The sequence below is a fragment of the Rhizobium sp. NLR16a genome, from assembly GCF_017948245.1.
GTDB lineage: Bacteria > Pseudomonadota > Alphaproteobacteria > Rhizobiales > Rhizobiaceae > Rhizobium.
Genome location: NZ_CP072869.1, coordinates 57,672 through 288,357, shown reverse-complemented (window position 1 = coordinate 288,357; position 230,686 = coordinate 57,672). Strand labels below are relative to the sequence as shown.

Below are 230,686 nucleotides of genomic sequence, written 5' to 3'. Positions count from 1 at the left end.
GTCATCCGTCATTTCCGCCTGCTGCCGGTTGGTCGCCAGCACTAAGGCCTCCGATCTACATTTGTAGGGAGTGATGATTCCCGCCGGCCTTCGCGCTGGCCGCGCCCAGTGACGGTCAAGGGGTCCGAAGGTCACATTCGCTCGGCGACTTGCCCTTGACCGTTGCTCCAGTCCGGTTTTCCACCCGCGGAACGCATATTGCATAGGCTGCCGATACTGCTAGCACAGGCACGGCGAGCAGCTTTGTGCTGATGATGCCGGACTGAATAGCGCGAATAATGGTGATGCCGAAGATCGCCACTATCATCGTCGCCGTCTCTGCCGTCAGAGCGAGCCGCGGTGTCACCGTTCGTAAGGCGACCTCGTCCATTCGATCTCAACCGTCCGCCGGAGGGGACGGGCCTTCCCCATTCTCTGACGCCGCAATTCAGCTCTCTCACCAGTCGCATCTTGTGCTCTGCCTCGAGACGCAACTTGTTCATAGGCGCACACCGCGCATATTTAGCTCCGACAAAAATCTCTGCCCGAAAAAACAATTATCTTTCAGTACCTTATACCGGTGGTCAGTTGACCACCGAAGAAAACTAGTTTCCGCGTCATGAAAATTTTGAGTTCGGTCCCAATTCACGATGATCAAAGCTCTACCCGACCTTCAACCTGCCCTCCCCGTGCGCCCGCAGACGCGCCATCAGCATCGGGCCGATTGCGAATTCTCCCTTTTCGCTTCGCCGCGTCAGGCCGCGAAGATAGCCACCGGCCGAATTGATGTGGCCGCCGCGCTCCAGGATGCATGCCATCACGGTCGCGGCATTTTCCGGCCCCATCACATTGGCGGCCTCTTCGTATGCCGACGGACTGACGCCCAGCATCGATCGAACGATGACGGCTGCGGCCATCAGATCGCGCCAGTTGCGGATTACGCCATCCGGCCCATAGGCAAGGATTTCCGGGCAGGCCTGCAGAACGAGGCCGAGCGGGAAGGATTTCAGTCCGCCACCATCATTGCGGACCCCCGGCTGTCGACTTTGCTCTGCCTCACCCCTACCCTTCTCTGGCGTCACGCCCCCTCGATCGTTGTCTTGCTCAGCCATCGCGCCCCGCTTCGTTTCGAAGCCTGGTTCAAATTCAATAATGGATTCGGGATTTGAATTCTGTATGTGACGCTCAATATAATCGGCATTGCCGCTCCGTTTTGTTGATTTAATCCGAATTTCCAATCGGTTAAGGATATCCGCCCGCTGAACCTCCAATTCATCCAGCAGCAATTCAAGCTGCGCTACCGTCGGCGATCGCGGCAGGCCTTCGATCAGGTCCCGGAATTCGCTGTAGAGGCCTTGCCAATCCCCGGGGATCTCTTCTTCAACTGCCGCTTCGATCAATTTGGCAATGTCACGGCGGCAAAGGGTAATGCGTTCACGCAAACGCTGGACATGCAGCCGCTCAGCCATCACTGCGGCCGCAAGCTGTTCGATCTCCTCGGCACGGGCAAGCAGCGGCGCCAGCGAGAAGCCGAACGCCTCGTCGACCTCCCCTGCCCTGTCCCTGCGGACGTAACGCTTGCCGTTGGGGCTATCCTTGCGCACCAGAAGACCTGCCTCGACGAGCGCGGCAAGATGACGCCGCACAGTCTGTTCAGCCATGCCATGCGTTCTGAGCGAAAGCTGGATATTCGACGGGAAGACGATCAAACCGTTTCCCTGGGCCAGCTCATTCTTCGGATAAAAGCTCAAAAGCGCGTTGAGCACGGCAAGCGCTCGATCGCCGATGCCAAGCAGCGGCTTTGCTTCGCACAGCGCGCGAAACAATTTCCACTTATCAACCGACTGATCCGGTTTGATCTCCCCGGCCATGACTTGGTTTGCAAGCATGCCAAGCGTCATCGACCGCCGCCCGAAGGGCGTCGTTACGTTTGTCGTGTGCATTATCTTTTACCTTTCAGCAGGCAAAGGAACTCAGCTCACCAACACGGCGCTAAAAACTCTTGACGAGGATTCGAGGAAATGCGATTCTGTTCTTGCTAGAGAGACAGAAGGGCTTCCGCGACGGCGACGTTGAGGGGGCTCTTTTCTTTTGCGGTTTACTCTCCGTGTTTCCGTTGATTCTCAACATGGTACGCTTGATACAACGCTGGCAAACGCTCGAGTACGAAGGTCGCAAAATCAGGCGTCGCCTTCCTGTCAATCGTGATTTCCAGTTTGGCCTTGCTCTGCGTCACCTGAGCAATTCTGGTGCCGTCCGGGGTGGCCATGACCTCAGGAAGTCCGCGCGCAACCCGACTCGGCTTCAGACTAGCGATCACCACCTTGAACCGTTCTGCCGATGGCAGCGCTTGAACTTCCTCCGACATCGCATATTTCGACACATCGGCCGGTGAAGGCGCTCTCTCGATCAGCTCCGCTAGCTGCTGCCAACTCGGCCGTCCAATGCCAGGAGCAGCACCAATAGCATCGATTAGTTCAGAGGGGAGGGCGTCGACGAGCAGAAGCATCTTCGACAAATTACTCTTGTCGATAGACATCGCGGCGATGACAATTTCTCTTGAAAACTGCCTGTTTAGGTGATGTGCGAAGCGCGCCTTTTCGATGAAGGTAAGATCTTCTCGCTCATTGTTTTCCTGACCCTGCGCTACGACCAATTGCTCGTCTGTCAGTTCGCGAACAACCGCCTTGACCCGGATTCCCAACTCTGAAACGGCGCGCAGCCGACGGTGGCCGAAAGCAACTTGATATCGGGCGGGCTGGTCCGGATGAGGTCGTACAAGGATGGGGACTTGCTGTCCTTGGTCGCGGATCGAAGCAAGGAGCCCGTCGATGTCCCCCGGCATACGATCCTGCACAAACGACGGCTCAATTGACGAGGCATCCAACTCTATCACTACCTGCCCTTCAGCAAGACGCCGCTCGATCTCTTCGGCACGGCTGAGACGATCGTTTTGCTCTCGCAGCGCGTTTCCAATGTTCGCTGTGAGCTTCGTTGCGGGATCGCGCTCCTTCCTTGCCACCCCGAGAAGCGGCATGGATCGATTCTTTGCGGCTCTGTAGTCTGCGGACGACGTTTCGGGCGCGTCTGTTGAGACGTCAAGGATGTGCTTCCGGCTCATGTGGGTCTACCCCATGCTTTTTTGATCAGTGTTTCGATTTCGTCGTTGACGGCATTCATCGCCTCCAACGCTCGGTCATAGGTCGAACGCGTGAACTGGCCACGCTCGATTTCAAATAGGGTCTGGTTTGTCAGACCAGCATCCGAAACCGCGGTGGTTTTAAGCATCGGGAAATTAAGGACATTTTCGCCGAAAATAGACCGCAGATAACCGACCATCTGATTTTGCGGTCCATCGCTCGGTTCGAAACGAGTTATCAAGTAGCGCATCCAATTAAACTTGAACTCTGCGCCAGCGTTCTCGATTTCGCGCAGAAGGTTTGATGTCATTGCCAGAAACTGGTTCATCGACATCACGTCCAGCATCTGAGGATGGACAGTGACTAGGATCGATGTTGCGGCAGTCAGAGCCGAAAGCGTGAGGTAACCAAGCTGGGGAGGGCAGTCGATCACCACGACGTCGTAGTTGTCTGCGATGTCTTCGATCACCTGACTGATACGACCGTAAAAGAGCGTGTCGCCTTCCTTGCGCTTCATCAGCGCACGCGGCGTGTCATGCTCGAATTCCATCAGCTCAAGATTGCCCGGGATCAGGTGGAGATCAGGGATATACGTTGCTCGGACAACCTGCTCGATAGCAACCTGCTCTTCATCGTATCTGATGGCGCCGTAAAGCGTCTGGTTCGGACCAACGTCGGTTTCCGGCTGGCTACCGAAGAGCGCGGAAAGACTCGCCTGGGGATCCAGATCTATGGCCAGGATGCGATATCCGCGCATAGCGAGATACTGTGCCAGATGCGCGGCGGTGGTGGTCTTGCCAGATCCACCTTTGAAATTCATAACAGAGATAACCTGAAGCTGTTCGCCATCTCGACGATGCGGCAGGTAACGCCGGTTCCCGCGGCCGACCTGGTCCATATGCTTCCGAATCGCATGGATATCTTCAATTGAGAACATTCGCCTGCCACCCGGGCTCATGCTAAGATTCAACTCCGGCATCTCTGACGCGGTCTGGCGCAAATAGGACTCGCCAACGCCGAGCAGCTTAGACGCCTCAGACGGCCCGAATGTTCGAATGCCCTTCTCGGAATGCGGTGGGAAGACCTTAAGATGATGTGCTTGAAGTTGGCTCGAGAGGGCATCGGCATGACGCTCCATCAAGGCTGTCAATCCTTCAACTGCAGGTGCTTCTTTTGCGGCGGCCTTCGCCATATCGATAACCCATTTGTTGCCACTGGCGGTATTTTTCGCGAAACCGGTAAAGTTCCGCCACCGGCAATAAGCGCCGATTCGAATTTTTGAGCAAGGGCTTTTAGGTTAACGAAAGGTTAACGCTTAACCCCCGGGAAACGCCAAGCCCAACAACTTTTACGTTCTTTATCTGTAAGTTAGCAAGGCTGGCATCCCGGTATGTTCATGATCTGTTTTACTGTGAATCCTACAACCGTCCCGGTCGCTTCGGTGCACAGGGAGAGCATGACCCACTGTTCGCACGATGGCGACTCCATTCCCCTTCAAGAGCTTAGCCGGTTCGTACAACATTGAGCATATGCGCTGCGTACGGGGGTCATTTGCTCCGCTCTCTGGATTGGGGTTCGCCTCACCCTTAGTCGTCGAGCGCGAAGTCTGCGAGACATAGATCGGGGGACGGCGCCCCGCGCCTGCACTGCGTGCCCAGAGTTCTTTGGCATGGCGCTGAATGCGCTCCGAAGTGGTTTCCATTTGATCCTCCGCTACCTTATAAGGTGACTCTAGCTTTTCAACCGTGACGGTTTTTCAGTCCCGTGACGGGTTTTTAGTCCATAGACGGTTTTTACATCACGTGACGATTCTACCCGCCTCTCCCGGGCGGGTCAATTGCCAAAAATCATTTCGCAAGCTACGAAGCGCCCATCCGTCGGCGCAGGCCTTTCGTGAGCCTCAATTGGCCTTGCCGAATTTGTCGCGTGGGATCGGAACGCGTTTCCAGTCCAGTCCATCGAACACCGCCAAGAACTGCGCGGATGTCAGATACAACCGTCGTGCATCCGGGCAATGGAACTCGACATCCTCATGCCGCTTGGCGACCAGGCACACCAGAAGATCAGCTTGATCCGGTCCCTTCGTTTGGCCCGGAACACGTAGATCGTGCCAGAGAATGGGTCGGCACCCATCTGGGCCTTCACCAGCTTTACCGCATCGGACTTACCGATCAAGATTGAGCCTTCAACGCCTGGATAACGGCGACAATCGTTGTGGCATCGGTGCCGGAGGCGATGCGCAGCGTGGCTCCATCAATTTGCAATTCGATAGCCGCTTCCGGAGAAGCTTTCCTTGGCGAACGTGCCCGCCGCGCCTTCTTCGGCTCTGGCTTCCCGGGCGACACGACGACCGCTGGCGCAAGCATAGGATCTTCCTCGGGCACAGAAAGTACCTCGGCTGCTTTGGGGCGAGCCGTCGCCATGTGAACAGTTGCTGCGGAGTCACCCCATGCCGCTCCACAGAGCACACCGTCCTTCTGATCGTCGCTCCATTCGCGGCGACGGCCATTGCCAGTGAACACCTCAACCCGGCGTACCGGCTCACCCTTGGATTTAAGCGTAAGCTTGGAAATCGACATATGTTTAAGCCCTCTTTCGAGGTTGAACATCGATGATCAAGCGATGATCCGGTCGGTGGGATCAGGACATGATTACTGGCATTCTCCACGGTCGACACTTGCTAATGGCTGCATTCGACAAAATAAGGAATTTGTCGAAGCGACTCACCCCCTGCAAGTTTGTAGGATTCTACAACTGCCCCTCGGTCCCGATCTATGCTGATTTCCAGCCGTCCAACAATGACGGAGAAAATCATGCAGGTCCTCGCGCTCTCAACACCCCGGACGATCCAAGAGGCGCATCTCCTACACATCCACTATCAGCTTCGTGCTCGGGTTTTTTCCGATCGCCTGGGTTGGGAAGTGGACGTAACGGCCGGCCGCGAGTCCGATCGTTTCGACGCGCTTCGGCCGACCTATGTGCTCGCCGTCGCAGAGACCGGCGAATTGGCGGGGTGCGCGAGGCTTCTCCCTTCGCTTGGTCCAACAATGGTGGCCGACGTTTTCCCGTCTCTGCTCCCCGGCGGTCAACTCAATGGGCATGCCGCGATGATCGAGAGTTCTCGCTTCTGTGTCGACACGACTCTCGCTGAGGGGAGGGGGGACGGCTCGGTCCATGAAGCGACGCTGACCATGTTCGCTGGCATCATCGAATGGTGCATGGCGAATGCGTATACTGAGGTTGTTACTGTGACCGATCTTCGATTTGAGCGCATCCTCGCTCGCGTGGGATGGCAGCTTCAGCGTTTGGCCGAACCCAAGAAGATCGGCGTGACGATGGCCGTAGCCGGGACGCTGCCTGTCAATGCGGCCACGTTCCTAAGGCTCCTCCCCTCAACCTACCGCTCTGAATTCACCCCCTCTCGGCCAGGCAGCCTAAGGAGAAATCCGTGAACCAGCTTCGCTCTCACCCTCGGCTCGTCCGCAAACTTCAGGAGGCGCTCGGCGATCAGCTTTGTGTTGCCCTGGACGACGCGAACGTCGTCGAAATCATGCTCAATCCGGACGGCAAATTATTCATCGAACGGCTAGGTCACGGCGTTGCGCCCGCAGGCGAGATGTCATCCGCTGCAGCGGAGATGGTGATCGGTACAGTGGCGCACGCGCTTCAGTCAGAGGTCGACACGGAACAGCCAATCATCTCCGGCGAGCTGCCAATCGGTGGCCACCGCTTCGAGGGACTGTTGCCTCCCGTTGTCACCAAGCCCGCCTTCACGATTCGTCGCCGGGCATCGCGCCTCATTCCACTTGAAGACTACATTCGCGCCGGCGTGATGACAGAATACCAAGCCACAACGATCCGCAGTGCCATTTCCACGAGGCTGAACATCATCATTTCCGGGGGGACAGGCTCGGGTAAGACGACGCTTGCGAACGCCGTAATCCACGAGATCGTGAAGTCCGCGCCACAGGATCGCCTCGTCATCCTTGAGGATACCGCGGAAATCCAATGCGCAGCCGAGAACGCCGTACTCCTCCATACCAGCGATACGATCGACATGGCGCGGCTCCTCAAGAGCACCATGCGGCTGCGTCCCGACCGGATCGTCGTTGGCGAAGTCCGCGACGGCGCGGCCCTGACGTTGCTCAAGGCCTGGAACACCGGTCACCCGGGCGGCGTAGCGACCATTCACTCCAACACCGCCATGTCGGCGCTGCGCCGCCTTGAACAGCTGACGGCCGAGGCAAGCCAGCAGCCGATGCACGAGGTGATCGGAGAGGCCGTCGACCTGGTGATTTCGATTGAGCGGACGCCGCGTGGGCGGCTTGTTCGCGACATCATCCAAATCGAGCAGTTCATCAACGGACGGTACGAGATCGAATCCGACCAGCTCACCGAAGAACAGGAGGCGCGCCATGTCGCGTAAGCATACCCTCATCGCCGCCGCGCTCGTGGCGACGCCCATCATTCTTGCCTCGGTCGCGCCGGCGCTCGCCAGTTCCGGCGGCAGCCTCCCATGGGAAGGGCCACTGCAGCAGATCCAGGAGTCGATAACCGGCCCGGTCGCGGGCGCGATCGCGCTTGCAGCCGTGGCCATTGCCGGCGGCATGCTCATCTTTGGCGGTGAACTGAACGATTTCGCACGGCGACTTGTGTACGTCGTTCTCGTCGCCGGCATCCTGCTCGGCGCCACCAACATCGTCGGCCTATTCGGTGCGACCGGCGCTTCGATCGGGCTGACCGAAGAGCAGGTCATCTCAATTGGTTCGAACGAAGGAGGGGAGGGGGATCATGGCTGAGTCCCTGTCGGGCCTGCGGCGTAACCGCATCCATCGCGCGCTCTCCCGCCCGAACCTACTCATGGGCGCCGACCGGGAGCTGGTGCTGATCACCGGTCTTGCAGCGGTGATCCTGATCTTCGTTGTGCTTACGGCCTACTCGGCGCTTTTCGGCGTCGTTGTCTGGGTCGTGATCGTCGGGCTGCTCAGGATGATGGCGAAGGCCGATCCGCACATGCGGCAGGTCTATATCAGGCACATTTCCTACAAGCCCTACTACAAGGCGACCACTTCGCCGTGGCGCCGGTACTGAGGAGGCGGCCATGGTAGCTCTCAAACGCTTCCGGGTGACCGGCCCATCCTTTGCCGATCTCGTTCCCTACGCCGGCCTCGTCGACAATGGTGTCCTCCTCTTGAAGGACGGAAGTCTGATGGCAGGCTGGTACTTCGCTGGCCCGGACTCCGAAAGCGCGACCGACCTCGAGCGCAACGAGCTGTCGAGGCAGATCAATGCCGTTCTGTCGCGGCTTGGAAGTGGCTGGATGATCCAGGTCGAAGCCATCCGCATTCCGACGGTCGACTATCCATCGGAAGATCGATGCCATTTCCCGGACCCGGTGACCCGCGCGATCGATGCCGAGCGCCGATCGCATTTCGCGCGCGAGCAGGGGCATTTCGAGAGCAAGCATGCGCTGATCCTGACCAACAGGCCGCTCGAGTCCAAGAAGACTGCTCTCAGCAAATACATCTATTCGGATGAGCAAAGCCGGAAGAAATCCTACGCGGACACGGTGCTCTTCGTGTTCAAGAATGCGGTGCGCGAGCTTGAGCAGTATTTTGCAAACACTCTTTCGATCCGGCGAATGGAGACCCGCGAAACGGTCGAAAGGGGAGGGGAGCGAATTGCCAGATATGACGAGCTGCTCCAGTTCGCCCGATTCTGCACCACCGGGGAAAGCCATCCTATCCGGCTTCCCGATGTTCCGATGTATCTCGACTGGATCGCCACCGCGGAGCTTGAACACGGACTGACGCCAAAGGTCGAAAACCGTTTCCTCGGCGTCGTTGCGATCGACGGTCTACCGGCCGAAAGCTGGCCGGGCATTCTGAACAGCCTTGACCTGATGCCGCTGACCTATCGGTGGTCATCGCGCTTCATCTTCCTTGATGCCGAGGAAGCCCGACAGAAGCTCGAACGGACGCGGAAGAAATGGCAGCAGAAGGTCCGGCCGTTCTTCGACCAGATATTCCAGACACAAAGTCGATCCGTCGACCAAGACGCGATGACTATGGTGGCCGAGACCGAAGATGCCATCGCGCAGGCCTCATCGCAGCTGGTTGCCTATGGCTATTACACACCGGTCGTCGTGTTGTTCGACAGCGATCGCGAGGCACTCCAGGAGAAGGCCGAAGCGATCCGGCGATTGATCCAGGCGGAAGGTTTCGGGGCGCGCATCGAAACGCTAAACGCCACCGATGCTTACCTCGGCAGCTTGCCCGGCAACTGGTATTGCAACATCCGTGAGCCGCTGATCAACACCAGCAATCTCGCCGACTTGATTCCGCTGAACTCTGTCTGGTCCGGAAACCCGGTCGCGCCATGCCCCTTTTACCCGCCGAACTCCCCGCCCTTGATGCAGGTTGCGAGCGGCTCGACAGCGTTTCGTCTGAACCTGCATGTCGATGATGTCGGCCACACGCTGATCTTCGGCCCAACCGGCTCAGGCAAGTCGACGCTTCTGGCTCTGATCGCCGCGCAGTTTCGCCGATACGAAAATGCGCAGATCTTCGCCTTTGACAAAGGCAGTTCACTTCTCCCCCTGACGCTCGCAGCCGGCGGCGATCACTATGAGATCGGCGACGACAATGTGGAAGAGGGGAGGGCATTGGCCTTCTGCCCACTCTCCGAACTCAAAAGTGATGCCGACCGGGCTTGGGCGACGGAATGGATCGAGATGCTGGTCGGCCTGCAGGGCGTCACCATCACCCCCGATCATCGTAACGCCATCTCTCGGCAGGTCGCACTGATGGCGAGCGCCTCCGGTCGCTCGCTCTCGGATTTCGTCAGCGGCGTGCAGCTGCGCGAGATCAAGGACGCACTGCATCACTACACCGTCGACGGCCCGATGGGGCAGCTTCTCGATGCGGAAGAGGACGGCCTCACGCTCGGCGCCCTCCAGACCTTCGAGATCGAGCAACTAATGAATATGGGCGAGCGCAATCTCGTGCCAGTGCTGACCTACCTGTTCCGCCGGATCGAGAAGCGTTTGGATGGGTCGCCAAGTCTGATCGTCCTCGACGAGGCGTGGCTCATGCTCAGCCACCCTGTGTTCCGCGACAAGATACGCGAGTGGCTTAAGGTGCTGCGCAAGGCAAATTGCGCCGTCGTTCTTGCGACCCAATCGATCTCGGATGCCGAACGATCCGGGATTATCGACGTGCTGAAGGAATCCTGCCCGACCAAGATTTGCCTTCCGAATGGCGCCGCTCGTGAGTCGGGCACGCGAGAATTCTATGAGCGAATAGGGTTAAACGAGCGTCAGATCGAGATCGTCTCGAGCTCGATCCCCAAGCGCGAATACTACGTCGCTACCCCCGACGGCCGGCGGCTCTTCGACATGTCGCTTGGGCCAATCGCACTGAGCTTTGTCGGCGCGTCGGGCAAAGAGGACCTCAAGCGCATCCGCGCACTGAAATCCGAACATGGCCACGAATGGCCGATCCACTGGCTTGAAACGAGAGGAGTTCACGATGCCGCATCGCTACTCAAGTAGATGGCTCGTCTGCTTAACAGCCGCCGCTCTCACGATTGGAGGCTCAGGCACGGTGCAAGCTGGGACAGCCACCGGCGCTGCGACCGAATGGACGCAGCTCGCCAACAATGCGCAGCTTGTCGGTCTCATGAAAAGCTCCGGCATCCAGGTCGACAATCAGCTGACGCAGATCAGCCAGCTTGCAGAGCAGATCCAGAACCAGCTGAAGATCTACGAGAACATGTTGCAAAACACCGCGCAGCTTCCCGATCATATCTGGGGGCAGGTCGAAAGCGATCTCAACCAGCTGCGCAGTATCGTCGACCAGGGACAGGGCATCGCCTTTTCCATGGGGAATGCGGACGACGTTCTTCAGCAGCGCTTTCAGAGCTACGCCGATCTCAAGACGAATTTGCCGAGCAACGCAACCTTCTCCTCGACTTACCAGTCCTGGTCGGACACCAACCGTGACACGATCACCAGCTCGCTGAAGGCCGCGAGCCTGACGGCCGACCAGTTCGACAGCGAGGAAGACACGATGTCCTCATTGCGGTCGATGTCCGAGACGGCTGACGGGCAGATGAAGGCTTTGCAGGTCGGGCACGAGATCGCCGCTCAGCAAGTCGCGCAAATGCAGAAGCTTCGCGGCCTCGTCTCCCAACAGATGACAATGATGGGAACATGGCTTCAGACGGAACAGACCGACAAGGACCTGGCGCAGGCGCGGCGGGAAAAGTTCTTCAACGCCGAGGTCAAGAGCGTTCCGGAGGGCCAGAAAATGGAGCCGCGCTGGTGAGCCGCCCCGTCCTGATTGCCTTGCTGTTGGCTGTCGCCGCTGCATCGTCTGCAATGACAGTGCTGATCATCAATTCCCGAAACACAGGAATACCTGCGCTCACCGAGGAGCAGCGCGCCGTCCGGGAAAAATTCTTCGGCTCCGACAAGGAGCTGCCGCCGATCAAGGAAGGCCAGGAGATGCGCCCGAGATGGTAAAGGTGACTGTTGCGCGTTCTTTCTTGATTACAGGTCTCTTTTCCCTCGCCTATGCTGTTCCCGCATTCGCCCAGGAGGGACAGGTCCTCACGGAACTGGAAAACCAGGTCTCGTCTGCTGCGAGGGGGTGGGAGACCACCATCATGGAGGCGGCGAAATCCCTATTCTGGATTCTCGCAACGATCGAGATCGGCATTGCGGCCGTCTGGCTGGCGATCCAGTCAGCCTCGCTGGACAGCTGGTTCGCCGAACTGGTGCGGCGGATTATGTTCATCGGGTTCTTCGCATTCGTTCTGACCCAAGGTCCGACCTTTGCGCGAGCGGTGGTTGACAGTCTTTTCCAGATTGGCGCCGGCGCTGGTTCAGCGTCGCCCGCGGAAGTGTTCGATGCAGGCATCCGCGTCGCCTCGCAGATGTCGGAGCAGGCACAGTTTGGGGTGTTCGAAGACAATGCGCTTGCGATCGCGGCGGTGCTGGCGATGGGCATCGTCGTTATCTGCTTCTCGCTTGTCGCAGCGATCTTCGTGTCGGTCATGGTCGAGATGTATGTCGGCCTGCTCGCCGGCATGATCATGCTCGGGCTGGGTGGTTCGTCCTTCACGAAAGACTTTGCTGTTCGCTACCTCGTCTATGCCTTCGGCGTCGGCATGAAGCTCATGGCCTTGGTGATGATCGCCAAGATCGGATCGAACGTCCTGCTTGGCCTTGCGCAAGCTCCGACTGCCTCATCGGACCAGTTCGTTACGACCTTGGCGATCGCCGGTATTTCCGTCGTAGTCTTCATCATCGCCATGTATGTCCCGAACATCATCCAGGGCGTTGTTCAGGGCGCATCGGTGTCCGGAGGAATGGAAGCGATCCGCCACGGCGGGCAGGCGGCGTCTTTCGCCGCAGGCGCTGGCTTCCTCGCCGCCGGCGCCGCCGGCGCAGGCTTTGCGGCCGCGCAAGCCGCACGAGCTGCTGGTTCATCCGTTGCAGGTGCCGCTCTTCGCGGCATGGGCGCGAGCTTCAGTTCCGGCGCGCAAGCAGCCGGATCAGCCGCGAAGGAAAAGGCAATCGGCTCTCCGGGCGCTTATGCCGGGTCCATTCTCGGACTGGCCAATGCGAAGCTCGATGAACAGCGCGGCGGTCATAGCGGACCGAAGCCTCCTCCCGAACGCAACGACAAACCGTAATCGAGACAAGGGAAGAATAAATGGCAGCGAACCGCGCCCCGGAAAACCCATACCTTGCCGCCCGCCATGAATGGAGCGAACGCTATGGTTCCTATGTGAAGGCAGCCGCCGCATGGCGGATTGTTGGTGTCCTCGGTCTGGTAATGGCCGTCATCGGCTTCAGCTACGCGATGTATCTCAGCACGCAAGTGAGGCTCGTGCCTTACATCGTCGAGGTCGACAAGCTCGGAACTGCGGTCACCGCAGGCTTCCCCGAGCAGATCGAGTATGCCGATGTCCGCGTGGTGCGCGCCACACTCGGCAACTTCGTCACGAGCTTTCGCTCGATTACGCCGGATGCGGTGGTGCAGAAGCAATATATCGACCGCACCTACGCTCTTCTTCGCGCCTCCGATCCGTCGACGGAGAAGGTCAACGCCTGGTTCCGAGGCAATTCTCCGTTCGAGAAGGCAAAGTCCTCGACCGTTGCCATCGAGGTCAACAACATCGTGGCGCTCTCGAACCAGACCTATCAGATCGACTGGACGGAATACGAGCGGGACCGCAAGGGCAAGGAAACCGGCACGCGGCGGTTCCGCGGGATCGCAACGGTGACGCTCACCGCGCCACAGGATGAGGCGACGATCCGCCTCAATCCGATCGGCCTCTACGTCCGGGATTTCGACTGGACGGCACAGCTTTAAGGGTAGGGATTCTTTCAATGAAAAAAACGGGATTGATCGCGGCCGCCGGCTGCATGGCCGGACTCTTGCTTGCGGCGGGCGCGCAGGCGCAAAGTATGACGAGCAACGAGGTGAAAGGAACAAATCTTTCCAAAAAGTGGCGCGGCACGCCGGGATTGGTGACGACGGGACCGGACGGAAAGGTGATCTTCCCGTTCGGCGAAACGCAACCTTCCGTCGTCTGCTCGCCGCTGCAGGTCTGCGACATCGAACTTCAGGGTGGCGAGATCGTTCGCGATGTTATGGTCGGCGACACCGTGCGCTGGAAGGTAGAGCCGGCCACTTCGGGGGCCACAGGCGGACAGGCGATCCATCTCATCGTCAAACCGTCGGAGCCAGGCCTTCTCACCTCAATGGTCGTGACGACATCGCGGCGCACCTATCACATCCAGCTCAAGTCCCATCCGAGCCAATACATGGCGCGCGTTGGGTTCGAATATCCGGAAGACGTGTCCACCAAGCTCGCCGACATCAACACCCGTCTCGAAACGGGCGGCATTCCGGGCGTGGCGCCGGACAAGCTGAACTTCTCCTATTCAATCAGCGGCGGTGCTTCGTGGAAACCGAAGCGGGTCTATTCGGACGGGGTGAAGACCTACATCCAGTTCCCGAAGTCGATCTCCGGCCAGGATGCGCCTGTGCTTTTCGTCGTCTCCGGCGGTCAAAATCGCATCGTCAACTATCGCATGAAGAACGACATGATGACCGTCGACTATGCGATCGACAAGGCGATCCTCGTTTCTGGTGTCGGTTGGCGGCAGCAGAAGATCACCATCCGGCGGGGAGGCTGAACCATGCGCAAGCTTCTCACATATTTCGTCGTGGGCGCGCTGCTCTCCGGTTGCCAAACGGCGGACGACGCACTGACCACCAGTTCCACACCTGTGGCCGTCACCGGACCGGCTGCAAGCGCCATCGCCGGCGACATGGCAAGTCGTCTGGCCGAACAGATCGGCCCGGCCGGTGCTACGACCACGATCAAAATGGAGACGGACGCATCGGAGTTCGCATCCGCCCTCGAGGCGGCCCTGAAGGGGCGGGGTTATACGGTCGTCAGGGACGGCAAAGTCGCCAAAGACATCAAGCCGGTCGAGCTTGCCTATGCAATTGAGGTATTCGCCGGGCAGCTGCTCGCGCGGGTTTCGACGCCTTCGATCGCTCTCGGACGTGCTTATACACCAACGGCGGCAGGCGCCACGCCGGCTAGTCCGCTTTCGATCATGCAGCGTAACTGACGGAGAGCAATATGGTCCAGTCGCTCCAACTTGGCGCGTCAGCCCAGGCCGACGATCAGAATGGCATGCGCCGGCTCAACCGCCTGCCGATCATCGTCGCCATCATCGTCATCGTGCTGTTCGTCGGCGTGGTCGTGATTGGTCTGTCACTGCGCGGGCTTTCCTTCAATCATGGCGACATCGAGGGTGCTTCCAACAGCCCTGCGACCAGTTTCGGCGATCAGCTTAAGCGGGGTGTCACCGACGGCATTATCGGTGACCCAGAAAAGCAGGAGGTGTTTCAACCGACGCCAGTCGTTGCGGAGAAAAAGGAAAAGCAGGAACCGGTTTTCGAGCGCCAACCAACAGATCGACAAGATCGCCGACAAACGCTCGAATCCGAAGAGGAGTGGAAGGCACGCCTGAAGCGAGAGCAGGATGAACAATATATGCGCGAAGCCCAGCGGCAACGGATGGCGCGTCTCCAGGCCCGTTCCACGGCGCTCGATTCGCCGCTAAAGGTAGACATCTCCGATGTCGAGAAGGCTGCAATCTCCACCAATGACACCGTCCGCCAGCCGACAAATGCCGTGACGAGCAGCGCCTCAGACCTTTATGGCGCGGCCATGAAATCAGGCTTGATGGAGCAGAACGTCGATCAGAACGGGCAGACGTCGAAGGAGGACTTCTTTAATCAGGACATCAAGGATCTCGGCTACCTGCCGAACCAGGTCGTGCCGCAGATGTCACCCAACGAATTGAAGCGCGGTTCAGTCATCCCGGCGACATTGATCACCGGCCTCAATTCCGACCTACCGGGGCGCATTACCGCTCAGGTCAGCCAAAATGTCTACGACAGCGCAACCGGTTATCGCCTTATCATCCCGCAAGGCGCAAAGCTCTTCGGTCGCTACGATTCCAAGGTGTCTTTCGGCCAGGAACGGGTACTCGTCGTCTGGACGGACCTCATTTTTCCGAACGGGTCTACCCTGCACATCGGTGGTATGGCGGGCACTGACGCTGAAGGTTATGGCGGCTTCCAGGACAAGGTCGACCGACATCTCTGGAGAACATTCGGTTCTGCAGCCCTGGTGGCAATCATCGGGGCGGGTACCGATATGTCGATGCCTGAGAGTTCGACGCTCGCGACGCAGGACACGGCTTCGGATGCAGCAAGACGGAATTTTGCCGCGTCATTTGGCCGCGTAGTAGAAGAGACGATCTCGAAGAATCTGAACGTTCAGCCGACGATTCGCATCCGGCCGGGCTACAAGTTCAATGTGTTGGTCGATCAGGATGTTATCTTTCATTCTGTCTATAGCGGCCGCTAAACAGCTAACGGACGCCCAGATTTTCGCTTGTCGCTGAACGTCGCAAGTACATTCCGCGCGGGGGCGCAGGTGTGACTAAAAATCACTATAAAAATCATTGTCTTTAGATCAGAAAGAGTTGAATACCCGGCAGAGGTCAATAGACCTAAGCGATGCAACGAACGTGGATCTGCTTCGCGTAGAAGCAACTGCCGTATCGTCCAATGTCCCATGTGGTTCCGGCTAGCCGAACGGTGGCAACCGGTACCTCGCGGCGTCAGAACGGCGCGACGAGTGGGAGGCTTGCACCGTCGAAAAAAGGAGAAAAGTTAGTGGACGGTGACCTTCGCTCTCTCATCGATATGACAGAAGCCGCGCATGATGAACGTATGATCAGAAGTGCTTTGAAAACATTTGCGCACGCATGCGGCTTCGACCGTTTTGCTTATCTGCAGACTGAGGGGTTGGAAATCCGCACATTCAACTCCTATCCGGAGGAATGGCAGGGTGTTTATCTCGAAGGCCATTACTCCCGCATCGACCCGGTCGTTACTGAAGCCAAGCGTCGCATGGAAATGTTTTCCTGGACGGCCGACGATTGGCCCGCTCGTGGAACCTCCGAACTCAGGCGTTTTCGGGACCAGGCGATCGAGTACGGAATTCGGAGTGGGGTGACGATCCCCGTCGAAGGAAGTTTCGGGTCGACGATGATGCTGACGTTTGCATCTTCGGCGCCGACGGCTGACGTTTCAAAACTGCGGGATGCGCAACAAGCGATCCGAGCGGTGCTGGTGATCCATTACTGCCTGAAGATTATCGCTGCGACGACCATTGTCGCTCCGAGACGGTTGCTTTCACCAAGAGAAGCAATGTGCCTCATGTGGGCGGCAAAGGGTAAAAGCGCTCCGGAAACCGCAATGCTAACGGGGATCAACCCGAGGACAGTGCAGCACTACCTTGATAAAGCGCGCGAAAAACTTGAGGCTGCGACCGTCCCACAGCTCGTCGCAATTGCTAAAGATCACGGGTTGGTTTGACCGTCATTCATGTTTATCGAGTGGAACATCGGGGACGTAGCCTAACGCATCGATGATTTCCGAAAGTTCTTCTTGCTGGACTTCAGATTTCTTTTGGCGCGCGACATACTCCTCCTGCAGGCTCTTGAGCACGGCGGCGGAAATTGATGGGTCTGCGGTCGCGCGAGCCCATTCCTCATAGACAGCTTCGTCGGCGGCGATCAGGAGGCGGTGTTCGAGAATTGCCGAGACAGCCAACGCCTCAAGCTTCGACTGTTGCATCGAGCTGAAGCGCGATTCTCTTTCCTTTTCTCGACCATTTGCATCGGATGAGCTCGCTTTGTTCACCCGCTTCTCCCAAACTTTCATTCTCTCTCCAAGCGGCCCCGAAGGTTCGCCTACATCAAATGGGACACCGTTACATCCGAAATCTCTGAGTTACAGACAACGTGCTGATGCTTTATCGACAACTAAACCCATTACCCGCCCGCATTTGCCGGCATTTACGGGAAGGAGCTTTACATACTTTAGTTGATAAACTCCGAGTGTGTAAACGGCGATCTTTCGGCGCATGGACATGCGCAAACTGGTCGGCTCGAATTTTGCCCGCCTGCGTCGGGAGAAAGGCCTGACACAGGAAGAGGTCGAGGCGCGTTCTGGTTTCAGCCAGCAATATCTTAGTAGCCTGGAGCGAGGTCGTCGCAACCCAACTGTGATTACGATTTATGAACTGGCTCAAGCATTAGATGTCAGCCACGTCGAATTAGTGCGACCGATTGGTGAGACCCAAGTGAGTACGCAAACAGGCGCATAATCTGGGATCTCAGCAGCTTCAATCCGGCCCGAGACAACGGGAAATCGTCGAAGCAAGCCAAGTGGAATTGAGATTTGTGCTCCTCTCGAGTCCGAACAATCGCTGCGATGAAATTGCAAGGCGCTGCCGCAGACGAGATCGTCGAGGGTTATCCGGCTCTCACTGCGCGCATGGTGGACCTCGCCGCAAGCTACATCTTTACTCCAGGCGACCACTAGAATTGTCAACTTTGTCCATCGAGGCAATTAGTCGTGGTGAAGAATTCATAATGCGAGGGCTTTCTCGGCCCCAGGGATTGTGATACAAATTCTAGGATAATAGATCCTATTCTCCGAGCTTTTATATCAATGCCCAGTTCAGTCACGCAACGCCAAATCGCTCGGACCGTGCTAACCGAGCGCGGAATAGCACGTTTCGTCGAACTGCGGAACGCAGGGGTGACGGCTGCCACCATGAGCCGAATGGAACGAGATGGTGAAGTGCTGCGGCTTGCCCGCGGTCTCTATCAACTTCCTGATGCGCAGCTCGACGCCAGCCACAGCCTGGCGGAGGTTGCCAAACGCGCGCCCAAAGCCGTTATCTGCCTCGTTTCGGCATTGGCATTTCACAGCCTGACAGATCAGCTCCCCGGACAAATCTGGCTTGCCATAGGCCGTAAGGACTGGCCGCCGAAGCTGGAAGCCCCCGCTGTGCGCATCGTGCGCTTCACAGACAGCCTTCTCAACGACAGCGTCGAAACCCATATCATTGAAGGCGTTCCTGTGAGGGTCTTTGGAATCGCCAAGACAATTGCCGATTGCTTTCGATATCGCAACAAGATCGGCCTTTCGGTAGCGATAGAAGGGCTGCAGGAGGCGCTGCGGCAACGAAGGGCTACTCCTGGCGAAATCGCCAACCAGGCCGAACGCGGTGGCGTTGGCTCTGTGATCCGGCCGTATCTCGAGGCGCTGACCGCCAATGGCTAAAGAAATCAGAAACGTCGGCGCCTCGGTGCGCGCCCGCCTGTTGCAACTCGCCAAGGCAAGCGGGCAAAGCTTCGATCTCGTCCTGACGCGTTTCGCCCTTGAACGGTTATTGTTCCGGCTTAGCCAGTCGCCCCACGCCGATCGCTTCGTTCTAAAAGGGGCGATGTTGATGATGAGTTGGTTCGACAATCCGCACCGAGGCACGCGCGACCTGGATCTTTTGGGTTTCGGTGATCCGAGTCCGGACCCGATGCTTGAGACATTTCGGGAAATTCTGGCGCAAGAGGCCGACGATGGCGTTACGTTCGACGCTGATACGCTGCATGTGGATCGTATTCGCGAGGCACTGGATTATGGTGGGCTCAGGCTGCGGGTGATCGCTTCGATCAGCGGAGCCCGGATCAACCTGACCATCGACATCGGTTTTGGCGATGCGCTTGAGCCTGGGGTGGAGGTTTTGGATTATCCTTCCATGCTCGATTTTCCGATGCCGCGGCTTCGGGCCTATGCGCGAGAAACGGTCATTGCCGAGAAGTTCCAGGCAATGGTGATGCTGGGGCGAGTAAACAGCCGCATGAAGGATTTCTACGACATCTGGATCCTCAGCAGGTCTTTCGACTTCAGCGATGATCGGCTGGCGCGCGCAATAGCCGCTACCTTTGATCGCCGCGAGACACCGATCCCCATTGACCTGCCGGACGCCCTAACGGACGCCTTTGCCAAGGACCAGCAAAAGCAGCGACAATGGCGTGCTTTCATTGAAGGCGTTGCACACAATCCTGGCGATCTGATCGACGTCATCGCGCAGATTGCCACATTCCTGATGCCGCACGCGGTTGCGGCTGCGAGGCTGGACGAATGAGCGGTTTGGTCGCAACCACGCGAGTTCATGGCTCAGCGAGCAGAATTCAGATCCTGTCGGGTTTTTGTCGGGCAACTTCATAGCTGGAACCCGTCAGTACGCGGGTTTTACTGGCTCGCCCCCATTACAACCGCGGACGAGGCATCTGGAAGGGCATTAATTTCATGCTTTGGAGTCGCCTAAACTTTGGCTTGGCCGGAACATGCCTCGCCAATGCGAGGTGAACTCAACGCTGTTGTTGACCAATGCGGGAAAGATCGATCCGTATCCCCGCATGCCTAACATCCTGCATCGTCTCTGGTTGTAAGTCTTTCGGCGTCGCTTCCTCGCCATCCACTTCCTTATCGCTTTGCTGCGGCGCTTCGATGGGTATGCCAGGATCCTCCGCCTGAAACACGCTCAAGCCCTCAAACTCACTTGTCTTCCATGCGTAAATCGCATCCTCGAAAATCTGCGGGAAGACATCTTTGCTCGTGGGGTTGCCATACCATTTCGCAACGATCCTAAGGACCTTGGCGAACATCGCCGTGCCTTTGCGAAGGTTCTGGCAGGAGTCGACCAAACCTGGCTTTAAATCGGTCGCTTCCTTGGCTCCAACCCCAGCGGGAAACTGCGTCAGGCCGACGCGGACGACGGCCTGATCAGCAAATTGCCGGACGATCGCCATTGCCTCGTCCGCCGTTCTGGCTTTCGGAACGAGGATCAATCGGCCGCCCGATTTGACCGTAACGGCGAGGGGATCATCCGAGCCCGCTGCCATCACGAACTGCTCGATGAGCGCGGGCTTGAGGGAAGGGTCCGCGCATTCTTTTATCAGGGCGGGGTCGAGCATGGTGTCTCCTAGAGAGTCAGGTGTTGAAGGCAATAACAAGCGGTTTTGTGAAGAGCGTTGCCCATGCAGTGGCAGCGGCGCGCTGAATGGCGACGATCGACGTCCCATCAGTCCACCAACCGTTTCCCACGGCGACGACAAGATCAGGATCGTCAAGCATGGACTGCAGGATCGGCCAAACGATCAGTTGCTCGTAGCAGATCAGAGGGGCTGCACGGCTGGCACCGACAGAAACGACCGGGTTTGCGAAGAAATCGGCCTTGGCGCCGACGCGCTCCCCGAACACGGATCGCCACGGCTGCCACATCGATCCGGGAACCGGCATGCGCTCGCGGTAGAGAATGTGGCCGCCCTTCCTGTCGATCGCGACAAGGACGTTGTCGTAGCCTCCGGCATCGATCACCGCGGCGCCAGCGATGACTGTCGCATCGCCGTCGCGGAGGACGTCTGTCCAAAGCCTCTCTACGGTCGGCGTCCAGAAGCCGAGCGCACTTTCCGGCAGCACCACATAGAGGGCGCCATCGCCGGTCGCGCCACGCACCGTTGCAATCATGTCACGCTGCCGTTGAAGACCGGCTTCACGACCAAGCGAAACGCCCAACTCCAGATCGACGCCGCGCCAGGCTTGCGGTAGTTTCGGGTCGGTCCAGACTGCGGCGGACCACAGCCAAAAGCCAGCCAAGGCGATGGCGACAGCTGGCCAAATGCGGGTTACGAGGCCCGCAAGGCCAGCTGTCATAAGCCCAAGTCCCCACCATCCCCATCCCGGAAACAAAACACCCGCAGCGGTGACAGGATGCGCCCAGCCCGTGACACCGAACGGCGGGATCGCCATGATGACGACCGCAAGGAGATAGCGGAACGGACGAGCGCCAACGTGCTTTGTCCAGAGGATGGCATGCACGATGATAAAGCTCATGGACGCGCATAGCCAGAGCAACGAGCCCGGCCAGATATCGGACGAATAGAAGGCCGCTACGCCCTGTGGCAGACCACGGGACGCGGCCAGGAAGTATCCGGCCGAGACAAGCGCCGCCAGCAATCTCGTCCGCGCCAACGACCATAGAACAGGAAACCCTAACGCGACAGGAAGGAGCAACACATTGCCGCTCCAGCCCACCAGGCCGATCGCGATCGAGGCGATAGTCAGCAGAACCGACTGAGCTTGATCACGGCGCAAGGGTGAGGACCTCCTGCGCGAGGCCGAGAATGCCCGAAGCGGGCAACGGGCCGAAGTAACGGGAGTCGTAGGAGCCGGGAAACGCAGAATGCAGGAAGACATATCCCGGCGGTATGTCGCCGCTCGGAAACGGCATCAGTCGCCGACCCTTCCCATCTCGTGGCGCGAAGTTGGAAGAGGCAATCAATCGCCCATCGACGCTGACGCACACGCCGATTTCGACATGCTGTCCCGAAACGGCGATCACCGTCTTGATCAGCGGCGCGACGCCGCCCGGGCATGAACCGGAACGAAGATAGCCCCGGGCTCGCGCCTCCCGCATTTCCGCAGTTTCCGGTGGGCAAATGAACACCAAATCATTGACAGCAACCGGGCGATGGAGCGGAACAATGCGCCACAGGCCGAGCGGCTCACTCGGTGTCAGATTGATGCGGTAACCGCCGACCAGCGCAGTCGCCACCAGCACGACAGCGGCGAACATCGCCGCCGACAGGATCACGGCAGCTCGTTGTCGTTGGGTGGTCATCGCCCGGCGCGATTCGATCAAATCGGTCATTTCAGAGAGAGCCCTTGGCTCTTCGTCTGACGCAGCGTCTCGGCCTGCTTGAGCGCTTTGGTCGTTCGCTCATGAGCAGCAAGTTGCTGAACAGTTCGCATGGAATTCCAGGCGGTCTGGACCTCGGCCTTCTGTCCGGCGGTCATACCCGCCGTGACGGTCTCGAAGGTCTTGCCATCAGTGTCTTTCGCAGCCAGTGGCAGGAAGGTCCGCTCGCCGAAACGCTCGGCCACAGCCTTCGCGAAACCTTCGAGTTCAGCCTTTACCATTCTGTCTGCCAGCGCGTATTCGAGCCCGGCCGGAAGATCGTTGCGATCGATCGCATCGCGCACGCGTTCGAGTGTTTGCTTCGCCGCTGGCGAGAGCGCTGGGATATCGACCGAAACCTTCCGTCGGGCCGCCCGCTCCTCCGTCTCATGTTTCAGTTCGGCCTCAGCCCTCTCGCGAAGGTAGCGTTCAAGATTGCGGGCGAGCGCCGGCACATTGGCGATGGCTCTTGCACGATCCTGCTTGTCCGTGCGACTGACAAGAAGACCGGTCTTGCCCTTCAGCGCACCGAAGCTTTCGGGGTCACCAGCAATCCTTGCGAGGGTGGTCTGCGCGGCCGACTGGTCCTTGAGCATCGCATCGACATTGATTGCCTTGAAGGCGGCTTCCGGCTGTGCGTAGACGAGATGGAAGCGGGTCGAAACGCCCTCCCATTGTTTCTTGAGGCCGGGGTCGGCGGCGAGCTTGTCCTCGACAGCCTGCTCGAACGATTTCGGGAAGGTGGTGATGCCTGACACCATGGGCTTGGCCTCCTTGATCGGGTTCTGGATTGGGGAGTTTTTGAAGTTGCCGACGAAACCAAGTTTCGTTGCAATTGCGGCAAGACGGGCGCCGAGGTCGACCAGCTTCTGTTTCTGCCGAATGGTCCATTCGAGGCGATCGCGCGCGACCGTCCGGGCGACATTCATGAGGTGCAGGCCGCGGGCCTCGGCAAAGCGAAGAGCCTGCTGATAGAACGACGCCTTCTCGTAATCGAGGGTCGTCTCCTTGGCGTTTCGGCGCGATAGGATCGGGATGAGGCCGCCGGATTTCGCGAAGGAGCGACTGCCGTAATAGACGGCGAGATCCTCACGATGGCGAGTCATAGCCACATAGGTCAGATGCCGGTCCAACGACAGGGAAGCAAGTACCTTCACCCGGTCGACGGTCGCGCCTTGGCTCTTGTGGATCGTCGTCGCATAGCCGTGATCGAGATTGTTGTAGAAGCGCTGCTCGATCGTAACCTGACGGCGGTGCTCGCCGTCACCAATCTCCGCAACGATCCGGCCAGCTACGGCTTCAAGCACCTTTGCGAGCATGCCGTTCTTGACGCCAAGGCTGCCCTCGTTCTTGAGGAACACAATCTGATCGCCGGTCGCAAACATGCGGGTTCCGTCCTCTGTCTTGAACGCAAATCCGTGTGCGACGACGCCACGCTCGACCAGCTTGGCGCGGGCCATATCATTGAGCTTTCGGACGTCGCGGCGAAGGTGTGCGAGGATCAGGCTGGTCTTCGAAGGGTCGTAGTCCCGGTCCCAAGCTGCGATCAGGCTTTCGACGGCCTCGTCCTTCAGTCTCAAACCAATCATTCGACCATGGGCGGTGTAGGCATCGACAGCCTTGCGGACCTTGCCACGCGCCAGATCGAGCGAGGCGTCGCGCATCCATTGCTGGCGCTGGCGGTAGATAGTCTCGAGTTCGGCATAGCCGATGCGATCGACGATCGCACGGAAGGCGGCGCCCGCTTCGATCGGCTGCAGTTGTTCCGGATCGCCGACAAGGACGAGCTTGGCGCCGGCCTTGGTCGCAGTTTCGACCAACAGCGCCATCTGCCGTGACGACACCATGCCCGCCTCGTCGAGTACGAAAACAGTCTTGTCGTCGAGCTGGTTACGGCCCTGATTCCAGCGCAGTTCCCACGACGACAGCGTGCGGGAAACGATGCCAGCTTCCTTCTCCAAACCTTCAGCGGCTTTGCCAGCCAACGCTCCGCCGACCACACGATAGCCGGCCGTTTCCCACGCCTCGCGCGCAGCCTTCATCATCGTCGTCTTGCCGGCGCCGGCGCGGCCGATGACAGCAGCAATCCGCGTGGCCCCGGCGACATGCTCGATCGCCGTTCGCTGCTCGTCCGACAGACGGGAATGGCGCGCAAAGGTCGCCTCCAGAACCGCCTCGCGCACACCAAGAGAGGCGCGACCGGAGAGCCAGATCGCGCGATTGGCCATCTCAGCTTCAAGGCGGATCATCTCGCGCGTGGTGTACTTCGCGGGTGTCCGAATACCTGTCGCAAAGTTGATTCGCTCGCGTTCGAGCCGGAGCGCTTCCGGACTTTGCAGAATGCGGTCCATCAGACTTTGGAACAGAGCGACATCGTCGATATAGCGATACAAGACCTTCGCAACATCGCGTTCGTCGAAGACGCTCTTCTCCCGCGTGATCAGGTCGAGCACGATCTCCGGACGACGCTGGATGCGGCGGGCGTTCTCGCTGCGGCGCTCCTCCTGAAGCTCGATGCGTTCGAGTTTGGGAGTCGAGGTCTCCGACTTGTGGTCGGATTGCTCGATCTTGTGCTCGATGGCTTTGGCGCCGACGCCGAGGTGAATGGTTGGCTCGAGGTCGATACCCTGCTTTTCGAACGAACGGCCATCGATGCGGATATCGAGGCCGGCAAGCGCCAGATGTTTGTTCTGGCAGGCAAACCAGCCGTCGCGAAACGCATTGAAATCCTTAGTGCTACCGGCCCAAAGCTCATAGACGATCTTGCCGGCGTCATTGCGGATCGGCTTGCCGTCCGGGCCGAGTACCGCGACCTTCTTCGACCCGAATCCGTCCTCGGTGAGTGGGCGCAACGTCGTCATCAGGTGGACATGCGGATTGCCTGGCGCGTCGTGATAGACCCAGTCGGCGACCATGCCCTTCGCGGTGATGTGCCGCTCGACAAAGTCGCGCATGAGCGCGATGTTCTGCGCAGCCGTCAGCTCGAGCGGCAGGGCTATGGTAATGTCCTTGGCGAGCTGCGCGTCGGACCGCTTCTCGAACCCCTCCACCTTGTTCCAGAAGGCCTCGGATGCGCCGGCGACCGAACGATCGGCGACCATCGAACGCAGCCATTCGGGCGAGTCTACCGGAATGACGAACTCCTCATGCAGGAGGCCCTGCTTTCGCGTGTAGTCGATGACCCTCGCTTCCCGCTCGAACTCCATCTTGGCGCAGTGACGGTAGGCCGCCGACAGGATGGCGCTGCGGCCGGCGCCACGGGCGACGACGCTGACGGAGAAGTGAGGGACGGCCACGGCGGAGTTCTCTCCCGGTTGCGTACGAAATCAATGAGTTCGTCGGGAGCGGGAGGCCTGACCAGGCCTCAAGCAAGGGCGTCGCATCAGCGACGTATAATTGCGCCCTTGGAAGCCGCTCCTTCGGAACGGCCGGGATCATTCCCGAAAGCATCGCCCTTGGCGATTGTAGGATTCACAGTAGTGCGTTCGCTACTTAAGTTCCGGAAACTGGGTTCGAAAGACAAGCTTTCGCAGCCAGGGAGACAGACGGACATGAAGAAGCCATCCGCGAAACTTCGCGACGAAATCGCCAAGCTGCAGGAACAGCTCAAACTCGCCGAGACCAGGGAAGCGGAACGCATCGGCCGCATCGCGCTCAAGGCGGGCCTTGGCGAGATCGAAATCGACGAGGCGGAACTTCAGGCAGCTTTTGAGCAACTGACCAAGCGATTTCGCGGAGGGCAGGGCACTACGACCGGAGGGACGAAGGGCGCCGGCGACAGCAGCGGACAAGCGTCGATCGCGGCGGACGCGTCTGGCGCGGGCGCGGGCAGCGCTGGCAAGGCTTGAGCGCATGGCGAGGACGATGACATCCGACACCCGCAAGAAGGACACGCGCGAAAAGATCGAGCTCGGCGGCCTGATCGTCAAGGCAGGGCTGCGCTACGAGAAGCGAGCGTTGTTGCTGGGCGCGCTGATCGATGCAGCGCGCCGCATCAAGAGTGACGATACCGAGCGGTCCAGGCTCACGGCAATCGGCGTGGAGGCCTTCGGCAATGACGATCAATAGGATTGCGCTCGTCGTCGTACCGGGGACATTGATGATCCTGGTCGTCATCGGAATGACCGGGATCGAGCAGTGGCTTTCCGGTATCGGTAAGACCGAGGCCGCGCGACTAGCATGGGGGCGGGCAGGGATCGCGCTTCCCTATCTCGCAAGTGCCGCGGTCGGAATCTTGTCCCTGTTCGCGACCGCCGGTTCGATCAATATCAAGCAGGCAGGTTGGGGCGTCGTCGCGGGATCGAGTGGGACGATCCTGATCGCAGCAGTCCGTGAAACAATGCGCCTTTCCTCTTTCATGAAGTCGGTACCGGCCGACAAGACGGTCTTGGCCTTTCTCGATCCAGCGACGGCGATCGGAGCGGGCGTAGCACTGATGTGTGCCTGCTTCGCACTCCGCGTCGTGCTCATCGGCAATGCGGCATTCGCAAGGGCCGAGCCAAAACGCATTCAGGGCAAGCGGGCGCTCCATGGCGAAGCGGATTGGATGAAACTGACGGAGGCAGCAAAGCTGTTTCCCGATGCCGGTGGTATCGTCATCGGCGAGCGCTATCGGGTCGACAAGGACAGTGTCGGGAGCCAAGCGTTTCGAGCCGATAGCGCCGAGACGTGGGGCGTCGGTGGCAAGTCGCCATTGCTGTGCTTCGATGGCTCGTTCGGCTCGTCGCACGGGATCGTCTTTGCCGGTTCCGGCGGTTTCAAGACGACGTCGGTGACGATCCCGACGGCACTCAAATGGGGCGGCACGCTGATCGTGCTGGATCCATCGAACGAGGTCGCACCGATGGTCTCCGGGCATCGCGGCGGAGCGGGAAGGGACGTGTTCATTCTCGATCCCAGAAAGCCGGCCACTGGCTTTAACGTCCTTGATTGGGTCGGCCGTTTCGGCGGAACCAAGGAAGAGGATATTGCCTCAGTGGCCTCATGGATCATGAGCGACAGCGGTAGCGCGCGTGGTGTCCGTGACGACTTCTTTCGCGCATCGGCGCTCCAGCTGCTGACGGCACTCATCGCCGATGTCTGCTTGTCCGGTCACACGGACGAGAAGGAGCAGACGCTTCGGCAGGTGCGCATGAATCTCTCGGAGCCGGAGCCGACATTGCGCAAGCGGCTCCAAGACATCTACGACAATTCCGGCTCGGATTTCGTAAAGGAGAACGTCGCAGCCTTCGTCAACATGACGCAGGAAACCTTCTCTGGCGTCTATGCCAATGCGGTCAAGGAGACACATTGGCTTTCCTATCCGAACTATGCCGCCCTCGTGTCGGGAAAGAAATTCTCGACCAGCGACATCGCGGCGGGAAACACCGACGTCTTCATCAACATCGACCTCAAGACCTTGGAGACCCACTCGGGTCTTGCGCGGGTCATCATCGGCTCGTTTCTGAATGCGATCTACAATCGCGACGGACAAATAAAGGGGCGCGCGCTGTTTCTCCTCGATGAGGTCGCCCGCCTCGGCTACATGCGGATCATCGAGACCGCGCGCGACGCCGGCCGCAAATACGGCATCACGCTCACGATGATCTATCAGTCGATCGGCCAGATGCGCGAAACCTATGGCGGTCGCGACGCGGCAAGCAAGTGGTTCGAGAGTGCCAGCTGGATTTCGTTTGCCGCGATCAACGATCCCGAGACCGCCGATTACATCTCCCGACGCTGCGGCATGACCACGGTCGAGATCGACCAGGTGAGCCGCAGTTTCCAAGCGAAGGGATCATCGCGAACGCGCTCGAAGCAGTTGGCTGCCAGACCACTCATCCAGCCCCACGAAGTCCTGCGCATGCGTGCCGACGAGCAGATCGTGTTCACCCCAGGAAACGCGCCGCTCCGATGCGGACGAGCTATCTGGTTCCGGCGCGGCGACATGAAGGCATGCGTCGGCACGAACAGGTTTCACATGATCGGCGATACGCCAACTGCATGATCCAAGCCGGCGCGCAGTGCAAACAAGCAAGGCTGATCCAGGAAAATGAAGAGTATCGGAGAAATCAGCATAGCGACGCCCGACGGGCGAGATTTCGGGAATTCTCGTTGCGTGACGGGAGGAAAACAGGGCAGCCGCAGGAGCCTCAACATAGTGGCACGAAGGGGAGGCGGGATCGACTGCTCCCCGCCCCTCGCGCACCATTTTGCCGGCCACACCGCAGCCCGGAGCCAAGCTCCTCCGTAAACGCAGATGAAACCGAGTCAGACATAGGGTGAGGCGAAACGAGGGATCGGATAGTGGCGAAATCGAATGTGGTTCCGTTCAGAGAGCCGCACGAAGGCCGGAGGCGGCCGCGATCGGCAGCGCGCGGGTGGAGGATTGCTGAGATCTGGCCGGAACAGATGGCGTAAACGCTCGACGGCAGTTCTATGCACCGTGATCATTGCTTTTGGAGGTTGGCTTGCCTATGGCGGCGCCGACGCTCTCCCCGGTTTCGCCACTTTGGCCAAGAACCGACGACGGATTCATTGTCGACCGCATTTTCGATGTGCGACGGAAGCCATCGAGCGAACTGCGTCGTCGACGGCGACACATTCTGGTTCAACGGCGAGAAAATCCGCATCGCCGACATCGATACGCCTGAACTCAGCCCGCCCCGGTGCGAGGCGGAACGGACAAAGGGTGAGGCGGCAAAATCCCGCCTGCTGACGCTGCTCAACGCTGGAAAATTCTCTCTGGCTGCCGGGTTCCGTGACGAAGACAAGTATGGACGCAAACTGCGAACCGTGTCTCGCGCGGGCAACTCGCTGGGCGATGTTTTGATCAAGGAAGGCCTCGCGCGGTCATGGGATGGGGCGCGACACGGATGGTGCAGGGCCTGTGACACCATCATCGTTTTTCCTGCACGGGAGAGGGATAGGGGTTTGGGGAGGGAGGATCGAAACGTCCCCTTTTCCCATTAGAGTTAGATTGAAGGAGGGGCATTGCCCTTCCTTCATGGGGTGAGATTGAGAGGGGCGGCAGAGCCCCCCTTTCATAGCCGCTCGGCTCGGTCGATCCGGCTGGAAGGGCTCATAGGGTAAGACAAAGACCAGAGGCGGCAAGCCGCCTCGAGTCTGGACCTCAATCCGCGGGATCGAAGAAGGGCTCTCTGTCCTCGAGGCCGATGTGCCATCGTTTGTCGGACCACCGCGACGGGAGGTAGATCTCATCACCGCCAAAATGCGCAATGATGATCTCGTCGGCCTCGTGGAACAATCCGAAATCGACCTTGTTGTCGATTGCCCAAAGCAGCGCCGCAGACAGAAATTCGCGCGAGATATCGGCGGGAAGACGCACTTCCGCATCGAAATTTCCGCGCAAACTTTCAAGCCAATCCGGCTGTTGAACCGGCAGCTTCTGGTCGTCTCCAACCGGCTGAGTGATTTGATGCTTTGTCATCAGGGTCTCCTTTTCGTTTCTGACGAAAGGTGTCCGCACTGTAGCCCGTGACGGGTCAGGGACCGCGGAACGCGGCCGCGCTGCGGCGAGCGGAGGAACCGATTTTCTCTGTGCCGCTTGCGGCGCTGGGGAAATTGGAGGGGCCGCGATGTCCTTGACGCGGAACGGCGGGTGCAAAATGGGACGTCAGAGATAGAACCGCGTCCTGAAGGGACGCGACCGCTTGCCATCTCCGATGGCGACGGGAGGCTCCGGCTGTCTCCGGACAATGAGATTTCGCAGAGGCATGCTTCTTGCTGCGAGAGGATCGTAACCCGGCGGCGCGGAGGCCGCGTGCGGGCTCCGGTCGCGGTGCGACCAGAGCCGTGCGCCATCGGCGCCTCGCCCAAGCCCCATTCTTCACGAAAATGAATCGGTCGTATCTGTAGGATTCACATATGTCGTTGGACGTAGCGGCGCCGTGTGAGGATCATGCCGGCATGATTTCGCAACCATACCAGCTCTATGTCGAACGAACGGATCCAGCCAAGAACATGGCGCGGTATTATGCCATGGAGATCGGGCAGACGATGTTCGGAGAGGCCTGCCTGACCCGGCGATGGGGACAGATCGGCAAGCGTGGACAGGAAAAGCAGCATGTGTTCGAACGGGAGGAGGAAGCGGTTCGCTTGTTCCTTGAGCTGTTGAAGCAAAAACGTGGTCGCGGCTATCGGCCAAAAACAACCTGCCGATATTCGCCGAGCTGACGATGATTGTGTTCCGCGTTCCAGCTGGTAGAGGAGGGGCCGCTGAAGCGGCCCACGGCGTGTTATTCGCGCCGGTTCCAGTCGGTCTCGAACGACGCCTCGATCTCGACGAAGAACGGAATCTTGATGGCCAGTTTCAGGCCGAGTTTCCCCTTGCGGAAGTAGTGACAGATCACCTTGCCGAGGGTGCGGAGCCGACGGCCGGTGGCGGTGAGGAACTGAGCGAGCTGTTGCACGGTATTTTCTCCTTTCGAAATGCGGATATCGCGCGGATAGGCCGCATGGCGGACAAGGAGGGACGCACCTGAAAGGACGAAACGAGAGTGAAGGACCTGCCGGCGCCATGAATTTAGCACGCGAGGAGCCGCAATACGGCGGGGAAAATTCTGGCGCCGGCTGGTTGCGGGCGACGGACGGGATGCAACATCCCCGATGTCGATGACGGTAGATCGAAAGGAGAGTCGCAGCGGATCGCCCCTCTCGGGATCCTGGATGCCGGCGGTCCCCCAGTGCTGGTGGTATGCCGCCCTCAGAAGGGCGGCTCGGCGTCGATGGAACCATCCTGTTCGCCAAGCATCATGATCAGCTCGGCCTGGGCGATTCCGAGCTCGGCTTCGATCTCGCGACGCTCGGCAGGCTCGATGCAAGCGTTCAGCTCGGCGCGCAGTTCTTCGATTTGTTGTTCGATCATCGTCATCTCCTTGATGTTTGAGAAAGATGACGCCCGCCGGCGTGGCGGTGGGTCAGGGTCAAGGATCGCGCATGCGACCGCCAGCGGCGGTGAGTGGGGGAGCCGAAATGCGCCGGCATTTTGGGGGAACCGCTCGTCCTTGAGGCTGTCCCGGCTCCACGGCACGATAGGCCCGATATGAGCAGACCCCCACCTCTCCGTATGGCACCCTAAAAGTCGGCCGCGGGCTCGACGCCCGTTGCCGGCTTCCTTAAAGCGGCCAGTTGGCCCCGCCTCGGTGGCGGGGCCTTGTTGGGATCTCAATCCCGATTGGGGCGGGACCAGATCAACTGGTAGCCGTCCTCGCCTTCGACCTCGGAGAGCGTTGCGTAGATCGGGGCGGGGAAGCTCGGGTCGTCCAGCTTGACCGAGAGATAGTCGCGGTCGCTCTCGCCGGAGCGCTTCTGCCAAGCCGCACCCAGCTCGACATTGCCGGCGTAGATGCGGAAGTGCGGGCCCTTGTCGGAGGGGCTGTCGACGCGGGCGATGCGGGCCTTGACGTTGAGTGCGAGGGTGCGGATCGAGCCGGTGAAGCCGTTTTCGTTTGCGGTGAAAGTGCCGATGGTAGCCATTGTCTGTTCCTTTCGGTTGTTTCGGGCCGCGCCCTTCGCGGCCTCGATGGCTGTCGCAAGGATCGGGGACGATCGGACCGCACCTGGAAGGCCGTAATGAAATGGAGGGCGGTCGGGAGAAACTTTGTTGTCGCGCGAGGAATGCGAACGCAGTTCGCTGGGGAAGAAAGTTGCGGACGGCCGTTGCGGGAGAACGATCGAGGCGAAGCCGGTCTCCGATCAGACATGCCTCATCGAGCCCGCGGAGGGCGTGGCCTATGACAGCGGTGGAAGGAACTTGGTCATGGCCCTCGCCGTGCGTTGCCCCGGCAGAACAGCCCGGCCGCGAAGCCGTTCCCCAGGTCTCTAAAGCATAGCGTCGGCTTCGGATGCGACAAACTCGGCCGTCCGGGCAGTTGTCTCCTCTCATCAACGCAATATTGTCGGGCCGCGATTCGTCGCCTGGAGGATCTATGCGTCAGCAGACAAAGCCGTTTACCGTCGAAATCAAGCAGTCCCGAAAGCTGAAAGCCGACGATCGGAAAACATCGATCTGGGGGAGGCTGGACCTCACGTCCGATGAGCACGCGCTCGCGGAGAGAGCGCCGAAAGAGCTGTCGGCCGTTGCGGGTGACAACGACCGACCTTGACGTCTCCTACGCGGCCGCTCTCTCGTCGGCCTGAATGGGCTGGAGACCGTGCAGGAAGCTGACGGCACGCTGGGCATGCGCCGCGACTTGGAAGATGGCCCGCTTGTCGTCGGATAGAACCTTCAGCCACGAGCCGAGGTACGACGCATGGTCCGGCCGGGGCTCCAGCTCCGGTGCGATCCCGAGATCGGCGCATAGGAAGCAACTCCCGAGCTCCGCAATCAGCTCTTCGCGAGCCCGCTCGGTCTTGTCCTTCGTATAGCGGCTAAGATCGCGATCGACGCGATCGGGGCGCGCAGTCCAATGGCAACTTTCGTGACTGAGCGTGGCCACGTAGGACGCCGCGTCTCGGAATGTCTCGAACGGCGGCATCTGGATGTGGTCCGTGACCGGCGAATAATAGGCCTGCGCGCCACCATGCCGAATGACAGCGCCCGTGTTGCGGAAAAAGCGATCGGCGTGCTCGATGTGCTCGATCGCATCGAGCACCGGGGTCGGTGGGTGATGATAGTGTTCGGGCAGTCCGGCGATCTGCTCGATGTTGAACACTGTGTAAGCCTTCAAGAATGAGATTTCCCGATCGACTTCTCCACCACTGCCGTCCGCCTCGGGCTTGGTGAACCGGCTGGCGAAGACGACTGTCGAGCCGGTCTCGCCCTTTCGCACCGCCGCCCCCAGTTCAAGCGCCTGCTTGAAGGTCATCCACATGGGTGAAGTGAAGCCGCGCGCCATCCCCTCCGACCATAACAAGAGAATGTTCATGCCCGAATAGGGCTGACCGTTGTGGCGCAGCGGCCGGGTAATCCGGCCCTTGGTGTTGGCCGCATGCCATGGCTTCATCCAGGGTTTTACACCCTTTTCGAGGTCGGCGACGATTCTATCCGTGATCCGCGCATAGATGTCGGCGCGTTCGCCTTCGGCTTTCCTGCTCATGTCCTTATCCTTCGTTTGAGGCCGCGCCATCGCGACCCCGTCGCGGAGGTCCGAAGGCAGGAGTGATCAGGCGGCTCGCGGCACCGGAACGGCCAGAACGGAGTGGAGGACGGCAAAGCCGTTGCGGCGGGCAACCGGCTCCTGCAGGACCGCCGACCGGGACGGGATCGCGTGGCGAGCGAGGTCCATGTTCTTCCCTCTCTCTTCCTTCTGATGACCTGGAAAAAGGCCGGTCCCAAAGGAACCGGCCTAATGATCAGGGAGAGGGAAGAAAGGGCGGAGCCGAAGCTCCGCCGACAAGCGGCTCAACCGAGAGCTGCCATCTGCGCCTCGGCCGCCTTGCGGTCGAGCGACTGGCCTGGGTTTTCGACCGGGCGGTCGAAAGGCTTCCAGGCTTCGCCGATGACGTGGCTGTAAGCAGCGACTGCACCTTCAGCGGCCATCCGCAGGGCGTGGGACTGTATGCCCATGTCCGCGGCGAATTCGCGCTTGCGCTGGGCGGCGCTGTCGTAACCGACCGGGCCGTCGAGGTCCTCGTCACGGGCATCGTTTGCTGATTTCGCGGTGGCGTCACGCGCCTCCGATACCGCGCGGCTGTAGAACTGGCCGGCTCCGTGCGCAGAGCCGACATAGGCCCCGACGATACGCTGGAGATGGATCTGCATCGCTTTCTCGCCGAGACCGTCCGAGAGGCTGTCGGCGGTCTCAATGATCAGGCGCTCGTGGAGCTCACGGATGCCGTCGCTGTCGACCGCGGCGGTTCCAAAGCTCTCGGCGATCAGCATTGCCTGGACGGTGTCCGGGCATGTGAGCCTGACCATTTCGAGGGTGGCGCCCTTGCGGAGCGGCACGACGCGGCCTGCGGGTCGAGTGGTTACGGGCTTGGCCATGGGATCTTCCTTTCGTGGTTTCCACCGAAGCGGCTCCGGCCCCTGCCGGTCTGCCCTTCGATGCGGTCGACAGGAACCGGCTGAGGACGGGCGTTTTCACGGGTCCGGGGCGGCTGGAAGAGCGAAACGGGTTTGCGGACAAGCGGGGGTAAAGCCCTGCGAAGGGCGCGAACCCGTTTTGCGAGGAAGGCTGCACCGGCCGCTCCGCGGCGCGCCAGCGGCCTTGAAACGACCGGCCGCCGGTTCAGACCGCAGCGAAAACGAAGGGCAGACCGGCGGGGCGGGCTATGACTCCGAAATCCCGAAGGAGAGAACCTCTGCGACCGACAGCCCGCATTCCTCCTCCAGCGCATCAGCCCGCACCAAAAACGCACCCTCTCGGCCGGGCCCATGCCGCCGCACCATCCGTGTCATCGCCGAGCGTCAGACGCATGGCGGCGATCGCCCCTCCTGACGTTTTTAAGCTTGCGAGCTAGCGCAGCGATTTCCGTTCGTCGCTCGAAGGTGCACCGCTCGATGAGATCCCGAAACAGCTGTTCATCGCCGGTCCAGCGCCACCCACCCAGCGGTGCGAGTGGAGCGCGGCTTTCTCCGTGACCGCGATGCGCTCGGTCCGACGCCTAATCTGCCGGCCATGCGACCGGGATAGCGGGTTATCTCTCGCCTTGCTGTCACCACGCGGGACAGAAGAAGGCCGGAACTGACCGCGGTCGCGCCTATCCCTGCGCTTGGAAGGCAGACGAATTCATACGCGATCTTCTAGCGCCGCAAGGAACCCCAGCATCAACGATAATACGCCCTAGTCAGATTTTGATAAAAATTGCGTGTGATGAACGGCACGCTCACGCCGAAGTCATACAAATTGAGCGTGTGCGATGCTTCATAGGTCAGATCGAGCCAACCGATCGCAGGCTGCATACCGCCACGGGTTCTCGTGCCCACGACTATGTGCCCGCTTGAATAGTCATGCAGATACGCAACCAGTGGATGGGTTCCATCCATGTGCGGCTTTGTCGTCGTATGGTAACCACGATTGCTCCAGTAACTAACCGCGTTGACGTGCGCTTGGCCGTCGCAACTTGATAGCCATACGATGACATTCTGCCAATCATATCGAGACCCCACATCGGTTGGCCAATCTCCGATCTTGTTCTTGGGGAAGAACCAAGAATACATGACCGCGCACTCGCCCTCAAACTCATCCGCCCTGACATAAATTTGTCCAAGGTTTTTTGAGCACCCGTCCGACGCAAAACCAGATGGCTTCAGACCGCCGCTGACGTTGCCGGCGGCATCTACTGCCGGGAAAGGCACACAGCCGCTATAGACTTTGAGGTAAGGCTGGTAGGTCTTGAGGAATTCGGAGGTGCTGTCGGGAAACCCTCGGACCTCGTCGTGATTAATGACTTGAGGAGCGTCGGCCTCAACCGATCGTCCGCAAATGAGGGCAAATATTAATGCGGCAAAGAGCGTTCGCCGACGAGATGCACTGGTGAGAGCGACCTTGCTTTTTTTGCGTAGAAACTTTATTCTCCCTTGTCTTAAACCGTTTTGACCAGCTTGCGCGCCGCGGTCGAATTGTCGTTTGACACGCGCCGGATCTCTCGTGAGCCGACAAGTCATGACTGCTTGTCCTCAAGCCGCGCGGCATCGTGACGTCTCTCCCCAATCTTCAGCGTCCACCTCAGCTCGCTTGACCCGCCAACTGCGCCCGCTGCGGCGGATACAGATTGAGAATGGAAAAGACTTTGAGCCAGACACGCGGCTTTCGTTCTTAAAGCGAGCTTAAATCGCCTGATTGCGGGTCGCGTCTTCGAGATCCGGTATTTGCTTGTGAAGTTTTGGATATTGTCCGGAGATGTTTGGACTTTCTGGCTTTGGGCAACCCGCGATGCGCCGTTCAGGAGCTCCCTTAGCTCGACATGACATTCTGGCACAGAGCCACCACCTTTCGGGGTACACTCGAGTGCGAAGCCGCGGGATCGGGCCCACAGATCCGCGAACCTGTCCGATGCAGAAGCTCGCGCGAAACGCGGGCGATCCGGTCGGATCAAACATGCGTTTTTGCTCCAATGGTTCGTTAGAATTCCTGTCGACGCTGTCTGAGCAGCGCCAACAGGTTCCTATCTCAACACTGCTTTCGCGGAGCCGCACAAATCCCCCCATAACAAACCTGCTCTCCCTTATACTCCGCCAAGGTATGCAGCAAATGCACCATCCATTCGTGCTTCTCGACGTCCGGGAGAGACGCTCCGTCTACCAAATTCAGAGCCTGCTCGATCAAATCCACCGCGCGATCCTTGTCGCCGCTCTCATGGTAGTAAAAGGCAATCGTCTCGTAAGACTCAGCGCGTGAGAGAGCATCCAGCTGCGGACACAGTATCTGGATTCGTTCGGAGAGATCCTTGCCCAGTGGCAAGCGTTCGGCCAATGGAAGGCCCGAGTAATCGTAGATTGGACCGAAGAGGTCTTGCATCGCCGCGAGAAGCCAATCGTCAGAGTTTCGTTCAATTGCAGTGCGAGCAAATTGGACTAATGCTATCCAGCCCGCCTCCATGTCGCGCATTACTCCAATCAATATCTCGACATGCTTCTGGTGGAACCTGATGTTGTCCGGGAAAAGGATGATGCCCTCTTCAATGGCCGAGAGCGCCGTCTCCCAATCCTCAATATCGGTCGCCGCCCGGATTCGACGACGCAACGCGTTCTCCGGAGCATCGATCTCGGCTGCAGCAACCCGCTCCTTTTCGGCATTTTTTGCTTCAGCGCTGGCGCGCCAGCTGCCGTCAATCACTTTTGGCAGAACCTCATCGAGTAAATGTGGAGGACCAATAAAGACGATGCTGCCGTCTCGGTCGACAACGAACGCCTGTGGAACATGGAAAGTCAGGCTAGCATCCATCCAATGCTTATCCATTTCGCCTGAGTAGTCGAACCCGATCCGTATGTTCGCATTCGGGAGCCATTCGGTCACCCATGCGTCCACCTCAGCTAGGGCCTCGTCAACCGTTGCGGTCCGCTTATTTGCTACAATGCCGATGACCTCAATTCCGATGTCCCGGTATTGCTCCTGCAACGGAGCCAGGCGGGCCAGCGCCGGCCCGCAACCACTGCAGGTAGTCGAAACGAACACAGGGATGTATATTTTGCCCAGCTGGAAGTTGGAAAGCGGATCGCCGCGCAGCCAGTGCTGCACGTTGATCGACGGGGCTGGAGAGCCGCTATTTAAGCTGGAGGTCATTTTCATTCTCCACCAGTAGTTATCCGACGCTTCGTGCGCCAGGGATGAGCGTGTGAAGTATCAGGTCGAGTTGCTTCGATTTCGAAACGCGGGGCATGTTCCGTCTGTTGGACCCACGCTTGTGATCTCGTCTTCTAAAATGGCTTCTGCGGGTGCGGGCGGCCATTGCGAGTGTCCTTCTTTTGGGAGCGATGTTTCCGTCGTGACAGGAAGACGCCGAGCCTTGATGCAGATGGAGGTCTTTAAAGAGTTCCCATTAGCCATGAACACGACTTATGCTTCTCCGCGTTAGACGCCGCGGGGCCATGCAAGCGACGTCTGTAAGTCAGGCGCCGGAGGTTCAGCCTCTTTGCAATTGCGGATCCGACCGGGGCCGGTCTCCATCAATTGTCCGCTTTCCGGAACGACGATCAGGCGCCTGAATGTCCGGCACCCGTTTGATAAAAGGCACAGTGTGCATAGTCACTTGATCTCCCGAAATCGGAACAGGTCAGTAGCGACCCGGCTTACTCTGAGCACTACTCGTGCCAGTCAGGTTGCGCCGATAAGCCATTGAGATTGCACATGTGCTGTTGTCGCTATTCGCAGGGTTTTGTAGGGCTTCCGACATGCGTTGTCGGAAGCCGCCCCGATCACTACCGCGTTGGAGAGGCGCTCCGACAGGCTTCCAATCGGATAAGTCATGAAGGCTGCGCTACGAGCGGGGAGATTTGTACCGCTATCGTCGCGTGCACGTGCTGTTCGAACGTGAGGGTTGGGGTACCAACATCAAGCGAACCTACAGGGACTTGGGCCTGCAATTGCGGAACAAGACGCCCAAGCGCCGGGTAAAGGCCAAACTTCGCGAGGATCGGCAAATGGCTGTCGGAGCGAATGATGTCTGGGCGATGGACTACGTTCACGATCAGCTCGCCACCGGAAAGAACTGCGCGTTGTGACGATGGTCGACACCTTCTCGCGTTATACACTCCCGTGCTAGATCCACGCCACAGCTATCGAGGTGAAGATGTCGTGCAAACCTTGGAACGGGTGTGCCAAAACGTCGGCTATCCGAAGACGATCCGTGTCGACGCGGGGACGGAGTTCGTATCCCGCGATCTTGACCTTTGGGCCTACGCCAAGGGGGTGACCTTGGACTTCTCACGCCCAGGCAAGCCGACCGATAATGCGTTCATTGAAGCGCTCAATAGCCGCTTCCGCGCGGAAAGTCTGAACCAGCATTGGTTTCTAACACTTGCGGATGCGCCCGAAACGATGGAGGATTGGCGTAGATTACAACGAAGAACGGCCTCATGGTGCAATCGGCAATGAGGTACCGATCTCGCTGATAAACTAGGCAGGCGCAACCAGTTCCAGTCCCAAATGGACTAACACAACGTGGCAGGTCAGCGGATCAGCCTCCCTTGCTGTAGCGGCGGGCGAGGCGTGCCGTCGCACCAGGCGACGATCGAGCCACTCGGGGCGAGCTCATAAACCAAAGACGCAGACATCTTCGTTCTCCTGTTTTGATGTGTGGAAACAAAGCCGCCGCCGGTAATGGCCGGCGGCGGTATCGGTCGAAACGAAGTGAGGAGATTGCTACTCGGCGGCGATCCCGTAAGCGGTCTCGAGGCCATTGGCGCTGACGTCAGCGTCGGCTTCGTCCAACTCTTCTTGCTCGGCGTCCGCCGCGTTGCCGTCGTCCTCGGCTTCCGGAACACGCGGATTGGCCTCCCCTTCGTCCTCGACCGACGGCTCACCGTCCTCGCTGCCGCCGACCGGCCCGTCGGCGGGGGCTTCGCCGTCCTCGCCACCATGTTCCGTGCTCTTGGCAAGCCACTCGGCCAGCTTCGCGTCATCGGGCGCGAAGAGGGCAGACTGATGCACGAAGCGCTCCTCCTTGAAGTGCTCGACAAGGGCAGCGCGGGTGTCCCGGACGCGCGGGCAGGGAACGACACTCGTGCCGCCGCAGGACGCTTCCAATGCCGGGCGAGAGAGGCACGCCGGCTCCGCCGGGCGAAGCCTCCCTTGATGCGGGCGGTGCGAATGCGGCACGCCTCTTTCCTTTCCCGTTTTTCCTTTTCCCCAATCTTCAGGGTCTCGTTCCAGTCCTCCTCGGGCGGGCGCAGCCGCGTCCAGTCGCACCCGGTATCCTCGGCGGGCGCCCGCAATCGCTCGGCAAACAGATCGCCTTGTGCATTGGCGTCCGTCGCAGCGAACAGCCGGGTATCCGGTCGGGAGACCAAGTCCCGCAGCGTGGCTTGCGTGGCCGGCGACCACCCGCCACCGGTGCTGAGATAGAGCGTGCCTTCCCACATCCTCTCGATCGCCGCGAGACTCATGGCATCGATCCCAGCTTCCGTGACGGCCAGGCGCAACGCAGTAACCGACCCGAGACGAAAGAGAGCCTTCCTTCCGCCAGAGGAGAAGCCCCGGTATTGCGGCCCTCGTGCCTCCCAGCCGGTCACAACTCCGGTCTTGTCCGAATGAGCTGCCCATATGCTGCCATGCGGACCTTCTCGAAGAAAGCCGCCTTTGATCGCGTTGCGGAGTAAATGCGCGGGCAGGCAACGCTCGCCGTTGAGGTAACGCCATGTCGACGATCCGGGCCATGAGCGGCGGCGCGCCTGCCAACGATCGGGGAGGGAGAGGTCGCATCCTCCATCAAGCTCCAACGGCTGCCACTCCGGCTCGGTGATCGTGAACCCCACGAGATCCGCGACCCTTTCGGCGGCTTCGCGAAATCCGACATGATCGAGATGCTCGACAAGCCCGAACACATCGCCTTTCGCATCACTGAGCGGATCGAACCATCCACGCCCTTCATGCGTGACGATGATGATTTCACCGCCACGGCGAAACTTGATCGCCCGCCGGGTGCTTTCCTTGATGTCGATGGCGAAGCTCGCCTTTTCGAGAACGGCCGCGCAACTGACCCGTTCGCGGAGCGCTTCTATGTCCCTTCTCTTCATTTTATTTCCGATCGCCCGGCGATCGGCCCTCGTTGCCCGTCCTTGCCCGTCGTTTCGCGGACACTTCCTCGCGCCGCGAAGAGCAAAGGCTGCAAGGGCGCGGCCGGCAATTGTCGGATCATGCAATGATCTGCCCGATCGCGGCGAAGCCTCCCTTGCGGCATGCGGCTCGCAAGCGGCACGCCAACGGCAAGGCCGCCTCCAATGAGCCGGCCAGGGAAAGAATTCATGGACGATCTCAAGGTCGTCGTCGGCATCGATCTCGGCAGAGAGAAAGACGCTGTATTCACCGTCGAATTCAAAGACGGTGATCGGACCATGAGGTCATGGGAGCTGGAAGGAGCGGCACTGTGTGCGGGAAAGACCGAGCGACTTTAGAGAGGCTCCAGCGGGAGCCGGCCAATTCCCGCTCATGGCTCCTCAAAGGCGTGGGACCTTTCAGCGGGGAAACCGCGGATTGGTTTGCTTTCCTGGCCACCTCGGTTCGGCTACGTTCCGCACCGACCGCAGGAGCCATTGTCTCCGTGTTTTCAAAACCGATGGCGCGACCTTGCTGCGCCTGACCTCGCCAAAAACGGTGCATTTACAAGCAGCATGCAAGGTAAGGTGAAAGCGTCCGGCGCCCTCCACCATGATGCGATCAGTCTGATCGCGTGAGCTTTATTTTCTCGAGCGCCTGTTCCACCGAGTCGGCTTTGAGCGAAATAACCGCACGCTCCACGCACGCCTGAATTTCAGCGGTATCCTTTCCCTCGATCAACGCTATATCAGCCACAGTCCAGCCTCTCGATATCCAATGGAGACAGGTTCGTTCAAACGGCGAGAGCATTGCTATCTTCATGACGCGCTGGTCCCACTCAGCTAAAGCCCAGCAGGTTTCCGAGCGGAAAACATCGACCATAAGATTGGAGAACCTGTGCAAATTTGATTCAAGATCACCATGACTGCTTGCCTCGAAAACCTTTGTCGGGCAGGAACTCGGAGGAAATGCATATGCGTTCAATCGCAAGCGGCTGGCCCGCCGAGCTCCGCAAATGGGTGATGCGCACGACGCGACTGTCGCTTGACAGGCCGAGTGACATCATCTCCTCTGGTGCGGGATGGGACGTGCTGCGCTCGATGCACTCGACTTTCGTGCCCGATCCAATCCAGGAAATGCCACCCGTCAAAAGGTTCGCGCGTGACGGAGGCTGATCTGCGCGGACCGCCGATCCGGCTACGAAGGTTCCTGAGCCGCGCCGGCGAACCAGAAATCCCTCTTGGACGAGATGGTCGATTGCTTTGCGGACCGTTACACGGCTAACGCGGACATGTTCAGCGAGGTCTCGTTCGGGATAAAGAACGTCGCCCTCTTTGAGTTTACCCGACACGATCGCCTTTTCAAGCGCCAGGCGAAGCCTTTGATAGAGCGGACCGGCGCCCTTGATGTCTGTGCCCCATACTGGAAGCATGGCCGCAAGCCTGTCGCTCATTCGATCGCTTTCAGATGCCCGAAGCGCGACACAGCCAGGGCCACGGCCCCGCTCAGTGCATCGCCTTCGGGCGTTACCAATAGACTTTGATGCCGTGCAGCGATCCAGGACGAATACAGCGGCCCCAATCCCCCGAGCAGGCAAATCTTCTGCGTTCCTTGCGCGACTAGACGATCGAGTGCTTCGTCAACTGAAACAGCGGCTTCTTGCAACAGGCGCGCGGCGACGGCATCGCCCTGTTTCATGTGCTCGAATACGCGCGGCGCATAGCGGCCGAAGGCGCCGGGCTTTGCCTGCCGCGCAAACTCGACGATATTGCGTGGGTCATTTTTGAATTCCGCAAGGACGGAGGCGGTCATCGCGGACATGTCGTGGATGCCGTCATATGCGAGCAGCGTTTCTTGCAAAAGCGCATGTCCAATACGAGCGCCGCTGCCGAGGTCGCCCACAGTAAAGCCTCATCCGCCGACGTAGGTCACCGTTTCGCGGTGGCGGGAAATGTAGATCGTGCCTGTTCCTAAAATGGCGACGGCTCCGTCTTTATCACCAAGCGCGCCTTGTAGCGCGATCAGCCCGTCTGACTCGATGTCCGCCTGGGCGAAGGGTAGCCTGTTTTTCACGTAGTGAACGGCCTCGCCGACATTATTGCCCGCGACCCCAAGTACTGCACGCGCCGAGGCGATGCTACGCGCATTGATTCCAGCTGCGTAGAAAGCCGCGTGGGTCGCACTGGCAATGTTGTCGAGGGCCGTATCCGGATCGGAGAGAATGTTGGCTGGCCCGGCTTGAGCCCGCGCAAGGATACTCCCGTTCGCACCGGCGACTGCAGCACGGCAGCTGGTGCCACCGCCGTCTATTCCGATTAGGTAGACAGTCATCCGCGCGTTCCTTCAGGAGGTCATCTGACACAGCGTCGATCGCCTTCGGGCCGCACCAGCTGCGCGCATCGTGTTCGTACGTACGTCGCACAAACATACCGGATTGTCAACTGGAAACCGGCTAGAGAGAGTATGTGCGACCCAGCTGAAGGAACCCGCATGCCTTTCGACCTGAATCCTTTCCCCGTCGCGAGTAACCGGCATGCAATTTGGGAAATGCTCGTGCGCAAAGACGTCGTCGGCTTCGTCGCCCAGCATTGGAAGATCTTTGCTCCGTCGTTCAAGTTTGAAGGATTGTGCGGGACGGCCTCGTGTCGAGGCAGGCGCTATCCAAAAACAGCCATGGCACCGAAACTTTGATCTGGATCAACTCGCGGTCCCGGCGAAATTGATAATCATCAAGCCGCGCTGAAAGAAATCGGGATAGCCGAACCCGCAATCGCGGCGTAATCGTCTAGGGTATGCCCAGCATGCCCGGCATGCGCAGCGACACCCGGCACACGCGGATTTCGAAGGGATCAGGAAATGGACGTTGCACGCAGTAAGGTTTCCGACGCCGGCGCTCCCGTCGCTTGCGCTTCCTGCCAAGCGCGGCACGGCGTCGTCTGCGGCGCGCTGTGGAGCGGCCAACTCCGAGAGCTCGGCCGCCACTCGCTGCGCCGCACGGTCGATGCCGGCAGCGAGATCATCGCTCAAGGGTCGGAAAGCTCTTTCTATTCGAACATCATGCGCGGGGTAGTAAAGCTCTGCAAGGTGATGCCGGACGGGCGCCAGCAGATCGTCGGCCTGCAATTCGCCCCCGATTTCGTCGGCAGGCCCTTTGTGCCCGAAAGCATGCTGTCGGCTCAGGCTGCGACCGACGCCGAAATCTGCGTCTTCCCCCGCGACCTGCTCGACCGCATGATATCGGAGACGCCGAAGCTGCAGCGCAGCCTGTACGATCAGGCGCTGAAGGAGCTGGACGCCGCGCGCGAATGGATGCTGACGCTCGGCCGGCGCACCGCCGAGGAGAAGGTCGCAAGCCTGCTCCACCTCATCGCCACCCACGCCGAACCGCAGACCGCCACGACCACCTCTTTCGACCTGCCGCTGTCCCGCGCCGAGATCGCCGATTTTCTCGGTCTGACCCTTGAAACCGTCAGCCGCCAGTTGACCAAGCTGCGCAAGAGCGGTGTCATTCGCATCGAGAACTTTCGACATATCATCGTCCCGGACATGGATGAGTTGGAGCGGATGATCAGCGCATAGAACGGGATCAGCTGCCGAATTCGGGGTCAGCGCGTGATCACGACGCGGGTATTGGCGAGGCCAGCCTGTGCGCCAGCGAGAAGAACTGGGCGGCATTGTCGGAGTGCAGGCGAACGCAGCCATGCGAGGCCGGCCGGCCCAAGCGCTTAAGGTCGAAGGTGGCGTGAACGGTCTAACCGCCGCTGAAGAACACGGCGCACGGCAACGGCAGGAAGCTGTGCCGCCGCCTGGTACTTCGCGACGAAATCGCGACTGTAGAGATGGTCAAGCCGGCTCGCATCGAAGATGTCGGTCCAGTCGCTGTTATTGTCGGCCCAGTTGCTCTTGGTTGCCTCGATGATATCCTTCACGGGATCAATGATGTCAGTGGCATGGCCGATGCCGGAAAAGGCGATAAGGCTTGCGATAACAACGAAGATTGTCTTCATGGTCGGATGTCCGGATCGGCAGATCGAGGCGGACACCAACCAAATTCCAGCACTTGGCAATGGCGGGAAAAATGCATTGTCGAGCCCCCTGCAGCTTTGCGTTCCCGGTTCACAATGCTATAGCGCTCCTCATCGCATCACCCACCCGGGACGCCGGTGCCCATCAAGCTCGAACGAGGCAGATACATGAACAAGATCAAGGTCGCCAATCCCGTCGCCGATCTCGACGGCGATGAAATGACGCGCATTATCTGGCAGCTCATCAAGGATAAGCTGATCCATCCGTATCTCGACCTCGACATCGACTATTTCGACCTCTCGGTCGAAAACCGCGACGCCACCAACGACCAGGTCACTGTCGACGCCGCCAACGCCATCAAGAAGTACGGCGTCGGCATCAAGTGCGCGACGATCACGCCGGATGAAGCCCGCGTCAAGGAATTCAACCTCAAGGAAATGTGGAAGAGCCCGAACGGCACGATCCGCAACATCCTCGGCGGCGTCATCTTCCGCGAGCCGATCATCTGCAAGAACGTGCCGCGCCTCGTTCCCGGCTGGACCAAGCCGATCGTCGTCGGCCGCCACGCCTTCGGCGACCAGTACCGCGCCACCGATTTCAAGTTCCCCGGCAAGGGCAAGCTGACAATCAAGTTCGTCGGCGAAGACGGCACCGTCATCGAGAAGGAAGTCTTCAACGCACCGGGCGCCGGCGTTGCCATGGCCATGTACAATCTCGACGAATCGATCCGCGAATTTGCCCGCGCCTCGATGATGTACGGCCTGATGCGCAAGTGGCCGGTCTATCTGTCGACCAAGAACACCATCCTCAAGGCCTATGACGGCCGCTTCAAGGACATCTTCGAGGAAGTCTACGAGACCGAATTCAAGGACCAGTTCAAGGACGCCGGCATCACCTACGAACACCGCCTGATCGACGACATGGTCGCCTCTGCGCTGAAGTGGTCGGGCGGCTATGTCTGGGCCTGCAAGAATTATGACGGCGATGTCCAGTCCGATACGGTCGCCCAGGGTTTTGGCTCGCTCGGCCTGATGACCTCGGTACTGCTCACCCCCGACGGCAAGACGGTGGAAGCCGAAGCTGCCCACGGCACGGTGACGCGCCACTACCGCCAGCATCAGAAGGGCCAGGAAACCTCGACGAACTCGATCGCCTCGATCTTCGCCTGGACGCGTGGCCTGGCGCATCGCGCCAAGCTCGACGACAATGCCGAGCTTGCCCGCTTCGCCGCAACGCTCGAAAAGGTCTGCGTCGACACTGTCGAATCCGGTTTCATGACCAAGGACCTGGCGCGGCTGATCGGCCCCGACCAGCCGTGGCTCTCGACCACTGCCTTCCTCGACAAGATCGACCAGAACCTGCAGAAGGCCATGGCGTAAGCCGGCCTTTCCAAGATAACTTCGAAGCGGCGGGGATTTCCCCGCCGTCAGATTGCTGACAAACCCCTGGCCTTGGCTGCGGGTTTATGATTCAGTCGGACATGTTGAAGAAACCCGCGCCGCAGCAGAGGGCTCTCGAGATGGTGACGCTCGACAGCTTGGTTCCGAAGGATCACCTGCTTCGCAAGATCGACGCTGTTATCGACTTTTCGTTCATTCGTGATCGTGTTGCGGGACTTTACTGCCCCGACAACGGCCGCCCTCCGCTCGACCCGACCTTGATGTCCAAGGCGCTGTTCCTCGATCTCTATGGCATCCGCTCGGAGCGGCAGCTGGTGCGCGAGATTGAGGTCAATGTCGCCTATCGCTGGTTTCTGCAGTTGAAGCTGACGGATGGAATGCTCGACGTCTCGACGCTCAGCCCAGAACCGCCGCAGTTACAAGGATACATCGGTTGCCCAGGACATCTTCGATCACATCGTCGAACAGGCGATCGGCCACGGGCTGGTCGACGGCACCCCGTCTGAAGGCCAATGCCAACAAGGGCAAATACGATCTTGCGATGGTCGAGAAGCCGCGCGCCGACTACTGGGCCGATCTGGATGCGGCGATCGAGTCCGAACGCAAGCTGCACGGCCAGAAGCCCTTGAAGGACAAGGAACGCCGGCCGGAGGTGAAGAAGACCAAGGTCTCCCGCAGCGATCCAGACAGCGACTATATGGTGCGCGACGGCAAGCCGAAGGGCTTCTTCTCTCTCGATCATCGCACGGTGCACGGCAAGCTCGCCATCATCACCGATGCTCATGTTACGCCGGCCAATGTCCACGACTCGATCGTCTATCTCTCAAGGCTCGACCGGCAGCAGACCCATTTCGGCTTCCGCCCCGGAACTGTTTAAGCGTCAACGCTGCTACCTTTGTCACGACATAGTGGAGAAATGTCGAGGGTAAGCGCATTCGCCATCACGTGCTTTTCCTCTCGCGCGCCTCGGCGACCATCTCCTCGAGCCTAACAGCAACACTGTGAGCGCGGCGATAGTAGGCGGATTCTGGAATCCCATACCGGTCCATCGGCGTCTCGAAGTTGAGCGGGGTCTGATAAGGAGTTGCGGCGATCGCCGAGGCGATCGTGTGCCAATCTAATCGTCCGTCGAATGGCAAGAGATGGTTATCCATTGCTCCGAAATTGTCGTGAATGTGAGTAGCGATGAGGCGATCCGCGAAACGCTCAAGCACGCTGAGCTTGCCTGGCTCGATCAGTTCCCAGTGGCCACAATCGAAGCAGACGCCGATGAACTCCTTGCCGTATCGAGCGAACAATCGATCATAGAGGTTGAGGAAATTCTGGGCGTTGGCGCAAAGGAGAGTTTCCGCGGCAATCTGGACGCCCTTTTCGACGCAGTAAGGCCTGATCTCGTCGAGAGACTGGTAAAGGGGATCGAAGAACGCTCGTTCGGCGGCTCCGCTGCCGAAGACGTTGTCGTTGATATCTATGTGCAGAACAATATTTGGGGACTGGAACGCGGCCGCCAAGTCGACACGGTTACGCAACAGCTCTACTCCGCTGCGGCGCTGCCATTCATGCGGCGACAGGAAGTCCTTGCGCGTCTCCATCGCGAAAGGGCCCGGGTTTTTGTAGCCGATCTCGGTGATAGGATTGCGGCCATTGCTGGCATGAACCGAGTGCACTTTCAGCCCAGCATCGGCCACGATCCTGCTTGTAAACTCGATCTCGGCGTCGGCCAGCCAGTACGAACTGCCGGAGTCGGGATTCCAGTTGATGTGTGTGAAGCCAGCTTCCTTAATGAGGGTGAGCGAGTTGCGAATGCCTTCGTCGTACCAACGCTCCTGGTGCGGCCAATGCCAGACGGTGATGCAGGTATCCAATGGATCAGTCTCCTGTTCTACAATGTTGTGGTTTCTGGACCTTTGCCAAGGCCGATCCGCTCGGCCAACAGAATGATCGCCATTGAAAACACCATGATCAGATTGACGTAGACGAGGTTGAGGGCCGCCTGCTCAGGATCGACAGACAGCGAGCTGTCTACGATTGCAATCGGCAGCGGCTTGTTATTGACGTTGTATAGAAAGGCCGACAAGGGGTATTCTGACAAGAGATCGTTGAAGGCCATCCCGGCGACGAGGATTACAGTCGGCGCCACTATCGGCAGAATGATGCGGCGATAGCGATAAAGACCGGTGGCGCCCATCGAGCGGGCGGCCTCGTTATAGGCCGGATCAATTCCTACGAAGGCGGCCCTCAGGAACCTCACCATCAGCGGCAAGGCGACGATGGCGTAGCCAATCGGCAGGAGCCAGTAGCCGCCGAGGAGGACTGCGTTTCCAACGAGCGGGTTTGGCGAGTCAAAGGTGACGATCAGCCCGACAGCGAGCAGAATGCTAGGAACTACCCATGGCAGGAAGAAAGTGATGTCCAGAAGGCGCGTCAGCCAACTGCGGCGGCCAAGAATAACCGGGACGGCAAACAGTGTAACGACGAGCGCCGCCGATACCGCGACAAAGCTCATCACTATGGAGTTGAAAAACGGAAGAAAGGCGCTGCCTTCGGTGAAGACGCGGGTATAGTTCTTCAATGTCAGGCTGGATGGGATCACTTCGATGCCGATGCTCGCGGCAGGGGCGAAGGAGAAGAGTACGACAAGCGCGATCGGCACCGTATAGATAGCCACGAGAAGATAGGCAAACAAATGTAGCACTGCATTGCCGATGGGGCTGCAAATTTTGCGTAGCTGGATGGGCGCAGTCGCTTTCGCGCCGCCGACATAGGAGCCGCGCGCTTCGAAATATTGAGACAGCAGTATAAGCGCCATGAGACATAGTCCCATCATAAGCGCGAGTAAGGCGGCCATGTCGGGACGGCGCAGGCTGTTCAAGGTCAGCACCATCTGGCTCAGCATGTGGAAATCGCGACCGCCCAGCACCTGAGGGGCGGCGAAAGAGCTGATTGCGGTGTAAAGGGTGAGAAGGGTGACGGCGAGGAACGTCGGCATGATCGCGGGCAGTACCACACGCCACAGGATCGTATATTCCGAGGCACCCATACTGCGCGCAGCTTCGATTGTTGCGTAGTCGACGCGGCGCATCGCAGCGCGCAGAAAAAGATAGTAAAAGTTGGTCATCAGAAAGGTATGCGTGAAGAGCACGCCAAACCAGCCGATGAACCAGGCTTGCGGGAGGCTGGAGACGGCGGCCTTCACCAGATGTGTCACCGCACCGCTGGGACCATAGGTGAAGTTGTAGCCCGCCGCCGCAACGACACCGCCGAAGACCAGGGGCGTTGCATAGGCGATTTTCAAGAGTGCGCGACCGCGTACGTGAAAATATTCAAGGACGACGACCTGGAACATCCCGACAATGGTCACCGTAACCATGGTCGCTGACGTCATCCAAAGCGTGTTCCAAAGGGCAGCGCGCACTCTTCGTGATCTTGAAAGTTCGCTTGCGATCTGGCCGACCACCAGGCTGCCGTCCTTGAAAAAGGCCGCATGAAGTGACGCGACTAGCGGCAGGATCAGGAAGGTGATGACGATCCAGATCAGGGCCGCCACTCCGATCCAATAGACTACGCGCTCGACGGGCGCCGCGCGGTTCATCTGCCCGCTTCCTCGAAGATATGCGCCGAGCCCGGCCGGACCGTCCAGGACACGGTCTCACCGATTTCAGGTAACTCGTGCCCCATCCTGGCGGCCGAAATTAAGTGTCCGCCGGCATCCAGGTCGATGCGGCTGTGGGCGCCAAGAAATTCCACATGGCGGACGGTCGCCGGCAACCCGGCTTCTACCGCTTTCCCGACGAACACATCTTCGTGGCGGACAAAGATGCGCCCCCGAACGTCGCGGCCCAGAATTTGCGCGACAACCGGTGCGAGCAGCTCGTTGGCGGTGCCGATAAACTCGCAGATGAACGGCGTCGCGGGCTTTCGATAAAGAGTACGTCCGTCACCGATCTGTTCAACGCCACCGTTCGCCAGCACGACGATCGTGTCGGACATGGTGAGTGCATCTTCCTGATCATGCGTGACAAAGACCGCCGTGAAGCCAAATTCCTGCTGGAGCCTCTTGATCTCGCGGCGCATCGTCACTCGCACCTTGGCGTCGAGATTGGACAATGGTTCGTCGAACAAAAGCACCTTGGAGCCCGCGACGAGCGCGCGCGCAATCGCGACCCGCTGTTGTTGCCCACCTGACATGGTCGCGGGCTTCTTGTGCAGTTGCTCCGTAATCCCGGATGTTTCGGCGATCTGGGTGACACGCTTGACAATCTCGCCCTGCGGGATCTTCGCCACACGCAAAGCAAAGGCGATATTCTCGAAAGCCGTCATCGTTGGAAACAGCGCATAGTTCTGGAATACCATGCCGACGTTGCGCCGCTCCGGAGGCTCGATGGTAATATCTTTTCCTTCAAGAATAATCCGACCGCTCATGACCGGATGAAAGCCAGCCAGGGTCCTTAGGACGCTGGATTTGCCGCTGCCGGAAGCCCCGAGCAGAGCAACGAACTCGCCTTCGTGAATCTCAATCGAGAGGTCGCTGATGACAACCTTGTCGCCATAGCCAATATGCAGTTTATCGATGATGAGGATCGGGGTCGGCATAAACATACTCCTGAGAAGCCTGGCGATCTGCGTCGCCCGGCCCTACATCCTCACCGGATTTCTAGCTCGATCTTCTGCAACCAGCCGTCCAGTTTGGGCGCGACGGCATCCCAATCGATCGGCTGCGCCTTGACTAGTTTCGCATTCGCCTGCACCTCTGGCGGTGATTTGGCCAACGCCGCCGGCAGCACCGGAACCTGACCGAATTTCTTGGCGTAGCCGGCCATGACATCGGCAGAGCCGAACCAGTCGACGAATGCCTTTGCCTGCTCCAGCTGATCGGTTCTCGCCATGATCGCCACGCCTTCAGAGATGACGGGCGTGCCACCTTCCGGGTCAATGACCTTGACTTGCATGCCGAGTTCCCTGGCGTCCTTGATGACGCCGCCGAACCAGTTCAGATTGATGACCGCACCGCCCGATTTGAAGGCTTCCTTGCGCGCATCGGCGTCATCGACAACGATCGCGTTCGCATAGAATGCGCCAAGAAAATCCCATCCAGCCTGAGTGACTTCGCCCTTGTCGTCGAGGAACCGGGCCAAGATGCCGGCAAGATAGACCCTTGTCGTCTGCCAGGCGGTGTTGCCGATGACGTATTTGCCTTTGTATTCGCCCCTTGTCAGGTCCAGCCAGCTTTTCGGCGCCCGCTCAGCGGCAAGCTTGTCAGACTCATAGGCGATGACGACCGGTGTGCTCCAGAATTTGTAGACAATGCCTTCCTTGTCCTTGTAGTGCGCAGGCAGGTCCGCCGCCCAGGCTGGTGTGTATGGCTGGAACAGGCCATTCTTTTTGAGCAGAGCCATAGACGCGTCGACCATGCCAAGTACGACGTCGGCCTGGGGGTTGTTCTTCTCGGCGACCAGCCGATCAAAAAGTTCTCCTCCGGGTGCGCGCAGAAACTGCACGTCGTGACCGGCGGCTTTAGCCTGGTCGATTATCCATTGAACGTTCTCTTCCCCCTGAGGTGAATAAACGACGAGACTCTTTGCCAAGGCCGGAGAGGCGATCGCGATCAGCACGGCGGCGAGGCTCAACAATCGTTTGATCTGGTGCATGGTGTTCTCCCATTTCATTTTGGCGGTCATTCCGGTTTGGCCTTCTTAAAGGATCCTCGTGACAGATTAATTACATTGCGTAATTTAATATATATTGCAATAGCTGTTTGGCTGCTGACAATTTGACACGCTTGGAACCAATGGACCTTTCACGGAACGAACGACGACTGGTCGAACTGATTTTCGTAGGCAAGCAGATTGCGCGGGTCGACCTGGCGGAACGGTCAGGCATGACAGGTGCTTCTGTCACTCGGCTGATAGGTCGCTTAATTGAGATCGGACTTCTGATCGAGGTGGTCGAGCGGACCGGCGCCCAAGGCCAGCCTCGGCGCTTGCTGAGCTTGCGGGCTGACCGATATCTTTCCGCGGGAATAACATTCTCGGTCTCCCGAATGGAGGTAGCAATTGCTGATCTAGCGGGTAAGATTCTTACCTCCCGATCTGTAGACATCGAGACCAGCACAGCTTTGTCTGTGGCAGAGGCGGCGCAGGCTGCTATCGCAGCGATGCTGACCGATCTTGGCACGCCTAAAGATCGCCTTCTCGGGGTCGGCTGCTCGGTGCCCGGCAATTTCGGCACGATGTCGCACATCCTCAAGGCCCACAGCTTCTTCCCGGCTTTCGATGATGGTGAGGCGGACCAAGCTTTTAAAGCGACTTTCGAAGCGCCCTATTACATCGAGAATGATGGAACAGCTGCATCGCTCGGAGAGTATGTGTTCGGCGGACGCATCCCGCAGCCTGATCCGATGTTCTTCATTCACATCGGACACGGTGTCGGGGGAGGGGCGGTTATCGACGGGCGGCCGTACCGCGGTGTCAATGGAAACGCCTGCCTGCCCGGAGTTCTCTACCCGTACGACCAGCCGCGCCCATCCGGCCAAGACCTTTTTGCCACCCTCAACAGTGCCGGCTTCGCCATCCACGACTTCATCGACCTCGATCGGTTGCCAGATAGCGCCGAAGCGGCGTTAGAAATCTGGATTGAACGCGCCGGAAAGCAGCTCAGCGAGACGGTGCGTGTAGCTACGGCGATGTTCGACCCCGCGCTGATTGTCCTTGGGGGACGGCTGCCAGAACTAGTGACAGACAGGCTGGTACGCGCAATTTCCAGTCAGCCAATCCTTGGCCCGTCGCGCGGCTTGGAGGCTGCCGCAGTTGAGGCCTCTCGACTTGGCCCTCGCGCCGGCGCGATCGGGGCGGCCTGCATTCCGTTCTTTGCCTCTCTCTTTTCCGCCGCCGTCGCAGACGATGGCAGTCCTTACCTTAACGGTCGCAAGCCCAAATCCCGACCTTAGAAAATTCGATAGCGCGCCTGAGTCTCTTTAAGAAGCCTACCGGACAGGCCTTGCCCGGCGCGAATCGACACAACAGGTCCGCAAGCCCCTTCGTTGCATATCGGTGTCGCTACAAAGCCTCAAATGACCAGCTTGAGGTGGCTGGATAAAACCAGACCGGCGGCGCCGCGCAGAGCCGTATGGCCTTCGCCGATACCATTCACCGTGATCGATATCTCCTGACCAGGTCTCTTCACCACTAGCTGCTCTACATGCTGCCTGATCAGCTCTGCTGCCTTCATTCCGCCTCCGGCGATGTCTCCATGAAGGACGTAGGAGTTGAGGGAGAGTGTTTGCTGCAGATTGACGATGCCGAAAGCCACGTTCCGTGTGTAACGGACGAGAAGCTCCTCTGCCGCATTCGAGCCTTCGTCTGCTTCCTTGACAAGCCTGGCACAGGTGATGCTCTTGGGATGCGGCAAGCCCATTCGGGCGGCTTCCTTTCGTAACCACGGAAGAGCAGCGACCGTCTCCCAGCAGCCGTGCTTTCCGCAGTTGCAAGGGGCACCATCGATCTGCACCACGGTGTGCCCGAGCTCGCCGCCGGATCCGGCGAGCCCACGATAGACCTTGCCGTCGATGAAGAAGGCGCCGCCGAGAACCTCGCCAGTATAGACCGCTGCGAAATTTTGTTGACCGCGACCGGGTCCGAACCATCTGTCCCCAACAAGCAAGGCACGGGGGTGGTGATCGATGGCAACCGGAAGAGAGAAGCGTTCTTGTAGTATTGCTACGAGGGGAAGTCCCGTTAGAACGGGAGCAAGATTGACGGTGAGAATGGTTCCATTGTCACTGTCGATCATTCCAGCAGAGGCCACGCCAATGCCAAACGGCGCCTGCTGGGCCTGAGACAGTGTGGCAGTAAGCGTCTCCGTCATGACCGCGATGAATGCTTCTGTGTCGCCATGCGTATCAAATTCAGCTTTCGCAACGGCCTTGATCTCACCGGTTAACGCCACGAGGCATGTTTGTATCGTGCCGGGCAGAAGGAGGACTGCGCCAAGCATTGGTGCATCGGGGTTAAAATAAAGCGGACGAGCCGGCTTGCCGCCTTTGACGTCGGAAGGCGACGCATCTCCCTCAATAAGAAGCTGGTCTTCGATCATCGGCTGCACAATACCGGTTATCGTGGTCCGGTTGACACCTGCAAGTCGAGCGAGATCTGCCCGGCTTTTGGGTCCGTTGTCATATAAGGCTTGAAGGACGCGACCGCGGTTTATCGCTCCAAGCGCCGATTGGGAGACAAGTGTCACGTTACCGCCGTTCTCGCCGACGGCAACTTCTCTGCTGGCAGGGGTGCGCTGGCCCAACGAATAGGACGGCTGGCTCTCAAACTTCAATTCTCTTCTCCAATCTACCGGATCCTTTTAGCCCGTACATTATCGAACGGCCATACAACATAAGGCCCTTTCCGGTGATGCAAGCAGGACCTCGATGACAACCGCAGTACCGGGCCGGAATTTTCGCCCCGACAACTTCTTGACACTAACATAAGTTTGTGCGAGGTACAAACTAACTGCTTACAAAAAGCACATAAGGGGTAACAATCTCAGTATCGACAAGCGGAAGCCCAGGGGCTGCGCTGAAGGGCCGGGGTTGGGATACGAAGCAACTGAGGAGGCTGTTTATGACAATCGATATCGGAAATATGTCGCGACGTGAGCTGCTGAAAAGCGCTTCCGTCGCAGCTCTTGTGGCTGGCGCGGGATCATTGGCCATTCCACGGAGGGGTGCCGCGCAGGATGCGAACACCGTGCGCGTCCTGTCCGTTGAAGACCCGTTCTTCTTCTCGATGAAGGCGCTCGTGCCAGAATACGAGAAGGAAACTGGCATCAAGGTGGAACTTGAGAGCCTCTCCTATGACGCCCTTCAGTCTCGCCTCGTGTCTGCCTTTGTCGCCAAGACCTCCGACGCCGATGTCATCGTCGTCGATCAGATGTGGCTCGGGCAATATCTCGACAACGGCTGGATCATCTCGCTGAACGATTTTATTGCCAAGGACAGCGAATTCGACCTCTCCGACTTCATCCCCGAGGTCCTTTACTCCTCGAATATGTGGCGCGGCCAGGTCGGCACATTGCCGGTCGCCGCCTATGCGCAGGGTGTCATGTACCGCAAGGATGTCTTTGACGAACTCGGCATTGCGGCACCGCCGACCGAGACGTCGGAAGACTGGACCTGGACGAAATACATCGACACCCTGAAGTCGATGGAAGGCAAATCCTTCGGCGGCAAGCCGCTCTTTCCAACCGTTGTTTGCGGTTCCCAGCCGTCGCCGATCGTCCACATGTTCACGCAGGTGTCGGCAAGCCACGGTGCGAACTGGTTCAAATCGTTCCCGGCCGCTCCGTGGGACTTCGCCCCACAGCTGACAAGCCCGGCCTGGATCAAGTCTGTTGAAGTTTACAGGCAGCTCTACAAGCTGTCTCCTCCAGAAGCGATCAACTATGTCTGGTTCGATGCCGGGACCCGTTTTGCCAAGGGCGATATCGGGATGTTCTACTGGTGGACCCCGTACTTCTATCTGATCAAGAACTCGGGCTACATGACCGGCAAGAAGTCGGATGTCATGGACAAGTACGCAACTGCGGCCTTGCCGAAAGCCGAGGGGGTGCCTCAGACGGTCAGCCTCGGCGGCTGGAGCCTTGGGATCCCATCCAGCTCGGAACGGCAAGAGGCAGGCTACGCTTTCATCAAATGGGCGACCTCGAAGGCCACGCAGAAGAAAATGGCTCTTTGGCCGGACCTCAACTATCAGTTCTCCGACTTTGCGCGCGTTTCGCTCTATGAAGACGAGGAAGTCAAGGCGATCTATCCTTACCTCGACGTGCAATATGCGATGATGAAGCAGGGCAATGGCAAGGTCACGCGCCCGCCTGTACCTGGTTACACAGCCATCGAAAGCGTGTTGGGTCTCACATTGAACCAGCTTCTGACCGGTAGCGAAGAGCCGAAGACCGGCCTCGAGCGCGCCAACAGCCTGTTCGAGAGCATCCTGAAGGGCAATCTCATGATCCCTTATCAGAAGGATAGCTACACAGATACTCTTGATGGGGCCAAAGCCCTGATCGCCAAGAACTAATTAGAGTTCTCCTCGGGCCGGCGCGAGAGCGATCGCGCCGGCAGCCAAGTGAAGAAGAACTGGATCTGGCAATGCACACGACTACTGTTTGCTCTCCGCGAGCCCTCGGGCCCGCCCGGAAGAGCTTTATCCGACGAAACCTGCCCTACTTGCTGATTGCGCCTTCGGTGGTGATGCTGCTCGCTCTGATCGCCTACCCCTTGCTGTTTGCCCTAAGATCGAGCTTCTATTTCTGGAACCTGCAAATCGGCCCGGAGCCGCTCCAGTTCATTGGGTTCGAGAATTATGTGCAGGCCTTCAACGCTTTCGACTTTCGCGCCGCGCTCACCAATACCCTGATCCTGTCGATCCTTGGCACGGCACTTGAGTTCACGTTTGGCCTGGCGATCGCGCTCATTCTGCTCAAGGCACTGCCTGGCATGAACATCGTGCGGGCCCTGCTGATCCTGCCAACAACGATCGCGCCCATCGTAGTCGGCTTTTTGTTCCGCTACCTCTATGATCCCGGCGGTGGCCTGTTGAGTTGGGTGTTGCAGTCGCTCTGGCTCCCCGTTCCCGCAGAAGGAATTCTTGGCTCGCCATCGACAGCACTCGCGGCGATCCTCTTCGTCGACATCTGGCAGTGGACACCGTTCTTTGCAATCGTTCTCTATGCGAGCCTTTTGGCCGTGCCGGACGAGATTTTGGAGGCCGCGCGCCTGGATCGCGCGTCTGCATGGACGATCCTGATGCGGATCAAGCTACCGCTGATCAAACGCACCGCAATCATTATCGTCATGCTGCGCTTCATGCAGATCTTCAACACCTTCGACACGGTGCTTGTGCTCACGCGCGGCGGACCGGGCACGTCTACACGCACCCTTGGATACTCACTCTACGAACAGGGCCTTGTGAACTTCAACATCGGACTGGTCAGTGCCATGACCTGGATCACCGTGCTGATCGTCAACGTCATCGTTGCACTGTACGTCTTCTTCGCGTTCCGAAACGAGGAGTGGTAAAATGTCGCGCCGACACACGAGCTTCAACACGGCACTCACCTACGCCGCCGGCCTCCTCTTCCTGGCAATCTTCGTCGGTCCGATCCTGTGGTTCATCGCCCTTGCGATCCGGCCGGCCGAGACGGCGTTCACCATGCCGCCGCAACTCACATTCGAGCCCAATCTCGACGCATTCCGGCACATCCTCGTCGATCCTGGCACCAACGCGCCGCAACTGTTCAACAGCCTCATCGTCGCGATCGGTGCTGTGCTACTCAATCTGCCTTTTTCGGTTCCCGCAGCCTACGCGTTGTCCCGTTTCAAGCTCCGCGGCAAGAAGAACATCATGTTGTGGTATCTCGGGCTGTTGATGGCCCCGCCGGTCGCGTTTCTGATCCCATATTTCATCCTCATCACGCGCATTGGCCTCCAGGGTTCCTACTTTTCGATGATCCTGGTCCTACAGACGCTGACGATCCCGTTTTCCGTCTGGTTGATGAAGAGCTTTATCGATGAGGTGCCAGTGGAACTGGAGGAAGCTGCCCGGGTGGACGGCGCCCGTTGGTACACGATCATGTTGCGGATCACGCTACCGATCGTTCGTCCTGGGATCATTGTTACCTCGATGTTCGCCTTCGTGTTCGCGTGGAACAACGCCGCTTTTCCGCTGGTGCTGAGCTCACGCTCGACCGCCACCCTTCCGATCGGAACACTTGGGTATTTCGCAACGAGCGGAGTGACCTGGAACTACATCGCCGCCGCCGCAGTGCTCGCGATGATACCTCCGATGATCATCTTCCTTGTTTTCGATCGATACGTCGTACGAGGCCTCACCTTTGGTTCGGTGAAGGGCTGAGCTTTCCTTTATGAATGGAGTAATGAAATGAATAGACTGCGAATTGGCGTCATCGGCGCCGGTCTCTGGGGCGGCAATCATGCCCATACCTTTAATGTCTTGCCGGAGACCGATCTGGTCGGCGTCTGCGATCTTGATGAGGGCCGGGCGCTGAAGATGAAGGAAAGCTACAGCGCAATGCAGGCCTTCACCGACTACCAGAAGCTGATCTCAAGCGATCAGATCGACGCCATCTCGGTCGCAACGCCTGACTTTACCCACACGCCGATCATTCTAGCGGCTCTGAGAGCCGATAAACACGTGTTGAGCGAAAAGCCGCTTGCGACGACGGTGCGTGAAGCCGAGGAAATCGCTGCGGCTGCCGCTAAGTCCAAGGGCAAGCTGATGATTGATTTCCACAATCGTGTGAATCCGATCCTCGCCCAGGTTCGTGACATGATCCAAAACGGTCAGATCGGCTTGGCCAAACACGGGACCGCGCGTCTTTCGAATACGACATTCGTTCCGCTCGAAATGCTGAGCTGGGCTGCAAAGTCTTCGGCACTCTGGTTCCTGGGCAGCCACCTCGTCGATGTCCTACGTTTCATTCTCGCAGACGAAGTCGTGCGTGTTTATTCGGTTGCCCGCTCGGGTACCCTATTTGCCGCCGGCGTGGATACGAAAGACTTCCATGTGTCGGTGCTTGAATTTTCCAAGGGCACGGTCGTGACCATGGAGAACAGCTGGATCCTGTCGCGTGACAATCCTTCGCTTGTTGATTTCAAGATCGAGTTCGTTGGTGAAAAGGGCCAGGTCCAGGCGGACCCCACCCATAATGGCGGCCTGCGCAAGATCGTCGACGGCGGACTGAAATACAATGACTACATCGGCATAACACCAACCGGCGCGACACGGATCGGCGGTTTTGTCTTGGAATCCATTGCCCGCTTTGTCGATAGCGTTGTGCGAGACGCTCCGCTGCTGGCAGATGCGCAGGACGGTCTGGCAAACACAAAGATCCTGGCGGCGATCGAGGAATCCGTCGCGACCGGCAAGGCTGTGAACATCGGCTAAAGCCGGAACCAAAGGCGAGGGGCATGTCCGCACAAACGGTGCGGCTTGCCTCGCTTGAAAAATGCGGGAGTACATAAAAATGGCGTCCATGACCTTCGACGGGATCGGCAAGACCTTTCCGGACGGGACCGTTGCCGTTGCGAATGTAAGTTTTTCGGTCGCGGACGGAGAATTCGTCGTGTTGGTCGGCCCGTCGGGTTGTGGCAAGTCGACACTATTGCGGATGGCAGCGGGTCTTGAAGCGCTCAACAGCGGCCGGCTACTCATGGATGACGCTGACGTGACGGAGACAGAACCCCAGGACCGGGATATTGCGATGGTCTTTCAGAACTACGCGCTTTACCCCCATATGACCGTTTACGACAACATGGCCTTCGGTCTGCAGCAGCGAAAAATGCCCAAGGACAAGATCGACAAGCTGGTTCGCGACGCAGCGGAAATGCTTGATCTTACCCGTTATTTAGAGCGCAAGCCGGGGGCATTGTCCGGCGGTCAGCGCCAACGCGTGGCGATGGGCCGGGCGATCGTTCGCCATCCCATGGCGTTCCTGATGGATGAGCCTCTTTCCAACCTGGATGCAAAACTCCGCGTGCAGATGCGCGGCGAACTGAAGCTCCTTAATCAGCGGCTCGGCGTCACAACCCTTTATGTGACCCACGATCAGGTCGAGGCTATGACCATGGGCGATCGTGTGGCTGTGCTGAAGCCGGTGTTTAATGGACAGGAGAGTAATCTTCAGCAGATCGATACGCCGCAGATGCTTTACGACAAGCCGTCCAATCTGTTCGTCGCGGGGTTCATCGGTTCGCCCGCTATGAATTTTGTTCGGGTCGAGCTGACGGCGGAAGGCGGGTCGCTAAAAGCTGCGGTAACTGGAACGAAAATATCCTTCTCGGTCCCAGCCCAGGGGGCACTGTCGGCCTTCGCCGGGCGACAAGTCATTGTTGGAATTCGCCCAGAGATGTTTAAGGTTTGTCCCGAGGCCGAGGCGTTGTTCAACGAGCAGATCCCGGTTGCCGAAGCGCTTGGAGCCGACACCTTCGTGTTCTTCGACATCGCGTCACCGTCGGTCAATATCAACGATGCTGAAGATACCGAAGACTTTCTCAATAAGGGTAAGAACCGGCTCGTGGCGCGTATACCACCGGCGCTGACGCCTCGACCCAATCAGGTGCTGCCATTGACTGTCGACCTGGAGAAATTGCACTGGTTCGATCCAGTAACCGGGACTGCGATCCGCGACTGACAGAAAGTGCACTTACTATCGCCATCTGGGGTTTCAACTCTTTTCTCCTGCCCTCCCAGGCAACTTGGCTGTCGTCGATTACGAGGTCGGCGGCAGCCATTTTTTTAAAACCCGAGACATCAAACCATCAGAATCTGAACATCCATCTGCCGTAAGTGATCCCGAGCTTAGAGGAGTGGCCTGTGAAACACGTTTCCATTGTCGGTAAGTTCTTTATCATCGTGGCTGTCTTCGGCATCCTGGCACTCGGTCTGACGTTCTATCAGAACCGGCAAATGCTGAAGGTTAACGACAGATATCAGGAGCTTCTCGATAGAGATGCATCTGCAGCACTACGCTTGACCCAGTCGAACCGAAGTCTGGAAACAGCGCGTGCCAGCATCAGCGACATGGTGATGACACGGTCGAAAGAGGCGAGGGCGCGCGCTGAAGCTGGCTTGAATGACGCACGAGAAAACTTCGTCAGGTTCATGGATCTGGCGATCGCTGCAGTTCCTGAGCAGAGCGAACTGCCGAAGTTGAAGGCGGATGGATTCTCCGTCCTGACTGATACGTGTGGTGCAGCCATCGCAGTTGGTCGCGGCGCAACTAGTGAAGCCGAGCTTGCCATGGTGCAGCAACTCTATCTCACTCTTTGCCAACCCGCCTTTGCTGCTGTCTCACCGAGATTCACATCCGTCACGGAAAAACTCGCTTCGGACGCAGAGCAAAAGCGTGGTGACGTTTCAAGCGTTGTCCGTGACACGTCCGTGCTGAGTTTGGGAACAGCTATTGTGGCACTCTTCGCTGTCTCGTGCTTCGGCTTTCTCGCAATTCGCTGTCAATCATCACCGAACATTGACCCCTTTTGCTTATCCAATTTTGACCCCCTTGTGCTGTAGATCAGCGCTTGGCCTGGCCGGGGTTGCAGAGGGTAGGCCAAGTGCGGGTGATGATCTTCGTCGGCTTTTAGCTTTGAGAGCGGTTCTTGAAGCGCCAGGACTCGTTGCCGGTCTCGACAATCTCGCAATGATGGGTCAGGCGGTCGAGAAGTGCCGTCGTCATCTTGGCATCGCCGAACACCGTCGGCCATTCACCGAACGCCAGGTTCGTGGTGACAATGATCGACGTGCGCTCGTAGAGCCTGCTGATCAGATGGAATAGGAGTTGGCCGCCGGCCAGGGCGAAAGGCAGGTATCCGAGTTCGTCGAGGATGATGAAGTCGAGACGATTGAGATAGTCGGCCGTCCGCCCTTGCTTGCCGCTGCGCGTTTCCGTTTCCAGCCGATTGACCAGATCGACGACGTTGAAGAAGCGCCCGCGTGTTCCGTTGCGGATCAGTGCACGGGCAATCGCGATGGCGAGATGGCTCTTTCCGGTTCCCGTGCCGCCGACGAGAACGACGTTGCGCTGATCGGCGACGAAGGTGCCGGTGGCCAGCTCCCGCAACAGGGATTCATTGACCGGCGTATCGGTGAAGTCGAAATCGTCGATGTCCTTAGCGAGGGGCAGCTTGGCGATGCTGAGTTGGTAGCGAATGGAGCGGGCCTGCTTCTCGGCGATCTCCGACTGCAAGAGATCACCGACAATGCGCGGCGGCTCGTGCTGCCGTTTGATGCCGTTGCCCATGACCTCGTCGTAGGCGCTGCGCATTCCATAGAGCTTCAGCGTGCTCATCAGTTCGAGAACCTGTGTGCGTTCCATCAGCTTGCCCTCCTGAGGCTGTCATAGCGTGCGCAGTCGGCGACCGGTTCATGGGTCAATCGAAGCGCATCCGGGGTTTGCAGGGTTGCGGCCGGAGCCGGGTCACGACTACGAGCCAGAATGTTGATGATCACCGAGGCCGAGCAGACGCCCTGGTCCAGCGCCTCCTGACAGGCCGCATCGACGGCCGTCAGACCATCGGTGGGAACGCATGCAAGGATTGTGACCATTTGCCGATCACCATCATGGACGCTCTTCAGCCGCCGGCGCACTTTCTCCATCGCTGCGGGTAAGACCCATTCCCTGAACGGTGCGCCGTTGCGCAAAGCGCCGGGTTTGCGAGCCAGAACGGGGACATAATGCCAGGGATCGTAGATCGTCTCGCCACGGCCAAAGCAACGAGGATGCTCACCGACGTTCACGCCGTCCTGCCTGATGACGATCTTCTCGGCATAGGCGTGAACCTCAACAGGGCGGCCGACCGCAGTCGAGAGGACGGAGTATTTGTTGTTGTCGGACCGTGCAGGTCTTCGACACCGAGGCCGGGACGCTGTGGAAACCATCGAATGGCCCGACGTAATGCACCAGGCTGCCGCGTTCCTCCTCGAACACCTGCCAGATCATTCGCTCGGTCTGTTCAGGATGACGGTGTGCCTTGGCGTAAGCGATGCACTTATCGAGCAACCAGACATTCAGCTCATCCAGGCTTTTAACCCGAAGACGTGGTGTGAAGAAGCGTTCTCGAACCAGTCCGACCTGGTTCTCGACCTGTCCCTTCTCCCATCCGGATGCGGGCGTGCAGGCAACGGGATGGACCAGATAGTGGCTGCACATCTGCAGGAAGCGGCGATTGTATTGTCGCTCCTTGCCGACGAACACCGCCTCGACCGCAGTCTTCATGTTATCGTAGATGCCGCGCGTGCAGGTGCCACGGAAGAAGGCGAAGGCCTTGTCATGGGCATCGAACACCATCTCCTGGCTCTCACGCATATAGGCTCGGGCGAACATCATCCGGCTGTGGCAGAGCCGGACATGCGCGACCTTCACGGTCGTCGTCACCCCGTTGACCAGAATGATCTCGTGGCTCCAGTCGAACTGGTAGGCTTCGCCTGGCGCGTAATAGAGGGGCACATAGGCTTCCGCCGTCACGGCTCCCCGGTTCTTCGCCCAGGTCTTGGCATATCGCCGGATCGCGTCATAACTGCCGTCGTAGCCAAGTGCCCGGACCTCCTCGTAAATCCGGATCAGCGTCAGCCGTTCGCGCGATGCCTTGCCTTCGTTGGCAATGAGGAACCGTTCAATATCACCCTTCCAGGCTCCGATCCTGGGCAACGGTTGATGTTCTCGTTTGTAGACAAAATCAGTCGCATCAGAACGCAGGATTTTGCGAACCGTATTACGCGAAACATTCAGCTCTCTGGTGATCTTCTTCACCGACCAGCCCTGAACATGGAAGGCTCGTCGGACACGGGCAATCGTATCCACTCTCTTCAACTCCCCACCCCATCCACTGGCAAAAGCCGGATGGTCGGATGAAATCCAAGGGGGGTCAAAATTGGATAAGTATTACCCCGCCAGAGGGGTCAACATTCCATGCTTAAACACAAGCAACCTCTGTGATCGTGGCTCCAGCAACCCCAACCGACATGACAATCGCAAGCTTGTCTTCTTCGCGCCACCGCCGTCGACGTTCCTGCCCAAGAATTTCAACGCGCATCGCAATCCTCGCCTAAGACACGTCGCTAACGACGTCGTTAAACACGTCTCTTAGGCCATCAGGGCGCTAGGCGGCAGGCGGTGCCAATCGGGCGGTTACAATGGAGTCCATTTTGCCGCCACTTAAGAAGCTTCCCGAGGATCTGTAGCGGATGTCATTAGATGACGAAATTCAGCAAGTCAGAAAGAAGAAGACTGGCGGCACCGCGTAAAGCCGCCAGGCATTCGCTGTCTCCGAAAGCAAGGGCAATTTCCTCACCCGGGCGATGGAATACCAATTCCCGAAAGCTTTCCTGGATTAAATGAAGCATCGGGTTTCCCCCTCGTACGATGTCGCCGTGAATAATGATGAAATTGGGCGCCATGAACTGCTGGAGGTTCGCCAGACCGACCGAGATATTGAACGCGTAGTCGCGAAGTAATTCTCTTGCGCCTGGGACATTGTCGTTGGCCAGAGTCAATAATCGGCTCACATCCAATGAGTGAGGTTGTGGCAGCCGCCTGACCTTGGCCTCGTCTGCTAACCACTTCGAGCTGGCGATTGTTTCCCAGCATCCGCGTCGGCCGCACTGGCATAACCGACCTTTGATGTCTACGGTCGTATGACCGATTTCACCGCCTGCACCTGCGGATCCCCGATAGAGATGCCCATCAAGGTAAAGCGCCCCACCCAAAGTCTCGCCGATATGGACCGAGGCGAAGTTTCTCCGACCGCGGCCTTGCCCAAACCATCGGTCTCCAACCAGCAAAGCTCTGGTATCCTGATCGACACACACGGTAACTCCAAATCTTTTGTGCAACTCGGCTTCGAGGGGTAAGCCGTCCAGGAATGGCCCGAGACTGACGGTCACAATTGTGCCCGTCTCCGTATTGATCGTTCCAGCCACTGCTACACCTATCCCTAAGATCGGCTTGCCAGATGCGATAGTTTCTTCGACACAGGTGCATATAATACGTGAGGCGTCGGAGGGATGTGTTAGGTTCTTCGGAAAATCGGCGGCGTGTTGAGCATAGACCTCGCCCTCCAAAGAGACCAAACACGCACTCACGCGGTCGTGCAGCAGGAGCACCGCGCACATAGGTCTTGCATCCTTGGAAAACCATAACTTGGTAGCTGGCTTGCCCCCTGTTTCGTTCGGAGGTATCACTTCTCCTTCCGCAAGAACACCCTGATCGATCAGGGGCTGCACAATCCCTCCGATAGTTCCTCGAGTCACACCGGTAAGGCGGGCGAGATCCGCTCTGCTAGATGGCCCTATGTCGTACAAGGCTTGCAACAATCGGCCCCGATTCGCGGCGCCCAAGGTTCCCGTTGGAATCAATCTTTGAGCCAGTACAATACCCTTAGTGCTCTCATCAATATGGTGATCGTCAGGACTGCCCTCGCGTTCTCCCAGTCGATGAGCTTCGTGTCTTCTTATCAAGGATTCCATAGCATCCAATCCTGTTGCCGAATTCCATTGCCACCAACGGCCAGTACTAGCGGAGGGCGACCTTTCGCCATTCGGTGGGGCTCGGATTATGAGCTGGGGTGGCAATGTGCTGTTGGTCCAACGCTTCTTCAATCGGCACCGGGCGTTACGGGAAACTTTGGCCGGTTCCCGTCCCCAGCCTCATTCAGTGATCTCAGTTGTCCGGCCAGCCGTTAAAAAACTATTGAAATTTCCAACGTGCTCCGCACAGAAGCTGACCAAAGTGACGCCTTAGGCGCCCGTCCGCCAATATACAACAAATATTCAGTAACATACTTATTGTGCCCGCCTGCTCCTAATATACTTTATAATATACTTTGTGCTATACTGTAATTTAGCTACCAAACGTGGGAAAGCAGTGCTAGCGTTTGTGTGGGCTGATCAGCATTCTAGTGAGCATGATTGGAGAACGTGATGAACGGATTCGGTGCACTACGGCTCATAACTCGCAACACAACTGGTGCTTTCTCAGGCGAGCAGCTCGCCGTTTTCGGTGGGAAGCCTGTGGTCCCCCAGGGACGTGTTACACCTTGGCCCGCCGCGGAGAATAAGCACTTGCATGCACTCCAAGGTGTTGTGGATGGTGGAAGGTATCACCGCGTTAACCACCCAATCGTGAGCGATTTGGAACAAGATCTTGCAAGCTGGACTGGGAAGTGGCAAGTGCGCGCTGTCGGCAGCGGAACGGCGGCCATTCACATCGAGCTCGACTACGTCAAAGAGCGAGGCGAGCAAGTTGTTACCGCGGCACTGAATTGGCCAGGAGCGGTAGGACCAATCAAAATCAGCGGTCTCGAACCCGTCTTCGTTGATGTCGACATGAACTTGGCCGGGATTGATCAGCGCGCGGCCGCTGAAAAGTTCAACCCTAATGTAGCTGCAGTTTTAGTCACTCACCTTTTCGGAAACAATGTTCTCGTCCCCGACGCGAGGTCTGCAGCGCGAGCTCAGGGCATTGCTGTGATCGACGACATCTGCCAATCAATCGGCGCCGCGAAAGCAATCGTCGGCGGTGCGCATCTTGATGCAGACGCGCTCGCTCTATCCGGAAACGGCGCCAAGCACCTTGGGGCCGGCGAACTGGGATTTGTCATTACGGAAGACGCCAACTTGATTGCACATGTTGATCGCGTATCGCTGTCCAGCTCGTCTCGAAGTGGAGCGCGAATATTCTCGCCCTATTCCCAAGGGTACAACTACAGGCCGAACGTATTCTCGTCATCTATAGCGAAGCTGCGGGTAACAGAGATGGATACGCAACTGCAAATCCGAAGAGACAATTGCAAGCTTTTATGGGAGATGATCGGCGAACTTGTGGGCATATCTCCTCTCTTCAACCCATCCGACTGCGACCATTCGATGCTCAACTTTCCCCTCCGGATCGAACCTGAGGCGCTTGGCTTCGCACCCGGCCCGGCTGCAAGGGATTTCGTGGTCAGGTCTCTGCAGGCCGAAGGCGTGCCTATCTGTGTTTGGCTCACGAAGCCCGTATTCGAATATCTTCCAGACATTTGCGACAACTGGAAGGCCGCCGATTTCCCGAACACAGTGAAACTGTTGGATACGATGTTTTACGTCTCGGAGATTGCGCCACCCAACAATGGCGAATTGATGGAGCTTTATGCAGAGGCGTTTCACAAGGTTTGGAATGCTCTTCATAAGCAAGGTCCGAAGATCGCGGCAGAAGCAATTTCCGGCTGAGCACGACGCATCAATTTCCCAGTGCCGCAATGGTCAACATCCGATCGGATACAATCCTACCCTGCTCAATGCCTGGAAGATTGAAAGCTGGAACTGGGACAAACCTCAGAGTCATTCTATAATGAGGACTGCTTATGTCTTTTTCAAAACGTCCGGAACTACTGATCTTCGACTGCGATGGGGTTCTCGTCGATAGTGAGCTTATTGCAACTGCGGTGCACATCGAAGCTTTGGCGAAATTCGGCTACATCATATCGGCTGAAGAGTATAACGATCGCTTCATAGGGATGACTGACCAGCAAAGTTATTCAGTCATAGAATCCGAGGGCGACTTACGCCTACCGGAGGATCATCATGAATGTGTGATGGCCGAAGTTGCAAAACGATATCCTCGCGATCTGCGTGCAATCAGCGGCGTTCGGCAAACCTTGGAGACCATTAATTTAAAGAAGTGCGTGGCGTCGAACAGCGATGCTGCAAAGCTTTCCTTGGCGCTTAAAGTCACGGACCTACATGATTACTTTTGGCCCCATGTCTTCAGCGCTTCGCAGGTTGCGAGTGGTAAGCCTGCGCCGGATCTGTTTCTGTTTGCAGCAGATCATATGAACACACCGGCTAGCAGTTGTCTCGTTATTGAAGACAGCGTTGCTGGCACTCAGGCGGCGGTGGCAGCCGGGATGATGGTGATTGGCTTCGTAGGTGCTTCGCATTGCCTTCCTGGGCACGGAGACAAACTGATGGAAGCAGGTGCCACTAAGCTGTTTAGCCGCATGACCGCGTTGCCACAAATCTTAGCAGGTTTGTGATCACGCTGTTGCGTGCTGGCGACCCGTCTTGAATCGCGGCGTCACCGTGCAGGATATATCGTGAGGTCCGATAGCTCACTAGTGCACGGGCTTCACCTCAAGTTGACCGATCGTCACGCGATTGCTCGGCCCGCCAAAAAATGGAGACACTATGACCGAGAAAGCAATGGTAGCTGGAACTCCGGTAACGATCGAGTACCTAGAAAGATTTCCGAATTTCATTTCCATTTGCGCAAGTTGGTCTTTCGGACAATGGGGTTGTCAATCAAATGGCTCGTACGAACAAACGCGAGGCGAGTTTGAAGCGGCAACAAAAAGCTCGATGCCGCTAACACTAGTCGCCATCGAAAACGCGTTGCCAGTAGGAATGGTCACGTTGGCTGATCGTGATTTCGATGGAAAATCTCATCTATCCCCTTGGCTTAAGTCGCTTTTTGTCCATCCATTTCACCGCAAAAAAGGAATAGCCAGGTTGTTGATCGAGCGGCTCGAGCACGAAGCATCGTGCCTCGGTTGCAAGAGTCTTTATCTGACAACAGAGGACGCGCAACTTCTTTACGAGAAGAGCGGCTGGCGGGCAATTGATCACGTCCAAACATCGTATGGCGAAGCGGCGTTAATGAAGAAAGCCCTGCTTCCTCTCAACTGAGGCTACGCTAGGACGAAATAATTGCGCCGGAGCTCCAAGCTGCTTTCATGACAACTCTCTCAACGCTTGAGCACGCGACGTCGCGACGTGGCAACGCAGCGCCTTGGGTGGAAGCTGATTTATGGATCATCTTGATGTTGAAGAGCGTGTTATTGCCGGCACATCGCAGCGATAGTGGGCCGGCTAAAAACTTCCTCGCACTACGGGCACCCCCCAGGATTTCGCTCTCCCAAGCCTTAGCCACTGCTGTGATGGGCTGTTGCAAAGGCCGCACGAACAAGCCGTACAAAGTAGCGAGCTACCCGAAATTCTCATCGAAAGGTTCCGAATCTCCATGGACACCAGCAACAATGTGGCATCAGTGCTTGTGAATCTTTGCTCCTCGCGTCTCGGTTACCTCGGCGGCCGACGTGATCTGCGTGCATCGCTCACTTTAACTTCTCTTCTTGCTTTCGGTATTCCATCCTACGCCGCAGCAGAGGCGCTACTTCCGGTAAAGCCTTCACCATATCTTGTAAGTGCGATTACAAGAAACATGTTCAAGCTGCCGAAACCCGATGACGACTTGGTCCTGCTATCTGCGCACCGCGGATCCTGGGAGATCTATCCTGAGAATTCAGCCTATGCCTTGCAAGACGCCTGGAATTCGCAGATTGAGAGCGTGGAGGTCGATGCCCGCTTCACCGCAGACAAAGAAGTCGTTCTATCTCATGACTACAGGATTGAGCGCGAATCAACTGGAAGCGGCCTATTATATAATCAGAACTTGTCACAGCTACGACAGGCCGATCTACGGGACCGACATGGCCGCGTTTTTACGGATTCACAAGGGCGAAAGGCGAAGTTCCTAACATTCTCCGCCGCGCTCGATCTACTCGCCGAATATGTTTCCGATGATGGTCATGGGTACGTGATGATCGTCGATATCAAGGCGGCAGTCGATGATCAGGACCCTACTGATCCCATCGAGCTCATGCAACGCTGCCTTGACATTCTCGCGAGCAAGGGAAATGCGAAACTCAGCAAAGCCGTTGTATTCAAGCTCAAAGCAAAGGATGCGGCGGATGTCGGCACGATTCTAAATCGGACAACCTACGACCCCAAACTCATTGGCGGGCTAATTGTCGTCGAAAACCCGGATAACGAGAATGTGAAGGATTCCAGCTATGATCCCCACGAGGATCCAATCTACGATCAATGGAATGTGGTGCCGTTCTCCATTCAGTTTGAAATGAACCAATTCTATAAAGGTGACGGTCTGCAGGCATATTTCGACTATATCGACCAGCAGCAGGGCTTCGCCACCTATCATGAAAGTAACTACTTTCCAGAGGGCGTCGCAAACAGCGCCGGAAAATGCTGCTTCGAGCACAACACGGATCCGAAATCGACCGCTCAGCGAGGGATCGTACCAGATTACCGAGGAGATCCTGAGATGGCGCTCGTCAATCGTACCAATCTTATCACCACTGATTGGCCCGACGTAGTCGGCGATATGCTGCGCCAGATACGGCGCCGCAACACCTCCGAACTCACTCGCTAGAGCAAGACCTCCGCTTTCAAAAAGGGAATGTTTTGATGAATAATGGAATAAAAATCTTCCTATTGTCTTCCGCGCTGGGCTGTCTTGTCGCTGGAGAAGGGCAAGGGGCATCATGTACCAATGAAGCCAATTGCCTTAGAAGCGCGTCGGAGAAAGTATCTCAGACGCTCACACCGAAGGTAGTGCCCATTTTCGGGGAATTTCCAAAGCTGTACATACACGACTCGGCGGCAGAAGCGGATTATCCGGTGCCCGAAGATACGAGGCAGGCATTTGACTTCTATACCAACAAGACTTCCTTCAACCTTCCACCGCGCACGTCAATCGAGACTAGTCAAAGCGCGTCGATCAGACCAGACACGGGGTTCACAGTCCTTTTGGTCGAAAAAACCCGTGAAAATACTGTTCCTAATGGCGGCAGCGCCTTATCGCTTCTAAGTTCTAATTCAAACGATGCTTACCTATCATTCGCATTGGGAGCTGCACCCAATCCGAATGGTCAGAAGTGGTCATTCGCGAAAAGCCTGCTTCAAAGCGACATGGCGTCTACTGCATGGTGGCAGAAGCCCTGGGACATGAACGTCGTGGGGCCAACAGGGGCATTCTCCGGCACTGAGTGGATTTACTATACCTTTACTCCAGACGGCAAAGTTCGCATGGACCGTTTTGCGCCATACACATATTTTCTAGCGTTTACAGCTTACCAGTGGGATGAGGCAGTGCTCGACAGTGGGTTCCCGCATTCTCCTTTCAGCTCTGGCACGCCAACCGATCGTCCGAAATCCGTCATTTTCGGATCGGTTGGCCCATGGGTTATTGGCGCTGCAGCAGTGCCCGGTCAGACATCGCCCATGATTGAGCCAATTGAGGCGTTACCGGGGTTTGAGGGAGTGACGATCTTCGCGAACCCCTTGTCGATGAAAGAAGTCGTAGCGTATCAGAACTCCCTGAAGAGGAGCGACTTTCTCGACGTCAACATGCTGCCCTGCAACAGCGGCCAGTACCTTTCCGGCGAGATAAGGACTCCCTGCGGCACGGCTCGTCCTGGCAATCCTCCGTCGAATGTAAAATCGGTGGCTGGTGATGCGATCCGTACTAATATTGAACGCTTTGAATAACGAATGTTGGACGACTCTGATTTGTTCCAACGCGATCAGACGGCATCAGTTTCAGCTACCGCGATGCCGCAATCCCGGTCGCTTGTGAACCGAATGTCTGACAAGATTGGGCAAAGATGGTGACCACTCAAGCGTGGAAATCGCCGCGTTAAGAGTATCCCCACGGTGACGGCCGTCTTGTGATGTGAGGCCGGACATTGGAAGTCCTGGTGGTAGCACTAGGAGTAGTCCTATGACGAAGCAGCATATTGAGGTGATCACGTCGGTCGGACGTCGGCGGCGCTGGTCCCTGGAAGATAAAGAACGGCTGGTCGCGGCGACGTTTGAGCCTGAAGCGGTTATCTCGGATGTTGCGCGTTCCGCGGGGATCCACGTCAGCCAGTTGTTCCGTTGGCGCAAAGAGCTCTGCCAGATATCAGCTCCGTCCCTGCCACCATTTGTCCCGATTGAGGTCGTGGCGGCGTTGCCACCACCTGATCCCGTGGAAACGACACCAGCACCTCGACCGCGCAAGAAGACAAGCATCGTGACGATCGAGCTTGGTAGCGGTCGGCGCATTCGAGTGGACAGTGATGTCGATACCGAAGCTCTGGGCCGCATCCTCGATGTCGTGGAGCGGCGATGATCCCGGTTCCCAGTGGCGTGAAGGTCTGGTTGGCCACCGGCTATACGGACATGCGGAGGGGATTTCCTGGCCTGTCGCTGATGGTGCAGGAGACGCTGAAGCGTGATCCGCATAGCGGCCATTTGTTCTGCTTCCGCGGCAGGAAGGGCGGACTGATCAAGGTGATCTGGCACGACGGCCAGGGTGCCTGCCTGTTCACGAAGAAGCTCGAACGTGGCCGCTTTATCTGGCCGTCAGCGGCCGACGGCACGGTGGTGATTACGCCTGCGCAGCTCGGCTATCTGCTCGAAGGAATCGACTGGCGAATGCCGCAAAAAACCTGGCGTCCGAGCTCCGCTGGATAGTGGAAATGGCTGGAAAGGTGGGAGCGAATATGATTCCATCTCGTCATGACCGATGCGGCCGATCAGCTTCCCGACGACCTTGCCAGCGCGCACGCGATGATCCTCGCCGAGCGCGCGGCACGCCGTGAAGCCGAGGCCGTTGCTGCCCGAGCCCAGGCAGTGAACTCGCATTCGGATGCGCTGATTGCCAGGTTGAGGCTGGAGATCGAGAAGCTCAAGCGCGACATTCATGGCAGCCGCTCGGAGCGCAAGGCGCGGCTTCTCGAACAGATGGAATTGCAGCTCGAGGAGCTGGAAGCCGACGCCAGCCAGGACGAACTGGCGGCCGAGATAGCGGCAAAGTCCTCTACGGTCCGAGCCTTCGAGCGCAAGCGTCCTTCAAGGAAGCCGTTTCCGGAGCACCTGCCGCGCGAACGCGTCGTCATTGCCCCGCCAACAAGCTGCCCATGCTGCGGCTCGGCCAAGCTGGCGAAACTGGGCGAGGACATTACCGAGACCTTGGAAGTGATCCCGCGCCAGTGGAAGGTCATCCAAACCGTGCGCGAGAAGTTCTCGTGCCGGGAATGCGAGAAGATCGCCCAGCCCCCGGCACCCTTCCACGTGACGCCGCGCGGCTTTGCCGGGCCAAACCTGCTGGCGATGATCCTGTTCGAGAAGTTCGGCCAGCATCAACCGCTGAACCGGCAGAGTGAACGCTATGCCCGCGAGGGTGTCGACCTCAGCCTCTCCACGCTCGCCGACCAGGTGGGGGCTTGCGCCGCGGTCTTGAAGCCCTTGCACGGATTGATCGAGGCGCATGTGCTGACCGCCGAGCGTCTACATGGCGATGACACGACGGTGCCGATCCTGGCGAAGGGCAAGGCCGATACCGGGCGGATTTGGACCTATGTCAGGGACGATCGGCCGTTCGGCGGAACGTCGCCAGCCGCCCTCTACTATGCCTCCCGCGATCGGCGGCAGGAACATCCCGAGCGCCATCTCAAGAACTTCACCGGCATTCTGCAGGCTGACGCCTATGGCGGCTACAACCCGCTGTTCAAGGCGGATCGTCAGACGGGTCCGCTGGTCCAGGCGCTCTGCTGGGCACACTCGCGTCGCAAGTTCTTCGTGCTTGCCGACATCGCCACGAACGCCAAACGGGGAAAGAACGCCACGCCGATCTCGCCGGTGGCGCTCGAGGCCGTGAAACGGATCGATGCCCTGTTCGATATCGAGCGTGACATCAATCGTCTCGCTGCAAGTGAAAGACTGGCGCGACGCCAGCAGGACAGTCGTCGTCTTGTCGAAGAGCTTGAGGCCTGGATACGGGCCGAGCGGACAAAGCTGTCGCGCAGCTCGCCCGTCGCCGAGCCGATCGACTACATGCTAAAGCGCTGGGAGGGCTTTACCTCCTTCCTGGGCGACGGTCGGATTTGCCTGACCAACAATGCCGCCGAACGCGCTCTGCGCGGCTTCGCTCTCGGCAGGAAGTCGTGGCTGTTTGCGGGTTCTGATCGTGGTGCTGATCGCGCCGCCTTCATGGCGACGATGATCATGACGTGCTTATGCCGCGCGCGGCATAAGGCGGTTTATGCCGACCGTCGAACTATGCCGAACGCCTCTTTTGATGAGGACGCTACACCGTGCGTTCCCGGCCGGTTCGGCGGGTCGCCGTTGGTTGACACTCGGCATAGTTCTCATGCTCAGAGGGCGTTCAGGAATTCCAAAAGCCGGTCGCTTGGTCGAAACCGCTCGGCCTTGGCGCGTTCGTACGGCTTCAGCTTTGCGAGTGCAGATTCCTTCAGTTCGAGATGTGCATGAAGATAGGTCAACGTCGTTTCCATCGCTTCGTGGCCCAACCACAGGGCAATGACCGAGCAGTCGACGCCCGCCTGCAGTAACTCCATGGCAGCGGAGTGCCGTAAGACATGCGGCGACACCCGCTTTGAGCGAAGGGACTGGCAGTGCTCGCGCGCTTTGGCGACATATTTGTTCAGCAGTGCCTGCACGCCGTCGGCGCTGAGCCGGCCACCGTGCATGTTTGGAAAGAGAGTCGTTGCGCCTCGCTTCCCTGGTTCCTTGAGCCAATACCGGAGGGCTTGCTGGGCAACCTTTGTGAGCGGCGTACTTCGCTCTTTGCGGCCCTTGCCGATGCATTGCACATGCGCACCGCGGCCGAGCATTACCGAATCTCGGTCAAGGTCGATGATCTCCGAGACCCGAAGCCCGGTTTGGGCGGCCAGTAATAGCAGAGTGTAGTCGCGGCGTCCCAGCCACGTGCTTCGATCAGTGCAGTCCAGGATCGCTTCAATCTCGGGCCTGGTTAGAAACTGAAGTTGCCGCTTATCACATCGCTTGCTGGGGATCGCGAGCACACGCTGAATATGGGCGCTATGTGCCGGCTCCTCGAACGCTGCATATTGGAAGAAGGATCGGATGGCTGTAAGGCGGAGATTCCGGGTCCTCACCGAGGCGGATCTCTTTGTCTCAAGGTTCTCCAGGAATGCGCCGATGAAAGGAGCGTCTATATCCCGTAGTGTCAACTGAGATGGGGACCTCCCAAGGCGCGTCTGTGCGAACGCAAACAGGAGCCTGAAGGTGTCGCGGTAGGAGGCGATGGTGTTGGGACTGACACCTCGATGCTTCATGAGCCGATCTGTGAACCACCGCTCGATCAGCACGGCCAGGTCGTTCGTGCGTCTCATGACCGAGCCTCCCAGCGCTTATCCAATCGCCGGACGGCATGGTTCATCAGTTCCGGCGCGGCGGACAGATACCAGTAGGTGTCGCGAACATTGGCATGGCCGAGGAAGGTTGAGAGAACCGGCAGCTCGCGTTCCACATCTTCGCCAGCCCGATGCCAGTTGATCAGGGTCTGGACGGCGAAACGGTGGCGAAGATCATGAATCCGTGGACCATCTCGTTTCCCCTCCTGCCGTAATCCGATTTGCCGGGATAGTCGCCAGAACACGCGGTGCACGTATTGATGCAATAATCTGCCGCCCTGTTCGGCGACGAAGAAATAGGGACTACGAGGCGTACGAAGGTGTGCATCGCGTCGGGCGGCATAGTCCAACAATACAGCGACTGTCGTGGCATGCAGCGGCACCAGCCTTGTCTTGCCGAACTTTGTCTCGCGAATGGTGAGGACGCCCTGGTCGAGATCGACGTCGGCCCGGCGTAGGCCGAGCGCTTCGGAATGGCGCAGTCCGGCGACCGCTATCAGCCCGAACAGGCAGTGATATGTCCAGCGCCGCAGGGCGTTGGCCGGCGGCAACGACAGTGCTGCCGCCAGAAGCGCCTGAATCTCGACTTCACTATAGATGTAGGGCTTTGTGCGCCGTGCCGGCGGCACTGCGTCGCTCGGTGGCACTTCCGTCAGAGGATCGAAATGACTGAGGTGCTGGGCAAAGCAGCGCACATCAGCCAGTCGGATTGACCAACTCGGCTGCCGGCCCATCGAGGTGACCCACTCCATTGCCAGGTCCGCCGTAATGGTCTCGGCGCCGCGGGCCTCCATGAAAGCGACGAACCCCGACAATCGTTTTGCCGGACCGTCATATTTGTATCCCAGCCCTTGGCGCATGCCGATGTAGCGCTCAAACGCGGTGCGAAGCCGGCTCATTGGACACCTCCCGGCCAGGGGAGGCTCAGTTCGCGCAACTTCTCAACATCGAGCTTGGCATAGATCCTTGTACTGTCGATGCTTCGATGGCGGAGCAGTTGACCGATCTCGGCAAAGCTGGCGCCCGACCGCAAAAGGTCGGTTGCAAGGCTGTGGCGGAAAAGATGGGCGCCGTGATGCGCATAGCCGTCAATGCCCGCCCGTTCGAGTGCCTGCTTTGCGATCATCGTGATGGCGCAGCCGGAGGCAAAACCCACATGCGGCGCAAGAGTTCGCAAGAAAACTCGCCGACACGCCGAAGCGGGGCGCCCATGCCGGATATAAGCCACGATCGCTGTTCCGACGTCGTGACGCAGCGGCATCGTTGCTTGTTGCCGCCCCTTTCCGTGTACGAGAATCGTGCCCGACTGCCAGTCGATATCGTCAAGATTGAGGGTCGCAACTTCGCTGGCGCGCAAGCCGAGCTTGGCGAGGATCATCAGAACCGCATAGTCCCGATGGCCCATTGCCGTCGTCCGATCGCAGGCATCGAGAACCTTCTGGACCTTCTCGGGCGGCAGGAATGTTGGAAGGCCGGCAAGTCGCCAGCGGCGGATGGACGGCACACAGTCAGCGAGCGGCGTCGAGATGAAACCCTTCAGATGCAAATAGCGCAAGAACGCACGCACAACTCCGCACATGGCTTTGCCACTGTCGGCGGAACCGTCAAGCGCATGTCGTTCGACATAGCCGATGACGATCTCCGGGGTGAGCGCTGCAAACTCGTCTGCGCCGGCCGGACAGATCTCCATCAGAAATCGATGCGACAGCAGCTTGTGACTTTCCACCGTTGAGGCTGCGAGCCCTCTCTCATTCGAGAGATAAGCTGCGAACATATCGACAATCTGCTCGTGCTCCGTGCGCTCAATCGGAACGGCGGCTGATATCAAACCTTCTTGCCGCAATGTAGAGAGTAAGCGGCGGAGAGCTGATCGGTCGCCCGCGTCAGGTCTCCAGTGTTTGAAACGGTGCTCGAAAAACCGACTAACGTGACCTTCGCTTAAATCCCGGGGCTCATGTCCGCTGCCAACATGCCAGTCCATCAGCTCTCGAAACAGGCTCAGCGATCGCCAGGTACATTGCCGACCCAAGCCTTCGTTCGACAACCTGGCGGCGTAAACTTGGGCAAACTTGCCATGCGGCCCGTGGATCAGCTTCCGATACAGCGTGCTGCGCTTCAAATAGTCACTTGCGTTCATAGGGCTCTCCTTTGCGTCAACTGCGACGGAGAGAGCCTAAGCTATGCCGATCCGGCTACTGCTTTGTCACGAAAAACGTTGGCATAAACCTGCTCGTTCGGCATAGTTCGACGGTCGGCATAAACGGCCAAGCTCAACGACGTCGATCGCAGGCTTGGCTTGCCGACGTTCTCGCTCGTATCGCTGACACGCCGATCACCAGACTCGAACAATTGCTCCCGTGGAACTGGGTGGCATCGTCAACAGAAGCCGCGGCTGCGTAGGGTCAATCGATGGTTCACGCAACCGACAGAGATCAGTCCGACAATAACCGCGCTCTTGTTCGCGAGGCGTTGCTTCATGATTGGGATCCCATCGGCATATCTCATATTCCCGAAGCGAAGGACGAATATGACGCCTATGCCGACGTCGTACTCGGGATGCTCGTCAACGAGCACGCAACGGCAGAAGACATCGCTGACTACCTCTTTGAAATCGCCACAGAGCACATGGCGCTGACTGATCGCGGCATGGCTGAGCTATGCGATCGTGCCGCAAAAGCAATCGTGGCACTCCGATCAGACTTTTAGGCGAACCCGCTCTCGAGTTACCTGCGGTCCCCACCGGACGGATACCGTTAAGATATTCTAGAACTATAGCAGGATTAAGCCGTCTCAATTTCTGAGCATTGCAGCAGTGAGATTTTCTCCGGCGCGGCCCCAGGTGGCCGGCGTGGGATCCTCAAATCGTGTCGCCAGCGAGGCCGGTTTCGTGAAAGCCTTTTGAGTTTGCTCAGCGACTTGAGCGTAGGTCCTCGTCCGGCCCTTATTCATCTCTGGCCCAGCCCTTGCTGTCGGCTGTCTTCGCGAGGAGGAATGCATAACAGCTGCTGATCTCGTCGAGCTTTCTCACTAACTCGCCGTCCGATCCACCGAGCAAGGTTTGATAGCCCTCGCCTCTTGTTGACCTCTGCCAATCATTCCCAATAAAGCGCGCGGTCGCATTGCCGAGGGGAGAAACCCTTGGTTTAGGGCTGCCAAACGATACGGCTGCGCGCCTCAATCCGTCTAGGAAGCTTGCGTCATCGAGTCCGCTATAAGGTTTTCCTTCGGAATTCGTCGCATTGAGGAAGATCTGCTCGTCACCGACTACGCTATATCCGCCGCCCAAGCCATTTTTCGTTGCGTCCGCTGCTTCGAAGAATCTCTGCGCCACGGTGGCTAAGGCTGCCCTGCGGAAACCGCACGATAACAAGGACTGTCTTACCTGTCGTGTCGTCGAGGCGAGAGGTAAGAACGCGACATTGGCGCAAGACGTAGCCTAGCGGGCCGGCAAACCTATCCGTCACGGCGTCATCGAGATCACCCTCGGTCTGAAGCGATGCATTGTTTTGAGGAGATACCCGCCCGGCGTAACCTTTGTCCTCAAGGTCGCAGCGTCGATCCCGTTGGCTGTTATGATCTTTGGCACAATGTCTTTTGAGACTTCGGCTGAAAACGTCGCTCGATCAACATAGCTGGCCTGGCCAAGCCGCGGCAAATGGAAACCTACGGAGGGCGTTGCCCGATAGGACACAAGCACCTTTCGCTCTGCAGCGCTGTATTCTGGGATGCTGAAGGGATGGCGGCAGCCTCTTTGATTTGGCAACATAATTAAAATGCTGGTAGGTGATGCCGACGTCGGCTTTTGGATTGCCCGCAGCAGCCGCAGATATGCGCGGCACTCGACAAAATTCTTCAGGCTCGTTGACTAGGATCATTCGTCGAGATGACAGTTTGAAATGTCACAAACTTTTCGCAGGCCCCGGAAAACCTGTTAATCCACGTTCGTTCACCTCTTGTACAATCCTTGAGACGGCACCCTGTTCTAGATCAAGGTGGTTCATCAACGCGGACTCCACCAGGGTCGTTGCCGTGCCTAGTTCAGACATTGCGTCAATTAGCTTCTCGAGGCTTTCAACAAACGCGGGCCGAAGTTCCGACGCAGTTAGTTCCATTCGTAAAGGGTGAGTGCAAAAACAGAACCGGTGGACGATTTTGCAAGCCTCGCAATTCGATGCTTCTTGCGCGATTTTAGTGAATATCGCTTCTGCCCTTAAGGCAAGTTCGTCAGAGGACAATTTATCCGCCACGGTCCAGCTCTCTGGGACCTGCGGCCGCATTCGATTCAGTGCCGAGGTCAGGGTTTCACGTCCGACAACATAAACATCTAACAGAGCTCTTTCCGACATCGGCCTGGTGAAAAAGCCTCTTTGAGGGATGTATTGAATCTTCCCTTCAGCTGCGAGCCGCTGAAGCGCTTCGCGAACCGGTGTTCGACCAAGATCGAGCTTAGACGCTAGATCCTGTTCCCTGAGATGTTGCTCCGGCACACGACCGTTACTGTGGAGAATTCTCCGAATAGCATCGTAGGCAATATCGGCCTTTGCAGGTTCTGGTTCAGTAGAAAAATTCGAGCCACCCCCACGACCTTGGGGCGCGTTCTTGCAACACCGCATTTGATAGTTTTCCTCTGTCGATATCCTTCAAGGACCCTACAGGAGCTTTGCTTTGAGATCGGACGGTCGCTTGGAATTGAAGGTCGAATTAGTCGACCCTTCCAATACCGGCACCGCGTTTCACGCCCGAACCAGATTCGGGATCAACCACCTGTATTACAGCCGCGGCCGTAATTGGCAGCTATCGCATTCTGCCGCTAAGTTCAATGCCATAGGCACAAGGCTGCGTCGGGATGGCGCGCTGGTCCAATGTCTACCGCCCGTCGTATTACGCGCAAGCGGCCGCCTTTAAGCGAACCGTGTCTCCAAGGCCTGGAAGTGCCATCGATGTACCGACAGTTTTCAAAATCAACATGTGCATGATAGCTCTTCGGTGGACGTGATCGGTTACTCCTATCAATCAGCTGATTATAGGCTTCGGCGGATTTGATGTAGACGCGGTTCGCGAGAGCCTCGACTTGTCCATCAGTAGCGATGGCTTCGCCGTTGTCAGAATCGCCTCCAGCGCAATCAAAGACACGTTCAGATTTTGAAAGAGACCATGTGATCTGATGCATTTGTTCCGGTTCGTGTTTGGTGGCGAGATGTGCTTTGGTTAGGTCCAGGCCTATGCTTGCCTCGTGTTCGGCAGGTGGTTGTTGCAATGTCGACAATATTTCAAGGCTCAGCTCCATGCCGGTCACTACGGGACGGTTAACCCGATAATATCTTCCGCTATCTGCGACTTCGCGAAGCGCATCCAGATGCTCGTTCCGTGCGGCCGGCTGCCAGCGTATACCACGCCGTTGAGCAAGCACCCGTTCGCCATCGAGCAAGACGAGCCCCATTTCCGGGCTATCACACCTGGGTTCGTTTGGATGCATTTTGTCACGTCGGTTCATCTAAGCCTCCCGTCGCTGACCGGGGTAGTCCCATGCCGCGTGTTGAGCACGTCTAGACGGCACTCCGCCATAGATCAATATTTAACAATAATATATTTTCTGATATATTTAGCCAATCGCCATGGCTTACCTTTATACTTTGTTGGTCGAGTACACAACTCGGTACGATATAGTATTACGCAAGAGAGTTCAAGATTTGCTTGAGTCCGCAAATGTTCGAGCTGACAATCTCCCGTTGGCGATGGCCAAACCTCGAAGTGGTAATGTACGGCTATGACTCCCTCAAGCAGCACGAAAAGTTCCCCTTCTATCTGACAACCCCGACATGTTGGTCGGATTGAGTATTTCGTCACCACCGGGCTGATCGCCAGTGAGTTGAATTTATTGGAAGAATCTCAGTCTCGACGGAGACACTTCCTTCGCTCTTGTATTGAAAGTCGAACACCAGATTGCTGACAGGATAACGCGTGGGACGAACACCGGTTACGCCGAAGTCAGTTTACTCGGACCACCATTATATTCGGCCGGCAGAGAAAGCGTTCTCGGAAGGTCGGAAACGATGACATCCTGGCCCCTTGCGGTAGATCCGACTAGCTTTCGCTGGACGAGCGATGGTCTGACTTGACAACTCTTGAGAAGAGCTCGGATTTTGACTCGTCAAGGATACGAAGGACCGCGGCCGCCCTAGGAGTTTTAGACAAGATTTGAGACATGCGTCGCACTGAAGTCGCTACACAGCGGCCTTAAGGAGGATGCCTGCAGCAGCTCACCGAGTACAGGAGGCGCTTAATGGGAAGCCCTTCAAGCTCCTACAGCTTATAGGGCCATCCAGGCTTCAGACTTAGCCGAGCTGGACGCTTCCGCCTAATTGGCTGGCGCGAAGGCTAGCGCCTGAAGTCATTCGTCGCACCCTTGCTGTAGAGACAGCTTGCCGACTGCGATTGGTGGAAACCCAGGCACGCGATCATCGTGGCACGGTGATCGATGAGCGAATCTAACCGCATTTATTCTTCCACCAATCGCAACACTGGGGGCGCGTCATATGCGCGGAACGTCTTAAGGTCGACTTGAACCATCGGGCCACGCGGCGTGTGTATCGTGAGGGTACTGATATCGACATCAATGCCGGATTTGTGTACGTCGCGGATGGCGTCATTCATTTTTTGAAGCGCTGCGCCTAGTCTTTCCTTAGCATGCTTCTGCCTTGTGAGGTAAGATGTCATGGTGCCCTGCTTGTTTGCTGCTTGAGTTCCGCTTATGCGGTCAATTTGATTCGCGCTATGAATCGATAGTGTTTCGAGCACGATCGAACGGGCTCCTCTTTAGTTTAGACACCGTGGCCGGTCGCTAAGTAACTGCTGTAGCAGGTCGGACCTTTGCAAATTTCGCATTCTTCCCTCCATGGCGAGACGAAAATATGCTTCCCGATCGTTGCGCGAGCTCCATTTCGCTTCAGCACCAGCGCAACCCATTTGGCCATAGAGAGTTGTTCGCTCTCGCCGTGGCGTGCAGTTTGCTGCGCCACATAGAACGCCAAGCTGAAGTTTTTATTTCGCCCATTGGGCGCGATTTCAGGATGGCAATCTACAACAGGGAGAAATATTGGCATCGTGTCGTTATCATTAGTCCATTAAATATATAGACTACGTCGCAAAAGGATGTCGCCGACATGAAAATTCTGGGTCTTGCGGGAAATGTAAAACGACCATCGCGAACTGCCTCCCTTGTGGAAGCACTTGTGTCGGCAGCCACATCGAAGCTGGGTCTCGATGGGCAAACCATAGAACTGGTTGACGCTGCCCCCATTCTCTTCAAGGCGCTTCGATCGGACCAGTTGGATGCCGAGGGGCGGGCGATTATCGACGCCGTCGAGGCGGCTGATGTCCTTGTTGTCGGGTCGCCGGTCTACCGGGCATCGTATACCGGCGCTCTCAAGCATCTCTTCGACCTTGTTGACTACCGCGCACTGACCGGAAAGCGGGTCATTCTGGCTGCCACAGGTGGCACACCGCTGCACGGTTTGATGACCGAACATCAGTTGCGCCCGCTATTCGGCTTCTTCAACGCCCTGACACTGCCGACGTCGATCTACGCTACCGAAACCGATTTCACGGATTATGAGATCGCCAGTCCTGTGGTTCAAGAGCGTATCGAGCGCGCCGTTTCAGAACTCGCTCAGGTGCTGCCGCTCTCTGATCACACCGCTGCCGCGCGCGCTCATGCAAACCGCCCGGCGCTCGCCGCCGCGTCAGCCTAGCCATTTCAAGAGGGAGAGTATCATGTCCTATGCCAGCAGAGAGCCGGTCAAATTCGCCTACTGGGTTCCCAATGTTTCGGGTGGCCTCGTCATTTCCAATATTGAGCAGCGGACGAGCTGGACGATCGAATATAACAGAAAGCTGGCGCAGATCGCCGAGACCAGTGGCTTCGATTATGCGCTGAGCCAAATTCGTTTCACCGCCGGTTATGGCGCCGAGTTCCAGCATGAATCCGTCTCCTTTAGCCATGCGCTGCTGGAATCGACGACGACGCTGAAGGTGATTGCCGCCATTCTGCCGGGACCATGGAATCCTACACTGGCGGCCAAGCAGATCGCCACCATCAATCACCTCACCAATGGTCGTGTCGCCGTCAATATCGTCAGTGGCTGGTTCCGAGGCGAGTTCCACGCAATTGGCGAGCACTGGCTTGAGCATGACGAGCGCTACCGCCGCTCGGAGGAATTCATCCGCGCACTGCGCGGTATTTGGACCGAAGACAATTTCACGTTCCACGGCGATTTCTATCGCTTCAACAATTATTCGCTGAAGCCGAAGCCAATCGATCCGCAGCCTGAAATCTTTCAGGGCGGCTCATCGCGCGCCGCGCGCGACATGGCATCGCGTGTTTCCGACTGGTACTTCACCAATGGGAACACGCCGGAGGAAATCGGCAAACAGGTGGCTGACATCCAAGGCAAGGCGAAGGCCAACGATCATTCCGTTCGCGTTGGCGTCAACGCGTTCGCCATCGTTCGCGAGGCCGAGGAAGAAGCAAGGGCCGTGCTTGCCGAGATCATCGAAAAGGCCAATCCAGAGGCGGTCAATGCCTTTGGCCACGAGGTCAAGAACGCCGGGAAATCATCACCTGAAGGCGAGGGCAACTGGGCGAAATCCTCTTTCGAGGACCTGATCCAGTACAACGACGGCTTCCGCTCCAACCTGATAGGGACACCCCGCCAGGTCGCCGAGCGGGTCATCGACCTGAAGCGCGCCGGCGCGGACCTCATCCTTCTCGGTTTCCTGCATTTCCAGGAAGAGGTCGAGTATTTCGGGAAGCACGTCATCCCGTTGATCCGCGAGTTGGAAGAAGCCGAAATCGCGACGGCAGTCGCCGCGGAGTAATCGCAACACGTTGTCGGCCGGCACGCAAAGCCGGCCGCATCAACAATGACAGGCCAAGAACCCGGTGGTTCGTGGAGGGATAGCGTGCGCCTATGAACTCGTGGGCTCGTGGCGCGCCGTCGAAAGCAGGGGCGTGCACACTATGACATTTGCCTTCGGAGGCTTGGGAGCGGCGCCGTTTCCGCCGGACGTTCAGGAGCACTTGGCCGGCTTGGATAGAGGAACAGGCGCGGCCTGGACTTCGCCCATTGAAGCCGGCGCAACGGACGGCATCATTCTGGAGCTGGCCCGCATCGATCTATCCTTCGGTGGCGTCGTCGCCCTGAAGGATATCGATCTGTCCGTTTGGCGCGGCGAAATCCTCGCCATTATCGGGCCGAACGGTGCTGGCAAGAGCTCGATCATCAATGTGGTCAGCGGCGTCTACCGACCCGATCGCGGCTATGTGCGGCTCCCCGGGCGGACTTATGCCCAGGTCCCGATACAGAATCTCGCCCGTTTGGGCGTTGCCCGTACGTTTCAAAACCTCGCCTTGTTCAAGGGCTTGAGCGTTCTCGACAATGTCATGATTGGCAGGGCGCACAAGACGCGGTCGAGCTTCGTGGAACAGATCATCGGGCTTGGTCGTGCCCGCACCGAGCAAACGGATGCCCGCAGCCGCGCCTTGGACGTGCTCGAGTTCCTCCACCTCTCGCATGTCGGCGATCGTCTGGCCGGTACACTGCCTTATGGTTTGCAAAAGCGGGTGGAATTGGCTCGCGCGCTGGTGGCCGAGCCCGACATCCTGCTGCTCGATGAGCCGATGGCCGGAATGACGGCGACGGAAAAGAAGGAGATGGGCGATTTCGTGTGCGCCGCACGTGACAGGTTCGGTACCACCGTCGTGCTGATCGAGCACGATATCGGCGTTGTCATGGGGTTGTCCGACCGCGTTGTCGTGCTCGACTACGGCCGCAAGATCGCCGATGGAACACCCAACGAAATCCAGCGCGACCAGCGCGTGATTGATGCCTATCTCGGTGTCGCTCCCGAAAATGAAGAGGGGGCGGGCATCTGATGGCTGACTTCGACTGGCTGTTCTTCATGGAGATTCTCGTCGGCGGCCTTTTGTCCGGCGTCATGTATTCGCTGGTCGCGATCGGTTTCGTCCTGATCTACAAGACATCCGGCGTCCTCAATTTTGCGCAAGGGGCGATGCTCCTGTTCGCGGCGCTGACCTTCGTCAGCCTGACGGAACGCGGCATTTCCTTCCCGCTCGCATTCGCGATCACCTTCGCGATCATGGTCGTTATCGGGATAGCTGTCGAGCGTACCGTGTTGAGGCCGCTGACCAACAAACCGCCGATCACGCTCTTCATGGCGACGCTCGGCCTCTCCTATATTGTCGAGGGCGCTGCCCAACTGATCTGGGGCACGCAGGTGCACGGCCTTGATCTCGGTATCGAGGATGTGCCGTTCGATGTCGGTGGTGTCTACATCAGTCAATTCGACATCTTCGCAGCCGTCGTTGCCGCCTCCATGGTGCTGCTGCTCTCTGTCTTCTTCCGTTACACCCGCATCGGGCTCGGTTTTCGCGCCGTGGCCGACGATCAGTTCGCGGCGCTCGCCGTCGGGTTGAGACTGCCTTGGATCTGGGCGACGGTCTGGGCCACCGCAGGTCTGGTGGCGCTGGTCGCCGGTCTTTTGTGGGGAGCCCGCGTCGGGGTGCAATTCTCACTGTCGCTGATTGTCCTGAAGGCCTTGCCGGTTCTCGTCCTCGGTGGGTTCGACTCGATCCTCGGCGCGATCCTCGGCGGGTTGCTGATTGGCGCGTCCGAGAAGCTGGCTGAGGTCTATATCGGCGGATATTTCGGCGGCGGCATTGAGGGTTGGTTTGCCTATGTGATCGCGCTCGCCTTCCTCCTCGTTCGCCCTTCCGGCCTGTTCGGCCAGAAGCTCTTGGAAAGGGTCTGACCGATGTCCACGATCACTTGCGATCTGCCGGCCTACCGGTTCCCCGCCCGCTGGGCGACGCCGTTGGCTTGGCTTGCCATTGCCTATGTCATTGTGCCGCTTCTCGGGTCAGACTACCTGTTCGAGGCTATCCTGCTGCCGTTCATGGCCCTCAGCCTCGCCGGCTTGGGGCTCAATATCCTGACGGGCTATGCCGGGCAGGTGTCGTTGGGGAGTGCTGCCTTCATGGCTGTCGGCGCGTTCGCGGCGTTCAATTTCAATCTTCGCGTCGACGGTCTGCCTTTGATCGTCAGTATGGTACTTGCTGGTTTCGCTGCGGCCGGCGTCGGCTTGGTGTTCGGCGTTCCCAGCCTGCGCCTCAAGGGCTTTTACCTCGCGGTATCGACGCTTGCAGCGCAGTTTTTCGTGCAGTGGGCACTGACCAAATTTAGCTGGTTTTCGAATGAGTCCGCATCCGGCGTTATCGATGCGCCTCAGCTTTCGGCTTTCGGTCTTGTTTTCGATGGGCCCGTCGGACGATACTATTTCGCGCTGACGGTGGTCGCCGTTCTCACTTTGCTGGCCCATCGGTTGGTGAATTCGCAGACCGGCCGCAATTTCATTGCCGTGCGCGACAACGAGACAGCGGCGCGGATCATCGGCGTGCCGGTGCTGAAAACCAAGCTTCTGGCCTTCGCAATCTCCTCCTTCATCATCGGCATCGCCGGAGTCCTGTGGGCGTTCGCCTATTTGCGCACGGTCGAGCCCGCCGGTTTCAATCTTGACCGGTCGTTCCAGGTCTTGTTCATCGTCATCATCGGGGGGCTTGCATCGATCCGCGGTGCTTTTTTCGGAGCGGCGCTGATCGTTGTGTTTCCCCTAGTCCTGTCCCGGCTTGGCTCCTTCCTGCTCGGAAACATCTTCAATTCAGGCGTGTTGGATATGAGTCAGCGCATCGTGCTCGGCGCGCTCATCATCCTCTTTCTGGTCCTCGAACCGGATGGGCTTGTCGCCCTTTGGGATCGGGTCCGAAAACGAATCCGTGCCGCCATCGTGCAGTCCTGATCGAAACGGAGCCATCAAGGCTCTCGAAATGCTACCAGCCCTCATCAGATCAACCCGGACCGGCGCCTTGCCCCGGTCGATACCCGGAGTATGTCCAAAAATGACGATCCTTGCCAAATTCAAGATTGCGGCTCTTGCCGCCGGCCTCGCCTTCACGGTGGCCCTGCCGATGGCCCATGCGGACGAACAATATTTCCCGCTTCAGAGCTATCGCGTCGGCCCCTATGCTGCCGGCGGCACCGGCTTCTTCGGTGGCTTCATCGATTATCTGAACCTGATCAACACGCGCGACGGCGGCGTGGGTGGCGTCAAGCTAACATGGTCGGAAGCTGAGACGCAGTACGAGGTCGAGCGTGGCGTCGAGGCCTATGAGCGCCTGAAGAGCAACCCGAACGTCGCTGCCTGGAACCCGCTTTCCGTGGGCATTGCCTATGCGATGATCGATCGCATCACCGCCGACAAGGTCCCGTTGATCACCATCAACCATGGCCGCACGGATTCGACCGACGGCCGCGTTTTCCCTTATGTCTTCCCGCTGCTGCTCAACCCGTACAGCGAAACTTCCGGCATCGTGAACTACATCGCCGGCAAGGAAGGCGGTATCGAAAACCTCAAGGGTAAGAAGCTCGTCGTTCTCTATCATGGCTCGCCTTATGGCAAGGAAACGATCCCGATCTACGAACTGTTGGCGAAGAAATACGCCTTTGAACTACAGCAGATCGAGGTTCCGCATCCGGGGAACGAGCAGCAGTCGCAATGGCTCACGATCCGCCGCGCCAAGCCAGACTTCGTCATCCTACGCGGTTGGGGCGTGATGAACCCGGTCGCGCTGAAAACCGCAGCCAAGGTTGGCTTCCCGGCAGATCATATTATCGGAAACGTCTGGTCCAATTCAGAAGAAGACGTCATCCCCGCTGGTGATGCCGCCAAGGGCTATACGGCAATCACCACGCAGGCATCTGGCACAAAATACCCGGTCGTTCAGGAGATCGTCAAAGCGCTCTACGACTCCGGCAAGGGCAACCTCGAAGACAAGAAGCGTATCGGGTCAGTTTATCATAACCTCGGTATCGTCAACGGCATCCTCAATGTCGAGGCAATCCGTATCGCGCAGGAGAAGTTCGGCAAGCGGACGCTCACGGGCGACGAGGTCCGCTGGGGTTTTGAACACCTACAACTCAACCCGGCGCGTGTCGAGGCGCTCGGCGCCAAGAGCCTGTTCCACTCGATCAACGTTACCTGGGATAATCATGAGGGCAACGGCTACGTGACTTTCCAACAGTGGGACGGGAAGAAGTGGAACGTTGTCTCTGACTGGATTGCACCGGACTGGGCACTGTTGCGGGCGATCATCGAGAAGTCCTCGGAAGCCTACGCGACCGAGAAGGGCATCAAGCTTCGTACCGCGGCAGACGCCGAAACGGCGACCAACTAATCCCTTCAAGCCGCGCCTGATAACGGGCGAGGCTTGAAGAACCGGGCGCGAGGATGGTGCCTCCCTCTCCAACCTCGCGCCTTCTCTCAATCCGACCTTTTAAGGCAAGAGGACACTGTCATGGCTCTGGAAACCACTCTGCTTGCGGTCGATGATCTGAAGGCAACGTACAATCACGCCATCACCGCACTCGACGGCGTCGGTTTCCATCTGGCGCGTGGTGAAATTCTGGCGCTCCTTGGCGCCAACGGCGCGGGAAAGACGACGACGCTCAAGGCGTTGTCCAATCTGCTTCCAGCCGAACGTGGGCAAGTCGTTTCCGGCAGCATCCGCTTCGACGGGCTCGATGTCCTGCGCACAAGCCCTGCTGCACTGGTGCGTGCCGGTCTCGTGCAGGTGCTTGAGGGCCGCCATTGCTTCCGCAGCCTGACGGTCGAGGAAAACCTCGTCTCCGGCGGGCTTGGCCGCAGCGGCACGCGCGCTGAGATCGCCGAGGATATCGAGAAGATCTACGCGCATTTCCCCAGGTTGAAGGAAAAGCGTCGTGCACTTTCCGGCCTGACCTCGGGTGGCGAGCAGCAGATGACGGCGATCGGCCGGGCGCTCATGTCGCGGCCGCGCCTCCTGGTTCTCGACGAACCATCCATGGGACTGGCGCCGCTCATCGTCCAGGACATTTTCCGGAAGCTCCGCCACCTCAATCGCGAAGAAGGTCTTTCTATCCTTGTGGCGGAGCAGAATTCCGCCGTCGCTCTGAAATATGCGGATCGCGCCATCATTCTCGAAAACGGCGCCACGGTGCTGACCGGTGACGCACAGGATCTGCGCGGGCGCGACGACATCAAGTCTTTCTACCTCGGCCAGAGAGCCGTGGCTCCCTCCATCCCCGCCGTTGTCGGCTAACACGATCCAAGAGGAGAAACACCGTGACCCATCCTACCATAAATACCGAAAATGCCGCAAAGGCCGTGCCACCTGTTCCACGCCCGTCGCAGCCCGCCCACATTATCAAGACTGACGCCGAAGCGATTGCCATCGCCAAGGCACTCGCGGCAGAGTTCGTCAAGGGATCGGCAGCACGCGATCGCGACCGCATCTGGCCGGTCAAGGAACTGGACGCGTTTTCGCAAAGCGGGCTTTGGTCTATCAACGTGCCGAAGGCCTTCGGCGGTCCCGAGGTCTCTTATGCGACGCTTGCGAAGGTCATCGAGATCATCTCGGCGGCCGATTCATCCATCGGACAAATCGCGCAAAACCACCTGGGTGTGGTCGCCGCCATCCGCACGGTGTCAGACGAAGACCAACAGAAGCTGCTCTTCGCGGAAGTGTTGAAAGGAACGCGCTTCGGCAATGCCTTCTCCGAATTTGGATCCAAGCGTGCGGTCGACTTCGAAACAAAATTCGTTGATGCCGGAGATCATGTCGTGGTCAACGGCCAGAAATTCTACTCGTCAGGAGCGCTGCTCGCGCATCTGGTGCCAATCGTGGCACTGGATGACGAGGGCAGGGCCTGGTACGCAATTGCCGAGCGCGGTGCCCCGGGTCTGACTGTCATCGACGACTGGTCCTCCTTTGGCCAGCGTACCACGCTGTCGGGCACGGTACTGCTTAACAACGTCAAAGTGTCGAAGACGCATCTCGTGCCTGGCTACAAAGGGTATGAAGTGCCGACTGCGGACGGAGCGATCTTCCAGATTATCCAAGTGGCTGTCGATACCGGCATCGCGCAGGCCGCGATTGACGAGACCGTCAGTTTTGTGCGCACCAAGAGCCGCGCCTGGGTGGATTCCGGCGTCGACAACGCTTGGGACGATCCGTACACAATCCAGGCGATCGGGGACTTGACGCTAAGGCTTCATGCGGCGCAGGCGCTGCTTGAAAAGGCAGGTTATGCCATTGACCGAGCGATCCTCGACCCGAACGCGGGAACCGTTGCGGAAGCCCAGATCGTTACCGCCGAAGCCAAGATCCTCTCCACTGAGATCGCGATCGCGGCCGCCAACAAGTTGTTCGAACTGGCAGGAACGCGCTCGACCCTTGCAGAGCACGGGCTTGATCGCCACTGGCGCAACGCCCGCACCCATACTCTGCACGACCCCGTCCGCTGGAAGTATGCCATTTTGGGTAAGTATTTCCTGAACGGCGAGAAGCCACCGCTCCACGCCTGGAGCTGAGGTTTTCGATCTGCAAAGCACCCTGAGATCAGGTGCTCTGCAGATTTGTCTCCAGCGTATACGAGGGAAGAAGTTGTGGCCTTCGTCAACGGCCGCCGATCGTCATAGCCCCCAGTCGTTTTCATATCTGCCGGCCAACTACGAAGGGCGTGCCGTGCGGCCGAGATAAACATTTTCGCATCCGTCATTCAAATAGGTCATATCAAAACAATGGATTTCACTAATTCGCTCTTGGAAAAGATAAGGGGCACAGGCGGCACCCGTTGCCTCATAAGGAGTATTTGAGATGATGATCAAAGGCACTGATAACAGCCCCTTTATTAACGGATCCGATGACAACGACACAATCTATGCACGCGAGCTCAATGACTGGATCAAAGCCGGCGGCGGCGATGATTGGGTTTGGGCTCAAGCCGGCCACGACGTGATCTTTGCCGGTGACGGCCATGACATTGTCTATGCGGGGGATGGCTCAGACACAATCCATGCTGGTGATGGTGACGACCTCCTGTATAGTGACGGCTCATTCAAAGCCTTCAACCCCTTCGAAGTGCGCCGCGTAATACCACATAGCGGCGAGAGCGACGACAGGCTCGACGCCGGTAAGGGAAGGGATACCCTGGTGGCCGGCGACGGCGCAGATGTTCTGACTGGCGGCGAAGACGGCGACGCCTTCGTGTTTCGGTTCCACGATCCTATGGTTGGAACAACGCACTGGTATACGACTGTGACGGATTTCGACCCGAAGCAAGACCGTTTTGTCATGGACGCCGGTGACTTCGGCAAAGGGGATCTGTTTGGCGCAAATTTCATCAACCACTCGAAGGGTTTCCCAGGCGAATTTGTGGACACCTTCTACAATGGCGAGGCCGCGAAAGCGCACGGTCAGCACGTCGTGGTAATCACGGATCGAGGGTTCACGTCTGGCTCTGCCGCCGCGACCGCTATTCACGACGAAGTCCCCGGTGACATCATTGTCTACCATGACGAAAAAACTCTCGGTCAAGATGGCAAAACTCACGGTGCGACACTAGCCTATGTCGATTCTGCGAACCACGCGCATGCCTTCGCTCATGTCGACAATCTGCACGACATGTCGGATCTTACCTCGCTTACGGCGGAAAATTTCGGCTTCATTTAATTCGAAGATCCGAGGAGCGTTCCACCCTTGGGGCGCCTCTCTTTCCCAACGTGGCGCAGGGAACTGAAAATAGAAACGACGTGATTTATTGATCGACTGCACCAGTAAAGGTACGCCATTGAAACAAGTTCTCGTCGCCGATGACGACGCCGCCATGCGCCACCTGCATCCTGGGGCGGTTGCGCAAGCTGACTTTCTTCTCGCTGGCTGAGGCTAATGCCGCTATTGGCACTTGATCGCATCAACGATCACCTCATGCGTCGATTGGGTGTTACCCGGCGGCAAGTATTTGAACGTGTCGAACGTGCTGCGCTCGCTAGCCTCCCGGGTGAAACTACGAATTCGCCGAATGGCGTCTGGTCCGTGTCTCGACCGATTATCACGTCGAGTTCAAAAGCTTCTTTTATTCCGTCCCCCATGCCCTCATTCGCCAGCAGGTCGATCTTAGAGCAACGGCGCGCACCATCGAGATCTTTTACCGCGGCAAGCGCATCGCCGTCCATCAGCGCCGCTATGGCGGCTGTCGTCATGGAACCGACCCAGATCACATGCCCAGTTCCCACCGGCGATACGCTGAGTGGATACCAGATCGCTTTGGGCGCTGGGGCGCATCCATCGGTCAAAGCATGCCGCGAGGATTTCTCCGTTGCATACCACCGCGTTCCCCGGCTGTTCGCCACGCTCGCGCTTGCAAGGGGTGACGGGCGATACGGCAGAATCCCCAAATCTATCGCCAAGACCGACCTGCTGATCCTCGATGACTGGGGACCGGAAAAACTCAGCGATGATCAGCGCCGCGATCTTCTCGAGATCATCGAAGACCGCTACGAGCGTCGCTCGACGATCGTCACAAGCCAGGTGCCCCTGGATCGCTGGTGGGAAATTATTTCAAACCCAACGCCGCCGATGCGATACTGGATCGCCTCGTTCACAACGCCGAGGCATCGATATCATTGGCGAAAGTATGCGCAAACAGCGTTCACCGATGGCGCTTGAAACACAGCAAAGCTTGACCTGGCACAAAACCCGATCCAAACATCAAACAGACCCAGGATCAGCCCGAAAAATGGCCGGCTTCAAATCGGAATCGGTGGCCGGTTTCATCGGAATACGCACCCAATGCAACATCTGAAGATCGACCTGATCGGCTTGCTTAATGCCAACGAAGCGCATCGTCGGTCGCCTTGCAGCTTCTGCGATCGCCGCAGCATCGATGATGTCATTCTTGTTCGATTTTACATAGACTTCACTGCGCCGGGATGATGCGGACGGAATGCCCCATCGTCTGCAACTTGGCGCAAGCCATTGGGAACCCGGACGGGATTCCATTCCGACAAGCGTTCTGTTCGCTCGTTCGAAGAACTGCAGTAGCGTCTCGCGCCGGAACTATCCAGGCCGACCACGTGGAAGAGGTTCTTTCCGATATCGATGCCGAAGACGGCGCATTGGCGCAGTTGGTTGCGATCCATAATTTCAGCCCTCCTTTGCCCACCTCCGTTATGCTCTCGGGAGACAGGGCGGACCATCCCATTAGCTCTAAGCCCTGCTCGTAAGCGGGAGGTGGTGAAGGGCATGTGCCGCGATTGGACGACCTCCCGGCCGGCGCCAATACAACTCAGGCGCTGGCGCGCTAATGACTTGATCAGGTTAAACCATCCCGCATCCAGCGCTCGGCTATTGCGAATGTGCGGATTGGATGTTTGCATTTGCGGCTGCAACCGTCGAGGCCTCCCTGGGTGACGCGACTTTGGGAGCCGCAAAACCACCGCGGATTGCTACATTCAACCGCACGTGATCCTTGGCCAGTTGTTGGATCGCCGCAGCGAGGCTCGCCTGAGCGCTGGACACCTGCCTTTGCGCTTCGAGAACATCGAGGAGAGAAGAGGCGCCATCCGTGTACGAGGCCGTCGAAAGCTTCAGTGCTTCTTCGATCGTTTCTACTTGCCTGCGACGTGAGTTCTCTGTGTGAACGTCGCGTCGGACGGCTGTCAAAGCGTCCTCGACTTCCTGCACAGCTGTCAGGACGGTTAATTTCCAGCTTATGTAGGCTGCTGCGGCGTCCGATTTAGAAGTCTCCACGTTTGCCCGCAAACGGCCGCCGTCCAGAATTGGGAGGTCGAGGCTCGGCCCGAAGGACCATTTCAAGATACCCCCGTGACGGCCGCGCTGCTTGGTATAGGAAGGGGTGATCGAGCCGGAGAGCGTTATCGCGGGGTAAAGCTGTGCTTCCGCCACGCCGATCTGTGCAGTCGCGGCGGCGAGATCCCGTTCAGCCTGGCGAATATCGAATCGATTGCGAATAAGATCGGCGGGAATGCCGGCATTGATCTTTCCGCGATAGACCGGCTGCCCTTCACTTTTCTGCAGTTGCTTGATCACTGTTTCCGACGGCAAAGCGAGGAGGGCCGCAATGTGATGCGCCGACACGCGAAAATTCAGTTCTAGCCTTGGTATTTCGGCAATCGTCGATCGGACAAGTCCTTCGGCTTGCAAGACATCCAGCCGGGAAGCCGCTCCCGCTTCGACTTGAAAATTCGTGAAATCGTAGGTCTCCTGGCGGGACTTCAGGTTCGCTCGGGAAATCGAGACGCGCTGCTGGTAGTACCGGGCGTCGATGTAGGAGGAAACAAGATCTTTGATTAGAGCTAGCTTTGCGGCGTCGACAGCCGCATGCGCAGAATCAAGAGAAGCCAGTGCGCTTTCAGTGCTGCGCCGGTACTGACCGAATACGTCCAGCAGCCAAGTCAACGATAGTTGCACGCTGGAGATATTCTGTGTGCTCGTGACATCTCCCCCTTTGCCGATCTCGCCGCTTGTCGTGTGTGATGCCTTGGGAAGGCCCCCGGCGCCAGCGATGGTGACGTCCGCGGCGGCGGCATTAACCCTTTCGAGCGCCTGCTGAACACTGAGGTTCTCATCCAGGCCGGAGGCAACGTACTGGTCGAGCGTACGATCTGAAAACGAATCCCACCACGCCGACACCGCAACATCGCCGGCGCTCTGTTTTGCACCCTCGGAAAACTTCTCCGGTAAAGGCGTTTCCGGCGGTGCATGGTCGGGCCCGAGCATGCAAGATGACAAAAGTAGCGGCAACACCGCAGCGGCCAGACGGAACGAATGCAATCAATCAGCCTCTATTCCAGCGAAATTCAACTCAAACCCGTTTCTCCTGCCCGAAGGATGATGCCAGCGCGCAATTACCGACGCAGCAGATCGAGAATTCCGGCGTGACACTACAAAATCCCGTGCAGCCAAAACAACAAGTCAACACCCGCTGGCGCGAGCTGGCGTCAAATCCCTTTAGGCCTGTCGTTCGGATCAAACTGAATGATAGTGATCCAATTAGCAGTGAGTGCCGGTCGGTTCTCGTTCTCGATCTCGACCGTCACCTCGTAAGTGGTCACCAGCATGCTTGCGCCGCGAAATTGACATTCAGAGAGAACGAAGCGACCGCGCACACGGCTGCCGGTCTTAACCGGTGACATGAAACGTACCCGGTCTAAGCCGTAGTTAAGACCCATGGTCTGCTCACGGATCCTTGGCATGCCGCTAAAGTTCATCGCCGACAGAAGCGAGAGTGTCAAGAAGCCATGAGCGATAGTGCCACCAAACGGGCTTTCGACTGCCGCGCGTTCCGGGTGCACGTGGATGAATTGATGATCGCGTGTCGCGTCGGCAAAGAGATCGATTGTAGTTTGATCAACGGTGATCCATTCGGATTTGCCGAGCTCCTGGCCAATTCGCGACGGCACGTCGGCGAGCGAAAGTTCGTGCATACAACCTCACTTATTTGATGTCTGATCTAGTCGTGGATTTTGCCGGAGGCGAGTTGCGATCTAGCCAATCGTTACAATCATTCGACTGTGACTGATTTAGCGAGATTCCGCGGCTGGTCCACATCTGCCCCCATGACGACCGCCGTATGATACGCAAGAAGCTGCAGCGGCAGAGAAAAGATCATCGGCGCGATAATCTCCTCAACATCGGGTAATACGATAGTGTGCATGGTGGGGAGTTTCGACATCGAAGCTCCCGTTTCGTCGGTGATCAGAATGATGCGGCCGCCGCGGGCGGCCACTTCCTGCATGTTGGAGACAGTCTTATCGAAGAATCGGTCATGTGGCGCGATAACGATGACTGGCATATTTTCATCGATCAGTGCGATCGGACCGTGTTTTAATTCTCCTGCTGCATAACCTTCTGCATGGATATAGGAGACCTCCTTGAGCTTCAGCGCACCTTCCATAGCCAATGGGAAACTCGTGCCGCGACCGAGATAGAGCACGTCGCGGTAATTCGACAATTCCCGTGACAAGAGCTCGATCTTCGGCTTGATGTCGTTCAGCACCTGTCGCATAACGCCCGGCAACGTCGCCAAACTTTGGACGAGCACTTGTTCCTCGTCGTCCGTGATTGCGCCCCGCGCCTTGCCCGCGCCGATGGCTAGCGCAGCGAGAACAGCAAGCTGGCATGTGAATGCCTTGGTAGAAGCAACGCCGATCTCTGGCCCGGCGAGGATCGGAAAGATGGCATCTGCCTCGCGGGCAATTGTTGATTCTGGGGTATTGACGACAGCACCAATTCTCAGACCTTGTGCTTTGCAATAACGCAGCGATGCAAGCGTGTCAGCCGTCTCACCAGATTGAGAGATGAAGAGCGCTGCCGATCGCGGCGACAACGGGATTTCGCGGTAACGGAATTCAGAGGCGACATCAATTTCCACCATTAACCGTGCGTAGCGCTCGAACCAATATTTGCCAATCAGTCCGGCAAGATATGCCGTGCCGCAGGCGGAGATCGCGAGGCTCTCAACTCTGGCGAAATCGATGTCGGTTGAAGTGACTGTGACATGACTATCGTTGACATTGATGTAGTGCCCAAGAGCACCGGCGATGACCTCGGATTGCTCGTAGATTTCCTTCTCCATAAAGTGCCGGTGATTGCCCTTGCAGACCAGGTCGGCGGTAGCAACCGATCTGTGCCGCGGGCGCGTAACGACTTTGCCTTCGATATCGAAAACTTGGACACTCGCTTTGCCTATAACAGCCCAGTCGCCATCTTGCAGATAAGTGATGTCATTGGTGAACGGAGCAAGAGCGATCGCGTCGGAGCCTAGAAACATCTCACCGTCGCCATGGCCTATCACTAATGGTGGCCCATTGCGCGCCACCATAATGCTTGCGGGATCCTCCTCAAACAGAATGGCAAGCGCGAAGGCGCCCTTGACGCACTTCAGCATGGCTTGCATTGCCTCGAGACATCCCATGCCATCCCGACGGAACTTTGTCAGGAGATGCGCAATCACCTCGGTGTCCGTGTCGGTCTGGAACTTGGCCCCTACCTTCGCCAATCCGTCCTTTAGCTCGGAGAAATTTTCAATGATGCCGTTATGAACAACGGCTACGCCATCGGCAAAGTGCGGGTGTGCGTTGCATTCTGTCGGTGCGCCATGGGTCGCCCATCGTGTGTGGGCGATGCCAACAGTGCCGCTCAGGGGTTCTTTTTTCAATCTCGTTTTAAGGTTCCCGAGCTTGCCTTTTGCGCGGCGTCGGCGCAATTCTCCCTCGAATATCGTAGCAATGCCTGATGAATCATATCCGCGGTATTCCAGCCGCTCCAAGGCTGCTACCAGCCGCTCCGACACGGGCTTATGTCCCACTATGCCAACAATCCCACACATGCTCGTCACCCGTGTCCAAGAGCCCCCGACCGGTAGTCAGGAAGGCGGACGCCGCTCGGCGCGTGTCCTCCAGCGCGTGCTAATAAATCTAAACAGATTAGTAAAATTGATTGTTGCGATAGCTATCATCCACAATATGAATGCGGCGCACTCAGTAGGATCGATTGACGCTGTACGCAGCCAATGATGCCTTCTCCACAGTGTCGACTGATAAGCTACGCCCGGGTGTTGGGCGCCTACCTCTGAAGATGTTCCTGGCAACAGCGATTGGTACTTGCCGGCGACATAACGCCAGCGGATGTCTATTCGAAACGAGCAATTGTCATTCATCGAGCGCACGGACTGCATGCACGCGGCCGTTCGTACCTCATAAATCGGAAGAGAACCAGCATCTCCTTGAAAACACCAGTCGATCTAGATTCTACAGGTTGGTTTCGGGCACCGATGGGAAGGAGGCTTTGGCATGGGACGAACGAAGGCTATCTTCGGGCGGTCTCCCAGGAAAAGGTCACATGGCCGCGTGTGTCGGCAGTAGATGGTGCCTCGAGTTTTCGACTGGACAGCCGGATCCTGACGCTGGAACCCGGCGGTTCGGTGCGATGTGCAGCCGGTCGTATCAAACGCGATCAGTAATCACATAGCACGACTGCCCGACCGCATTTGCAAAGAGAACTGCGTCAGAGTGCCGATGGTCGCACGGGCCATGGCGACCCAAAATCTTCGTTCGCACAAGCAACGAGACTACCTCTTACCACCAGATTTTCGCCCGACGCCTACTTTTATGATGGCGGCAGGCGTCCACCGACTCTGACCCGAGCAGGATTTCCCATGGCCGTGCATCCTGCAGGGACATCTCGCGTGACCACGCTACCAGCGCCAATGACAGCGTGATCGCCGATCGTCACGCCCGGGAGAATGATCGCTCCACCGCCAATCCAGGCGTTTCTGCCGATGCTGACAGGTCGTCCCAACTGCAGTCCGGCCTGGCGCTGCTCGGGATCATGTGGATGGTCCGCGGTATAAATCTGCACAGCAGGCCCAATTGCGGTTCCGTCACCGATAGTCACCGTTGCCACGTCAAGAATGACGCAGTTGAAATTGATGTAAACCCAAGCTCCGATCCGAATGTTGAACCCGTAGTCGCAGTGAAACGGAGGGCGAATAGCCGCTCCAAGCCCCACCGTTCCCAATCGTTCCGACAGAAGCGCATGCCACCGCTCGGCGGGGTCGCCCAGCGTGTCATTGTACCGTTTCAGCCAAGCCCCGGTGAGGAGCAGCTCGGCTTGGATCTCAGGATCCGCTGCGTTATACATCTCGCCTGCGAGCATCTTTTCTTTTTGGCTGCGTGTCATCGTCTCTTCTCAGATCTTGTTCGAGGAGTGGTCGGTCATTGCGCTCAAATTCACCTGGTTGCCGGCAGAGCGCACAGAGGAGTTAACAGCAATCTTTCGCCTTTTCGCGGCTGATTCGAAAGTCATCTGCTCAAGCGCGGCAAATCCTGCAGATAGGCAGACCGGGAGCGACCTTCGCATTCACCGGCTGGGGGAGGGCACAATAAGATGTGTCTATTTAGCTTGGCAGATTCCGAACACAGCGGCAAGCGCATAGGCAGACCAGGGCTGACTAAGAGACCTTCATTAGGACTTTTACTCAAATCACTGCCCAGCTTCCCGAAGGGTTTATTTTATCCCAGCTCTATGGGCCGTCCGCCGTGCTCGATGCCGGCGGGAATGCAAATCGTCAGCGTCTTGGCGGGGCGCGGCATGACGAAGGGTGGTTCACCGACGGAGGCCGCTATCGCGGCCGCCGTCAATAGAATCCTTGGAACCGGAAAGATTACCGCTGGCCAGTGCCTATGAACTGCTCATTAGCTGTAGTTTCTTTCACCCACCGATTGCTTCTTAGCGTGCAGAATTGGGTCGCCAGGGTGACAAGCGCGCGACAGCGGGCGGAGGTGGATATTCCACTTTCCGCCTCACCTTCGCGCAAGACCGGACGAGAACTGTTGGATGTGGAAAATTCACCCCTTACTGGCAGGCGGTCAGGCCCCCCGGATTTCGAATGGCAGTAAAACCGACGCCATCGATCGTGTTGTCGTCGCGGGCAATGAAGCAGTAATTGTCATCGGCGGGGGGAGCGGCGACGATGCAGGAGTTGGCCCCACCCGGTATGACAAAGGTGTCGGCTCCGACGATCGCAAAGACGGAGGCCGTTCCGTTCGGATGGGGCACCGGCTGCTTGGTGAAGAGGATCGCGTCGTTCGGCGGTGCGACCGCAATGGGCTGATAGTTCCGGCAATCGGACGAAAAAACGAGTTGTGCGGCGGCAGGCAGCGCTGTTGCGAGGATAGAGACGATGGAAATGGCAAGCCCGGCAGCAATTCTATTGCGACGCGCTGTTTGGCCAGCGAATTTCGACGTGATACGTAACATTGCTATATTCCTTTCGTTTCAAGGGTTGGCTTGTTCAAGCGTCAGTGATGATCCGGATCTCTGGGTCTATGGTCCTCCTGTCGCCGAAAAGGTTCCGTCGGCTTTGTAAGTCACGGTGTAGGTCGCGTAACCGGTCGTGAAATCGCAGCATGCCGAGTTGCTCTCGTCATAAGTCACGGTGCTTCCGACCGGCTGGTAGCCCATCTTCACGAAAAAGATTTGCTTAGGTATGCAGTTCATGACGGCGTTAGGGACAGGAGCGACGAAGCTCGAGAGTATGATCGCTTGATTGTCGTTCAGTGCAACGACGCCACAATAGAGTTCGGGACGCGGCAACGGCGTGTAGGAAGGCACGTTTATGCCAAACCCTCCGATCGCAACTCCGGCTTGATTGGCTGGCGCGGAAAGTCCAAGCGGATCGAGCGTCAAGGTCGTGCAATTGTCCGGCGAACCGTCGACCGTGGTGAGCGTAACCGGTCGGAACGCCGAGCTGCTGCCGACCACGGATAGCGTGGCGGCATTGAGCGAGAGAAGCGCGATAAGCTGCGAGGGCGACGCCGCCTGTTTGGTGCTGAGGGCACCTGCATAGACCTGACTGTCCAAACCGAAATTGATCTGCGCTCCCGAACTTGCGTAATTGCCGATGCTTTGGCAGCCGAGACTGCCGCTGAGGATGGGACCATGGCTCGGCAGCAACGGAAATGCCGCCTGCTTCTGGAAAACATAGAAATATTGCGTCGTCTGCGAGAAGTTCCGAACGATGATCTGGTAGGACGAACTGGTCATGGCGCGTGACAATCCCCTCTGAGATCAAGCCTGTCCGTCGCCCGGCGGGCGGCGGCAACGCGCGGATGGTGCGCATGCAGGTGAAGAGGGGACGGTTCTTCACCTGCATGGCTGCCAAGGTTTACTGGAGCTGCGTCGTCCAGGTGCCGTCAGATTTCAGGCTGACGTTGCAGACGGAATAGCCGCCGGTGAAGTCGGAAAGCGCCGCGTTCACGCTCGACTGCGTGAAGTTCATCACGACACCTGGCGTGTAGGCGCCGGTCTGGACATAATATTTCAGGATCGGCTGGCAATCGGTATTGCTGGCCGGGTTTGCCTGCACGAAGTTGGAGAGCACGATGCCGCCATTGACGGCAACCGCTGAGCCGACATTGAAGTAGGGCGGCGAGTTGAAAACCGGCGTGGTGATGCGGAATGCGCCAGGCTGTACACCTTCCCCGTAGATTGGCGAGGATAGTCCGAGCGGATTGACCGTTGCAGTCGTCCAGTCGTTCGGTTTACCGCTGCCACCCGAACTCGGAGCAAGATCAATGGCGCGGCTGGCTGACGAGTAGCCAGATGATGCGCCAATTTGCGGCGGTGTATTTGCCTGCTGGATGCCGGCATAGTATTGCAGGTTGACCTGGAAGGTCAGGATCGCGCCGGTGTTGTCGTAGTTGCCGAGCGATTGCGAGAAAAGGCTGTTCGAATAGACTTGCCCGCCGCCGGTATAAATTGCCGGTTGCTGGAAGAAGTAGAAGTTTTGCGTCTGGGATTCGTAGTTTTTCACGTTGATGGTCAACATTGTTGACATGTCGGCAACCCTTCTGCGTTGATTGTGAAAACAAGGGTCTTCGCGTCGGCGAGGGCAGGGTGGGCTAGCCTTCCTGCCGGTCCCGTCAATGAAACCCTAATTAGAAAGATCGTTGATGCTGCTCATTTAAGCAACCTAGAGCTGTTGAGCGCAAGTTAAAAAACCGTTCAGAATTGTGCTTAGCGTAAGGCGTGTTCCGGAGGGATGGATTCGAGCAGCCCAATAAGATTGGACTGAGCCGCCGCAGATCGGCCGCGTAGCGCCATTACCCACAGCAATTCCGTGGCGGAGATCGCGCTGTTCCTATGCCCGTCCATGGTCCCTCGCCCCAAGAGCAGCCAATCGAGGGAAACATCCAGCAGGCGCGCGAGAGCGCAGGCGCTTTCCAGGGACGTATGGCCGCCATTTTGCCAGCGCGAAACGGCCGCGACTGATACATTCAGTTCGGCTGCAAGAGCGTGTACTTTCCGGAACTTGCCCCGAGATATCGCTTCTCGAATGCGTTTGCCGCGGGCTGGATCGTAGGTCACGAACGATTCTTCCTTGGTTGCGTTGAAGTGGCAGCCACAGCGAGCTTGAGATCGATCAAGCTTCGGAAATGCCTGTGAAAATGAAAGGTAAGTCGAAGCGCCGGTCAATCTGGTGAAATATCCATATTGCTCGAGGTCGGCCCCTGTTGTGAAACATCGACGATCAGGAGGAACGGATATGTTGCGGATACTCACCAAAGACATGCTCGAGACCGATCGACGTGCATTCGATGCAATGTTTCGGGCTCGCGCCGTCGTTTTTCGCGATCGGCTGGGATGGCAGGTCGATGTCCGGGATCAATGGGAGAGGGACCGATATGATGAGGTCGAAGATCCCGTATATCTCGTCACTCAACGACCTTCGGGCACACTGACAGGTTCGCTACGCCTGCTGCCGACCACTGGCGCGACGATGCTCAAAAGCGAGTTTCGGCATTTCTTCGATCAGCCTATCGACGTCGACAGCCCGACGACCTGGGAATGTACCCGCTTCTGCGTTCACCCATCTGCCGGACACATCGCGCAATCGCGCGCAGTCGCCACCGAACTGCTCTCAGGGCTTTGCGATCTTGCCCTCGGCGCCGGTATCGAAAACATCGTCGGCGTCTATGATGGGGCGATGGTCGGGGTGTATCGCAGGCTCGGCTGGAGGCCGACGCCCCTTGCCCGATCACTGCCCGAGATCGGCAAACTGTATGTCGGCCTGTGGGACGTGACTGCAGATAACTGTCGGACACTTCGCACCAACCTAGCCCGACTTCTCAATCAAACCTCTTCCTGTCCTGGCAGGGCCCTTGTCTATGGTGGCATGCGGTAAGGCCAGTCGCCGTCCCGCCGCCCACAGTGTCGTCAGTTCCTTAACCTGTTCTTCACATCGCGCCATGGTTGCTATAAAATGTCCTTTTCTCGCTAACCGCGAAATGTTACGATTACCCCAGTCAGGAAAACACACAACCGCGAGTCCATCTCATGCTGAGCAGTTCTCGTTTTTTCTACAGTTTGGACCGGATCTCCGCATCGCCGACGTTGGAAGATCTGGAAACGACGCTGGACGAAGTCCGCCACATCTATGCGATATCGCACATGGTTCTGCATGTGACCCGCTCCTCGGGCGCAGCGGCCAACAATCCATTGCTGATGCTGACCTACCCGCCCGAATGGGTGAAGCAATATCTTGCCCGGGATTACTTCAGCATCGATCCCGTCGTGCGGCTCGGACAGCGCGGCTTTCTGCCCGTGGAATGGTCCGCGTCAAAATGGGATTCAGGGCGGGCTCACGACTTCTTTAAGGAGGCGATGGCCTTCGGTATCGGGCAGCAAGGCGTGACACTGCCGGTGCGTGGGCCTCACGGGGAGCGATCGCTGTTTACGATCACCTCCAATCAGCCCGCCTCCTACTGGCGTCGGTTCCGCATGGACAGCATGCGCGACCTCCAGTTTCTCGCCCACCATCTCCACGACAGGGCCATGGTTCTGTCGGGCCTGAGAAAAACTGCGGGTTTTCCGCAATTGTCGCGCCGCGAACTGCAATGTCTCGATATGACGGCCAGCGGCCTAATGGCAAAGCAGATCTGCGCCCGCTTGTCCATTTCGGTAAGTGCGGTGCAGCTCTATCTTGCGTCGGCACGCCGAAAGCTGACCGTCGCCACAACCAGTGAAGCTGTCGCCAAAGCCACGGCGCTCGAATTGATATCAGCGTGGTGATCGCTTTCTCCGATGACCACGAAGGCCGCAAAGTCACCGTAAAGGTTCATCAATGCCAACAAGCAGCGGTGCCGAGCCCACTTCGTCAGACGTGTGTGCTCGCTGATGCCGGAAAGAGCGGGCGACGGGCTGCATCCCTCTCATCCCACAGCCTTTGCCCCGAGACGGCGGAGTAGCATGGTTTGCGCGGAGGAAAATTTGAGATGCGAGAGTATCCGAGGAATTAGAGCGAGACTATTTGACAGGATTGCGGTGCCTGCTTCAAGCATGTGCCGCTGGCCTTACAAGGGTTAGTCGTGACGATCTTCACTTCATTGCACCTGCTTGAACGCAAGGACAGCATTCATGCCGCCCATGGCGAAGGCGTTGCTCATGGCCACGCCCACCCTGCGCTCCCGGGGCACATTTGGCGTGATGTCCAGATCACAATCGGGGTCTGGTTCGCGATAGTTCGCCGTGGGCGGCACGACACCTTCTTGGATCGCCATCACGCAGGCTATCATTTCGAGCGCACTTGCTGCCCCGAGGCAGTGCGCGTGAGTGGATTTGGTGGAAGAGATGGACATCGATCGAGCATGGTCACCAAAGACGCGCTTAATCGCCGTCGTTTCGATCTGATCGTTGGCCTTGGTGCCGGTGCCATGGGCGTTGAGGTAGTCTACATCCTCGGCATTTAAACCCGCATCAACAAGGCAGGCGCGCATCGCCGCCTCCGGCCCATGCACAGCTGGTGCAGCTATGTGGTAGGCATCGGCGGAAAGGCCGATGCCGGCGACCTCGGCAAGCATCGTTGCACCGCGGGCGGCGGCATGCTCATAGCTTTCCAGCACGGCCATGCCCGCACCCTCGCCCAAAACTAGTCCTTTCCTGTCGCCCGAGAATGGCCGGCAAGTATCTGGAGCGAGTACGCGCATTGCTTCCCATGCCTTAAGCACGATCCACACGAGTGGCGCGTCGCTTCCTCCAGCTAGCATAACGTCCGCCCTACCGAGCTTGATCTGATCTACCGCTGAAGCGATCGCATGGTTGGCCGAGGCGCAGGCAGAGGTGGCACCGAAGACTGGCCCCCGCAGCCCGAGGTTCATGCTTACCTGACAGGCAGCCGCGCTAGGCATTGCCTTTACCCCAGTGAATAGCTCAGTGCGAGTCGCGCCGCCCAATAGGAGGGTGCGGTAGGCCTTCTCGGTAGCGTCCCAGCCGCCAAAGCCAACGCCCACTGTCGCGCCGAAACGGTGGGCATTTCCTTCATTGCACGAAAGGCCGGCCTGTAGCATGGCTTGTTTAGCTGCAAGCACGGCTAGCAGGCTGAAGCGGTCCATGGAGATGAGCTGTTTGCGATCAATGTCGTGTTGAGGCAGCACCTTGATCTCGGTCCCGATCATCCCCTTCAGCTCATGAATCTCTGAGTTTGAGATCGGGCCGATGGCGGAGCGGCCTTCGCGCATCTCCGTCCAGATAGAGGAAGCATCGGTGCCCAGTCCGCACAGTCCGCCCAATCCGGTGATAACGACGCGCCTGTCCATTCAGACCTCCTTGGTGAGCAAGCCACGGACGGCTTCCACCACGTCGCCGATATTGTTGAGGTTCGACCAGGCATCGGCCGTATTCATCTCGATCTTAATGCCGTAGAGCTGCTCCAGATCCCAAAGGACATCGGCCAAACCCAGCGAATCGATGCCAAGTGAAGTCAACTCAGTGTCAGTCGTTATTTCGCCGAGGGCTACGGTCGTTCTTTCGCCGTTTTCAGCTTTGACGAGCTTATTGATCGCACTGATAATTTCCAGTGTGAGTTGATCAGCCATTTGTATTCCTCTCCATCATGCCTAATTTCGACGAGCCGACGGCCTTGCGAGAAGGCTCGATCTAATTGCTGCCAACATCGGAAGATGTTCCGGCTCGTCTGCGAAGTGACGACAGAAACCAATAAAACTTACCGGAATCTCACCGCGCGGCTGCCCTGCTATGGATCATATGGGATCATTGGTAAAATTGATTGTGTGGATCAAAAGCATCCACGCTATGGATTGTGGCTCGACATATTGCCGCGGCTAACTTCTCGCGCCGGCGCCGTTTCAAACCCTCAAGAACAAGATTTATTGCGGGATCGAAAGTAGAGCTTCGGCTACTATCCCGGGTCGGCGCGTTGGTCATTTTCGCGCAGAAGCGCATGTGCGGAAGGTCGGGGAAGTCACCGCAGCTGGATGCTGGTTTCCGCGATGGGCCGAACATAAGTTACAGGAATAAAGTTTTGAATCACTTTTGCATGAGGCCAGGGAAAGCATACGAATCGTACCTTCTCAGGTAGAAACGATCGCTCTCGGCAATAGCTTCGATTGCTAGCTGAGCTGAGGCGGCGGGGGCCGCCTGTAACGTAATGCCTCCTTTGGGAACACAGCCAACGCGCTGTGAAATGAGCCGGCGGTGCCGCTTACGACGTACAACTTTCCATCTCAGATTCCATGCGCGAAGCCTCTTGGATCATAATCTCGCGCATCCAGATGTTTCCAGGATCAGTGTTGTGAAGAGCCGGCCATTGGACAGCCTCAGTGAACGAAAGAAGCGGCAAAGGATGCTCAATGATTCTTAGTGGGATAGTTCGTTCGTAATGTTTGACCAGCCGCAGGGGGATGGTTGCTATTCGATTAGTGCCAGACAGCAATGGCGGGATCAAGTTAAACCCGGGGACGACGAGCTCAATACGCCTCTTGAGGCCGTGCTGCATCAATAACCATTGCTCTACGGAAGGCTTAAGACCACGTCCGAACTTAGCCGCAACATGTCCCATGGACATATATTGCTCCAAGGAGAGCTGCCCTTGTAACTGCTCGTTCGTAGGGCAGCCGACGCACACCAGTCTCTCTTCGAAAAGCCTTGCCTTCGGATGGGCGCCGGACATGAATAAATCCGGGAGGATCAGAAAATCGACATCACCACGGCGTAGAAGCTCCTCCGGATCGTCGTCAAGTGGCAGCAACTCGAAGCTGACCCCTGGCGCCTCCCGAGCTAAGCGCAGTATTATCTTGTCGAAGAAGACCAGTGCCATGAAGTCTGAGAGGATAATTCTGAATCGGCGGTCGGACTCCGCTGGGTTTATTGGATCCCAAGCGATAACGGAGAGCTGGATATGCAAGAGGGCTTCGCGGACAGCGGGGGCAAGTGCCTCTGCACGCGGGGTCGGAACTAGCTCCCGTCTCTGCATGATAAAAAGGTCGTCGCGGAAATAGTCGCGCAACCTAGAGATGGCGGCGCTCATGGCGGGTTGGCTGAGGTTGATGCTGCGCGCCGCTGCTGTGAGCTTGCGCTCGGTCATTAGAGCGTCGAGTGCTACAAGAAGGTTTAGATCTAGGCCTTTAAAACGCATGGGTTGAATATCCATTCCATAGATGATTGCCATCCAAACAATCAATTTTACCAATCTATCGGATCACTTATAGAAAACCCGGAACTTGATCAATATCAGGGCCAGGAACTAAAAAACGAAGCGCCGGGCAGGGGCCCGATTTGAGACTCTTACATCTCTTAACCGCTCGATTGCCTAACCGGCAATCCAACAAGTATGCGCAACAATATCGCGCAGCTCTGATCGTGGTTGGGCGAAGAAACAACTTGGAGCTTTTGCATGTCTTCTGAAGTGCGATGGAAAATCTGCTGGGAAAATGAGCTGGAAGCTTCCGACCACGCGGAACTCGCCGATTTTTTTTGCAAGACCTATGGGCCGACGGGAGCGTTCAATGCCAAGCCGTTCGAGACTGGCCGAAGCTGGGGTGGTGCGAGGCCCGAACGCCGCGCAATCGCATATGACTCGCACGGCGTCGCTAGCCACATGGGCTTGTTACGCCGCTTCATAAAAGTCGGTACGACTGATTTGCTTGTGGCCGAGCTAGGCCTGTACGGAGTGCGACCGGATCTAGAAGGATTAGGCATCGCTCACTCGGTCCGCGCTATGTTTCCGATTCTGCGCGAGTTGAGCGTTCCATTTGCTTTCGGAACAGTTCGCCACGCCATGCGGAATCACATGGAAAGATACTGCCGAGATGGTACCGCCAATATGATGACCGGGCTGCGTGTGCGCTCCACGCTTCCAGACGCGCATTCCGACCTGCCAGCCACGCGCACTGAAGATGTCCTCGTATTGGTAGTTCCCGTCGACCGTCCGATGACGGAGTGGCCTGCAGGCTCGTTGATTGAACGAAATGGGTCGGAACTATGAAGCGGCCTGCCTATATGAGCGAAGTACCGGTCAATCACACAAGCGGCCAGGAAGATCGCTGCGTTTATTTGACGTTCGATGATGGTCCTAATCCATACTGCACGCCGCAAATCCTTGATATTCTAGCTGAGCACCGTGTCCCGGCGACATTTTTTGCTATCGGTTCATACGTGAAGGATCACCCAGACCTCATTCGGCGTCTTGTGGCGGAAGGTCATGATGTCGCCAATCATACCATGACGCACCCCGACCTCGCCACCTGCGATCCCAAGGATGTCAAACGTGAAATAGACGAGGCGCATCAAGCTATTGTCTCGGCCTGTCCCCAAGCCTTGGTCCGGCACTTACGAGCGCCTTACGGGGTTTGGACTGAAGACGTCCTTTCAGCATCGGTGAGGGCTGGACTTGGAGCCGTTCACTGGTCGGCCGACCCTAGAGACTGGTCTTGCCCGGGCGTCGACGTGATCGTTGATGAGGTGCTTGCTGCTGCTCGGCCTGGGGCAATCGTGCTTTTGCACGACGGGTGTCCTCCCGATGAGGTTGAGCAATGCTCGCTTGCCGGACTCCGTGACCAGACGCTCATAGCACTCTCTCGAATTATTCCGGCACTGCATAGCCGCGGATTCGAGTTTCGTTCACTTCCCTGAAACACTGGACAAACGAGAAACCATGACCCTGCTCGCAACAACCAGCATCGCCGCCATCTCGCTTTATGCAATGCTCTCCACCGTTTACAAGAGCGCGCAGGTCTTTCATGCTAGGCGGACAACGATCTCAACAACACCTGCGAAAGACATTGAAACCAACCCCGTGCCAAGCGTTGATGTCATCGTGCCGTGCTTCAACGAGGACCCAATCGTTCTTTCGGAATGCCTCGCGTCGCTTGCGGAGCAAGATTATGCCGGAAAATTGCGCATCTATGTAGTCGACGACGGTTCCAAAAATCGCGACGCGGTTGTGGCTCAGCGCGCCGTCTATGCAGACGATGAGAGATTCAACTTCACAATTCTCCCTAAAAATGTTGGAAAGCGCAAAGCGCAAATCGCCGCTATAACCCAGTCCTCTGGGGATCTCATTTTGAATGTGGACTCAGACACCACGATCGCCCCCGACGTCGTATCTAAGCTTGCCCACAAAATGCGGGATCCAGCAGTCGGTGCGGCGATGGGCCAAATGAAAGCCAGCAACCAGGCGGACACCTGGCTAACTCGCTTGATTGACATGGAGTACTGGCTTGCCTGCAACGAGGAGCGCGCGGCACAAGCTCGCTTCGGTGCAGTTATGTGTTGCTGCGGCCCATGTGCGATGTACCGTCGGTCTGCTATGCTTTCGCTGCTCGATCAGTACGAGACGCAGCTTTATCGCGGCAAGCCGAGTGACTTCGGCGAAGATCGCCATTTGACGATTCTCATGCTGAGCGCAGGCTTTCGAACTGAGTATGTTCCGAGTGCCATCGCGGCGACAGTCGTTCCAGACACGATGGGTGTTTATCTACGCCAACAACTACGGTGGGCACGCAGCACCTTTCGGGATACTTTGCTTGCGCTTCCTGTACTGCCTGGTCTCGATCGGTATCTCACGCTGGACGCAATCGGGCAAAATGTCGGCCTGCTACTTCTTGCGCTGTCGGTATTGACAGGAATTGGCCAGTTTGCGCTGACCGCCACACTGCCCTGGTGGACGATCCTGGTCATTGGATCCATGACTCTTGTACGCTGTAGCGTGGCTGCCTATCGCGCCCGCGAACTTAGGTTTTTGGGTTTTGCTCTCCACACGCTCGTGAACATCTTTCTCTTAATTCCCTTGAAGGCATATGCCCTTTGTACCCTATCCAATAGCGACTGGCTGTCGCGCGGATCAGTCGCGATTGCGCCCACTGTTGGGCAGCAGGGCGCTACCAAAATGCCAGGGCGGGCGACATCTGAAATTGCCTATAGTGGCGAGTGATGAACACGTCACTGCAGCTCAAAATCTGGGACAAGAAATGAACGGGCAATTAACGAATTTGACGACGACGACCGCTGATCCGCACCAGGATCATCTCATCCTATCGGAGCGGCAGCACCAATCGAAATTTAAGGCAATGGATTCGCCTTCTGGCTCATTGTCCCCAGTCGCAATCGACCTAGCCGGCGTTTCGAAATCATATGGTGGTAAAATCGTCGTCAATGACTTGTCGTTTACTATCGCCGCAGGAGAATGTTTTGGTCTTTTAGGACCGAACGGCGCAGGTAAAAGCACGATCACCCGTATGATCCTAGGAATGACGTCGCCGAGTGCAGGCAAGATCACTATACTCGGAGCGCAGGAGCCGGGCCAGGTTCGCTTGGCGCGCGCGAAAATCGGGATCGTGTCTCAGTTCGATAATCTCGACCTGGAATTCACGGTCCGCGAGAACCTTTTGGTATACGGCCGCTACTTCCGCATGAGCACCCGAGAAATAGAAACGGTCATCCCATCGCTGCTTGAATTTGCGAGACTTGAAAGCAAGGCGAATACCCGTGTGGCAGACCTATCGGGAGGGATGAAGCGGCGCCTCACTTTGGCGCGTGCGCTCATTAATGACCCGCAGCTACTCATTTTGGACGAGCCGACCACTGGCCTCGACCCACACGCGCGCCACTTGATCTGGGAACGACTTCGATCGCTGTTGGCATGCGGCAAGACAATTCTTCTGACGACCCATATCATGGAAGAGGCTGAGCGGTTGTGCGACCGACTGTGCGTGCTTGAAGCTGGGCGAAAGATCGCTGAGGGCCGACCGCATGCCCTGATCGAGGAGCAGATTGGCTGTCCTGTGATCGAAATTTATGGCGGCGATCCGCAGGAGCTTAGTCTTTTGATCAGGCCAAATGCTAGGCGAGTGGAAATCAGCGGAGAGACTCTGTTCTGCTACACGCCTGATCCAGAGCGGGTGCGCGCGCAACTGCGTGGATATTCGGGCCTACGCTTGCTGGAGCGTCCACCAAATCTAGAGGATGTCTTCTTGCGGTTAACCGGACGCGAGATGGAGAAGTAGACGATGAGCGTAGCAACATTACCCGCCGGCGGTTTGAACTGGCTCGCAGTTTGGCGCAGAAACTATCTGGCTTGGAAAAAAGCGGCGCTGGCATCCGTTCTTGGAAATCTAGCCGATCCTATAATATACCTATTCGGGCTCGGCGCTGGATTGGGAGTGATGGTAGGGCGCGTTGACGGCGTATCGTACACTGCATTTTTGGCGGCTGGAATGATCGCGACAAGCGCGATGACTGCTGCAACCTTCGAGACTATCTATGCGGCCTTCGGCCGAATGCAGGGCCAGCGCACCTGGGAAGCAATGTTATACACACAGCTCACGCTAGGGGATATCGTCGTTGGGGAAATGGCATGGGCAGCAACTAAGGCGGCGCTGGCGGGTACCGGTATTGGTATCGTCGCCGCCACGCTGGGATACACCCACTGGCTGTGTCTTCTCTATGCGCTTCCGGTCATCGCCCTCACTGGCTTAGCGTTTGCGAGCCTTGGAATGGTCGTTACGGCCCTCGCGCCCAGTTACGATTACTTCATATTTTACCAAACCCTCGTCATCACACCGATGTTGTTTTTGTCAGGCGCAGTGTTTCCCGTAGACCAATTGCCCGTAACATTCCAACAGATGGCCGCCTTCTTGCCCTTGGCGCATTCGATAGATCTTATCCGCCCGACAATGCTGGGCCAACCAATCGCAAATGTCTGCCTGCATATCGGTGTTCTCTGCATCTACATAGTCGTACCATTCCTCGTGTCGACCACATTGCTTCGGCGGCGACTAATGCGGTGATTAATGCCCCACCGTCCGGATCAGCATGTAAGCGTTGATGTTGTTGCCCAACGAGGACAACCGATCTGACGGCAGAGCTGCAGACAACAAAGCCGTCCACCGCTACACCGAGTTCTGTTCTCAATAAAACGCCAAAAGGTTGCGCGGCATCTGCCGGCGCTAATGGACATTCATGGGACCATTCAATGAACACTCATCCGGCCACCGGAACAACTTTGACCTGTTAAGGCTCTTTGCCGCCTGCCAAGTGATGTTCAGCCACGCGTGGAATTGGCTTCACCTGGGCGATTCTTTGAACGGCACAGCGGTCTTCAATCTGTTGTTTTCGGCGCCGGGAGTTGCGATCTTCTTTGTAATCAGCGGCTTTCTAATAACGGATTCATACATCCGCTCATCGTCTGCAGCCTCTTTTTTCGTCAAGCGGTCGCTCCGGATCTTTCCTGCACTGTTCGTCAACATCGCCGTAATGGAACTTGCCCTGCTGGTGACCGGGGGATTAAATGTAACAGGCATCTTGCAGTATCTGTCTTACTTCACGGTCTACATCCTGACCGCTGCACGCATCTGGGCGGTCTACTTCACGTACGAGCCCTACACGATGAGCGGCTTTTATGGCGCCTCGGACCCAAGTGGGGTGCTGTGGACGCTGACGGTGGAGCTGACGTTCTACCTCACTCTGCCAATGCTGTTGCAAATTTGGCGGCGGTGGAAACGAGCAGGGGCGCTAATCGTTGCCGTCGCCGCCCTCGGGTCTTGGGTCATGGCGCAGCACTTCAACATAACTGATAAGTACGATCCGTTCCTGTCGGTGACAGCAGGCCCGACTTTCTGGATTTTTTCGATGGGAGTTCTTGCTCGGCTTTACTGGCATCGCGTCAGCAAGATCTTTGAAGGCAAGCTCTTGTGGTGGCTGGCAACTCATCTCGCGATAACGTGGTGGATGGCAGGAACGTCCGCTGCATTCGTCTCGATCAACAATGCGGCGCCTGTCGATGCGTTCCGAATCGCTGTTCTCGCCGGTCTAGTCCTGTCGGCAGCGCACTCATTTCCGCACCCTAATCTGTTGCGCGGGCAGGATCTCTCTTACGGGATTTACCTCTACCATATGCTCGTCATGCACACGCTGATCGCCATCGGATGGGTCGGCCATTGGTGGCTCTGGATCGTCGAGCCGGTCGGAACCGTGGCATTAGCCGCTCTATCATGGGTGCTGATTGAAAAACCGGCCATGAAACTTCGCACATTGCTAGTCGCCAGAAGGCTTTCCGTCGCTTAAACGGAAGCTCCTGTTAAAAGATCGCAACTCCAATGGAAGCTGTGCGTGAAGATTGCCCCGGAACACCCCCCGGAAGCGCGTGCGGCCAATGAGGCGGACTCGCCCGCTTTTTCGCTCGTCCAGCAGGCAATTGGAGAGCGACGACCGGATCTGCCCTCAAGCGCGCAAAAGGGTCCAATTTCAAGTGGTAGCCGTTTTTCGACGTCAGGTTTGCACCGAGAGCCTGACCATCTGGCTGGCGCCACTCCTTATCATCAGGTCGCCTCGAGAACCATGTTCAGCGGGGTCTCGGCTGCTCGTCTGACATGTGTGAACCCGCCTGACAGGATCACCTCCGTCAATCGCTTCTCTCCCGCCTGTGCGCCAAGTGCTAATCCTGTCTCCTGCGCCAGGGAGGTGGGAACGCAGATCATCGTCGAGGCGGAGTAGTAGAGCCGCCCGACCGGGTTTATATTCTCCTCAAGCGTGTCTCTGGCCATTGGTTCGACGACCATCCAGGTGCCGCCTTCCTTCAGCGCTTTTCTGATATGAGACGCCGCGGCTTTCGGGTCGCCCATGTCGTGCAGACAGTCGAAGCAAGTGATCAGATCGAAGTCGCTACCGTCGAAGTCCTGCGCCCGGCCCACCTCAAACTGCACGTTCGCCAAACCGTGCGCTTCCGCGTGCGCTTTCGATGCCGCGATCGAGCCCAAATGAAAGTCGTAACCCGTGAACCGGGAGTTGGGAAACGCCTGAGCCATCAGCACCGTTGATACCCCGTGCCCGCATCCGACGTCGGCGACCGTTGCACCCGATTTTAACTTGGCGATCACACCATCGAGCGCCGGCAGCCACTCCTGGACCAGCGCATTGACGTAACCAGGGCGGAACAGCCGCGCGACAGCGCAGAACATGCAGCCAGCCTGATCGCCCCAGGCAACGCCTTCCCCGGTCTTGAAGGCAGACTGCACCTTCGCCTGATTTCCGACCATCGCGGCAGCCGTATCGAACGCGCCAATCAGGTTGAACGGGCTATCGGGTTCAGCAAACACATAGGCCTGCTCCGGCGTGAGCGAGAACTGGCCATTCTCGTAGTGCACATAGCCCGAAGCCGCCTGCGCTGCCAGCCACTCGCGCACATAGCGAGGCGCGCATCCCGCGGCCACGGCAACCTCCTCGACCGTCGCGGGACCGATCGCCTTCAGCGTCTTGTAGAGGCCGAGCTCATCGCCGATATGCACCAGCGGCACGCTGAATGCACCACCAAGGTCGCCAAAGATGCGGTCCACGAGCTCCTTAAGCGTTGTTTCGTTGAGTGGGGTCACGTCGGATTCCTCCTGATATACGGGCGACCTCTTGCCGATCGTCGTCTTCAACGGATCGGCAAAGGATGGATGCCCTGGGGCGTATGAACTGCTTAAGCTTTGCACCAACGCTCGTCTATTGACCTGCGCGCGCACTCTAACTGGATAGCCTTCTGGCATCGACAGTAACGGGCAGGCGCCTGTTCTGCGATAGATCGGGAAGGGCAATCCGCCATCCATTTTTCAGCAGAATAAAGCCGCCCCATAGGTTTTTGTGCTCAACCGAGATGATCGGTTCCTCAAGGTCTTTCTTGTGAATATAGGCCGATAAGCCGACGTCAGTTCTGCTGATTGTCACTCTCATGCATGTCCCTTCTCGCTACTGCGGCTTTGGAGATCGAAAGCCGATCTTTATCAAAGCCCATTATTCTGGTTGGAAATATCCCCAGGCCGACACCTCCGTTATGGCTATACATCAGATTTGGGCGGAATCCGCTCACTGGATGTGATACCAGTGGTACGCAATTTTCTAACCGCATGTTCGCCCTTCGCGCTTTAGTCGGTGGCGATCAAGCAGGGACGCAGGTCTTTGGCATCGGACACACCGAAGCGCATTGTTGCGTGTCAAACTCACCCTTGCACTCGGTACATTTTTTTGAATCCACAACATATCCTTCACCTTTGAAACTGATCGCATCTGAGGGACATGCAAATTCGCAAGAGCCGCACTGGGTGCACTGGGATGCAATGATCTTATAAGCCATGTTTCAACTCCTGAGTCAGTCAGAGGGGTAACGCCGTCGGCATCGACGGCTTGCGGCCAAACTCGGCGATGTACAGCGCGCCGATCGCAGTCTCGATGTAAGCATAGGCAAATGCGTCCGCTGCTCGCACGCCAGCTTTTGCCAACCGCTTCTTTGGTCCATCGCCAATTTTGGCAGAGAGCAGAATATCGATACCGTCGAGTGCAACGATGATTTGATCCAGAGCGCTCTCCTCGCCTACGCCACCCAAGCAATATGGCAGAACCTTACGGTGTCCCACCAAGTTGATCCCTTTTCGAGAGACGGCATACAATTGGAGTTCTCTTACCTGACCGAAATGTTCGTTGATCCGGCCGCCACCTTTAGTCGCCACCGCAACGGCAAGGGTTCCCGACGAACCCAGTGACTCGACTGCCTTGTTCGCGTCCAATTTTGCTGCAAATTGATCCTCTCGCTCATGCTCGACCAGCTTCCGATATGCCTCGCGCATGTTGGCATCGTAATCAACTTTGGTGGAGATTTGGTCGAGGGCAAACTCTCGCTCGCGATCATCGCCCAGCAAACCAATGGCGTCGGCCCGGCACTGTTGGCAGTGGCGCATAAGCTTAACGTTACCATCGAGACAGTCTTGAAGTGCCATTAGTTCGAATGGCTCGGGGCAACGCTGACCCGTGAGACCGTAATAAGTACCATGCGAAGGCTTTGAAATCAGGGGCACAACATTGTGCATGAATGCCCCGCGGTCTCTGATCCATCGGTTAACTTCCACGAGGTGCGTGTCATTGACGCCTGGAATCATAACCGAATTGATTTTGGTGAGGATGCCGCGTTCGGTCAGCATTTCCAAACCCAACATTTGGCGCTCGTGAAGGATCCTGGCACCTTCTATCCCGGTGTATCGACGATGACCGTGAAGTATCCATGGATAGATCTTCGCCCCGACTTCCGGATCCACCATGTTGATGGTGATCGTCACGTGATCGACGTTCATGTCAGCTAGCTCATCGACATGGTCCGGAAGCGCCAATCCATTGGTAGAAATGCATAGTTTGATGTCAGGTATTTCTCTGGCAACGCCTTCAAACGTCGCTACTGTTTTCTTCCAGTCGTAACAAGCGTCGCCCGGTCCGGCAATGCCGATTACGGAAAGCTCCGGCACTTTGCTGGCGACGGCAAGCACCTTGCGTAGTGCCTGGTCGGGAGTTAGCTTGACTGATGCGACCCCGGGACGGCTTTCGTTGGTGCAGTCATATTTGCGATTGCAGTAATTGCACTGGATGTTGCAGGCAGGTGCGACCGCGACATGCATGCGAGCAAAATAGTGATGGGCTTGCTCTGAAAAGCAGGGATGGTCTTTGATTCTCTCCCAGATCCGCGCATCGATGTCATCCGTCACCGAAAGGTCATAGGACGAAGATGCGCGGCCGCCGCGCATAGCGGGCGCCATCGGCGCCCGGTCGAAGGGGGCGCTGCTGGTCATCCCGACCTTTATTTCCGGTTCCGACATCACACTGTTCCACTGTTGAGGAAGGTTAAATCTCCGAATGCAAAAGATTCCGGTCGACGAGACATTGTTGTTTCAGCGTTATGTCGCCTTACCGCCCGTTTCCCCGCTTGCTGCCGGAGATGTCTTGTAGAAATGAAAACAGATCGCGCCCGAAGTCGTTGGGCCACGCTCACGGAGTTCTTGGCGATCGCCGTCACTCCTTCTTCACATCGATACGAAACCGGCGTAGCGCATAGCCGACCTGCCGCGGCGTTTTACCAAGGATACGAGCTGCTTTGGCCTGTACCCAACCAGCCTTCACCATTGCATTGATCAGTCGATCACGCTCAGTGAGACCCGGTGCCTCCATTGTGGCTGTGGCACCGCTGGGAGCGCCTGCGTAGGGGCCCAGTCCGCTCGACATTGTATCTCGCGGGTTGAGACTATGCACCGCGTCGTTGTCAATAACGTCGCCGGCGTCTTTCCAGAGGAGCGCCGAAGAACACTGGCCTTGCTGACAGGCAAAATCTGATGAAGCAATCGTATTTGAACTGGCGAGAGTAGCGGTCCTTTGTACGCAGTTGTCCAGCTCGCGAACATTGCCGGGGAAGGCGCATTTCGACAAAACGTCTTTTGCCGACGGCGTGAAGCAGAAATTTCGATCATTTGCCTTGTTGAATTTCTCGAGGAACACTTGCGCTAGAAGCAAAATGTCACCGTCGCGCTGGCGAAGTGGCGGCAAAACGATGGGCACCACATTGATCCGATAATAGAGATCGGCTCTGAACTCCCCACGAAGGACGGCCACTTCGAGGTTTTTGTTGGTGGCGCATATAATTCGAACGTCTACTTTCAATGTCTTCGTTCCGCCGAGACGTTCGAATTCACCTTCCTGCAATACGCGCAATAACTTTGCCTGGAATTGTGGTGATACATCACCGATTTCATCAAGCAACAGTGTTCCGCCATTTGCCAGTTCGAAACGTCCAGCTCGTTGAAGGAGAGCGCCAGTGAAAGCGCCCTTTTCATGGCCAAATAATTCAGATTCCAGAACGGTTTCCGACAGCGCGGCGCAATTCAACTTAATAAACGCCTTGCTTTTACGTATCGATAACGCGTGTATTGCTCTTGCAAAGCATTCCTTGCCAGTGCCGCTCTCTCCTCTCAAGAGCACCGTGGCGTTGGTCGCGGCCACGATCTCGGTGGTAGCTAATACCCTCTTTAGCGCGGGGCTCTCCCCAACGATCCAGTCGATTTTAGCGACTTGGGTGGGATGAGACTTCGGCTTGATTTTCGGAATCTGTCCTGCTTGTTGTTCCTCGGGGACTGATCCGCCACCGCTGCACAACTCGCGACGGCTAGCTTTGGCGATCAGGTTAGCGATGTGTTTCATAAGCGCCGTCTCGCCGGCCACCGCGCTGCCGTAAAAAGTGCGATCTATCCACAAAGCGCCAATTGCTTCCCCTTTCATTTTGAAGCCTACAGCAACAGTTTTTTTCACGAAATGCGGCTCACCGCTAGCGAAGGCGCAATTTATTGCATCCGACTGTTCAACCGTAAGAGAACGTGAGCGAACGTCGTGGCCATCGGCATGCCATACGGTTAGTTTGGGCTCTTGTCCGGTGCCGTAAATCACGATCACGCCGTCTCGCATTGGCAGATGTCTGTCGAGGGTGTTCATGACCACCTTCAGCGCGATCTCAAGAGGGGAAGATATGAGATCGCCGGCGATTTCGGAGAGTAGCCGGATCCGCTCGTCTGGTTTCGTCATGCCTGGGAACAGGCTATAGGTCACTGTTTTTTCCACTGGAATCGCGCGAAATACGCCAAGGCATATTTCTAAATTGAACGTGTGCCTGACGGCGTGACAACTTAGCCTTTCGAGGGGTTGATATGTTGATGCACATTCACTTGCCGCTTAGCAGTTGCACCGGTCGCTGCTATCGCGGCGGAGGTAGGAACTCTTCATCCGAATTTGAAGAGGACCCCGAACCCGCCTCGGGGATAATTCCACTTGATGTCGCCACTCGCTTCGCATAACACCCTGCATGTGCCGCATTCCAAGCAGCCATCGGAAACAATCGCCACCTGACCAATTTCGTTCACTTCGTAGCATTTGGCCGGACAGACTTGCGTCAAGGCGAGCAGGTTCGGGCTTGGCGACCGGTGCGGTCGCACTGTGATATGCGGACGTCCAGTGTCGACGAGATATCGGTTTTGGTACAGCTTGTCCTCAATGCGCTCAATGATGGTCGCCTTCATCGAATTTTCCTTTAACGCCAAGATGCGGCGGAGCGGACCGCGTCGCTGATCAACCCCCAATGGGATCGTGCCTTGACAAAGGAGGCAGCTGTAGCCTTCTCCCTGTTGATTTTAGGTGCACCGTCGACACGCACAAAATTTTGCGCTGCCTGTGATATAAGCGTTGGATAGGTCATGAAAAAATTGTGACTGTCGGTGTGGAGGAGGCTTGGAAGATCTTTGTGTTTGATCAGGTCTTTCATGACGAACGACTTATCCAGCATGCCCTTATAGAGAGAGAGATTGCGCTTCGTCATCAAGCCGCCACGGCTCTTTATCTGAGAGATCGCTTCGCCGGCCATGAGGCCTGATGTCATCGCGAGGTTTGATCCCTCCCTATGCACGGCATTGTTTAGTTGCGCCGCATCGCCCACGACCACCCACCCGTCGCCAAAGAGTTGCGGGATTGCCTTGAAGCCCCCTTCGGGAATAAGATGCGCGGCGTATTCTTTTATCTCTGATCCGGCCAGTAATGGTCGGATCGAGGGATGTCGCTTGAAGGCGTCAAGAAGGCGGTACGGATTTTCCATGCCTTCCGCTAAACCGGAGACGAGGCAGCCGATCCCCACCGAGATCGACTCCTTGTTGGTATAAAGGAAGCCCAGTCCGGCCATTCCGCGTGAGATCGTGCCGCCGGCTTCGATCACACAGCCTTCGCTACCGTTGAGGCCGAAGCGCTCTGCGATGACCTCTTCCGGCATGAAATGCATTTCCTTGACAGCGAGTGCCACGTTTTCCGGCTTCGGCATATCGCGTAACCCGGCTCGTGTTCCAAGCAGTCCGTTCACGCCCTCAGCAAGGACGACTACGTCCGCGAGGATCACACCGCCCTCTCGGTCTGTGTGAACGCCTATTACTTTACCGTTCAGGTCCCAAGCGAGTCTGGTCGCTGTCGTTTCACAAAGGACTGTGCCTCCCGCCTCGCGCACCTTGCGTGAGAACCATTTGTCAAACTGGGCGCGGATGATCGTATAACGGTTTGGCTTCAGTTCATTGAAGTCATCAGAGCGATAGTGCACGCCCGTGTGCGACGAGTCATCCATTAGCCAGAATCGTTGCTCGACCAGATGCCGTTCAAGAGGGGCGTCATCGCGGAATTCTGGGATAATCGCCTCCAACATGTTGGCGTACAATATAGCCCCTTGAACATTCTTAGAGCCCGAATGTTCTCCGCGCTCCAGCTGCAGCACTTTTAGACCGCGACTAGCCATCGAATACGCTGCGGCGTTACCGGACATCCCGGCACCAATGACGATCGCGTCGAACTTACTCTTGGTCATCTAGCCTTCCTCGGTCCATAACCTTGATAGAGTTGTGCGGTGGCATTCGCTTGGCGAAAGCTTCTGTCAACGCCGGCAAGAACTCCAGCGCGCAAGCGACAACGCCGATGTGGGCGAAGTCAAAGATCGGAGCGTTCTGGTCGAGGTTGATAGCGACAATCAGATCGGCTCCTTCGACGCCAACGCGATGCTGGACCGCGCCAGATATTCCCGCCGCGATGTAGAGCTTGGGTCTAATGGTATGGCCGGACTGACCAATTTGTCGATCAGCAGGCATCCAGCCTTTTTGGACCAGTGGGCGCGAGCACCCGACTCCCCCGCCGATCGTCGTTGCCAGGTTTCTCAAGTATTGCAGGTTTCCTGCAGTGCCGAGGCCGAGACCGCCGCCAACCACAATGTCGGAGTTGGCCAGATCGGATTGCTCAGACCCACTGTTGCAAAGGAACGCGAGGACTTTGGTGACGATCTCCTCCTCAACCATCAGGAGTTGATGTTGGATAACGCGTCCGATTGGCTTATCCACACGTTGCGGCGTCGCCATGACCCTGGACCGCACCGTTGCCATTTGCGGCCGGCTGTTCAGCGTGTAGATCGTGCACAACAAGGACCCGCCGAAAGTTGGCCGCGTTGCTGCGAGTGAACCATCTCCATCCACATCCAGCTCGGTGCAATCAGCCGTAAGCCCTGTTTGTAAGGTCGTTGCTACAGCACCGGCTAGGTCGCGGCCGAGCGTGGTCGCGCCGAGAAGGAGAATTTCTGGTTTGTGAGTAGTGACCAGATCCGTCAAAGCCTTGGTGAAGGGTGCGTTTCGATAGTTGGCGAGGAGGGGCGATTCTACCAGATAGGCGACATCAGCTCCGTAAGCGAAGGCCTCTTCGATCGCAGGCTTGGTGCCCACGCCTTCAGACGAACCGAGGATTACCCCGGCCAGTTGGACACCCAGTTTGTCAGCTAGTCTGCGGCCTTCGCCGAGGAGTTCAATCGATACGGGATGAACATTGCCGCGCTCAAGTTCCATGAAGACCCAGACGTGCCGGTGATCTTCGAAGCACTTAAGCAGCTTTTTCCCTAAGCTGGCGCGGCCGACCGCGTTTTCCGTCGTTTCATTTTTTCTAGCGACCAAAATCTACTCCTCGCTGCTCACCGATTGCCATGGGACGTGAGCTTGCGTTCCAAAACAGGCTGGCGGGCAAAAATTGCAGCGACCGTCTCCGCGGCGACCTCGGCCAACGTTTTGTCGTTAATCTCCATTTGCATAGCTTTTTCGGCGCGCGGACCAGGAGCGAATACTCGCTTCACGACCGTCGGCGATCCCCGCAGGCCGCATTTGGTCAACTCCCCAATGCCGGCGTCAGCGGCCCCCCATTTAAGAACCGGGCTTCGCGCTGCACGGAAGGCGTCATCGAGAGAACCCCGGCGGATAGCATTGACACCTTCCAGCACGGTGATGAGACATGGCAACGTGCTCTTCAGCATCTGCGTGCCGCTCTCCGCGTGCCGTTCAACCATGAGCTCGCGCGAAGTGGGATCAATGGAGACAATCTTCGTTACGTAAGTCAGTTGCTGGAGGTTCAACCTCTTTGCAATTCCGGGTCCGACCTGGGCCGTGTCGCCGTCAATTGTCTGCTTTCCCGTAAAGACGATATCAGGCGCCCCATAGCTCTCGCCAATCTTCGCTACTGCTTGAGAAAGAGCATACGAGGTCGCCAGCGTGTCAGATCCAGCAAAGTGGCGGTCGGTCAGAAGCACTGCGCGGTCTGCGCCGTGGGTAAGGGCTTTGCGTAGCGCTTGCTCAGCCATGGGCGGTCCCATCGTCAGAACGGTCACCTCGCCCCCATAGCGGTCACGAACTTGAAGTGCCTCTTCGAGAGCAAACAGGTCGTAAGGGTTAATGATGGTCGGTACGCCTTGGCGCATGATCGTATTTGTCACCGGGTGGACGCGTATCTGCGCAGAGTCCGGCACTTGTTTGATACAGACCACGATGTGCATAGTCGTTTAAGCTCCCCAATCGGATTCGGGCTTTAGGGACCCGACTAACACTGAGCACTGCTCGTGCAATAAAGTTGCGCCGCAAGAAGGCGCTGTCCGGGTTCAGGTTGATGCCCTCCTCAATCGCCGAGAGCGCCGTCTTGCCATTCTTAATCTCTACCGCCGCCCAGACTCGATCATGAAACTATCTGCGCAGCATAAGTCTCGCCTTCAGCAATCCGCTCCTCTTCGGCATTTTTTGCTTCCGCGCTGGCGCGCCAGCTGCCGTCAAACACTTTTGGCAATACATCCTCGAGCATAACCAGATCACCTATAAAGGCGATGCTTCCGTCTCGGTCGACAATGAACGCCTTTGGAACGTGGAACGACAGGCTGGCTTTGAGCCAATCCTCGTCCATTTCGCCTGAGCGGTCGAACCCCATCCGAATGCTCGTATTCGGAGCGATTTGGTTATAGACGCGTCCACCTGGGCTCGGACGTCGTCAGCCGTTGCAGCTTCCTCACTTGCTGGCGGGGCCGGAGAATTGAGGTTTAAATTAGAAGACATTTCATGTTTCCCACAGTGTTTTATCCGGCGTTTCGCGCGCCAGGGCCCTTCCGGCGAAGTATCAGGTCGATTTGTTTTGATATTGAAGGGGCATCGCGGCGATCGTTCCATAGGTTGGACATTGAACGTTTGTGATCCCGTCTTCTGAAATGGCTTCTGCGGTTGCGGCGTGACATTGCAAATTCCTTCTTCTGAGAGCGTGATGATATTCACCGTCGTGACGGGAAGGTGCCGAGGTCTAATGCAGATGGAGCAGCTGGCCATTCCAGAGCTCCTCGCCATGTAAGTCGATTGCTGGAGGGTCAGCCTCCTTCCGATGCCGGTCAGACCGGGGCCGTGTCGCCGTCAGTTGTCTGCTTCCCGATGAAGTGGATACCAGGCGTCCGAAGCCCGGCACTTGTTTGATACAGACCACGATGTGCATAGCCGTTTAAGCTCCCAATCGGATTTGGGCTTTAGGGACCCGGCTTACTCTGAGCACTACTCGTGCCAATCAGGTTGCGCCGGTAGGTCTTTGAGATTGCGAGTCTTTCGTTGTCGCTATGCGGAGGGGTTTTGTAGGGTCGCCGACATGTCGTGTCGCAATCCGCCCCGATCACCGCCGCGAACGGAGGGGCGGTTCGATAGGCTTCAGGTCGGACAACTCCATGATAGCTGCGCAACGAGGCGGAAGATTTCAACGCCGAATAACACGCCGGAGATAGCAAGGAGACTGAAGTTCTGGTGCGGTGGGCGTGTATCGAGATTCGGTTTACCGTTGATCGTCTGACTAGTGACACCGTATGCGCGATCAGAAGCACAGCGATCGAGAGAATAACACTGCGGGCGCCTAGTGAGGTTGGACAAGCGGTTTAACTGGACGTTGCGGCGTGAGTAGGATCATTGCCAGATGCGTGGAGAAATCCTTGCTGGAAATATCAATCAAAAGCCGTGAATAGCCCCGAGATTTGTAGACGCCTTCTTTCCTAAGTTGAGGCAAGAAGATCATCATGAGCAAATCGAATTTCAGCGAAGAGTTTAAGCGGGACGCTGTGCGTCAGATCACTGAACGGGCTATCCGGTTGCGGAGGTCTCGCAGCGGCTGGGTGTGAGCCCGCACTCGCTCTATGAGTGGAAGAGAAGTTTTCCTCCACGTCTGACAACCAGGGCAGCGACCAGGCCGAGGAGATCAAGCAGCTCAAAAAGGAATTGGCGCGCGTCACCGAGGAGCGCGACATACTAAAAAAAGCGACCGCGTATTTCGCCAGGGATGCAAAGTGAAGTACGCGTTCGTTGCAAAGCATCAGGAGCTGTTTTCGGTACGGACGATGTGCCGCCTGTTGCGCATCCATCCCAGCGGATTTTATGCCTGGCTTCGGATGCCGCTGAGCAAGCGTGCCAGTGAGGACAAGCGGCAGATGGATCTGCTCCAGACGGCTTGGGAAGAGAGCGGCAAGGTCTACGGGTATCAGAAGCTCCATGACGACCTGCTCGATCACGGTGAGACATGCTGCCCCAACCGGGTTGCTCGCCTGCCCCGGATAGCTGGCATCAAGGCTCAGATCGGCTACAAACGCCGTCCCGGCATCTATGGCGGCAGACCGTCCGTTGTCATCGACAACACGCTGGATCGGCAATTCGACGTCGAGGCTCCAGACAAAGCTTGGGTCACTGACATCACCTACATCCGTACCAACGAGGGTTTTGCCTATCTGGCCGTCGTCATCGATCTCTATTACCGCCGGGTCATTTGGCTGGTCGATGCAGAGCCGTCAGACAACGGATGTCGTGCTCCAAGCATTACTGATGGCTGTCTGGCGGCGAAAGCCAAAGGAAAAAGTTCTGGTGCATTCAGATCAGGGATCGCAATTCACCAGCACGGACTGGGCAGCGTTCCTGAATCACCACAATCTGGTTCATTCGATGAGCCGACGGGGCAACTGCCATGACAATGCCGTGGCTGAGAGCTTCTTTAATCTGTTGAAGCGGGAGCGGATACGCCGAAAGGTCTATCGCTCAAGAGACGAAGCCAGACAAGACGTGTTCGACTACATCGAGATGTTCTACAACCCGAAGCGCAAACATGTCAGAAACGGGATGCTGTCGCCCGTCGAGTTCGAAAAGCAGCAGAGAACGTAACCCGAGGGTATCTACGAAACTCGGGGCTATTCACCGTCCATAGACGCTGCTGCAGCCTGTCGAGCTCTTTCTCCGCCTCAATCGTTACATCAACGCCGTTCTGATCGGCTGGGCGAGCTACCGTATGATCAGATGAACAAGCCGAAGCCACTTGATCTGACGCGACTTGCTACATTGAGCCAGCGCCATCCTTCAGACGCATGACAACAATCCGGCATTGTCGTCACCTTTGTCAGATCAGCGACAAAGGCTACCTCCTCGCATCGCGCGCCTTTTCCGCCCACATAACTGGAATAGCAGGGAATTATTGTTCGTCAGCTCAATCGGCCTTCTTGGCACGAATCTTGAGAGCTATTGCGAGGCAGCGGATCGGCTTCTGCATCCGCGTTGCGAGATAACCGCATCATGAAGGAACGCCAAGCATGGCAGCTCTGCGTCAGATTTTATGGAAAGGGCGGGTTTGGCAAGTCCACTACGTCCCAAAACACGCTAGCGGTCTTTGTGGACAATCACGTACCACGGATACCTGTGATCATCCGAATTGGGGGAACGCTCAATGAGCCATGACACCATGTTGCATCGGGCCCTGACACGTCTTGTTGACGCGGCCAAGCACCTCAACATCGACCCGATAATTCTTGAAAGATGGGCGTCCCCGAAAGAGACCACGCACGCCCGTCTGACGATCCAAATGGACGACGGTTCACACAAACACCTACCGGCCTTGCGCTGCCGCTATGACGATACCCGCGGCCCAACCAAGGGCGGCATCAGATATCACCCTAGTGTAACGGCAGATGAAGTAGAGACGCTCGCCTTCCTGATGACTATCAAGTGCGCAGTGGTGAACCTGCCGTTTGGTGGCGGCAAAGGCGGCGTCCAGATTGATCCTCACTCTCTTTCCAAGAATGAACTGGAGCGTCTTGCGCGTGGCTATGTCCGCCGCTTTGCCAATGTCATCGGCCCCAACCGCGACATCCCGGCGCCCGACGTCAACACCAACGCGATGACCATGGCATGGATGGCGGACGAATACGCTTCTATCGTTGGCGAGTGGACGCCGGCGGTCTTCACCGGTAAGCCAATCAGCCTTGGTGGCTCGCTTGGCCGTGATGATGCGACGGCCCGTGGCGGCTATTATCTCCTCCAATTCCTGGCGAAGGACCTCGGCTTTACTCCGGGTGCACGAGCCGCGATCCAAGGCTTCGGCAACGCCGGATCTCACATGGCGCAGCTGCTCGAATCGGCCGGATACAAGGTCGTGGCGGTTTCCGACTCAAAGGGTGCAATTCGTTGCCCGGCGGGCCTCGATATCAAAAAGCTGAATGCTGCTAAAGAGCGCAACGGAGGCGTTACCAGCTTCGCGAGTTCAGACGGTGTCTCGAGAATTGCTGCCGACGAACTGGTTTCGGTGGATTGCGACCTGCTCGTTTTGGCAGCCCTGGAGGACATGGTCCACGCGGGTAACGCTGCCAACGTAAAGGCTCCGATCATTCTTGAACTCGCCAACGGCCCGATCACGCTGGAGGCTGATGAGATCCTCAAGAACAGGGGCGTTGCCATTCTTCCGGATATCCTCGCGAATGCGGGTGGGGTCGCTGTCTCGCATTTCGAATGGGTGCAGAACCGCCAAGGCGACCGTTGGCTCATTGAGGACATACATGCCCGGCTGAAGACGAAGATGGAAGAGGAAGGAGCCGCAATATGGGCGTGTGCGAAGGACAAGAACATCACCCTGCGAAGCGCCGCCTACGTCCACGCGCTCTCACGACTTGTAGACGCTATTGAGGCGAAGGGGACTTAGCAATTCTTTGCAAGCTAATGGCCGAAAGGAGACCAGTACGAACCACCGCTGTGCGGAGTGACAGCTAAAACATCTACGTCCGAGGCGCGGTTCATTGAGTTTCGAAGTCGAGCGCCTCTGACATCCTTAGGCCTTCAGCCAAGATCAGGAGTGAAATGATGACCGATATCGTTGGGCACTACGTTGATCACGAAATGACGTCGCCATTTCAAATGGCGCAGCATTCAGCGAAGATCAAACCGATGGCGATCGATTTAGCGAAACGCGGGATCCTTTTAATCACAACCTGCCTGCGCGTTGAAGTCTATGGAGAAGAGTCTGCGCTCGGAAATATAGATCTTTTGTTCTCTGGTTTTCCGCGCGCGCTTGTCAAAGGTGCGAGGGCTGTTGCTAAGCGTCTCGCGGAGATCTCTTCCGGTGCTAAATCCCAGATCCTTGGGGAGCCCTACGTTAACGATCAAGTTTCGAATGCTGTTGCGCTCCTTGATCCGGCGCTTCCAATTTCTCGGATCGCACGGCTGGCACTAGGTGTGGGTCGCGCATCGCGAGAGCGACTGCACTTCATCGCACCGTTCAACTATGATCGAATTGTTTACGACTTAATAGCCGAGCAATTTAAGGGGATAGAGGAACCCGGCCGTCTTTACATGATTGGGGCAGGTATGCTGGGGCGCGACCTAATCAGCACTAGAGGGGCAGATCGATTCCGTTCCACTGTAGTCGTAACGCGGAATCCCAAAAAACTTCGCAGGCGCCTCCGGGGCTCCTCTGACAGGGAAATCGCGATAATGCGTCCAGAAGAGATTGGGGGCGTTCGAGAGCTGCGTTCATGCGCTGCTATCGCAACCGCCGATTTAAGTGAAGATTACAAAGCGGCTCTAAAGGGCGCCCTTCTGCGACTGGAGCCACGCATCATAGTGGACCTTTCGTCAATTCCGGTGCTGTCGAAATGCGCGGTCCCGAAGCTCAACTATGTGACTATGTACGACCAAGATTTTCTCAGGCTTATAGATCTGAACAATCAGCATTTGGTGTCTAAACTGCCCCTACTTCTTTCCGATATTGAGAGAACGCTACCGACGGCTGAGGTCTTCTAGACTACGTCATCTATTGACTCACGCAGGGGACACTCTTGTGGCCAGTAAATTGCGATGCAATACGCGAACCTTGGAAAAATGGGAACCTCTAGAGACAATTCAGTGCGAATTTGCCCTCGGATACAGCCTCGGACGGATGGAGGGTCAACACCCAATGCGAACAAAAGCACTCGTACTCATTGAAGGATCGAGAAGTAATGGTCTGCTGTACGTCCAGGCCGCCCGACGTCGTGGACTACAACCGATTACCCTGGCGGCTGATCCAACGCAGTATGACTACCTTATGGCGGAAGGCGGTAAGGCGATAATGGTCGATACTGACGATTTCGATGCGGTGAAGCGTGAGTGCCTCAATCTGGCTACGACCTGTGATATTGCCGGGTTTGTCGGTTTTGCGACCCGCGGCGAGTCGGTTAACGTGACGGTCGGAAAGCTATGCCGGTGCTTCGACCGACCAGGTCCGGACCCCCTTTTGATCGAACGTTGCTGCGACAAATTTAATCAACGTCAGCTCCTGACGCAAAATGGCCTGCCAGTACCGACCTTTCGATGGGCAGCTAGTGCAATGACTGTGGATAGGGCTGCCGCTAACATCGGGTTCCCGGTTATTGTTAAGCCCGCAGTTGGAAACGGAAGCAGCGGTGTCCGATTATGTCGCGATGCCGCTGAGTTAGCCGAACACACAACCTATCTCCTGGGAGGGGCTTTCCCCTGGCGGTCTTCGCCGACAATACTTGTCGAGGAGTTCGTAGAAGGGCCTTTTTATGACGTTGTTACAATGGGGAACGCAGTCATTGCGATTGGTTCAGCCGAATTTGGGCCCCCGCCTCATTTCGTTCCTCGTAGAAGCATGTTTCCAGCCCAGCTAACTGATGAGGAGCACGAGGGTATCACGGATGTCTCGTTGAGGTGCTTGCAAGCACTCGGCCTCGGCTGGGGCCCAGCAAATGTTGAACTCCGCTGGACAAAAAGAGGCCCGGTCGTGATGGAAGTCAACCCACGGCTTCCGGGTTGGACCACTTCTCGGCTGGTCCAGTTGGCCTACGGTCTAGATGTCATCGAACAACACATCAGCCTTGTTATCGGGGAAGAGTGCGACCTGCATAAAAGCCGATCCCGCGTCGCGGCAGCCCATTTTTTCGTACCTGATCGGGACGGCACACTGGCTCACATCAGAGGTACCGATCTGGCGGAGATTGTACCAGGTATTGCTGAGGTTAGATTCTATGTTGACCCGGGAGTCTCTCTTGTCCGGAAAGGTGATTACCTAGACATAATCGGACATGTTATTGCCGCTTCGACCGACCCCGCAGAAGCCGAGGCGATACTTCACCGCGCGTTGAACCTAGTTGATTGGGCAGTCGCGCCATCCCCGGGTGAACAGGCTAACGGGAGGCTGCTTGGAACTTGACGGTCGTGTAACAATCTCTTCTCCGTCGAGCGACGTGACTGAAAAAACGATTGTGGTCGTTCGACTAGATGCCGCACGAGATGCGGCTGAGTAGGTCCAGGTGCGCCGCAACTTTGAACTGAGGAACGAAGGAAAATGTTAGGTTTGCTCCAGACCTCACTGCGGACGGGACCCTTCGTACTGGATGCTCAATACCGCCAACGGAAACTCAAACCGGAGATATCATATGACGACGGACCCGACGGCTTGGGATGATTGGCGTTGGCAGCTTGCAAACAGCGCCACCACGTTGGAGGCGCTCAAGGAGCAGCTAAACATCACTCCCGATGAAGTAGAAGCTTTCCAAAAAGTGGGTGAGCGATATTCTTTCCGGGCAACACCCTACTACCTATCGCTGATAGAAAAGGACAATCCGAACGATCCCATCCGCCTACAGGCAATTCCGAGCATCAAGGAACTCGACGACATCTTCCATATTGACCAACTTCCTTCGTTCCACAAGTCCGGCGTTGATTCCGAAAATCCTCTTTGGAAGGAGGGAAAGACTGACGTCGCTTGCATCGTTCACAGGTACCCGGACCGCGTTCTCTTTTATCTTACGAATTTATGCCCCACCTTTTGCAGGCACTGTTCACGAAAAATCCGCGCGGGCCGAGAGTCAATGGTCAGTGACCAAGCGCTAATTGACAGAGGTATAGCGTACATTGCCGAGCGTCCAGAGATTCGGGACGTACTGCTAAGCGGAGGCGATCCGCTGACCGTCTCTGATAGTAAGCTAGAGTATGTACTGTCACGCCTCAGGCAAATTCCTCACGTTCAGATTATTCGCATCGGCACACGAATACCTGTGACATTGCCGCAGCGGATCACGCCCGAGTTCTGCCAGATGATCAAAAAGTATCACCCCATCTGGATCAATACACACTTTAACCACCCCAATGAAATCACGTCTGAAGCGAAATTGGCGATCGAACGGCTGCTAGAAGCGGGAGTGCCAGTGGGTAATCAGTCGGTGCTCTTGAAAGGAATTAACGACTCTGTCGAGGTTATGAAAGAGTTGGTCCACAAACTCCTTATTGCGCGCGTGCGGCCATACTATTTATACCACGCCGACCTAGTGCGGGGCGCTGAGCACTTCCGAACTTCAATCAATGTTGGCATGCATATTATTGAAAGCCTGCGTGGGCACACTACCGGCTTTGCCGTACCGCAATACGTGATCTGCACCCCGCTCGGCAAAACACCGCTAAACCCAAACTATGTAATAGGAACTGGCCCCGGCTATATCGTCCTTCGTAACTACGAATGGAGAACCTGGAAGGACCCGGACAGGCACGAAACAACATGAGGACATGTAGCCGAATATGCTTTGAGGTAAAGTCATATACTCAAACATGTTCTTCTCGATCTGAAGCACGGAGTGCTTCAAGACCTGGTACTACCTGGTACCTTTTAAGGTACGGTGGAGATACGTATGTTTCTAAAAGCCGACGGAACTGAAGTGTGGTTGCGGAGTTCGACCAGATTGCCCTACCTGTCCCTGGTCGGTGCCATTGAAACATTAGAGGATTATGATGTAATCCGATCCAGACTGTCTCGAGCTTACGAAATGTTCCCCGGAATGGCATCCGATGACGCATTCCTGGTGCTAGAAGCCGAGGGCAGTAAATTGGTCTTCTGCGCTCGGCCCGACAAAGTGTGCGCCTTGTTGTTCCTGGGAAAATTCACACTCGCTGGAGACAAGCAACGAATCCATTCGCTCGAGAGCCTCGTAGAATTGGTAGCAAACTCTGTAAACGAGATCAGCTTGCGGGTGGGCGCGACGATTCGTTTCGAGGTCGTGCAACCGGAACTCGCTTCACAAACTTGAGTATTAACCAATTCGAGCTCGCTCCGACGGTTTTTGGTTGCTGCAGTTGCGCGCTGACTGCGGGTTGCGGTGCTGAGCCACCACTTCGGTTGCGCAGCACCGCATCACGCGGGCGGCGTGCCATAGGCGATCACATCAACGCTGACCCCAGCCGTGCGCCAGCGGGCAATCTTGCGGCGTTCATCGATATCGATCTGGGAGTAGGTGCGCTTCATGTCTCGTTCCTTGCAAGGATAAACCGTTGTTATCTATTGCAAGTCGCACTTCATCCTTGAACCCACCCCCCTACACATTTGCGGCGTAACAAACCTTATGGAACTTCGGCGAACTCTTCATCATCAATCAGGCGCGCGTGTCGACGGCAGAAAAGGTCATTGTGCTACGACAACGGCGACCAAGTCCCGGCAATTTCCAGCGAACGCTAACCCTAGCTATGCTGAAAATTTTCCGAACACATTGAGAGCGAAGATACTGTAGTCGAACCCCGTGGAGCTTTTCAAAGAACGCTATTGGGCTACGAATACCTTGCGCGGAGCTCGGTGTTTCGTGTGTGAAGTCCTCCAATGAATATTACACGTCAAACAGCTAGGATGCCGATATCCATTCTTGTTAATACACCGCCGATTGATCTAACGGCCAGATCGGCCGGCTGAGATGGGTATAAGAATGGTCGGAGAGATTCCTGCTCATGATCCCGGGGCTATCGGCGAGGAAGTCACGCTTTACGACTTTCGCAAAGCCAGCGCGCCAGTGGTTCGTGCACTTCAGCGCAATTATGCGGTAGCGTGTCACGTCGATACCATGAATCAGAAAGATTTCGGTGTCGATTGGCTGATGACGTTCGGAGACAACAATGACGTCGATCCCACCAATTTGCAACCTTGCGGTGCGGCCAACAATGACTTGGCTTCCCTTGCCCATCGGAGACTGGCAAAGGAACTGCCCATCGGTCAGAATCTTAACGTACGCCGTCGCAGCGATAGGACTTCCGTGCCGAACATCCGTTTTGCCACCAAGTTCAACCTCGATAGTGGCACCGACGCCCGCTGCGAGAGCCTTCGCTACGACTGAAGGGTCAAACATTGCCGCAAAACACGTATTGGTCAGGTTCGCGTCGAGCATGGCGCGTAGCAAATATGTCCCATCGCCAGGGCAGCCGCCGCCGGGATCGTCTCCCCCATCCAACAGAGCGACTGGCCAGGCGCCAGAGCTTAGCGCGGACTCGATCGCCGTCTCCGGCGAAAGAGCGTTTGACCGAAACTTATCCCGTCTTTCCCAGACGAACCGAGCGACGCGCTGGGCAGCCTCACGAGCCTTTTGTGCATCTCCGTTCGCGATTACTAGCACCGACGGCCCAGTGTCAGCGGTATCGGTCCATACAAATCCATGAAAGAAAGTGCATGCGATAATGTCAGGCTCTTGTTCGATGGAGCGACATAGTTCGTTAACCGTAGCCATCGGGCCATACATGGTAGTCGCGGTGACCAGCAGGATGGGAAGCTTCTCAATGTGCAGCTTCGGGATGATGCGCCCAGAAAGCAATTCAGGGAGGATATTTATCGCATCCTGCCCTCTTTCAAACATGTCGGTATGAGGATGGAAATTTGTTCCAAAAATTGCATCAACAATTACGGAAAGAGACGCATCGAGGTTCCCGTGAAGATCAAGGGTTAGCACGATCTTCACATTTGGACCAACGAGGTCGCGAACTTTTCGGCATATGTCGATCTCTATATTGCCTATCGCCTTCGCAATGCCCGCGCCGTGGAGAGCCAGCGCCACCGCATCGACCGGGAGAGCGCGTTCGATACTCGCAAGCAGATCGCCAAGCATACTGGCATAGGCTTCTTCCTCAATGACGCCGCCGGCTTCAGCGGATGCAAACATCGTCGGTTGAACGACTGCCCCTGCCTTCTCCGCGGCGTCTAGCATTCCGCCTATATAGGAGCGAACTCCGCTGTGAGCCTCGATCAGACTTTTCTCACGTACGATCTCAAAATCTAAAAGCTGTGCATCTTGCCTGCGAAACGTATTCGTCTCGTGAAGGATACCACCTACGGCAATTCTCATCAGTTTCTCCATTCTCCAGATGGCGAACCGCATAAACTCGGAAGAGCGGGGACCCGGCCGCGTTAGGGTCAAAAAGGTACTTCTCTAAGCGGGTTTGTCGGTGCCAGTAAATTGCCCTAGGATATCGTGCTGCTTAGTAAAGGGCGAGGCTCGCCTTTATAAAGCAGCTGCGGACCTATGGACCGCAGCTGCAAAACCTCACCGTGACAGAAAAGTGGTGCAGCGCTCTATGGCCACATCATAGTTGGTGCGGCCGTCCGAACCCCGTTGAACCCACCAATCGTAATTCTGTACGATCTGCTGTTCCATGATTCCGGGTGCGCCAGGTATGGTTTCCGCCAGTTCCTTCGGCAAAAGCTTGAATGCATCCTTGTTGACCGGGCCGTACGGGATTGCTTCTGCGAACGCTGCCTGTGCCTCTGCCCGCGAAATGTAGGCAAGAAGCTTCGAAGCGTTTTCCTTATTGGACGCGCCCTTCAGAATGATCCAATCATCATACTGCAGCATGGACTGATCCCATGACAGTTCCAGTGGCGCACCTTGTTTCTTGGCAGTGACGATGCGGCCGTTCCATGCAGCGGCCATATCAACTTCACCGCCGATAAGGCTTTGCGGCGCGTCTGCGCCCGTTGCCCACCAGCGACCAACATTGGGCTTTATTTCCTTAAGCTTCGCGAAGGCTCGATCCATATCGAGAGGATAAAGCTTGTCTTTTGGGACGCCATCACCGATCAGTGCCCCTTCCAGAAGTGCGCCATACAGCATCAGGTCGCAATTTGGGAGGCTTCGCTTGCCTGGAAATGCCTTCACATCGTAGAAGTCAGTCCAATTCTTCGGACGCTCATTGGGAAATTTGCCTGTGTTGTATGCGACCACAACTGAGTAATAGAAAGAGCCGAGGCCATATTCACCCTTCATGAATTCCGGAAGCCCTGCCAGAGTTTCCTTGGCAAAAAAGGTGTAGTCGATCTTTTCCAGAGCATCGTTGTCAACCCATGTCGGTACCTCACCGCCATTGATATTGCTGATATCGGCCTCTGGTTGGCCGAGCTTTGCCGAGGCAAGCAGTTTAGCGCTTGAAGGGATGGTAATCACTTTGATGCCAGTATCGCGCTCAAACGGTTCGAACCAAGCCTTTTTTTGCGCTTCTTCAAAAGCGCCGCCGGCGGTGGCAACGACCACCTCCCCAGTTCCCTTAAGATTTTCCGGGATCTCCTCCGCGCGAGTTGCGGTCGGCAATCCGGAAAGCAATATCGCCGCACAGACCGCGAGAGCGTCGCTTGCTATTCTGTTGCTCATCCTCTGTTCCCCTTTTGTGCAAAGCTCGAAGTGGATTCCAACGTCATAAAGACTCGAGCGCATCTCCAGACATGCTTAGCAACTGCATCATACGGTTATATCGCATAGCAATACGACATATTGTATAATTTAATTTATTTTCGTCAAGGAGAATATTTCCGGCATAGGAACGGCTTGACGCTGCTTCAGTGCGCCCGACACCGTACGCATCTTGAACCAAATAATGCGTTGAAGCCGACGTGATACCAAGTTGACGCCCGGCAGCGATGAGGCAAGGCTGCCTGCAATCAAACCAACCACAGTTTTCGGGATCTACGAACTGAACGCTTTGAAGGTGCAAGATCTTGTACCCTATGTGGAATTCCGAGCTTGGGCACCTCAATCACAACTCGTGCCCGAAGACCTTTGCGCAATCCTTCTCCAAAATGAAAATTCAATATTGCACATTGCATAATAATTTACGCGGGATGATACTGGATTGTGACAGTTTCCAGAGGAGGAAATAGAATGATCAGCAATGGAATGATTGGACGCGCGCTGGGCGTTCTGACGACCGAGGGCGACTCCGTGTTGCCGCGCGGCTATGTCGCTAACCCTGAGACATTCGATTTTCCGATCATCGCGGAAAAAGTCGAAGGGGCCTATATGGATCGGCTCTGGGCCCGCGATTCTTCGATTGAGCCCGCCCTTATCGTCGCTGCCGAACGTCTGGTAAAAAGGGGTGCTGTCGCAGTTGCTTCAGATTGTGGCCTTTTTTCTTGGCATCAGCCTGCGGTGGCAGCAGCGGTGGGCGTTCCGGTGATTTTATCGAGTCTGCTTTTGTTGCCTCTCTTGCTGCGTCAGGCGAGCCGTGCGGCGAAAATTGGACTATTGAGTGTCTCCTTGCCGTCCCCCTACGATGACGCAGCCCTCGGCATTGAGAATTCGGCTGATCGGAGCAGGGTAGTTTTCGGCGGTTGCGAAGGTGCGTATGAGCAAAGCGTGAAGACGCGCTATCCAGCGGAGGTGACTATCTCTGAAAAGATGGCGGGCCTTGAGGCAGATGTGATTGCGGGTGCAACACGCTTGCGAGCGTCTCACCCAGACATTGCAAACATTCTACTGACCTGCACCGCTTTCCCTTGCGTTGCTCCGGCACTGCGAAAGAAAATTGGCTTACCAGTCTACGGCATTACGGATCTCTGTCGTTTAACGATGGGCGCACTCCACTAAAGCTGCCCTGTTCAGCAAATCTAAGGATAAGTCACCGTATGTTCCCGGCACACTGGTTTGCAGTGTGCGTGATCGGCCGATCGCCTGCATACGAAGCTGTACTTGCAGTGCAGCCGGGAGAGGTTGAGGGTGTGTGACGCCAAAATTCAGACTTGGCGTTCATCTAAGTTGGAAAACGATCACATTGGAGCAACCCGGAACTGGATCCTATTAGCGGCGCAATTTTGTCCCGACATTTTCCCGCCGAGCCCTAATGTAGAGTTCACCCGCCACAGCAAGATCCGCCAACGCAAAACCAGGATAGATGAATAGGATACGATCCAATCCGCTTGTGCGGCCCCTCGAAACGCCGCTTGCGAGATCAGCCAAGTCCGCATTAAATGGACCAGAATAAGCTAGCTTTGATCGGCTATCAGGATCCTCGGCTTGCACCTGGTCATCGACGATGAACGAGCTAAATGCTCCAAAACTATCAGGCAACCACGATCGCCCCATATCGATTGCGATAGCCAGGCTACCCGCCGTCAGCTTCCGAGCATCGAGGAACGGCTCCATACCTGCGACACTCGGAACGGTGGAGACAACGATGTCGCATCGAAGGACATCATCCGGGCTGGTGGTGGTTCGACCGTTGGCGCCGTCTGCGTCGGCGTGCGCAGCGAGTGATACCGCAGACTCGATACGGCGGTCGAAGCATACGATGTCAGCTAAGCCCGGAAGCACGTCTCGCAGCGCCGTCAGATGGCCGTATGCCTGTGCCCCGCATCCTACGAAGCCTAGCGAAGTGCTAGTCGGTGATGCGAGGTACTCAGACGCTAGTGCCGACATGGCTGCGGTCCTCATGACTGTGAGGCGGTTACCGTCCACAACGGCGAGCGGCAGTCCGGTTTCACCATCGCCGAGGATGATCAGGCCATTAACATTTGGCAGTCCTCGCTGAGAGTTCGTTCCTACGACACTCACCCACTTTACAGCCGCCAAGGGAGGTTCGTTGCAAACCGCGGCCATCGTCTGAAAATATCGATCTGGTGCGGCTCTCACAGTCTGCTTGGAAGGGATCCGCAGTTCACTTGAACTATAGGCTTCAAATGCCTTTCGAAGCACCGCCCGCAGTTCAGATGGCGATATGTTCAATTGATCTATGTCTGATGCATTCAGGTATAAGATGTCTTCTGTCATTTGGTCCCCTGGCCGCTTGACGTTAATCCAAGTTCCTCTGCTCCACCAAGTTCCAATGATCGTTGAAAAGCTGCCTTAGTGGTGCGCAGTATGAGTGCAGAAAGTGCGCTTTCTGTCGCAAGGACCGACATAGCCGCTGCGGTGGTTCCATTCGGGCTTGTGACTTGTCGTCGAAGCTCCGCTGGGTGGTCATTGGATGCAAAAGCTAGCGCCGCCGCACCGTGAACAGTCTCTTTGGCCAATTTGCTCGCTACTTCCGCCGGCAGACCTAGTTCACGAGCCGCATCACCCAGGCACTCGATGAGGTAGAAGATGTACGCCGGCCCTGAGCCGCTTATTGCTGTGGCCGCGTCTATAAGGTCTTCTCGTGTGACTTGATGAACCGCACCACCGGCTTTGAACAACGATAAGACGTTCTCAAGCTCGCCGTCTTCTACAGCGCTATCGGTAAAAATAATCGTTGAGCCTTTTCCTATAGCGGTCGGGGTGTTCGGCATCGCACGCACGATACGTGGAGATTCAAGCAATAGTTTCAACTTCCCAGCGGGAACGCCCGCCGCGATGCTCACGAAAACGGTGCCATCTGAAAAGCGCTGATAGGGAGGCAGCTCATTTTGGAGGGCTTGAGGCTTAAGTGCGAAGACGATGATTCCTGCTTTTGCTGGTAGCGTCTCACAGGTCTCATGGGTATTCACGCCGAGCGCCACGGCTCTCTCCCGCAGAACTCTGACTCGCTCGACGACGTGGACAGCGGCGGGATCGACAGTAGACGTGTCGATCCATCCCCGTAGCAGTGCATAGCCCATATTGCCGCAACCGACGAGGATCAAGGGTTCATCTAGTTTGATTGATGTGCGGTTCATTTCACCATCCCGTCCCGTTCTGCGTTGCCGCTGCGCTGTACTCCGTACGCTTCAACAAGGTAGCCAATCTAAATTTGCGTTCAGCGCGGTGGGCCTGCATACCTGTGACCCCAGCCTAAGCCCGAGCTTGCTCTTTTGCTGCCAGCCGATCCCAGCAATCGTTTAGATCTTTGGGAAGCAAATGCTTCATGATCCTCTGACTTGGCGTGCGCTCAAATTCCTTCACCACTGTGATGTAGCGAGGGTTCTGGTAGGAGGCGAGGCGGTCAGAAAGCCAGTGAGATAGATGCTCAGGCTCGATAACTTTTCCGGTCTTCGCTTTCACGAACAATTTGATGTCCTGCTCACCCACATCGGCAGCTACTCCGATCATCGCGCAGTCTTCAACGGCCGGATGAGTACCAACGACACGCTCCACTTCCCAAGCAGAGACATTCTCTCCCTTACACCGGACGCTGTCTGTCAACCGGCCATGGAACCACAGGTTTCCGTCTCCGTCTAAAGTGCCTGCGTCTCCAGTGTGAAGCGCCCCGTTTACGAGCGCTTTTCCCGTTGCTTCCTGGTTGCGGAGATAACCCTTGAAAAGAGCACCAGCGAGCGAGGATCTGACGACGATCTCTCCTCGATTTCCGCTCGCAACGGGGTTGCCCACCTCATCCTCGATCGAAACAGAAAACCAAGGCGTCGGCTTTCCGACGGAGCCAACGACACCTTTGGTGTTGCAGGTCGTAATGCTCGCTGCTTCGGTCATCCCATAGCATTCCCGGATCTCAACGCCGAAGCGATCACGGAATTCCGGCCAAACGTCTTTCGGGCACCCGCCTCCCCACGCGATCCGAACCGAATGTTCACGATCAAGCAGGCTCCCCGGCTGCTTCAGCAAAATCTGAAGAATGCCACCGAGATAATGGATATGAGTTGCGCATGAGTTCCTAACTTGATCCCAGAAGCGGCTCGCGCTGAAGCGGTCGACCATGGCCAACGTCACATCTTCGATGATCGGCAGAACCAAAAGCTGGGCCCCGCCAATATGGAAGAGTGGCTCCCAGACAAAAAACACGTCTGCTGGACCCATTGAGGTTAGGGTCCGTACCGCTTCCCCCGCGAGCCGCAGCATCCCGTGGGTAACTAGCACACCCTTCGGCCGACCAGTTGTTCCCGACGTATACATGATCGCAAACAAATCGTGCGCATCTGGAACAGCATCAACAAAATTGCTTTCGCCGAGCAGGATTGCCTCCGGTACCGAATGATCTTGATCGCCGCCGACCAACATGATGTTTTCGGAGCGTAGTTGAGCACCGCACCCTGAGATCGTTGATCGGAAATCAGGGTCACATAAGATGAGCTTGGGTTCGCTATGCTCGAGCATGTAGCAAAGCCCGTCGCCCTTTTGCTGCGCATTGATCGGCACCCAAACGGCTCCAGCCTTTGCAATGCCGAAAAGGACAGGAAGCGATAGACGGGAGTTCCGCATCATTACTGCGACACGGTCGCCTGGTTGCACGCCTTTGCGTCGCAGTGTCGAGGCGAACGCGCTTGATTCCATTTTCAGCGTAGCAAAAGTGATCGGCTGACCGTTGAAAATCGCAAAAACCTGATCAGGGCTTCGGTCGGCTTTTGCATTGAAGTCGGCAATGAAGCCCTTGAGATTGTCCATCATGAAAAAGTCACGCCTTTCGAGATGCCCGTTCCGCCAAAAATTTCTCCATCATTTGAGCTGTTTCACCCGACGCGTAGGCTTCCCGGTGGATCCGGACTGCCGCATCCAGGCACTGGCGGAACCCAAGCTCGGTCATTTCGCGCAGCCATTGCTTATCGAGGCGCATGGCGACTGGAGGCTTGGCGCCAAGCTCAAGGGCGAGTGAAAGCGAAGCTGTCAGGACGTCTGCCTGCGGAACAATCTTGTTGATGATCCCGATGGAGTGACATTCGTCGGCACCCATCAGTCGGCCGCTAAGCGTCAGATCGGTTGTTCGAGCCAATCCAAGCATCTCGCGCATGATCCACGGCCCGGTTACGCTGGCGATCCCGGAATTGATCTCAGGCTGACCCATGCGTACTCCGGCATGACTGATGCGAAAGTCGCATAGCAGCGCAACCTGAAACGCGGAGCCGGCGGCCACACCATTCAAAGCCGCAACGAGAGGTTTGGAGAGCGAGCGAATTGCCCCGTACAGCCGCTCCCACTCAGCGATCCATTCGGAGCCTGTCTCTCCGTCGAAGGACTTGGATTCGTTGAGGTCCTGGCCGGCACAGAATGCCCGGTCCCCTGCCCCCGTCAGTACAATCGCACGGACTGTGCTGTCCTCCTCGAGATCGACGAGTGCTTCAACAAACTGGCTCCGCATTGGCTTGTGCCAGGCGTTCAGAATTTCGGGCCGATTCAGTGTGACCACTGCGACCTCGTCTCTTCTTTCAACGATTATGTAGCGATCCATGATCCACCATTCATTGGAATGCAATATTATATATCGCATAATGTGACGAACCTGTTCGTGAAGTCAAGCGTGTTTAAGCAGGTCGCTGGAATGTGACCCGGTCATTCCTCGCGTTTCAGCGACCGGGAAACGAGAGACGGCAACGATCATCCGGTGCATAGGTCGCTTGGAATCGATATAAGAAAGGATTTTGCGGGAGCGGGAGCGCGGTTACGCCAACCCGACACGTATGGTGCTGGCTGGCGGTAGGCGCGAATTTCCCGGAGGTGGGTAGATGGCAGGCACAAATTCTCAGTGTTTGAACGTCGTCGAGGATTGGCCCTGCGGTCACTTGCGAATTCGATCGCCAATCCGCTAGTTCTATCGGTCAAACCGTCTATTGTCGCAAACGTTATCCAATACGTCCTCAAAAAACCGATAACAGTATGGACGTAGAAGCCTTCTGGAACGACGCCTGAGATATGCTCCTCCGGCAGAAGATTCCGAGCATGACAACTTGCCGGAAAGTGTGCTCGCGCCACGCCCTCCTCAGGGTGGCGGCTTCAGGCTCGCCGGTACTGCGACGCTACCTTGGACATCTGTCTAGCAATCTCGACGGTAATCGGACTGAGTTCAGCTTCGACTCGTTCAATGGTCCAGTTAGCGGTGGAAACTGCGATGTTAACCGCTGCGACCACTCTGTTATCATACCCGAAAATCGGTGCAGCGATTGAAATGTCGCCGAGCATTGCCTCTTGGTTTGCGATGGCAAACCCCTTCTTGCGCACATTATCCAGCTCATCGAGCAACTTCGGGCGGTCTTGGATCGTAAAGGGAGTTAGAGCGTCGAAGGAAGGTGCTTTGAGGATCTCGCTTGCTACGCTCGGGTCCAAGTTTGCGAGGATCGCACGACCTGGCGCGGTCGCAAAAGCAGGAAGACGCGTCCCAATCGTGACATATGAACTCATCACGCTTCTACTCGGCACACGTGAGATGAACACGATGTCAGAACCATCGAGTTCCGTCAGATTGGCCGTCTCCTGTGAACGCTTGTTCGCCTCAAGCAAATAAGGAAATGTCGCTTCCACGATCGGATTGCTTCGCAAATACGCGTTGCCAATGTCCATGGCTCTGACAGAAAGTGAATACTGCCGAGTAGTTTCACTATGGGTCAGATACCGGAGCGCCCGCAAAGTGTAGAGCACGCGCTGGGTCGCACTTTTGTTCAAGCCGGAAGCCTCGGAGACTTCAGCCAATGTCATTGGGCGCGGATTTGAGCAAAACGTGTCTAGTACGAGCATCCCCTTTTCGATGGTGCCAAGATAAAGACGCTCGTCCACGTTGGTCTTTTCGAACGAAGCAGGTGGATTGACTCCGCTCTTGCCCTTACCGCCGCGATCAAGCATCGTGCCTCTCAAACTAAAAATGGAATGCGGTAGTGCATATTGCTATTCAATGCGCGTGTAAAGGCTGAAGCCCCGCGCTGATCCTCGGCATAGTCGTCACTGTGAACGGGAGCCATGCAGCTTTCCTTGACATCGGCAATCTACAATATATGATATTATTATGCAATAAAATTGAGGGGCGAACATGGCCTATGGCGGCGGTTCCGAAAATCACGTTGAGATCATAAATGAAGATAACCGCTCAAGAGAATAGCTGCAGATACGGTGAAGAAGGCGTATTCCGAGGAACATTCCGCTTCGACAACGAGGTCTTGGGGGATTATACTTGGCCGCTATGCGAAATCCGAGGAACGCAACCTGGCCCCCGGCTTTGTGTGTCTGCCGGAGTGCATGTCAATGAAGTATCTAGCATCGAGGCGTCCATACGGCTTCAGAGGCTTTTCGAGCCCGAAAAGATGAAGGGGTCAGTGTCAATTGTACCCGTCATCAATCAGCCAGCCATCCACAAATATAGCGAGTACGTGTGCCCCGTCGACGGCAAGAACATCAACCATACGTTCCCCGGTCGAACCGACGGGACCTTTTCCGAAGTCCTCTGCGACGCCGTCCTCAACGAGTGGGTCAAGGGTGCAGACTGCTACATCGACATGCATGGAGGGGATCTGAAAGAGAAGGTATCCTGGTTCACCATTTTCCAGCGCACGGGTGATGATGAATTCGACGCCGCGGCATGCAACGTTGCAATGTGCTTCAACAGTGAGATCGTGCTTGCCCTTGGCCCGGAATATATGAAGAAACCGGGTCGACCTCCGACAGCGTGCGCTTTGCGCAAGCAGATCGCCATAATGACCGAGGCCGGGTCGAATGGTCTTTTGAGCGAGGCCGATATTTCCTTTCATGTCGAGGGAGTATTGAACGTAGCCCGGTTGCTCGGAATTATAGATTCCCAACCGTCATCGGCCACCAATGGACGCTCATTATGCGACAGCTACATCTGGGTTGAATGTCCGAGCGATGGGGATTTTCATGCAGAAGTCGAGCCGGGATCCATCGTGAGGCAAGGGCAGCGTCTCGGCTCAGTGCGCGACGTATTTGGAGATGTCCTGGACGAGGTGTTTGCTCCGGCGACGGGATTCGTCCTTTGGCGTATTACTCACCCTTCCATCCGCAAAGGTGAAGCTCTGTTGACCATTGTTGAGGAGGCGCACGCAAAATAGTGTTCCGCAAGATTGGCTATATCTACGGCCAGTCCCAATACGCTTAGCCTCCCCACGACGATCCTCAACACCCAGTTTGCTAGTCTAGCGGCAGGATTGGGTCCGTGTGGCTGCCGATACCGGAATTCTTAAAAAAAGATGGCGAAAGAGCCGCAAATGGTTGCAAACGCGTCCGGGCGTAGAGCCGCAAAACGCCTTCATCCTCACACCATCGTCCTGCCGCATCGATCCAGAAGGCCCGAGCCCATCGCGAAATAGTTGGGCGCAAGGGTGAGGATCTTTGATTTAAGCGATTGCCTCCGACAATCTACCAAAGACGGCGGAACCAAAACCGCATTGACGTTCCCGCTTTTCCAATATATGATATTGTATAATAATATATGCGGCTTAGGACGTGACGAACGTTTTGGCCAAACCGCAAAGAAACGGGAACAGGAATGAAGCTGGTGTTTGGGACATCGCGAACTGCGTGGAAGCCCTCCAACTTCTGAAGATTTCTTGAATTAGATGCCGTCAGAAGAAAAGGCTTATGAGGCCAACGCGTAATAGTGGTCCTTCCAAGCCGTTTTCTGCTCGTTGGGGCTGGCCGCAGTCGGGAAACCTATTGCGGGTGAAAAATGCCCCGAGCGGGAATTATTAGCGCTGCATTCGGAGCAGCGACGGAGTGAAAGTTATGAATGTGGTACAGGAAAGCGCGAGCGGCACGGGTATAAAGCGCCTGGCAAAGAGGCTAACCGTCATGAACTCCCTGTTAGAAAATCGCTGGATTAGAGGAGCTCTGGTTTCGGGTCCGCTCCTCATCCTCCTGATCGGCTTTCTTGCGATTCCGCTGTCCTATATCGTTTGGGGCAGTTTCGAAGGAGCGAAATTCAACTTCAGTCACTACGCTCGCGTTTTTTCGAGCGAGACGAACTTGAACATACTGTTTTATACCCTTCGGATCGGGTTGATCGTGACAGTCGTATCCCTCGCTGCCGGATACCCGGTCGCTTATCTACTGACCAAGCTTAAGTCACGTTCATTGTCCACCGTCAGTATTTTCCTGCTGATTCCGCTTTTCACTGCTTTCCTAATTAGAACCTACGCCTGGATGATCATACTTGGTCGCGAAGGTATCATAAACAACGCGCTGATTTGGGCGGGTTTAATCAATGCACCCTTGACCCTGCTCAACACCACTTTTGCTGTGGTCGTTGGTATGGCCCATGTCTTCATCCCGACCGCCATTTTCACAATGTATTCGTCAATGGTGCGCATTGACCATGATGTTGCCAGAGCCGCCCAGATACTGGGGGCAAAGCCGGTACAGGCATTCCTGCGCGTTTATTTCCCACTGACATTACCGGGTATCTTTTCTGCAGGTGTCCTGATCTTCATTTCCGCCATCGGATTCTACATCACCCCTGCCCTGTTGGGCGGCCCGAGTGACACAATGATCTCACAACTGATTGTCGCGCAGATGACAACGCTGTTGAACTTCGAACTCGGATATGCTTCGTCCATCGTGCTGCTCTTGGTGACAATCGCCATTCTCTTCGTTGCGAGCCTGTTTATCCCGCTGGAAATGATATGGTCATCGTCAACAGTCACCCTCACCGATGAACAACCACGCGCTGCGGCACGGCTGCTCAAGAAAGTGAAACGATCGATCGGTCCTCTTCTCTACACTGTCGAGGCATCGGTGCATTTTCTCACAAAACCCATCCTCACCCGCAATTCCCGTTGGTTGTGGGTATACACGATCCTCATACTCTTTTTCTTGACGGCGCCGTTGATTGTCGTCGTGGTGCTGTCTTTCAGTTCGTCTTCATTCGTCGTCTTTCCGCCCCCAGGATTTTCGCTGCGTTGGTGGGAAAAGCTGGCGAGTGCTACAGAATGGCACCAGTCGTTCTTCTTTTCGGTTCAATTGGGTATCGCTGCCGCCTGCGTTGCGACGATCATAGGCACGATGGGCGCGTTTTGGCTGGTGCGGACAAAGTTTCTATTCAAGAAAGCGCTATTCCTGTTTGCGCTTTCCCCCTTGATGGTGCCAGTGGTCATTATCGCAACCTCGCTATACGTCTTCGAAGCAAAGCTACACATACTCGGCACCTTCGGCGGGCTGGTTATGGGGCACGTCCTGCTCGCCGTGCCCTACGTCATCGTGGTCATGGCTGCGGCGCTGAGAAATTTTGACCAGTCCCTAGAGCCAGCAGCTGCAGTGCACGGAGCTCGTCCATTACAAACACTTCGACTTGTCACGCTACCCATTCTCAAACCTGCTCTCCTTACGGCGGGACTGTTGGCTTTCCTGACATCCTTCGACGAACTCCTTGTCGGCATTTTTCTGCTGGGACGGCAAACACCAACGTTGCCCATCAAGTTCTGGGGCGACATTGCCTACCAGGTTGATCCGTTGCTGAGCACGGCCTCGACCTTGATTGTTGTTCTTGTGACGGGATCAATCATTGCAGTGCAGTTCATCCGGGAGCGTCATAACACGCGCACCTCTAACAATATTGCCGAATGACCGGAGGCGAAAAATGTCTACAAGCCTTGAAATGAAAAACATCCAAAAGTTCTACGGCCCGCTTCAGGTTGTGAAGGACTTCAATCTTCAAGTCCAGCCAGGCGAGTTTGTGACCTTTCTCGGACCATCAGGTTCCGGGAAGACAACGGCATTGAAGATGATAGCAGGGTTCGAAACGCCGACGTCAGGAGACATTTTTCTGGGAAGCCGTTCCATCGTGGATCTTCCCGCCTATGAGCGCGGCATCGGGATGGTGTTTCAAAACTATGCGCTGTTTCCTCACATGACGGTCGCGGAGAATGTCGCGTTTCCCCTCACAGTTCGCAGGTCCACACGAGCGGAAATTGAGAGCAGCGTGGCGCGCGCTTTGCGACTGGTCAAGATGGAACAGTATAGCGGCCGCTATCCCAACCAACTTTCCGGTGGCCAGCAGCAGCGCATCGCACTGGCACGAGCCATCGTATTCAATCCAAGCATTCTGCTAATGGACGAGCCTCTCGGCGCGCTTGATCGTAATCTCCGGGAGCACATGAAGATTGAGATCATGCGTATTCAGAAGGAACTGAATATGACGGTTGTCTTCGTGACCCATGACCAGGATGAAGCGCTGACCATGTCGGATCGGATCGCAGTTATCAACGAAGGCCGACTCGTTCAGGTGGACGATAGCAAGACGCTCTACGGCAGGCCGAGAAACCGGTTCGTCGCATCATTCGTCGGCGAATCCAACATGATTCCATGTCGCGTCGACGTGATCGAAAACGGAGCAGGCAGGGTTACCCTGGCAGGCAACACACCAGGGGCGGCGCAGTTGTCTGGGCAGATTGACGGCGATCACGGCTGGATGTTTGTTCGTCCGGAACACGTTGAGATCGACTTTCGTTCGGTGGGAGCGGATTTGCCCAACGCGCTCGACGGCGTGGTCGAAAACGCATTGTTCCTCGGCGAAATGACGCGGTACCTGGTCCGCTGTGGTGATGAGACCATTACCGTGAAGCGGCAGAACCGGGGGCAGGCTCACTTTGCCGGCGGAACACCGGTGACGGTTTCGTGGAAAGCAGAAGATTGCAAGGTCTTGGACTAGCCATACATTGTGCGAAATCGTTTCAATCGCACTATATGGGCGACGACGAATTCATCGCTTTGGCAATGCCCCACCGAAGTCGCTTCCCCAGTGAGCGTATTTGGCTCTATTGATTTGAACCGCCCCCACTTTCGACCGAACACTCAGCATACGCAGGAAGGCTCAAGCACAGGATCAGGATTAGATTGCGCAGACTCCCGCCTAGGATTTCAATCATCTTCGTAACAAAACACGGCAAATCCAGGCGAATTCGGGTCGGATTGCCGTGTGTCGATTTGGCGGAGGTACGTTCTCTCCCAGAGGACAGAATTTTAGCCACGCCATCGCGCAATTTTGAGCATGTATGCTCAAATAAGGCTGCGACGTTGCCCAACGCTTGTGACCGGCCCGTGCGGGCGGCACTCGCTTACTGTAATTCGTAGCTGACCACCCGTGGTCACGTTCCGCCAAACGCTAGCTTACGAGCCCATTCTGGGCCAAAGAGACAGCGGAACGGTCCGAGCGACGAACTTGCCTCAACATATAGTCCCTGGGGTCGACGCTGTTGCTCAAAACCCGTCCATGCGTTACAAGTTCTGCTGTAATTTTCGCTGAACCGCACGACATCGTCCATCCAAGCGGGCCATGGCCAGTGTTGAGGAAAAGGTTTTCATATGGCGTCGGACCTACGATCGGAGGTCCATCGGGCGTCATCGGGCGTAATCCTGACCAAGTCAAAGCCGAGCTGACGTCGACGTGCGCAGCCATGGACGGCAAAATCCTGAGAATGTCGTCGAGGACGCGTCGGCCTTCATTGGGATCGATTTTCGTATTATATTGAGCGAATTCTGCTTTCCCACCCATGCGCAAGCGATCTCCCATCGGGACCATCATTGCATGGTAGCCGTCGTCCATGACCGGACGTGTCGGCCCTCCCTTCCATCCGTTTAGAGGCAAGGTCACGGAATAGCCTTTCACGGGCACGATCGGCAGCTGAATACCGAGGGGGCGGGCAAATATGGGGCTGTAGCTACCAAGAGAGAGTACGTACGCATCGGCATGAATTTCTCCAACGGACGTTTTGAGGTGGGAGATCCGCGAAGAGGACTGTTTGACTATTTCCAATATGTTAGCTCTCATCAAAAACTGAGCCCCCAGTTCCTTAGCGAGGCGAGCCATTTCATTCGTAAACTTATGGGCATCGCCGCTTTCGTCATCTGGAAAGTATACCGCACCGATGTAGCGATCGATCACGTCCTTCAAACACGGCTCTTTCTCCAGAATTTGTTCCTGATCAAGAACGTCGAATTTGACACCCCACCCCTGCATCTCGCGGCACATCTGCACGAACTCCGACATGCGGCCGCCTCGAGGGAAGACCCTCATCGTCCCGCGCGTGGTCTGGTCATAATGCAGGGTAGAATTCTGGCGAATGCTGCGCAGCGTTTCTAAACTCAGGCTCGCGATCCTGATGTTCGAAACCATATTGGCTTTATGCCTCTTGTGGGTTGAGTTCGAGAGAAATTTTAGCCCCCAGCCGATAATCGATGGGATGGCACTTGGGTTGATTTTTAACGTAGAGTTGCTGTCAAAAAGCATCTTACCAAGCCGTTTGATGGTTCCAGGTGAGTTCCAGGGGCTGGAGTCGCTAGGCGTCATCAGACCGCCATTGGCAAAGCTCGTTTCCATGCCAGGCCTGTCGCAGCGATCAATAATGGTGACCTCGTGACCATCTCTGGCGAGCATATAGGCCGTCGCACTACCAACGATTCCGGCACCAAGTACAGCAACTTTCATAACTACCCTCAAAAGCAACCTAGGGTCGCGCGACAAACACGACGACATAATCAATATGCAATATTGAACATTATTTTGCAATACGAGATGACGTTGTACCGCGTAGCAGCTGCTGGTTGATTGCCACTGGCGAGATGTTCTCCTTCCCTGGCACCATCCCGTTCATGGCAACAACTCAGCGATCCAGGTTCACGCTGTAGGGCGCTAAAGGTATAAATTCGTGAAGAAGTCAGAGCTGACAAAGGTTATCGCAGGACGATCTAAGGGAGCGCGTGCCTTCCGCTCAACATCGCGGGCCAAGTTACGGCGATGGGCGCATCAGTCCTGATTAAAGAGGATCGGCATTAGATCATCCTCCTGATCTGCTTTAACCTTGTCAAAAAGGTTTGCCTCCTTCCCTCCAATGACGACGATGATTGTGCCTCGCCGAAGTTTGTCAGCGCGAATTTCGCCGCACCTTCTGTGATGAGTAAGCTTTGGCATGATCAACACGCTTAATGGCTATCCGCTTGGCGCACACTGAATGGAGCGACCCGTGTGGGGTGTATGGCTCATTCCAGACGACCCTTTGTCGATGCCCACCAAAAGATGGAGGAGAGGCCACATAGCGCCATCGGCAACAAGGTGCCGATTTCGCTTATGAACAGCCTCATCGGCACCCCCGCCGAGCTGAGCCATAACTGACGTGCCCCCGTCAAATTAGGCCACTTGGAACTGGAATTTTCCACTTATGATCCCTGTTGGGCAGAAGAGGAGAATTCGATGAAGGCCTCGAAGTTTTCGGAAGCGCAGATCGCCTTTGTTCTGAAGCAGGCGGAGGATGGGACGCCGATCGGTGAGGTCTGCCGCAAGGCAGGAATTTCGGACGCGACCTTCTACAATTGGCGCAAAAAATATGCCGGTCTGATGCCGCAGAGATGAAGCGGTTGCGGCAGCTCGAGGAGGAGAACGCCAAGCTGAAGCGGATTGTTGCCGACCTGTCGCTGGACAAGGCGATGCTTCAGGACGTGCTGTCAAAAAAGCTCTGAAGCCTGCCCGCAAGCGCAAGCTTGTCGACACAATCAAGGCAGACTGGAAGGTTTCTATCCGGCGCGCATGTTCGGTGCTGAACATTGACCGGTCGCTTTATGTCTACAAGTCCAGGCGCGGCGAGCAGGCCGAGTTGAAGCTGAAGATCAAAGACATCTGCCAGACACGGGTGCGTTACGGTTATCGTCGCGTTCATGTCCTGCTCAAGCGCGACGGGTGGCCCGTCAATCCGAAGAGAATCTATCGTCTTTACAAGGAGATGGACCTGCAACTCCGCAACAAGGTTCCTAAGCGTCGGGTCAAGGCGAAGCTGCGAGCCGACCGGACGGAGCCGACCCATTCCAATCACGTCTGGGCGATGGATTTCGTTCATGACCAGTTGGCCACCGGGCGCAAGATCCGGGTGTTGACGGTGGTCGATACCTTCTCGCGCTTCTCACCAGCAGTCGATGCACGCTTCAACTACCGGGGCGAGGACGTGGTCCAAACGCTCGAACGAGTATGCCGGCAAGTCGGTTATCCGGCGTCCATTCGTGTCGATAATGGCAGTGAATTCATCTCCCGAGATCTTGATCTGTGGGCCTACCACAAGGGTGTCGTGCTCGACTTCTCGCGCCCAGGCAAGCCGACGGACAACAGCTACATCGAGAGTTTCAACGTAAGCGGTGTTCTGACCGCACCTTCCGGATCAGTGCGTGATTGACGATGTTGAGCCCGAACGAGGGCTTAGACATATGTCGATTTCACAGCTTACGCTTAAATCCAACGATGAAGAACCAGTGCGCCGCTTTGAGGTTTTCACTGGCAGCGGCCGCCGCCGCGAGTGGAGCGATGAGCAGAAGGCGCAGATCGTTGCGGAGAGTTACGAGCCGGGCGTGAAGGTCTGCTCGGTGGCGCGGCGTCACGGATTGACCCCGCAGCAGTTGTTCACTTGGCGTCGGCTCGCCCGCAAGCCGCTCGGAGCTGTGCCTGATGTCGATGTTCCGATGTTTGCGCCGGCGGTCCTGGATGTGCCCACGACGCCTGCGGCGAAAGGGCAGGAATCGCCGCGCGCAGCGAGAAGGAAGTCGAGCACCGGCGCAATCGAATTGGAGCTCGGCGGGGCGATCATCAGGATCGCATCCGGCGTGGACGCCGCCACGATTACAGCGGTTATTCACGCCGTGAAGGCACAGTCGTGATCGGACCGTCGGGAGCGGTAAAGGTTATGGTCGCCACCCGGCCTGTCGACTTCCGCAAAGGCGCGGAAGGCCTGGCGGCGCTGGTCAAGGCTGAGATGGGTGCCGATCCGTTCTCCGGTGCGATCTACGTGTTCCGGGCCAAACGGGCGGACCGGATCAAGCTCGTCTTCTGGGACGGCAGTGGCGTGTGCCTGGTCTCCAAGCGACTTGAGGATGGCGAGTTCCATTGGCCCAAAATACAGGATGGTGCAATGCGCCTGACGGCTGCCCAGTTCTCGGCACTGTTCGAGGGGCTGAACTGGAAGCGCGTTCATGCGCCGCTCGAGGTGCGTGTCCCGGAGGCGGCAGGATAGTCGCCGCGACCAATTGAATCAGCCTCATCCACGCTCTCGTCTTGGTCGCCGGATTGTGCTGTTGTCGGTCCATGACGATGACGGCCGACGAGCTTCCCGACGACCTGAACGCGCTCAAGGCCATGGTGCTTTCGCGCGAGCTCGAGAACGCGAGGCTGCGTCAGATCATCAAGGAATTGCAGCGTCATCGCTTCGGCCGTCGCGCTGAGACGCTTCCCGAAGATCAGCTTCTCCTTGGGCTCGAAGAGGCCGAACAGGTCGAGGCGGACGGCCTGGAAGATAAGGAGCAGGCATCGAGCGATCTGCGCCGGGAACGGACTGCGAAGCGGCGTATCAACCGCGGTTCACTTCCCGCCCATCTGCCGCGCATCGATGTGGTCATCGACATCGAGAGCCATGACTGTCCCTGCTGCGGTCATGGTCTGCATCGGATCGGCGAGGATGTCAGCGAGAAGCTCGACATCGTGCCGGCTCAATTCCGCGTTCTGGTGACGCGCCGCCCCAAATATGCTTGCCGCGCCTGTGAGGAGGTCGTCGTCCAGGCTCCAGCGCCAGCGCGGTTGATCGAAGGCGGCATTCCAACCGAGGCCACCGTCGCCCAGGTTCTGGTCTCCAAATATGCCGATCACTTGCCGCTCTACAGGCAGGCGCAAATCTACAAGCGCCAGGGGATCGACCTCGACCGTTCCACGCTCGCCGACTGGGTCGGCCGCGCCGCCTGGCATCTGCGCCCGCTTCATCAGAGGCTGCTCGAACGGCTCAAGACCTCGTCCAAGCTCTTCGCCGACGAGACGACTGCTCCGGTGCTCGATCCGGGCCGCGGAAAGACCAAGACCGGACAGCTCTGGGCCTATGCACGTGACGACAGACCATGGCAGGGAGCCGATCCGCCTGGCGTCGTCTATGTCTACGCGCCCGATCGCAAAGGCGAACGTCCGATGGCCCATCTCAGCGACTTCGTCGGTGTGCTGCAGGTGGACGGATATTCCGGCTATCGCGCGATCGCCGCGGGCAACAGCGTGTCTTTGGCATTTTGCTGGAGTCATGTGCGCAGGCGCTTCTACGAACTCGCCGCTGCCGGTCCAGCGCCGATTGCCAGCGAAGCGCTCAGGCGCATCGCCGAACTCTACAGGATCGAGGACGATATCCGGGGCAGAACCCATGAGGAACGCCGCGATGTGCGGCAGGCCAAGAGCCGCCCGATCGCTGACAACCTCGCGCCATGGCTGACCGAGCAACTCGCTCTTGTCAGCCAGAAGACCAAACTCGCCGAAGCCATCCGCTACACGCTGTCGCGCTGGGACGGGCTGACACGCTTCATCGATGACGGCCGCGTCGAGATCGATTCCAATACCGTCGAACGTTCCATCAGGCCGATCGCCCTCAATCGGAAAAATGCGTTGTTCGCCGGGTCGGACGCGGGAGCCGAGCATTGGGCGACAATCGCATCATTGATTGAAACCGCCTTATGCCGCGCGCGGCATAAGGCCGTTTATGCCGACCGTCGAACTATGCCGAACGAGCAGGTTTATGCCAACGTTTTTCGTGACAAAGCAGTAGCCGGATCGGCATAGCTTAGGCTCTCTCCGTCGCAGTTGACGCAAAGGAGAGCCCTATGAACGCAAGTGACTATTTGAAGCGCAGCACGCTGTATCGGAAGCTGATCCACGGGCCGCATGGCAAGTTTGCCCAAGTTTACGCCGCCAGGTTGTCGAACGAAGGCTTGGGTCGGCAATGTACCTGGCGATCGCTGAGCCTGTTTCGAGAGCTGATGGACTGGCATGTTGGCAGCGGACATGAGCCCCGGGATTTAAGCGAAGGTCACGTTAGTCGGTTTTTCGAGCACCGTTTCAAACACTGGAGACCTGACGCGGGCGACCGATCAGCTCTCCGCCGCTTACTCTCTACATTGCGGCAAGAAGGTTTGATATCAGCCGCCGTTCCGATTGAGCGCACGGAGCACGAGCAGATTGTCGATATGTTCGCAGCTTATCTCTCGAATGAGAGAGGGCTCGCAGCCTCAACGGTGGAAAGTCACAAGCTGCTGTCGCATCGATTTCTGATGGAGATCTGTCCGGCCGGCGCAGACGAGTTTGCAGCGCTCACCCCGGAGATCGTCATCGGCTATGTCGAACGACATGCGCTTGACGGTTCCGCCGACAGTGGCAAAGCCATGTGCGGAGTTGTGCGTGCGTTCTTGCGCTATTTGCATCTGAAGGGTTTCATCTCGACGCCGCTCGCTGACTGTGTGCCGTCCATCCGCCGCTGGCGACTTGCCGGCCTTCCAACATTCCTGCCGCCCGAGAAGGTCCAGAAGGTTCTCGATGCCTGCGATCGGACGACGGCAATGGGCCATCGGGACTATGCGGTTCTGATGATCCTCGCCAAGCTCGGCTTGCGCGCCAGCGAAGTTGCGACCCTCAATCTTGACGATATCGACTGGCAGTCGGGCACGATTCTCGTACACGGAAAGGGGCGGCAACAAGCAACGATGCCGCTGCGTCACGACGTCGGAACAGCGATCGTGGCTTATATCCGGCATGGGCGCCCCGCTTCGGCGTGTCGGCGAGTTTTCTTGCGAACTCTTGCGCCGCATGTGGGTTTTGCCTCCGGCTGCGCCATCACGATGATCGCAAAGCAGGCACTCGAACGGGCGGGCATTGACGGCTATGCGCATCACGGCGCCCATCTTTTCCGCCACAGCCTTGCAACCGACCTTTTGCGGTCGGGCGCCAGCTTTGCCGAGATCGGTCAACTGCTCCGCCATCGAAGCATCGACAGTACAAGGATCTATGCCAAGCTCGATGTTGAGAAGTTGCGCGAACTGAGCCTCCCCTGGCCGGGAGGTGTCCAATGAGCCGGCTTCGCACCGCGTTTGAGCGCTACATCGGCATGCGCCAAGGGCTGGGATACAAATATGACGGTCCGGCAAAACGATTGTCGGGGTTCGTCGCTTTCATGGAGGCCCGCGGCGCCGAGACCATTACGGCGGACCTGGCAATGGAGTGGGTCACCTCGATGGGCCGGCAGCCGAGTTGGTCAATCCGACTGGCTGATGTGCGCTGCTTTGCCCAGCACCTCAGTCATTTCGATCCTCTGACGGAAGTGCCACCGAGCGACGCAGTGCCGCCGGCACGGCGCACAAAGCCCTACATCTATAGTGAAGTCGAGATTCAGGCGCTTCTGGCGGCAGCACTGTCGTTGCCGCCGGCCAACGCCCTGCGGCGCTGGACATATCACTGCCTGTTCGGGCTGATAGCGGTCGCCGGACTGCGCCATTCCGAAGCGCTCGGCCTACGCCGGGCCGACGTCGATCTCGACCAGGGCGTCCTCACCATTCGCGAGACAAAGTTCGGCAAGACAAGGCTGGTGCCGCTGCATGCCACGACAGTCGCTGTATTGTTGGACTATGCCGCCCGACGCGATGCACACCTTCGTACGCCTCGTAGTCCCTATTTCTTCGTCGCCGAACAGGGCGGCAGATTATTGCATCAATACGTGCACCGCGTGTTCTGGCGACTATCCCGGCAAATCGGATTACGGCAGGAGGGGAAACGAGATGGTCCACGGATTCATGATCTTCGCCACCGTTTCGCCGTCCAGACCCTGATCAACTGGCATCGGGCTGGCGAAGATGTGGAACGCGAGCTGCCGGTTCTCTCAACCTTCCTCGGCCATGCCAATGTTCGCGACACCTACTGGTATCTGTCCGCCGCGCCGGAACTGATGAACCATGCCGTCCGGCGATTGGATAAGCGCTGGGAGGCTCGGTCATGAGACGCACGAACGACCTGGCCGTGCTGATCGAGCGGTGGTTCACAGATCGGCTCATGAAGCATCGAGGTGTCAGTCCCAACACCATCGCCTCCTACCGCGACACCTTCAGGCTCCTGTTTGCGTTCGCACAGACGCGCCTTGGGAGGTCCCCATCTCAGTTGACACTACGGGATATAGACGCTCCTTTCATCGGCGCATTCCTGGAGAACCTTGAGACAAAGAGATCCGCCTCGGTGAGGACCCGGAATCTCCGCCTTACAGCCATCCGATCCTTCTTCCAATATGCAGCGTTCGAGGAGCCGGCACATAGCGCCCATATTCAGCGTGTGCTCGCGATCCCCAGCAAGCGATGTGATAAGCGGCAACTTCAGTTTCTAACCAGGCCCGAGATTGAAGCGATCCTGGACTGCACTGATCGAAGCACGTGGCTGGGACGCCGCGACTACACTCTGCTATTACTGGCCGCCCAAACCGGGCTTCGGGTCTCGGAGATCATCGACCTTGACCGAGATTCGGTAATGCTCGGCCGCGGTGCGCATGTGCAATGCATCGGCAAGGGCCGCAAAGAGCGAAGTACGCCGCTCACAAAGGTTGCCCAGCAAGCCCTCCGGTATTGGCTCAAGGAACCAGGGAAGCGAGGCGCAACGACTCTCTTTCCAAACATGCACGGTGGCCGGCTCAGCGCCGACGGCGTGCAGGCACTGCTGAACAAATATGTCGCCAAAGCGCGCGAGCACTGCCAGTCCCTTCGCTCAAAGCGGGTGTCGCCGCATGTCTTACGGCACTCCGCTGCCATGGAGTTACTGCAGGCGGGCGTCGACTGCTCGGTCATTGCCCTGTGGTTGGGCCACGAAGCGATGGAAACGACGTTGACCTATCTTCATGCACATCTCGAACTGAAGGAATCTGCACTCGCAAAGCTGAAGCCGTACGAACGCGCCAAGGCCGAGCGGTTTCGACCAAGCGACCGGCTTTTGGAATTCCTGAACGCCCTCTGAGCATGAGAACTATGCCGAGTGTCAACCAACGGCGACCCGCCGAACCGGCCGGGAACGCACGGTGTAGCGTCCTCATCAAAAGAGGCGTTCGGCATAGTTCGACGGTCGGCATAAACGGCGAAGCTCAATGGCGTCGAGCCGATGGCCTATCTGACGGACGTGATCACCAAGATCGTCAATGGCCATCCCAACAGCCGGATCGATGACCTGTTGCCATGGGCCTATGCCGAGATGCCAGAAGCCAAGGCTGTGGCCTGACAACACCGCTTACGTTTCAACGGCAAGTTCCGGGCTGAGTGCCTGAACGCTCACTGGTTCATGAGCCTTGACGACGCGCGCTTGAAGATGGAGGATTGGCGTAGAGACTATAACGAGTTCCGGCCACACAGCGCGATCGGCAACAAGGTACCGATTGCGCTGATGAACGGCTCATCGGCACCCCCGCCGAGCTGAGCTTTAACCCCGGAAAATTCCAACTCCCGCTGGCCCAAAATCGGGGAGCACTTCATAACCCCGGAAAATTCCAGCTTCTGCTGGCCCAAAATCGGGGGGCACTTCACATTCACTGACGCACTCGTGTGCTGCTCAAACGCGAGAGCACATTGTGAACCACAACAACTTTCCGGCTCTATCTGCGGGAGAAGCTGACGGTGCGGGTGGTGGCGTGCCATCGGCCAGGGCAAGTGCGAGCGCGAGGTTGGCCACGTCAAGAAGAATGCCATCGCAGGTCCCGGTTGCAGGGCCGCGCTCGAAGCGCATCTAGATCGTTGCGAACGTGAGGCCGTCATCTCGGACCAAACGCGGGGGTGTGACATTCCAACTTTGCAGAAATAGAACACTTCAACAAAGCTGGGATCATCAAACGGCATTGATCCAGCTACATTTTGGCACTAAGCAAAAAATGCCCTTACCCCTCGCACCATCTATAGTTGTGCATCCTTTTTATGGAACTTTCACCAGCTCCATTGCTTTTCCGTGTCGCTAGTCTTTTTAGTCTCGCTGATACGTCCAGCGAAATAATCTAAGCCTGACGACCTATTAACCGCCCGGTTCCTCTCAACATACCAGAAGCCCGGATAGGCCCGATGGTGTCCGAGCATCCGAAGCTTTTGATTCGCAGCTTTGTCCAGGCCCTGTCGTTAAGGGCGATCTCCGGCTCCGTGTCGAGCCCGAAGTGCCACTAGGGTTCTCCAACGAGTCAAATGTTGTCCGGGATGACGTCGCCGGCTATCAGGAGGCTCGCGCATCCCGCCAGGCATCGTCCGCTTCCGGCTAACTAGCGACATAAGTTCCGTTCAGAACCCTGCGGCTATCTCCAAGAGAGGGATCGGTGCCCCCGTACTTCAGCAGAATACTTTGTTCTTTCGCCACCTCTTTCGCAAGGTCGTCCATCTCAACCGACAACGTCCGCAGCCCCTCGTATTTCTCATCCGAGTCAAAGATCCGTCTGGATCCGTCAGGCACCAATAGCGATTTCGCCTTCTCGGAGTTGTGGTAGAGTTCATCAAGGAAACGCTGCGTTTCGGCGAGGACGGCGAGTTCGTAAAACGTCCCCACTCTTAGGCCGTTGAGATCGCAATGATACATTGTGCTGGCGATATCGAAGCTGGGAAAGACGATTTTCTTGCCGTCCTCGATCGCGTCGTTCTTGACATTCTTGCAAAGCCTGATGGCCTTCTTCAGCCCTGCTCCTGCCGCTAAGTCCTGCTGATTGATCTCGTGAATGTGACGGAAAGGAAAGTTCGACAGTTCAGTGGGCACCTTCTTGTCGAGGATGAAGACGCCTCGATCGCGTTGAAGCTCAGAAGCCTGAAAGTCCGCGGTATCGTACCAGTGTGACGGCACGACATCGACGGGCCGCGGCAGCGATCCACCGGAAATCGCTATCGCCTTTCCCCCGCTGGTATCCACCGTGGCTGCTGGGTACTTAGCCTTTAAAATCTTCTCCGACTCACTTCTCAGAGCGGAAAGAACTTCCAAGGACGATTTGTTGGAAGGATAGTACAAACCCGACTGGGCCATCCGCCCGGTGGAATCGTATCGCAAGAAGCTGGTTTCGAGCGTCAACAGGTCGACGTCGCTGACGCCTCGAATATGGACATTGAGCGGCACGGATCCTTGCAGTCGAAACTCGACTGGTATGTTGGAAGCCTGGAGGCCCTCAAGCAACTGTTTACCAACGCGCTCGGCCGTCTCCACACTTATTCGCGTGTAGTCCTGGTCGACTTCCTGCATCGCTCCCAGACAGTACCGGGTATAAGGCTGATCCCTCGCCCGCTTCTGCCAACTTTCTTCACGAGAGCTTTTCTGCAGGATCTCGGTCGCCGCATCCTGAGCGAGCCGCCCGAGCCTATCGACCCCTGATCGTCTGGTATGGAGTTGATTCAAACGCTTGCCGATATCCCTAGCCATTGTCGATCTTCTCCAGCTTCATTGTTCCAAACGTGTACCTGCCATGACCGTTGAAGTATTCGCCGTCTCCACTCCTCAGGTCCTTGCTGAACAGGATCTCGCCGAATCCTTTGTGGGTGCGAAGTTCGGTCTGCTCAATGTTCGGCTCGTTGCTGTAGTTGTAAAATATCCGCCAGCCGTCTGCCTCGTCCTTGATAAGTGCCGCGCTCTTACTGTTGGAGGCTGATGTATCGGTTTTCAAACGGATACGAATCTTGTCCCACGACTGGACGATAGTGACCTTTCCAGTCCAATCGTAAGCGGGATTTAAATTCGTCTCTATCGTCCTGCCCGTGCATGTCCAGTCTCCACTGAGGTCGGGAACCTGAAGGACAAGCTGCATGAGCCGCCAGCGCCACGCATGCCGGTTCAAGAGCCAGGCAAGTATGCTGAAGACGACGCCGGCTCCAACCAACGACAATAAGCTGGGAGGAAGATTGACCGGCAACCCCATACTTTGCGCGAGGTTCACGGACCACAAAAGTACGAAGACAATGGCCGCCGAAACCATGGCAGATATCATGCCCAGCCATCTGCCAACGCTCAGGCGGCTGATACCGCCCAATTGGGTGTATTCATGCTCAAGCAAACCTGCGCTCCAGATACTTCATTAGAGGATCTTATAGATGGCATTGGTGCATCTTCCAGCATAAGTTGCAGGCCGTCAGAAATCACGGGAAATCATGAGAACTCCACAAGCGAGCTATCGAAGCTGCGCTTACAGGACCTTTAGTTCACCCCCAATTAATGCAGACGACCTTTGGCTGGGTCATGTCCTCGTAAGCGAAGCGAACGCCCTCTCGGCCCATACTGCCGTATTTGAAGCCGCCGAAAGGCATGGCGTCGAGGCGATAGTCAGAGCTATCGTTGATCATAACGCCGCCTGCCTCAACCCGGTTTGCCGCGTCCAGCGCGACCCTGAGATCGGCGGTGAAGATGCCGGCATGCAGACTATATTCGGGATCATTGGCCATCTCAATGGCTTCGTCTATGGTCTCGAACGGAGCCAGCATGACAACGGGCGCGAAGACTTCCTCGCTCCATAGCCCGCAGGTACGGGGCGTGCCTTCGAGCACCGTCGGATGGTAAAGTGATCCTTCGCGCCGATGACCACAGAGGAGGGTGGCTCCAGCGGCTATCGCATCGTTGACAGAAGTTTCAGTGCGTTCGGCCGATCCCGCCGAGATCATAGGACCCACATCGGTGTCGTCACGCAACGGATCGCCGGCCTTAAGCTTTTTGGTCCTTGCGACAAAGGCATCGCGAAACCGCTCATATATAGCCGCCTGCACGAGGACGCGCTGGGCGCCGATGCAATTCTGTCCTGCTGCCCAGAACGCGCCGGAGACGCAGCCCTCGACCGCTTTATCGAAGTTGCAGTCATTCATTACAATGACGGGGGCATTGCCGCCCAATTCCATCGCCAGCTTCTTCAGCCCCGCCGCGCGGCTGATGGCTTCGCCGGTGGCAAATCCACCGGTAAACGACACCATGCGGACATCGTGGGACGAGATCAAGGCAGTGACCAGCTCCCTGTCACCATGAGCGATGGTGATGACATCGTCAGGCAGGCCAGCTTCCAAAAGGGCATCGACGAGATTGATGGCGGAGAACGGCGTTAAATTCGACGGCTTCAGCAACACGGCGTTGCCCCCTGCGATTGCCGGGCCGAGCTTGTGTGCGACCAGGTTCAGAGGATCGTTGTAGGGGGTGATAGCGGTGATGATACCGAGCGGTTCCCGTGTGAACCAACCCTGGCGCTGTTCTGACCCAGCAAATGCATCGAAGGGGACGATCTCGCCTGCGTTGCGCTTTGCTTCCTCGGCTGAGAGTTTCAGCGTATTGACGCAACGACTGACTTCCTTGCGTGCCTGAACGATCGTCTTTCCCGCTTCGCGCACAATGGTCTCGGCAAAGGCATCGCGGCGGCGCTCGATAAGTTGCGCGGCTCCCTCGAGGATGCTTGCTCGCTTGTGCCGCGGCAGGTTACGCGAGAGCTCGGCCCCGCGACGAGCACGAGCGATGAGTTCGTCGACGTCGGATGCGTCCGTTGACTCGATCGATCCGATCAGAGAGCCGTCAAAAGGGCTGTAAACCGATACGGGTGGCAAGCCCACTTTGATATGAAGTTTGGCAGCGGTCATAGGCCAACTTCCCTTTCCCTGATGAAGCGCCGGCATGAACGGCGGTTATGGTCTTTGGGCAGGGTGAAGTTTGATCCTCCACCCGCTGCCCACTTGAGTGGCTGACAATGACAATCTGAATGCGGCTGGCCGTTCAGCGATGGCCGGAAAGCACAAGTCGCTACGGGTCAGATCTTCTGGCCGTCGCGCACCAGTTCGTCCATGACCGAGCGCACCGCCTTCTCGGCAATCGAGACGATCTCGTCGATCTCGTCCTTAGTGGTGACCAGTGGAGGTGCGAAGCCGAGGATCTCGCCATGCGGCATGGCGCGGGCGATCAGACCGCCGTCGCGCGCTGCCTTCGAGACACGTGCACCAACCTTCAGCGACGGATCGAAACGGGTCTTGCTTTCGCGGTCCCCGACGAACTCGATTGCTCCCATCAGCCCCACGCCACGCACCTCGCCGACGATCGGCAGCTGAGCGAACTTCTCCTTGAGCTGCGCCTGGAAATAGGCGCCCACCTCGCGGGCGTTGCCGGGCAGGTTCTCCTGTTCGACGATGTCGAGAACAGCATTGGCAGCGGCCGCCCCAATCGGATGGCCGGAATAGGTATAGCCGTGCGAGAAAGCGCCGACCCTGTCGGCTCCGTCTTCCAGCACCTGGTAGACTTTCTCGCCGACGATCGCAGCCGAGAGCGGAAAGTAGGCAGACGTCAGGCCCTTGGCAACCGTGATCAAGTCCGGCTCGATGCCATAATGCTGCGATCCGAACATGGAACCGGTGCGGCCAAAACCGGTAATGACTTCGTCGGCGATCAGCAGGACGTCATGCTTCTTAAGCACCAGCTGAATAGCCTCCCAATAACCTTCCGGCGGCGGTGTGATGCCGCCAGTGCCAAGAACTGGTTCACCAATGAATCCACCGACATTGTCGGGCCCAAGCCGTTCGATGAGTTGATCGAGCTCGGCAGCGCGGCGCGTGGAGAATTCCCGCTCCGTCTCGCCAGGATTGGCGCCCCAGTAGTGATGCGGCACGCCGGTATGGCTGATCTGCGGCAAGGGAAGGTCCATATGGTCGTGGTAGAAGCTCATGCCGGTCATCGAACCTGAGACAACGCTGCAGCCATGGTAGCCGCGGTCACGTGAGATGATCTTCTTCTTGGTCGGCTTGCCGCGCAGATTGTTGTAGTACCAGACGAGCTTGGCCTGGGTCTCGTTGGCGTCCGAACCGGACATGCCGTAGAACACCTTGCTCATCTTGCCCGGAGCCATCTTCACCAGACGGTCTGACAGGATCGCCAATTCATCGGTCGTGTGAGCGGCATAAGAGTGGTAATAGGCAAGCCGGTAAGCTTGGCGTGAGATCGCCTCGGCTACTTCGGTGCGGCCATAACCGACATTGACGCAGTAAAGCCCGGCAAAGCCGTCGATCAGCTGATTGCCGCGGGCGTCCTGGATGCGGATACCCTTTCCCGTCTCAACAATTGTTGGCTCGCCAAGCTTGCCGCTGGCAAAGTCCTTCAGTTGCGTGAACGGATGCAGGACCGAGTTGCGGTCCTTCTCGCCGATGTCCTTGATGTTGATGGTCATTGCAAGCCCTTCCGTAGCGCGATGATGTGAAGCGGCGGACAGAAACGCAGCTCGATATGCTCCGCTGGCGCCCGCATCTATATTCGACACTGGCAATCTGATGCTAAATCGATGCAGATTGACGGCGAATATGATGCCGTCTATGCAGGAATTCTGCGAGTATCAACGCTGGCTGCAGGATTTCTCGGACATGGAACTCGACCGCGCGGACATCGCGCTTCTTAACGCCGTTCAAAAGAACAACAAGCTCACGTCGGAGGAATTGGCCGAACGAGCGCATCTTTCACCGACTGCCTGCCAACGCCGGCTCAAACGCTTGCGGGCAGAGGGCGTCATCGAGGCTGATATTTCAATCGTGTCCCCTAAGGCAGTCGGCAGACATGTAACCGTCGTCGTTCTGGTGTCGCTTGAGCGAGAGAGGGCTGATATCATCGATCGCTTCAAGACTGCAATCAAGAACACCCGCGAAGTGATGATCGGCTACTACGTGACCGGCGACGCGGATTTTCTCCTCGTCGTCACAGCAAAAGACATGGAAGACTACGAACAGTTCACACGGCGCTTCTTCTACGAGAACAATGACATCAAAGGTTTCAAAACAATGGTTGTCATGGACCGCGTCAAAGCCGGATTTGCCTTTCCGATCGAAGATTAAGCTACTGTATTCTCAAACGGGCCGAGATGCAGTCTTCATCTATCTGTTGCACCGCGCTCTTACAGCCGCCCATTTTTCCATCCCACCATAGAGATTGGAGTGTCATTTCCCTAACTTGATGGACCGCGACAGCCATGCACGTAACCTTGGCGATGATCGAATGTCGAAGATGTTGGTTGGCTACTTCTGGGACCCGTACGCGCGATCGGGGCTTTGAGCGTTGAGGTGCTTGGTGGCTGACGCTGAGAGGTTGTCCTCCTTCCCTTGCGACGACCGCCATGTACACAACTAGGCCAGCCGGCCTATTTTTGACCCCAAGCGGGTCTCGCGCGCGCTTAGCGGGAAGTTTTTCTGTGAAAGCGACGTCGGTGATCGACGCATGTCGGCATCAGAGCGTCCTCACACGAACAACGCCGCTTCCCCGCAAAACAATCAGTTGAAAGCTTTGAGCCGACCGGGCAACGCATTGAGAAGTTGACGGGTATACTCAGACGAAGGCTGGCTGAATATTTGCGTGGTTCTTCCTTCCTCGACGATCCTCCCGCGCTGCATTACACAGATTCGATCACTTATCTGCGCTGCAACCCGCAAGTCGTGGGTAATGAATAGTATGCTCAGTTCAAGCTCCTCACGAAGCTCGGCCAGTAGATCGAGTACCTGTTTCTGGACCGTCACGTCCAAAGCAGAGACGGCCTCGTCAGCGACAAGAAGGCTGGGAGACATCGCAAGGGCACGCGCAATACAGATTCGTTGACGTTGACCGCCACTGAATTGGTGTGGATAGCGACTGAGCGCGCGTCGGTCTAGGCCGACCCGATCGATAAGAGCTTCAACCCGCGTCAATGCTTCAGCACGGGAAACGCCCATGTTAATCGGACCTTCCATAAGCGACGATCCAATCATTATACGCGGATTGAGTGAACGATTGGGGTCCTGAAACACCATCTGCACTTGGCGGTAAGGGCCGCCTCGGACGACCTCAAGGCTGCGGTTAAATTCTACCGAGCCGGCGCTGCTCGGGACGAGACCTGCAATTATCCGGGCGAGCGTGCTCTTACCAGACCCGGACTCGCCGACAATGCTCACAACCTCCCCACGCTTTATTGTCAGGTTAACACCGCAGACGGCTTTAGTTTCGTGTACGGTGAAAACACCACGCCTATAGTTTTTGTCCACCCCCCGTACAGTCAACAGCACGTCATCCGATGATGTCCGCTTCACTTCTGGAGGAATGGCGGACGGAATAGAATTTATCAGCAATCGACTATAATCTTCTTTAGGATTGTCGAGGACATCGCTGGCTGTGCCGGCCTCGACCACCCGTCCGCCCCGCATAACTATTACCCGATCCGCGATATCGCGAACCACTCCGATATCATGGGTAACAAAGAGAACGCCCATCCCTGTCTCGCGTCGCAGTTCGTCCAACAGTCGCAGGATTTGCGCCTGCGTTGTGACGTCTAGAGCCGTAGTCGGCTCATCAGCAATTAAGATGTCTGGCTTTAAGATGATCGCCATTGCGATCATCACCCGCTGCCGCTGCCCGCCTGAGATCTGGCTCGGGTAGGCTCGTGCAATCACTTGCGGATCGGGCAGATGCACCGCATCCAAAATTTCGAGAACTTTCGAACGTCTCTGGCTCGCCGACAACGTCCTCTCATGTATTTTCAAAACCTCTTCGATTTGCCACCCGATAGTCAGAACCGGGTTGAGCGCCGACATGGGCTCCTGGAATACCATCGCGATCGATTTTCCGGAAAGCTCCCGCCGATCACGCACATTCAGTGCGAGAAGGTCGCGCCCGCCGTACCACATCTTTCCGGTTTGGACGACAAGGCCACGCGCCAGTAGGTTCATGATCGTGAAAGCCGTCACGGACTTTCCGGATCCGCTTTCGCCGACGATGCAGACTATTTCGCCCCGCGCGACGTCAAGGGATAGGTCTTTGACCGCCTCTCGGCGATCTCCGCTCAAAGGTAGCGTGATGGTCAAATTCTGGATAGAAAGTACCGGATCAGGGACAGACATCAATGACCTCCATGGCTGAGAGGATCTGTCACATCGCGCATCCGATCACCAATAATGTTGATTGCAAGGACAACGAGCGCGAGAAATGTACTTGGGACAAAAATTACCCAAGGCGCGCGCTGAAATGAATTTCGTCCATCAGCGATCATGTTGCCCCAGCTCGGGAGTTCTGGTGGCGTACCAATCCCAATAAAGCTGAGTATTGCCTCGGCAATAATAGAAGACGCTGCGACGTAGCTTGTCAACACGATCAATGGCGCGACTGCATTCGGCAGAATATGCCGCCACAGTATGCGTGCAGTACCCGTGCCGGCCATAACCGCAGCCTCGACAAATGGCTCGTTTCGTATGGTAAGAGCCAGACTGCGTGTCAAACGTGTTATCTCAGGCAAAAAAGGCAGCGAGATAGCGAATATCAACCCAAATGTGTTGCTTCCGATGGCCATCAGGGACGCCACCCCAAGCAATACCGCAGGCACAGCCATCAAACCGTCCATTACGGCCATAATCACTGTGTCTAGCCAGCGAACATAACCAGCGAGAAGCCCAAGTATCGCTCCTGTGACGAGCACGACCAATCCGCAAATCGCGCCAATGGCAAGCGAGACCCGAGCACCGTATAACGCTCGTGAGAACACGTCTCGCCCCAGCTGGTCGGTTCCCAACCAGTTGTCCCACGATGGTGGCCTTAGCCTTGACGTTGGGTTGAGAAGCGCTGGATCGTGAATCGCGATCAGGGGCGCCGCTATCGCCGTTAGGCAAAACAACAGAACGAAAAAGAGCGCGCACGCTGTCAGAGGATCTTGCAAAAGCTGAATGTACCACCGTTGATTTGAGTTAATCATCTCGCTCCCCTCGGGTCGAAAAATCCACAAAGCAAATCAATCACGAGATTGAACGAAACATAGAAAACGGAGGTTATGAGAACGAGCCCTTGGATGATCGGGAAATCACGTTTGAGGATTGCCTCGGAAACCAATCGCCCAAGTCCAGGAATGTTGTAGAGGCTCTCCGTGACAACCAGGCCGCCCAGTAGCCCAGCGAATGTCGTGCCGGTCAAAGTTAGCAGCGGAGCAGCCGCGACTCGTAGAGCGTGTGCGAACAATATCCTACCGGGCGTCGCTCCCTTTGCTGCGGCGGTTTTTATATAGTCTTGCCTCAGGATTTCAGAAACGGTAGCGCGGGTGACGCGAGCGAAGAGTGAGATATAGAACAGCCCCAGCGTCATTACGGGAAGTATCAGGGATCGTAAAAATCCTGCAATGCTATCGGCCGGGGAAATATACCCTTGAACTGGGAGCCAGCCCAGTCTCAGGGCGAATATGTACACGAGTGCATAAGCGACCAAAAAAATTGGCAGGGAGAACCCCAGAGACGCGATAGCTGTCAGCGACTTATCCAGCCGACTTCCCAAAGACATCGCCGTTACCGCGCCGAGAGGTACACCAACTGCAACTGCAAGGAAGATAACGCCGACCGCGAGGGCGAGTGTTGCGCCAACCCTGTCCAAAACCAAATCAATGATCGGGCGCTGGTAAAAGATCGATGAGCCAAAATCTCCGTGGAGCAGCCTTTCAAACCAGACCGCGAACTGTCGAAAGAGGGGCTGGTCCAGCGCCAGGTGGTGACGCAGTGCCGCGATCGCTTCCTCTCTGGCTGTGTCTCCGGCTAGTATTCGGGAGGGATCACTCCCACCCGCATGGACTAAAAGAAAAACGATTACGGACACGATTGGAACTATCGGCAGTGCCGATAGTACCCTCGTCAGAACGAAATTCATCATATCGCTTGAGCCTCTCAATCAGCTTTTTTTACGATGCCATAAAAGGGTGCCCCTGGGCCCTTAGCGATATTTTGAAGTTTGTCGCTCCACGCGGAAAGCGATACGAATTGCCCGGCGGGCACGTAGGGCATGACCTCCAAGATTCGGGCTTGAAAGTCGGCCGCAAGTTTTTTTCGCTCGTCGACACTGGTCGCCTTTTCAAACGCCGACTTAATGTCTTCGGCTACCTTGTCACAAGGCCACCCAGCCCATGAGGTTTCGCAATTCATATTCGCTGGCAGTGAGTTCGATGGCGAGTCCAATTGGTCAGCTGTCGCGGTAGTTACGAATAGATTCCAGCCCCCCTCAGACTGCGGCACTTTGAGCGCGCGACGCTGGATCAAGGTTGCCCAATCCGAAGCCGCAACCTCCACATTGAAACCAATCGAACGCAATTGCTGCGCCGCAACCAGCGCGACCGCCTTCAGGTTTGGAACGTCAGTTGGCTGAAGGACAACAATGGGCGTGCCATCATAGCCGCTTTCTTTGACAAGCTTTTTGGCAGCATCAACGTTCATATTTCCAATGACGTCGCTTCCAACGAAGTTCGTGTAGGGACTGTCACAGGTAAATATGGATTTGCATTCTTTTCCATCCTCAGGTCTTGCGGTTACCAGCGGAAAATACTGCGACTGGTCGGTGACCATCGCAACCGCGCGCCGCGCTCTCGCGTCGTTGAAGGGTCGAGTCAAGGAGTTGAAACGCAACAAAATGGTGCCGCTCCTTGGATCGAAAGGACCAACGACGATCCCGGGCGTAGTCTGCAGCTGTTCAACCAAATCCGGGTCAAGGTCGGAAATGAAATCGACTTCACCGGCAGTCAGAGCGTTTGCGGCCGTCTGACTATCTGGCATAGAATGAAGTTCGATCACATCAGATCCGCCTTTTCGGCTTCCGGCGAGCAGATCCTGCGGCTCAGCGCGCCCGGCGTACTGAGGATTCCGGCGCAAAGTCAGAACTGAACCCGGGCGCGAAGCCTGGGGATCATAGATATAGGGTCCGCTCCCAATGTGATCGCTGATCGGTACGCCTGTGCCCGCGGCGATTGTCCACGCTGGATATATGTAGGGAATGGTCGGCGTGCGTTTCGCCAAGACGTCCAAAACGAATCCATATGGCTCCGACAGCGTCAAGGTGAAAGACTTATCATCGGAAGCTTGAAGCGCCTTGATACGCTTTTTGAGCTCGGAACCCGACGAATCTTTTGAGAAGAAGCGTTCCAGCGACGCAATCACGTCGGCCGATTTAACCGGCTTGCCATCGTGAAAAGTCGCGCCGTCACGCAAGGTGAACGTATATTTGAGATGGTCTTCGCTGACGGTATAGTTCTGGACAAGCTGTGGCTGCACACTTCCCTTTGAGTCGTACGCGAACAGTGGCTCATATACGAGGTCCGCGAAGTACGTCACAACAGCTGACGTTGACTGCGTCGGATCTAGCGTGGGCGGGTCCGATTCGATGACGACGCGTAAAACGTTTTGCTCTGCGAAGACCGGGGCTGCAACAACGCAAAAGAAGCCTACTGCCGCGCTAGTCAAAAAAGCTCTTAAGCTTCCATTTCTCATTTTGCTCTCCTCCGATTGATCTTGGTTCAGGTGATTGATGCGATGGGATGAAAGGGAGGACCCAATGGCCTCGTTCGAATCCCAGGCGCGAGATTCCTCCAAGGAAGACCCGTCGGATCTGCTGGCATTGCGCCTGGCGCTGCCGCCAATAGAATGTCCGCAGCTAGCGGTCCGAAATCCGCTCTGAAATGAGCGGTACTTTTCACAACCAGGATATTCTGTTGCTCGGGCGCAATGCCCGCGGCTCGAAAAAAGGCCGTGTCGAGCATCTGGACCCGATTAGAAGAAACAACGACCCTGACGCCACCGATCCGAAGACATGCCATGAGCCCAAGTGCTACATCCACCCCCCAAAATATGGGGCCATTTGCAAACACTGCCCCGTCGGAGATTTTCTCGACAATGAAGTCGCCCTCAAGCGGAGTATCTCCCTCCACGCCCGATTTCCCTCCGAGAGCAAGCCGAATTTCAGCACCTTCGCCCGCCTGGTGCGCTGCCGCGGCAGCGGCCGGATCGAACAGCAGTCCGATAGCTGCATCGTTGACTTTCGCGGCAATAAGTGTGCGCAGCATTCCGGTGGTATCAGAACTACCACCGGCGCCAGGATTGTCCTGCACGTCGGCAATTATGACTGGTCTGCTCTCATCGGCAGCAATACGAAGAGCTTCTGCTACAGCCTCGCCGGGCTGATAAAGTCGGCCGACAAAGTCACCTTCGTGGCGCTGCACTAGCTCCGCTAAAGTGTCAGCTGCGCAGGAAGCGGCCTCTTGGTCGTCCGCATAGGCGAGAACGGCCGGCCGGCAATGGGGAAAATCTGACGCCGGAAAGCAGGGACAATAGCTGATGCTGAGAACGTTGCTCTCAAGTGCGAGCATGTGCTCTAGAATCTTGTCATTTGGCGCGATCGAGGTGGGTTGGAACACAGCGGGAATCAAAAAGTCCGCTTGTCGGAGCGACTTCGAGGGTTTGCTGCCCGTCAGAAGCATGTGCTCTAGAAATTGAAAAGCGCGGCTACCTGTTTCAGCAACGTCGACATGAGGGTAAGTCCGATAGGCTATTAGCCCGTCCGAATATTCAACCATCTGGGGAGATACATTCGCGTGAGGATCGAGGCTAGCGACAATTGCAACGTCAGGGCCGACCAGTTGGCGCACACGGTAGAGGATCTCTCCTTCTGCGTCAGGATAACCCTCGCTGAACATGGCGCCGTGCAGATCTAGGTATACGCCATCCAGGGGCAAAGCGTGTTTGATGCGGGCAACTAACTCTTCCAAGATCGGTTCGAAAACCGATCTTGGTACAGCGGCGGATGGTGCCGCGCCGGCCCATAGGGTCGCCATGGGCAGCCAATCAGGTTGGAGTTCGTAAAGCGAGGAAAGAAAACCGGCAACGGATTCGTTGCCTCGGTTCAAGCGACGAATGATCTCTTCTCCACGAAGAATGCCTGGGCATTCGCCGTCATTCATGAAGTCCGCCATGGTCGTCGGGATGGGCGAGAACGTATTCGTCTCATGAATAAATCCACCTATCGCTATTCTCCGCGTCCCCTTCTTCATCGAGTTCCTTCCAACTAGTGATAGAGAGCCGCGGAGGCTCTATAGAGTGGGCGGTGCGAGATATTCGGATTCACCAACTCGTCCCGATAAGGGCGTGGTGCATCATCCCCCGCTAGAGACAGCGAAGAGGTTTCCTTGAAGGTGAGGCTGAGTTGTCCGATGCAATTTGCAGAATGGGCAGGCCGCCACTTGCTTCCGACGGCTACATTCAGGCAACCTCTGATGCTTCTACATCAGTCGCATGCTGACAGGAGCGTCTACATAGGGACCGGCAACAGTTGGAGCATTGAATTCAAAAATTGCTTCAGGCCGAACCTGCGAATTCCACCTCGGGCGATAGTGCCTGGTATTCAACATTTCTTCGTTCCCTTTTATTTCGTCGGGGTATTAGAATCCCCTTTGTTCCGAATTATAAGAAGATTGACTGAATAATTGAAAGTAGTCCTATGTGGGCTGGACGATAAAGTCACCGACACAGAGTTAAAATGAAGACGCGTACCCAGCAATTGCCATGACATATAGGGGCCTGGGGCGATTTTCGCCTCGCGGCCGTTCACTATAATCACCGTAAGCGCCTCAAACAGCTGTTATTACTCAATCCGCGCGATGTGGATCTACGGGCGGCCAATGGTTGTCGGCGACGTTTCGTCATCGCCCACCAATACTCCGTGCACCTTTCAATTCTTCCACAGGACCGTGCGAAAATCCGTGCACGCGACGCCGTATCAAATTCGCAGATGGTTGGCCTTGGAGCACGAGAGCAAGGGCATGCGGCAAATTTGGCAAGCGCGGAACCTTTCGAGCTAGAGACGGGGGGATGTCGAAACCGGGCGTAGTCGCCTCTCCAAAAAATATCAGGTTAGCGACGTTGCAAGCGTTTAACTGGCGGTAACGAGTCCTCAACAACGGAGCTACCCTATACCTTTTGCGCAGCCTGAAAATGTTGCAGCGGAGTAGGCTCCGATCGGAGCCTCAGTCGCGGCGTTGGCGAGAAGCATCCCTAGCGATACAACTCGAGTATCACGCCGGAATGTTCAACGGCGAAGCTTTTCATATCGGCGCGGTTCAAATTCAATTTTATCCAGCGGATAGAACGGCCGCGCATGACGCCAACCGAATTGGTCGATATTGTAGGACGTCATTCCGGGAGTGTCGGCTGTAACAACGCGACCAACTTTTGCGAAATTGAGTTGAAAATGGTACCCAGACCGAGTAACGATGATCTTTGCGTTTTCGGGTTCTAGACCGATAGCCCTGAAATAATCTGGATCGATATAGGCGTAGGGTTGGTTTGTGAGCAGCACCTTGATTTTTCCGATCTGGAAAAGAGCATATTTCTCTATGTATGTTTTGGTGCCTCCGTCAGACGGCCCGTCATATACCACAGGGACATTTTCTCCAATCTTGATAATTGTTCCATCGACGGTCACGCTGGGGCTTACTATGGAATAGTTTGCGCCGAACCTTAGGCTAATCATCTTTCCTGCGCCTGCGCGATTGCATGTTTCCACTGCGTTTGGATCGTAGATTGGAAAATAGGTTTCGACATCGATATTGTTCGCCAAGAGATAGTTGAGAATGTAGGTGCTGTCGCCTGGTCCGCCTGCAGCGACACGGTCTCCCTGATCGCCGATAATAATCGACCGTTCTGATTCCCTGATTTTTCTCAGCTCATCGTCAAGATCGGGATACTTTGCAATGAGATTGTCACGGTAGTTCCAAATCATTTGCATGATTTCGCCAGCAACCTCCCGAGCTTCATCAATCTCGCCATTTCCATATGCCAAAACGGTCTGTCCCATACCTTCGACGTCAAGGAATTGCTGACAGTTGAAGATCGACACGTCGTGAACCCTGCCTTGATTTACCGCGTCTCTTGCATGGGCATGGATCTCCACGAGCGGCCCCAACAGGGTCGTATCATTTCCCAGTGTCAGCATGGGAAGAAATGTCGCGGCGAGCGCCGGGTTGAAAGTGCCGTCCAGAATTCTCATTGCTGCCTGGAAAGCTCTTTTTGCGGTCGCCGATTGATCCTCATGCGGATTTGTCAGGTAACCGGAAAGGAAGTCGAGAGGTTCAAGTGTGCCTTCTTTGACGTGGGCATGGAGATCAAATGCAGCTGTGATCGGCACATCTCCCCCAACGATCGCACGGAGGCGCTCAACCAACACGCCTTCAGGGTCCGCCAAGCTCTCGGTGAGCATGCCTCCGTGCAGCGGAAGTACAATAGCATCGAAGTTGCCGCGTTTCGCGGCATCGACCATAATTTCACTCACCTCCTCGAAGACGCGATCCTGAACAGGTCCACCGGATTGCGCTCGAAATAGCGTGGGAACGATCAGATCGACGCCCACCTCGCATGCCGCGTCAATCACCCCGCCAAACGTGGAATTCGCACCGCGGTTTAATTCAACAGCAGCGGGGCCTTCGACTATGGTAAAGCGCTCGCGTCGCGTTACGATCGGATTGAAGCTATGGGATTCCTGGGCGATCCCACCGGTAAGTATTCGCCTTTTTGCCATGGTTCACCTGACTGTTGTTGCGGTTGGGCTAACATCAAGGCTACTTGAGAAGACTCAATTCTAACGCGCGGTCCCTCCGAGGAGTTCGTGGCGCCCGGGCGAAATTGCTTAGCTGTTTTTCCTCAGACGACACTTCCAGCGGAGCCGGGAGTTCCAACAATCGATGGCCATCCAAATTCTCGCGAGTTGGGTGGGATAAGCTGAAGCTTTATTGAACGCCGAGCGGCGGCACTGCACCTGCATCAGCCTCCGCACCAATCCGCGTTCTAGATCTGGAAGATCTCTCGTGGCAGGGTGCTGAACGTTTCAGCGCCAGAATCCGTAACCCGAAGTGTTTCGCTGATTGCGTAACCGAGATCTTCGCCAATCCAGTTACCCAACATCAGGTGAAACGTCATGTTCGGCTTCAAGATAGTGGGATCTCCAACCTTAAAGCTCGCTGTCGGTTCGGTCCAGTCAATGCCGATGGCATAGCCACATCGGGATTCCTTCTCAAAACCGAATCTTCCCAACGTTTCGTTGAACGCGGTGGCAACGTCCCCACAGGTCGCGCCTGGTTTCACAGCAGCGAGAGCAGCCTCAAGGCCCGCCACCTCCCCTTCATGGAGTCGCTGCAAAAGATCAGACGGCTTGCCGATCGAAAATGTTCGCATCAGGGCTGAAGTATAACCATGTCGAACCCCAGCGAGTTCGATATTGATCTGCGAACCATCTCGGAAATGATCTTCCGCCCATGAGATATGTGCAGTCGATGTTCGCGGCGAAGCACAAAGAGTGAAGCCAGCCGCATCGGTGCCGTGCTTACCTCCCGTCCCTCTAACAAGCTGCGCAATAGTTTCTGCTGCGGCGTCAGCCTCACTGACACCCGGACGGATTACCTCGGCTGCGCGCAACATCCCCGCATCAGCGATAGCCGCCGCTTCGCGCATGAGCGCGATTTCCAAATCGGATTTGATCCCGCGGATCCAGCAAACGGTATTGCTAAAATCCACGATTTTCGCTGCTGGCACCCGTGCACGGAATTTTTCAACCGTCCGAGTTGATAGGCTTTGTTCTTCGATCCCGATATTGGCCTCTCCGAACCCAGCTTCCAGCAAGTGGTCGATGAGCGCATCCCAGCCATCTTTTTCAGGATTTGCGATGAGGCTCTCGGGGTAGCCTATAACCCCGCTGCGATCGACAAACATTTGATGTATCGCAGCTGGCGCGTCCATGCGGCGTGTGATGAAGGTTGGTTCCTCATTGTTGAGCGCGACGATTAGACCTTGTGGCACATAGCCGGACTTGGCGGTGTAGCCAGTGAGGTAGGTGATGTTGGCAGGCACGACCACCATCAGAGCACTGATTTCGCGCCGCACCATTTCGGCTTTTACGGCAGCTAAGCGCCTCAAATACTCGCTTCGTGGAAAAACCTGCGGTCCCTGTGGCATTGCCATGACATCAACCTTTTCTTAGATTCTGGATGGTTTGAATTCTTCTTCCGGTGCGATGTAGCACCGGAAGCGGCTGACTCTCTGCTGAGCATTTTGAGGATCGCTTGAATGCTTCCTCACAGAGCGCGCGACGCATCTCCGCGTCGTCGGTTTGTCAGAGCAGTCAATCATGCAGGAGCTCCCAACAATATTGGATGGCAAGCTCGGCGGTAGGAATGAGGATTTTGTCCGATGCTCCGAAGGTCGGCGTGTGTACCCCCGTTTCATTTCCAGGCTCTCTGCTACCAAACTGAAAGTAGACCGAGGGTACGCAACCAGAGTAAAAACCGAAGTCATCGCTGCCAGAGCTCGGTTTTACCTGCAAATATTTATCTTCTCCGGCGGATCGGATGACGATCTGACGAAAACGCTCGACCATCCCTGCGTCATTGACGACGGCAGGTTCGCCGGACTGACAGCTGAATTCCACCCGGCCGCGGTGCGTAGCAGCCACACCCTCGGCGACCTCACGAACCCTCTGGATCAAGAGGTTCCGCCGCTCAGGACTGCTGGTCCGGATCGTTCCTGTCATAACAACTGAAGGGCAGATGATATTCGTAGCCTCACCCCCGTGAATGGTGCCAATGGTGATGATTGCCCCGTCATCGACGGGCATCTCGCGTGACACTACCTTTTGAACCTCGTTGATGAAGGCCCCCGCTATTGTGATGGCGTCAACGCCCGCGTATGACTCCGCGCCATGCGCCATTGTGCCGATGATATTCAGCTCGAATTGTTCAGAGGATTTTGTCACTGCGCCGGCACAGGCGCCAAAGGATCCTGCAGGAATATCGGTGTCGACATGAAAACCGACCGCGGCGTCGAACCCGACCAACAACCCCTCTTCCGCGACACTCCGTCCGCCGAGCGGCTCTGCCTCTTCCGCGGGCTGAAAAATCACTCGCAATTTGCCGGAGAAGCTCTGTCGCATCCGGTGAAACGCCAAAGCCGTTCCAAGTGCGATCGAGGCATGCATGTCATGCCCACACGCGTGCATAACGCCTGGGGTTTGCGACTGATAGGGAAGATCGTCACGACTTTCGTGAATGGGCAGCGCGTCTATGTCGCCTCGCAAGGCGATCGAACGTATTGGGCCGGGAGCCAGGCCTTCAATATCGACATAGACACCGGTATTGTGAAACGTCTTAGCTCCATCCAGTCCAAATCGCCTCAACGCTTCGATGATCCGCTTCTGCGTTTTAGTCTCCTGGTTTGATAACTCTGGTTCGCGATGCATTGCATGCCGCATTTCGATAACGGCTTCACGCTCCTCACGGGAGAGCAGATCGTTCGTGAGCACTGTCGGGCTACGGGTCATGAAATCGAATTCATTGGTTGAGACACGCGTTGCAGCCCAAGGTCCAGAGCGAACTTATCCCTGAGGTCATGCTCGCCTACGAGGTCCAGAACATGCCATGCTGTGGAATGCACGCTAGCCAACACCGGACATCCAAGCGCCCTAGTCATCTCCACCAAGTCAGATGGCTTTACCGTGAAGGCCGCGCAAGATACGAAGGCCGCGTCTACTGGCTGTGCATTCCCTAGGAGTTGGCTCAATTCTGCTTGTATCCGATTGACCGGCACGCGACCAATATCGTCGTCGGTTACCAGGTTCATAGAATGCGCGAGAGAAAGATCGGCGACGACCTCAATTCCGTAGCGAGCTAGATAGGGTGCAAAGGCATTGTGCAGAGCGGGTCCGTAGGGTGTGAGCAAGACGATCCGCTTAATATTGAACTCTTGCATCATTGCGACCGCAGCCATGCCCGGTGAAGTATATTGAAGACCGGGACGCCCTGAACTCAGGCGATGAACGAGTTCATCGTTTCCAAGTGCTATTGTCGCCGAGGTGCAGAGAAAGACGATCACATCGACCAGATCGTCAGGCGGCAAGGTAGCCAGGAGCACTGGCCAATCCGGTCTCGGTATGAAGCCGCCTTCCTCATGATTTTCCTCATCGTAGCCAGTCCGCGTGGTGAAAACGCGCAACGGAGCGCCCGCCATGGCAGCTTTGAACGCATCTTCGCCTACTGGATCGGTAGAGAGAGTAACCAAGCCAATACCTTTCATATTTTCCTCACAATCATGGGGGTCACCCGCCAGTTAATCGCCTCTTGAGCCTCAAAAAGAAATAGTCCGGCCGCCTCGTGTTGATCACCATCGCTCAAGCTCTCGGTGCTGAGCCCAGAAGTCCGACATAACGCCAAAGGTCCGATGAGACTTCGCGAGGATACTCGCGGTTGCGCTGCACTCGCGATGCCATGCAAAAGCAGACATACACAGCTTCCCTCTAAGCTTGGACATCTAACGGCGCACCCAACGGTGCTCGGGCCCTCCACCAAGTGACATAAAGGACGATCATCCACAGTATCGGCAAAAGCGTGAGCAGCGATGCAACAGCCGCAACGGTGGGATCGATCTCGTTGCGGATATTCTCCCACATTTTCAGCGGTAAAGTTCGGACCGAGTAACCACTCACTAGTGATGTAGAAACGACCTCATCAAATGAATGGATGAAGGCGAACAGGGCGCCGCCAAGGATGCCCGGCCGGATAAGCGGTAGCGTAACTCTTATGAACGTCTTCAAAGGCCGAGCGCCCATGCTCAGTGCAGCTTGCTCAAGCCGCCTGTCAAAGTTGGCAAGCGTTGCCGCCACGATGACGACCACGTAGCTAATTGCTCCGATTGCATGTGCTAGAATGATCCCAGTCTCTGTGCCGATAAGGCCAAGATTGGCTAAGCCGAAGTAGCTGGCGACGGCAACAACGATAACCGGAATGGTGATCGGCGTCAGGACAACCATGGTGATGGTGCTGCGTAAATCGGACCTTACGCGGCTAAGTCCGTAGGCTGCTAGCGTTCCGACTATCGTTGACAAGAAAGTGACCCACAGGCCGATCTTGACGCTTACCCAAGCGGCCCCGTACCAGGAAAAGTCGCTGAAGAACGATACATACCACCGCAGCGACAGCGCGGTCGGCGGAAACTGCAATGTCGCACCATCGCTGAAGGACATGACGATGACGACGATCTCCGGAAATAGCAGGAACAAAATCACGATCGTTAGGAACGCTGGTGCAGCAAAGCAGGACAAACCCAGGTCATCCGTGGCCTGATACAATTCCACGGGCCATCGCTTGGCTCTGGAGGCGACAGAGAGCTCGTTCAAATAAGTACGGATCATTTGAAGGATCCCAGCACGCTCCGGCCATCTCTTTCTGACTTTCGGTGCGGGATCTTGCCCTCCTGAGAGGTTAAGGCCAAAAATCGACAGCAGGACGATGGTGATTGCTAGAAGCACGAACGATGACGCGCTTACAGAACCCATGTTGAAGCCAGTGGCCACCTGGGACGCGATGAAGGTCGAAAGCATCGCATCGCCCAGGCCGCCCAACGCCGCCGGCGTTATGTAGAAACCGAGGCAGATGACAAACACCAGCAGCGATCCGCTGCGTACGCCAGATATGCTCAAGGGAAAGTACACCCGCCAGAACGCCGTGGACTTTCTCGCGCCCATGCTTTTTGCGGCAGCAATTAGCGATGTATTGATTCCCATCATCACGCTGACAAGTGGAAGGATCATCATTGGCAGCATGATGTGGACCATCCCGATATAGACTGCAATACGATTGTAGATGAGAGGCTTCGGGTTGGAGATAAGACCAACATCCATAAGGATACTGTTGATTAAGCCATTGTCGCCAAGAATGACGATCCAGGAGTATGTACGGGCCAGCGCGCTAGTGAGATAAGGAATGACGACCAGCACCACGAGAACTATGCGCGCCCGTTTTCCAGCCGTTGAGATGAGATAAGCCGTCGGGTAACCGATCAGAAGGCAAACGAGGGTGACGATCGCACTGATCTCCAGCGTCTGGAAAAGCACCTTGATATTGGCGTACTGTCCTAGGAAGGACGTGTAGTTCTGAAGGCTGAAGTTGGGTGCGTTAACGCTCTCTAGAAACAGCTGTATTGTCGGTATCCCAAACACCGCGAGGAGTATGACAAGAGCCGGGAATACCAAGGTGAATGGCGCTTGTACCAGTCTCTGAAGTCGTTGCATGCCTTTGACCCTCAGCTTCATTCGCCCAGCGATCGGACGTCAACGCGCAGCCAATCAAGTCGGACGGTATCGCCAAGCCGGAAAGTTTCCTGAGCAGACGCAACATGTTCCCGCACAACAAGCAGAATAGTGCCGACCCGTACCTGATATTTTCTCAGCGGACCGGCATAAATCATGTCTTCAACAGTACCGATGGCCACACATCGCTTGTCTCGATCTGAAAGCGGCGTGGCGCGCTCCGCAGCGATCCGAACGCGTTCGGGCCTAATCATTGGCACAGTCCCAGGATTGGCCTCTTTCTCGAAACCGAATTCAGGACTATCCAACATGTTCGCCTCACCGAGGAAATTCGCGACAAAGCGCGTTGCGGGGCGGTCGTAGAGCGCTTCAGGTGTATCTAATTGTTCGATCCGGCCGCCTCGCATAACGACGATCCGATCGGAGAGCGTCAGAGCTTCCTCCTGATCGTGCGTTACGCAAATTGTCGTCTTCCCAAACTCGCGATGGAGAGCTTTGATCTCGCCTTGCATCTGCTCACGAAGGTTCCTGTCAAGCGCTCCGAGCGGTTCGTCCAATAAGAGAATCGGGGCATCAGCGATCAGAGCCCGCGCCAACGCCACCCTCTGCTGCTGTCCACCGCTTAGTTGCGAAGGCATTCGTTCACCGAAAGCTTCGAGATGGACGCGCTTTAGCATCCGGTCGACACGCGACATGCGATCTCTGGCGTTAACGCCCCGCATTTCAAGCGGGAATTCCAGGTTCCGTCGTACCGTGAGGTGGGGAAAAAGCGCGTAGCTTTGAAAGACGATCCCTTGATCTCGTCGGTACGAAGGCACGGCCGCCACCGACTTCCCGGAGATTAGAATGTCACCTTTGGTCGGCGATTCAAATCCGGCCAGCATCATAAGAGCCGTGGTTTTTCCGGAACCACTGGGACCAAGAATGGTGAGAAACTCACCGCAACGAATGGAAAGTGAGAGTTGACTAACCGCAGCAATAGGACCGTACATCTTGGTGACGTCGCGAAACTCTATCTGAGCGGAACTGCTGCTTTCCAAGCTCTGATCCTCGATATTTGTGTGGTCCGCCAGCCTCAATGGAGGCGCGGCGTCCGAGCGTAATGTAGCGGGAGGTGTCATGACGCTATCCTTCTAAACGTGAGCGAGAACACGGTGGCCATAACGCAAAGGCACTTGCAGAGCCTATTGGCGACAGACTCAGCGAAGGACCCATTCGCTCCAGCGCTGTACGAGTTGCTGCATGTTCGAAAGCCCGTCGGAGCCCACCTCAGAATACCACGGACCGTTCAATAGAATCGCTTTTTGGACGTTGCTGGGATGGCTGGGAAGCGTGAGCCCGATTTCCTCTGTCAGCAACTTGAACGCGTTCTTGTTGGTCGGGCCCTCAGGGTAGAGCTTAGCGAAGTTCGCTTGATTCTCAGCGCGGGAGACAAATTCGACGAACTTCTGTGCGTTCTGCGCGTTCGCCGCATTTTTTGGGATTACCCAATAATCACATGTCAGTTTCGCTTGGCTGCGGCTCATCTCAAGCGCGGCGCCTTGGGCGATGGAATGTGCTGCCCTGCCATCGTAGGCTTGCATCAAGTCGCCAGAGCCACTGAGCATGACTTGCTGAATCTCCGACCCAGAGGTCCACCATTTGCGAACGTGAGGCTTGATCTTGTCCAAGCTGGCGAAAATGCGATCGATGTCCATGGGGTAAAGTTTGTCTGGTGAAACACCGTCTGCCAGAAGGGCTTCTTCCCAAGGGCCCTCGTTTCCATATTGTCCTGAAACCATATAGCGCACGCCCGGAAATTTCTGGACGTCCCAGAATTCCGCCCAATTGCTGGGGCGCGGCTTATCAGCAGGATATTTTTTGGTATTGTAGACCAGATTGAGCGAGTAGAAGAAGAAGCCGACGCCAAAATCCTGCTTTACAGTTGGCAGGAGCCCTTCGACATCCTCCTTTCTGAACATGGAGTAGTCAATCTTTTCAAGGTAGCCTTTTTTGTCAGCCTGAAGCGCCGCTCCACTCCCCATCGGACCCACGTCAATGCTGATACTGTTGGTCTTCTGCATCAACTCAAGCTGAGCGAGCTCAAAGTCTTGCGTAACCGGTATTACAGTGATACCCGTTTCGGCCTCGAACGGCTTTGCGTAAGCGTCGATCACAATTTTTCCAAGTTGTCCACCGTAGGTCAACACGCGGAGCTCGCCCCTTGCCTGCGCGGACGCGCTGACGGCGGGAGCAGCCAGAGCGCCGACTGCGATTGCAGAAGAAGCTTGCATAAAACGACGGCGATTGATCAGAATGTTCATTTTGTTCACCCTCTTGTGTGCTACTCGCCTCGATCGGCGGAAGCATTAAGATTTTTCTTCCACAATCTTTGAGACGTCCTGTTCAAAAAGCGTCCTGCACCTGATACCGGCTGTAATGGAACCGTGATCCGATGCCTTCGCGTTGTGGATTGCTCCCATACAAGCACGTTCCACGCGGTTGAGAAGTAGGTCTAACCGATCTGGTTACTATCTTCACCACTGCTAGCTCAATATGTAGGCGGCGTGATCGCGCTGAGAATTTCGCTCTGTCCATCATCGACGTTGCGAAAGCGGTGAGGAAGACGGCTATCGAAATAATATCCGTCGCCTGGCTTGAGCACTCGTTTTTTGTCTCCAACCGTGACTTCAACCATCCCCGATAGCACCATCCCAGCCTCCTGAGCCGCGTGTGAAAACCCCTCCCCTGTGTCTGCACCAGGCGCATAGCGCTCGTGCAACATCAGGAGCTGTCTGTTTGGGTGGTCCAGTCCGATCACGCGGTACGAAATCGTATCAACGTTTCCAATCTCAGCTAGATCAGCCGCTGTGTAGAATGGTGAATATGGCAGGGTTGATTGTAAATCAGAAAAGAAACCGGGCATTGTCGTACCCAAGGCTTCAAGCACTGCGCTGAGTGTATCGATCGAAGGGCTCATCTTGTCACGTTCGATCAGCGAAATGGTTGAATGAGAAATCCCTGAACGCGCGGCCAGCTCTCTGACACCCAAGTTACGTCGACGGCGCAGTTCGTGCAGCTTGCTCCCAATCTTGGGCATGTGACACTTGCTCCCGCAATGTTCAAAAGAGGATGATAATGACACTCCTCACGTTGAAAAGAAGCCTTAGGACCAAATAGCGACTACGTGCGGTGAATATACTGAACACCGTTTGGAGTTGCAATTGCCGGACTGGTCGGACTGCCCGATGCTGGCCTTACTCATCCCAATTTAGGAGGTTTTGATGACACCGCGTTTTGATGCGCTGAAAAGCAAGTTCATCCAGATCAAACAACCGGTCCGAGACGCCGTTTCCGATACGGCTCAGGTTGAAAACACCGTTAAGGATATTATTGCGAATGTCCGCGAGCGTGGCGATGCAGCGATCCGCGAATATTCCATCGCTTTCGACAAGGTCGATGTCACGAGCTTCGAGGTCACAGAAGAGGAGAAGCTGAAAGTTGTCGCCGATCTAGAGCCGCAGACGCGCGAAGATACCGAGTTTGCAATTGCTAACGTGCGCCGCTTTGCTAAGGCGCAGCTCGGCACCATTCTACCACTCGAAATCGAGAGCCTTCCCGGTCTCCACCTTGGTCACCGTGTGATCCCAATCGAAACGGTTGGCTGCTATGTGCCCGGCGGTCGTTACCCGCTTCTGTCGGCTCCGGTGATGACAATCGTGCCGGCTAAGGTCGCGGGCTGCGACCAAGTCATTGCGTGCCTGCCCCCCAACGCTCACCCTGCAATGATAGCGGGTTGCCATCTAGCCGGCGCCGACCGAATCTTCCGCGTTGGTGGCGCGCAAGCCATCGCCGCCATGGCATATGGCACTGAGACGATCCCAGCGGTCGACAAGATTGTCGGTCCAGGCAACGCCTTCGTCAACGAAGCGAAGCGCCAGGTATTCGGCAAGGTGGGTATCGACCAGCTCGCCGGGCCAAGCGAAATTTTTGTCGTCGCTGATGAAACGGCAAATGCATTCACGATTGCCACGGATCTGCTTGCCCAAGCCGAGCACGATGTTCGTACGCGAGTTGGTGTCGTTACTACCGACCGCAATCTCGCTGAAGGAATTCTCATCGAAGTCGAGAAACAACTGCAAAACCTGCCGACGGCTCCGGTGGCAGGCGTGGCTTGGAATCACTACGGCGAGATTACTGTCGTCGAAGACGAAGAGACAATGATCGCCTACTCTGATCACATTGCGACCGAGCATTTGCAGGTCCACACCCGTGACCCGCACGCGACCGCGAAGAAGCTTCGAAACTACGGCTCGATTTTCATTGGCGACCTTGCCAGCGTTGTCTATTCCGACAAATGCTGTGGCACGAATCACACTCTGCCGACTATGGGTGCGGGGCGCTACACGGGCGGCCTCTGGGTGGGCTCCTACGTGAAGGTAGCAACCCATCAATGGCTTGACGAACGCGGGGTCGCCGCAGTTGCTCCGGCAGCTACTCGTCAAAGTGCAACTGAAAGGCTCGAAGGACATAGGCGTGCCGCAGCACTTCGCCTCAGCCCCAACCAGTTCGCTGCAAAGTGATCTCGCCATGCGCAACTGCCTCGACTAATTCGAACGGACGTAGTCAATTACACTGCAGCAGATTGTCTAAACAGCGGTGGTGCGGTTCACACGCGCGGCTTCAATCGAGGCTGCAACGGCAAGGCCGTGTAGCGACAATGCTGGAAATGAAAAGCCAGGCGTTTGGCGCGAAACGATCCGCTCAAGCTGCCGACAGCAGATTAATTTCCGCAACCCTCGTTGCAGTTCCTTGCAATGTAGTAGGCCGTTATCGGCATCAAACGCATGACTGTGATATTCATGGTGCGTAGCCGTAGTCCACGCTCGCCTGAAAAGCCCATTGTAGGCCACACGGCGAGCTTGCAAACGATGCGAGATCACCCGTCACGATCTAGTCGCGCCTCAACGAAAATACTAGGCGGCCTCCGAGCACCTGAACAAATTCGGTAGGCAAATACGCTAACAAGGAGACACCAATACCGGTTCGAAGCTAAATCCAATTAGTCATCGCCACGGTCTTTGGGCAGAGGATCGGTTACAGAGCATGAACATCCTCTTCGTTTTCAGCCGCTTGCCATTTAGCGGAAGCTCAACCTTTCAAGCTCCTGTCACTTCAAGAATGAGCTTCATTTCGAAGCCACGTCAATGGTACTATGTTAGCCGTTAGCGACGTGCAGGCGGCTAGATTGGTCGCTCAATTGCAAGCTCGAGCTGGGGCGGCGTACCCACATGCAGCGCGACAAGCAACTGACCAACCTCCTGATCGGCGAGAGAAAGCCTGCCGTTCAGGCGAAGGTAGTCAGTCCACGTTGGAGTGCGGAACGTCTCCGTCCACTTTGACGGCTTTCGAAGATCTCGTTGAAGACTCCAGCCTCGCGCGCCTGCTCGACTCATAGAATGACGACGAATTCGCATATAGCGGAGGAAAATCTCAAGATCGGCCTCTTCGATGAAATATTCTGTTTTTGAGATTATGGGGCCGGTTCGAGGGTCCAAATTGAGATCAAGTTCAGGGGGCCGAAATTCCGAGTAACGTTGATCTCTTTCCACCACGACATGGGCCGGCATAAGATATCCAGCGGCTGCGAGCAAAAACAAGCCGGCCGCAGCCCATATGAGTGCTGAATTCAGGGACAGGCCTTCAGCAACGGTCCCCCAAATCCAACTTCCAACAGCGATACCGCCACTAAGAAGGGCATAATATATTGAGTAGGATCGCCCAAACACCCACCTCGGACTAGCCCGCTGTACCCAACCATCGAACCCGGACCAGGTAATAAGCCAACCGGCACCCCCCAAGGCCAGCGCTATCGTCCCGAGGATCATCGACGACGTGAGGGCAAGCGCGAGGCAGCACACAGCACAAGCGCCAGCGGCGAGCGTCATCAACAATTCCTGCGGCAGCATGATCCTCAGATAACGGCTGCTTGTTCCAGCGAGGCACGCGCCCGTTCCAAAGCCCGCCGAAAGAATGCCTAAGACCATAGGATCGCCAGCTGCTCGATCCTGAGCAATCACTGGCAGAAGCGAAAGGATAGAACTGGATGCCAGCCCAAACAGCGTGGCGCGTATGATCGCCGCCCTTAGATCTGGGGTTAGGGCCGTGAAGCGTAAACCGTTTTGGATTGAGGTCGCAATTCGTTCAGGAGGTAGGATGGACGAACGCGCGGGCCAGCTATTGCGCCACACCGCGCCGATTGGTGCCAAAGTGGTAACCGCGGCGAAGCCGAGGGCTGACAGCGGACATAGAAATGCCAGGATCGCCCCTGCCAAGGCTGGCGCTACGCTGCGCGATGTATTGTAGCCAACAGAGATTAGCGTCACCGCGGCTTGAATTTCGCGCTTGTGAAAGATGTCGCCCACGGAAGCATGCCAACCGGGTTCGTACAGCGCAAAGCCGCAGCCAGCCAGAAAATTCAATCCAAGAAACAACCAGGGATTGGTAAAGTCAAAGGCAGCAGATAGCGCTGTCAGAATCGAGGCTATCGCGACCACGGAAAGCCCCGCGAGCATCAACAGACGGCGGCTGAAATTATCAGCAATGGCTCCGGCGATGATCGAGACAAAAAAGGCTGGCAACGTTGTGGAAGCCAGCACAAGCGCAACTATTCGCGGAGAAGAGGAACTCGTGAGCAGCCAAGAGACAGCAAGCGTTTGCACGACCCATCCCATATCAGCGATCTGCATGGCCATCCAGATGGATCGAAACGCCGCATTGTTTAGCGGGGCGAGGGCCGTTGGGCCTGGCTCCGGAAGGTAATCATTTTCGTTCGTCATGGACTTCCCACTCGGTGCATTGCGCTTGCGACACGCACTGAGCGCGTCACGCAGGTGCGGGACCCTTGTTGGTAAGGTATGAGACCCGTTCCCAGACCGAGGCAATCAGCCGGCAGAACGAATGGTGGAGAAGCAGTTTGCACAGGCGACGGAGCTCCCGTATCGCTCATCCTGAATGTCATGGTGGTCTCACTAGGCTGCGCGACGAGGAGCTCGCATCTGCTAGACGGTCATGCGACAGGACAGGCTGACCGGATTTAGCCGTTGATAAGAGCAGCCTCAGGGTGCAAGCGAGGTGGGAGAGATCTTTCGGACAACGAACGCGGCGTCTGTAAGCTTTCGCGCCCGTGACAGTGATATGAGCTGTCATCGACGGTTCCCTTCGTTCCTAATCACATCAATGTTCGATTGAAAATCCCGTCCCATGCCCGCGCCGCTGGCGCGGGGAGATGAAGGATGTAGATTGTTGCTAATCGTTAACGGTCGGAAATGGTGTGATCGGCCAAGTGATCAAGCTAACAGCACGTCGAAGTATCGCGTCAGCCCGAGAATGGCTGGTAGAGGCAGCGATGACATGTCCGATCATGTCTCGATAATCGCCCTTCCGGATGATAAGGCTACCGGGTTCGATATAAAATCGGATATCGATAACTCCTGGCACAGCCGCCGCCAGACTGGTACCCTCGGTGTGATCCAGAATGCCGTCACGATCAGGAACTAGGAACCGCGCGGCCGCAGTGTTCGTATGCTTTGCCCGCAGATCGCATTCGTCACCGATGGCAAGCTTGATATGTTGCTCGATGATGTCGATGCCGTACGCGAGTTTAATCAAGCAAGGGGTGGTCCAGCCGGGGAGGCGTGGGTTCACTTCAATAACCACGGGGCCACGCTTTGTCCACCGGAACTCAATGTTCGCGGGCCCCCAGCCGAGCCCAAGAGCGCGCAAGCAAGTCAGCGAAATATCGGCAATAGACTTCCGTCCCTCATCAGATAGCACTGCCGGAAACACGCTCCCGCACGGGACGAAATGCGGTGAGGGGACGAAGTTGGCCGTGCCATCCGCAATGACCGCGTCTCCCATCGTCGTTGTTTCATAGAATGGGCCCTCTGCGAATTCTTCCACCAGTATCCGCGGCGAAGACCCCCATAAGGGCGTCCCGTCCAACAGATGGGCCGTATGTGTGGTCAGCTCGTTGGCATTGCGGCACAATCGGACACCGATGCTGCCACCGCCTACAGCTGGCTTAATAATCACCGGCAGCCCAATCTCGGCTGCCGCGCTCTCTACCTCCTTCGCGGTCGCTGCTAAGCGATATTCAGGCATGGGAACGCCGGCCTTTGCGAGGAGCTCGCGTTGAGTAAACTTGTTAGCACATTGTTCAATCGATGAGGGATTTGGTCCGGGTAGAGCGAAATGCTCGCGGAGCTTTGCAACAGTCACGTAAAGCGACTCGTCGACGCCAGAAAAACCAGTGATGCCAACAATGTCATAGGTCGCGCGTAGCCCGGAACATTCGCGAATCAGCGCCTCGAGATCACTTGTATCGACACGGATCGCCTCAGTGCCTTCCGCCAAAAGGTAGTCGTATTGAGCTGGATCAGCTGCCAGGGTAATTGGGTAAAGTCCATTGCGCTTGGCTTCTTGAATGTAAAGTAGCCCATTACTCCTATGACCTTCAATTAGGATAAATGCTCTTGTTGCCACTTGCATTGCCCTCTCGTTGCGGTGGGATAGCCTCAGCCTAAATCGGCGTATTCTTTTTGTACGATTCGCATATCCTCTATAGTTTCGGCAGGTGCTGCGACTTGTCATTTGTGGTTGTTGACGTCCACGCTCGTGCTCGAAAACACCCACGGCAATGGCCTTTGACGCCATGCGTGCCGTGATCTCCAAAACTCAGTTAGTGGCCATTTGCGCCACACCGATTGTTGCCGCAATCTCGGAGCATACGAGGGGCAGTTTCGCAGCCAGCTGCTTATTGTTTTTCTCGATGAATTTGAGAAACACCTCGTCGTACATGGTCACATAGTTGAGCTTCCCGACTGCTGAGCTCGACAAAACCGGGATTGATGACAGATCTATTACGGCGCGAGGCTCGAGACACAGAAGCGCATTCCGAAGAATGGTTGCGTATTCATCATTCACATCGGTGGTCGCGATCACAGCGATCGACCGCGGTCCGCGTGCGCGTCCAACTTCTGCCGGGCGGATGAGCGCGACTTCTACGTCAGTCAATCTGCGGAGACGTTTGCGAAGTTTCTTGGGATTCCGCGTTACGATTTCTGTCGAGCGGAAACGCTCTCCCACGCCACTCCTGATCAGGTCACGACCCAGCATACCCGCCCCAATCATTAAAAGGCGGTCGCGTGGCGCTCCGTCTTTGAACAGGTCATCTATGATGTCCCGGACGATTTGGTCATAGTTGAACGGTGCAATGAACCCATGTCGCGCACGCGCTCTGCGACCCACATCGATCGCGAACCGTGCTATTTGAAAAATCGGAAGGTTTGGATCAAGAAGTTCACTAGCTTTTTCGAGTTGATCGCTGACGTAGTTCTCGCCGAGGATCTGGGAACGGGCGCCGGCTGCGATTTCGGCAAGACGCTGAACAATAGGGACCGCACCTTGAATGCGTCCACATGCAAAGCCAGAAAATACCGTGCTATTGATGTCCCCGAGTGCCGACTCGTTACAATAGACCTCAACCCGTAGGCAGGTCGTAACCAGCAGAACTCCTTTTCGCGCTAGTTCGCCCGCAATCGGCTTGATCTTCGCCGAATGTTGCGCCATGGCAAGTGGCGAGGTCATCTGATGATCAACATAAATGCCAACAAGTTCGCTCATCGCTATCTCCTGAAGGACTGAAGCACAAGCGGTTTTCGACGACGTCACGAGTTGAAGCTCTTCATCGAGCCTTGCTCTGTCGCGAGACGCAGGACCGTCCTGACCCTTTGCGCTCAGTATGAGGTCCGCTACGTGTCGTCACTGCCGAACGGCATCGAGGTCCGCGAGTTCGGGTTGGAAGCCGTTCTGTGCATGCCGATGCCGTTAGCCCGGGGAAAACCTGTATAACGAGCAGACATTGCGTTGCTTTTTTCAATCTATCGATCTCCGTTTTCCGCGACATGGTCGGGTGGCTGTTCCTGCCGAATTCCTCTTTGCAAGGTTCGTGCCGAGTTCGGGCGGTGAGCCATGGACATGTATTTACGTTTTGATTCCGTCGCTTAGCTTAAAAATAGCAAACCAGTGGTTCGACAAGAATGTGGCGCGGACATTACAAACCCGACATTTGATTTCGGATGTTCGTTGTCATGTCGGGACTGCGCCGTTCGGCCCTTCGAGCGAATTAAAACCTGGATGAGTTTTGGCGGGAAGGTCATCAAAAGCTTCGGATCACACTTTTTACCGAGGTCAGACCGAAGTCTGAGTTCGCAAGTAATAGAGGGAGGTACAAATGAATCTCTGCTTGCGCGCTCCATGTGGGTTCGAGGGTGCGGCTTCCTTGTTCCATGTCGAGCATGGCGCGTCGCAGCTCTCAGGTCGCTCCGTTCATGACGCTGACCAGGGAACATTCGTGTTCGCCCTGCCGCCAGTCGCTGCTTTTTGTGGCGAGCAACTCGATCGACGCGAGATCTAGAAAGCTAGAGCCTACGATGCAGCGCCTAACCTCCGGCGACATCTTAACTCGGTTCAGGTTGCTCGTGCCGCCCTTGCCAATCCATGTTCTACAAGCCGATTAATGAACTCGCGATAACTGACGCCGCTCGCTGCCAGCACCTTCGGATACATGCTGGTACTGGTAAAGCCTGGGATGGTATTGACCTCGTTGATATAGAACTGCATGTTCGCAGTCAGGAATAAATCGACACGAGCCATGCCGTCGCAACCTAAAGCTCTGAATGCTAAGGCTGCCGCCTCCTGGATCTGCATCTCGACATCCTCCGGCAGTTCCGCGGGAACCGTCAGTGCCGCACCGTCCCTGTCGACATACTTTGCGTCATAGCTGTAGAAACCGTGGCTTTCGGATGCTTTGATCTGACCCGGGCGAGAGACAAAGAGTCCGCCTTTCGTATCCTCCAGCACGCCACATTCGATCTCAAACCCGGGGATGAATTCCTCAGCCAGCAGCTTGCAGTCATGCTTAAAACCTTGGGCAAGCGCTAGCGCGAACTCCTGCGTCCCAGAAATCTTTCTCACTCCGACTGACGAACCTTGCCGTGCCGGCTTGATGAAAATCGGCGAACCAAGTTCGCGCTGCAAAGCGGCCAGCGAAGGCGTCTTGCCCATGTGAATGGTGACTGAACGCGCAACTGGCAGCCCCGCCGACCTGAGCAACTGTTTCGCGATTTCCTTGTCCAACGACGTCGCTGAACCGAGGATGCCGCAGCCGGCGAGCGGTACTCGCGCGACATCTGCAAGCCCCTGCACGGAGCCATCTTCCCCATGGAGCCCATGCAGCACCGGGAACAGGATATCGATTGTCCCAGCGCCACTTATGCTGCCGTCTGGCATAACTGCTATCATGCGCCCACGTCCGCCGGGGACGAGGCAGACCTCTGTTCCCGCTGATGGGGTCGCGAGCGTATCATTCTCAAATTTGCTCAACAACCATCGTCCCTCCCGCGTGACGAAGACGGGAACGGCATCGTATTTGGTTGGCTCTATAGCCTGCATGATGTTTGTCGCCGAAAGCACTGAAGCATTATGTTCTGTAGATCGCCCTCCAAAGAGAACGGCGATACGAAGTCTGATTGAACGGGTAGTCATGGTGACTTCCTTAGCGCAAGGTATTGAATTAAAGCCAATGACAACCGGCCGTTTGCAAAGAACTCGAAGCTCGCGAGCGACAGTCATTCTGCGTCGAAAAGCGGACGGAAACATGTAGAGCGGCCCAGACGACGCTTGTCGTTCGAAGGTCATGTCCGTGATGTCTCCAACAGCTTCAACGTTTTAAGAAACATTAAAAGCATCATCGCTGGCTTCCGCGTCATCAAACGGTTTAATCGACCAATCGATTAGGTCGAAGGCGCGCTGAAGTATGGTCGTCGTCTGTTTCCGACAGGGCGAAGTGACGATGATGTGCCCGATACTGTCTCGGTAATCGCCTTTCCTGATGATCGGCGCCTTGGGTCCGACATGGAGCTTCACCTCAACGACACCTGGTACAGCCGCTGCCTGACTAGCGCCTCGGATCCAGTCGAGGGTGCCATCGCGATCGGGAAGTAGATTTCGAAACGCCGCAGTTTGCGAACGCGTTCGAAGCAAATCACATTTGTCGCCGATAACAAGTTTGATGTGCTCGGTAACGAGATCGACACCGTGAGCCAGCTGAACCAATTGAGGATCGCCGGCAAGACGCGGATTGACTTCAATGACGACCGGGCCACGCTCTGTCCACCGGAGTTCGATGTTAGCAGGTCCCCAGCCAAGACCGAGAGCTCGCAAGCAGCTCAGCGAAACATCGTCGATACGTTGACGCTCCTCACGAGTTAGCAACGCTGGAAAAATCGACTGACGAAAGACGAAATGCGGTGGACGATCGAAGTCGGCGGCCTCAATTCCAATGACTTCATGTCCCATCGTATGAGCGATATAATGGGGGCCTTGTGCGAATTCTTCGACCAATATTCTCGGCGACGACCGCCAAGCGTACGTCCCGCCTAACAGATAGGTTGTATGTTCGGCTATCTTATTGACGTCGCTGCATAAGCAGACGCCACTGCTGCCGTTTCCGACGGCTGGCTTCAGTATCACTGGCAGGCCGATCTCCGCTGCAGCGCCTAATACGCCTTTCACATTCGCTGCGACGCGATAAGCAGGTACGGGAACGCCGGCCTCCTCGAGCAACTGGCGCTGAGCGAATTTGTTGCAGCATTGCTCAATTGATTTGGGGTTTGGCCCCGGCAGATCGAGATGCCGGCAGACTTTGGCGGCCACCGCACATACAGCCTCCTTGGCACACGTAATGCCGGCAACGTCGTAGGTCGCACGCAGCTGGTAACATTCGCGGATCACCGCATCGAAATTGTTTGTCTCGACGCGGATTGCCTCAATCCCTGCGTCCGCAAGACAGTCGTACTGAGCTGTATCAGTCGACAGGATAACTGGATGAAGATCAAGCCGCTGCGCCGCTTGAACGTATAGCAAACCATTGCTCGCGGGATCGCCTTCAACCAAAATGAGTGCTCTTGTGACCATCGGCTGTTGACCCTTTATCGCTTGGCACGCGGTACGGACGAGGGTTGCAACGCTCAACAAAGACCAGTTTGGCCAAGACATGTGAGCTCGCTCTCGCTCATTTCGGGTTGCTGTTTTGCAATGTCGCTCCTCTTGGCCAGAACTCCCTTGGTGTTCCATCGAGATGCTCGCTCCCCTCGCCGCTGGAGTGAATCTCGACATTATTTCCGCGAACGTCCCTCAACGTGTCTTCGAAGTGAGTTCATGGCTCGCTTGGCCCCTGCATCGAAGCTCGTGCCCATAAGGGTTTGAGCGTCAAGCGCTTGCGTGGACAGACAGGTCCAGAATGTCCAGACCCCGTTGAAGCGTCTGCGCATCAATCGTCAGGGGTGGAAGAAACTTGATAACGTGGTCCTCCGCACCGCATCTCTCGACCACAAGCCCCCCCTCAAAGGCTTTGCGTTGGATTTTTTCGGCCAAGTTGCCAGTAGCGCAGTCGAGCGCCAGCATCAGGCCTCTTCCCCGGACGGATAGATTGTGTTTTTGGGTGCTTTGCGCGATCTGCCGCAGGCGCTCGCTCATGACGCTTCCCTTTTTCATGACATCGTCACACAGATTGTCATTCGCCCAGAATTTCCTCAAAGCGCTCGTCGCTGTCACGAGCGCAAGATTGTTGCCTCGGAACGTCCCGATGTGCTCTGCCGGCTGCCATACGTCGAGCTCCGGCTTGAGCAGCAAAAGGGATAGCGGCAGCCCAAGGCCACTCAGTGACTTCGACAGAACGACAATGTCGGGTGATAAACCGGCGAACTCAAAGCTGAAGAAACTGCCGGTTCTCCCACATCCTGCTTGAACGTCGTCAACGATGAGGAGAATGTCATTCTTTCTGCAAAGTCGCTCAACCGACCGCAGCCACTTCTCGCTCGCAACGTTTATGCCCCCCTCGCCCTGAACGGTCTCCAAAATGATGGCAGCTGGCAGATCAATGCCACTGCTTGCGTCAGACAGCACCTTGTCCAAGTATTCCGACGTGTCTATATCGGCTCCAAAGTAGCCGTCATAGTGCATGAATATGCCACCTGCCGGAGGAAGGCCCGCCACATCGCGGTAGTGTCGATTGCCCGTGACCGCAAGTGCGCCCAGGCTCACTCCATGAAAAGCGTTGGTAAATGATATTATATTGCGACGTCCCGTAACCTTGCGTGCGAGCTTTAGAGCAGCTTCCACGGCGTTGGTGCCAGTGGGACCGGGAAACTGAAACTTATATTTCAACCCACGTGGGTGCAAAATTGTCGCATCAAAACACTCCATAAACTCTCGTTTGGCTGACGTAGCCATGTCCAATGCATGAATGATTCCATTCGATTTCAGGTATTCCGCCACGGCGTTGAGCAAATCGGGATCGTTATGACCGTAGTTGAGAGCGCCGGCGCCTGTGAGAAAGTCGATGTATTCAAAACCTTTCTCATCCTCGAGAATGGCTCCCACGCCCTTCCTAAATACGGTGGGAAAGGATCGCGAATACGACCTAACATTCGATTCGAGGTTTTGGAATGCAGAAAGCGAGTTGGAGTTGCTGTCAATCAACACGATCTTCCTCCGCTGCGATTTCGGTCTGCTGTCACAAGCCAGGGTCCGAACGGAATGCCGGCTGGCACAGCGGTTATAACTTGGCGACCTTCGTCGTCCGGCCCATTTCTTTCAAGTTTCGTGCCAGTTAGCTTCGTTGTAGCCGACCCATATTATTCACTGCTGTGCCAGCTATTTAGGCGCTCAAATATGGGACTGAGAAATGAAGGCATGTCGCTGAACCCGCGAATTGTCGTGACAATGTCGTACATCGTGTCTCCTATGCACGGAAGACCGCTTGTGGCGTGCGGACCTCATAAGCGAGTTAGTTTATGTTTTTGCTGTGATCCCTTTGAATCGGCAGTGGAGGCGGGTGTGATCGACGCATTCAGCAGGCTGCGTGGCCTTGCGCTAGCTGCCGTCAAGCACTTTCGGCACAACGTAATCGAGGCCCGTAGGGTCGATAGCGGCGACGTTTCCGTCGCGGTCGACGATGAAAAGGGTAGGCACTTCTGTAGAATGGCTCGGCTCCATCCAGAGCCTGTATTTTTGGCCTGTTAAATCGACCCCTATTCCAAAATTCAGATTTGGGCACGTCCGGTTCAGCCATGCGTGCACATCAGCTCGAGCCTCAGCCGCCGTTGAATCGCGTTCAAGCAACACGACACCGATGACGTCAAGACCAACATCTCGGTATTTCTTCTGCAGTTGCCTGAGACGGGGCATCTCGCGCGCGCAGGCTGGGCAGGTAGTTGTCATAAACGCGATGATGTAAACTTTGCCACGTTGAAAAGCCTCAAGAGACTCGCCACGAACCCATTCCAAATCGTTGATTGAAGGTGCTAGGTCTCCTACCTTTAAGTCGGGCATGCCTGTACTCCTTAACGTGTTCAAACCAACGCGGTTATCCCGCAACGCGGATGCGGCGGCCGTTCCGCTGCCTCTCAATAGCTCTCAAGATTCGTGCCAAGCTGGCCGATCGAGCTGACAAACTATAATCCGCCGCGATTCCAGCTATGTGGGCGTAAAATACGGGATTGAGAACAAGAACGCCTGTCACGTAACCGACAAAGGTAGCGACAACGCCGTAACTCATGACGTACCCCAACTAAATAGGCCATTTGGAATTTGCCAACTTAGATCCCTGACGCGGAGAAATGGTACTCGGCGAAGGCTCGAAAATTACGAGCAGATCATTTGTTCTGAAGTTGGCAAAGGTGGTACGCTACTGAAAAGCCGAGCTTTCTGAACGATCTACGCCGGGCGGGTGCCCTTGAAGAAGCAGCTAGGCAACTTGGACCATGCCGCACGACGTGTGGTCACAAGTGGCGCCTTCTTCGTCGTCTAAGGGTCATGATTGCTGACCGTGTGTGCGGGGGCGAGAGCTTCGTTGACATCACTGCCACTATCATAATGGACAGCAGAGTAGGACGTTAACCCTATGCGGGCACCAGACGCGGCATGGCGCTTGTCATCGCCGGAGACAGCGCTTGCGGCAAGTGATCAGAATTTGTTACGGCCGGTCTGGTGATGGCTGCTCTAACAAAGTCCTAGAAGCTACGCATGGATAAATGAGACATCCTGCCGGTTGGTCAGATATTGCACAAACGGCCACCATTCATTGGCCCTCAGAGGGTGACAATCTATTTCGACATTGTCATCACCTTTGTCGGTTACTTGACAAGCGTTTGTGTTCTCAATCCCGTATTTTACGCCCACATAGCTGGAATCGCGGCGAATTATTGTTCGTCAGCTCAATCGGCCGCTTGGCACGAATCTTGAGAGCTATTGAGAGGCAGCGGAACGGCCGCCGCATCCGCGTTGCGGGTAACCAAATTGCTTCGAACACATGAAGGAACGCCAAGCATGGCAGCTCTGCGTCAGATCGCATTCTATGGAAAAGGCGGAATTGGCAAGTCCACTACGTCCCAAAACACGCTGGCCGCCCTTGTAGACCATGGGCAGAAGATCCTCATCGTCGGCTGTGACCCTAAGGCTGATTCTACGCGCCTGATCTTGAACTCGAAGGCCCAGGATACGGTTCTTGATCTCGCAGCAACGAGAGGTTCGGTTGAAGATCTTGAACTCGAAGACGTGCTCAAGGTAGGCTATAAAGGTATCAAATGCGTGGAGTCTGGCGGTCCGGAGCCAGGCGTCGGCTGCGCGGGACGCGGCGTTATCACGTCGATCAACTTTCTCGAAGAGAACGGCGCCTACAACGATGTCGACTACGTGTCTTATGACGTGCTCGGTGACGTTGTGTGCGGCGGCTTCGCGATGCCGATCCGTGAAAACAAAGCTCAGGAAATCTACATCGTCATGTCCGGCGAAATGATGGCGCTCTATGCCGCCAACAATATCGCCAGGGGCATCCTGAAATATGCTGCAGGCGGCAGCGTGCGCCTGGGTGGCCTCATTTGTAACGAGCGTCAGACCGACCGCGAACTCGACCTCGCCGAAGCGCTGGCTGCCAAACTCAATTCCAAGCTCATCCACTTCGTGCCACGCGATAACATTGTCCAACATGCCGAACTTAGAAAGATGACGGTGATCCAATATGCGCCGGACTCTCAGCAAGCGGCCGAGTACCGGACACTTGCCCAAAGAATACATGACAATTCTGGCAAAGGCACCATCCCGACCCCCATCACCATGGAAGAACTTGAGGACATGCTTCTCGATTTCGGGATCATGAAAACCGATGAGCAGATGCTTGCCGAACTTCAAGCCAGGGATGCCAAGTTGATAGCTGCCCAGTGATCACACTGACGCGCAGCGACACGCAAGGCGCCCGTCGTCCCGTGAGGGAGGTTTCGCCATGAGGCTTCATCCGGATTTTCTAAGGGGTAGTGTCAATGAGCTTCAAATACGACAATGACAGTGACTTCCATGCCAAGCTTATTGCAGACGTGCTGTCGCAATACCCGGGCAAAGCAGCGAAGCGCCGCAGTAAACACCTCAGCGTTGCAACGAGCGAAACGGACGCAAACGCGATCAGCGAATGCGAGGTAAAGTCGAACATCAAGTCTGTTCCAGGCGTGATGACGATACGCGGCTGCGCCTATGCCGGTTCAAAAGGTGTCGTCTGGGGACCAATCAAGGATATGGTTCACATTTCACACGGGCCTGTGGGTTGCGGTCAATATTCCTGGTCGCAACGTCGCAACTATTACGTCGGTCTGACAGGCATCGACACATTCGTGACGATGCAATTTACATCTGATTTTCAGGAAAAAGATATCGTTTTCGGTGGTGACAAGAAACTGGAAAAGGTCATCGATGAGATTGCTGAACTTTTCCCGCTAAGCAATGGCATCACCCTACAATCGGAATGTCCGATCGGTCTGATTGGCGACGATATTGAGGCCGTAGCGCGAAAGAAGGCCAAAGAACACGCGACGACCGTCGTGCCAGTACGCTGCGAAGGCTTCCGTGGCGTGTCGCAATCGCTTGGCCACCACATCGCCAACGACGCAATTCGAGATTGGGTCTTCGACAAGAAAGACATAAAATTCGATCCAGGTCCCTACGACGTAAATGTCATAGGCGACTATAACATTGGCGGCGACGCATGGGCCTCACGCATCCTGCTCGAGGAGATCGGATTGCGCGTGGTCGGCAACTGGTCCGGAGATGCAACTCTCGCCGAAGTGGAGCGCGCGCCGAGAGCGGCACTCAACCTCATTCACTGCTATCGGTCGATGAATTACATCTCCAGGCACATGGAGGAAAAATATGGCATCCCTTGGATGGAATATAATTTCTTTGGACACTCCCAAATCGATGCCTCGCTGCGCAACATTGCCGAACACTTCGGGCCGGAGATCCAAGAAAAAGCCGAAAAGGTCATAGCCAAATACCAACCCCTCGTTTGGGCCGTAATCGACAAATACTGGCAGCGCCTTTCCGGCAAACGGGTGATGCTCTACGTCGGGGGATTGCGTCCTCGTCACGTCGTCACCGCCTATGAGGACCTCGGGATGGAAATCGTAGGAACCGGTTACGAATTCGGTCACGGCGACGACTATCAGCGCACTGGCCATTATGTAAAAGATGGCACGCTGATCTACGACGATGTGACTGGCTATGAACTTGAGAAATTCATTGAGGGAATTCGGCCCGATCTCGTCGGGTCCGGCGTTAAAGAAAAATACCCGGTGCAGAAAATGGGCATTCCATTCCGTCAGATGCACTCCTGGGACTATTCTGGTCCGTATCACGGTTATGACGGCTTCGCAATTTTCGCTCGGGACATGGACATGGCCATCAACAATCCAGTTTGGGGTCTCTACGACGCGCCCTGGAAAAATGACCGCATTTTGGCGGCGGTTGCTGGGTGAGAACATAGCGTTCGCGCGTAAACGCGCAACGGCTTAAACGACGCATGTTTCTGGACCGCCCTTGAGCCGCGGCCAGATCGAAAGAGGTGACCCTATGCCGCAGTCAGCTGAGAAAACTCTCGACCACGCGCCCCTATTCTGCGAGCCGGAATACAGGAAGATGTTGGCCAAAAAAAAGCTGAAATTCGAGTGCCCACACCCGGATCAGGTCGTGTCGGACCAGCGCGAATTCACGAAGAGCTGGGAATACCGAGAGAAAAACTTGGCCCGCCAAGCCCTTGTCGTCAATCCAGCCAAAGCCTGCCAGCCCCTCGGTGCGGTGTTCGCAGCGGCGGGATTCGAGCGAACGATGTCGTTCGTCCATGGCAGCCAAGGTTGCGTTGCCTACTACAGATCGCACCTATCGCGCCATTTCAAGGAGCCGTCATCGGTGGTCTCGTCATCGATGACAGAAGACGCGGCTGTTTTTGGTGGCCTGAAAAATATGGTCGACGGTCTCGCCAACACGTACAAGCTCTATAACCCGAAGATGATCGCGGTGTCGACCACATGTATGGCAGAGGTCATCGGAGATGACCTGCATGGTTTTATCGAAAATGCCAAAAGTGAAGGTTCGGTCCCGCGCGATTTCGATGTCCCCTTTGCCCACACACCAGCCTTTGTCGGCAGCCATGTCGATGGCTACGACAGCATGGTAAAAGGTGTGCTGGAGAATTTCTGGAAGGGCACCGCGCGAAGTGAAGCCACCGCTTCTATTAACATCATTCCTGGATTTGATGGCTTCTGCGTTGGGAACAATCGCGAATTAAAACGCCTGCTCGACTTGATGCAAGTGACTTACATGTTCATCCAGGACGCATCAGATCAGTTCGATACCCCCTCCGATGGTAACTTTCGTATGTATGACGGGGGGACCAAAATCAATGACGTGAAGGCGGCGTTGAACGCGGAGGGGACGTTGTCCCTGCAATATTACAACACTCGCAAGACGCTGGATTACTGCAGAGCCGTTGGACAAGCGACGACCTCCTTCCGCTATCCTCTTGGCGTCGAAGCTACCGACGAACTCCTGATGGCGATATCTGACATTTCCACGAGAGAAATTCCCGAGGTGATCCGTCTGGAGCGCGGGCGACTCATCGACGCGATGGCGGACAGCCAAGCTTGGCTGTATGGAAAAAAATACGCGATCTACGGCGATCCAGATTTCGTCTATGGGATGGCGCGCTTCATCATGGAAACCGGCGGCGAGCCAACCCACTGCCTTGCCACTAACGGCACCTCAGCTTGGGAGGACGAGATGAAGGAACTCCTCGCATCCTCGCCCTTCGGGAAGAATGCACAGGTTTGGCCAGGCAAAGATCTCTGGGCACTGCGCTCGCTACTTTTCACTGAGCCCGTGGATCTCCTGATAGGCAATTCTTATGGGAAGTATCTCGAACGGGACACCGGTACCCCACTGGTTCGGCTAACCTTTCCAATTTTTGACCGGCACCATCATCATCGATTCCCCCTCATGGGCTACCAGGGCGGACTGCGTCTTTTGACCGCGATCCTCGACAAGATCTTCGACAACCTCGATCGCGAAACAATGCACGCCGGTGTGACAGACTATTCGTATGACCTCACTCGCTAAGAGCGGCGGCCGGCCAGGCGGCCTATCTCTCAAACCAGATATGAAGGCAGACGAATGTCCTCGCCCAACGCCAACATCAAAGATGCCTTCCACGAGCTAGCGAGTGAAAGGAGCGGCGGCAAGGGTCCTAAGGCGCGCCGAAAGAATTGCGCGAGGCCAATGGCCCCGGGAACGGCTGTCGGCGGTTGCGCTTTCGACGGCGCCAAGGTCGCATTGCAGCCGATTACCGATGTCGCGCATCTGATTCACGGACCGCTCGCCTGCGAGGGAAATTCCTGGGACAACCGTGGCACTGCCTCGTCAGGTCCAACACTTTGGCGCACGAGCTTCACGACTGATCTTACGGAAATCGACATCGTAATGGGCCACAGTGAACGGAAGCTCTTTAAAGCAATCCGGGAAATTAAGGAGGGGTATGCGCCCGCGGCAATCTTCGTCTATTCAACCTGCATAACGGCTATGATCGGCGACGACATCGAGGTTGTTTGCAAGCGAGCGTCGGACGAATTTGCGTTACCAGTGGTGCCGGTCAATGCGCCAGGCTTCCTCGGATCTAAGAACCTCGGCAACAAGCTAGCGGGCGAGGCGCTACTAAAGCATGTCATTGGTACCGTGGAGGCCGATGAACCAAGCGTTTGCGATATCAACATACTCGGCGAATTTAACCTCTCGGGTGAGTTCTGGCTGGTGAAGCCGCTCTTGGATAAGCTCGGCATCCGCGTCCGCGCCTGTATCCCGGGAGACGCGCGATACCTGCACGTCGCCTCCGCCCACCGCTCACGCGCAGCGATGACGGTGTGTTCGACAGCGTTCGTTGCTTTGGCACGTAAGATGCAGGAACGCTGGGACATTCCATTTTTTGAGGGCTCCTTCTATGGCATTTCCGGCACCTCGGAGGCGCTCCGGCGGATCGCCGATCTGCTTGTAAGGAAAGGTGCCGACCCCTCGCTTTTGCGTCGCACGGAAATCCTTGTAGCGGAAGAAGAGGAAAAAGTGTGGAAGAGGCTGGAAGCCTACCGACCTCGCCTTGAGGGCAAGCGCGTGCTTCTAAATACAGGCGGCGTGAAATCATGGTCGGTCGTCCATGCCTTGATGGAGATCGGCATGGAGATCGTCGGCACATCAGTCAAGAAATCGACGCTCGAAGATAGAGAGCGAGTGAAACAGACCCTGAAGGAGGAGAACCTCCTGTTCGAGTCGATGTCGCCGCGCGAACTTTTCTCGCTTCTACTCGAGAGAAAGGCTGACATCATGCTGTCGGGCGGACGCACCCAGTATATAGCGCTAAAGGCAAAACTGCCCTGGCTCGACATCAACCAGGAGCGTCATCACGCTTACGCTGGCTATGAGGGAATGGTGCAACTTGCTCGACAAATTGACCTGGCAATCCACAATCCGATGTGGCCGCAGGTGCGCGAGCCGGCGCCATGGGAGCCGGCCTTGGTCGTTTAATAACGAGCTAAAAGAGAAGCGTAAGCGCGTCGAACCAAAACCGCGAGATCACTCGCAAAAAATGTTGAGGTCGTACTATGGCACGCGTCGTATCTCAAAATAAGTCGGCGGCGGTCAACCCCCTGAAGTCGTCTCAGCCGCTTGGTGCTGCCTTCGCCTTTCTGGGCGTCGACGGCGCAATACCTCTGCTCCATGGCAGCCAGGGATGTACGAGCTTCGCGCTCGCACTGCTCGTGAGGCATTTCAATGAAGCGATCCCGCTGCAAACGACGGCGATGAACGAAACCTCGATAATCGTCGGCGGCGCGGATCGTCTCGAAGAGGCAATTCTCAGCCTCAAAGCCCGCACAAGACCACGACTGATCGGGATATGCACGACCGCATCGGTAGAGGCCCGCGACGAGGATGTCGCCGGTGACGTCGAAAACATAAAACGCAAGCGGGCGATAGAACTTGTGGGCACCGAAGTGGTACTCGCCAACACGCCGGACTTTGACGGCGCCATAGAGGAAGGTTGGTCTAAAGCTGTTACCGCCATGATCGAGGCAATAACACGACCTGAAAAGCAGTATCGAGATGCAGGCAAGATCGCGATCTTGCCTGGCTGCAACTTAACAGTTGCTGATATTGAACATTTGCGCGAGACGGCCGTAAGCTTCGGGCTCGATCCGGTTATCCTTCCCGATGTGTCGGGAGCGCTCGACGGGTCCATCCCCGAAGAATGGATGCCGACCACATATGGCGGCACGAAAGTGCAGGAAATCCGCGATCTTGGTACTGCGATGCAGTGTATCGCAATCGGTGAGCATATGCGGCGACCGGCTGAAGCGCTACAGAGACTGACCGGCGTCCCATACGTCCTGTTTAGATCGCTAACGGGCCTAGAGAACGTCGATCGCTTTATTCGCGTGCTTGCCGCTCTGTCACGGAAACAGGCGCCGCTCAACGTCCGCCGCAATCGAATGCAGCTGCAGGATGCGATGCTCGACGGACATTTCCATATGGCAGGCAAGAAGATCGCAATCGCCTCCGAGCCGGATCAGCTTTTCCAGTTCTCCAATCTTTTTACTGCCATGGGTGCGGAAATTGCGGTCGCAGTCGCCACGACCGGCACTTCGAAGGCACTCGAGATGGTACCGGCGAACACCGTCAAAGTCGGTGATCTCAGCGATCTGGAGAGTCTCGCCGCAACGGCCGATCTTATCGCCACACACTCGCACGGCCGGGAAGCTGCCAAACGCCTCGGCGTTCCGCTGATGCGGCTTGGTTTGCCAATTTTCGACCGCGTCGGCAGCCAGCAAAAGCTTACAATATTATACCGGGGAACCCGCGATGTGATCTTTGACCTCGCAAACATCATTCAGGCCAACCACCCTCCGAACCCACGGTCCAGTTGACCCAACCGACAGGCGGGAATCGCAAATGAGATCAATTCGTCGCCTCCCACTCTTCAATGGGAGACTCCAGCAACAGCGGCCGAAACTGCCGGCAGGCGCTCTGCGAATTGCGATCGTCACGCAAGATATGAAGGGACTGACAGCGCGGTTTGCATCGGTCAGACTATTTGCCACCTACGACGAGACAAGCGACACGTGGACCTTCGTGGAAGCCGCCGGGATCGAGAATATCTCCGACAAGATCGAAAGACATCGAAGCGAAGGTGAGGCTGCGCTGGGCAAAGATTGTAGACAGCTGCCAACTCGTTTTTGTCTGGCAATCGGCGGGCCTTCGGCTGTCACATTTGCCATCGGCAGAACTCGCTAAATTGGAGGAATCTATGACAAGCTCATGCGTGACTCGCGACGGATCCCAATGGATGCCGGAATATTTGAATTCGATCAACCCTGCGACCTGCATTGGCTGCGGTCGCTGCTTCAAGGTCTGCTCACGCGAGGTCATGCATCTCTACGGCATCGATGAAGCAGGCGACATGCTCGGTGCCTGCGATGGCGAGGACGACTTTAATGGTGAACTCAGTCGGGTCATCATGGTCATTGATTATCCCGGCCGCTGTATCGGCTGCGGAGCGTGCGCCCGCGTCTGTCCAAAGAACTGCCAGACTCATATCGCCGTTGCTCATCTTTCACCGCACGAATCTTGAATTCCGTTCCGAGCGCTAGAAGCCGCCGGCACCGTCCAAATTGCGAGACTATCGCATCGGTTCGAAGACGTGGAGAAGGCCGCATGGCAGCTTCCTGAAAGCAAATCCGCCGGCTGGCGACGCGAAGACCTTTCTAGGCGTCCAATCTGCCATTCGGAGGCAATTATTGCAGGAAACACCAGGTCGAAAGTCCAACGATCTGAAGAGAGGAGGCATTGAACTGTGCATCAAGCCGCGACGACAGACTTCCAGTTACATCCTTGGGCGGCCGAAGCGAGCTTCGAATATTGAAAGCAAGATCCAACCACGAGCGTCTAAATGAGGTACTCATGAGACCATTAGATATTTCTATCGTTGGAGCAACCGGGGCGGTCGGAACGGCCCTGATCAAGTTATTGGAAAAAAGTGAGATTAAGGTCAATCGACTGCGGATGTTCGCCTCCAGTTCGGGTGCGCGCCAATTCAAGTTTCGAGACCAAACATACCAGGTTGAGGCACTCCGCGACATTAGCGATATCGGTGATACCAAAACCGACATTGCATTCTTCTCTGCAGGCGGCGACGTAAGCGGCGTATGGATACCTCGGTTCGCATCCCAAGGAGCCTTGGTGATTGATAACTCGAATGCCTTTCGAATGAGGCCTGACGTACCCCTCATCGTACCACAAGTTAACGCGTGTTCACTTACGGTTCGTCCACCGTCTGGAATAGTAGCAAATCCAAATTGCTCCACGATACAGCTGGTTCGGGCACTGCGACCGTTGATAGCGACGTTCGGCATTAGCCAGGTTCTTTTGACCACCTTTCAAGCCGCCTCAGGAGTTGGCCTGCGCGGGATTAAGGAGCTGGAAGACGGTGTCAAAGCCTGGCTCGAGGGGAGCACCGGACCCGCTGCGGAGAGCTTCCCTGTCCCTCTTGCATTCAACGTCATACCGCAGATCGGACAGATTTCCCGCGAAGGCGTGGCTCTTGAGGAACGCAAGCTGGTTCAAGAGTCACGGAAGATCTTCGGTATGCCTCATCTGCAGTTAGCCGCCACCTGCGTCAGAGTGCCGGTAAAGACGGGTCATTCCGAGGCGGTATACGTCGAGTTTGACGAACATGTTCGACTAGAACAGGTCCATGAGCTCCTGGCAAATGAACCAGGTGTTCGACTTTATGCTGACGGATATCCAACGCCGCGCTATCTGGGAGATCCTGCAGATGTTCACGTCGGACGGGTCCGAGTTAATCCAGAGAACCCGCGCGGGCTGTGGATGTGGGTTGTAGCCGACAACGTTCAGGTTGGGGCCGCACTCAACGCACTCCTCATCGCACAGCTTGCGATCGCCAAAAATTTGATCGGTGAATCATGAAGACGACTATTGTCAAATTCGGGGGCTCGAGTTTTCGAGACCCTTGCCATTATGCCCGAGTTGCTCGGTATTTAGCTGAGCTGCGAGCTGAAGGAGGAAGCAAGATAGTTGCCGTGGTCAGCGCAATGTCTGGAATGACCGACGAGCTGAAATCAACCGTGCTTGGCGTCAATAGGGAAGCAACGCCATCGAATCTCGATGCGACGCTTGCTATCGGCGAGATGCTGAGTGCGTGCCTGTTGGAAGCTGCGGTCAGTCGCCTTGGGATTCCCGTAACGTCGTTGAACGGCTATGTCCTAGGGATACGCACAAATTCGGACTTCGGTCGCGCCTCAGTTGAAAGCGTCGATCCTCAGCCAATCAGGGCTGCACTTCAGGAGCATGACATTGTCGTTGTCGCGGGTGGTCAGGCAGTTGATCAGTCGGGCAGACTAACGTTTCTCGGCAGAAACAGCTCCGATCTGACAGCGGTCGTGATCGCGGCTATGTTGGGAGGGCAAGTGTGCGAAATATATTCAGATGTTAAGGGCGTCTACACGGCAGATCCTCATCTTGTACCAGGGGCACGATTAATCCCGAAGATTGGGTATGGGACAATCGCGCAGATGTCGCGACAGGGCGCAAAGGTGCTGCACCACAGGGCAGTGGATTATGCTAATAAGCACGCAGTCACCATAGTGTGCAAAGCACTGACTAATAACGGAGCGGCGACGGGCACAGTCATCACAGGCCACGAATACTCCAGATCCGTGACAGTAGCACGCGACACAGCAGTATTAGCTGTCGCGAGTGTTGCAGAACGCGATGCTCTCTGTGTCTTTCTTGATCAACACGATATTAGCTCGATATGCTTTGAAGAGGACGGCAGGCCCTGCCTTTGCATCATAACCGACATCGATTTCGCGATGCGCCTCGTCGGAACGGCAGGCACGCGCGCCGTCGCCATCGGATCAAAGGTCGTGGTGACCGAGCTTAATGGCGCGATGTCGCGCGTCCACCTTCACGTTGACTACGAGAGCGCCATGGCACATGCGCAAAACATCCACGAACAAATGCATCCTGCAGCCATTGGCGATCTTGTGATAGAGAACGACTAAACAGCGCCACAAGCGACGCCCGAATGGAGGCGGCGGCGAAATCGCTTGATCTGGCCATCGGCCCAGGGACGCGTCGACTTGGTAGCCATTTGATCGCTGGCGGCGATCGCCTGTTCCACCGCTCTGATAACCCGGCACATCGTCGAGTTCAACATGCAGTCTTCATCGCACAGACAGGGCGCGGACAGACCCGACCGGTGAATACGGATAGGGTTGTAGGTTCCGGATCGACGCTTTCCCGTTATTGAAGACGAGGCAGTCCAATGCGGCTGAAGTTGATAGCCTTCGACTCCGGTGCGCCAGCATATCGTTGTCTGACTCAGGCTCGATCATGAAGTGCTTGCTGGTAGGCCAGAACCCATCGCAAGGTATTGAGCTCGCATTCGCGGGCATTGATGCGGCTGGCGGCAGTCCGCGCCGCGGTGGCATATGACTAGCGCCTCCATTTGATGGCATTGCGTTTGGTCTTCGGCGCACCTTCCAGCCGCCGGACGACTCGCGCAGCCCTGTACGAGGAGAACGCTCCCTGCGGAACGCTCTGATCGAATCGGAGACTTCCACCTATCTTGGCGAACCAGATGTTGGACGGCCCCCTTTTTGGTAGCCATCCGAGGTGGGCCGCAGGACTTAATGGGGCTCGCGTGGTAACGTCGGGTTCATGGAGATCGATGAGGACAAGATCGACGATGCCGTTTTGGCGCTGTTGTGGCTAACGCTGCATAACGAGCGTTGTGCCTGGAAGGGCTTTGACTGGGCAACGACGGATCGCTTGCATCAGAAGGGCATGATCGGCGACCCGGTGAACAAGTCGAAGTCGCTGGTGCTGACGGACGAGGGTCTGCGGCGGTCGGAGGAGCTGTTTCGGACGCTGTTTACGCGGCAACCGATATCGCCACCGCCTTGATCCTCTTCCATTCCCAAGGCAAGAGCTCACGCAGGCGGGAGAAGGGAAGATCTGCGATGCGCGTCAGCACATCTGCGAGCCAAGCCTTCGGGTCGATGTCATTGAGGCGGGCCGTCGTGATAAGGGTCAGCATGATGGCCGCCCGGTCGGCGCCCCGCTCGGATCCGGCGAAGCTCCAGTTCTTTCTTCCACATGCAACCCCGCGCAGGGCTCTTTCCGCCGCGTTATTCGTCATGCAGATCCTGCCGTCGTCGGCGTATCTGGCAAAGTCGGTCCAGCGCGACAGCATATAGTTGATGGGTTCAATCACCGGTGAGGATCGCGACAGGCCTTCGAGTTCCAGCCTGAACCAAGCCTCCAGTTCGTCGAGCAGCGGCTTGCTCTTTTCCTGGCGCACGGCAAGGCGCTCTTCGGCACTCCGACCGTTGATCTCGCGCTCGATGGCGAACAACGCGTCGATGCGTTTAACCGCCTCCAACGCCGTTGCCGAGACAGGCCGTGCGCCTTTACCTCGGCGCGCACTGCGAGAGACGTCGGCCAACTCGAAGAACTTTCGCCGCGCATGGGCAAAACAGAAGGCTGGCGTTACCGGGATTTGTTTCCTGCTCCGGTCGAAGAGCGGATTGAAGCCATTGTAGCAATCGGCCTGCAGGATGCCGGTGAACTCGGCCAAATGTCGTTGCGGATGTTCGCCACGCCGGTCGCTGGAGGCGTAGAAGACGGCAGCCGGCGGCGCGAGCCCTCCAAATGGCCGGTCGTCGCAAACGTAAGTCCATATGCGGCCGGTAATGCACTGCCCCTTGGCCAGGACCGGGATGGTGGTGTCGTCGCCGTGGAGGCGCTCGGCCGCAAACACGTGGGTTTCGATCATGTCGAAGAGTGGCTTGACGGCGGCGCTGACGTAGCCAACCTGGTCGGCGAGCGTCTGGGTTGACAGATCAATCCCCTCGCTGCGGAACCGGCGACTTTGGCGGTTCAGGGGCTGATGCTCGGAGAATTTGTCGAAGACGATGGTGGAAAGAAGGTTGGGGCCAAGGAAGCCGCGCGACGTGGCATGGAAAGGCGCCGGCGCCTGGCTGATGCAGCCACAGTCCCGGCAGGTAAATTTCTCCCGGACGGTTTCGACGATCTTGAAGCGGCGCGGGACCTCCTCCAGCGTCTCGGTAGTATCCTCACCGAGCTTCGACAGACGCTCGCTGCCACAATGGGTGCAGGCGGTCGGCGCGTCGACGACGAGAAGTTCGCGCTCAATATTTTCTGGCCAGGGTTTGCGCACCGGGCGCTTGCGGGTGAAGGCACGAACGGTCTGTGTTTTCGCTGAGGCCGCCTCTGACGCAAGCTCATCTTCGGTCGCATCAGCGACCAGTTCCTCAAGCTGCAATTCCATCTGGTCGATCAGCCGCTGGGTGCGCTCCCGGCTCGGACCGTGTTTGTCGCGTTCCAACTTGGCGATCAGCAATTGCAGATGGGCGTTGAGCGCCTCAATGCCAGAAAGTTTTGCTTTTGCACTGCTCGCTTCAGCCTCAGCGCGTATCCGCGCCTCGCGTTCCGCCAGCAACGCGGCGTGGGCGCTGGTTAGATCGTCCGGCAGTGAGAGAGGCGGTAACGACATGCTGTCATAGAAGCATATTTATCCAACAAATTCAATGCAAAAGACGTTCAAACCCGCGTCGGGCGCCAGGTTTCCTGAGGGGCTCTCCAGTCAATTCCGGACAGCAAATAAGAAAGCTGCGCCGGCGTGATTGCCACCGCGCCGCCCTCTACATTCGGCCAGATAAACCGGCCGCGTTCCAATTTTTTCGTGAACAGGCATGCGCCCTGGCCATCATGCCAGATCAATTTTACCAGATCACCTCGGCGGCCCCGGAAGCAGAACAGATGACCGCCCACCGGGTCATGCTTCAACACTTCCTGCACCCGAAGGGCTAGCGAAGGAAAGCCGCACCGCATGTCTGTATGTCCGGTCGACAACCAAACCTTGACACCCGTTCCCATCGGAAACGGGTTCATCGCAACGTCTCCAGACCCCGCATAATCCGCAGCAGGACGTCCACGTCGACATCCCGACCGACGATCACACGCCGGTCGTTCGCACTCACCACCTCCATGCGACCCTGGTCGCTGACAGGCGGCGGCACAGCGACAGTCGCCGCAGATGGCGTCTTCGCAACAGCCGGCTCGGCAACAACGATCGCTGGAACAAACCCGTTCGTCGAGCGGTGGACAAGCCGTCCTTCCCGGACGGCCCTGCGCCAGGCATTCAACTGCCAGCGCGTGATCCCATGACGCTGCGCCGTGGCCGTCACCTGCCGCGGGCCGTTATAACTCTCAGCCACAATCGCCAGCTTCGCTTCATCCGTGAAACGCCGGCGACGCCCGCTATCGACAATCTCCATCCGGCTAAAATGCCCGGTGAGATCATTCATCAAGTCCATGTGTGAAGCACCGTCTATATTGCCGTCTATATAGACAGAGCATCCACACTCTCACTCACTCCACAATGCGGCCCAACTCGGATGCCTACCCTTTTTGACCAGACAACCAACATAGAGAGGAACAATAATGCCGCTCACCCGTAGCGGCGTTTCTGACACGATCGAGCGAAGCGCGCAGCTTGCTTCCAATCGGCTCGTGTTTCATTGATTTTACGCCGGGCTTGCACGCCGTCGACAAGTTGCCGCTCGAAACATGTATCCCAGCCGATGTTAGCAACGATTTCCTAAGCCCTCCTTCTGGACATCTCACCTCAAGGGTGCAGCGCCCTAAATTCGGCGTTTCCTACGGCATGTCGGCCAAAAACATATTTTTTCTTCCGGCCACCTTCCTCAGGTTGATCCTATAGCGCGTCAGCAAACTCTGACATTGTTTGATGGGCTGCATCTGTCGTCCTGCGCTCGTCTATAACACCTGGCCCATAACGCGTTCCGCCAATCCGGGAGAACTGATCCACCACAAAAACGTGATCTAACACACCCAGCGTGATGTCAGGACAGTTGCAATGTGCCGAACGACTAAACGACCCATTGTATTATAATCGTAGCGCAGTCCCGTCTTCCCGGCCTCTCGTTGACGCAGATCAAGGCGCAATTCGCGGCTTCATGACAGTCCTGGCGAGAAAGACGGCCGCGACGCGGTCGTCGGCGTACTGGGGACGACATCATGAATTACACAACGGAAACGATGGTGATCGCGGTCGCGGCGTTTCTAGCGCTGCTACTAGCCGCATTCGCGCATAATCATCTCTTTGCGGTTCATATGGGCATACTTTGCCTCTGCCTCGTTATGGGGGCTGTGCTGATGGTCAGCAAGGTTGAATTTTCGCCGGCAGGCCAACAGCGTAACGCCGATAAGTCCGGCTACTTCGACGAGGTGATACGGTATGGCTTGATTGCCACGGTATTCTGGGGCGTGGTCGGCTTCCTGGTTGGCGTGATCATCGCGCTGCAACTTGCCTATCCCGACCTCAACATCGCCCCTTATCTCAATTTCGGGAGGCTGCGGCCCGTTCATACGTCGGCGGTCATCTTCGCCTTCGGCGGCAACGCGCTCATCATGACATCGTTCTACGTGGTGCAACGCACCTGTCGCGCACGTCTTTTCGGCGGTAGCCTGGCTTGGTACGTATTCTGGGGCTACCAGCTTTTTATTGTGATGGCTGCGACCGGATACGTTCTCGGAATCACCCAAGGCCGTGAATATGCCGAACCTGAGTGGTACGTCGACCTCTGGCTGACCATCGTTTGGGTGGCCTACCTAGCAGTGTATTTTGGGACGATCCTGAAGCGCAAAGAGCCGCACATTTATGTAGCAAACTGGTTCTACCTTGCCTTCATCATCACCATCGCCATGCTGCACGTGGTCAACAACCTGGCGGTTCCCACCTCGTTCCTTGGCTCCAAGAGCTATTCTGTCTCCTCGGGTGTCCAGGACGCGCTGACCCAATGGTGGTACGGCCATAACGCCGTCGGCTTCTTCCTCACCGCCGGCTTCCTTGGAATGATGTATTATTTCGTGCCGAAGCAGGCCAACCGACCCGTCTATTCATACCGGCTTTCGATCATCCACTTCTGGGCGCTGATCTTCATGTACATCTGGGCCGGCCCGCATCATCTGCACTACACGGCACTGCCCGACTGGGCCCAGACGCTCGGCATGGTCTTCTCGATCATGCTCTGGATGCCCTCCTGGGGCGGCATGATCAACGGCCTGATGACCCTTTCGGGCGCCTGGGACAAGATCCGCACCGACCCGATCATCCGTATGATGGTCGTCGCCATTGCCTTTTATGGCATGTCGACCTTCGAAGGTCCGATGATGTCGGTGAAAACCGTCAATTCGCTCAGCCACTATACCGAATGGACGATCGGCCACGTGCATTCCGGCGCCCTCGGCTGGGTGGGTATGATCACCTTCGGGGCGATCTACTATCTGACGCCGAAGCTATGGGGACGCGAGCGTCTCTACAGCCTGCGGATGGTCAACTGGCACTTCTGGCTCGCAACCCTCGGGATCGTCGTCTACGCCGCCGTGCTTTGGGTTGCCGGCATCCAGCAGGGGCTGATGTGGCGCGAGTACAATTCTCAGGGCTTCCTCGTCTATTCCTTCGCGGAGACGGTCGCGGCCATGTTCCCCTACTACGTGCTGCGCGCGGTGGGCGGAACGCTTTACCTGGCGGGTGGTCTCGTCATGGCCTGGAACGTGTTCATGACGATCCGCGGCCGCGTGCGCGACGAAGCTGCGATCCCAACCACTTTCGTGCCCCAAGCACAGCCTGCCGAGTGAGGTGAGACATGGCATCGATACTTGATAAACATAAGATCCTCGAGAAGAACGCGACGCTTCTTCTCGTCGGCTCGCTGCTCGTCGTGAGCATCGGCGGCATCGTCGAAATCGCACCGCTGTTCTACCTGCAGAACACGATCGAGAAAGTGGAAGGCATGCGGCCTTACACGCCGCTGGAGCTCGCCGGGCGGAACATCTACATCCGTGAAGGCTGCTATCTCTGCCACAGCCAGATGATCCGGCCGTTCCGCGATGAAGTCGAACGGTACGGCCATTACTCGCTGGCTGCGGAATCGATGTACGACCATCCTTTCCAGTGGGGATCCAAGCGAACTGGACCGGATCTGGCCCGCGTGGGCGGACGCTACTCGAACGAATGGCACGTCCAGCATCTCGCAAATCCGCGCGCCGTGGTGCCTGAATCCATCATGCCGAGCTACGCCTTCCTCAAGGAGCAGGAGGTGACGGTCAAGGGTGTCGGAATGGACCTCAAGGCCAATGAGGACGTGGGCGTGCCTTACAGCGACGAGATGCTGGCGAATGCCGAGACCGACATGCGTGCTCAGGCGGATCCGAATGCGGACACGACGGCCTTGCTTGCACGCTATCCGAAGGCGAAGGTCGGCGATTTCGATGGCGACCCGGCCAGGCTGACTGAAATGGACGCCCTGGTGTCCTATCTGCAGATGCTCGGTACGCTTGTCGATTTCTCGACCTATGACGACGCGACCGGCTACCGGTGAGGGGATCCATGGAAACCTATACTGCAATGAGACACTTCGCCGACAGCTGGGGCCTCCTGGCGATGGCAGCATTCTTCGTCGGCGCGGTCGTGTTCACCCTTCGCCCAGGCAGCAAGCAGGCGGCGAAAGAAGCCGCCGATATTCCCTTGAAGGATGATTGAGATGTCGGAAAAACATATCGATGAATTAAGCGGCGTCGAAACGACCGGGCATGAATGGGACGGCATCCGCGAACTCAACAATCCGATGCCCCGATGGTGGGTGTGGACCTTCTACGCCACCATCGTCTGGGCGTTGGGCTATGCGATCGCATATCCCGCGATCCCGATGATTACCGACGCTACGAAGGGCATGCTCGGTTTTTCCAGCCGCGCCGAACTGCAGCAGAACCTGGACCAGGCCAAGGCATCGCAAATGCAATTTCATGATCTGATCGCCGCCAAGACGGTACAGGAAATCGATTCCGATTCTGCCCTTCGCGAATTCGCAATCGCCGGCGGCGCGTCAGCATTCAAGGTGAATTGTGCGCCATGCCACGGCTCGGGAGCAAGCGGCGGTCCTGGATTTCCGAACCTCAACGACGACGATTGGCTGTGGGGCGGAGACCTGGATGCCATCCAGACGACGATCGCGCATGGGATTCGCTTCGACGGGGATACGGACACTCATGCTTCCGAGATGCCGCCCTTTGTCGATGTTCTGGATCCCATCCAGACAAGGCAGGTCGCGGCTTACGTCTGGGGGCTGACCAATACACCGTCGGACCCCGGTCTCGCAGAGGCGGGAAAACAGGTCTTCGTCGACAACTGTGCCGCATGTCACGGCGACGACGCCAAAGGAAAGGTCGAAATGGGCGCGCCTGACCTCGCCGATGCGATCTGGCTGAAGGCCCGCGGCGAGGATGCGATCATCCGTCAGGTGGCCGCTCCCAAGCACGGCGTCATGCCTGCGTGGGCAGGGCGTCTCGGCGATACGACGGTCAAGGAACTTACGATTTTCGTCCATTCGCTCGGCGGCGGGACGTGAGGAGAAAACCATGACAGCTCACGGCCACAACCCGATCCTCGATCTCTATGGCACGCCGCGCGCCACGATACGATCACGCGGCACGACGCGGCAAGGTCACGCCGCCCCCTTCCAATCAGGAAGATCCGGCAAAGATCGGCAGGTCGATCATCAGTTGGACCTGCCTCAAAGACCAAGAGCAGACAAGCCGGTTGCAATAGCCTTGTCGAGGACGTTCCAGCGTGGTTGCTTGTTCCCCCGCAGCCCCCCAAAGCCACGCCCTCTCTCCATGGCGTTTTCCTTTCGCGGGAACGCCTTGTCTCTTGATCTGCATCAAGGGCAGATGCGCAGCAGATGGGACAACGGCAGATGAAGTCCGCTAGGCCCCATGAACCTCCGCACCGCACCAGATCCCGATACATCAAAAGGCTCAGTGGCGAGCCAGTCAACGCCCGTCGCAACCGGCAGCTTCTCTACGCTCCTCGGAAGAAGGTCTTTCCCCAGCGTGCAGAGGGACGATTCCGTCGGTTCAAGTGGATCGTCATGCTGGTTACGCTCGGCATCTACTATCTCGCGCCATGGATTCGCTGGGATCGCGGGCCTTACGCGCCTGACCAGGCAATCCTCATTGACCTTTCCTCACGGCGCTTCTTCTTTTTCTTCATCGAAATCTGGCCTCAGGAATTTTACTATGTAGCGGGTCTCCTCGTCATGGCGAGCCTCGGCCTGTTTCTCGTCACTTCCGCGGTTGGCCGCGCATGGTGCGGCTACGCTTGTCCGCAGACGGTCTGGGTTGATCTTTTTCTCGTCGTCGAGCGTGCGATCGAAGGCGATCGAAACGCGCGAATAAAGCTTGACGCTAGGCAAATGAGCTTTGCCAAGCTGAGAAAGCGCGTCGTCAAGCATTCGATCTGGCTGCTGATAGGCGTAGTCACGGGGGTAGCGTGGATCTTTTATTTTGCCGACGCGCCGAGCCTGCTTGTTTCGCTGTTCACCGGCCACGCTCCTGCAGCCGCCTACACGACCGTCGCCATCCTTACCGCAACCACCTATGTGCTAGGCGGTCTCATGCGAGAGCAGGTGTGCACCTATATGTGCCCTTGGCCACGCATCCAGGGTGCGATGCTCGACGAAAATTCTCTCGTCGTCACCTACAATGCCTGGAGGGGCGAGCAGCGGTCGCGGTATCCCAAGAGCGCGCGAGCCAGGGGCATCCCGGTCGGGGATTGCGTCGATTGCAATGCCTGCGTGGCCGTGTGTCCGATGGGAATTGACATTCGCAACGGGCAGCAGATGGAGTGCATCACATGCGCGCTTTGCATCGACGCCTGCGACGGTCGTATGGAGAAGCGCGGGAAGCCTCGCGGCCTGATAGCCTACGCCACCCTGAGCGAATACTCGAGCAACATGTCGCTTGCCACCAGGGTAGGGAGAACAGCCGTCCAGCCGTCGAGGGTTCGAAACGATGATGGGACTTTCGTTCCGGCGATCCGGCACTTCAACTGGCGCATCGTCTTTCGTCCGATAACCGTGTTTTACGCAGTCGCCTGGGCGTCGGTCGGCGTGGCCATGCTCGTCCATCTCACCTTTCGGGAGCGCCTTGAACTCAACGTCGTTCACGACCGAAACCCCCAGTATGTTCTGGAAAGCGACGGCTCGCTGCGGAATGGTTACACGCTTCGTATCCTGAACATGGTGCCGAAGCCCAGGGATGTGAACATAAGCCTGGTCGGGCTGGAGGGGGCGACGATGCGTATTCCCGAGTTCGGCAAGGAAGACGCTCGCAGCTTTACAGTCTATGCCGAACCCGACGCGGCCACGACGCTCAAGGTCTTCGTTACGCGCAAGCCTACCGGAGCCCCGATCAATGAATTTCTGTTCGTTATCGAAGATACCGATCATGCCGATCGGGCAGCCTACCGCGCGGCGTTCAATGCACCGGGAGACACCAAATGAAGACCTCCGCTCAAGGCTTTACAGGCCTGCACTTGCTGCTTTCGACCTCGGTATTCTTTGGCGTGGTGATCGCGGTGAACGTCACCATGGCCTTCTATGCCTCTTCCAGCTGGAGCGGTCTAGTCGTGGAAAACACCTATGTCGCCAGTCAGGAGTTCAACCGCAAGGCGGCGGCGATGAAGGCAATGGCCGCTTCCGGCATCGAGGGCAGACTCTCCATAACCGGGCACGAGATCCGCTACGATATTCATGACAAGAGCGGATCGCCTGCGATCGTCGACGACGTCATTCTGAATTTCAAACGTCCGGTCGGAGACCACGAGGACTTCCTCCTTACGCTCAGGAAGACAGCCGCGGGGCGGTTCGAGGCGGAGCATGATCTAGCCGACGGTGACTGGATCGTCGAGGCCATCTCGCGAAACGGCGGCGTGGTCGTCATGCATGAGGCCAAACGCATCGATACCAAGGAGTTGGACCGATGACCTGCTGTACCATGAACGCGGAAAGCGTGCTTGCGCTCAGCACGACGTCATTCAGTGCCGAAGAGATCCGCCTTGCCAGCCAGCCGCTCGGCGAAGGATTGCGCCAGCTGGACCTGAGCGTTCCCGACGTCCACTGCGGCGGCTGCATTTCGACAATCGAAAGGGCGTTGTCGACGCTTCCCTTCGTCAAGACAGCACGAGTCAATCTCACGGCTCGAAGGGTGAGCTGCGTCTACCAGGAGGAGATCGAGACGGGCGCAACCGATCCGTCCAAGATCCTCGCAGCGATCAACTCGGCCGGATATCGCGCGCATCTCTTCACGCCCTCAGCTCCCGAGAACGACAAGACCAGAAATCAACTTCTCCTCGCGATCGGCGTGTCCGGTTTTGCGGCCGCCAACATCATGTTGCTCTCGGTATCGGTCTGGTCGGGTGCAGATGCTGCGACGCGCGACATGTTTCATTGGATCTCGGCGATGATAGCAGCGCCCGCGCTGGTCTATGCGGGGCGCTTCTTCTTCAAATCGGCCTGGAATGCGCTCCGCCACGGACGCACCAACATGGACGTTCCGATCTCGCTCGCCGTGACGCTCTCCTATGCCGTTTCACTGTGGGAGACCATCCATCACGGTGAACATGCATGGTTCGACGCGTCGGTTTCGCTGCTCTTCTTCCTGCTGATCGGCAGGACCCTCGATCATATCATGCGGGAAAAGGCTCGGGCGGCGATCAACGGACTTGCAAGGCTGGCGCCGCGCGGGGCCTTGCTGATCAATCCGGACGGGTCCCGACGCTACATTGCGGTAGAAGAGATCGCGGTGGGAGATGAAATCTCGATAGCGGCAGGCGAAAGGGTTCCCGTCGATGGCGTAGTGGTCAGCGGAGCAAGCGACGTGGACCTCTCCATCGTCACCGGCGAGAGCAGCCCCGTCGCCGTCGCCGGCAACAGTGAGGTGAGTTCGGGCGCGATGAACCTGACCGGCTCGCTCGTCCTGCGCGCGACGCGCATTGCCAAGAATTCGCTTCTTTCGGAGATCATCGGCCTCATGGAAGCCGCCGAGGGCGGAAGAGCTCGCTATCGCAGGATCGCCGATCGCGCTGCGGCGCTCTATTCCCCGGCCGTGCATCTGTTGGCGCTGGTCTCCTTTCTTGCCTGGGGCCTCCTCGGCGGAGACTGGAAACAGGCAATGCTGGTCGCGGTAGCGGTCCTGATCATTACCTGCCCATGCGCATTGGGCCTTGCCGTGCCCGTGGTCCAGGTCGTCGCTGCGGGGGAGCTTTTCCGCAAGGGCATCATGGTGAAGGACGGTTCGGCACTCGAAAGGCTGGCCGAGACCGACACTGTGGCCTTTGACAAAACGGGCACCTTGACGATGGGCAGGCCGCGCCTTGTCAGAGTGGACGCCATGGAAGAGAACGCCACAGCAGTCGCCCGCGGATTGGCCGTGCATTCACGGCATCCTCTTTCTCGGGCTCTGGTACGGGGCTCCGAAACCGCCCCCATGTCCTTCGACAGCGTCACGGAAATCCCTGGCGGGGGGCTGGAAGCCAGGAAGGGCGCGGACGTCTATCGACTGGGCAACACGGCATTTGCCTGCGGAACCGGCTTCGTGCCCCGCATCGCCGATAGTCCGCTCTCGGAAGTGGTCTTGTCGAAGAATGGCGTCGCCCTTGCCCGCTTCTTCTTCGATGACACGCTTCGCCCGGGCGCTCGCGAGGCCATCGGCCAGCTCGACGCAGCCGGTCTTGAAACGCTGATCGTGTCCGGCGACAGGCAGACCGTGGTCGACCATACGGCGCATGCTCTGGGCATCGACAGGGCTTTAGGCTCGCTGACGCCGAAACGGAAGGTCGATGAATGCCAGAGGCTGAATGGCGAAGGTCGCCGCGTGCTCATGGTTGGCGACGGGATCAACGACGCCCCTGCCCTTGCCGCGGCCCATGTCTCGATGGCGCCGGCCACGGCTTCCGATATCGGCAGACAGGCCGCCGACCTCGTTTTCTTCAACGATCGCCTCGACGCCGTGCCGGAAGCGATCGCCATTGCGAGAAGATCTGCCACGCTGATCCGGCAGAACTTTGTTCTGGCGATTGGTTATAATGTGCTGGCGGTGCCGATTGCCATCGCCGGATTGGCGACACCGCTGATAGCGGCGGTGGCAATGTCGACATCTTCGATCATCGTCGTGACGAACGCACTGCGCCTGAACGCCTTCAGCAAGCGTCCGGATATGCACATTCGAGGGCGGATCGGCAGGATCGCGGAGGTCAAAGCCGCATGAACATGTTGATCTATCTCATACCGATCGCGCTGCTGATGGGAGGAATAGGACTCCTGGCATTCCTTTGGTCGCTGAAGAGCGGCCAGTACGACGACCTTGAAGGCGCCGCCTGGCGAATCCTCGCCGAGGACGAAACCGATCAACGAAAACCCTGACCAAACACTGGGTCCAAAAAGGAAATGTAGATACAGAATTGCGACAATCTGCACTGTCGTCGTTTGTCGGCTCCGCGACAAACGCCCTTTCCTAACCGAGTTCACGGCTCGCCAAAATAACTAAAACTTAAGAATATTCTTTTCGGGATTCACTCGATGATTTGGAGGGCTTTCTTGAAAGCTACTAAGCGACGGGGCGCCCAAGTTGCCCCAATTTGGTTCATGATGCCAAGCACGTGCCACGTGACGGCATCGATCTCGTGCCCTGAGGTCATGATCGGGCATGGATCCAAGAATTAAGTGGAAATTATCATGAAACCTTCCGCCAATCTTATCCAGCGCCAGACCCAGTCCCTGGTGATGTCACCGCAACAGATGCAATCCATCCGGTTGCTGCAAATGAATCATTTCGAACTCAGCCAGTTTATCGCTCAAGAAGTGGAACAGAATCCGCTGCTCGAATTTCAGGACGACAACGTGGCGGGTGGCGAATGCGGCGAAACCCAAGATGGTGAGTATGCTCATCAATCGGAGGATGCCGGCGGGGACGATGGTTATGACAATCGTGACCAGGCGCTCTCCACCGACTGGTGCGACAATGGCGGCAGCGCCAGCACCAGCCGGCTGAACGACGAACTCGACGCCAATTACACCAATGTCTTTCCTGACGACGCGGCCCCGCAGCGCCTCGACGCGCCGGAGCTCGTCAGCCAGTGGAAGTCGATGCCGGGCAGCGGCGATGGCGTCGACTACGATATCGACGATTTCGTCGCCGGCCAGGTGTCGCTACGCGATCATCTCGCCCAGCAGATCCCCTTCGTCCTGCCTGACATGGCCGACCGGCTGATCGCGCAGAATTTCGTCGACCAGCTCGACGAGCGAGGTCATCTGCAGGCCGATATTGTCGAGGCAAGCGAGGGGCTGGGCACGAGCCTCGCACAGGCCGAGCGCGTGCTTGCCACCCTGCAGAGCCTTGATCCGCCAGGTGTTTTTGCCCGCAGCCTCGCCGAATGCCTGGCGATCCAGCTCAGGCAGAAGGACCGGTACGACCCGGCCATGCAGGCTCTGGTCGAAAACCTCGAACTGCTGGCCCGGCGCGACTTTGCCACGCTGAAGCGGCTCTGCGGCGTCGACGAGGAAGATCTTCTCGACATGCTCCGCGAGATCCGTCAGCTCAATCCCAAGCCCGGCAGCGATTTCGAGGCAGCTGTTTCCGAAGCGATCATACCCGATGTGGTCGTCAGAGCCTCCTCGGATGGCGGCTGGCTGATCGAGCTCAATCCGGATGCGATGCCGCGCCCGCTGGTCAACAAGTCCTATTCTTCCCTGGTGAAAAAGAACGACGAAGCTCGCGCCTTCCTTGCCGGTTGCCAGGAGAAGGTCAGTTGGCTGAAGCGCAGCCTCGACGAGCGGGAAAAAACCATCATGAAGGTGGTAATCGAAATCGTCCGCCAGCAGGACGCCTTCCTGTTGCACGGCGTCGATTACCTGCGCCCGCTGAACCAGAAGACGGTCGCCGAGGCGATCGAGATGGATGAATCCACCGTCAGCCGCGTCACGTCGAACAAATATATCCTGACGCCGCGCGGCCTCTTCGAACTCAAATATTTCTTCACCGCCTCGATCAGCGCCGTCGCGGGCGGTGACAGCCATTCGGCTGAGGCCGTGCGTCACAGGATCCGTGCGCTGATCATGCAGGAGAGCCCGGAGGCGGTGCTTTCCGATGGCGATATCGTCCAGATGCTGAAGAAGGGCGGCGTCGATCTTGCCCGCCGCACGGTTGCGAAATACCGGGAAGCGATGAACATCGCCTCTTCGGTCCAGCGCCGCCGCGAGAAGCGCGCACTCGCCAAGGTCGCGGGCTTCTGAGGCTGTCTTCAACCCGGATCGAATTATCCTGCTCTAATCGGCGGCGCGGGTTTCCGTGTTCGGCTGCGCTCAGGTTACGATAGAACCAACCCTTGATCGAGGAGAAGGCATTGCCGGATATGCCTACCCGAGCCGGTTAGGCGCGGCCTGGGCGACACCCTGATTGCGGAGGACTATGACCCAATTGCGCTCGATCATTTTCGCTTTGCCGGACGATGAGCTTGCGCTGGCGTAGAAAGCGGGACAGTTTCTACGTAACGCATTCGGCTATTCGGCCGACACTTGCACAACCGTGATCGGGTTCGGCGCGTCAGCTATTGGTCGTCTATGCGATGGTTACGCGCAAAACGAACTACCGCAATGTTTGTATAGCCGGAACATCGGATCAGGCCGTGTTGCCACGTCGAAGGGCTATCCTCTCACCAGCGAAGATCGGCTCGCAATCATCGAGCGGCGCCAACGGAACGATATCATAGCAGTTGCTTGTTTTCGATTCGCCAGTGAGCCAATATTCAAAAAATATAGACCGGATGGATTGCAGTCGCTATCTGAAAGGCTTGCGATGCTGAAGACGTCGCCGCCGAATCAGACACCCGAGGCTTCTTTAAGATGAAAAAAGTCCAACGCAGCTTTGCCGTCGAGTACAAATCAGGTCGCCGGAAACTCAATTTCAAACCGAACTCAATCTGGGGAGACACCGATCTCAAGTCCGTTGCTCAAGATCTGCAGAACGAGGCAATGGCATTTCTGTCATTAACTCCTCAGGCAAAAAGCAGCGAGATGCTTGTATCCGGAGAAGAACAGCCTGGGTCGTTATTGACACTGCCGATCGAGCAGGAGACAAATGCATCGGCTTTACAGGAGACCACAATGGCCGACGAAAACGATACGATGATCAATGCTGAAACGCCGGCCGCGATCGCGTCCGATGTATCGAAGAAAGTGCGCAAACCTCGCGCCAAGAAGGCAGTGCCTGAAACGGCCCCAGCCCCGGTTTCTGTGCAACCAGCATTGGCTTCGAATGCCACCGCCGGAAAGCAGAAGAGAGGACGCAAAGCAAAGTCTGACGAAGGTGCGACAAACGCCAGACGTGCGCCTATCAAGCGTGCTCCGAGGGCGGTTCAGGCAGCGACGGCACCGTCGGTAGCTGCAGTTGACGAGTTTGCGGATCTTCTGCAGCTGGAAGAGGAAAATCAAAGACTGCGGAAGCTGCTGGCCGAGAAGCTACGTGCTGAAAATGCCGATCTGCGAAAGCGGCTCAACCTCGGTTAATCGACAGCCGTCGGCCAAGCGTTGGCCGCATTCTCATGCTTATTGATGCGAATAGTCTGGCGGCGGTTAGTCATGCCGCCAACGCTTTTGCACGTAGTTTGCGCACGGGGTAGAATTCGAGGTCGAATAAAATGGCGTCCCCATGGAAGCTTCTTGCCCGATTGGTGTCCCCGCGACGGCAGCAGAGGCAAGAACAAGGCTCGACCGATGCCGTGAAGTCGGACGTATTGGCCATTGCCAAGCCGACAGCCAACAACGAGTTAGGCGCCGCAGACCGTCCGGCCGACGAAAAGTCAGTTCTCCAGGGTCATTCCGCGGCGGTGCCAGTCGACCCGGGTCATGCCGAAGAGGCGGCAAGCGCTGTTGATGGTCCCACAGATATCGACGGCGCGGGACCGGAGGAAGGAGCTGATCCAGCTTTGTTCGATGAAGTCGACATAGCTGCGCATGCCGCGGGTGAAGGTCAAACGCGAAAGCGCAGCACGCGGGGCAAGAAGTCGAAAACTATTGCGGTCGTTCTCCCACGGCCTCCAAGCGTTTCCACTGCTTCTGACGATGCAATCAATCTCAATGAAGAGATCAGGCTCCTCCGGCACCAACTGGCGAGCAAGCTTCGAATGCAAAATGCACAACTGAAGCATATGCTGGAGCGGTTCGAGCACTAAACGTGTCCAAGTCCGATCCACCGGCCGCGGGCTTGAGCAGCGTGTCAACGCATTTTATGCTAAGACGATAGCCGTACCGCACACGCTTCTCGCAGATCTCACGAAGACGACGTTCCAGACAGGCCTGATCGGCGCGGAAAGCCGGCATACTTCTTCTTCCATTTGAAGTAGGTCGCCTGATTTATGCCCGCTTGCGCCACTTCAGAACCGTCTTCGGATTGATCCCGTAGCTCCGGCTCAGCTCCGCGGCCGAAGCTTGCGATCGCTGTATTGCAGCTCGAATTGCGTGCGTGGTCGTGGCGCTGCCGTGACGTATTGGCCCATAGTGCTTCCTTCCATTCGGCGGAAAAGATCGCACCATCAATTCCCCGGATCAAACACCTAGTACGGGAAAAATCGGTTCTCACGCAGCAGGTTGAGAAAATGCGCCAGCTCGGCCTTAACCGTTTCGGTGAGGAGGCGGACCGGGCCGATGGTGGATCCGGACGAGATCAGAGCTTTGAGGTCAATGGCAAGATCGCTGCTAGCGCGAACATTGGCTCTAACCGCCATGAGATTTTTCGCAACACCTCATTATCCAGGGTGAGGATCTCCTGATCTTGCGCAACCCGGCCGTCGTCCAGGATGCGAGAAGCGCGCCCGGGGAAGGGCGCGACCAGGGGGGATGGGTACCCACGGTATGGGGATTGTCCAAATCTACCCGCTCGTAGCGCAGCCTTCATGACTTATCCGATTTGAAGCCTGTCGGAGCGCCTCTTCAACGCGGTAGTGATCGGGGCTGCTTCCGACAACGCATGTCGGAAGCCCTACAAACCCTGCGAATAGCGACAACAGCACATGTGCAATCTCAAAGGCTTATCGGCGCAACCTGACTGGCACGAGTAGTGCTCAGAGTAAGTCGGGTCGCTACTGACCTGTTCCGATTTTGGGAGATCAAGTGACTATGCACACTGTGCCTTTTATCAAACGGGTGCCGGACAATCAGGCGCCTGATCGTCGTTCCGGAAAGCGGACGATTGATGGAGACCCGGCTCCGGTCGGATCCGCAATTGCAAGGAGGCTGAACCTCCGGCGCCTGACTTACAGGCGTCCCTTGCACGACCCGCGGCGTCCAACGCGGAGAAGCATAGGTGTTCATGACTAATGGGAATTCCAATGACCTCCATCTTCATCGAGGCTCGGTGTCTTCCTCGCGACGGAGAGATCGCCACCCTCCCAAAAGAAGGACACCATCGCAATGGCCGCCCGCATCCGCAGACGCCATTTTAGAAGACGAGATCACAAGCGTGGGTCCAACAGACGGAACATGCGCCGCGTTTCGAAATCGAAGCAACTCGACCTGATACTTCACACGCTCATTCCTGGCGCACGAAGCTCCGGATAACTACTGGTGGAGAATGAAAATGACCTCCAGCTTGAATAGCGGCTCTCCAGCCCCGTCTATCAAAGTGCAGCACTGGCTGCGCGGCGATCCGCTTCCCAACTTCAAGCTCGGCAAGATATACATCCCTGCGTTCGTTTCGACTACCTGCAGTGGTTGCGGGCCGGCGCTGGCCCGCCTGGCTCAGTTGCATGAGCAATATCGGGACATCGGCATTGAGGTCATCGGCATTGTAGCAAATAATCGGACTGCAATGGTTGACGAGGCCCTAGCTGAGGTGGACGCATGGGTGACCAAATGGCTCCCGAATGCGAACATACGGATCGGGTTCGACTACTCAGGCGAAATGGATGAGGATTGGCTCAAAGCCAGTCTATCTTCCGCCGTTCCACGGGCGTTCGTTGTCGACCTAGACGGTAGGATCGCCTTTATCGGCGATCTGGTTAAGCTCGAGGACGTTCTGCCAAAAGTGATTGACGGCAGCTGGCGCGCCAGCGCCGAAGCAAAAAGTGCCGAAGAGGAGCGGATTGCTGAAGCCGAGATCCATGCTCCGGCGCGCGCGTTGCTTCGTCGAATCCGGGCGGCGACCGATATTGAGGATTGGAAGACGGCGCTCTCTGCCATTGAAGAGGGCATCATCCTTTTCCCGGACAACATCAAGTTCCACCAGAAGCATGTCGAGATATTGATTGGAGTAATGCGCGACATGGAGGCGGGCTGGATAGCATTAGTCCAATTTGCTCGCACTGCAATTGAACGAAACTCTGAAGATTGGCTCTCGCGGCGTTGCGAACCAACGCCAGGTCTGCTCGTGCTGCCGTTTGCCCGCGAATTTCGCAAAGCTTCGCCGCTATGTGCGGGGGATTACAGTTCGTTAACATTGCGCATCGCCCGCGCGGACTCGCGTTGCAGCCTTTCCAACAGATGCAATGCTCGATCAGCTAGGCCCGTCGGAACAAAGATGTGGTCGTGGTGATATGCGGCCACCATGTTGCACGGTATCCCGGCTTCTGCGAGAGAGGCGGCGACGCCCGCCGTAAGGCCGACGCCATCGAGCGCAGAATTCACATCGAGGGTGATCTGGCGCATCGCAAGTGACGTTTCGAACCCCGCTTCGTGCGCCTCTCCTTTCTCAAGGATGACTGTCAAACCTTCTTTTTCGTGAAATGTCGCGATCGGATTCAGATTGTGGGCTTTGCTCCCTTCATTGGGAATCGAGCAGAATACATACTCACCCTCTTTGAGCGAGGGCGTCATATTCGACAGCATTTCGAATTTGTCTCGCAACACAATAGCCATTGCCCGCGGTCTCCTCTGCGTATCACACGATGTCTTGGCCATGTCTAAGACGGGAACTGGGCGCGAACAAATGAGATTTCCTTAACTGGCATAAGGCAGATTGACGATGTTGGATCGTTTCAACTTAAGCGCAGTCCTTCGCAACGCAAGCCCGTGAGCGGGTGACCAAAGTACTTCGGGTTACGCCTTTGGCGGTCTCGCAGCATACTAGAGCGCTTGAAGAAAAGGTTGGCTGTCTTCATAGCCCGCGATCAACCGTCCGGCCTACTCAATTGGAGTGAGGATATTCCGTTACGCCGCACGGTACTCCCACGACAACGCAGACTCCTTCCTAGAGGCCTCCCCATTCCCGAAGTAATAGCATGTCACCTCGTCTCGGGAGGCATTGATTTCTTGCTCGAGATAGCGGTGAAGCGCGACCCGTGAGTTGCGGCACCAATCTTCCTGGAAGAGGTGCAGCGTGGAAGAAGCTGCTCAAAGAAGTCAGCGCGGCGCATCACATATCTTTTTTAGAATCCCTAGAGCGGATGCGGTCCTTCGGATCCTCGACGCGTCGAAATCCGCGTCATTCTCCAGAGCTGTCACCTCTGTCACAGTCAGACCAGTGGTTTCTGCGACGTCGTCAAGCGAATAGCCGCGAGCCAGACGAGCTTCTGCAAGCAGAGCACCAACGGACGGGGCAACTGGGAATTTCGCAATCTTCGAGACCATGTTCATGTCGTTTAAGGCTCCTTTTGGCGGCCAGAAAACGTGCGCCCGTTTTCTAGTTCCACCGCTGCCGACCGCGTCCGGCAACGGACAGTTTCTTCGAAATCCGCGAGCGCTCTTTCTATCAGTTTGTGCGACGGAGTATAGGTCTGACGCGATGAAGGATGGACAACCCTTGCATGGCAAACGACGAGAGGTGACCAGCTCCGAACTGCGGCGCAAACTCGCGACGGCCGACAAACAGCTTCCTATCTGGCGGGAGCGTTCGCGCCGGTGGAAAGCTCGTGGGGAGTAATGCACTGATTGTTCCCAAGCGGGGAGTGATGGACAAACAATTCGGGCCCCTCGTGGGCCGCAGGTTCGGCCAAGAGCTTGTGAGAAATCTCCCGGGCTCTGTTGATCGGCGTCCGGTTGAATAAATCGCCGGAAAACGGCGCGTCAAGGTCAAGCGCGGCCTGAGTTCAAGGACCCTTCATCGTCTTGGCACTCTAAGGGTTTTGTGAGACTTGGAGCGCCCAAAAAGAGGATGCAAGCAAACCTGCATTGTGTCGCATTCGCGCTTCAGCTCTTGATGACGGAGTCCTTGAGGCGTGACGAGCTGAAACGGAATGTAGCCCTTCTTTTCGACCTTAGCAGGCTTGAGTGCGGTGTCGAGTGAGCCTTGCCCTGGCCGGCGGCATCCTGGAACACGGTAAGGTCGAGATCGCGCGCCTGCATGGCGGCAAGCACGTCCTGTGTGGCGTCGACGACGGCGCCGACTCGGCCGTGGTCATATTCATATTCCTTGCCTCTTTGAAACGTCTGATCACACCGTGTCTGCATGGCGGCAGACGGCTTTCGGGCGTGCCCGTCAAGCATGCGGTCGAGAACGGAGAAACCGATGGCGAGTTCGGTCTGCCGACCAGGCCGCGACCTGGCTCCCAGACGCCGCCCTATGATGGCCTTGTATCGCCCGACTACCGTTTTTACCAGCAAGAGTTTGCCGTAGCGGTAGAGACCTGCCATTTCACCTAGGCGCCGTGAAGTGCGATATATGTAATAATATATGACTGACATACTTTATAACTCGCAGGTTTCTCACAATAATAGGTAAAGTCTGCCAAACTGGAAATGATATACGATAATATATACTCAACACATCTGTTGCGTTGTTTATCATTTTCATCGAGTGTCCCGTCATGAGGAGCTACGGTAGCACAGGAAATTCTTTCCCTATGAATGCTGAAATCTTTCCGGCGACAGCATCGTCTGGAGGCTTGCACAAGGAGCACATGACATGGATCATCAAAAGCAATCAGACAAGCGCCTTGGCTGCTCGCATCTGCAGTTGGCAACCATCGACGGCGTGTCGCTGTCTGGTCTGCAGTTGTCACTCGAGCGGCAGGAGGGTTCTGGGTCGACGAAGAAGACCTTTTTCCAACAATTGCTCCTGGATTTTGCTTTCGGCTGCGAGCTATTTTATCCGATCCAGCTATATGAACATCTCGCAACGAGCGAGGGCGACGACAAGGGCGCTAAACCATTAGGTGAGAGTTACGAGTATGGAACTGGGAGAGTTCGGACCGGCCGCCACGTCCCTCATTTGAAATCCACGTCTCTCGGGTTTCCATATTCCAGAATGGAAGCGCCTGCTCAGTCGCCAACTCTTGCAAACTACAACAACAGGTCGGCGAGCGGATGGAGGACATCATGGACGACATGGATGCAACGCAAGCAAAGGACGGCTCGGGCACACGGGTTTCAAAACGTGCGAACCAGCACCGCAGGAACATCGAAAGATGGTAAGAAAGTCTTCAGGAACCTGACCGTTACACGGTACGCGCAAGCCCTAGTTCAAATCCTGCTGCCGCTATCATATACACTGACAACGCTCACTTGTCGGCAAAATTCAAGGGTATTTGGCCCGCAAGGTTCGCCCAATTATACTTCCGAAAGGATTTCATTCTCTATGTCATTATGTTCTGCGAAATGCATTCGCATCGCCGCGCTTGCAGCGGCTGCCATCGTGCTGGGCACCCAGTTCGCAATTGCGCAAGAACCGTCTATAGGGGCTCAGTGGCTGAACACGCCGGTATCTCGGGTGGAAGCGCTTGCGGTCCTCCAGACCCTGAATGCCAATCTCCTGAGTAACGCCAGTGCTACGTTGACCCTTGACCGTTGGTGCGCCGCGCATAAGCTCGCACCGGAAGGTTTCAAGATCGTAGCTCAGCGTGTGGGCGGGCAAGGCAAACCGGCCGATGAGGACATCCGTGATCTTCTAACCGTCGGACCGGGTGAGTTGATCGCCTATCGCCGCGTCCGACTGGTCTGCGGCGACCGCGTCTTGTCCGAAGCCGACAACTGGTATGTACCTGCAAAATTAACTGCGGAGATGAATCAGGCGTTGAATACCAGCGATATCGCGTTTGGCAGAGCCGTTCAGGCTCTCAATTTCACTCGCACAAACCTGTCTGCCAAGTTGCTCTGGTCCCCTCTATCCGAAGGCTGGGACATGGACGGCTTAACAGCGCATGAAACAAGTTCCCTCGGCCTGCCGGCGTTCCTGCTCGAACATCGTGCCGTACTCAAACTTCCAGACGGCACGCCGTTTAGCGCCCTGGTCGAAAGCTACACGGACAAAGTACTAGACTTTCCAGTTCCGCGCCTGCTTTCTCAATAGCGCTTCTGTATCTCGGTAGATTTGGCGAACTACTCAGAATAAATCGACTGCCTATGCGACAAGGGCGCTTGTCTTGCGGAAGCGTGCCGGCCGGACGATTGCCCTTGTCCATCGCTTAATCGCGGCGACACGCACGATAGCCTGTGTGTAACCTGACCCCGTGCCATCGCAGATTGTCGCTTGACAGTCCCCTCGGCAAGCCTCTACCCTTTTCGCATTCACCAGGGGGGTCCCGGCAAGGGGCTGAGATACTGCTGGACAATACGGCTTTGCCGATTGTGGCGCAGTGACCCGTTGAACCTGATCCAGTTCATACTGGCGTAGGGACGGTGCAAGCGCTCAAAGGCAGTGGATTCACGCTTGGAATCCGTGCCGGCGTCTTTTCATCATTCCGGCTGATGACTGGGTCTCCAATCGAAAACTTGGAGCCTCAAACCATGAATATCGCCGCCACCCCAACCGTCACCACCGGCCCCTTGCCGGCATCCAGGAAGATCTACATTCGGGGGGACGTCCATCCCGACATTTGCGTGCCGATGCGCGAAATCAGCCTGCACCCGACATCGGGCGAGCCGCCCGTTGTCGTCTACGACTCCTCCGGCCCCTATACGCTCGAGGGCGCCGAGATCCGTATCGAACAAGGGCTTCCCTCACTGCGACGCGACTGGGTTCTCGCCCGCGGCGACGTCGAGGCCTATCAGGGCCGCCATATCCGCCCCGAAGACAACGGCTTTGCCAGCGGCGAAAGGCTGACGCCCGAATTCCCCACGCTACGCCATCCGTTGCGCGCAAAGGAGGGCAAGGCCGTCACCCAGCTCGCCTATGCGCGCGCCGGCATCATCACGCCCGAGATGGAATTCATAGCCATCCGCGAAAACCTTGGTCGCAAGGCGCAGGCGGATGCCATGGTCCGCGACGGCGAAAGCTTCGGCGCCCATATTCCGGACCATGTGACGGCGGAATTCGTCCGGCAGGAAGTGGCGGCGGGTCGGGCGATCATCCCCGCCAACATCAATCATCCGGAATCCGAGCCGATGATCATCGGCCGGAATTTCCTGGTGAAGATCAACGCCAATATTGGCAATTCTGCTGTCACCTCGTCCATGACGGAAGAGGTCGAGAAAATGGTCTGGGCGGCCCGCTGGGGCGCCGACACGGTCATGGATCTCTCCACCGGCCGCAATATCCACAATATCCGCGAATGGATCATCCGCAATTCGCCGGTGCCGATCGGTACCGTGCCGCTCTATCAGGCGCTGGAGAAGGTCGAGGGCATTGCCAAAGACCTGTCCTGGGAGGTCTATCGTGACACGCTGATCGAACAGGCGGAACAGGGCGTCGACTATTTCACCATCCACGCCGGCGTGCGGCTTCACTACATCCCGCTCACCGTCAACCGCGTCACCGGCATCGTCTCGCGCGGCGGTTCGATCATGGCGAAGTGGTGTCTCCATCATCATCGCGAAAGCTTCCTATACGAACATTTCGAGGAGATCTGCGACATCTGCCGCGCCTATGACGTTTCCTTCTCGCTCGGCGACGGCCTGCGCCCTGGCTCCATCGCCGATGCCAACGATGCAGCGCAATTCGCCGAACTGGAAACACTGGGAGAGCTGACCAATATCGCCTGGGCGAAGGATTGCCAGGTGATGATCGAAGGTCCCGGTCATGTGCCGATGCACAAGATCAAGGAGAACATGGACAAGCAGCTCGAGGTCTGCGGCGAGGCACCCTTTTCTACACGCTCGGGCCGCTGACGACGGATATCGCACCCGGCTACGACCATATCACCTCTGGGATTGGCGCTGCCACGATCGGGTGGTTCGGCACGGCAATGCTTTGCTACGTCACGCCGAAGGAGCATCTGGGTCTTCCGGATCGGAACGACGTCAAGACCGGCGTCATCACCTACAAGGTCGCCGCCCACGCCGCCGATCTCGCCAAGGGGCATCCGGCCGCACAACTGCGCGACGACGCGCTCTCCCGCGCCCGTTTCGAATTCCGCTGGGAGGATCAGTTCAACCTCTCGCTAGACCCCGAAACCGCCCGCAGCTTCCACGACGAGACGTTGCCGAAGGAAGCCAATAAGGTGGCGCATTTCTGCTCCATGTGCGGCCCAAAATTCTGCTCCATGCGCATCTCGCACGATATCCGCGCCGAAGCACAGAAGGAAGGTCTGGATGCGATGGCAGCGCGTTATCGTGAGGACGGCGGCCTCTATATGCCGATAGAAGCCCAACAGCAATCGGGCGAATGAGATGCGTGTGCTTGTCAAAGGCGCCGGCGTTGCCGGCCTGACGGTGGCGCATGAACTGCGCGCTCGAGATGCCGAGGTCACCGTGCTCGATCCATATGGCAGTTTCCTCGGCGCTGCATCGTGGCTCGCGGGCGGAATGTTGGCGCCCTGGTGCGAGCAGGAGAGTGCTGATGGCGCCGTGCTGATGCGCGGCCTCACCGCCGCCGACAAATGGGAGGCAATGGTGCCTGGAGAGGTGCGACGAAACGGAACGCTCGTGGTCGCGTCGGCCCGCGATCTTGGTGAACTGAGACGCTTTGCCTGCCGCACGACCGGTTATGAATGGCTGGAAGAGCCGGCGATCGCGTCGCTGGAACCCTCTCTTGCCGGGCGATTCCGGCATGGGCTGTTCTTTCGCCGCGAAGCCCATCTCGATCCTCGGCGAGTGTTGTGTCTGCTGCGCACCAAGCTGACGGTTCAGGGGGTCACCTTCGTGGGCGAGAGCCCGCACGAGGAGAGCTTTGACGGTGTCGTCGATTGCACGGGCGCAGCGCAGATCGGCGAGGCGAAGGAGTTGCGCGGCGTTCGCGGCGAAATGCTCTACCTTAGAAGCTTTGACGTGGATCTCTCCCGGCCGGTCCGCTTGCTCCATCCGCGTTTCCCCGTCTACATCGTCCCGCGTGGAGACGGTCTGTTCATGGTCGGCGCGACGATGATCGAGACGGAATTCGACGGGCCTATAGTCGCCCGTTCACTGATGGAACTGCTCAACGCTGCATACACGCTAAATCCGGCCTTTGCCGATGCAACCATAATCGAAACGGGTGTCGGAATCCGCCCAGCCTTTCCGGACAATCTTCCACGTGCAAGCCATCAGGGGAAGGTGATCTCGCTCAACGGCCTCTACCGCCACGGCTTTCTGCTCGCGCCAGCCATGGCCGCCGAGGCCGCTGAACTTGTCTTCAACCAACACACTACGGGAAGGAACGCCCCTTGAAATTAATCGTAAATGGCGAGGCTCTGGATGTCGCGGCTGAGACGCTGTCGGAGCTTTTAGTCTTGATGGAATACGAGGGTGATTGGCTGGCGACAGCCGTCAACGGTGAGCTTGTCCATCGCGAAGACCGGTTCGATCGATCGCTCAACGACAATGACAGAATCGAAATCCTGTCGCCGATGCAGGGAGGTTGACTGATGCTGACGCTTTATGGGTCCGAAATTACCTCCCGTCTGCTGCTTGGCACAGCGCGATACCCCTCTCCTGCCGTCCTCGCCGAGGCTGTAAGGCAATCGGCGACGGAAATCGTCACCGTCTCGCTTCGTCGTGAAATGTCTGGCGGCCGCAGTGGGGGCACCTTCTTCGAAATGGTCCGCGCGCTCGGCGTTCGTATCCTACCCAACACCGCAGGTTGCCACAGCGTCGCGGAAGCGGTGCTGACGGCAAGGATGGCACGCGAGCTGTTCTCCACCGACTGGATCAAGCTCGAGGTTATCGGCAACCATGATACGTTACAGCCGGATGTCTTCGGTCTCGTCGAGGCGGCTCGCATTCTCGTCGGTGAAGGTTTTGAAGTCTTCCCGTACACGACGGACGATCTGGTTGTGGCCGAACGACTGCTGGACGCCGGCTGCAAGGTGCTCATGCCTTGGTGCGCACCGATCGGCAGTGCCGCCGGGCCGCTCAATCCCACGGCGCTCAGAGCAATGCGGGCCCATTTCCCTGACGTGTCGCTGATCGTCGATGCCGGCATCGGTCGGCCGTCGCACGCAACTGCGGTCATGGAGCTCGGTTTCGATGCGGTTCTGCTCAACACCGCCGTTGCCGGCGCGGCAGATCCCGCCGCGATGGCAGCCGCCTTTGCCGCGGCAATCGCCGCCGGCAATCAAGCCTTTAACGCCGGACTGATGGAGCCGCGCGACATGGCCGTACCCTCCACGCCGGTGATCGGAAAGGCGGTGTTCACTTGAAGCGCGACCCGTTCTACCTGATCGTCGACAGCGCCGAGTGGATTGCCCGACTGGTACCCTCTCGGCATCAAGCTGGTACAGTTGCGCATCAAGGATCGTCCGGAGGCTGAACTATGTACCGAGATTAGTCGCGCAGTAGCAGTCTGCGCTAAATCGATGTGAGCTGATCGTCAACGACCACTGGCGGCTTGCGATCGAGGAAGGTTGCGGCTTCGTCCATCTCGGCCAGGAGGAACTTTGCGAGAGCGGACCTCGGCGCGATCCGAGCCCTGAAACTTGGCCTCTCATCGCACGACGAACGCGAGCTGGAAACCGCACTGGCGGCAAGCCAGGTCCTTTCTTCCGAGCCGGTGAGCCTTTCGCCGCAAGTGTCGCCGCCAGCTCCCACGGCCGTCGCAAGCCGAAGTGGGAGCAATAGCGGAGATAGTTCCGGTTACCTGGTCGTCGTATTCCTCATTATAGTGGCCTTCCTTATAGTGGCCTTCCTTTCTTCCGGAGAAAATCAAGGAAAAGTAGCGTTGAGCCGGTTCGATCCAAGGCAGCGATTGCATAGGCAGATAGCCGTATTGGAGCGGAGCCGCTAAGCGAGCAGGAATTGGGTGGAGGCCGGATGATGTCGATAACGCACGCCCTTGCCCGTCATTGGACGCTCAACTTCGATCGTTCAAGCTAACACTACATCTCTCGCCGTGCCGATCAGGCCGGCTTGGAACGGCGTATTCGCGAGATCTGCGACAGTGCGCTACGGCTACCGTCGGGTGCATGTGCTCTTAGAGCGTGAGGGTTGGGGCATGGCCATGGACCTCGTTCACGACCAGCTGGCGACCGGAAAGAAGTTGCGGGTTCTGACGGTGGTCGACACCTTCTCGCGCTATGTGCCGGTGCTTGATCCGTGTCACATAAGCATTCCGACTGCGGCAATGCCCTGTCGCGTCGCGATACCGAACTCCGCCAAGTGCCCCGGACATTCACCAGCATTGTACGCTGCCACGCGGGGTTGCATCCTGTTTGACGTTCGAGTTCCACCATCCTTAAGGCGTCAAGACTATGAGCTCAGGCCGCGCCGTTCTTCGGCCGATTCCTTCAAGACGACGGCCGCTCAACGGCCTCCGCAGGTTTCTCGAACGCCCTGGCCCAACCTGCGGGCCATGAGCGTATCACGCCGAGGCAATTCTCGAATGTTTGTCCGTCGCTCTCCGCTTGGGAATGATCAGTGCATCACTCCCTAGGAGCTTCCCTACCGGCTGAACGCTCCTGCCAGATTCGGAAGCTGATTGTGGGCCGTCGCGAGTTTGCAC

The 230,686-nt window shown here is 56.9% G+C and carries 196 protein-coding genes, 29 pseudogenes and 1 riboswitch; of the genes and pseudogenes, 121 read left to right on the top strand and 104 right to left on the bottom strand.

Annotated features, from left to right (window positions below; translation table 11 throughout):
• Positions 1–115: 115 nt before the first annotated feature.
• The 6 genes from J7U39_RS28360 to J7U39_RS28335 all read right to left on the bottom strand — a co-directional run bounded on the left by J7U39_RS28360 (position 116) and on the right by J7U39_RS28335 (position 5,728).
• Positions 116–370 (bottom strand): hypothetical protein, encoded by a 255-nt coding sequence (locus J7U39_RS28360; RefSeq protein WP_168301564.1) that lies wholly within the window; start codon positions 368–370, stop codon positions 116–118.
• A 271-nt stretch (positions 371–641) separates the two neighbouring features.
• A complete protein-coding gene (gene repC, locus J7U39_RS28355) occupies positions 642–1,922 on the bottom strand; it encodes a plasmid replication protein RepC (RefSeq protein ID WP_168301563.1) in 1,281 nt (426 codons plus the stop codon).
• A gap of 155 nt (positions 1,923–2,077) precedes the next feature.
• Positions 2,078–3,100 carry a plasmid partitioning protein RepB gene (gene repB, locus J7U39_RS28350; RefSeq protein WP_168301562.1) on the bottom strand — a complete coding sequence of 341 codons (1,023 nt, stop codon included), beginning with the start codon at positions 3,098–3,100 and terminating at the stop codon, positions 2,078–2,080.
• Entirely contained in the window at positions 3,097–4,311 is a 1,215-nt protein-coding gene (gene repA / locus J7U39_RS28345; RefSeq protein WP_168301561.1) for a plasmid partitioning protein RepA, read from the bottom strand. The genes repB and repA overlap by 4 nt, the downstream gene beginning before the upstream one ends.
• Before the next feature lie 794 nt (positions 4,312–5,105).
• Complete coding sequence (tnpB, locus tag J7U39_RS28340; protein ID WP_168301560.1) at positions 5,106–5,294, bottom strand: IS66 family insertion sequence element accessory protein TnpB; 189 nt, start codon at positions 5,292–5,294, stop codon at positions 5,106–5,108.
• The gene (locus J7U39_RS28335; protein WP_168301559.1) at positions 5,291–5,728 is read right to left on the bottom strand and encodes a hypothetical protein; all 438 of its coding nucleotides are present in this window, start codon (positions 5,726–5,728) and stop codon (positions 5,291–5,293) included. The genes tnpB (J7U39_RS28340) and J7U39_RS28335 overlap by 4 nt, the downstream gene beginning before the upstream one ends.
• Before the next feature lie 204 nt (positions 5,729–5,932).
• On the opposite strand from J7U39_RS28335, the gene J7U39_RS28330 reads away from it, so the two are divergent.
• The 13 genes from J7U39_RS28330 (at position 5,933) to J7U39_RS28270 (ending at position 17,101) form a co-directional block, all read left to right on the top strand.
• Positions 5,933–6,571 (top strand): acyl-homoserine-lactone synthase, encoded by a 639-nt coding sequence (locus J7U39_RS28330; RefSeq protein ID WP_210633097.1) that lies wholly within the window; start codon positions 5,933–5,935, stop codon positions 6,569–6,571.
• Positions 6,568–7,545 carry a P-type conjugative transfer ATPase TrbB gene (trbB, locus tag J7U39_RS28325; protein WP_210633096.1) on the top strand — a complete coding sequence of 326 codons (978 nt, stop codon included), beginning with the start codon at positions 6,568–6,570 and terminating at the stop codon, positions 7,543–7,545. Before J7U39_RS28330 ends, trbB begins: the two co-directional genes overlap by 4 nt.
• Complete coding sequence (locus J7U39_RS28320) at positions 7,535–7,918, top strand: TrbC/VirB2 family protein (protein ID WP_168301556.1); 384 nt, start codon at positions 7,535–7,537, stop codon at positions 7,916–7,918. Before trbB ends, J7U39_RS28320 begins: the two co-directional genes overlap by 11 nt.
• On the top strand, positions 7,911–8,210 hold the full coding sequence (locus tag J7U39_RS28315; RefSeq protein ID WP_168301555.1) for a conjugal transfer protein TrbD: 300 nt from the start codon (positions 7,911–7,913) through the stop codon (positions 8,208–8,210). The genes J7U39_RS28320 and J7U39_RS28315 overlap by 8 nt, the downstream gene beginning before the upstream one ends.
• A gap of 10 nt (positions 8,211–8,220) precedes the next feature.
• Complete coding sequence (locus J7U39_RS28310) at positions 8,221–10,671, top strand: conjugal transfer protein TrbE (RefSeq protein ID WP_210633095.1); 2,451 nt, start codon at positions 8,221–8,223, stop codon at positions 10,669–10,671.
• A complete protein-coding gene (gene trbJ / locus J7U39_RS28305) occupies positions 10,649–11,446 on the top strand; it encodes a P-type conjugative transfer protein TrbJ (protein WP_210633094.1) in 798 nt (265 codons plus the stop codon). The genes J7U39_RS28310 and trbJ overlap by 23 nt, the downstream gene beginning before the upstream one ends.
• Positions 11,443–11,643, top strand: a complete 201-nt coding sequence (gene trbK, locus J7U39_RS28300; RefSeq protein WP_087002826.1) for an entry exclusion protein TrbK — start codon at positions 11,443–11,445, stop codon at positions 11,641–11,643. Before trbJ ends, trbK begins: the two co-directional genes overlap by 4 nt.
• Positions 11,637–12,818 carry a P-type conjugative transfer protein TrbL gene (gene trbL, locus J7U39_RS28295; RefSeq protein ID WP_087002828.1) on the top strand — a complete coding sequence of 394 codons (1,182 nt, stop codon included), beginning with the start codon at positions 11,637–11,639 and terminating at the stop codon, positions 12,816–12,818. The genes trbK and trbL overlap by 7 nt, the downstream gene beginning before the upstream one ends.
• 20 nt (positions 12,819–12,838) lie before the next feature.
• Complete coding sequence (locus J7U39_RS28290) at positions 12,839–13,501, top strand: conjugal transfer protein TrbF (RefSeq protein WP_210633093.1); 663 nt, start codon at positions 12,839–12,841, stop codon at positions 13,499–13,501.
• Between the two features lie 17 nt (positions 13,502–13,518).
• Positions 13,519–14,331 carry a P-type conjugative transfer protein TrbG gene (gene trbG, locus J7U39_RS28285; protein ID WP_210633092.1) on the top strand — a complete coding sequence of 271 codons (813 nt, stop codon included), beginning with the start codon at positions 13,519–13,521 and terminating at the stop codon, positions 14,329–14,331.
• 3 nt (positions 14,332–14,334) lie between these two features.
• Positions 14,335–14,775 (top strand): conjugal transfer protein TrbH, encoded by a 441-nt coding sequence (trbH, locus tag J7U39_RS28280; RefSeq protein ID WP_210633091.1) that lies wholly within the window; start codon positions 14,335–14,337, stop codon positions 14,773–14,775.
• Positions 14,776–14,786: 11 nt separating this feature from the next.
• Positions 14,787–16,085 (top strand): IncP-type conjugal transfer protein TrbI, encoded by a 1,299-nt coding sequence (gene trbI / locus J7U39_RS28275; protein WP_210633090.1) that lies wholly within the window; start codon positions 14,787–14,789, stop codon positions 16,083–16,085.
• A 311-nt stretch (positions 16,086–16,396) separates the two neighbouring features.
• Entirely contained in the window at positions 16,397–17,101 is a 705-nt protein-coding gene (locus J7U39_RS28270; protein WP_210633089.1) for an autoinducer binding domain-containing protein, read from the top strand.
• A gap of 3 nt (positions 17,102–17,104) precedes the next feature.
• On the opposite strand, the gene J7U39_RS28265 is transcribed toward J7U39_RS28270, so the two are convergent.
• The gene (locus tag J7U39_RS28265; RefSeq protein WP_210633218.1) at positions 17,105–17,428 is read right to left on the bottom strand and encodes a transcriptional repressor TraM; all 324 of its coding nucleotides are present in this window, start codon (positions 17,426–17,428) and stop codon (positions 17,105–17,107) included.
• Positions 17,429–17,651: 223 nt separating this feature from the next.
• On the opposite strand from J7U39_RS28265, the gene J7U39_RS28260 reads away from it, so the two are divergent.
• The 4 genes and pseudogenes from J7U39_RS28260 (at position 17,652) to J7U39_RS28250 (ending at position 19,721) form a co-directional block, all read left to right on the top strand.
• Positions 17,652–17,894 carry a helix-turn-helix transcriptional regulator gene (locus tag J7U39_RS28260; protein WP_087002841.1) on the top strand — a complete coding sequence of 81 codons (243 nt, stop codon included), beginning with the start codon at positions 17,652–17,654 and terminating at the stop codon, positions 17,892–17,894.
• 89 nt (positions 17,895–17,983) lie between these two features.
• Positions 17,984–18,195 (top strand): annotated as a pseudogene (locus J7U39_RS32030) (hypothetical protein); the annotation flags it as partial.
• 46 nt (positions 18,196–18,241) lie between these two features.
• A complete protein-coding gene (locus tag J7U39_RS28255) occupies positions 18,242–18,859 on the top strand; it encodes a type IV toxin-antitoxin system AbiEi family antitoxin domain-containing protein (RefSeq protein ID WP_127431473.1) in 618 nt (205 codons plus the stop codon).
• On the top strand, positions 18,852–19,721 hold the full coding sequence (locus J7U39_RS28250) for a nucleotidyl transferase AbiEii/AbiGii toxin family protein (protein ID WP_210633088.1): 870 nt from the start codon (positions 18,852–18,854) through the stop codon (positions 19,719–19,721). The genes J7U39_RS28255 and J7U39_RS28250 overlap by 8 nt, the downstream gene beginning before the upstream one ends.
• A 226-nt stretch (positions 19,722–19,947) precedes the next feature.
• On the opposite strand, the gene J7U39_RS28245 is transcribed toward J7U39_RS28250, so the two are convergent.
• Genes J7U39_RS28245 through traA form a run of 4 tightly spaced genes read right to left on the bottom strand, consistent with a single transcriptional unit; the run spans position 19,948 to position 25,612 of the window.
• Positions 19,948–20,553, bottom strand: coding sequence for a TraH family protein (locus J7U39_RS28245; RefSeq protein ID WP_210633087.1), 606 nt, complete (start codon positions 20,551–20,553; stop codon positions 19,948–19,950).
• A gap of 16 nt (positions 20,554–20,569) precedes the next feature.
• Positions 20,570–21,733 (bottom strand): conjugal transfer protein TraB, encoded by a 1,164-nt coding sequence (locus J7U39_RS28240; RefSeq protein WP_210633086.1) that lies wholly within the window; start codon positions 21,731–21,733, stop codon positions 20,570–20,572.
• Positions 21,723–22,289 (bottom strand): conjugative transfer signal peptidase TraF, encoded by a 567-nt coding sequence (gene traF, locus J7U39_RS28235; RefSeq protein ID WP_210633085.1) that lies wholly within the window; start codon positions 22,287–22,289, stop codon positions 21,723–21,725. Before traF ends, J7U39_RS28240 begins: the two co-directional genes overlap by 11 nt.
• On the bottom strand, positions 22,286–25,612 hold the full coding sequence (gene traA / locus J7U39_RS28230) for a Ti-type conjugative transfer relaxase TraA (RefSeq protein ID WP_210633084.1): 3,327 nt from the start codon (positions 25,610–25,612) through the stop codon (positions 22,286–22,288). Before traA ends, traF begins: the two co-directional genes overlap by 4 nt.
• A 255-nt stretch (positions 25,613–25,867) precedes the next feature.
• Here traA and traC point away from each other — a divergent pair, with 255 nt between their 5' ends.
• From traC to J7U39_RS28210, 4 genes and pseudogenes are all read left to right on the top strand, one after another.
• Entirely contained in the window at positions 25,868–26,164 is a 297-nt protein-coding gene (gene traC, locus J7U39_RS28225) for a conjugal transfer protein TraC (RefSeq protein WP_210633083.1), read from the top strand.
• Positions 26,165–26,168: 4 nt separating this feature from the next.
• On the top strand, positions 26,169–26,384 hold the full coding sequence (locus tag J7U39_RS28220; RefSeq protein WP_210633082.1) for a type IV conjugative transfer system coupling protein TraD: 216 nt from the start codon (positions 26,169–26,171) through the stop codon (positions 26,382–26,384).
• Complete coding sequence (gene traG, locus J7U39_RS28215) at positions 26,371–28,302, top strand: Ti-type conjugative transfer system protein TraG (protein ID WP_210633081.1); 1,932 nt, start codon at positions 26,371–26,373, stop codon at positions 28,300–28,302. Before J7U39_RS28220 ends, traG begins: the two co-directional genes overlap by 14 nt.
• A gap of 438 nt (positions 28,303–28,740) precedes the next feature.
• Positions 28,741–29,180 (top strand): annotated as a pseudogene (locus J7U39_RS28210) (thermonuclease family protein); the annotation flags it as partial.
• Positions 29,181–29,427: 247 nt separating this feature from the next.
• Here J7U39_RS28210 and J7U39_RS28205 read toward each other — a convergent pair.
• Positions 29,428–29,745 (bottom strand): hypothetical protein, encoded by a 318-nt coding sequence (locus J7U39_RS28205; RefSeq protein ID WP_210633080.1) that lies wholly within the window; start codon positions 29,743–29,745, stop codon positions 29,428–29,430.
• Between the two features lie 437 nt (positions 29,746–30,182).
• On the opposite strand from J7U39_RS28205, the gene J7U39_RS28200 reads away from it, so the two are divergent.
• Entirely contained in the window at positions 30,183–30,491 is a 309-nt protein-coding gene (locus J7U39_RS28200; RefSeq protein WP_210633079.1) for a WGR domain-containing protein, read from the top strand.
• 62 nt (positions 30,492–30,553) lie between these two features.
• Here the strand turns inward: J7U39_RS28200 and J7U39_RS28195 are convergent, their stop codons facing one another.
• The 3 genes from J7U39_RS28195 to J7U39_RS28185 all read right to left on the bottom strand — a co-directional run bounded on the left by J7U39_RS28195 (position 30,554) and on the right by J7U39_RS28185 (position 31,793).
• A complete protein-coding gene (locus J7U39_RS28195; protein WP_018482048.1) occupies positions 30,554–30,727 on the bottom strand; it encodes a hypothetical protein in 174 nt (57 codons plus the stop codon).
• Positions 30,728–31,020: 293 nt separating this feature from the next.
• Positions 31,021–31,182 carry a hypothetical protein gene (locus J7U39_RS28190; RefSeq protein WP_210633223.1) on the bottom strand — a complete coding sequence of 54 codons (162 nt, stop codon included), beginning with the start codon at positions 31,180–31,182 and terminating at the stop codon, positions 31,021–31,023.
• Between the two features lie 299 nt (positions 31,183–31,481).
• Complete coding sequence (locus tag J7U39_RS28185) at positions 31,482–31,793, bottom strand: DUF736 domain-containing protein (protein WP_018482050.1); 312 nt, start codon at positions 31,791–31,793, stop codon at positions 31,482–31,484.
• A gap of 452 nt (positions 31,794–32,245) precedes the next feature.
• Here J7U39_RS28185 and J7U39_RS28180 point away from each other — a divergent pair, with 452 nt between their 5' ends.
• A complete protein-coding gene (locus J7U39_RS28180; protein WP_210633078.1) occupies positions 32,246–32,422 on the top strand; it encodes a hypothetical protein in 177 nt (58 codons plus the stop codon).
• Positions 32,423–32,428: 6 nt separating this feature from the next.
• Here the strand turns inward: J7U39_RS28180 and J7U39_RS28175 are convergent, their stop codons facing one another.
• From J7U39_RS28175 to J7U39_RS28160, 5 genes are all read right to left on the bottom strand, one after another.
• Positions 32,429–33,355, bottom strand: a complete 927-nt coding sequence (locus J7U39_RS28175; protein WP_210633077.1) for a zincin-like metallopeptidase domain-containing protein — start codon at positions 33,353–33,355, stop codon at positions 32,429–32,431.
• 66 nt (positions 33,356–33,421) lie between these two features.
• Positions 33,422–33,544 carry a hypothetical protein gene (locus J7U39_RS32210; RefSeq protein ID WP_259664871.1) on the bottom strand — a complete coding sequence of 41 codons (123 nt, stop codon included), beginning with the start codon at positions 33,542–33,544 and terminating at the stop codon, positions 33,422–33,424.
• A 116-nt stretch (positions 33,545–33,660) separates the two neighbouring features.
• On the bottom strand, positions 33,661–34,245 hold the full coding sequence (locus tag J7U39_RS28170) for a hypothetical protein (RefSeq protein WP_210633076.1): 585 nt from the start codon (positions 34,243–34,245) through the stop codon (positions 33,661–33,663).
• Positions 34,246–35,028: 783 nt separating this feature from the next.
• Positions 35,029–35,868 (bottom strand): NPP1 family protein, encoded by an 840-nt coding sequence (locus tag J7U39_RS28165; RefSeq protein ID WP_247241807.1) that lies wholly within the window; start codon positions 35,866–35,868, stop codon positions 35,029–35,031.
• Between the two features lie 505 nt (positions 35,869–36,373).
• The gene (locus tag J7U39_RS28160; RefSeq protein WP_210633075.1) at positions 36,374–37,486 is read right to left on the bottom strand and encodes a redoxin family protein; all 1,113 of its coding nucleotides are present in this window, start codon (positions 37,484–37,486) and stop codon (positions 36,374–36,376) included.
• Positions 37,487–38,205: 719 nt separating this feature from the next.
• Here J7U39_RS28160 and J7U39_RS28155 point away from each other — a divergent pair.
• Positions 38,206–38,822: pseudogene (locus J7U39_RS28155) on the top strand (integrase core domain-containing protein); the annotation flags it as partial.
• Between the two features lie 242 nt (positions 38,823–39,064).
• Here J7U39_RS28155 and J7U39_RS32025 read toward each other — a convergent pair.
• Together J7U39_RS32025 and J7U39_RS32020 are read right to left on the bottom strand one after the other, a co-directional pair.
• Positions 39,065–39,469: pseudogene (locus J7U39_RS32025) on the bottom strand (plasmid partitioning protein); the annotation flags it as partial.
• Positions 39,470–39,618: 149 nt separating this feature from the next.
• A pseudogene (locus tag J7U39_RS32020) lies at positions 39,619–40,176 on the bottom strand (DUF3991 and TOPRIM domain-containing protein); the annotation flags it as partial.
• A gap of 39 nt (positions 40,177–40,215) precedes the next feature.
• On the opposite strand from J7U39_RS32020, the gene J7U39_RS32015 reads away from it, so the two are divergent.
• Together J7U39_RS32015 and J7U39_RS28145 are read left to right on the top strand one after the other, a co-directional pair.
• On the top strand, positions 40,216–40,566 hold the full coding sequence (locus J7U39_RS32015) for a hypothetical protein (RefSeq protein ID WP_247241806.1): 351 nt from the start codon (positions 40,216–40,218) through the stop codon (positions 40,564–40,566).
• Positions 40,567–40,665: 99 nt separating this feature from the next.
• Positions 40,666–40,815, top strand: coding sequence for a hypothetical protein (locus tag J7U39_RS28145; RefSeq protein ID WP_210633073.1), 150 nt, complete (start codon positions 40,666–40,668; stop codon positions 40,813–40,815).
• 557 nt (positions 40,816–41,372) lie between these two features.
• Here J7U39_RS28145 and J7U39_RS28140 read toward each other — a convergent pair.
• Both J7U39_RS28140 and J7U39_RS28135 read right to left on the bottom strand, forming a co-directional pair.
• Complete coding sequence (locus J7U39_RS28140) at positions 41,373–41,909, bottom strand: GntR family transcriptional regulator (protein WP_247241805.1); 537 nt, start codon at positions 41,907–41,909, stop codon at positions 41,373–41,375.
• Positions 41,906–42,787 (bottom strand): annotated as a pseudogene (locus tag J7U39_RS28135) (N-acetylglucosamine kinase). The gene J7U39_RS28140 and the pseudogene J7U39_RS28135 overlap by 4 nt, the downstream one beginning before the upstream one ends.
• 159 nt (positions 42,788–42,946) lie before the next feature.
• Between J7U39_RS28135 and J7U39_RS28130 the strand changes: the two are divergent.
• Entirely contained in the window at positions 42,947–43,147 is a 201-nt protein-coding gene (locus J7U39_RS28130) for a hypothetical protein (protein WP_210633072.1), read from the top strand.
• A 165-nt stretch (positions 43,148–43,312) separates the two neighbouring features.
• Complete coding sequence (locus J7U39_RS28125; protein WP_210633071.1) at positions 43,313–44,035, top strand: Crp/Fnr family transcriptional regulator; 723 nt, start codon at positions 43,313–43,315, stop codon at positions 44,033–44,035.
• 26 nt (positions 44,036–44,061) lie between these two features.
• On the opposite strand, the pseudogene J7U39_RS28120 reads toward J7U39_RS28125, so the two are convergent.
• Positions 44,062–44,243 (bottom strand): annotated as a pseudogene (locus J7U39_RS28120) (L,D-transpeptidase); the annotation flags it as partial.
• Positions 44,239–44,463: pseudogene (locus J7U39_RS28115) on the bottom strand (hypothetical protein); the annotation flags it as partial. The pseudogenes J7U39_RS28115 and J7U39_RS28120, both read right to left, overlap by 5 nt.
• A 186-nt stretch (positions 44,464–44,649) precedes the next feature.
• Here J7U39_RS28115 and J7U39_RS28110 point away from each other — a divergent pair.
• Positions 44,650–45,861, top strand: a complete 1,212-nt coding sequence (locus J7U39_RS28110) for an NADP-dependent isocitrate dehydrogenase (RefSeq protein ID WP_104891193.1) — start codon at positions 44,650–44,652, stop codon at positions 45,859–45,861.
• 101 nt (positions 45,862–45,962) lie between these two features.
• Positions 45,963–46,741 (top strand): annotated as a pseudogene (locus J7U39_RS28105) (transposase); the annotation flags it as partial.
• An 82-nt stretch (positions 46,742–46,823) separates the two neighbouring features.
• Here the strand turns inward: J7U39_RS28105 and J7U39_RS28100 are convergent.
• From J7U39_RS28100 to J7U39_RS28085, 4 genes are read right to left on the bottom strand one after another with little or no spacing between them, the layout of a single operon-like run.
• Entirely contained in the window at positions 46,824–47,747 is a 924-nt protein-coding gene (locus J7U39_RS28100; protein ID WP_210633070.1) for a sugar phosphate isomerase/epimerase family protein, read from the bottom strand.
• Between the two features lie 17 nt (positions 47,748–47,764).
• Positions 47,765–49,474 (bottom strand): iron ABC transporter permease, encoded by a 1,710-nt coding sequence (locus J7U39_RS28095; RefSeq protein ID WP_210633069.1) that lies wholly within the window; start codon positions 49,472–49,474, stop codon positions 47,765–47,767.
• Positions 49,471–50,475 (bottom strand): ABC transporter ATP-binding protein, encoded by a 1,005-nt coding sequence (locus J7U39_RS28090; protein ID WP_210633068.1) that lies wholly within the window; start codon positions 50,473–50,475, stop codon positions 49,471–49,473. Before J7U39_RS28090 ends, J7U39_RS28095 begins: the two co-directional genes overlap by 4 nt.
• Positions 50,476–50,525: 50 nt before the next feature.
• The gene (locus J7U39_RS28085) at positions 50,526–51,560 is read right to left on the bottom strand and encodes an extracellular solute-binding protein (RefSeq protein WP_247241804.1); all 1,035 of its coding nucleotides are present in this window, start codon (positions 51,558–51,560) and stop codon (positions 50,526–50,528) included.
• Positions 51,561–51,637: 77 nt separating this feature from the next.
• On the opposite strand from J7U39_RS28085, the gene J7U39_RS28080 reads away from it, so the two are divergent.
• Entirely contained in the window at positions 51,638–52,828 is a 1,191-nt protein-coding gene (locus tag J7U39_RS28080) for an ROK family transcriptional regulator (RefSeq protein ID WP_247241803.1), read from the top strand.
• A 119-nt stretch (positions 52,829–52,947) separates the two neighbouring features.
• Here the strand turns inward: J7U39_RS28080 and J7U39_RS28075 are convergent, their stop codons facing one another.
• Positions 52,948–54,207 carry an ROK family transcriptional regulator gene (locus J7U39_RS28075; protein WP_210633067.1) on the bottom strand — a complete coding sequence of 420 codons (1,260 nt, stop codon included), beginning with the start codon at positions 54,205–54,207 and terminating at the stop codon, positions 52,948–52,950.
• A 287-nt stretch (positions 54,208–54,494) separates the two neighbouring features.
• On the opposite strand from J7U39_RS28075, the gene J7U39_RS28070 reads away from it, so the two are divergent.
• From J7U39_RS28070 to J7U39_RS28045, 6 genes are all read left to right on the top strand, one after another.
• Positions 54,495–55,949 carry a sugar ABC transporter substrate-binding protein gene (locus J7U39_RS28070; protein WP_210633066.1) on the top strand — a complete coding sequence of 485 codons (1,455 nt, stop codon included), beginning with the start codon at positions 54,495–54,497 and terminating at the stop codon, positions 55,947–55,949.
• Between the two features lie 71 nt (positions 55,950–56,020).
• Positions 56,021–56,950 (top strand): sugar ABC transporter permease, encoded by a 930-nt coding sequence (locus J7U39_RS28065; RefSeq protein ID WP_127431441.1) that lies wholly within the window; start codon positions 56,021–56,023, stop codon positions 56,948–56,950.
• A gap of 1 nt (position 56,951) precedes the next feature.
• Positions 56,952–57,785: a carbohydrate ABC transporter permease gene (locus J7U39_RS28060; protein WP_168301594.1), complete on the top strand. Its 834-nt coding sequence runs from the start codon at positions 56,952–56,954 to the stop codon at positions 57,783–57,785.
• Between the two features lie 27 nt (positions 57,786–57,812).
• Positions 57,813–58,838 carry a Gfo/Idh/MocA family oxidoreductase gene (locus J7U39_RS28055; RefSeq protein WP_210633065.1) on the top strand — a complete coding sequence of 342 codons (1,026 nt, stop codon included), beginning with the start codon at positions 57,813–57,815 and terminating at the stop codon, positions 58,836–58,838.
• A 79-nt stretch (positions 58,839–58,917) separates the two neighbouring features.
• Positions 58,918–60,084, top strand: coding sequence for a sn-glycerol-3-phosphate ABC transporter ATP-binding protein UgpC (ugpC, locus tag J7U39_RS28050; protein WP_127431439.1), 1,167 nt, complete (start codon positions 58,918–58,920; stop codon positions 60,082–60,084).
• Between the two features lie 182 nt (positions 60,085–60,266).
• Entirely contained in the window at positions 60,267–60,965 is a 699-nt protein-coding gene (locus J7U39_RS28045) for a hypothetical protein (RefSeq protein WP_247241802.1), read from the top strand.
• Positions 60,966–61,032: 67 nt separating this feature from the next.
• Here the strand turns inward: J7U39_RS28045 and istB are convergent, their stop codons facing one another.
• From istB to J7U39_RS28030, 3 genes and pseudogenes are all read right to left on the bottom strand, one after another.
• The gene (gene istB, locus J7U39_RS28040; protein ID WP_210633064.1) at positions 61,033–61,767 is read right to left on the bottom strand and encodes an IS21-like element helper ATPase IstB; all 735 of its coding nucleotides are present in this window, start codon (positions 61,765–61,767) and stop codon (positions 61,033–61,035) included.
• A gap of 5 nt (positions 61,768–61,772) precedes the next feature.
• Positions 61,773–63,261, bottom strand: a pseudogene (gene istA, locus J7U39_RS28035) (IS21 family transposase); the annotation flags it as partial.
• 380 nt (positions 63,262–63,641) lie between these two features.
• The gene (locus tag J7U39_RS28030; protein WP_210633063.1) at positions 63,642–64,916 is read right to left on the bottom strand and encodes an ROK family protein; all 1,275 of its coding nucleotides are present in this window, start codon (positions 64,914–64,916) and stop codon (positions 63,642–63,644) included.
• A 453-nt stretch (positions 64,917–65,369) separates the two neighbouring features.
• Between J7U39_RS28030 and J7U39_RS28025 the strand changes: the two genes are divergently transcribed.
• The 8 genes and pseudogenes from J7U39_RS28025 to J7U39_RS27990 all read left to right on the top strand — a co-directional run.
• Entirely contained in the window at positions 65,370–66,656 is a 1,287-nt protein-coding gene (locus tag J7U39_RS28025) for a DegT/DnrJ/EryC1/StrS family aminotransferase (protein WP_210633062.1), read from the top strand.
• Between the two features lie 134 nt (positions 66,657–66,790).
• Positions 66,791–67,462, top strand: coding sequence for an HAD family hydrolase (locus J7U39_RS28020; protein ID WP_210633061.1), 672 nt, complete (start codon positions 66,791–66,793; stop codon positions 67,460–67,462).
• A gap of 151 nt (positions 67,463–67,613) precedes the next feature.
• The gene (locus J7U39_RS28015) at positions 67,614–68,111 is read left to right on the top strand and encodes a GNAT family N-acetyltransferase (protein WP_245515214.1); all 498 of its coding nucleotides are present in this window, start codon (positions 67,614–67,616) and stop codon (positions 68,109–68,111) included.
• Between the two features lie 334 nt (positions 68,112–68,445).
• The gene (locus tag J7U39_RS28010) at positions 68,446–69,654 is read left to right on the top strand and encodes a glycerophosphodiester phosphodiesterase family protein (protein ID WP_247241801.1); all 1,209 of its coding nucleotides are present in this window, start codon (positions 68,446–68,448) and stop codon (positions 69,652–69,654) included.
• 35 nt (positions 69,655–69,689) lie between these two features.
• Entirely contained in the window at positions 69,690–70,772 is a 1,083-nt protein-coding gene (locus J7U39_RS28005) for a hypothetical protein (protein WP_206118687.1), read from the top strand.
• Between the two features lie 232 nt (positions 70,773–71,004).
• Positions 71,005–71,397, top strand: a complete 393-nt coding sequence (locus J7U39_RS28000; protein ID WP_064842745.1) for a transposase — start codon at positions 71,005–71,007, stop codon at positions 71,395–71,397.
• Complete coding sequence (tnpB, locus tag J7U39_RS27995) at positions 71,394–71,741, top strand: IS66 family insertion sequence element accessory protein TnpB (RefSeq protein ID WP_014330938.1); 348 nt, start codon at positions 71,394–71,396, stop codon at positions 71,739–71,741. Before J7U39_RS28000 ends, tnpB (J7U39_RS27995) begins: the two co-directional genes overlap by 4 nt.
• A 45-nt stretch (positions 71,742–71,786) precedes the next feature.
• Positions 71,787–73,280, top strand: a pseudogene (locus J7U39_RS27990) (IS66 family transposase); the annotation flags it as partial.
• A 143-nt stretch (positions 73,281–73,423) separates the two neighbouring features.
• Here the strand turns inward: J7U39_RS27990 and J7U39_RS27985 are convergent.
• From J7U39_RS27985 to J7U39_RS27975, 3 genes are read right to left on the bottom strand one after another with little or no spacing between them, the layout of a single operon-like run.
• Entirely contained in the window at positions 73,424–74,425 is a 1,002-nt protein-coding gene (locus J7U39_RS27985; RefSeq protein WP_138397173.1) for a tyrosine-type recombinase/integrase, read from the bottom strand.
• A complete protein-coding gene (locus tag J7U39_RS27980; protein WP_092577041.1) occupies positions 74,422–75,345 on the bottom strand; it encodes a tyrosine-type recombinase/integrase in 924 nt (307 codons plus the stop codon). The genes J7U39_RS27985 and J7U39_RS27980 overlap by 4 nt, the downstream gene beginning before the upstream one ends.
• The gene (locus J7U39_RS27975; RefSeq protein ID WP_138397172.1) at positions 75,342–76,583 is read right to left on the bottom strand and encodes a site-specific integrase; all 1,242 of its coding nucleotides are present in this window, start codon (positions 76,581–76,583) and stop codon (positions 75,342–75,344) included. Before J7U39_RS27975 ends, J7U39_RS27980 begins: the two co-directional genes overlap by 4 nt.
• A gap of 123 nt (positions 76,584–76,706) precedes the next feature.
• On the opposite strand from J7U39_RS27975, the pseudogene J7U39_RS27970 reads away from it, so the two are divergent.
• Positions 76,707–76,846 (top strand): annotated as a pseudogene (locus tag J7U39_RS27970) (transposase domain-containing protein); the annotation flags it as partial.
• 9 nt (positions 76,847–76,855) lie between these two features.
• Positions 76,856–77,152 (top strand): hypothetical protein, encoded by a 297-nt coding sequence (locus tag J7U39_RS27965; RefSeq protein WP_247241800.1) that lies wholly within the window; start codon positions 76,856–76,858, stop codon positions 77,150–77,152.
• 235 nt (positions 77,153–77,387) lie between these two features.
• Here the strand turns inward: J7U39_RS27965 and J7U39_RS32010 are convergent, their stop codons facing one another.
• From J7U39_RS32010 to J7U39_RS27950, 3 genes are all read right to left on the bottom strand, one after another.
• Positions 77,388–77,777 (bottom strand): hypothetical protein, encoded by a 390-nt coding sequence (locus J7U39_RS32010; RefSeq protein WP_247241799.1) that lies wholly within the window; start codon positions 77,775–77,777, stop codon positions 77,388–77,390.
• 568 nt (positions 77,778–78,345) lie between these two features.
• On the bottom strand, positions 78,346–79,059 hold the full coding sequence (locus J7U39_RS27955) for a GntR family transcriptional regulator (protein ID WP_210633060.1): 714 nt from the start codon (positions 79,057–79,059) through the stop codon (positions 78,346–78,348).
• Between the two features lie 203 nt (positions 79,060–79,262).
• Positions 79,263–79,940, bottom strand: coding sequence for a hypothetical protein (locus tag J7U39_RS27950; RefSeq protein WP_210633059.1), 678 nt, complete (start codon positions 79,938–79,940; stop codon positions 79,263–79,265).
• A 615-nt stretch (positions 79,941–80,555) separates the two neighbouring features.
• Between J7U39_RS27950 and J7U39_RS32295 the strand changes: the two are divergent.
• A pseudogene (locus J7U39_RS32295) lies at positions 80,556–80,648 on the top strand (transcriptional regulator); the annotation flags it as partial.
• A gap of 296 nt (positions 80,649–80,944) precedes the next feature.
• On the opposite strand, the gene J7U39_RS27945 reads toward J7U39_RS32295, so the two are convergent.
• Both J7U39_RS27945 and J7U39_RS27940 read right to left on the bottom strand, forming a co-directional pair.
• Positions 80,945–81,244, bottom strand: coding sequence for a hypothetical protein (locus J7U39_RS27945; RefSeq protein WP_244604854.1), 300 nt, complete (start codon positions 81,242–81,244; stop codon positions 80,945–80,947).
• 23 nt (positions 81,245–81,267) lie between these two features.
• Complete coding sequence (locus J7U39_RS27940; protein WP_210633058.1) at positions 81,268–81,549, bottom strand: hypothetical protein; 282 nt, start codon at positions 81,547–81,549, stop codon at positions 81,268–81,270.
• Between the two features lie 60 nt (positions 81,550–81,609).
• Between J7U39_RS27940 and msuE the strand changes: the two genes are divergently transcribed.
• The 11 genes and pseudogenes from msuE to J7U39_RS27885 all read left to right on the top strand — a co-directional run.
• The gene (gene msuE, locus J7U39_RS27935; RefSeq protein ID WP_127431432.1) at positions 81,610–82,197 is read left to right on the top strand and encodes an FMN reductase; all 588 of its coding nucleotides are present in this window, start codon (positions 81,610–81,612) and stop codon (positions 82,195–82,197) included.
• 22 nt (positions 82,198–82,219) lie between these two features.
• Complete coding sequence (gene sfnG / locus J7U39_RS27930) at positions 82,220–83,323, top strand: dimethylsulfone monooxygenase SfnG (RefSeq protein WP_210633057.1); 1,104 nt, start codon at positions 82,220–82,222, stop codon at positions 83,321–83,323.
• Between the two features lie 133 nt (positions 83,324–83,456).
• Entirely contained in the window at positions 83,457–84,380 is a 924-nt protein-coding gene (locus J7U39_RS27925) for an ABC transporter ATP-binding protein (RefSeq protein ID WP_247241813.1), read from the top strand.
• The gene (locus tag J7U39_RS27920) at positions 84,380–85,276 is read left to right on the top strand and encodes a branched-chain amino acid ABC transporter permease (protein WP_168301792.1); all 897 of its coding nucleotides are present in this window, start codon (positions 84,380–84,382) and stop codon (positions 85,274–85,276) included. The genes J7U39_RS27925 and J7U39_RS27920 overlap by 1 nt, the downstream gene beginning before the upstream one ends.
• Before the next feature lie 3 nt (positions 85,277–85,279).
• The gene (locus J7U39_RS27915; protein WP_168301791.1) at positions 85,280–86,320 is read left to right on the top strand and encodes a branched-chain amino acid ABC transporter permease; all 1,041 of its coding nucleotides are present in this window, start codon (positions 85,280–85,282) and stop codon (positions 86,318–86,320) included.
• Between the two features lie 100 nt (positions 86,321–86,420).
• The gene (locus J7U39_RS27910) at positions 86,421–87,755 is read left to right on the top strand and encodes an ABC transporter substrate-binding protein (RefSeq protein ID WP_210633206.1); all 1,335 of its coding nucleotides are present in this window, start codon (positions 86,421–86,423) and stop codon (positions 87,753–87,755) included.
• 120 nt (positions 87,756–87,875) lie between these two features.
• On the top strand, positions 87,876–88,658 hold the full coding sequence (locus J7U39_RS27905; RefSeq protein WP_131702639.1) for an ABC transporter ATP-binding protein: 783 nt from the start codon (positions 87,876–87,878) through the stop codon (positions 88,656–88,658).
• A 23-nt stretch (positions 88,659–88,681) separates the two neighbouring features.
• Positions 88,682–89,929 (top strand): SfnB family sulfur acquisition oxidoreductase, encoded by a 1,248-nt coding sequence (locus J7U39_RS27900; protein ID WP_168301790.1) that lies wholly within the window; start codon positions 88,682–88,684, stop codon positions 89,927–89,929.
• A 286-nt stretch (positions 89,930–90,215) separates the two neighbouring features.
• On the top strand, positions 90,216–91,070 hold the full coding sequence (locus J7U39_RS27895) for a calcium-binding protein (protein WP_168263630.1): 855 nt from the start codon (positions 90,216–90,218) through the stop codon (positions 91,068–91,070).
• Positions 91,071–91,231: 161 nt separating this feature from the next.
• Positions 91,232–91,690: pseudogene (locus tag J7U39_RS32005) on the top strand (IS21 family transposase); the annotation flags it as partial.
• A gap of 1 nt (position 91,691) precedes the next feature.
• A pseudogene (locus J7U39_RS27885) lies at positions 91,692–92,046 on the top strand (ATP-binding protein); the annotation flags it as partial.
• A 62-nt stretch (positions 92,047–92,108) separates the two neighbouring features.
• Here J7U39_RS27885 and J7U39_RS32000 read toward each other — a convergent pair.
• The 9 genes from J7U39_RS32000 to J7U39_RS27840 form a co-directional block, all read right to left on the bottom strand.
• Positions 92,109–92,399, bottom strand: a complete 291-nt coding sequence (locus tag J7U39_RS32000; protein WP_231285528.1) for a transposase — start codon at positions 92,397–92,399, stop codon at positions 92,109–92,111.
• Positions 92,400–92,744: 345 nt separating this feature from the next.
• A complete protein-coding gene (locus J7U39_RS27875; protein WP_210633205.1) occupies positions 92,745–94,193 on the bottom strand; it encodes an efflux transporter outer membrane subunit in 1,449 nt (482 codons plus the stop codon).
• Positions 94,194–94,360: 167 nt separating this feature from the next.
• On the bottom strand, positions 94,361–94,846 hold the full coding sequence (locus tag J7U39_RS27870) for a MaoC family dehydratase (RefSeq protein WP_168301788.1): 486 nt from the start codon (positions 94,844–94,846) through the stop codon (positions 94,361–94,363).
• 77 nt (positions 94,847–94,923) lie between these two features.
• On the bottom strand, positions 94,924–96,750 hold the full coding sequence (gene glmS, locus J7U39_RS27865; RefSeq protein ID WP_168301787.1) for a glutamine--fructose-6-phosphate transaminase (isomerizing): 1,827 nt from the start codon (positions 96,748–96,750) through the stop codon (positions 94,924–94,926).
• Positions 96,751–97,529: 779 nt separating this feature from the next.
• Positions 97,530–98,102: a nodulation O-acetyltransferase NodL gene (gene nodL, locus J7U39_RS27860; RefSeq protein WP_168301786.1), complete on the bottom strand. Its 573-nt coding sequence runs from the start codon at positions 98,100–98,102 to the stop codon at positions 97,530–97,532.
• A 675-nt stretch (positions 98,103–98,777) separates the two neighbouring features.
• Positions 98,778–99,182: a hypothetical protein gene (locus J7U39_RS27855; protein ID WP_210633204.1), complete on the bottom strand. Its 405-nt coding sequence runs from the start codon at positions 99,180–99,182 to the stop codon at positions 98,778–98,780.
• 66 nt (positions 99,183–99,248) lie between these two features.
• A complete protein-coding gene (locus tag J7U39_RS27850) occupies positions 99,249–99,968 on the bottom strand; it encodes a hypothetical protein (RefSeq protein ID WP_168336816.1) in 720 nt (239 codons plus the stop codon).
• Positions 99,969–100,089: 121 nt separating this feature from the next.
• Positions 100,090–100,761 carry a hypothetical protein gene (locus tag J7U39_RS27845; RefSeq protein WP_064649264.1) on the bottom strand — a complete coding sequence of 224 codons (672 nt, stop codon included), beginning with the start codon at positions 100,759–100,761 and terminating at the stop codon, positions 100,090–100,092.
• Positions 100,762–100,940: 179 nt separating this feature from the next.
• Positions 100,941–101,291 carry a helix-turn-helix domain-containing protein gene (locus tag J7U39_RS27840; protein ID WP_131702677.1) on the bottom strand — a complete coding sequence of 117 codons (351 nt, stop codon included), beginning with the start codon at positions 101,289–101,291 and terminating at the stop codon, positions 100,941–100,943.
• Positions 101,292–101,469: 178 nt separating this feature from the next.
• Here J7U39_RS27840 and J7U39_RS27835 point away from each other — a divergent pair, with 178 nt between their 5' ends.
• Both J7U39_RS27835 and J7U39_RS27830 read left to right on the top strand, forming a co-directional pair.
• On the top strand, positions 101,470–102,108 hold the full coding sequence (locus J7U39_RS27835; protein ID WP_168277474.1) for an acyl-homoserine-lactone synthase: 639 nt from the start codon (positions 101,470–101,472) through the stop codon (positions 102,106–102,108).
• A gap of 152 nt (positions 102,109–102,260) precedes the next feature.
• A complete protein-coding gene (locus J7U39_RS27830) occupies positions 102,261–102,995 on the top strand; it encodes a LuxR family transcriptional regulator (protein WP_168277475.1) in 735 nt (244 codons plus the stop codon).
• Positions 102,996–103,306: 311 nt separating this feature from the next.
• On the opposite strand, the gene J7U39_RS27825 is transcribed toward J7U39_RS27830, so the two are convergent.
• From J7U39_RS27825 to J7U39_RS27815, 3 genes are all read right to left on the bottom strand, one after another.
• Positions 103,307–104,518, bottom strand: coding sequence for a beta-ketoacyl-[acyl-carrier-protein] synthase family protein (locus tag J7U39_RS27825; RefSeq protein ID WP_168257384.1), 1,212 nt, complete (start codon positions 104,516–104,518; stop codon positions 103,307–103,309).
• On the bottom strand, positions 104,519–104,797 hold the full coding sequence (locus J7U39_RS27820; RefSeq protein ID WP_168260025.1) for an acyl carrier protein: 279 nt from the start codon (positions 104,795–104,797) through the stop codon (positions 104,519–104,521). It lies immediately after the preceding gene.
• Positions 104,798–105,423: 626 nt separating this feature from the next.
• A complete protein-coding gene (locus J7U39_RS27815) occupies positions 105,424–106,356 on the bottom strand; it encodes a LysR family transcriptional regulator (RefSeq protein ID WP_168260033.1) in 933 nt (310 codons plus the stop codon).
• Positions 106,357–106,614: 258 nt separating this feature from the next.
• Between J7U39_RS27815 and J7U39_RS27810 the strand changes: the two genes are divergently transcribed.
• The 6 genes from J7U39_RS27810 to nodX all read left to right on the top strand — a co-directional run bounded on the left by J7U39_RS27810 (position 106,615) and on the right by nodX (position 112,283).
• Entirely contained in the window at positions 106,615–107,205 is a 591-nt protein-coding gene (locus J7U39_RS27810) for a NodA family N-acyltransferase (protein WP_168302438.1), read from the top strand.
• Positions 107,202–107,852, top strand: a complete 651-nt coding sequence (nodB, locus tag J7U39_RS27805; protein ID WP_210633203.1) for a chitooligosaccharide deacetylase NodB — start codon at positions 107,202–107,204, stop codon at positions 107,850–107,852. Before J7U39_RS27810 ends, nodB begins: the two co-directional genes overlap by 4 nt.
• 22 nt (positions 107,853–107,874) lie before the next feature.
• Entirely contained in the window at positions 107,875–109,152 is a 1,278-nt protein-coding gene (gene nodC, locus J7U39_RS27800) for a chitooligosaccharide synthase NodC (RefSeq protein WP_127431412.1), read from the top strand.
• Between the two features lie 37 nt (positions 109,153–109,189).
• Positions 109,190–110,224 (top strand): nodulation factor ABC transporter ATP-binding protein NodI, encoded by a 1,035-nt coding sequence (nodI, locus tag J7U39_RS27795; protein ID WP_210633213.1) that lies wholly within the window; start codon positions 109,190–109,192, stop codon positions 110,222–110,224.
• Positions 110,225–110,227: 3 nt separating this feature from the next.
• On the top strand, positions 110,228–111,007 hold the full coding sequence (locus tag J7U39_RS27790) for an ABC transporter permease (RefSeq protein ID WP_168302403.1): 780 nt from the start codon (positions 110,228–110,230) through the stop codon (positions 111,005–111,007).
• Between the two features lie 172 nt (positions 111,008–111,179).
• Positions 111,180–112,283 (top strand): acyltransferase, encoded by a 1,104-nt coding sequence (gene nodX / locus J7U39_RS27785; RefSeq protein WP_210633202.1) that lies wholly within the window; start codon positions 111,180–111,182, stop codon positions 112,281–112,283.
• A 254-nt stretch (positions 112,284–112,537) separates the two neighbouring features.
• Here nodX and J7U39_RS27780 read toward each other — a convergent pair whose 3' ends face one another.
• The 10 genes from J7U39_RS27780 to J7U39_RS27735 all read right to left on the bottom strand — a co-directional run bounded on the left by J7U39_RS27780 (position 112,538) and on the right by J7U39_RS27735 (position 121,811).
• The gene (locus tag J7U39_RS27780) at positions 112,538–113,587 is read right to left on the bottom strand and encodes a class I SAM-dependent methyltransferase (RefSeq protein WP_210633201.1); all 1,050 of its coding nucleotides are present in this window, start codon (positions 113,585–113,587) and stop codon (positions 112,538–112,540) included.
• Between the two features lie 136 nt (positions 113,588–113,723).
• Entirely contained in the window at positions 113,724–113,930 is a 207-nt protein-coding gene (gene nifT / locus J7U39_RS27775; protein ID WP_017991528.1) for a putative nitrogen fixation protein NifT, read from the bottom strand.
• A 205-nt stretch (positions 113,931–114,135) separates the two neighbouring features.
• Positions 114,136–114,330: a 4Fe-4S binding protein gene (locus J7U39_RS27770; protein ID WP_127431408.1), complete on the bottom strand. Its 195-nt coding sequence runs from the start codon at positions 114,328–114,330 to the stop codon at positions 114,136–114,138.
• 19 nt (positions 114,331–114,349) lie between these two features.
• Positions 114,350–115,837, bottom strand: a complete 1,488-nt coding sequence (nifB, locus tag J7U39_RS27765) for a nitrogenase cofactor biosynthesis protein NifB (protein WP_210633200.1) — start codon at positions 115,835–115,837, stop codon at positions 114,350–114,352.
• Positions 115,838–116,030: 193 nt separating this feature from the next.
• Positions 116,031–117,587 carry a nif-specific transcriptional activator NifA gene (gene nifA, locus J7U39_RS27760; protein ID WP_210633212.1) on the bottom strand — a complete coding sequence of 519 codons (1,557 nt, stop codon included), beginning with the start codon at positions 117,585–117,587 and terminating at the stop codon, positions 116,031–116,033.
• Positions 117,588–117,781: 194 nt separating this feature from the next.
• On the bottom strand, positions 117,782–118,078 hold the full coding sequence (locus tag J7U39_RS27755; RefSeq protein WP_127431406.1) for a ferredoxin family protein: 297 nt from the start codon (positions 118,076–118,078) through the stop codon (positions 117,782–117,784).
• 11 nt (positions 118,079–118,089) lie between these two features.
• Positions 118,090–119,397 (bottom strand): NAD(P)-binding protein, encoded by a 1,308-nt coding sequence (locus tag J7U39_RS27750; protein ID WP_168257388.1) that lies wholly within the window; start codon positions 119,395–119,397, stop codon positions 118,090–118,092.
• Positions 119,384–120,520: an electron transfer flavoprotein subunit alpha/FixB family protein gene (locus tag J7U39_RS27745; RefSeq protein WP_168257389.1), complete on the bottom strand. Its 1,137-nt coding sequence runs from the start codon at positions 120,518–120,520 to the stop codon at positions 119,384–119,386. The genes J7U39_RS27750 and J7U39_RS27745 overlap by 14 nt, the downstream gene beginning before the upstream one ends.
• Before the next feature lie 17 nt (positions 120,521–120,537).
• Positions 120,538–121,389 carry an electron transfer flavoprotein subunit beta/FixA family protein gene (locus tag J7U39_RS27740; RefSeq protein WP_127431403.1) on the bottom strand — a complete coding sequence of 284 codons (852 nt, stop codon included), beginning with the start codon at positions 121,387–121,389 and terminating at the stop codon, positions 120,538–120,540.
• Between the two features lie 176 nt (positions 121,390–121,565).
• Complete coding sequence (locus J7U39_RS27735) at positions 121,566–121,811, bottom strand: hypothetical protein (RefSeq protein WP_168277479.1); 246 nt, start codon at positions 121,809–121,811, stop codon at positions 121,566–121,568.
• Positions 121,812–122,925: 1,114 nt separating this feature from the next.
• Between J7U39_RS27735 and J7U39_RS27730 the strand changes: the two are divergent.
• From J7U39_RS27730 to J7U39_RS27705, 6 genes and pseudogenes are all read left to right on the top strand, one after another.
• Positions 122,926–124,054 (top strand): annotated as a pseudogene (locus J7U39_RS27730) (IS3 family transposase).
• A 556-nt stretch (positions 124,055–124,610) separates the two neighbouring features.
• Positions 124,611–125,858, top strand: a complete 1,248-nt coding sequence (locus J7U39_RS27725) for a Glu/Leu/Phe/Val dehydrogenase (protein ID WP_205917676.1) — start codon at positions 124,611–124,613, stop codon at positions 125,856–125,858.
• A gap of 158 nt (positions 125,859–126,016) precedes the next feature.
• Entirely contained in the window at positions 126,017–126,955 is a 939-nt protein-coding gene (locus tag J7U39_RS27720; protein ID WP_168277480.1) for a hypothetical protein, read from the top strand.
• A gap of 154 nt (positions 126,956–127,109) precedes the next feature.
• Positions 127,110–128,366, top strand: coding sequence for an ATP-grasp domain-containing protein (locus tag J7U39_RS27715; protein WP_168277481.1), 1,257 nt, complete (start codon positions 127,110–127,112; stop codon positions 128,364–128,366).
• A gap of 226 nt (positions 128,367–128,592) precedes the next feature.
• Positions 128,593–129,714 carry a KamA family radical SAM protein gene (locus J7U39_RS27710; RefSeq protein WP_131702612.1) on the top strand — a complete coding sequence of 374 codons (1,122 nt, stop codon included), beginning with the start codon at positions 128,593–128,595 and terminating at the stop codon, positions 129,712–129,714.
• Positions 129,715–129,840: 126 nt separating this feature from the next.
• Entirely contained in the window at positions 129,841–130,236 is a 396-nt protein-coding gene (locus J7U39_RS27705; RefSeq protein WP_131702611.1) for a hypothetical protein, read from the top strand.
• 609 nt (positions 130,237–130,845) lie between these two features.
• Here the strand turns inward: J7U39_RS27705 and J7U39_RS27700 are convergent.
• Complete coding sequence (locus J7U39_RS27700) at positions 130,846–132,306, bottom strand: M81 family metallopeptidase (RefSeq protein WP_168277083.1); 1,461 nt, start codon at positions 132,304–132,306, stop codon at positions 130,846–130,848.
• Between the two features lie 198 nt (positions 132,307–132,504).
• Entirely contained in the window at positions 132,505–133,605 is a 1,101-nt protein-coding gene (locus J7U39_RS27695) for an ABC transporter substrate-binding protein (protein WP_247241812.1), read from the bottom strand.
• A 507-nt stretch (positions 133,606–134,112) separates the two neighbouring features.
• Here J7U39_RS27695 and J7U39_RS27690 point away from each other — a divergent pair.
• On the top strand, positions 134,113–134,817 hold the full coding sequence (locus J7U39_RS27690; RefSeq protein ID WP_246622111.1) for a hypothetical protein: 705 nt from the start codon (positions 134,113–134,115) through the stop codon (positions 134,815–134,817).
• A 210-nt stretch (positions 134,818–135,027) separates the two neighbouring features.
• Here the strand turns inward: J7U39_RS27690 and J7U39_RS27685 are convergent, their stop codons facing one another.
• From J7U39_RS27685 to J7U39_RS27665, 5 genes are all read right to left on the bottom strand, one after another.
• Positions 135,028–135,996, bottom strand: a complete 969-nt coding sequence (locus J7U39_RS27685) for an ornithine cyclodeaminase family protein (protein WP_210633199.1) — start codon at positions 135,994–135,996, stop codon at positions 135,028–135,030.
• The gene (proC, locus tag J7U39_RS27680; protein WP_210633198.1) at positions 135,993–136,859 is read right to left on the bottom strand and encodes a pyrroline-5-carboxylate reductase; all 867 of its coding nucleotides are present in this window, start codon (positions 136,857–136,859) and stop codon (positions 135,993–135,995) included. Before proC ends, J7U39_RS27685 begins: the two co-directional genes overlap by 4 nt.
• 115 nt (positions 136,860–136,974) lie before the next feature.
• The gene (locus tag J7U39_RS27675; RefSeq protein WP_207580270.1) at positions 136,975–138,522 is read right to left on the bottom strand and encodes an AMP-binding protein; all 1,548 of its coding nucleotides are present in this window, start codon (positions 138,520–138,522) and stop codon (positions 136,975–136,977) included.
• A gap of 7 nt (positions 138,523–138,529) precedes the next feature.
• Positions 138,530–139,300: an enoyl-CoA hydratase/isomerase family protein gene (locus tag J7U39_RS27670; RefSeq protein ID WP_210633197.1), complete on the bottom strand. Its 771-nt coding sequence runs from the start codon at positions 139,298–139,300 to the stop codon at positions 138,530–138,532.
• A gap of 542 nt (positions 139,301–139,842) precedes the next feature.
• Positions 139,843–140,685: an IclR family transcriptional regulator C-terminal domain-containing protein gene (locus J7U39_RS27665; RefSeq protein WP_168299463.1), complete on the bottom strand. Its 843-nt coding sequence runs from the start codon at positions 140,683–140,685 to the stop codon at positions 139,843–139,845.
• Positions 140,686–140,912: 227 nt separating this feature from the next.
• Here J7U39_RS27665 and J7U39_RS27660 point away from each other — a divergent pair, with 227 nt between their 5' ends.
• The 3 genes from J7U39_RS27660 to J7U39_RS27650 all read left to right on the top strand — a co-directional run bounded on the left by J7U39_RS27660 (position 140,913) and on the right by J7U39_RS27650 (position 145,495).
• A complete protein-coding gene (locus J7U39_RS27660) occupies positions 140,913–141,902 on the top strand; it encodes a succinylglutamate desuccinylase/aspartoacylase family protein (RefSeq protein WP_018517524.1) in 990 nt (329 codons plus the stop codon).
• Positions 141,903–142,575: 673 nt separating this feature from the next.
• Complete coding sequence (locus tag J7U39_RS27655; protein WP_210633196.1) at positions 142,576–144,411, top strand: ABC transporter permease subunit; 1,836 nt, start codon at positions 142,576–142,578, stop codon at positions 144,409–144,411.
• Positions 144,412–144,424: 13 nt separating this feature from the next.
• Entirely contained in the window at positions 144,425–145,495 is a 1,071-nt protein-coding gene (locus J7U39_RS27650; RefSeq protein ID WP_168299465.1) for an ABC transporter ATP-binding protein, read from the top strand.
• A gap of 453 nt (positions 145,496–145,948) precedes the next feature.
• Here the strand turns inward: J7U39_RS27650 and J7U39_RS27645 are convergent, their stop codons facing one another.
• On the bottom strand, positions 145,949–147,271 hold the full coding sequence (locus J7U39_RS27645) for a D-amino acid dehydrogenase (protein WP_018517527.1): 1,323 nt from the start codon (positions 147,269–147,271) through the stop codon (positions 145,949–145,951).
• Positions 147,272–147,790: 519 nt separating this feature from the next.
• Between J7U39_RS27645 and J7U39_RS27640 the strand changes: the two genes are divergently transcribed.
• The 11 genes and pseudogenes from J7U39_RS27640 to J7U39_RS31995 form a co-directional block, all read left to right on the top strand.
• Complete coding sequence (locus tag J7U39_RS27640; protein WP_259665403.1) at positions 147,791–147,955, top strand: IS66 family transposase; 165 nt, start codon at positions 147,791–147,793, stop codon at positions 147,953–147,955.
• A gap of 78 nt (positions 147,956–148,033) precedes the next feature.
• Positions 148,034–148,958: pseudogene (locus J7U39_RS27635) on the top strand (transposase); the annotation flags it as partial.
• Positions 148,959–149,034: 76 nt separating this feature from the next.
• On the top strand, positions 149,035–149,481 hold the full coding sequence (locus tag J7U39_RS27630; protein ID WP_210633194.1) for a transposase: 447 nt from the start codon (positions 149,035–149,037) through the stop codon (positions 149,479–149,481).
• Complete coding sequence (tnpB, locus tag J7U39_RS27625) at positions 149,478–149,834, top strand: IS66 family insertion sequence element accessory protein TnpB (protein WP_210633193.1); 357 nt, start codon at positions 149,478–149,480, stop codon at positions 149,832–149,834. The genes J7U39_RS27630 and tnpB (J7U39_RS27625) overlap by 4 nt, the downstream gene beginning before the upstream one ends.
• Before the next feature lie 71 nt (positions 149,835–149,905).
• Positions 149,906–151,297, top strand: a pseudogene (locus J7U39_RS27620) (IS66 family transposase); the annotation flags it as partial.
• Positions 151,298–151,449: 152 nt separating this feature from the next.
• Positions 151,450–152,691: a site-specific integrase gene (locus J7U39_RS27615; protein WP_138397172.1), complete on the top strand. Its 1,242-nt coding sequence runs from the start codon at positions 151,450–151,452 to the stop codon at positions 152,689–152,691.
• The gene (locus J7U39_RS27610) at positions 152,688–153,611 is read left to right on the top strand and encodes a tyrosine-type recombinase/integrase (protein WP_092577041.1); all 924 of its coding nucleotides are present in this window, start codon (positions 152,688–152,690) and stop codon (positions 153,609–153,611) included. The genes J7U39_RS27615 and J7U39_RS27610 overlap by 4 nt, the downstream gene beginning before the upstream one ends.
• A complete protein-coding gene (locus J7U39_RS27605) occupies positions 153,608–154,609 on the top strand; it encodes a tyrosine-type recombinase/integrase (protein ID WP_138397173.1) in 1,002 nt (333 codons plus the stop codon). Before J7U39_RS27610 ends, J7U39_RS27605 begins: the two co-directional genes overlap by 4 nt.
• A 114-nt stretch (positions 154,610–154,723) precedes the next feature.
• Positions 154,724–154,867 (top strand): annotated as a pseudogene (locus J7U39_RS27600) (transposase domain-containing protein); the annotation flags it as partial.
• Positions 154,868–154,882: 15 nt separating this feature from the next.
• A pseudogene (locus tag J7U39_RS27595) lies at positions 154,883–155,062 on the top strand (transposase); the annotation flags it as partial.
• Between the two features lie 207 nt (positions 155,063–155,269).
• A pseudogene (locus tag J7U39_RS31995) lies at positions 155,270–155,407 on the top strand (IS21 family transposase); the annotation flags it as partial.
• 474 nt (positions 155,408–155,881) lie between these two features.
• Here J7U39_RS31995 and J7U39_RS27590 read toward each other — a convergent pair.
• The 4 genes from J7U39_RS27590 to J7U39_RS27575 all read right to left on the bottom strand — a co-directional run bounded on the left by J7U39_RS27590 (position 155,882) and on the right by J7U39_RS27575 (position 160,775).
• Positions 155,882–157,021, bottom strand: coding sequence for a hypothetical protein (locus J7U39_RS27590; protein ID WP_018517530.1), 1,140 nt, complete (start codon positions 157,019–157,021; stop codon positions 155,882–155,884).
• Positions 157,014–157,649 carry a hypothetical protein gene (locus J7U39_RS27585; RefSeq protein ID WP_018517531.1) on the bottom strand — a complete coding sequence of 212 codons (636 nt, stop codon included), beginning with the start codon at positions 157,647–157,649 and terminating at the stop codon, positions 157,014–157,016. The genes J7U39_RS27590 and J7U39_RS27585 overlap by 8 nt, the downstream gene beginning before the upstream one ends.
• Before the next feature lie 145 nt (positions 157,650–157,794).
• Positions 157,795–159,204, bottom strand: a complete 1,410-nt coding sequence (locus J7U39_RS27580; RefSeq protein ID WP_018517532.1) for an aldehyde dehydrogenase family protein — start codon at positions 159,202–159,204, stop codon at positions 157,795–157,797.
• Between the two features lie 167 nt (positions 159,205–159,371).
• Positions 159,372–160,775: an aspartate aminotransferase family protein gene (locus J7U39_RS27575; RefSeq protein WP_018517533.1), complete on the bottom strand. Its 1,404-nt coding sequence runs from the start codon at positions 160,773–160,775 to the stop codon at positions 159,372–159,374.
• 190 nt (positions 160,776–160,965) lie between these two features.
• Between J7U39_RS27575 and J7U39_RS27570 the strand changes: the two genes are divergently transcribed.
• On the top strand, positions 160,966–161,430 hold the full coding sequence (locus tag J7U39_RS27570) for an Lrp/AsnC family transcriptional regulator (RefSeq protein ID WP_032990421.1): 465 nt from the start codon (positions 160,966–160,968) through the stop codon (positions 161,428–161,430).
• Between the two features lie 432 nt (positions 161,431–161,862).
• Here J7U39_RS27570 and J7U39_RS27565 read toward each other — a convergent pair whose 3' ends face one another.
• From J7U39_RS27565 to J7U39_RS27505, 13 genes are all read right to left on the bottom strand, one after another.
• Positions 161,863–163,458 (bottom strand): ABC transporter ATP-binding protein, encoded by a 1,596-nt coding sequence (locus J7U39_RS27565; RefSeq protein ID WP_168299467.1) that lies wholly within the window; start codon positions 163,456–163,458, stop codon positions 161,863–161,865.
• Complete coding sequence (locus J7U39_RS27560; RefSeq protein ID WP_018517597.1) at positions 163,458–164,303, bottom strand: ABC transporter permease; 846 nt, start codon at positions 164,301–164,303, stop codon at positions 163,458–163,460. Before J7U39_RS27560 ends, J7U39_RS27565 begins: the two co-directional genes overlap by 1 nt.
• Positions 164,300–165,241: an ABC transporter permease gene (locus J7U39_RS27555; protein WP_210633192.1), complete on the bottom strand. Its 942-nt coding sequence runs from the start codon at positions 165,239–165,241 to the stop codon at positions 164,300–164,302. Before J7U39_RS27555 ends, J7U39_RS27560 begins: the two co-directional genes overlap by 4 nt.
• Positions 165,242–165,255: 14 nt before the next feature.
• On the bottom strand, positions 165,256–166,845 hold the full coding sequence (locus J7U39_RS27550; RefSeq protein WP_018517595.1) for an ABC transporter substrate-binding protein: 1,590 nt from the start codon (positions 166,843–166,845) through the stop codon (positions 165,256–165,258).
• A 26-nt stretch (positions 166,846–166,871) separates the two neighbouring features.
• Positions 166,872–168,401, bottom strand: a complete 1,530-nt coding sequence (locus J7U39_RS27545) for a M81 family metallopeptidase (RefSeq protein WP_018517594.1) — start codon at positions 168,399–168,401, stop codon at positions 166,872–166,874.
• Between the two features lie 1,034 nt (positions 168,402–169,435).
• A complete protein-coding gene (locus J7U39_RS27540; RefSeq protein WP_210633191.1) occupies positions 169,436–170,923 on the bottom strand; it encodes a M81 family metallopeptidase in 1,488 nt (495 codons plus the stop codon).
• 266 nt (positions 170,924–171,189) lie between these two features.
• Positions 171,190–172,359, bottom strand: coding sequence for a Xaa-Pro peptidase family protein (locus J7U39_RS27535; RefSeq protein ID WP_018517592.1), 1,170 nt, complete (start codon positions 172,357–172,359; stop codon positions 171,190–171,192).
• A 160-nt stretch (positions 172,360–172,519) separates the two neighbouring features.
• Positions 172,520–173,713 carry a M20 family metallopeptidase gene (locus tag J7U39_RS27530; RefSeq protein WP_180695721.1) on the bottom strand — a complete coding sequence of 398 codons (1,194 nt, stop codon included), beginning with the start codon at positions 173,711–173,713 and terminating at the stop codon, positions 172,520–172,522.
• Entirely contained in the window at positions 173,710–174,465 is a 756-nt protein-coding gene (locus J7U39_RS27525; RefSeq protein ID WP_245002784.1) for a hypothetical protein, read from the bottom strand. Before J7U39_RS27525 ends, J7U39_RS27530 begins: the two co-directional genes overlap by 4 nt.
• 220 nt (positions 174,466–174,685) lie before the next feature.
• Positions 174,686–176,458 carry an ABC transporter permease subunit gene (locus J7U39_RS27520; RefSeq protein WP_168299469.1) on the bottom strand — a complete coding sequence of 591 codons (1,773 nt, stop codon included), beginning with the start codon at positions 176,456–176,458 and terminating at the stop codon, positions 174,686–174,688.
• A gap of 17 nt (positions 176,459–176,475) precedes the next feature.
• The gene (locus J7U39_RS27515; RefSeq protein WP_168299470.1) at positions 176,476–177,597 is read right to left on the bottom strand and encodes an ABC transporter ATP-binding protein; all 1,122 of its coding nucleotides are present in this window, start codon (positions 177,595–177,597) and stop codon (positions 176,476–176,478) included.
• A 78-nt stretch (positions 177,598–177,675) separates the two neighbouring features.
• On the bottom strand, positions 177,676–178,779 hold the full coding sequence (locus tag J7U39_RS27510) for an ABC transporter substrate-binding protein (protein ID WP_210633190.1): 1,104 nt from the start codon (positions 178,777–178,779) through the stop codon (positions 177,676–177,678).
• A gap of 227 nt (positions 178,780–179,006) precedes the next feature.
• Complete coding sequence (locus tag J7U39_RS27505; protein ID WP_018517586.1) at positions 179,007–179,555, bottom strand: cupin domain-containing protein; 549 nt, start codon at positions 179,553–179,555, stop codon at positions 179,007–179,009.
• Positions 179,556–179,739: 184 nt separating this feature from the next.
• Here J7U39_RS27505 and hisD point away from each other — a divergent pair, with 184 nt between their 5' ends.
• The gene (gene hisD / locus J7U39_RS27500; RefSeq protein WP_018517585.1) at positions 179,740–181,038 is read left to right on the top strand and encodes a histidinol dehydrogenase; all 1,299 of its coding nucleotides are present in this window, start codon (positions 179,740–179,742) and stop codon (positions 181,036–181,038) included.
• A 660-nt stretch (positions 181,039–181,698) separates the two neighbouring features.
• On the opposite strand, the gene J7U39_RS27495 is transcribed toward hisD, so the two are convergent.
• The 7 genes from J7U39_RS27495 to J7U39_RS27465 form a co-directional block, all read right to left on the bottom strand.
• Positions 181,699–183,294 carry an MFS transporter gene (locus J7U39_RS27495; protein WP_168299472.1) on the bottom strand — a complete coding sequence of 532 codons (1,596 nt, stop codon included), beginning with the start codon at positions 183,292–183,294 and terminating at the stop codon, positions 181,699–181,701.
• A 469-nt stretch (positions 183,295–183,763) separates the two neighbouring features.
• Entirely contained in the window at positions 183,764–185,005 is a 1,242-nt protein-coding gene (locus J7U39_RS27490) for an acetyl-CoA carboxylase biotin carboxylase subunit family protein (protein ID WP_210633189.1), read from the bottom strand.
• 186 nt (positions 185,006–185,191) lie between these two features.
• Positions 185,192–186,139 (bottom strand): hypothetical protein, encoded by a 948-nt coding sequence (locus J7U39_RS27485; protein ID WP_018517582.1) that lies wholly within the window; start codon positions 186,137–186,139, stop codon positions 185,192–185,194.
• A gap of 846 nt (positions 186,140–186,985) precedes the next feature.
• The gene (locus J7U39_RS27480) at positions 186,986–188,062 is read right to left on the bottom strand and encodes a D-alanine--D-alanine ligase family protein (RefSeq protein ID WP_018517581.1); all 1,077 of its coding nucleotides are present in this window, start codon (positions 188,060–188,062) and stop codon (positions 186,986–186,988) included.
• A gap of 183 nt (positions 188,063–188,245) precedes the next feature.
• A complete protein-coding gene (locus tag J7U39_RS27475; protein ID WP_050566348.1) occupies positions 188,246–189,493 on the bottom strand; it encodes an acetyl-CoA carboxylase biotin carboxylase subunit family protein in 1,248 nt (415 codons plus the stop codon).
• Between the two features lie 294 nt (positions 189,494–189,787).
• Positions 189,788–191,062 carry a diaminobutyrate--2-oxoglutarate transaminase gene (gene ectB / locus J7U39_RS27470; protein ID WP_168299473.1) on the bottom strand — a complete coding sequence of 425 codons (1,275 nt, stop codon included), beginning with the start codon at positions 191,060–191,062 and terminating at the stop codon, positions 189,788–189,790.
• A 390-nt stretch (positions 191,063–191,452) separates the two neighbouring features.
• Positions 191,453–191,911, bottom strand: coding sequence for a TlpA disulfide reductase family protein (locus J7U39_RS27465; protein ID WP_018517578.1), 459 nt, complete (start codon positions 191,909–191,911; stop codon positions 191,453–191,455).
• Positions 191,912–192,907: 996 nt separating this feature from the next.
• Here J7U39_RS27465 and nifH point away from each other — a divergent pair.
• The 10 genes from nifH (at position 192,908) to J7U39_RS27415 (ending at position 203,926) form a co-directional block, all read left to right on the top strand.
• Positions 192,908–193,801, top strand: coding sequence for a nitrogenase iron protein (gene nifH / locus J7U39_RS27460; protein WP_003551759.1), 894 nt, complete (start codon positions 192,908–192,910; stop codon positions 193,799–193,801).
• Between the two features lie 95 nt (positions 193,802–193,896).
• The gene (gene nifD, locus J7U39_RS27455) at positions 193,897–195,381 is read left to right on the top strand and encodes a nitrogenase molybdenum-iron protein alpha chain (RefSeq protein ID WP_168260058.1); all 1,485 of its coding nucleotides are present in this window, start codon (positions 193,897–193,899) and stop codon (positions 195,379–195,381) included.
• A 94-nt stretch (positions 195,382–195,475) separates the two neighbouring features.
• Positions 195,476–197,017, top strand: a complete 1,542-nt coding sequence (gene nifK, locus J7U39_RS27450) for a nitrogenase molybdenum-iron protein subunit beta (protein ID WP_168301761.1) — start codon at positions 195,476–195,478, stop codon at positions 197,015–197,017.
• A gap of 54 nt (positions 197,018–197,071) precedes the next feature.
• Positions 197,072–198,469, top strand: coding sequence for a nitrogenase iron-molybdenum cofactor biosynthesis protein NifE (gene nifE, locus J7U39_RS27445; protein ID WP_207603904.1), 1,398 nt, complete (start codon positions 197,072–197,074; stop codon positions 198,467–198,469).
• A 77-nt stretch (positions 198,470–198,546) separates the two neighbouring features.
• Positions 198,547–199,866 carry a nitrogenase iron-molybdenum cofactor biosynthesis protein NifN gene (nifN, locus tag J7U39_RS27440; protein WP_207603903.1) on the top strand — a complete coding sequence of 440 codons (1,320 nt, stop codon included), beginning with the start codon at positions 198,547–198,549 and terminating at the stop codon, positions 199,864–199,866.
• A 25-nt stretch (positions 199,867–199,891) separates the two neighbouring features.
• Positions 199,892–200,233 (top strand): hypothetical protein, encoded by a 342-nt coding sequence (locus J7U39_RS27435; RefSeq protein WP_210633188.1) that lies wholly within the window; start codon positions 199,892–199,894, stop codon positions 200,231–200,233.
• Between the two features lie 13 nt (positions 200,234–200,246).
• Positions 200,247–200,570 carry a ferredoxin III, nif-specific gene (fdxB, locus tag J7U39_RS27430; RefSeq protein WP_207603967.1) on the top strand — a complete coding sequence of 108 codons (324 nt, stop codon included), beginning with the start codon at positions 200,247–200,249 and terminating at the stop codon, positions 200,568–200,570.
• A 329-nt stretch (positions 200,571–200,899) separates the two neighbouring features.
• Positions 200,900–201,925 carry an aspartate-semialdehyde dehydrogenase gene (locus J7U39_RS27425; RefSeq protein ID WP_168301765.1) on the top strand — a complete coding sequence of 342 codons (1,026 nt, stop codon included), beginning with the start codon at positions 200,900–200,902 and terminating at the stop codon, positions 201,923–201,925.
• A complete protein-coding gene (locus J7U39_RS27420; RefSeq protein ID WP_210633187.1) occupies positions 201,922–203,022 on the top strand; it encodes a uridylate kinase in 1,101 nt (366 codons plus the stop codon). Before J7U39_RS27425 ends, J7U39_RS27420 begins: the two co-directional genes overlap by 4 nt.
• A gap of 658 nt (positions 203,023–203,680) precedes the next feature.
• The gene (locus J7U39_RS27415; RefSeq protein WP_041365332.1) at positions 203,681–203,926 is read left to right on the top strand and encodes a DUF6429 family protein; all 246 of its coding nucleotides are present in this window, start codon (positions 203,681–203,683) and stop codon (positions 203,924–203,926) included.
• On the opposite strand, the gene J7U39_RS27410 is transcribed toward J7U39_RS27415, so the two are convergent.
• From J7U39_RS27410 to J7U39_RS27400, 3 genes are read right to left on the bottom strand one after another with little or no spacing between them, the layout of a single operon-like run.
• Complete coding sequence (locus J7U39_RS27410; protein ID WP_210633186.1) at positions 203,895–205,538, bottom strand: IS66 family transposase; 1,644 nt, start codon at positions 205,536–205,538, stop codon at positions 203,895–203,897. The genes J7U39_RS27415 and J7U39_RS27410 overlap by 32 nt on opposite strands.
• Positions 205,539–205,585: 47 nt before the next feature.
• On the bottom strand, positions 205,586–205,936 hold the full coding sequence (gene tnpB / locus J7U39_RS27405) for an IS66 family insertion sequence element accessory protein TnpB (protein ID WP_113109094.1): 351 nt from the start codon (positions 205,934–205,936) through the stop codon (positions 205,586–205,588).
• Positions 205,933–206,361 carry a transposase gene (locus J7U39_RS27400; protein WP_210633185.1) on the bottom strand — a complete coding sequence of 143 codons (429 nt, stop codon included), beginning with the start codon at positions 206,359–206,361 and terminating at the stop codon, positions 205,933–205,935. Before J7U39_RS27400 ends, tnpB (J7U39_RS27405) begins: the two co-directional genes overlap by 4 nt.
• Positions 206,362–207,085: 724 nt before the next feature.
• On the opposite strand from J7U39_RS27400, the gene ccoN reads away from it, so the two are divergent.
• The 13 genes and pseudogenes from ccoN (at position 207,086) to J7U39_RS27345 (ending at position 219,137) form a co-directional block, all read left to right on the top strand.
• Positions 207,086–208,708 carry a cytochrome-c oxidase, cbb3-type subunit I gene (gene ccoN, locus J7U39_RS27395; RefSeq protein WP_210633184.1) on the top strand — a complete coding sequence of 541 codons (1,623 nt, stop codon included), beginning with the start codon at positions 207,086–207,088 and terminating at the stop codon, positions 208,706–208,708.
• Positions 208,709–208,716: 8 nt separating this feature from the next.
• On the top strand, positions 208,717–209,451 hold the full coding sequence (gene ccoO, locus J7U39_RS27390; RefSeq protein WP_210633183.1) for a cytochrome-c oxidase, cbb3-type subunit II: 735 nt from the start codon (positions 208,717–208,719) through the stop codon (positions 209,449–209,451).
• An 8-nt stretch (positions 209,452–209,459) separates the two neighbouring features.
• A complete protein-coding gene (locus J7U39_RS27385; protein ID WP_168297880.1) occupies positions 209,460–209,612 on the top strand; it encodes a cbb3-type cytochrome c oxidase subunit 3 in 153 nt (50 codons plus the stop codon).
• Position 209,613: 1 nt separating this feature from the next.
• Positions 209,614–210,477 (top strand): cytochrome-c oxidase, cbb3-type subunit III, encoded by an 864-nt coding sequence (gene ccoP / locus J7U39_RS27380; protein ID WP_210633182.1) that lies wholly within the window; start codon positions 209,614–209,616, stop codon positions 210,475–210,477.
• A gap of 10 nt (positions 210,478–210,487) precedes the next feature.
• Positions 210,488–210,677, top strand: a pseudogene (locus tag J7U39_RS31990) (hypothetical protein).
• A 167-nt stretch (positions 210,678–210,844) separates the two neighbouring features.
• Positions 210,845–212,412, top strand: a pseudogene (gene ccoG / locus J7U39_RS27375) (cytochrome c oxidase accessory protein CcoG).
• On the top strand, positions 212,409–212,894 hold the full coding sequence (locus J7U39_RS27370) for a FixH family protein (protein ID WP_210633180.1): 486 nt from the start codon (positions 212,409–212,411) through the stop codon (positions 212,892–212,894). Before ccoG ends, J7U39_RS27370 begins: the two are co-directional and overlap by 4 nt.
• Positions 212,891–215,176, top strand: coding sequence for a cation-translocating P-type ATPase (locus tag J7U39_RS27365; protein WP_210633179.1), 2,286 nt, complete (start codon positions 212,891–212,893; stop codon positions 215,174–215,176). Before J7U39_RS27370 ends, J7U39_RS27365 begins: the two co-directional genes overlap by 4 nt.
• Entirely contained in the window at positions 215,173–215,331 is a 159-nt protein-coding gene (ccoS, locus tag J7U39_RS27360) for a cbb3-type cytochrome oxidase assembly protein CcoS (protein ID WP_210633178.1), read from the top strand. Before J7U39_RS27365 ends, ccoS begins: the two co-directional genes overlap by 4 nt.
• A gap of 312 nt (positions 215,332–215,643) precedes the next feature.
• Positions 215,644–217,200 (top strand): RNA polymerase factor sigma-54, encoded by a 1,557-nt coding sequence (gene rpoN / locus J7U39_RS27355; RefSeq protein WP_210633177.1) that lies wholly within the window; start codon positions 215,644–215,646, stop codon positions 217,198–217,200.
• 147 nt (positions 217,201–217,347) lie between these two features.
• A pseudogene (locus J7U39_RS31985) lies at positions 217,348–217,813 on the top strand (hypothetical protein); the annotation flags it as partial.
• Positions 217,810–218,472, top strand: coding sequence for a transcriptional regulator (locus tag J7U39_RS27350; RefSeq protein ID WP_210633176.1), 663 nt, complete (start codon positions 217,810–217,812; stop codon positions 218,470–218,472). The pseudogene J7U39_RS31985 and the gene J7U39_RS27350, both read left to right, overlap by 4 nt.
• 131 nt (positions 218,473–218,603) lie before the next feature.
• Positions 218,604–219,137, top strand: coding sequence for a hypothetical protein (locus J7U39_RS27345; RefSeq protein ID WP_210633175.1), 534 nt, complete (start codon positions 218,604–218,606; stop codon positions 219,135–219,137).
• Between the two features lie 381 nt (positions 219,138–219,518).
• On the opposite strand, the gene J7U39_RS27340 is transcribed toward J7U39_RS27345, so the two are convergent.
• The gene (locus J7U39_RS27340; RefSeq protein WP_210633174.1) at positions 219,519–219,689 is read right to left on the bottom strand and encodes a hypothetical protein; all 171 of its coding nucleotides are present in this window, start codon (positions 219,687–219,689) and stop codon (positions 219,519–219,521) included.
• 851 nt (positions 219,690–220,540) lie between these two features.
• Here J7U39_RS27340 and J7U39_RS27335 point away from each other — a divergent pair.
• Positions 220,541–221,494: a redoxin family protein gene (locus tag J7U39_RS27335; RefSeq protein WP_210633173.1), complete on the top strand. Its 954-nt coding sequence runs from the start codon at positions 220,541–220,543 to the stop codon at positions 221,492–221,494.
• Here the strand turns inward: J7U39_RS27335 and J7U39_RS27330 are convergent.
• From J7U39_RS27330 to J7U39_RS31980, 4 genes and pseudogenes are all read right to left on the bottom strand, one after another.
• Positions 221,383–221,817, bottom strand: a complete 435-nt coding sequence (locus tag J7U39_RS27330) for an ACT domain-containing protein (RefSeq protein WP_210633172.1) — start codon at positions 221,815–221,817, stop codon at positions 221,383–221,385. The two genes, J7U39_RS27335 and J7U39_RS27330, sit on opposite strands and share 112 nt — an antisense overlap.
• 483 nt (positions 221,818–222,300) lie before the next feature.
• The gene (locus tag J7U39_RS27325) at positions 222,301–222,534 is read right to left on the bottom strand and encodes a helix-turn-helix transcriptional regulator (protein ID WP_168260225.1); all 234 of its coding nucleotides are present in this window, start codon (positions 222,532–222,534) and stop codon (positions 222,301–222,303) included.
• 565 nt (positions 222,535–223,099) lie between these two features.
• Positions 223,100–223,272: pseudogene (locus J7U39_RS27320) on the bottom strand (rhizopine-binding protein); the annotation flags it as partial.
• 58 nt (positions 223,273–223,330) lie between these two features.
• Positions 223,331–223,535 (bottom strand): annotated as a pseudogene (locus tag J7U39_RS31980) (IS5/IS1182 family transposase); the annotation flags it as partial.
• 938 nt (positions 223,536–224,473) lie between these two features.
• Here J7U39_RS31980 and J7U39_RS27310 point away from each other — a divergent pair.
• The 7 genes and pseudogenes from J7U39_RS27310 to J7U39_RS27280 all read left to right on the top strand — a co-directional run.
• Entirely contained in the window at positions 224,474–225,184 is a 711-nt protein-coding gene (locus J7U39_RS27310) for a hypothetical protein (RefSeq protein WP_210633209.1), read from the top strand.
• 213 nt (positions 225,185–225,397) lie between these two features.
• Positions 225,398–225,529, top strand: a riboswitch (TPP riboswitch).
• A gap of 92 nt (positions 225,530–225,621) precedes the next feature.
• A pseudogene (thiC, locus tag J7U39_RS27305) lies at positions 225,622–227,441 on the top strand (phosphomethylpyrimidine synthase ThiC).
• Between the two features lies 1 nt (position 227,442).
• Positions 227,443–228,417: a glycine oxidase ThiO gene (gene thiO, locus J7U39_RS27300; protein ID WP_210633171.1), complete on the top strand. Its 975-nt coding sequence runs from the start codon at positions 227,443–227,445 to the stop codon at positions 228,415–228,417.
• Positions 228,414–228,611, top strand: a complete 198-nt coding sequence (gene thiS, locus J7U39_RS27295) for a sulfur carrier protein ThiS (RefSeq protein ID WP_131591212.1) — start codon at positions 228,414–228,416, stop codon at positions 228,609–228,611. The genes thiO and thiS overlap by 4 nt, the downstream gene beginning before the upstream one ends.
• A gap of 3 nt (positions 228,612–228,614) precedes the next feature.
• A complete protein-coding gene (locus tag J7U39_RS27290) occupies positions 228,615–229,388 on the top strand; it encodes a thiazole synthase (RefSeq protein WP_210633170.1) in 774 nt (257 codons plus the stop codon).
• Positions 229,385–229,714: pseudogene (locus J7U39_RS27285) on the top strand (thiamine phosphate synthase); the annotation flags it as partial. The gene J7U39_RS27290 and the pseudogene J7U39_RS27285, both read left to right, overlap by 4 nt.
• A 332-nt stretch (positions 229,715–230,046) precedes the next feature.
• Positions 230,047–230,281: pseudogene (locus tag J7U39_RS27280) on the top strand (IS3 family transposase); the annotation flags it as partial.
• Positions 230,282–230,686 lie beyond the last annotated feature (405 nt).

What these genes read in the sequence shown, in the direction of transcription:
- J7U39_RS28360 (WP_168301564.1), bottom strand. Translation starts at nt 370, where the DNA reads ATGGACGAGGTCGCCTTACGAACGGTGACACCGCGGCTCGCTCTGACG.
- repC (WP_168301563.1), bottom strand. Translation starts at nt 1,922, where the DNA reads ATGCACACGACAAACGTAACGACGCCCTTCGGGCGGCGGTCGATGACG.
- repB (WP_168301562.1), bottom strand. Translation starts at nt 3,100, where the DNA reads ATGAGCCGGAAGCACATCCTTGACGTCTCAACAGACGCGCCCGAAACG.
- repA (WP_168301561.1), bottom strand. Translation starts at nt 4,311, where the DNA reads ATGGCGAAGGCCGCCGCAAAAGAAGCACCTGCAGTTGAAGGATTGACA.
- J7U39_RS28335 (WP_168301559.1), bottom strand. Translation starts at nt 5,728, where the DNA reads ATGTTCAACCTCGAAAGAGGGCTTAAACATATGTCGATTTCCAAGCTT.
- J7U39_RS28330 (WP_210633097.1), top strand. Translation starts at nt 5,933, where the DNA reads ATGCAGGTCCTCGCGCTCTCAACACCCCGGACGATCCAAGAGGCGCAT.
- J7U39_RS28320 (WP_168301556.1), top strand. Translation starts at nt 7,535, where the DNA reads ATGTCGCGTAAGCATACCCTCATCGCCGCCGCGCTCGTGGCGACGCCC.
- J7U39_RS28315 (WP_168301555.1), top strand. Translation starts at nt 7,911, where the DNA reads ATGGCTGAGTCCCTGTCGGGCCTGCGGCGTAACCGCATCCATCGCGCG.
- J7U39_RS28310 (WP_210633095.1), top strand. Translation starts at nt 8,221, where the DNA reads ATGGTAGCTCTCAAACGCTTCCGGGTGACCGGCCCATCCTTTGCCGAT.
- trbJ (WP_210633094.1), top strand. Translation starts at nt 10,649, where the DNA reads ATGCCGCATCGCTACTCAAGTAGATGGCTCGTCTGCTTAACAGCCGCC.
- trbL (WP_087002828.1), top strand. Translation starts at nt 11,637, where the DNA reads ATGGTAAAGGTGACTGTTGCGCGTTCTTTCTTGATTACAGGTCTCTTT.
- J7U39_RS28290 (WP_210633093.1), top strand. Translation starts at nt 12,839, where the DNA reads ATGGCAGCGAACCGCGCCCCGGAAAACCCATACCTTGCCGCCCGCCAT.
- trbG (WP_210633092.1), top strand. Translation starts at nt 13,519, where the DNA reads ATGAAAAAAACGGGATTGATCGCGGCCGCCGGCTGCATGGCCGGACTC.
- trbH (WP_210633091.1), top strand. Translation starts at nt 14,335, where the DNA reads ATGCGCAAGCTTCTCACATATTTCGTCGTGGGCGCGCTGCTCTCCGGT.
- trbI (WP_210633090.1), top strand. Translation starts at nt 14,787, where the DNA reads ATGGTCCAGTCGCTCCAACTTGGCGCGTCAGCCCAGGCCGACGATCAG.
- J7U39_RS28260 (WP_087002841.1), top strand. Translation starts at nt 17,652, where the DNA reads ATGGACATGCGCAAACTGGTCGGCTCGAATTTTGCCCGCCTGCGTCGG.
- J7U39_RS28255 (WP_127431473.1), top strand. Translation starts at nt 18,242, where the DNA reads ATGCCCAGTTCAGTCACGCAACGCCAAATCGCTCGGACCGTGCTAACC.
- J7U39_RS28250 (WP_210633088.1), top strand. Translation starts at nt 18,852, where the DNA reads ATGGCTAAAGAAATCAGAAACGTCGGCGCCTCGGTGCGCGCCCGCCTG.
- J7U39_RS28245 (WP_210633087.1), bottom strand. Translation starts at nt 20,553, where the DNA reads ATGCTCGACCCCGCCCTGATAAAAGAATGCGCGGACCCTTCCCTCAAG.
- traF (WP_210633085.1), bottom strand. Translation starts at nt 22,289, where the DNA reads ATGACCGATTTGATCGAATCGCGCCGGGCGATGACCACCCAACGACAA.
- traC (WP_210633083.1), top strand. Translation starts at nt 25,868, where the DNA reads ATGAAGAAGCCATCCGCGAAACTTCGCGACGAAATCGCCAAGCTGCAG.
- J7U39_RS28220 (WP_210633082.1), top strand. Translation starts at nt 26,169, where the DNA reads ATGGCGAGGACGATGACATCCGACACCCGCAAGAAGGACACGCGCGAA.
- traG (WP_210633081.1), top strand. Translation starts at nt 26,371, where the DNA reads ATGACGATCAATAGGATTGCGCTCGTCGTCGTACCGGGGACATTGATG.
- J7U39_RS28205 (WP_210633080.1), bottom strand. Translation starts at nt 29,745, where the DNA reads ATGACAAAGCATCAAATCACTCAGCCGGTTGGAGACGACCAGAAGCTG.
- J7U39_RS28200 (WP_210633079.1), top strand. Translation starts at nt 30,183, where the DNA reads ATGTCGTTGGACGTAGCGGCGCCGTGTGAGGATCATGCCGGCATGATT.
- J7U39_RS28190 (WP_210633223.1), bottom strand. Translation starts at nt 31,182, where the DNA reads ATGATCGAACAACAAATCGAAGAACTGCGCGCCGAGCTGAACGCTTGC.
- J7U39_RS28185 (WP_018482050.1), bottom strand. Translation starts at nt 31,793, where the DNA reads ATGGCTACCATCGGCACTTTCACCGCAAACGAAAACGGCTTCACCGGC.
- J7U39_RS28180 (WP_210633078.1), top strand. Translation starts at nt 32,246, where the DNA reads ATGCGTCAGCAGACAAAGCCGTTTACCGTCGAAATCAAGCAGTCCCGA.
- J7U39_RS28175 (WP_210633077.1), bottom strand. Translation starts at nt 33,355, where the DNA reads ATGAGCAGGAAAGCCGAAGGCGAACGCGCCGACATCTATGCGCGGATC.
- J7U39_RS32210 (WP_259664871.1), bottom strand. Translation starts at nt 33,544, where the DNA reads ATGGACCTCGCTCGCCACGCGATCCCGTCCCGGTCGGCGGTCCTGCAG.
- J7U39_RS28170 (WP_210633076.1), bottom strand. Translation starts at nt 34,245, where the DNA reads ATGGCCAAGCCCGTAACCACTCGACCCGCAGGCCGCGTCGTGCCGCTC.
- J7U39_RS28165 (WP_247241807.1), bottom strand. Translation starts at nt 35,868, where the DNA reads ATGACTTGTCGGCTCACGAGAGATCCGGCGCGTGTCAAACGACAATTC.
- J7U39_RS28160 (WP_210633075.1), bottom strand. Translation starts at nt 37,486, where the DNA reads ATGACCTCCAGCTTAAATAGCGGCTCTCCAGCCCCGTCGATCAACGTG.
- J7U39_RS32015 (WP_247241806.1), top strand. Translation starts at nt 40,216, where the DNA reads ATGATCGAGATGCTCGACAAGCCCGAACACATCGCCTTTCGCATCACT.
- J7U39_RS28145 (WP_210633073.1), top strand. Translation starts at nt 40,666, where the DNA reads ATGGACGATCTCAAGGTCGTCGTCGGCATCGATCTCGGCAGAGAGAAA.
- J7U39_RS28140 (WP_247241805.1), bottom strand. Translation starts at nt 41,909, where the DNA reads ATGAGCGACAGGCTTGCGGCCATGCTTCCAGTATGGGGCACAGACATC.
- J7U39_RS28130 (WP_210633072.1), top strand. Translation starts at nt 42,947, where the DNA reads ATGCCTTTCGACCTGAATCCTTTCCCCGTCGCGAGTAACCGGCATGCA.
- J7U39_RS28125 (WP_210633071.1), top strand. Translation starts at nt 43,313, where the DNA reads ATGGACGTTGCACGCAGTAAGGTTTCCGACGCCGGCGCTCCCGTCGCT.
- J7U39_RS28110 (WP_104891193.1), top strand. Translation starts at nt 44,650, where the DNA reads ATGAACAAGATCAAGGTCGCCAATCCCGTCGCCGATCTCGACGGCGAT.
- J7U39_RS28095 (WP_210633069.1), bottom strand. Translation starts at nt 49,474, where the DNA reads ATGAACCGCGCGGCGCCCGTCGAGCGCGTAGTCTATTGGATCGGAGTG.
- J7U39_RS28090 (WP_210633068.1), bottom strand. Translation starts at nt 50,475, where the DNA reads ATGCCGACCCCGATCCTCATCATCGATAAACTGCATATTGGCTATGGC.
- J7U39_RS28085 (WP_247241804.1), bottom strand. Translation starts at nt 51,560, where the DNA reads ATGACCGCCAAAATGAAATGGGAGAACACCATGCACCAGATCAAACGA.
- J7U39_RS28070 (WP_210633066.1), top strand. Translation starts at nt 54,495, where the DNA reads ATGACAATCGATATCGGAAATATGTCGCGACGTGAGCTGCTGAAAAGC.
- J7U39_RS28065 (WP_127431441.1), top strand. Translation starts at nt 56,021, where the DNA reads ATGCACACGACTACTGTTTGCTCTCCGCGAGCCCTCGGGCCCGCCCGG.
- J7U39_RS28060 (WP_168301594.1), top strand. Translation starts at nt 56,952, where the DNA reads ATGTCGCGCCGACACACGAGCTTCAACACGGCACTCACCTACGCCGCC.
- J7U39_RS28055 (WP_210633065.1), top strand. Translation starts at nt 57,813, where the DNA reads ATGAATAGACTGCGAATTGGCGTCATCGGCGCCGGTCTCTGGGGCGGC.
- ugpC (WP_127431439.1), top strand. Translation starts at nt 58,918, where the DNA reads ATGGCGTCCATGACCTTCGACGGGATCGGCAAGACCTTTCCGGACGGG.
- istB (WP_210633064.1), bottom strand. Translation starts at nt 61,767, where the DNA reads ATGGAACGCACACAGGTTCTCGAACTGATGAGCACGCTGAAGCTCTAT.
- J7U39_RS28030 (WP_210633063.1), bottom strand. Translation starts at nt 64,916, where the DNA reads ATGGAATCCTTGATAAGAAGACACGAAGCTCATCGACTGGGAGAACGC.
- J7U39_RS28025 (WP_210633062.1), top strand. Translation starts at nt 65,370, where the DNA reads ATGAACGGATTCGGTGCACTACGGCTCATAACTCGCAACACAACTGGT.
- J7U39_RS28020 (WP_210633061.1), top strand. Translation starts at nt 66,791, where the DNA reads ATGTCTTTTTCAAAACGTCCGGAACTACTGATCTTCGACTGCGATGGG.
- J7U39_RS28015 (WP_245515214.1), top strand. Translation starts at nt 67,614, where the DNA reads ATGACCGAGAAAGCAATGGTAGCTGGAACTCCGGTAACGATCGAGTAC.
- J7U39_RS28010 (WP_247241801.1), top strand. Translation starts at nt 68,446, where the DNA reads ATGGACACCAGCAACAATGTGGCATCAGTGCTTGTGAATCTTTGCTCC.
- J7U39_RS28005 (WP_206118687.1), top strand. Translation starts at nt 69,690, where the DNA reads ATGAATAATGGAATAAAAATCTTCCTATTGTCTTCCGCGCTGGGCTGT.
- J7U39_RS28000 (WP_064842745.1), top strand. Translation starts at nt 71,005, where the DNA reads ATGACGAAGCAGCATATTGAGGTGATCACGTCGGTCGGACGTCGGCGG.
- tnpB (WP_014330938.1), top strand. Translation starts at nt 71,394, where the DNA reads ATGATCCCGGTTCCCAGTGGCGTGAAGGTCTGGTTGGCCACCGGCTAT.
- J7U39_RS27985 (WP_138397173.1), bottom strand. Translation starts at nt 74,425, where the DNA reads ATGAGACGCACGAACGACCTGGCCGTGCTGATCGAGCGGTGGTTCACA.
- J7U39_RS27980 (WP_092577041.1), bottom strand. Translation starts at nt 75,345, where the DNA reads ATGAGCCGGCTTCGCACCGCGTTTGAGCGCTACATCGGCATGCGCCAA.
- J7U39_RS27975 (WP_138397172.1), bottom strand. Translation starts at nt 76,583, where the DNA reads ATGAACGCAAGTGACTATTTGAAGCGCAGCACGCTGTATCGGAAGCTG.
- J7U39_RS27965 (WP_247241800.1), top strand. Translation starts at nt 76,856, where the DNA reads ATGGTTCACGCAACCGACAGAGATCAGTCCGACAATAACCGCGCTCTT.
- J7U39_RS27955 (WP_210633060.1), bottom strand. Translation starts at nt 79,059, where the DNA reads ATGCGGTGTTGCAAGAACGCGCCCCAAGGTCGTGGGGGTGGCTCGAAT.
- J7U39_RS27950 (WP_210633059.1), bottom strand. Translation starts at nt 79,940, where the DNA reads ATGAACCGACGTGACAAAATGCATCCAAACGAACCCAGGTGTGATAGC.
- J7U39_RS27940 (WP_210633058.1), bottom strand. Translation starts at nt 81,549, where the DNA reads ATGCCAATATTTCTCCCTGTTGTAGATTGCCATCCTGAAATCGCGCCC.
- msuE (WP_127431432.1), top strand. Translation starts at nt 81,610, where the DNA reads ATGAAAATTCTGGGTCTTGCGGGAAATGTAAAACGACCATCGCGAACT.
- sfnG (WP_210633057.1), top strand. Translation starts at nt 82,220, where the DNA reads ATGTCCTATGCCAGCAGAGAGCCGGTCAAATTCGCCTACTGGGTTCCC.
- J7U39_RS27920 (WP_168301792.1), top strand. Translation starts at nt 84,380, where the DNA reads ATGGCTGACTTCGACTGGCTGTTCTTCATGGAGATTCTCGTCGGCGGC.
- J7U39_RS27915 (WP_168301791.1), top strand. Translation starts at nt 85,280, where the DNA reads ATGTCCACGATCACTTGCGATCTGCCGGCCTACCGGTTCCCCGCCCGC.
- J7U39_RS27910 (WP_210633206.1), top strand. Translation starts at nt 86,421, where the DNA reads ATGACGATCCTTGCCAAATTCAAGATTGCGGCTCTTGCCGCCGGCCTC.
- J7U39_RS27905 (WP_131702639.1), top strand. Translation starts at nt 87,876, where the DNA reads ATGGCTCTGGAAACCACTCTGCTTGCGGTCGATGATCTGAAGGCAACG.
- J7U39_RS27895 (WP_168263630.1), top strand. Translation starts at nt 90,216, where the DNA reads ATGATGATCAAAGGCACTGATAACAGCCCCTTTATTAACGGATCCGAT.
- J7U39_RS32000 (WP_231285528.1), bottom strand. Translation starts at nt 92,399, where the DNA reads ATGGAATCCCGTCCGGGTTCCCAATGGCTTGCGCCAAGTTGCAGACGA.
- J7U39_RS27870 (WP_168301788.1), bottom strand. Translation starts at nt 94,846, where the DNA reads ATGCACGAACTTTCGCTCGCCGACGTGCCGTCGCGAATTGGCCAGGAG.
- glmS (WP_168301787.1), bottom strand. Translation starts at nt 96,750, where the DNA reads ATGTGTGGGATTGTTGGCATAGTGGGACATAAGCCCGTGTCGGAGCGG.
- nodL (WP_168301786.1), bottom strand. Translation starts at nt 98,102, where the DNA reads ATGACACGCAGCCAAAAAGAAAAGATGCTCGCAGGCGAGATGTATAAC.
- J7U39_RS27855 (WP_210633204.1), bottom strand. Translation starts at nt 99,182, where the DNA reads ATGTTACGTATCACGTCGAAATTCGCTGGCCAAACAGCGCGTCGCAAT.
- J7U39_RS27850 (WP_168336816.1), bottom strand. Translation starts at nt 99,968, where the DNA reads ATGACCAGTTCGTCCTACCAGATCATCGTTCGGAACTTCTCGCAGACG.
- J7U39_RS27845 (WP_064649264.1), bottom strand. Translation starts at nt 100,761, where the DNA reads ATGTCAACAATGTTGACCATCAACGTGAAAAACTACGAATCCCAGACG.
- J7U39_RS27835 (WP_168277474.1), top strand. Translation starts at nt 101,470, where the DNA reads ATGTTGCGGATACTCACCAAAGACATGCTCGAGACCGATCGACGTGCA.
- J7U39_RS27830 (WP_168277475.1), top strand. Translation starts at nt 102,261, where the DNA reads ATGCTGAGCAGTTCTCGTTTTTTCTACAGTTTGGACCGGATCTCCGCA.
- J7U39_RS27825 (WP_168257384.1), bottom strand. Translation starts at nt 104,518, where the DNA reads ATGGACAGGCGCGTCGTTATCACCGGATTGGGCGGACTGTGCGGACTG.
- J7U39_RS27820 (WP_168260025.1), bottom strand. Translation starts at nt 104,797, where the DNA reads ATGGCTGATCAACTCACACTGGAAATTATCAGTGCGATCAATAAGCTC.
- J7U39_RS27815 (WP_168260033.1), bottom strand. Translation starts at nt 106,356, where the DNA reads ATGCGTTTTAAAGGCCTAGATCTAAACCTTCTTGTAGCACTCGACGCT.
- J7U39_RS27810 (WP_168302438.1), top strand. Translation starts at nt 106,615, where the DNA reads ATGTCTTCTGAAGTGCGATGGAAAATCTGCTGGGAAAATGAGCTGGAA.
- nodB (WP_210633203.1), top strand. Translation starts at nt 107,202, where the DNA reads ATGAAGCGGCCTGCCTATATGAGCGAAGTACCGGTCAATCACACAAGC.
- nodC (WP_127431412.1), top strand. Translation starts at nt 107,875, where the DNA reads ATGACCCTGCTCGCAACAACCAGCATCGCCGCCATCTCGCTTTATGCA.
- nodI (WP_210633213.1), top strand. Translation starts at nt 109,190, where the DNA reads ATGAACGGGCAATTAACGAATTTGACGACGACGACCGCTGATCCGCAC.
- J7U39_RS27790 (WP_168302403.1), top strand. Translation starts at nt 110,228, where the DNA reads ATGAGCGTAGCAACATTACCCGCCGGCGGTTTGAACTGGCTCGCAGTT.
- nodX (WP_210633202.1), top strand. Translation starts at nt 111,180, where the DNA reads ATGGGACCATTCAATGAACACTCATCCGGCCACCGGAACAACTTTGAC.
- nifT (WP_017991528.1), bottom strand. Translation starts at nt 113,930, where the DNA reads ATGAGAGTGACAATCAGCAGAACTGACGTCGGCTTATCGGCCTATATT.
- J7U39_RS27770 (WP_127431408.1), bottom strand. Translation starts at nt 114,330, where the DNA reads ATGGCTTATAAGATCATTGCATCCCAGTGCACCCAGTGCGGCTCTTGC.
- nifB (WP_210633200.1), bottom strand. Translation starts at nt 115,837, where the DNA reads ATGTCGGAACCGGAAATAAAGGTCGGGATGACCAGCAGCGCCCCCTTC.
- nifA (WP_210633212.1), bottom strand. Translation starts at nt 117,587, where the DNA reads ATGACGAAACCAGACGAGCGGATCCGGCTACTCTCCGAAATCGCCGGC.
- J7U39_RS27755 (WP_127431406.1), bottom strand. Translation starts at nt 118,078, where the DNA reads ATGAAGGCGACCATCATTGAGCGCATTGAGGACAAGCTGTACCAAAAC.
- J7U39_RS27750 (WP_168257388.1), bottom strand. Translation starts at nt 119,397, where the DNA reads ATGACCAAGAGTAAGTTCGACGCGATCGTCATTGGTGCCGGGATGTCC.
- J7U39_RS27740 (WP_127431403.1), bottom strand. Translation starts at nt 121,389, where the DNA reads ATGCACATCGTGGTCTGTATCAAACAAGTGCCGGACTCTGCGCAGATA.
- J7U39_RS27735 (WP_168277479.1), bottom strand. Translation starts at nt 121,811, where the DNA reads ATGGGGTTCGACCGCTCAGGCGAAATGGACGAGGATTGGCTCAAAGCC.
- J7U39_RS27725 (WP_205917676.1), top strand. Translation starts at nt 124,611, where the DNA reads ATGAGCCATGACACCATGTTGCATCGGGCCCTGACACGTCTTGTTGAC.
- J7U39_RS27720 (WP_168277480.1), top strand. Translation starts at nt 126,017, where the DNA reads ATGACCGATATCGTTGGGCACTACGTTGATCACGAAATGACGTCGCCA.
- J7U39_RS27715 (WP_168277481.1), top strand. Translation starts at nt 127,110, where the DNA reads ATGCGAACAAAAGCACTCGTACTCATTGAAGGATCGAGAAGTAATGGT.
- J7U39_RS27710 (WP_131702612.1), top strand. Translation starts at nt 128,593, where the DNA reads ATGACGACGGACCCGACGGCTTGGGATGATTGGCGTTGGCAGCTTGCA.
- J7U39_RS27705 (WP_131702611.1), top strand. Translation starts at nt 129,841, where the DNA reads ATGTTTCTAAAAGCCGACGGAACTGAAGTGTGGTTGCGGAGTTCGACC.
- J7U39_RS27700 (WP_168277083.1), bottom strand. Translation starts at nt 132,306, where the DNA reads ATGAGAATTGCCGTAGGTGGTATCCTTCACGAGACGAATACGTTTCGC.
- J7U39_RS27695 (WP_247241812.1), bottom strand. Translation starts at nt 133,605, where the DNA reads ATGAGCAACAGAATAGCAAGCGACGCTCTCGCGGTCTGTGCGGCGATA.
- J7U39_RS27690 (WP_246622111.1), top strand. Translation starts at nt 134,113, where the DNA reads ATGATCAGCAATGGAATGATTGGACGCGCGCTGGGCGTTCTGACGACC.
- J7U39_RS27685 (WP_210633199.1), bottom strand. Translation starts at nt 135,996, where the DNA reads ATGACAGAAGACATCTTATACCTGAATGCATCAGACATAGATCAATTG.
- proC (WP_210633198.1), bottom strand. Translation starts at nt 136,859, where the DNA reads ATGAACCGCACATCAATCAAACTAGATGAACCCTTGATCCTCGTCGGT.
- J7U39_RS27675 (WP_207580270.1), bottom strand. Translation starts at nt 138,522, where the DNA reads ATGATGGACAATCTCAAGGGCTTCATTGCCGACTTCAATGCAAAAGCC.
- J7U39_RS27670 (WP_210633197.1), bottom strand. Translation starts at nt 139,300, where the DNA reads ATGGATCGCTACATAATCGTTGAAAGAAGAGACGAGGTCGCAGTGGTC.
- J7U39_RS27665 (WP_168299463.1), bottom strand. Translation starts at nt 140,685, where the DNA reads ATGCTTGATCGCGGCGGTAAGGGCAAGAGCGGAGTCAATCCACCTGCT.
- J7U39_RS27660 (WP_018517524.1), top strand. Translation starts at nt 140,913, where the DNA reads ATGAAGATAACCGCTCAAGAGAATAGCTGCAGATACGGTGAAGAAGGC.
- J7U39_RS27655 (WP_210633196.1), top strand. Translation starts at nt 142,576, where the DNA reads ATGAATGTGGTACAGGAAAGCGCGAGCGGCACGGGTATAAAGCGCCTG.
- J7U39_RS27650 (WP_168299465.1), top strand. Translation starts at nt 144,425, where the DNA reads ATGTCTACAAGCCTTGAAATGAAAAACATCCAAAAGTTCTACGGCCCG.
- J7U39_RS27645 (WP_018517527.1), bottom strand. Translation starts at nt 147,271, where the DNA reads ATGAAAGTTGCTGTACTTGGTGCCGGAATCGTTGGTAGTGCGACGGCC.
- J7U39_RS27630 (WP_210633194.1), top strand. Translation starts at nt 149,035, where the DNA reads ATGTCGATTTCACAGCTTACGCTTAAATCCAACGATGAAGAACCAGTG.
- J7U39_RS27615 (WP_138397172.1), top strand. Translation starts at nt 151,450, where the DNA reads ATGAACGCAAGTGACTATTTGAAGCGCAGCACGCTGTATCGGAAGCTG.
- J7U39_RS27610 (WP_092577041.1), top strand. Translation starts at nt 152,688, where the DNA reads ATGAGCCGGCTTCGCACCGCGTTTGAGCGCTACATCGGCATGCGCCAA.
- J7U39_RS27605 (WP_138397173.1), top strand. Translation starts at nt 153,608, where the DNA reads ATGAGACGCACGAACGACCTGGCCGTGCTGATCGAGCGGTGGTTCACA.
- J7U39_RS27590 (WP_018517530.1), bottom strand. Translation starts at nt 157,021, where the DNA reads ATGGCTAGGGATATCGGCAAGCGTTTGAATCAACTCCATACCAGACGA.
- J7U39_RS27580 (WP_018517532.1), bottom strand. Translation starts at nt 159,204, where the DNA reads ATGACCGCTGCCAAACTTCATATCAAAGTGGGCTTGCCACCCGTATCG.
- J7U39_RS27575 (WP_018517533.1), bottom strand. Translation starts at nt 160,775, where the DNA reads ATGACCATCAACATCAAGGACATCGGCGAGAAGGACCGCAACTCGGTC.
- J7U39_RS27570 (WP_032990421.1), top strand. Translation starts at nt 160,966, where the DNA reads ATGGAACTCGACCGCGCGGACATCGCGCTTCTTAACGCCGTTCAAAAG.
- J7U39_RS27565 (WP_168299467.1), bottom strand. Translation starts at nt 163,458, where the DNA reads ATGTCTGTCCCTGATCCGGTACTTTCTATCCAGAATTTGACCATCACG.
- J7U39_RS27560 (WP_018517597.1), bottom strand. Translation starts at nt 164,303, where the DNA reads ATGATTAACTCAAATCAACGGTGGTACATTCAGCTTTTGCAAGATCCT.
- J7U39_RS27555 (WP_210633192.1), bottom strand. Translation starts at nt 165,241, where the DNA reads ATGATGAATTTCGTTCTGACGAGGGTACTATCGGCACTGCCGATAGTT.
- J7U39_RS27550 (WP_018517595.1), bottom strand. Translation starts at nt 166,845, where the DNA reads ATGAGAAATGGAAGCTTAAGAGCTTTTTTGACTAGCGCGGCAGTAGGC.
- J7U39_RS27545 (WP_018517594.1), bottom strand. Translation starts at nt 168,401, where the DNA reads ATGAAGAAGGGGACGCGGAGAATAGCGATAGGTGGATTTATTCATGAG.
- J7U39_RS27540 (WP_210633191.1), bottom strand. Translation starts at nt 170,923, where the DNA reads ATGGCAAAAAGGCGAATACTTACCGGTGGGATCGCCCAGGAATCCCAT.
- J7U39_RS27535 (WP_018517592.1), bottom strand. Translation starts at nt 172,359, where the DNA reads ATGGCAATGCCACAGGGACCGCAGGTTTTTCCACGAAGCGAGTATTTG.
- J7U39_RS27530 (WP_180695721.1), bottom strand. Translation starts at nt 173,713, where the DNA reads ATGACCCGTAGCCCGACAGTGCTCACGAACGATCTGCTCTCCCGTGAG.
- J7U39_RS27525 (WP_245002784.1), bottom strand. Translation starts at nt 174,465, where the DNA reads ATGAAAGGTATTGGCTTGGTTACTCTCTCTACCGATCCAGTAGGCGAA.
- J7U39_RS27520 (WP_168299469.1), bottom strand. Translation starts at nt 176,458, where the DNA reads ATGCAACGACTTCAGAGACTGGTACAAGCGCCATTCACCTTGGTATTC.
- J7U39_RS27515 (WP_168299470.1), bottom strand. Translation starts at nt 177,597, where the DNA reads ATGACACCTCCCGCTACATTACGCTCGGACGCCGCGCCTCCATTGAGG.
- J7U39_RS27510 (WP_210633190.1), bottom strand. Translation starts at nt 178,779, where the DNA reads ATGAACATTCTGATCAATCGCCGTCGTTTTATGCAAGCTTCTTCTGCA.
- J7U39_RS27505 (WP_018517586.1), bottom strand. Translation starts at nt 179,555, where the DNA reads ATGCCCAAGATTGGGAGCAAGCTGCACGAACTGCGCCGTCGACGTAAC.
- hisD (WP_018517585.1), top strand. Translation starts at nt 179,740, where the DNA reads ATGACACCGCGTTTTGATGCGCTGAAAAGCAAGTTCATCCAGATCAAA.
- J7U39_RS27495 (WP_168299472.1), bottom strand. Translation starts at nt 183,294, where the DNA reads ATGACGAACGAAAATGATTACCTTCCGGAGCCAGGCCCAACGGCCCTC.
- J7U39_RS27490 (WP_210633189.1), bottom strand. Translation starts at nt 185,005, where the DNA reads ATGCAAGTGGCAACAAGAGCATTTATCCTAATTGAAGGTCATAGGAGT.
- J7U39_RS27485 (WP_018517582.1), bottom strand. Translation starts at nt 186,139, where the DNA reads ATGAGCGAACTTGTTGGCATTTATGTTGATCATCAGATGACCTCGCCA.
- J7U39_RS27480 (WP_018517581.1), bottom strand. Translation starts at nt 188,062, where the DNA reads ATGACTACCCGTTCAATCAGACTTCGTATCGCCGTTCTCTTTGGAGGG.
- J7U39_RS27475 (WP_050566348.1), bottom strand. Translation starts at nt 189,493, where the DNA reads ATGGTCACAAGAGCACTCATTTTGGTTGAAGGCGATCCCGCGAGCAAT.
- J7U39_RS27465 (WP_018517578.1), bottom strand. Translation starts at nt 191,911, where the DNA reads ATGCCCGACTTAAAGGTAGGAGACCTAGCACCTTCAATCAACGATTTG.
- nifH (WP_003551759.1), top strand. Translation starts at nt 192,908, where the DNA reads ATGGCAGCTCTGCGTCAGATCGCATTCTATGGAAAAGGCGGAATTGGC.
- nifD (WP_168260058.1), top strand. Translation starts at nt 193,897, where the DNA reads ATGAGCTTCAAATACGACAATGACAGTGACTTCCATGCCAAGCTTATT.
- nifK (WP_168301761.1), top strand. Translation starts at nt 195,476, where the DNA reads ATGCCGCAGTCAGCTGAGAAAACTCTCGACCACGCGCCCCTATTCTGC.
- nifE (WP_207603904.1), top strand. Translation starts at nt 197,072, where the DNA reads ATGTCCTCGCCCAACGCCAACATCAAAGATGCCTTCCACGAGCTAGCG.
- nifN (WP_207603903.1), top strand. Translation starts at nt 198,547, where the DNA reads ATGGCACGCGTCGTATCTCAAAATAAGTCGGCGGCGGTCAACCCCCTG.
- J7U39_RS27435 (WP_210633188.1), top strand. Translation starts at nt 199,892, where the DNA reads ATGAGATCAATTCGTCGCCTCCCACTCTTCAATGGGAGACTCCAGCAA.
- fdxB (WP_207603967.1), top strand. Translation starts at nt 200,247, where the DNA reads ATGACAAGCTCATGCGTGACTCGCGACGGATCCCAATGGATGCCGGAA.
- J7U39_RS27425 (WP_168301765.1), top strand. Translation starts at nt 200,900, where the DNA reads ATGAGACCATTAGATATTTCTATCGTTGGAGCAACCGGGGCGGTCGGA.
- J7U39_RS27420 (WP_210633187.1), top strand. Translation starts at nt 201,922, where the DNA reads ATGAAGACGACTATTGTCAAATTCGGGGGCTCGAGTTTTCGAGACCCT.
- J7U39_RS27415 (WP_041365332.1), top strand. Translation starts at nt 203,681, where the DNA reads ATGGAGATCGATGAGGACAAGATCGACGATGCCGTTTTGGCGCTGTTG.
- J7U39_RS27410 (WP_210633186.1), bottom strand. Translation starts at nt 205,538, where the DNA reads ATGTCGTTACCGCCTCTCTCACTGCCGGACGATCTAACCAGCGCCCAC.
- tnpB (WP_113109094.1), bottom strand. Translation starts at nt 205,936, where the DNA reads ATGAACCCGTTTCCGATGGGAACGGGTGTCAAGGTTTGGTTGTCGACC.
- J7U39_RS27400 (WP_210633185.1), bottom strand. Translation starts at nt 206,361, where the DNA reads ATGGACTTGATGAATGATCTCACCGGGCATTTTAGCCGGATGGAGATT.
- ccoN (WP_210633184.1), top strand. Translation starts at nt 207,086, where the DNA reads ATGAATTACACAACGGAAACGATGGTGATCGCGGTCGCGGCGTTTCTA.
- ccoO (WP_210633183.1), top strand. Translation starts at nt 208,717, where the DNA reads ATGGCATCGATACTTGATAAACATAAGATCCTCGAGAAGAACGCGACG.
- J7U39_RS27385 (WP_168297880.1), top strand. Translation starts at nt 209,460, where the DNA reads ATGGAAACCTATACTGCAATGAGACACTTCGCCGACAGCTGGGGCCTC.
- ccoP (WP_210633182.1), top strand. Translation starts at nt 209,614, where the DNA reads ATGTCGGAAAAACATATCGATGAATTAAGCGGCGTCGAAACGACCGGG.
- J7U39_RS27370 (WP_210633180.1), top strand. Translation starts at nt 212,409, where the DNA reads ATGAAGACCTCCGCTCAAGGCTTTACAGGCCTGCACTTGCTGCTTTCG.
- J7U39_RS27365 (WP_210633179.1), top strand. Translation starts at nt 212,891, where the DNA reads ATGACCTGCTGTACCATGAACGCGGAAAGCGTGCTTGCGCTCAGCACG.
- ccoS (WP_210633178.1), top strand. Translation starts at nt 215,173, where the DNA reads ATGAACATGTTGATCTATCTCATACCGATCGCGCTGCTGATGGGAGGA.
- rpoN (WP_210633177.1), top strand. Translation starts at nt 215,644, where the DNA reads ATGAAACCTTCCGCCAATCTTATCCAGCGCCAGACCCAGTCCCTGGTG.
- J7U39_RS27350 (WP_210633176.1), top strand. Translation starts at nt 217,810, where the DNA reads ATGAAAAAAGTCCAACGCAGCTTTGCCGTCGAGTACAAATCAGGTCGC.
- J7U39_RS27345 (WP_210633175.1), top strand. Translation starts at nt 218,604, where the DNA reads ATGGCGTCCCCATGGAAGCTTCTTGCCCGATTGGTGTCCCCGCGACGG.
- J7U39_RS27340 (WP_210633174.1), bottom strand. Translation starts at nt 219,689, where the DNA reads ATGGCGGTTAGAGCCAATGTTCGCGCTAGCAGCGATCTTGCCATTGAC.
- J7U39_RS27335 (WP_210633173.1), top strand. Translation starts at nt 220,541, where the DNA reads ATGACCTCCAGCTTGAATAGCGGCTCTCCAGCCCCGTCTATCAAAGTG.
- J7U39_RS27330 (WP_210633172.1), bottom strand. Translation starts at nt 221,817, where the DNA reads ATGGCTATTGTGTTGCGAGACAAATTCGAAATGCTGTCGAATATGACG.
- J7U39_RS27325 (WP_168260225.1), bottom strand. Translation starts at nt 222,534, where the DNA reads ATGAACATGGTCTCGAAGATTGCGAAATTCCCAGTTGCCCCGTCCGTT.
- J7U39_RS27310 (WP_210633209.1), top strand. Translation starts at nt 224,474, where the DNA reads ATGTCATTATGTTCTGCGAAATGCATTCGCATCGCCGCGCTTGCAGCG.
- thiO (WP_210633171.1), top strand. Translation starts at nt 227,443, where the DNA reads ATGCGTGTGCTTGTCAAAGGCGCCGGCGTTGCCGGCCTGACGGTGGCG.
- J7U39_RS27290 (WP_210633170.1), top strand. Translation starts at nt 228,615, where the DNA reads ATGCTGACGCTTTATGGGTCCGAAATTACCTCCCGTCTGCTGCTTGGC.